General features: G+C 48.9%; 198 protein-coding genes and 3 tRNA genes (2 of these 201 cut by a window edge). 96 read left to right on the plus strand and 105 right to left on the minus strand.

All coding sequences use genetic code 11. The features are described 5' to 3' along the window. The 3 genes from add to dgcA form a co-directional block, all read left to right on the plus strand. A protein-coding gene (gene add / locus AC566Q_RS14360; protein ID WP_499607366.1) for an adenosine deaminase crosses the window boundary here: on the plus strand, positions 1 to 787 show its 3' portion. The gene continues 209 nt to the left of window position 1, outside the view; the window shows 787 of its 996 coding nt (coding positions 210-996); its start codon lies beyond the left edge, outside the window; its stop codon occupies positions 785 to 787. Between the two features lie 142 nt (positions 788 to 929). Then, positions 930 to 1,928, plus strand: a complete 999-nt coding sequence (dgcN, locus tag AC566Q_RS14365; RefSeq protein WP_499607369.1) for an N-acetyltransferase DgcN — start codon at positions 930 to 932, stop codon at positions 1,926 to 1,928. Further along, a complete protein-coding gene (gene dgcA, locus AC566Q_RS14370; RefSeq protein WP_499607372.1) occupies positions 1,925 to 2,965 on the plus strand; it encodes an N-acetyl-D-Glu racemase DgcA in 1,041 nt (346 codons plus the stop codon). Before dgcN ends, dgcA begins: the two co-directional genes overlap by 4 nt. Here dgcA and AC566Q_RS14375 read toward each other — a convergent pair. Next, positions 2,962 to 3,432 (minus strand): EVE domain-containing protein, encoded by a 471-nt coding sequence (locus AC566Q_RS14375; protein WP_499607375.1) that lies wholly within the window; start codon positions 3,430 to 3,432, stop codon positions 2,962 to 2,964. The genes dgcA and AC566Q_RS14375 overlap by 4 nt on opposite strands. Before the next feature lie 116 nt (positions 3,433 to 3,548). On the opposite strand from AC566Q_RS14375, the gene trxC reads away from it, so the two are divergent. From trxC to AC566Q_RS14390, 3 genes are all read left to right on the plus strand, one after another. Then, positions 3,549 to 3,983 carry a thioredoxin TrxC gene (gene trxC / locus AC566Q_RS14380; protein WP_499607377.1) on the plus strand — a complete coding sequence of 145 codons (435 nt, stop codon included), beginning with the start codon at positions 3,549 to 3,551 and terminating at the stop codon, positions 3,981 to 3,983. Positions 3,984 to 4,105: 122 nt separating this feature from the next. Next, positions 4,106 to 6,319, plus strand: a complete 2,214-nt coding sequence (locus tag AC566Q_RS14385; protein WP_499607380.1) for a YgiQ family radical SAM protein — start codon at positions 4,106 to 4,108, stop codon at positions 6,317 to 6,319. A gap of 139 nt (positions 6,320 to 6,458) precedes the next feature. Beyond that, a complete protein-coding gene (locus AC566Q_RS14390) occupies positions 6,459 to 6,710 on the plus strand; it encodes an HP1242/YdcH family protein (protein ID WP_123325629.1) in 252 nt (83 codons plus the stop codon). A 164-nt stretch (positions 6,711 to 6,874) separates the two neighbouring features. Here AC566Q_RS14390 and AC566Q_RS14395 read toward each other — a convergent pair whose 3' ends face one another. Further along, entirely contained in the window at positions 6,875 to 7,420 is a 546-nt protein-coding gene (locus AC566Q_RS14395; RefSeq protein ID WP_499607384.1) for a DUF3718 domain-containing protein, read from the minus strand. 99 nt (positions 7,421 to 7,519) lie between these two features. Here AC566Q_RS14395 and AC566Q_RS14400 point away from each other — a divergent pair, with 99 nt between their 5' ends. Next, positions 7,520 to 7,765, plus strand: a complete 246-nt coding sequence (locus tag AC566Q_RS14400; protein WP_499607386.1) for a winged helix-turn-helix domain-containing protein — start codon at positions 7,520 to 7,522, stop codon at positions 7,763 to 7,765. A 253-nt stretch (positions 7,766 to 8,018) separates the two neighbouring features. Then, a complete protein-coding gene (locus AC566Q_RS14405) occupies positions 8,019 to 8,552 on the plus strand; it encodes a PH domain-containing protein (protein ID WP_499607389.1) in 534 nt (177 codons plus the stop codon). A gap of 101 nt (positions 8,553 to 8,653) precedes the next feature. Here AC566Q_RS14405 and ahpF read toward each other — a convergent pair whose 3' ends face one another. From ahpF to AC566Q_RS14425, 4 genes are all read right to left on the minus strand, one after another. Next, complete coding sequence (gene ahpF / locus AC566Q_RS14410; protein WP_499607391.1) at positions 8,654 to 10,246, minus strand: alkyl hydroperoxide reductase subunit F; 1,593 nt, start codon at positions 10,244 to 10,246, stop codon at positions 8,654 to 8,656. Between the two features lie 84 nt (positions 10,247 to 10,330). Continuing rightward, positions 10,331 to 10,894, minus strand: coding sequence for an alkyl hydroperoxide reductase subunit C (gene ahpC / locus AC566Q_RS14415; protein ID WP_105935373.1), 564 nt, complete (start codon positions 10,892 to 10,894; stop codon positions 10,331 to 10,333). Positions 10,895 to 11,197: 303 nt separating this feature from the next. Further along, positions 11,198 to 12,856: a response regulator gene (locus AC566Q_RS14420; RefSeq protein WP_499607396.1), complete on the minus strand. Its 1,659-nt coding sequence runs from the start codon at positions 12,854 to 12,856 to the stop codon at positions 11,198 to 11,200. A 206-nt stretch (positions 12,857 to 13,062) separates the two neighbouring features. Next, positions 13,063 to 13,728, minus strand: coding sequence for a 2OG-Fe(II) oxygenase (locus AC566Q_RS14425; protein WP_499607398.1), 666 nt, complete (start codon positions 13,726 to 13,728; stop codon positions 13,063 to 13,065). Between the two features lie 231 nt (positions 13,729 to 13,959). Between AC566Q_RS14425 and AC566Q_RS14430 the strand changes: the two genes are divergently transcribed. From AC566Q_RS14430 to AC566Q_RS14445, 4 genes are all read left to right on the plus strand, one after another. Continuing rightward, on the plus strand, positions 13,960 to 15,513 hold the full coding sequence (locus tag AC566Q_RS14430; RefSeq protein WP_499607400.1) for a GNAT family N-acetyltransferase: 1,554 nt from the start codon (positions 13,960 to 13,962) through the stop codon (positions 15,511 to 15,513). Positions 15,514 to 15,515: 2 nt separating this feature from the next. Beyond that, positions 15,516 to 16,238 carry a thioredoxin domain-containing protein gene (locus tag AC566Q_RS14435; protein ID WP_499607403.1) on the plus strand — a complete coding sequence of 241 codons (723 nt, stop codon included), beginning with the start codon at positions 15,516 to 15,518 and terminating at the stop codon, positions 16,236 to 16,238. 123 nt (positions 16,239 to 16,361) lie between these two features. Further along, the gene (locus AC566Q_RS14440; protein WP_499607404.1) at positions 16,362 to 17,159 is read left to right on the plus strand and encodes a hypothetical protein; all 798 of its coding nucleotides are present in this window, start codon (positions 16,362 to 16,364) and stop codon (positions 17,157 to 17,159) included. A 155-nt stretch (positions 17,160 to 17,314) separates the two neighbouring features. Next, a complete protein-coding gene (locus AC566Q_RS14445) occupies positions 17,315 to 18,307 on the plus strand; it encodes a patatin-like phospholipase family protein (protein WP_499607406.1) in 993 nt (330 codons plus the stop codon). A gap of 65 nt (positions 18,308 to 18,372) precedes the next feature. Here the strand turns inward: AC566Q_RS14445 and AC566Q_RS14450 are convergent, their stop codons facing one another. Further along, on the minus strand, positions 18,373 to 19,077 hold the full coding sequence (locus AC566Q_RS14450; protein WP_499607408.1) for a hypothetical protein: 705 nt from the start codon (positions 19,075 to 19,077) through the stop codon (positions 18,373 to 18,375). 144 nt (positions 19,078 to 19,221) lie between these two features. Between AC566Q_RS14450 and AC566Q_RS14455 the strand changes: the two genes are divergently transcribed. The 4 genes from AC566Q_RS14455 to AC566Q_RS14470 all read left to right on the plus strand — a co-directional run bounded on the left by AC566Q_RS14455 (position 19,222) and on the right by AC566Q_RS14470 (position 22,810). After that, the gene (locus tag AC566Q_RS14455) at positions 19,222 to 20,832 is read left to right on the plus strand and encodes a methyl-accepting chemotaxis protein (RefSeq protein ID WP_499607410.1); all 1,611 of its coding nucleotides are present in this window, start codon (positions 19,222 to 19,224) and stop codon (positions 20,830 to 20,832) included. Positions 20,833 to 20,979: 147 nt separating this feature from the next. After that, on the plus strand, positions 20,980 to 21,519 hold the full coding sequence (locus AC566Q_RS14460; protein WP_499607412.1) for a manganese efflux pump MntP: 540 nt from the start codon (positions 20,980 to 20,982) through the stop codon (positions 21,517 to 21,519). Positions 21,520 to 21,746: 227 nt separating this feature from the next. Next, on the plus strand, positions 21,747 to 22,184 hold the full coding sequence (locus AC566Q_RS14465) for a hypothetical protein (RefSeq protein ID WP_499607414.1): 438 nt from the start codon (positions 21,747 to 21,749) through the stop codon (positions 22,182 to 22,184). Positions 22,185 to 22,261: 77 nt separating this feature from the next. After that, positions 22,262 to 22,810: a hypothetical protein gene (locus AC566Q_RS14470; RefSeq protein WP_499607417.1), complete on the plus strand. Its 549-nt coding sequence runs from the start codon at positions 22,262 to 22,264 to the stop codon at positions 22,808 to 22,810. A 648-nt stretch (positions 22,811 to 23,458) separates the two neighbouring features. Here AC566Q_RS14470 and rpsO read toward each other — a convergent pair. The 14 genes from rpsO to AC566Q_RS14540 form a co-directional block, all read right to left on the minus strand. Further along, on the minus strand, positions 23,459 to 23,728 hold the full coding sequence (gene rpsO / locus AC566Q_RS14475; protein ID WP_105935385.1) for a 30S ribosomal protein S15: 270 nt from the start codon (positions 23,726 to 23,728) through the stop codon (positions 23,459 to 23,461). A 107-nt stretch (positions 23,729 to 23,835) separates the two neighbouring features. Continuing rightward, a complete protein-coding gene (gene truB, locus AC566Q_RS14480; RefSeq protein WP_105935386.1) occupies positions 23,836 to 24,819 on the minus strand; it encodes a tRNA pseudouridine(55) synthase TruB in 984 nt (327 codons plus the stop codon). A 6-nt stretch (positions 24,820 to 24,825) separates the two neighbouring features. Next, positions 24,826 to 25,221, minus strand: coding sequence for a 30S ribosome-binding factor RbfA (rbfA, locus tag AC566Q_RS14485; protein WP_499607420.1), 396 nt, complete (start codon positions 25,219 to 25,221; stop codon positions 24,826 to 24,828). A gap of 110 nt (positions 25,222 to 25,331) precedes the next feature. After that, positions 25,332 to 27,941, minus strand: coding sequence for a translation initiation factor IF-2 (gene infB / locus AC566Q_RS14490; RefSeq protein WP_499607423.1), 2,610 nt, complete (start codon positions 27,939 to 27,941; stop codon positions 25,332 to 25,334). Positions 27,942 to 27,965: 24 nt separating this feature from the next. Then, positions 27,966 to 29,459 (minus strand): transcription termination factor NusA, encoded by a 1,494-nt coding sequence (gene nusA, locus AC566Q_RS14495; protein WP_105935389.1) that lies wholly within the window; start codon positions 29,457 to 29,459, stop codon positions 27,966 to 27,968. 48 nt (positions 29,460 to 29,507) lie between these two features. Further along, on the minus strand, positions 29,508 to 29,966 hold the full coding sequence (rimP, locus tag AC566Q_RS14500) for a ribosome maturation factor RimP (RefSeq protein WP_499607427.1): 459 nt from the start codon (positions 29,964 to 29,966) through the stop codon (positions 29,508 to 29,510). Between the two features lie 311 nt (positions 29,967 to 30,277). Next, positions 30,278 to 31,270, minus strand: a complete 993-nt coding sequence (locus tag AC566Q_RS14505) for a response regulator (RefSeq protein ID WP_499607430.1) — start codon at positions 31,268 to 31,270, stop codon at positions 30,278 to 30,280. A gap of 5 nt (positions 31,271 to 31,275) precedes the next feature. After that, on the minus strand, positions 31,276 to 34,578 hold the full coding sequence (locus AC566Q_RS14510) for an MHYT domain-containing protein (RefSeq protein WP_499607433.1): 3,303 nt from the start codon (positions 34,576 to 34,578) through the stop codon (positions 31,276 to 31,278). 236 nt (positions 34,579 to 34,814) lie between these two features. Further along, a complete protein-coding gene (locus AC566Q_RS14515) occupies positions 34,815 to 35,027 on the minus strand; it encodes an ATP-binding protein (RefSeq protein ID WP_499607436.1) in 213 nt (70 codons plus the stop codon). A gap of 99 nt (positions 35,028 to 35,126) precedes the next feature. Beyond that, positions 35,127 to 35,303, minus strand: a complete 177-nt coding sequence (locus tag AC566Q_RS14520; protein WP_499607438.1) for a hypothetical protein — start codon at positions 35,301 to 35,303, stop codon at positions 35,127 to 35,129. 415 nt (positions 35,304 to 35,718) lie between these two features. After that, positions 35,719 to 36,630: a LysR substrate-binding domain-containing protein gene (locus AC566Q_RS14525; RefSeq protein ID WP_499607441.1), complete on the minus strand. Its 912-nt coding sequence runs from the start codon at positions 36,628 to 36,630 to the stop codon at positions 35,719 to 35,721. Between the two features lie 751 nt (positions 36,631 to 37,381). Then, positions 37,382 to 37,458 (minus strand) — tRNA-Met (locus tag AC566Q_RS14530). Between the two features lie 96 nt (positions 37,459 to 37,554). Further along, positions 37,555 to 37,631 (minus strand) — tRNA-Met (locus tag AC566Q_RS14535). A gap of 170 nt (positions 37,632 to 37,801) precedes the next feature. Continuing rightward, a complete protein-coding gene (locus AC566Q_RS14540) occupies positions 37,802 to 38,107 on the minus strand; it encodes a 4a-hydroxytetrahydrobiopterin dehydratase (RefSeq protein WP_105935394.1) in 306 nt (101 codons plus the stop codon). A 289-nt stretch (positions 38,108 to 38,396) separates the two neighbouring features. On the opposite strand from AC566Q_RS14540, the gene AC566Q_RS14545 reads away from it, so the two are divergent. The 9 genes from AC566Q_RS14545 to hemN all read left to right on the plus strand — a co-directional run bounded on the left by AC566Q_RS14545 (position 38,397) and on the right by hemN (position 47,455). After that, the gene (locus AC566Q_RS14545; protein ID WP_105935395.1) at positions 38,397 to 39,371 is read left to right on the plus strand and encodes a mechanosensitive ion channel family protein; all 975 of its coding nucleotides are present in this window, start codon (positions 38,397 to 38,399) and stop codon (positions 39,369 to 39,371) included. Positions 39,372 to 39,403: 32 nt separating this feature from the next. Further along, a complete protein-coding gene (locus AC566Q_RS14550; protein WP_499607444.1) occupies positions 39,404 to 39,547 on the plus strand; it encodes an entericidin A/B family lipoprotein in 144 nt (47 codons plus the stop codon). Positions 39,548 to 39,672: 125 nt separating this feature from the next. Then, entirely contained in the window at positions 39,673 to 40,596 is a 924-nt protein-coding gene (locus tag AC566Q_RS14555) for a LysR family transcriptional regulator (protein WP_499607447.1), read from the plus strand. Positions 40,597 to 40,899: 303 nt separating this feature from the next. Beyond that, complete coding sequence (locus tag AC566Q_RS14560) at positions 40,900 to 41,295, plus strand: DUF3718 domain-containing protein (RefSeq protein ID WP_279319325.1); 396 nt, start codon at positions 40,900 to 40,902, stop codon at positions 41,293 to 41,295. 312 nt (positions 41,296 to 41,607) lie between these two features. After that, positions 41,608 to 42,003 carry a DUF3718 domain-containing protein gene (locus tag AC566Q_RS14565; protein ID WP_105935399.1) on the plus strand — a complete coding sequence of 132 codons (396 nt, stop codon included), beginning with the start codon at positions 41,608 to 41,610 and terminating at the stop codon, positions 42,001 to 42,003. A gap of 302 nt (positions 42,004 to 42,305) precedes the next feature. Beyond that, entirely contained in the window at positions 42,306 to 42,701 is a 396-nt protein-coding gene (locus tag AC566Q_RS14570) for a DUF3718 domain-containing protein (protein ID WP_105935400.1), read from the plus strand. A gap of 239 nt (positions 42,702 to 42,940) precedes the next feature. Beyond that, the gene (locus tag AC566Q_RS14575; protein ID WP_146129594.1) at positions 42,941 to 43,213 is read left to right on the plus strand and encodes a hypothetical protein; all 273 of its coding nucleotides are present in this window, start codon (positions 42,941 to 42,943) and stop codon (positions 43,211 to 43,213) included. A 128-nt stretch (positions 43,214 to 43,341) separates the two neighbouring features. After that, complete coding sequence (locus AC566Q_RS14580) at positions 43,342 to 45,921, plus strand: TonB-dependent receptor (RefSeq protein ID WP_499607452.1); 2,580 nt, start codon at positions 43,342 to 43,344, stop codon at positions 45,919 to 45,921. A gap of 163 nt (positions 45,922 to 46,084) precedes the next feature. Beyond that, on the plus strand, positions 46,085 to 47,455 hold the full coding sequence (gene hemN / locus AC566Q_RS14585; protein WP_105935403.1) for an oxygen-independent coproporphyrinogen III oxidase: 1,371 nt from the start codon (positions 46,085 to 46,087) through the stop codon (positions 47,453 to 47,455). Here the strand turns inward: hemN and AC566Q_RS14590 are convergent. Then, positions 47,452 to 48,360 carry a diguanylate cyclase response regulator gene (locus tag AC566Q_RS14590; RefSeq protein ID WP_499607456.1) on the minus strand — a complete coding sequence of 303 codons (909 nt, stop codon included), beginning with the start codon at positions 48,358 to 48,360 and terminating at the stop codon, positions 47,452 to 47,454. The genes hemN and AC566Q_RS14590 overlap by 4 nt on opposite strands. A 109-nt stretch (positions 48,361 to 48,469) precedes the next feature. Next, positions 48,470 to 51,880, minus strand: a complete 3,411-nt coding sequence (locus AC566Q_RS14595) for an ATP-binding protein (protein WP_499607459.1) — start codon at positions 51,878 to 51,880, stop codon at positions 48,470 to 48,472. A gap of 336 nt (positions 51,881 to 52,216) precedes the next feature. On the opposite strand from AC566Q_RS14595, the gene AC566Q_RS14600 reads away from it, so the two are divergent. Next, entirely contained in the window at positions 52,217 to 52,798 is a 582-nt protein-coding gene (locus AC566Q_RS14600; protein ID WP_499607461.1) for a GGDEF domain-containing response regulator, read from the plus strand. Next, positions 52,788 to 53,156: a GGDEF domain-containing protein gene (locus AC566Q_RS14605; RefSeq protein ID WP_499607464.1), complete on the plus strand. Its 369-nt coding sequence runs from the start codon at positions 52,788 to 52,790 to the stop codon at positions 53,154 to 53,156. The genes AC566Q_RS14600 and AC566Q_RS14605 overlap by 11 nt, the downstream gene beginning before the upstream one ends. 45 nt (positions 53,157 to 53,201) lie before the next feature. Here the strand turns inward: AC566Q_RS14605 and AC566Q_RS14610 are convergent, their stop codons facing one another. Genes AC566Q_RS14610 through moaB form a run of 7 tightly spaced genes read right to left on the minus strand, consistent with a single transcriptional unit; the run spans position 53,202 to position 57,355 of the window. Beyond that, positions 53,202 to 54,227: an ATP-binding cassette domain-containing protein gene (locus tag AC566Q_RS14610; RefSeq protein ID WP_499607467.1), complete on the minus strand. Its 1,026-nt coding sequence runs from the start codon at positions 54,225 to 54,227 to the stop codon at positions 53,202 to 53,204. Beyond that, positions 54,212 to 54,886, minus strand: coding sequence for a molybdate ABC transporter permease subunit (gene modB, locus AC566Q_RS14615; RefSeq protein ID WP_499607470.1), 675 nt, complete (start codon positions 54,884 to 54,886; stop codon positions 54,212 to 54,214). The genes AC566Q_RS14610 and modB overlap by 16 nt, the downstream gene beginning before the upstream one ends. A 2-nt stretch (positions 54,887 to 54,888) precedes the next feature. Continuing rightward, positions 54,889 to 55,650, minus strand: coding sequence for a molybdate ABC transporter substrate-binding protein (gene modA / locus AC566Q_RS14620; RefSeq protein ID WP_105935093.1), 762 nt, complete (start codon positions 55,648 to 55,650; stop codon positions 54,889 to 54,891). Positions 55,651 to 55,656: 6 nt separating this feature from the next. Then, entirely contained in the window at positions 55,657 to 56,130 is a 474-nt protein-coding gene (locus tag AC566Q_RS14625; protein ID WP_105935092.1) for a molybdenum cofactor biosynthesis protein MoaE, read from the minus strand. Between the two features lies 1 nt (position 56,131). Continuing rightward, a complete protein-coding gene (gene moaD / locus AC566Q_RS14630) occupies positions 56,132 to 56,374 on the minus strand; it encodes a molybdopterin converting factor subunit 1 (RefSeq protein WP_205664773.1) in 243 nt (80 codons plus the stop codon). Further along, entirely contained in the window at positions 56,364 to 56,843 is a 480-nt protein-coding gene (gene moaC, locus AC566Q_RS14635; RefSeq protein ID WP_105935090.1) for a cyclic pyranopterin monophosphate synthase MoaC, read from the minus strand. The genes moaD and moaC overlap by 11 nt, the downstream gene beginning before the upstream one ends. A gap of 2 nt (positions 56,844 to 56,845) precedes the next feature. Continuing rightward, on the minus strand, positions 56,846 to 57,355 hold the full coding sequence (gene moaB / locus AC566Q_RS14640) for a molybdenum cofactor biosynthesis protein B (RefSeq protein WP_279319310.1): 510 nt from the start codon (positions 57,353 to 57,355) through the stop codon (positions 56,846 to 56,848). An 82-nt stretch (positions 57,356 to 57,437) separates the two neighbouring features. Here moaB and AC566Q_RS14645 point away from each other — a divergent pair, with 82 nt between their 5' ends. Together AC566Q_RS14645 and AC566Q_RS14650 are read left to right on the plus strand one after the other, a co-directional pair. Next, positions 57,438 to 58,205, plus strand: a complete 768-nt coding sequence (locus AC566Q_RS14645; RefSeq protein ID WP_499607476.1) for a HesA/MoeB/ThiF family protein — start codon at positions 57,438 to 57,440, stop codon at positions 58,203 to 58,205. A 9-nt stretch (positions 58,206 to 58,214) separates the two neighbouring features. Next, positions 58,215 to 59,351: a M14 family metallopeptidase gene (locus tag AC566Q_RS14650; RefSeq protein WP_499607478.1), complete on the plus strand. Its 1,137-nt coding sequence runs from the start codon at positions 58,215 to 58,217 to the stop codon at positions 59,349 to 59,351. A gap of 767 nt (positions 59,352 to 60,118) precedes the next feature. On the opposite strand, the gene ltrA is transcribed toward AC566Q_RS14650, so the two are convergent. Further along, complete coding sequence (ltrA, locus tag AC566Q_RS14655; RefSeq protein WP_499607481.1) at positions 60,119 to 61,390, minus strand: group II intron reverse transcriptase/maturase; 1,272 nt, start codon at positions 61,388 to 61,390, stop codon at positions 60,119 to 60,121. 784 nt (positions 61,391 to 62,174) lie between these two features. After that, on the minus strand, positions 62,175 to 64,523 hold the full coding sequence (locus tag AC566Q_RS14660) for a zinc-dependent metalloprotease (protein ID WP_499617519.1): 2,349 nt from the start codon (positions 64,521 to 64,523) through the stop codon (positions 62,175 to 62,177). A 302-nt stretch (positions 64,524 to 64,825) separates the two neighbouring features. Between AC566Q_RS14660 and AC566Q_RS14665 the strand changes: the two genes are divergently transcribed. Continuing rightward, the gene (locus tag AC566Q_RS14665; RefSeq protein WP_105934202.1) at positions 64,826 to 66,286 is read left to right on the plus strand and encodes a glutamate-cysteine ligase family protein; all 1,461 of its coding nucleotides are present in this window, start codon (positions 64,826 to 64,828) and stop codon (positions 66,284 to 66,286) included. A gap of 2 nt (positions 66,287 to 66,288) precedes the next feature. Then, entirely contained in the window at positions 66,289 to 67,377 is a 1,089-nt protein-coding gene (locus AC566Q_RS14670) for a M14 family metallopeptidase (protein WP_105934201.1), read from the plus strand. On the opposite strand, the gene recD is transcribed toward AC566Q_RS14670, so the two are convergent. Genes recD through recC form a run of 3 tightly spaced genes read right to left on the minus strand, consistent with a single transcriptional unit; the run spans position 67,367 to position 76,088 of the window. Further along, positions 67,367 to 69,232: an exodeoxyribonuclease V subunit alpha gene (gene recD / locus AC566Q_RS14675; protein WP_105934200.1), complete on the minus strand. Its 1,866-nt coding sequence runs from the start codon at positions 69,230 to 69,232 to the stop codon at positions 67,367 to 67,369. The genes AC566Q_RS14670 and recD overlap by 11 nt on opposite strands. Then, positions 69,232 to 72,804, minus strand: a complete 3,573-nt coding sequence (recB, locus tag AC566Q_RS14680; protein WP_105934199.1) for an exodeoxyribonuclease V subunit beta — start codon at positions 72,802 to 72,804, stop codon at positions 69,232 to 69,234. The genes recD and recB overlap by 1 nt, the downstream gene beginning before the upstream one ends. Beyond that, positions 72,801 to 76,088 carry an exodeoxyribonuclease V subunit gamma gene (gene recC, locus AC566Q_RS14685; RefSeq protein WP_170308443.1) on the minus strand — a complete coding sequence of 1,096 codons (3,288 nt, stop codon included), beginning with the start codon at positions 76,086 to 76,088 and terminating at the stop codon, positions 72,801 to 72,803. Before recC ends, recB begins: the two co-directional genes overlap by 4 nt. Positions 76,089 to 76,636: 548 nt before the next feature. Here recC and AC566Q_RS14690 point away from each other — a divergent pair. Next, positions 76,637 to 77,293: a dUTP diphosphatase gene (locus tag AC566Q_RS14690; RefSeq protein WP_105934197.1), complete on the plus strand. Its 657-nt coding sequence runs from the start codon at positions 76,637 to 76,639 to the stop codon at positions 77,291 to 77,293. Between the two features lie 43 nt (positions 77,294 to 77,336). Here AC566Q_RS14690 and AC566Q_RS14695 read toward each other — a convergent pair whose 3' ends face one another. Then, positions 77,337 to 77,714, minus strand: coding sequence for a hypothetical protein (locus AC566Q_RS14695; protein ID WP_105934196.1), 378 nt, complete (start codon positions 77,712 to 77,714; stop codon positions 77,337 to 77,339). Positions 77,715 to 77,730: 16 nt separating this feature from the next. Beyond that, positions 77,731 to 79,410: an AMP-binding protein gene (locus AC566Q_RS14700; protein WP_105934195.1), complete on the minus strand. Its 1,680-nt coding sequence runs from the start codon at positions 79,408 to 79,410 to the stop codon at positions 77,731 to 77,733. A gap of 244 nt (positions 79,411 to 79,654) precedes the next feature. On the opposite strand from AC566Q_RS14700, the gene AC566Q_RS14705 reads away from it, so the two are divergent. Together AC566Q_RS14705 and AC566Q_RS14710 are read left to right on the plus strand one after the other, a co-directional pair. Beyond that, entirely contained in the window at positions 79,655 to 80,122 is a 468-nt protein-coding gene (locus tag AC566Q_RS14705; protein WP_499607486.1) for a (2Fe-2S)-binding protein, read from the plus strand. After that, on the plus strand, positions 80,119 to 82,377 hold the full coding sequence (locus AC566Q_RS14710) for a xanthine dehydrogenase family protein molybdopterin-binding subunit (RefSeq protein ID WP_499607489.1): 2,259 nt from the start codon (positions 80,119 to 80,121) through the stop codon (positions 82,375 to 82,377). The genes AC566Q_RS14705 and AC566Q_RS14710 overlap by 4 nt, the downstream gene beginning before the upstream one ends. A gap of 62 nt (positions 82,378 to 82,439) precedes the next feature. Here the strand turns inward: AC566Q_RS14710 and AC566Q_RS14715 are convergent, their stop codons facing one another. The 5 genes from AC566Q_RS14715 to AC566Q_RS14735 all read right to left on the minus strand — a co-directional run bounded on the left by AC566Q_RS14715 (position 82,440) and on the right by AC566Q_RS14735 (position 90,041). Beyond that, positions 82,440 to 86,660, minus strand: a complete 4,221-nt coding sequence (locus AC566Q_RS14715) for an EAL domain-containing protein (RefSeq protein ID WP_499607491.1) — start codon at positions 86,658 to 86,660, stop codon at positions 82,440 to 82,442. A gap of 289 nt (positions 86,661 to 86,949) precedes the next feature. Then, entirely contained in the window at positions 86,950 to 88,251 is a 1,302-nt protein-coding gene (locus AC566Q_RS14720; RefSeq protein ID WP_499607494.1) for a ribonuclease J, read from the minus strand. Positions 88,252 to 88,531: 280 nt separating this feature from the next. After that, the gene (locus AC566Q_RS14725; protein WP_105934145.1) at positions 88,532 to 88,885 is read right to left on the minus strand and encodes a DUF2750 domain-containing protein; all 354 of its coding nucleotides are present in this window, start codon (positions 88,883 to 88,885) and stop codon (positions 88,532 to 88,534) included. A 47-nt stretch (positions 88,886 to 88,932) separates the two neighbouring features. Beyond that, complete coding sequence (locus tag AC566Q_RS14730; RefSeq protein ID WP_105934146.1) at positions 88,933 to 89,775, minus strand: LysR family transcriptional regulator; 843 nt, start codon at positions 89,773 to 89,775, stop codon at positions 88,933 to 88,935. 98 nt (positions 89,776 to 89,873) lie between these two features. Continuing rightward, positions 89,874 to 90,041 (minus strand): hypothetical protein, encoded by a 168-nt coding sequence (locus AC566Q_RS14735; RefSeq protein WP_499607497.1) that lies wholly within the window; start codon positions 90,039 to 90,041, stop codon positions 89,874 to 89,876. Positions 90,042 to 90,388: 347 nt separating this feature from the next. Between AC566Q_RS14735 and AC566Q_RS14740 the strand changes: the two genes are divergently transcribed. Both AC566Q_RS14740 and AC566Q_RS14745 read left to right on the plus strand, forming a co-directional pair. Beyond that, complete coding sequence (locus tag AC566Q_RS14740; protein ID WP_499607500.1) at positions 90,389 to 90,745, plus strand: MaoP family protein; 357 nt, start codon at positions 90,389 to 90,391, stop codon at positions 90,743 to 90,745. Positions 90,746 to 90,948: 203 nt separating this feature from the next. After that, on the plus strand, positions 90,949 to 91,623 hold the full coding sequence (locus AC566Q_RS14745) for a PRC-barrel domain containing protein (RefSeq protein ID WP_499607502.1): 675 nt from the start codon (positions 90,949 to 90,951) through the stop codon (positions 91,621 to 91,623). Here the strand turns inward: AC566Q_RS14745 and AC566Q_RS14750 are convergent. Next, positions 91,620 to 91,919: an ArsR/SmtB family transcription factor gene (locus AC566Q_RS14750; RefSeq protein WP_123323223.1), complete on the minus strand. Its 300-nt coding sequence runs from the start codon at positions 91,917 to 91,919 to the stop codon at positions 91,620 to 91,622. The two genes, AC566Q_RS14745 and AC566Q_RS14750, sit on opposite strands and share 4 nt — an antisense overlap. A 198-nt stretch (positions 91,920 to 92,117) precedes the next feature. Between AC566Q_RS14750 and AC566Q_RS14755 the strand changes: the two genes are divergently transcribed. The 10 genes from AC566Q_RS14755 to AC566Q_RS14800 all read left to right on the plus strand — a co-directional run bounded on the left by AC566Q_RS14755 (position 92,118) and on the right by AC566Q_RS14800 (position 101,019). Next, entirely contained in the window at positions 92,118 to 92,465 is a 348-nt protein-coding gene (locus tag AC566Q_RS14755) for a rhodanese-like domain-containing protein (RefSeq protein ID WP_105934150.1), read from the plus strand. A gap of 75 nt (positions 92,466 to 92,540) precedes the next feature. Continuing rightward, entirely contained in the window at positions 92,541 to 93,452 is a 912-nt protein-coding gene (locus AC566Q_RS14760; protein WP_499607505.1) for a LysR family transcriptional regulator, read from the plus strand. Between the two features lie 91 nt (positions 93,453 to 93,543). Further along, positions 93,544 to 94,878, plus strand: coding sequence for a sigma-54-dependent transcriptional regulator (locus AC566Q_RS14765; RefSeq protein ID WP_499607508.1), 1,335 nt, complete (start codon positions 93,544 to 93,546; stop codon positions 94,876 to 94,878). A 6-nt stretch (positions 94,879 to 94,884) separates the two neighbouring features. Further along, complete coding sequence (locus AC566Q_RS14770) at positions 94,885 to 95,121, plus strand: hypothetical protein (protein ID WP_499607511.1); 237 nt, start codon at positions 94,885 to 94,887, stop codon at positions 95,119 to 95,121. A 1-nt stretch (position 95,122) separates the two neighbouring features. Then, entirely contained in the window at positions 95,123 to 96,637 is a 1,515-nt protein-coding gene (locus AC566Q_RS14775; protein ID WP_499607514.1) for a sensor histidine kinase, read from the plus strand. After that, positions 96,624 to 97,076, plus strand: a complete 453-nt coding sequence (locus AC566Q_RS14780) for a response regulator (protein WP_105934155.1) — start codon at positions 96,624 to 96,626, stop codon at positions 97,074 to 97,076. The genes AC566Q_RS14775 and AC566Q_RS14780 overlap by 14 nt, the downstream gene beginning before the upstream one ends. A gap of 13 nt (positions 97,077 to 97,089) precedes the next feature. After that, the gene (locus AC566Q_RS14785; protein ID WP_499607516.1) at positions 97,090 to 99,048 is read left to right on the plus strand and encodes a response regulator; all 1,959 of its coding nucleotides are present in this window, start codon (positions 97,090 to 97,092) and stop codon (positions 99,046 to 99,048) included. A 213-nt stretch (positions 99,049 to 99,261) separates the two neighbouring features. Further along, positions 99,262 to 99,837 carry a CC0125/CC1285 family lipoprotein gene (locus tag AC566Q_RS14790; RefSeq protein WP_499607519.1) on the plus strand — a complete coding sequence of 192 codons (576 nt, stop codon included), beginning with the start codon at positions 99,262 to 99,264 and terminating at the stop codon, positions 99,835 to 99,837. Positions 99,838 to 99,877: 40 nt separating this feature from the next. Beyond that, positions 99,878 to 100,300 (plus strand): hypothetical protein, encoded by a 423-nt coding sequence (locus AC566Q_RS14795; protein ID WP_499607522.1) that lies wholly within the window; start codon positions 99,878 to 99,880, stop codon positions 100,298 to 100,300. 182 nt (positions 100,301 to 100,482) lie between these two features. Further along, positions 100,483 to 101,019 carry a DUF2569 domain-containing protein gene (locus AC566Q_RS14800; protein ID WP_105934159.1) on the plus strand — a complete coding sequence of 179 codons (537 nt, stop codon included), beginning with the start codon at positions 100,483 to 100,485 and terminating at the stop codon, positions 101,017 to 101,019. A gap of 49 nt (positions 101,020 to 101,068) precedes the next feature. Here the strand turns inward: AC566Q_RS14800 and yfbR are convergent, their stop codons facing one another. Further along, a complete protein-coding gene (gene yfbR / locus AC566Q_RS14805) occupies positions 101,069 to 101,719 on the minus strand; it encodes a 5'-deoxynucleotidase (protein ID WP_105934160.1) in 651 nt (216 codons plus the stop codon). A gap of 237 nt (positions 101,720 to 101,956) precedes the next feature. On the opposite strand from yfbR, the gene AC566Q_RS14810 reads away from it, so the two are divergent. Both AC566Q_RS14810 and AC566Q_RS14815 read left to right on the plus strand, forming a co-directional pair. Next, positions 101,957 to 102,133 (plus strand): DUF1328 family protein, encoded by a 177-nt coding sequence (locus AC566Q_RS14810; RefSeq protein WP_105934161.1) that lies wholly within the window; start codon positions 101,957 to 101,959, stop codon positions 102,131 to 102,133. 37 nt (positions 102,134 to 102,170) lie between these two features. Further along, entirely contained in the window at positions 102,171 to 102,371 is a 201-nt protein-coding gene (locus tag AC566Q_RS14815) for a hypothetical protein (RefSeq protein WP_499617637.1), read from the plus strand. 65 nt (positions 102,372 to 102,436) lie between these two features. Here the strand turns inward: AC566Q_RS14815 and AC566Q_RS14820 are convergent, their stop codons facing one another. Then, positions 102,437 to 102,928, minus strand: coding sequence for a TIGR00645 family protein (locus AC566Q_RS14820; RefSeq protein WP_279319284.1), 492 nt, complete (start codon positions 102,926 to 102,928; stop codon positions 102,437 to 102,439). A gap of 205 nt (positions 102,929 to 103,133) precedes the next feature. Beyond that, positions 103,134 to 104,309, minus strand: a complete 1,176-nt coding sequence (locus AC566Q_RS14825; protein WP_499607525.1) for an endonuclease/exonuclease/phosphatase family protein — start codon at positions 104,307 to 104,309, stop codon at positions 103,134 to 103,136. Positions 104,310 to 104,409: 100 nt separating this feature from the next. On the opposite strand from AC566Q_RS14825, the gene AC566Q_RS14830 reads away from it, so the two are divergent. After that, the gene (locus AC566Q_RS14830; RefSeq protein WP_499607528.1) at positions 104,410 to 104,718 is read left to right on the plus strand and encodes a DUF1272 domain-containing protein; all 309 of its coding nucleotides are present in this window, start codon (positions 104,410 to 104,412) and stop codon (positions 104,716 to 104,718) included. Positions 104,719 to 104,730: 12 nt separating this feature from the next. Here AC566Q_RS14830 and AC566Q_RS14835 read toward each other — a convergent pair whose 3' ends face one another. The 8 genes from AC566Q_RS14835 to AC566Q_RS14870 form a co-directional block, all read right to left on the minus strand. Continuing rightward, the gene (locus AC566Q_RS14835; protein WP_499607531.1) at positions 104,731 to 105,807 is read right to left on the minus strand and encodes an energy transducer TonB; all 1,077 of its coding nucleotides are present in this window, start codon (positions 105,805 to 105,807) and stop codon (positions 104,731 to 104,733) included. Between the two features lie 79 nt (positions 105,808 to 105,886). Continuing rightward, on the minus strand, positions 105,887 to 106,336 hold the full coding sequence (locus AC566Q_RS14840; protein WP_105934167.1) for a hypothetical protein: 450 nt from the start codon (positions 106,334 to 106,336) through the stop codon (positions 105,887 to 105,889). Then, positions 106,329 to 108,776 carry an efflux RND transporter permease subunit gene (locus AC566Q_RS14845; RefSeq protein ID WP_499607534.1) on the minus strand — a complete coding sequence of 816 codons (2,448 nt, stop codon included), beginning with the start codon at positions 108,774 to 108,776 and terminating at the stop codon, positions 106,329 to 106,331. Before AC566Q_RS14845 ends, AC566Q_RS14840 begins: the two co-directional genes overlap by 8 nt. Beyond that, positions 108,754 to 109,623, minus strand: a complete 870-nt coding sequence (locus AC566Q_RS14850) for an MlaA family lipoprotein (RefSeq protein WP_499607537.1) — start codon at positions 109,621 to 109,623, stop codon at positions 108,754 to 108,756. The genes AC566Q_RS14845 and AC566Q_RS14850 overlap by 23 nt, the downstream gene beginning before the upstream one ends. Further along, the gene (locus tag AC566Q_RS14855; protein ID WP_146129524.1) at positions 109,613 to 109,987 is read right to left on the minus strand and encodes a hypothetical protein; all 375 of its coding nucleotides are present in this window, start codon (positions 109,985 to 109,987) and stop codon (positions 109,613 to 109,615) included. The genes AC566Q_RS14850 and AC566Q_RS14855 overlap by 11 nt, the downstream gene beginning before the upstream one ends. Positions 109,988 to 110,106: 119 nt before the next feature. Further along, a complete protein-coding gene (locus AC566Q_RS14860) occupies positions 110,107 to 110,247 on the minus strand; it encodes a hypothetical protein (RefSeq protein WP_170308442.1) in 141 nt (46 codons plus the stop codon). A 54-nt stretch (positions 110,248 to 110,301) separates the two neighbouring features. After that, a complete protein-coding gene (locus AC566Q_RS14865; protein ID WP_499607540.1) occupies positions 110,302 to 110,865 on the minus strand; it encodes a BON domain-containing protein in 564 nt (187 codons plus the stop codon). Positions 110,866 to 111,025: 160 nt separating this feature from the next. After that, positions 111,026 to 111,565, minus strand: a complete 540-nt coding sequence (locus AC566Q_RS14870) for a hypothetical protein (protein ID WP_499607543.1) — start codon at positions 111,563 to 111,565, stop codon at positions 111,026 to 111,028. 463 nt (positions 111,566 to 112,028) lie between these two features. Here AC566Q_RS14870 and AC566Q_RS14875 point away from each other — a divergent pair, with 463 nt between their 5' ends. After that, positions 112,029 to 112,217: a hypothetical protein gene (locus AC566Q_RS14875; protein WP_105934173.1), complete on the plus strand. Its 189-nt coding sequence runs from the start codon at positions 112,029 to 112,031 to the stop codon at positions 112,215 to 112,217. Between the two features lie 54 nt (positions 112,218 to 112,271). Then, positions 112,272 to 113,156: a DcaP family trimeric outer membrane transporter gene (locus AC566Q_RS14880; RefSeq protein WP_105934174.1), complete on the plus strand. Its 885-nt coding sequence runs from the start codon at positions 112,272 to 112,274 to the stop codon at positions 113,154 to 113,156. Here AC566Q_RS14880 and AC566Q_RS14885 read toward each other — a convergent pair. Continuing rightward, entirely contained in the window at positions 113,153 to 114,058 is a 906-nt protein-coding gene (locus AC566Q_RS14885) for a LysR family transcriptional regulator (RefSeq protein ID WP_105934175.1), read from the minus strand. The genes AC566Q_RS14880 and AC566Q_RS14885 overlap by 4 nt on opposite strands. 230 nt (positions 114,059 to 114,288) lie before the next feature. On the opposite strand from AC566Q_RS14885, the gene AC566Q_RS14890 reads away from it, so the two are divergent. From AC566Q_RS14890 to AC566Q_RS14920, 7 genes are all read left to right on the plus strand, one after another. Then, positions 114,289 to 115,989: an L-lactate permease gene (locus AC566Q_RS14890; RefSeq protein ID WP_105934176.1), complete on the plus strand. Its 1,701-nt coding sequence runs from the start codon at positions 114,289 to 114,291 to the stop codon at positions 115,987 to 115,989. Between the two features lie 58 nt (positions 115,990 to 116,047). Next, positions 116,048 to 117,748, plus strand: coding sequence for a D-lactate dehydrogenase (dld, locus tag AC566Q_RS14895; protein WP_105934177.1), 1,701 nt, complete (start codon positions 116,048 to 116,050; stop codon positions 117,746 to 117,748). 41 nt (positions 117,749 to 117,789) lie between these two features. Continuing rightward, positions 117,790 to 118,485, plus strand: a complete 696-nt coding sequence (locus AC566Q_RS14900; protein WP_499607547.1) for a PepSY domain-containing protein — start codon at positions 117,790 to 117,792, stop codon at positions 118,483 to 118,485. After that, positions 118,482 to 119,480, plus strand: coding sequence for a PepSY domain-containing protein (locus AC566Q_RS14905; RefSeq protein ID WP_499607550.1), 999 nt, complete (start codon positions 118,482 to 118,484; stop codon positions 119,478 to 119,480). Before AC566Q_RS14900 ends, AC566Q_RS14905 begins: the two co-directional genes overlap by 4 nt. 139 nt (positions 119,481 to 119,619) lie before the next feature. Beyond that, on the plus strand, positions 119,620 to 121,902 hold the full coding sequence (locus AC566Q_RS14910) for a TonB-dependent receptor plug domain-containing protein (RefSeq protein ID WP_499607553.1): 2,283 nt from the start codon (positions 119,620 to 119,622) through the stop codon (positions 121,900 to 121,902). Between the two features lie 148 nt (positions 121,903 to 122,050). Further along, the gene (locus AC566Q_RS14915) at positions 122,051 to 123,118 is read left to right on the plus strand and encodes a sensor histidine kinase (protein ID WP_105934181.1); all 1,068 of its coding nucleotides are present in this window, start codon (positions 122,051 to 122,053) and stop codon (positions 123,116 to 123,118) included. After that, the gene (locus AC566Q_RS14920; RefSeq protein ID WP_499607556.1) at positions 123,111 to 123,638 is read left to right on the plus strand and encodes a response regulator transcription factor; all 528 of its coding nucleotides are present in this window, start codon (positions 123,111 to 123,113) and stop codon (positions 123,636 to 123,638) included. The genes AC566Q_RS14915 and AC566Q_RS14920 overlap by 8 nt, the downstream gene beginning before the upstream one ends. A 130-nt stretch (positions 123,639 to 123,768) precedes the next feature. Here the strand turns inward: AC566Q_RS14920 and AC566Q_RS14925 are convergent, their stop codons facing one another. Beyond that, positions 123,769 to 124,254, minus strand: coding sequence for a tetratricopeptide repeat protein (locus tag AC566Q_RS14925; protein ID WP_105934183.1), 486 nt, complete (start codon positions 124,252 to 124,254; stop codon positions 123,769 to 123,771). 238 nt (positions 124,255 to 124,492) lie between these two features. On the opposite strand from AC566Q_RS14925, the gene AC566Q_RS14930 reads away from it, so the two are divergent. After that, positions 124,493 to 126,781 carry a winged helix-turn-helix domain-containing protein gene (locus AC566Q_RS14930; RefSeq protein WP_499607559.1) on the plus strand — a complete coding sequence of 763 codons (2,289 nt, stop codon included), beginning with the start codon at positions 124,493 to 124,495 and terminating at the stop codon, positions 126,779 to 126,781. Here AC566Q_RS14930 and AC566Q_RS14935 read toward each other — a convergent pair. From AC566Q_RS14935 to AC566Q_RS14945, 3 genes are all read right to left on the minus strand, one after another. Then, on the minus strand, positions 126,778 to 128,325 hold the full coding sequence (locus tag AC566Q_RS14935) for an amidase family protein (protein WP_499607562.1): 1,548 nt from the start codon (positions 128,323 to 128,325) through the stop codon (positions 126,778 to 126,780). The two genes, AC566Q_RS14930 and AC566Q_RS14935, sit on opposite strands and share 4 nt — an antisense overlap. Positions 128,326 to 128,355: 30 nt before the next feature. Continuing rightward, positions 128,356 to 129,168, minus strand: coding sequence for a 4-hydroxy-2-oxoheptanedioate aldolase (hpaI, locus tag AC566Q_RS14940; protein WP_499607565.1), 813 nt, complete (start codon positions 129,166 to 129,168; stop codon positions 128,356 to 128,358). A gap of 168 nt (positions 129,169 to 129,336) precedes the next feature. Next, positions 129,337 to 130,713, minus strand: coding sequence for a S41 family peptidase (locus AC566Q_RS14945; protein ID WP_499607568.1), 1,377 nt, complete (start codon positions 130,711 to 130,713; stop codon positions 129,337 to 129,339). Between the two features lie 166 nt (positions 130,714 to 130,879). Between AC566Q_RS14945 and AC566Q_RS14950 the strand changes: the two genes are divergently transcribed. From AC566Q_RS14950 to AC566Q_RS14960, 3 genes are all read left to right on the plus strand, one after another. Further along, positions 130,880 to 131,554: a response regulator transcription factor gene (locus AC566Q_RS14950; protein ID WP_499607571.1), complete on the plus strand. Its 675-nt coding sequence runs from the start codon at positions 130,880 to 130,882 to the stop codon at positions 131,552 to 131,554. Continuing rightward, a complete protein-coding gene (locus AC566Q_RS14955) occupies positions 131,551 to 132,813 on the plus strand; it encodes a sensor histidine kinase (protein WP_499607574.1) in 1,263 nt (420 codons plus the stop codon). Before AC566Q_RS14950 ends, AC566Q_RS14955 begins: the two co-directional genes overlap by 4 nt. 102 nt (positions 132,814 to 132,915) lie before the next feature. Continuing rightward, complete coding sequence (locus AC566Q_RS14960; protein WP_105934189.1) at positions 132,916 to 133,695, plus strand: SDR family oxidoreductase; 780 nt, start codon at positions 132,916 to 132,918, stop codon at positions 133,693 to 133,695. A gap of 46 nt (positions 133,696 to 133,741) precedes the next feature. Here the strand turns inward: AC566Q_RS14960 and AC566Q_RS14965 are convergent, their stop codons facing one another. Further along, positions 133,742 to 135,982 (minus strand): penicillin acylase family protein, encoded by a 2,241-nt coding sequence (locus tag AC566Q_RS14965; protein WP_499607577.1) that lies wholly within the window; start codon positions 135,980 to 135,982, stop codon positions 133,742 to 133,744. A gap of 104 nt (positions 135,983 to 136,086) precedes the next feature. Beyond that, on the minus strand, positions 136,087 to 137,280 hold the full coding sequence (locus AC566Q_RS14970; protein WP_105934190.1) for an MFS transporter: 1,194 nt from the start codon (positions 137,278 to 137,280) through the stop codon (positions 136,087 to 136,089). Positions 137,281 to 137,702: 422 nt separating this feature from the next. On the opposite strand from AC566Q_RS14970, the gene AC566Q_RS14975 reads away from it, so the two are divergent. After that, on the plus strand, positions 137,703 to 138,335 hold the full coding sequence (locus AC566Q_RS14975) for an NAD(P)H-dependent oxidoreductase (RefSeq protein WP_499607580.1): 633 nt from the start codon (positions 137,703 to 137,705) through the stop codon (positions 138,333 to 138,335). Next, positions 138,332 to 140,251 (plus strand): monovalent cation:proton antiporter-2 (CPA2) family protein, encoded by a 1,920-nt coding sequence (locus AC566Q_RS14980; RefSeq protein ID WP_499607583.1) that lies wholly within the window; start codon positions 138,332 to 138,334, stop codon positions 140,249 to 140,251. The genes AC566Q_RS14975 and AC566Q_RS14980 overlap by 4 nt, the downstream gene beginning before the upstream one ends. 6 nt (positions 140,252 to 140,257) lie before the next feature. On the opposite strand, the gene AC566Q_RS14985 is transcribed toward AC566Q_RS14980, so the two are convergent. Continuing rightward, on the minus strand, positions 140,258 to 141,055 hold the full coding sequence (locus AC566Q_RS14985) for a transporter substrate-binding domain-containing protein (RefSeq protein ID WP_499607586.1): 798 nt from the start codon (positions 141,053 to 141,055) through the stop codon (positions 140,258 to 140,260). A 121-nt stretch (positions 141,056 to 141,176) separates the two neighbouring features. Next, complete coding sequence (locus AC566Q_RS14990; RefSeq protein ID WP_499607589.1) at positions 141,177 to 142,205, minus strand: AraC family transcriptional regulator; 1,029 nt, start codon at positions 142,203 to 142,205, stop codon at positions 141,177 to 141,179. Positions 142,206 to 142,355: 150 nt separating this feature from the next. On the opposite strand from AC566Q_RS14990, the gene AC566Q_RS14995 reads away from it, so the two are divergent. Continuing rightward, positions 142,356 to 143,999, plus strand: a complete 1,644-nt coding sequence (locus AC566Q_RS14995; RefSeq protein ID WP_499607592.1) for a fatty acid--CoA ligase — start codon at positions 142,356 to 142,358, stop codon at positions 143,997 to 143,999. Positions 144,000 to 144,082: 83 nt separating this feature from the next. On the opposite strand, the gene AC566Q_RS15000 is transcribed toward AC566Q_RS14995, so the two are convergent. From AC566Q_RS15000 to AC566Q_RS15035, 8 genes are all read right to left on the minus strand, one after another. After that, the gene (locus AC566Q_RS15000; RefSeq protein ID WP_123323266.1) at positions 144,083 to 144,955 is read right to left on the minus strand and encodes a WYL domain-containing protein; all 873 of its coding nucleotides are present in this window, start codon (positions 144,953 to 144,955) and stop codon (positions 144,083 to 144,085) included. Between the two features lie 83 nt (positions 144,956 to 145,038). Further along, the gene (locus AC566Q_RS15005) at positions 145,039 to 145,467 is read right to left on the minus strand and encodes a hypothetical protein (RefSeq protein WP_499607595.1); all 429 of its coding nucleotides are present in this window, start codon (positions 145,465 to 145,467) and stop codon (positions 145,039 to 145,041) included. A gap of 89 nt (positions 145,468 to 145,556) precedes the next feature. Next, on the minus strand, positions 145,557 to 147,002 hold the full coding sequence (locus AC566Q_RS15010) for an amidohydrolase family protein (protein ID WP_499607598.1): 1,446 nt from the start codon (positions 147,000 to 147,002) through the stop codon (positions 145,557 to 145,559). Positions 147,003 to 147,127: 125 nt separating this feature from the next. Beyond that, entirely contained in the window at positions 147,128 to 148,174 is a 1,047-nt protein-coding gene (locus AC566Q_RS15015; protein ID WP_499607601.1) for a helix-turn-helix domain-containing protein, read from the minus strand. Between the two features lie 464 nt (positions 148,175 to 148,638). Continuing rightward, the gene (locus AC566Q_RS15020; protein ID WP_499607604.1) at positions 148,639 to 148,899 is read right to left on the minus strand and encodes a hypothetical protein; all 261 of its coding nucleotides are present in this window, start codon (positions 148,897 to 148,899) and stop codon (positions 148,639 to 148,641) included. Positions 148,900 to 149,007: 108 nt separating this feature from the next. After that, entirely contained in the window at positions 149,008 to 149,373 is a 366-nt protein-coding gene (locus tag AC566Q_RS15025) for a cupin domain-containing protein (RefSeq protein WP_499607606.1), read from the minus strand. A gap of 632 nt (positions 149,374 to 150,005) precedes the next feature. Continuing rightward, positions 150,006 to 150,155: a hypothetical protein gene (locus AC566Q_RS15030; protein WP_164464534.1), complete on the minus strand. Its 150-nt coding sequence runs from the start codon at positions 150,153 to 150,155 to the stop codon at positions 150,006 to 150,008. A gap of 455 nt (positions 150,156 to 150,610) precedes the next feature. Beyond that, positions 150,611 to 151,207: a glutathione S-transferase family protein gene (locus AC566Q_RS15035; RefSeq protein ID WP_499607608.1), complete on the minus strand. Its 597-nt coding sequence runs from the start codon at positions 151,205 to 151,207 to the stop codon at positions 150,611 to 150,613. 121 nt (positions 151,208 to 151,328) lie between these two features. On the opposite strand from AC566Q_RS15035, the gene AC566Q_RS15040 reads away from it, so the two are divergent. After that, positions 151,329 to 152,246, plus strand: coding sequence for a LysR family transcriptional regulator (locus AC566Q_RS15040; protein WP_499607610.1), 918 nt, complete (start codon positions 151,329 to 151,331; stop codon positions 152,244 to 152,246). Next, the gene (locus AC566Q_RS15045; protein WP_499607613.1) at positions 152,243 to 152,818 is read left to right on the plus strand and encodes a uracil-DNA glycosylase family protein; all 576 of its coding nucleotides are present in this window, start codon (positions 152,243 to 152,245) and stop codon (positions 152,816 to 152,818) included. The genes AC566Q_RS15040 and AC566Q_RS15045 overlap by 4 nt, the downstream gene beginning before the upstream one ends. On the opposite strand, the gene AC566Q_RS15050 is transcribed toward AC566Q_RS15045, so the two are convergent. Continuing rightward, positions 152,701 to 153,246: a DUF3718 domain-containing protein gene (locus tag AC566Q_RS15050; RefSeq protein WP_499607616.1), complete on the minus strand. Its 546-nt coding sequence runs from the start codon at positions 153,244 to 153,246 to the stop codon at positions 152,701 to 152,703. The two genes, AC566Q_RS15045 and AC566Q_RS15050, sit on opposite strands and share 118 nt — an antisense overlap. 499 nt (positions 153,247 to 153,745) lie before the next feature. Here AC566Q_RS15050 and AC566Q_RS15055 point away from each other — a divergent pair, with 499 nt between their 5' ends. After that, positions 153,746 to 154,960, plus strand: coding sequence for an HD domain-containing phosphohydrolase (locus AC566Q_RS15055; protein ID WP_499607618.1), 1,215 nt, complete (start codon positions 153,746 to 153,748; stop codon positions 154,958 to 154,960). 60 nt (positions 154,961 to 155,020) lie between these two features. Here the strand turns inward: AC566Q_RS15055 and AC566Q_RS15060 are convergent, their stop codons facing one another. Beyond that, positions 155,021 to 156,523, minus strand: coding sequence for a S41 family peptidase (locus AC566Q_RS15060; protein WP_499607620.1), 1,503 nt, complete (start codon positions 156,521 to 156,523; stop codon positions 155,021 to 155,023). Between the two features lie 253 nt (positions 156,524 to 156,776). On the opposite strand from AC566Q_RS15060, the gene AC566Q_RS15065 reads away from it, so the two are divergent. Beyond that, positions 156,777 to 157,703: an alpha/beta hydrolase gene (locus AC566Q_RS15065; protein ID WP_499607623.1), complete on the plus strand. Its 927-nt coding sequence runs from the start codon at positions 156,777 to 156,779 to the stop codon at positions 157,701 to 157,703. A 202-nt stretch (positions 157,704 to 157,905) separates the two neighbouring features. Continuing rightward, positions 157,906 to 159,495: an ABC-F family ATPase gene (locus AC566Q_RS15070; protein WP_499607626.1), complete on the plus strand. Its 1,590-nt coding sequence runs from the start codon at positions 157,906 to 157,908 to the stop codon at positions 159,493 to 159,495. Here the strand turns inward: AC566Q_RS15070 and AC566Q_RS15075 are convergent. The 4 genes from AC566Q_RS15075 to AC566Q_RS15090 form a co-directional block, all read right to left on the minus strand. After that, the gene (locus tag AC566Q_RS15075) at positions 159,492 to 162,620 is read right to left on the minus strand and encodes an efflux RND transporter permease subunit (protein WP_499607629.1); all 3,129 of its coding nucleotides are present in this window, start codon (positions 162,618 to 162,620) and stop codon (positions 159,492 to 159,494) included. The genes AC566Q_RS15070 and AC566Q_RS15075 overlap by 4 nt on opposite strands. Continuing rightward, positions 162,613 to 163,689, minus strand: a complete 1,077-nt coding sequence (locus tag AC566Q_RS15080; RefSeq protein ID WP_499607631.1) for an efflux RND transporter periplasmic adaptor subunit — start codon at positions 163,687 to 163,689, stop codon at positions 162,613 to 162,615. The genes AC566Q_RS15075 and AC566Q_RS15080 overlap by 8 nt, the downstream gene beginning before the upstream one ends. 277 nt (positions 163,690 to 163,966) lie before the next feature. Beyond that, on the minus strand, positions 163,967 to 165,457 hold the full coding sequence (gtfA, locus tag AC566Q_RS15085) for a sucrose phosphorylase (protein ID WP_499607633.1): 1,491 nt from the start codon (positions 165,455 to 165,457) through the stop codon (positions 163,967 to 163,969). A 346-nt stretch (positions 165,458 to 165,803) separates the two neighbouring features. Beyond that, positions 165,804 to 165,929 (minus strand): hypothetical protein, encoded by a 126-nt coding sequence (locus tag AC566Q_RS15090; protein ID WP_499607636.1) that lies wholly within the window; start codon positions 165,927 to 165,929, stop codon positions 165,804 to 165,806. Between the two features lie 11 nt (positions 165,930 to 165,940). Here AC566Q_RS15090 and AC566Q_RS15095 point away from each other — a divergent pair, with 11 nt between their 5' ends. Together AC566Q_RS15095 and AC566Q_RS15100 are read left to right on the plus strand one after the other, a co-directional pair. Next, positions 165,941 to 166,240 (plus strand): hypothetical protein, encoded by a 300-nt coding sequence (locus tag AC566Q_RS15095; protein ID WP_499607638.1) that lies wholly within the window; start codon positions 165,941 to 165,943, stop codon positions 166,238 to 166,240. Between the two features lie 47 nt (positions 166,241 to 166,287). Next, the gene (locus tag AC566Q_RS15100) at positions 166,288 to 166,668 is read left to right on the plus strand and encodes a GGDEF domain-containing protein (protein ID WP_499607641.1); all 381 of its coding nucleotides are present in this window, start codon (positions 166,288 to 166,290) and stop codon (positions 166,666 to 166,668) included. A gap of 12 nt (positions 166,669 to 166,680) precedes the next feature. Here AC566Q_RS15100 and AC566Q_RS15105 read toward each other — a convergent pair whose 3' ends face one another. Both AC566Q_RS15105 and AC566Q_RS15110 read right to left on the minus strand, forming a co-directional pair. Beyond that, complete coding sequence (locus AC566Q_RS15105) at positions 166,681 to 167,406, minus strand: substrate-binding periplasmic protein (RefSeq protein ID WP_499607643.1); 726 nt, start codon at positions 167,404 to 167,406, stop codon at positions 166,681 to 166,683. 208 nt (positions 167,407 to 167,614) lie between these two features. Then, entirely contained in the window at positions 167,615 to 167,971 is a 357-nt protein-coding gene (locus AC566Q_RS15110; protein WP_499607645.1) for a HopJ type III effector protein, read from the minus strand. A gap of 256 nt (positions 167,972 to 168,227) precedes the next feature. Between AC566Q_RS15110 and AC566Q_RS15115 the strand changes: the two genes are divergently transcribed. Then, positions 168,228 to 169,277: an NAD(P)-dependent alcohol dehydrogenase gene (locus AC566Q_RS15115; protein ID WP_499607648.1), complete on the plus strand. Its 1,050-nt coding sequence runs from the start codon at positions 168,228 to 168,230 to the stop codon at positions 169,275 to 169,277. Between the two features lie 78 nt (positions 169,278 to 169,355). On the opposite strand, the gene gdhA is transcribed toward AC566Q_RS15115, so the two are convergent. Then, on the minus strand, positions 169,356 to 170,696 hold the full coding sequence (gene gdhA, locus AC566Q_RS15120; protein WP_499607650.1) for an NADP-specific glutamate dehydrogenase: 1,341 nt from the start codon (positions 170,694 to 170,696) through the stop codon (positions 169,356 to 169,358). 198 nt (positions 170,697 to 170,894) lie between these two features. On the opposite strand from gdhA, the gene AC566Q_RS15125 reads away from it, so the two are divergent. Next, positions 170,895 to 174,092 carry a ligand-binding sensor domain-containing diguanylate cyclase gene (locus AC566Q_RS15125; RefSeq protein ID WP_499607652.1) on the plus strand — a complete coding sequence of 1,066 codons (3,198 nt, stop codon included), beginning with the start codon at positions 170,895 to 170,897 and terminating at the stop codon, positions 174,090 to 174,092. Positions 174,093 to 174,099: 7 nt separating this feature from the next. Here the strand turns inward: AC566Q_RS15125 and AC566Q_RS15130 are convergent, their stop codons facing one another. Continuing rightward, complete coding sequence (locus AC566Q_RS15130) at positions 174,100 to 174,966, minus strand: glycosyltransferase family 2 protein (RefSeq protein WP_499607654.1); 867 nt, start codon at positions 174,964 to 174,966, stop codon at positions 174,100 to 174,102. Between the two features lie 321 nt (positions 174,967 to 175,287). On the opposite strand from AC566Q_RS15130, the gene AC566Q_RS15135 reads away from it, so the two are divergent. From AC566Q_RS15135 to AC566Q_RS15150, 4 genes are all read left to right on the plus strand, one after another. Further along, complete coding sequence (locus tag AC566Q_RS15135; protein WP_499607656.1) at positions 175,288 to 176,187, plus strand: IS982 family transposase; 900 nt, start codon at positions 175,288 to 175,290, stop codon at positions 176,185 to 176,187. Between the two features lie 77 nt (positions 176,188 to 176,264). Beyond that, positions 176,265 to 176,768 (plus strand): prepilin-type N-terminal cleavage/methylation domain-containing protein, encoded by a 504-nt coding sequence (locus AC566Q_RS15140; RefSeq protein WP_499607660.1) that lies wholly within the window; start codon positions 176,265 to 176,267, stop codon positions 176,766 to 176,768. A gap of 178 nt (positions 176,769 to 176,946) precedes the next feature. Next, a complete protein-coding gene (locus tag AC566Q_RS15145; protein ID WP_499607662.1) occupies positions 176,947 to 178,317 on the plus strand; it encodes a phage tail sheath family protein in 1,371 nt (456 codons plus the stop codon). 144 nt (positions 178,318 to 178,461) lie between these two features. Then, positions 178,462 to 180,360 carry an aminotransferase class I/II-fold pyridoxal phosphate-dependent enzyme gene (locus AC566Q_RS15150; RefSeq protein ID WP_499607664.1) on the plus strand — a complete coding sequence of 633 codons (1,899 nt, stop codon included), beginning with the start codon at positions 178,462 to 178,464 and terminating at the stop codon, positions 180,358 to 180,360. Positions 180,361 to 180,508: 148 nt separating this feature from the next. Here the strand turns inward: AC566Q_RS15150 and AC566Q_RS15155 are convergent, their stop codons facing one another. Then, the gene (locus AC566Q_RS15155; RefSeq protein ID WP_499607667.1) at positions 180,509 to 181,465 is read right to left on the minus strand and encodes an IS1595-like element ISAma5 family transposase; all 957 of its coding nucleotides are present in this window, start codon (positions 181,463 to 181,465) and stop codon (positions 180,509 to 180,511) included. Between the two features lie 258 nt (positions 181,466 to 181,723). On the opposite strand from AC566Q_RS15155, the gene AC566Q_RS15160 reads away from it, so the two are divergent. The 3 genes from AC566Q_RS15160 (at position 181,724) to AC566Q_RS15170 (ending at position 183,810) form a co-directional block, all read left to right on the plus strand. Further along, on the plus strand, positions 181,724 to 182,569 hold the full coding sequence (locus AC566Q_RS15160) for an HDOD domain-containing protein (protein ID WP_499607669.1): 846 nt from the start codon (positions 181,724 to 181,726) through the stop codon (positions 182,567 to 182,569). Positions 182,570 to 182,644: 75 nt separating this feature from the next. After that, complete coding sequence (gene bamE, locus AC566Q_RS15165) at positions 182,645 to 183,229, plus strand: outer membrane protein assembly factor BamE domain-containing protein (protein ID WP_499607672.1); 585 nt, start codon at positions 182,645 to 182,647, stop codon at positions 183,227 to 183,229. 32 nt (positions 183,230 to 183,261) lie between these two features. After that, on the plus strand, positions 183,262 to 183,810 hold the full coding sequence (locus tag AC566Q_RS15170; protein WP_150141626.1) for a hypothetical protein: 549 nt from the start codon (positions 183,262 to 183,264) through the stop codon (positions 183,808 to 183,810). Between the two features lie 221 nt (positions 183,811 to 184,031). On the opposite strand, the gene AC566Q_RS15175 is transcribed toward AC566Q_RS15170, so the two are convergent. The 7 genes from AC566Q_RS15175 to hsdR form a co-directional block, all read right to left on the minus strand. After that, a complete protein-coding gene (locus AC566Q_RS15175) occupies positions 184,032 to 184,529 on the minus strand; it encodes a GNAT family N-acetyltransferase (protein WP_499607675.1) in 498 nt (165 codons plus the stop codon). A gap of 275 nt (positions 184,530 to 184,804) precedes the next feature. Beyond that, complete coding sequence (locus AC566Q_RS15180) at positions 184,805 to 185,572, minus strand: retron system putative HNH endonuclease (RefSeq protein WP_278345790.1); 768 nt, start codon at positions 185,570 to 185,572, stop codon at positions 184,805 to 184,807. Continuing rightward, a complete protein-coding gene (locus AC566Q_RS15185; protein WP_105934860.1) occupies positions 185,569 to 186,870 on the minus strand; it encodes an AAA family ATPase in 1,302 nt (433 codons plus the stop codon). Before AC566Q_RS15185 ends, AC566Q_RS15180 begins: the two co-directional genes overlap by 4 nt. Beyond that, a complete protein-coding gene (locus tag AC566Q_RS15190; RefSeq protein WP_105934861.1) occupies positions 186,860 to 188,215 on the minus strand; it encodes a restriction endonuclease subunit S in 1,356 nt (451 codons plus the stop codon). The genes AC566Q_RS15185 and AC566Q_RS15190 overlap by 11 nt, the downstream gene beginning before the upstream one ends. After that, positions 188,215 to 189,822, minus strand: a complete 1,608-nt coding sequence (locus tag AC566Q_RS15195; RefSeq protein WP_499607680.1) for a class I SAM-dependent DNA methyltransferase — start codon at positions 189,820 to 189,822, stop codon at positions 188,215 to 188,217. Before AC566Q_RS15195 ends, AC566Q_RS15190 begins: the two co-directional genes overlap by 1 nt. A 28-nt stretch (positions 189,823 to 189,850) precedes the next feature. Further along, complete coding sequence (locus AC566Q_RS15200) at positions 189,851 to 190,930, minus strand: Fic family protein (protein WP_499607683.1); 1,080 nt, start codon at positions 190,928 to 190,930, stop codon at positions 189,851 to 189,853. Between the two features lie 117 nt (positions 190,931 to 191,047). Next, complete coding sequence (hsdR, locus tag AC566Q_RS15205; RefSeq protein WP_499607686.1) at positions 191,048 to 194,569, minus strand: type I restriction-modification system endonuclease; 3,522 nt, start codon at positions 194,567 to 194,569, stop codon at positions 191,048 to 191,050. A 367-nt stretch (positions 194,570 to 194,936) separates the two neighbouring features. Between hsdR and AC566Q_RS15210 the strand changes: the two genes are divergently transcribed. After that, positions 194,937 to 196,259: a hypothetical protein gene (locus AC566Q_RS15210; RefSeq protein ID WP_105935774.1), complete on the plus strand. Its 1,323-nt coding sequence runs from the start codon at positions 194,937 to 194,939 to the stop codon at positions 196,257 to 196,259. A 15-nt stretch (positions 196,260 to 196,274) separates the two neighbouring features. Here AC566Q_RS15210 and AC566Q_RS15215 read toward each other — a convergent pair. The 6 genes from AC566Q_RS15215 to AC566Q_RS15240 all read right to left on the minus strand — a co-directional run bounded on the left by AC566Q_RS15215 (position 196,275) and on the right by AC566Q_RS15240 (position 203,000). Then, positions 196,275 to 196,351 (minus strand) — tRNA-Pro (locus tag AC566Q_RS15215). A 140-nt stretch (positions 196,352 to 196,491) separates the two neighbouring features. After that, on the minus strand, positions 196,492 to 197,694 hold the full coding sequence (locus AC566Q_RS15220) for a serine hydrolase domain-containing protein (RefSeq protein WP_499607689.1): 1,203 nt from the start codon (positions 197,692 to 197,694) through the stop codon (positions 196,492 to 196,494). 138 nt (positions 197,695 to 197,832) lie between these two features. Continuing rightward, positions 197,833 to 199,902 carry a glycoside hydrolase family 97 protein gene (locus AC566Q_RS15225; RefSeq protein ID WP_105935773.1) on the minus strand — a complete coding sequence of 690 codons (2,070 nt, stop codon included), beginning with the start codon at positions 199,900 to 199,902 and terminating at the stop codon, positions 197,833 to 197,835. A gap of 134 nt (positions 199,903 to 200,036) precedes the next feature. After that, positions 200,037 to 200,636 carry a dCTP deaminase gene (gene dcd / locus AC566Q_RS15230; protein WP_105935772.1) on the minus strand — a complete coding sequence of 200 codons (600 nt, stop codon included), beginning with the start codon at positions 200,634 to 200,636 and terminating at the stop codon, positions 200,037 to 200,039. A 108-nt stretch (positions 200,637 to 200,744) separates the two neighbouring features. Then, positions 200,745 to 201,851: an iron-sulfur cluster carrier protein ApbC gene (gene apbC / locus AC566Q_RS15235; RefSeq protein WP_499607693.1), complete on the minus strand. Its 1,107-nt coding sequence runs from the start codon at positions 201,849 to 201,851 to the stop codon at positions 200,745 to 200,747. Positions 201,852 to 201,899: 48 nt separating this feature from the next. Next, complete coding sequence (locus tag AC566Q_RS15240) at positions 201,900 to 203,000, minus strand: ISAs1 family transposase (RefSeq protein ID WP_123323549.1); 1,101 nt, start codon at positions 202,998 to 203,000, stop codon at positions 201,900 to 201,902. A 211-nt stretch (positions 203,001 to 203,211) separates the two neighbouring features. Here AC566Q_RS15240 and metG point away from each other — a divergent pair, with 211 nt between their 5' ends. Continuing rightward, positions 203,212 to 205,257, plus strand: a complete 2,046-nt coding sequence (gene metG / locus AC566Q_RS15245) for a methionine--tRNA ligase (protein ID WP_499607703.1) — start codon at positions 203,212 to 203,214, stop codon at positions 205,255 to 205,257. A gap of 701 nt (positions 205,258 to 205,958) precedes the next feature. Here metG and AC566Q_RS15250 read toward each other — a convergent pair. Further along, complete coding sequence (locus AC566Q_RS15250) at positions 205,959 to 206,720, minus strand: class I SAM-dependent methyltransferase (RefSeq protein WP_499607705.1); 762 nt, start codon at positions 206,718 to 206,720, stop codon at positions 205,959 to 205,961. 94 nt (positions 206,721 to 206,814) lie between these two features. Between AC566Q_RS15250 and gloB the strand changes: the two genes are divergently transcribed. From gloB to AC566Q_RS15270, 4 genes are all read left to right on the plus strand, one after another. Continuing rightward, positions 206,815 to 207,606 (plus strand): hydroxyacylglutathione hydrolase, encoded by a 792-nt coding sequence (gene gloB, locus AC566Q_RS15255; protein ID WP_499607707.1) that lies wholly within the window; start codon positions 206,815 to 206,817, stop codon positions 207,604 to 207,606. A gap of 121 nt (positions 207,607 to 207,727) precedes the next feature. Further along, a complete protein-coding gene (locus AC566Q_RS15260) occupies positions 207,728 to 209,383 on the plus strand; it encodes a lytic transglycosylase (RefSeq protein WP_499607711.1) in 1,656 nt (551 codons plus the stop codon). 22 nt (positions 209,384 to 209,405) lie between these two features. Next, positions 209,406 to 210,467: an ion transporter gene (locus AC566Q_RS15265; protein ID WP_499607713.1), complete on the plus strand. Its 1,062-nt coding sequence runs from the start codon at positions 209,406 to 209,408 to the stop codon at positions 210,465 to 210,467. Next, complete coding sequence (locus tag AC566Q_RS15270) at positions 210,451 to 210,918, plus strand: methyltransferase family protein (RefSeq protein ID WP_105935766.1); 468 nt, start codon at positions 210,451 to 210,453, stop codon at positions 210,916 to 210,918. Before AC566Q_RS15265 ends, AC566Q_RS15270 begins: the two co-directional genes overlap by 17 nt. Here AC566Q_RS15270 and AC566Q_RS15275 read toward each other — a convergent pair. Continuing rightward, complete coding sequence (locus AC566Q_RS15275) at positions 210,915 to 212,345, minus strand: aminotransferase-like domain-containing protein (RefSeq protein ID WP_499607716.1); 1,431 nt, start codon at positions 212,343 to 212,345, stop codon at positions 210,915 to 210,917. The genes AC566Q_RS15270 and AC566Q_RS15275 overlap by 4 nt on opposite strands. A 233-nt stretch (positions 212,346 to 212,578) precedes the next feature. Between AC566Q_RS15275 and AC566Q_RS15280 the strand changes: the two genes are divergently transcribed. After that, complete coding sequence (locus tag AC566Q_RS15280) at positions 212,579 to 213,187, plus strand: LysE family translocator (RefSeq protein ID WP_105935764.1); 609 nt, start codon at positions 212,579 to 212,581, stop codon at positions 213,185 to 213,187. 441 nt (positions 213,188 to 213,628) lie between these two features. On the opposite strand, the gene cysS is transcribed toward AC566Q_RS15280, so the two are convergent. Then, positions 213,629 to 215,017 (minus strand): cysteine--tRNA ligase, encoded by a 1,389-nt coding sequence (gene cysS, locus AC566Q_RS15285; protein WP_499607719.1) that lies wholly within the window; start codon positions 215,015 to 215,017, stop codon positions 213,629 to 213,631. A 202-nt stretch (positions 215,018 to 215,219) separates the two neighbouring features. On the opposite strand from cysS, the gene AC566Q_RS15290 reads away from it, so the two are divergent. The 5 genes from AC566Q_RS15290 (at position 215,220) to AC566Q_RS15310 (ending at position 221,117) form a co-directional block, all read left to right on the plus strand. Then, positions 215,220 to 215,714, plus strand: coding sequence for a peptidylprolyl isomerase (locus AC566Q_RS15290; RefSeq protein WP_499607721.1), 495 nt, complete (start codon positions 215,220 to 215,222; stop codon positions 215,712 to 215,714). A gap of 81 nt (positions 215,715 to 215,795) precedes the next feature. After that, the gene (gene lpxH / locus AC566Q_RS15295; protein WP_499607724.1) at positions 215,796 to 216,530 is read left to right on the plus strand and encodes a UDP-2,3-diacylglucosamine diphosphatase; all 735 of its coding nucleotides are present in this window, start codon (positions 215,796 to 215,798) and stop codon (positions 216,528 to 216,530) included. Between the two features lie 211 nt (positions 216,531 to 216,741). After that, positions 216,742 to 218,325: an alkaline phosphatase gene (locus AC566Q_RS15300; protein WP_499607726.1), complete on the plus strand. Its 1,584-nt coding sequence runs from the start codon at positions 216,742 to 216,744 to the stop codon at positions 218,323 to 218,325. Between the two features lie 14 nt (positions 218,326 to 218,339). Next, positions 218,340 to 220,322: an alkaline phosphatase gene (locus tag AC566Q_RS15305; RefSeq protein ID WP_499607729.1), complete on the plus strand. Its 1,983-nt coding sequence runs from the start codon at positions 218,340 to 218,342 to the stop codon at positions 220,320 to 220,322. Between the two features lie 69 nt (positions 220,323 to 220,391). Further along, positions 220,392 to 221,117 (plus strand): hypothetical protein, encoded by a 726-nt coding sequence (locus tag AC566Q_RS15310; protein WP_499607731.1) that lies wholly within the window; start codon positions 220,392 to 220,394, stop codon positions 221,115 to 221,117. 36 nt (positions 221,118 to 221,153) lie between these two features. On the opposite strand, the gene AC566Q_RS15315 is transcribed toward AC566Q_RS15310, so the two are convergent. Then, positions 221,154 to 221,558, minus strand: coding sequence for a rhodanese-like domain-containing protein (locus tag AC566Q_RS15315; protein ID WP_499607734.1), 405 nt, complete (start codon positions 221,556 to 221,558; stop codon positions 221,154 to 221,156). 185 nt (positions 221,559 to 221,743) lie between these two features. On the opposite strand from AC566Q_RS15315, the gene AC566Q_RS15320 reads away from it, so the two are divergent. Next, positions 221,744 to 222,403: a hypothetical protein gene (locus AC566Q_RS15320; RefSeq protein WP_499607737.1), complete on the plus strand. Its 660-nt coding sequence runs from the start codon at positions 221,744 to 221,746 to the stop codon at positions 222,401 to 222,403. A gap of 3 nt (positions 222,404 to 222,406) precedes the next feature. On the opposite strand, the gene AC566Q_RS15325 is transcribed toward AC566Q_RS15320, so the two are convergent. Both AC566Q_RS15325 and miaE read right to left on the minus strand, forming a co-directional pair. Further along, positions 222,407 to 223,711, minus strand: a complete 1,305-nt coding sequence (locus AC566Q_RS15325) for a methyl-accepting chemotaxis protein (protein ID WP_499607740.1) — start codon at positions 223,709 to 223,711, stop codon at positions 222,407 to 222,409. A 115-nt stretch (positions 223,712 to 223,826) separates the two neighbouring features. Next, positions 223,827 to 224,588 (minus strand): tRNA isopentenyl-2-thiomethyl-A-37 hydroxylase MiaE, encoded by a 762-nt coding sequence (gene miaE, locus AC566Q_RS15330; RefSeq protein ID WP_499617522.1) that lies wholly within the window; start codon positions 224,586 to 224,588, stop codon positions 223,827 to 223,829. 195 nt (positions 224,589 to 224,783) lie between these two features. On the opposite strand from miaE, the gene AC566Q_RS15335 reads away from it, so the two are divergent. Both AC566Q_RS15335 and AC566Q_RS15340 read left to right on the plus strand, forming a co-directional pair. Beyond that, positions 224,784 to 225,734, plus strand: coding sequence for a lysylphosphatidylglycerol synthase domain-containing protein (locus tag AC566Q_RS15335; RefSeq protein ID WP_499607743.1), 951 nt, complete (start codon positions 224,784 to 224,786; stop codon positions 225,732 to 225,734). Positions 225,735 to 225,891: 157 nt separating this feature from the next. Further along, positions 225,892 to 226,491: a Yip1 family protein gene (locus tag AC566Q_RS15340; RefSeq protein ID WP_105935084.1), complete on the plus strand. Its 600-nt coding sequence runs from the start codon at positions 225,892 to 225,894 to the stop codon at positions 226,489 to 226,491. A gap of 748 nt (positions 226,492 to 227,239) precedes the next feature. On the opposite strand, the gene purF is transcribed toward AC566Q_RS15340, so the two are convergent. The 4 genes from purF to folC form a co-directional block, all read right to left on the minus strand. After that, a complete protein-coding gene (gene purF, locus AC566Q_RS15345) occupies positions 227,240 to 228,760 on the minus strand; it encodes an amidophosphoribosyltransferase (RefSeq protein WP_105933926.1) in 1,521 nt (506 codons plus the stop codon). Between the two features lie 13 nt (positions 228,761 to 228,773). Beyond that, positions 228,774 to 229,262 (minus strand): CvpA family protein, encoded by a 489-nt coding sequence (locus AC566Q_RS15350; protein ID WP_105933927.1) that lies wholly within the window; start codon positions 229,260 to 229,262, stop codon positions 228,774 to 228,776. A gap of 164 nt (positions 229,263 to 229,426) precedes the next feature. After that, positions 229,427 to 230,032 (minus strand): SPOR domain-containing protein, encoded by a 606-nt coding sequence (locus AC566Q_RS15355; protein ID WP_105933928.1) that lies wholly within the window; start codon positions 230,030 to 230,032, stop codon positions 229,427 to 229,429. Between the two features lie 14 nt (positions 230,033 to 230,046). Then, positions 230,047 to 230,686, minus strand: the 3' portion of a protein-coding gene (gene folC / locus AC566Q_RS15360) for a bifunctional tetrahydrofolate synthase/dihydrofolate synthase (RefSeq protein WP_105933929.1). It continues 599 nt past the right edge of the window; the window shows 640 of its 1,239 coding nt (coding positions 600-1,239); its start codon lies off the right edge, out of view — the gene reads right to left on this strand; it ends in the stop codon at positions 230,047 to 230,049.

Below are 230,686 nucleotides of genomic sequence, written 5' to 3' on the forward strand. Positions count from 1 at the left end.
TGAAGACGATTTTTACCAGCTAACCTGGGATTACCTGGAAAAAGCCGCGTCGCAGAATGTGATGTATACGGAGATTTTCTTTGATCCCCAGGGCCACACCAGCCGCGGCGTTAGTTTTGATACGGTGATCACCGGGATCAGGAAAGCGCAAACAGCGGCAGAAACAAAACTGGGAATTCGCAGCCAGCTTATTATGTGTTTTTTACGCGACATGTCGGCCGAAAGTGCCATGGAACATTTGGTGATGGCCAAGCCTTTCCTTGGCTGGCTGGTTGGAGTGGGACTTGATTCGGATGAGCACAACAACCCACCGGTAAAGTTTCGAGAAGTGTTTAAGCTGGCCAAAGAATGGGGGCTCAAGCTCACCATGCACTGTGATGTAAACCAGAAAAATACCCTGGAGCATATTCGCCAGGTTATCGAAATTATTGGCGTAGACCGCATTGATCACGGGGTTAATTCACTGGAATCTGATGACCTTTGCGAACTGATTAAAAGTCACAAACTGGGGCTCACCGTGTGTCCGGTATCCAATCAGTTTGTGGTGCAATCGTTAACCTCAAACGAAATTCGCCAAATGCTCGATAAAGGCATGCTGGCCACCATCAACTCCGACGATCCGGCTTATTTTCGGGCTTACATGAACGAAAACCTGATTGCTTTACAGCAAGAAGGCGACTTTAGCCGTGACGATCTTAAAACGTTGATGGCCAATGCCTTTACCGTGACCTGGCTACCCGAAGACGATAAGCAAGTCTATCTGGATCGGCTCAACGCGTATTGTTAAAGACGACTACCAAAGGCCACCCCTGAAGCATTTTATTAATGAAGAATAACGCTGGAATTCATTAGTCGATGGCTTTAGGGTACTGACCCATCGTATTTGTCTTCTTCAGTCACCTTATGTGACCTCTGTTCAAGGAGTTATCATGAACCTGCCTTCCCCTTATTTACTTTTTATCGGCAATGCTACAGATCCGCTCAGCATCAAAATGGCTAAGAGCGCGGCGGACTGGAGCCCTGAGATGTGCGTGGGCGAATATTCCCTGCCGGGCTGCAGTGTGACCACCGGCCTGCCAGCCATGACCATCGAAGAAGGTGCAGAGCAAGGCGCCAAAGCATTCGTACTGGGTTTTGCCAACAGCGGCGGCGTGCTCGACCCATCGCTGGTTGCTTCCATTATTACCGCTCTTGAAGCTGGCATGGATATTATTAATGGCCTGCACGATAAACTTGCTGATATTCCTGAAATAGCTGAAAAAGCCCAGGCACTCGGTCGCCGCCTGATAGACATTCGCCACCCCACTACCAAATTTAAAACCGGTACCGGCGTAAAACGCCCGGGCAAGCGTTTGCTGACCGTAGGTACGGATTGTTCGGTGGGTAAAATGTACACCACCCTGAGCCTTGCCCGTGGCATGCAAAGTCAGGGCATGAAAGCCACCTTCCGGGCCACCGGTCAAAGCGGTATTCTGGTTGCCGGTGAAGGCGTAGCAGTAGATTGCGTGGTGTCTGATTTTATTTCCGGTAGTGTCGAAGCACTCTGCCCGGCCAATGACGATGACCACTGGGATTTAATTGAAGGTCAGGGCTCGCTGTATCACCCGGCCTTTGCTGGCGTTAGCTTAGGATTGTTGCACGGCTCACAACCCGATGCGCTGGTTATCTGCCATGCATTAAATCGCGACCACATGCGCGCATTGCCGGGTCGCCCGCTACCCAGCCTAGAACAGGTTATCGAAATGAATCTTACCGCCGCGCGTGTCACTAATCCTGAGGTAAAGGTGATTGGCGTATCGGTCAACACCTCTTCGGTCAGCGAGGATGAAGCCCTGGCCTATTGCAATAGCGTGACCGAGCAACTTGGTCTGCCTTGTGTCGACCCGATCCGTCACGGCGTTGGTGCATTAGTGGAGACTTTGGAATGAGTCTGAGCTTTAAAGCCTTTACCGAGTCTTTTCCGCTGGCCCGTGAGTTTCGCATTTCACGGGGCGCAAAAACCCAGGCCGATGTCATCACTGTAGTAGTCAGCGACGGTTATTATTATGGCTGGGGCGAATCAGTCCCTTATGCCCGCTACAACGAGTCTATCGATTCGGTGTTAGCACAACTGGAAGATATAAAGGGCGCCTTTGCCAATGTGTGTGACACCGAGGATCTTCTTACCCTGCTACCCGCGGGCTCTGCGCGCAATGCGCTGGACGCGGCCTTGTGGGATTTAAAAGCCAAGGTAACAGGTAAATCAGTAACCAGCCTGGCCAATCTGCACACGGTACAACGTTGCTATACTGCACAAACCCTCAGCATTGATTCGCCTGAAGGCATGAAAAACCAGGCGCTGGAAATAAAAAATGCGCCGCTGATTAAAATTAAGCTGGATGAACACCAGGTGCTTGAACGTCTGGCCGCCATCCACGAGGCGTCACCGCAAAGCCGGTTAATTGTAGATGCCAACGAGGGCTGGCAGATAGCAATGCTGACTGAATTACTGCCGGATATGGCTAAGCTTGGTGTTGCGTTAATAGAACAGCCGGTGCCTGCCGAAGCCGATGAGCAACTGGCAGGGCTTAACAGCCCGGTTATCCTCTGTGCTGATGAATCCTGTCACGTGAGCGCCGATATAGAACGTCTGGCAAAATACTATCAGGCGGTCAATATAAAGCTGGATAAAACCGGCGGCTTAACCGAAGCCATTCGCGCTTACCATGGCGCTAAACAGCACAATCTGCAAATCATGATTGGTTGTATGGTGGGCTCGTCGCTGGCTATGGCGCCAGCCTATGGCCTTTGCGCCGATGTGCAGTTTGTCGACTTAGACGGGCCGCTACTGGTTGCTCAGGACCGTGCCGATGGCTTTACTTTCGACCAGGGCCGCATGATTCAACCGGAGCCTTTTTTGTGGGGCTTGCCGGGGCAATACGGCCAACAAGGCCTTGCCCGCCTGTGGGACGAACTGCCGGATTAAAGCTGACGTCCGGCCAGCTCGTTTAAAATGTGCCATTCGCTTTCTGTTACCGGCATTACAGACAAGCGATGGCCTTTTTTCACCAGTCCCAATTCAGTAATTTGCGGGCAGTCTTTAATCACACTCAGCGGTAGCACGCGGGCAAACTTGCTCACGTACTTTACATCCACACTGTACCAGCGCGGTTTTTCCGGCGTTGCTTTCGGATCGTAATAGTCCGACTCGGGATCAAACTGGGTTGCATCGGGATAACCGGCTTTAACTACCTCGGCAATACCGGCAATACCCACCGTTTTACAACTGGAGTGATAAAAAAACACCTTATCCCCCACGCTAACCTCATCGCGCAGGAAATTACGCGCCTGATAGTTGCGCACCCCGTCCCAGGGCTCGGTTTGGTCAGGTCGTTGAGCCAGGTGGTCGATACCAAACACGTCCGGTTCCGATTTGAACAGCCAGTAACGCATGAATGTTTCTCCGTAGTTATCTGGCGCAGAGTATAAGCCACCGGGAAGTACAATTCAGCCCTTGAGAAAGGGAAAAAGCACACAACATATAATCTATAACAAATTGGAGTGAAATTATGAGCGCTATTCATATCGTTTGCCCCCACTGTCAGGGGCTCAATCGCAGTCCGGCAGAGCGTTTAAGTGACAACCCGGTGTGTGGCAAGTGCAAACAGGGCCTGTTACCCGCCCACCCTATCGATTTAAAACAGGCGGATTTTGCGCGCTTTATCGAGAAATCAGACCTTCCGGTGATTGTGGATTTTTGGGCCGACTGGTGTGGCCCCTGTAAAATGATGGCCCCTGCATTTACTCAGGCTGCTGAACAGTTCCAAGGTAAAGCCATCTTTGCCAAGGTCGATACCGAATCTAACCCCATGTTAAGTCGGCAATTTGCTATTCGCAGCATTCCCAGCCTGTTAGTGTTTAAACAAGGCCGTGAAGTGAGCCGTCAGGCCGGCGCGATGTCAGCCGGACAGCTTATCCAGTGGGCACAGCAGGTAATTCGTTAATCAACTCTATTTTTATTGTGCAATTTGCTTCACGGTTGAGAGCTGTAAATACTGACTTAGCTATTTTCGCCTGCGGATGTTTGCTATAATTCAGCCGTTTTCACAACCCTCTGAAGAATTCCATGCAAGCAACCATTAAAGCCGATCGCGGCCTGTTTTCTTATCCTAAATACTGGGCACACTGCTACGGTAGCGCGCCATTTTTACCCATGTCCCGGGCCGAAATGGACGAACTGGGCTGGGATAGCTGCGATATTATTCTGGTCACAGGCGACGCCTATGTGGACCACCCCAGTTTTGGTATGGCGATCATCGGCCGCTTGCTGGAAGCACACGGTTACCGGGTGGGTATTATTGCCCAGCCCGACTGGAAGAATAAAAACGACTTTATGAAGCTGGGCAAGCCCAATTTGTATTTTGGTGTAACCGCCGGCAACATGGACTCCATGATTAACCGCTACACCGCGGATAAAAAGCTACGCCACGACGATGCTTATACGCCCAACAACGAAGGCGGCAAGCGCCCCGACCGGGCAGTCACCGTTTATTCCCAGCGTTGCCGCGAGGCGTTTAAAGACGTACCGATTATTATTGGTGGGATTGAAGCCAGTCTGCGCCGTATTGCCCACTATGACTACTGGTCAGAAAAAGTGCGTCGCTCAGTGCTGTTTGATGCCAAAGCCGATTTACTGATGTTCGGTAACGCTGAGCGCCCACTGGTGGAAGTGACTCACCGTCTGGCGGCTGGCGAAGCCATTGGTGATATTACCGATGTGCGGGGCACTGCTATTATTGTTAAACAACCCTTACCAGAATGGCAGGGCGTTGACTCTACTTCACTTGACCGTCCCGGCAAAATCGACCCCATTCCCAGCCCCTATATCATGGAGCCGGATTGTGAGGGCCAGAACGAAAATAAAGGCAACGAAAATAAAGACAGCCAGCCGGTTACCGAAGCGAAAGCCCAGCCCATTGTGGTGCAACCGGCCGAACGCCGTAAACCCTGGGAACAGGTATATGTAAAATTACCGGCCTTTGAAGTAGTGCGCGATAACAAAACCCTGTATGCCCATGCTAACCGCATTCTGCATCAGGAAACCAATCCGGGTTGTGCCCGGGCGCTGTTACAGCGCCACGGCGATCGGCACATTTGGATCAACCCACCAGCCATGCCGCTGGAAACCGAAGAAATGGACGCGGTGTTCGATTTACCCTATCAGCGCGTACCCCACCCGGCTTACGGTGAAGCGAAGATCCCGGCCTACGATATGATCCGTTTTTCGGTCAATATTATGCGCGGCTGCTTTGGTGGTTGTACGTTCTGTTCCATCACTGAACACGAAGGGCGTATAATTCAGAGCAGATCAGAAGATTCGATTATTCGTGAAATTGAGCAGATCCGCGATACGGTACCCGGCTTCACCGGCGTTATATCAGACCTTGGCGGCCCTACGGCTAACATGTATCGCCTGCGCTGTAAGAGTGCTAAAGCCGAAGCAACCTGTCGTCGCCCGTCGTGTGTGTATCCGTCTATCTGTGCCCACATGGATACCGACCACAAACCCACTATTGATCTGTATCGTCGCGCCCGCGATTTACCCGGCATCAAGAAGATTCTGATTGCTTCGGGCGTGCGTTACGACTTAGCCATTGAAGATCCCAATTACGTTAAGGAGCTGGCCAAACACCACGTTGGTGGCTACCTTAAAATTGCCCCTGAACATACCGAAGATGGCCCGTTAAGTAAGATGATGAAACCGGGCATGGGCACTTATTATCGCTTTAAAGAATTGTTTGATAAATACTCTAAAGAAGCGGGTAAAGAACAGTACCTGATCCCTTATTTTATTGCCTCGCACCCCGGTACCACCGATGAAGACATGCTGGCACTGGCTATCTGGCTGAAAGAAAACCGCTTTAAGCTCGACCAGGTACAAAATTTTTACCCATCACCCATGGCAACGGCCACTACGCTGTATCACACCGAGGTTAACTCACTGCGTAAAGTGAAAAAAGACAGCGAATCCGTGCCGTCGGCGAAAGGTGAAATTCACCGCCGGTTACACAAAGCCATGCTGCGTTATCACGATCCGAAAAACTTTGCGCAAATCCGTAAAGCACTCATCAAAATGGGCCGTGAGGATCTTATCGGCCGAGGTCCGCAGCATCTGGTGCCACCTGAGTCAGCCAGCGAAAAACGCCAGAAGGCCAGCAAGGCCCGCCGTGGAGAACGCGCAATGACCAAACATACCGGTTTTAAAAATGCGGCAAGTCCGAACCCGCGCAGTAAAAAGCGGCCGTTTAAAGCCAAACGCAACGACCCGCAAAACCATTAATGAGTCGGGCGGGTTTTCCCGCCCTCTTTTATTGATGCTCCCCACCGAAACCATGACCTGAATCAAGGTAACATCGAAGCTGTCAAAGTAGACTTAAGTTAGTGGAAAGGCCACTGTTAACAACCAGATAAGAGTTACTATGACTATTGAAAAACATGATCTCGTCCATGAATTCCCTGATCATCAGCACACTATTCGTCATCTAAAAATGAATGACCGCCATTTCGCCAGATTATTTGAACAATACAACGAACTCGACAGCCTTATTCACAAAATGGAAGAAGGCGCAGAGCCGACGTCGGACGATGTTTTAAACGAGAAGAAAGCCGAGCGCGTGCAGCTAAAAGACGCTCTGTTTACGTTTATCAAAGAAGCAGAAGCTGTTAATTAATTCTAATAAAAGTAACACCCAACCGTTCGCCGGAGTATTTTTGCTCCGGTTTTTTATTGGTGAATAAGCATGCTTGCTCCGTTAGCAACCTGGCATTGTCTGACTGAAAAGCAAAAAAAACGAAGAGACGTTGCCATCCCTTCGCTTTTGCCATTTTTGACCGGCTACTTACCGGTTGTCATACTTACGTTTATCTCAACCGGCACATCGCGGCTGGCGGTAACGTCCCTAATTTCGATAATTGCATTCGGGTACGTGTACTTTTCCAGCAGTGTATAGGTGTCGCTGGCACCATAGTAACGGGCAAAGGCAGCGAGTTGCATACCGTTGCAAACCAGTCCGTTAGCTAATACTTTATAAGTCGACGTATTTATTCTGCTTGAGGGTGTAAGTTCTCTTACGGCCTGCCGCAACCCGGAACGATCATCCTCAGCCGCATTTCTGCATACTGAAATAAGGTCTTTCTCAAGCTCTTTGGGATATCCTTCGGCCATGGCGGTGCCACATACTACTGATAGCGATAACACCGTCAGGCTAACAGGTAAAACTTTATTCATGTTCATCACCTTTCCTTCACCTGATTTTATTTGATTGGCTATTTCGCTGGCGATACAACTGCTCAGCCCCTCGGAGTGTAGGCCGGTATCGAGCCATTCGTCGCTGACAAAACCATGACGCTTAGATGACAGATTTAATCTGCCTTTTTTCATCCGCTTAGCTTAGAAATGTCATTTCTTTGTCATGGCCGTCATATGTTCTGCTAATCTTTACTAGCTGATAACGGGTTAGCTTTGTAAAGAGTTGCTCCCATGATTTATGATAAACCTTCACGAACCATCACCGACTCACAAGGTCGGCAACGGGTACTCTCGCCACAATGTGGTGACCTGTTAGATTTGCTGATGGAAAATGCAGGGGAGATAGTTACCCGTACCGACATGCGCTTGTCAATCTGGGGTCATCAGGTCGTCAGTGAAGATCGGATAAACCACCTTGTCTGTCGACTCCGAAAAGAGCTTAAATCACTCCCAGAACCGCCGCCCTGGCAAAATTGAGGCTATTCCCAAGCGCGGCTATCGCCTGAGCACTCAGCAACCAAAACATCATATTCCCCTGTGGTTACACCGCTGGATAGACTGGGTGCATGACATCATGCGCTAACGGTATTTTAAGACAATATTCTTTTTCGCCATGCGAAGCGTTACAGACACTTACAATTCCATACGCCCATTTTGCCTGTAACGCTGTTTGTTTAAGCGGTTAATGCGCTATCATGAATTTAAAAGGCAACGCAGATAAGGAGTCATCATGGCGGAAACCGTACTACGCAGTGCAAGCTTTAGCCCCAAGGTAAAAGCTTATTGGCTGATTAACCTTTTAATTGTCTCCGGGCTCACCGTTATTGGTATCCCGCTGTTGGTCATTTCTGTTCCCCTGATGTTATTTATCAGTGGACGCATGCTAAAGGCGATGTCCGCCGAGCTGACAGAACGAAAACTGGTTGTTAAACGTGGCGTGTTATTTAAAGTAGAAAAGTCGATTCCACTGGAGAAAATTACCGACGTTGCCATGAGTCAGGGGCCGTTAATGCGCGCTATGGGCCTTTATAGCCTGAGCTTTGAGACAGCAGGACAATCAGGCCAGGGGGCGCTGGTTTCGATGCTTGGCATTGAAGATGCCGCCGGTTTTCGCGAAGCGATTCTTACCCAGAAAGACAACTACCCTACTTCTACCCGAACAGACAAATCGCAGCCCTCACAACAATCAGAGCTTACTGAACTCACCGAAAGCGTAAAACGCATTGAGAAAATGCTGGCGACCCTCATTAACGACAAGTCTTAGTCTGAGCATTGCGAACAAGTACCTGGCAGGAATGATACTCATGCAAAAAGCGGACTAACAAGTCCGCTTTTTATCTTACGACATTGATGAAATCAATAACTTCAGGCGACAGCTGCCTGCTCTTCGAGCTCTTCCTCTGTCTGGTGAGACAGCAGATATTCGAAGGCCGCCAGTGAGGCTTTTGCACCCTCACCCATGGAGATAACAATCTGTTTATATGGCACCGTGGTTACATCCCCCGCGGCATAAATGCCTGGCTCAGAGGTGTTGCACTTACTGTCGACCACAATCTCGCCGTACTGAGTGAGATCTACAACGCCTTTCATAAACTGACTGTTAGGAACCAGACCAATTTGTACGAACACACCAGCCAGTGGTAACGAGTGCTCTTCGTTGGTCGCTCGGTCCTGATATTCAATCGCACTGACTTTGCCATTTTCCGCCACAATCTGCTTGGTTGCCGCGTTTTTGATAATGGTAATATTGTCGCGCTTTTCAGCCTGATCAATCAGTACCTGGTCTGCTTTTAACGTTGGCATAAATTCAAACACGGTTACCGATTTAACGATACCGGCCAAATCCAGTGCCGCTTCGATGCCGGAGTTACCACCGCCAATGACTGCCACGTCTTTGCCTTTAAAGAACGGCCCATCACAGTGTGGGCAATAAGCTACGCCGTTACCTACGTTTTCTTTCTCGCCGGGTACACCCAGCTCTCTCCAGCGGGCACCAGTGGCCACAATCAGTGACTTGGTTTTAATCTGTTCGCCAGATGATAAGGTCAACGTTTTAATATTACCTTTTTCGATGTTGTCCACGCGGACATGCTCTTTTAAAGTAATATCGTAATCTTTCATGTGCTCTGCCAGGTTACCAACCAGCTCGGGGCCAGTGGTTTTTGGCACAGAAATCAGGTTTTCGATACCCATGGTGTCTTTTACCTGACCACCAAAACGGTCGGCTACCACGGTCACTTTAAGGCCTTTACGGGCGCTGTAAATTGCCGCACTAACGCCTGCCGGGCCACCACCGATTACGGTAACGTCCTGAAGCGGTAACGACTGACCTTTATTGGCCTCTTTCAGGCTTGGGTCGAATTCCAATAATTTGTCAATCAGTGTGGCGGCGTCTACTTTACCGTTTGCAAAAAGCTCACCGTTTAAATACACACTGGGGACACCCTGAATATCACGCTCTTCTACCAGTGATTGGTAAAGGCCGCCATCAATCATTTCTGATGAGATATTCGGGTTAAGCAGCGCGAACTGATTTAACGCCTGGACAACGTCCGGGCAGTTGTGACAGCTCAGGCTGATAAATACTTCGAACTTAAGTTCGTCTTTTACACCTTTCACTAATGATGCAACGCTGTCATCAACTTTCAGTGCGGTGCCTGACGCATGCAGCAGTGCCAGTACGAACGAGTTAAACTCGTGTCCGCCTGGGATCCCGGAAAAACGAATACCGGTATCTTCACCATCAGCTTCCAGTAAAAAACTGATTGAGCTGCGTAGTACGCCGTTTGTATCTCGTTCTTCCAACTGGATCTTGTCGCTCACTTCTGCCACACCAGACAGAAACTGCTTCAGCTCGTCACGTTTAGTGTGCTCGCCGGTTTGCAGAACTAACGTGATGTTTTTCTGCATCGACGCGAAGTAACCTTTTAGCGCCTTTTTAATATCTTGCGTAATCATATTTAATTCTGCCTTAGATAATGTGGTTGAGGAAATGTGCGGGCCACAGCCCGCACCGACATTACTCGTTGGTTAAAACGGTAATTAGATTTTGCCTACCAGGTCTAATGATGGAGCTAAGGTTTCTTCACCTTCTTTCCATTTAGCCGGGCATACTTCACCTGGGTGAGACGCTACGTATTGAGCCGCCTTAACTTTACGTACCAGGTCATCTGCGTCACGGCCGATACCTTCAGCAGTGATTTCCATTGCCTGAACAATACCGTCTGGGTCAACTACGAATGTTGCGCGGTCAGCCAGACCCATCTCTTCACGCATGCAGTCGAAGTTACGGGTAATTTCGCCTGTTGGGTCGCCGATCATGGCGAACTTGATTTTACCGATAGTTTCTGACGCTTCGTGCCATGCTGCGTGAGTAAAGTGAGTGTCAGTTGATACTGAGAATACTTCTACGCCACGAGATTGCAGCTCTTCGTATTTGTCGGCGATGTCACCTAACTCCGTTGGACATACGAAAGTGAAGTCAGCCGGGTAGAATACAAATACTGCCCACTTGCCCGCGATGTCTTCGCTGCTTACTTCGATTAATTCACCATCTTTAAACGCGTTCGCTTTGAATGGTTTGATTTGAGTGTTGATTAAAGCCATTTACTTTCTCCTAAAGTTAGGTTTATTTAACGCTTTCAATATTAACTGTGTGAACAGGACGACAACTTAAATCCACCACGTTCACACCGTTGATGTGCAGTTTAGGTTACGGGAATTCAACCTTTACGGTTTGCTTCTTTCTCGTTCCCTTTCGACTTGGGATAAGAATAGCGACTAACCTCAAAGATTTATAATTGGATTTGTTGAAAGTCTGATTCGAAAAAAACTATCAAGATGATTTTTTTGAATAGGAATTAATCAATTAAATTAAACCCGCCTGAATTGGCGGGTTTATTGCGGTATTTATTCTGGTGTGACGTGAACGGCGGCTTCATTGAGAGATAGCGCACTGAGATACTCATCGCACTTTTGCTGTTGATTAGCCGGCAAACTGCTATTACTGAGCATATCTGCGGCATTCATTGCCATCTCATGCTGGCTGTCTGATAACGGCTCATTCTTATTAATCTGCACCAGCACTTTTAGCAGGCTTAGCGCTATCGACTTATCGTGAGGCGACAAGATCATGGCCTGGCAAAGATTATTGTAGGCTGGAAAAATGCGGTTTTCGCGGTAGTTTACCGCCGCCATCTCTTTTAGTTCTTTGGTGGTAAACTTGATTTCGCGACGTTCAATTTCTTCACGCTTGAGGTATTCATCCACCACCTGGCTGGCCAGGGTATCACCTGCCAGTTGCGCTCGCAGTGTATCAAGAATAGCCAGACACTCTTCTTTCATGCCAAGCTCGTGGTACGCCTTCATTAAATCCAGGTTATCTTCCAGATTCATGGCCGCGCCGGCTTGCAGGTTTTCTTTTAGCTGCTTTTCGGCTTCACGTTTATTATTTTTCAACGAATCGATACGAGCCTTAATCACCAGCATCTTATTCGCCAGAGCAGGCTCCACAAAGTCGCCGCGGGTTAAGCCTTCTATCTCACGAGTGATCTGGCGCTGTAGTTTTTCCGACTCTGCTCCCGAAACCGTTGCAGCCAGATCAATCATGGTACGCACTACATTAAGGCTAAGCTCCGGTGAATCGTGTATCGAGTTCCTGGCAAATTTTGCCATATTCTGCACCGCTGAAAGCTGCCCGTATTTGTCGCGGTTAAGCCGGGCCAGGTCCCACAATTTTTTGTTTCGTTCAATATTGCGAGGGGCCAGCTTGCTGGCCGCTTTAACCTGTTCATAGGCAACATCAAATTGTTCCTTGCTTATGTAGTACTGAGCCAGTAAATCATAAGTTAAGAATCGGGTATCATTGCGCTCTAGTAAATCTTCGACCAGCAGTTCTGCCTCATCAATCTTATCCTGTTTAAACAGTGCTTTGGCTAAGCCGATATGTACCCAGGCATGGTCGTATTCATCTTTAAGCTGACAAAAATAGCGCTCAGCCGTCGCGAACTCCCGCAAATTTATCAGGCATTCGCCGATCATCCTTTTCAGGCGCGGGTGATACTCCGCGACCCCCATATCTTTAAGGCTACGTTCAGCATGGTATATGGCCGCCGCATAATCCCCATTATCCATGCAATGCATGACTTTATGTAATTTGCGGCGGATATTAAGCAGATAATTGAAACGCTGCTGCACCCGACTGGCATCCAGCGGTTTAACCCAGAAGTCATCCGGTTGCAGCTCGATAATACAGTTAACCAGCCCCATACTGGTTTCTGCACTTAAAAATACAACGGTAGACTTATCGCCGATATAATTGTTGTGTTTGAGCTCTTCAAACAGATGGAAACCGTCTTTGTCGCTGCTGACATTAAATGCCAGCAGAACAACGTCAAAGGAGTCTTGCTGACACAGGCGAACGGCATGAAAAGCATTTTGCGCACTGCTCACCTGCTTAACGCCCAGCTCCAGCAGGGCCGACTTGATTAGGTCATGAATAAGCGCCTGGTTGTCTACAACCAGTACTTTTAACTCATCTATTGCTTTCGGTAATGGGATTTTATCCATTGTCACAACCACTTAACACGAAATTGCTTTCCTTGTCTGTGCAATGCCAGGCTTGCGGCAGCCCTGTGTTGACCACGTCTGCCACTGCACGAAGCGCTAAACCAGAGGGTATGTATTACCTGATGTTATCCCGAATTTCATAAAACTGCCATACTGATATTTTTCAATCAGTCTCTATTTAGCCATTTCCGGGCAAAATCCGCGCTTTATCGCGGCGGATCAACCCGATGAGCCGTAGAATTATTCACCCTGAACCAACCGGCAATTGAGAATCGATCGCGCCTGGCAGGCAGTACTTCATGCGGAAACTCCTCACTGAGAAATATCACCATAGTGCCAGCCAACGGGGTGACGGAAACCGCTTCATCCGGCGTTGCCGGCGGGTAAATTACCAGCTCACCGCCGTCGTCCTGTGTCCAGTCAGAATTAAGGTAATAAACCGTCGACAGTACCCGGTTAGATTCGCCCTGAAACGCATCCATGTGTCGTTTATAAAAGCTGCCCGGCGGGTAATGGGCAAAGTGACTCTCGTATGAGAACAAGCCTAGAAACAGTCGTTTATTAAGATACGCTTTTAAACAATCCATCCAGTTTAACCACGCAGTGGTTACCGCAGCGGTACCCTGGATCCAGCATATCTCATCGGTGCGAACGAATTCATTCTGATGATACTGCCTTGCCCGGCCAATCCCGGCGGGATCAAAATTAATCGCTTCCTGGGCATAGGCTGTCAGCCGGGTGGTCAATGCCGGTGGCAATGCGGCGGGTATGACACTGTAGCCTCGCTGATATAGATCATCAGCAATGCGTTCAAACAATTCCTCAGGGGCCTTAGACCCGGCAAGAACATGATTTTCTAAAGAAGTTGTCAACAGAAGGGTTATCCAAATAAATCAGGCGTGATAAATATACTGAAAACAGCGATTAGACAAGTTATTTTTTGTACGATCCGGTATTTTTTGCTCCAGCCTGATCGATTACGCCACTCGTACTGATCAAATGCCCTGGCCGCAAGGTATAGGTTTGTAATAACTGGAAAACTTGGAGTGCATCACCGGTGCATGCTATGTTGCCAACAGACAAGTCATTTTTGAGAAAGTAGCATGAGCGACGAATTATATACTGAAGATACCGAACACCATCTCGACCTGAGACACCTGACCCTGGATGACTACCAGGATGTGAAGGAGCTCATGGACGATGTTTATCGCAATGTGGGTGGTGCCTGGCCGTATAAAAATTATAAAGCGCAAATCACCACCTTTCAGGATGGTCAGATTTGTATTGAAGACAAAGGCAAGGTAGTGGCCTTTGCCATTTCAGTCATTGTAGATTACGACCAGTTTGGTGATAAGCATTCCTATGATGAAATTACCGGCGATGCCTATCTCACCACTCACGATCCAAATGGCGACGTGCTCTACGGCGTCGAAGTTATTGTCTCACCGGAATACCGCGGTTTACGCCTGGGACGCCGATTATATGAAGCGCGCAAAGAGTTATGCCGTAACCTGAACTTAAAATCCATTATGGCCGGCGGGCGTATTCCTAACTATGCCAAGCATGCATCGGAAATGACACCCTACGAATATATCGAGCGGGTAAAATCGAAAGACATTTTCGACCCTATCCTCACCTTTCAACTATCCAATGGATTTGAAGTTAAGCAAATCATGCAGGCCTACCTGCCTGAAGACAAAGCGTCAAAGGGATATGCCACGCTGCTGCAATGGCACAACATTTATTATGAGCCCGGCAATCCGCAGCTGATCGGTGGTAAGAAAAGTTCGGCAAGAATTGGTTGTGTGCAATGGCAGATGCGCTATTTTGAAAACGTCGAAGAGCTTATTCAGCAAGTAGAGTATTTTGTCGACGCGTTGTCGGATTACGGCTGTGACGTGGCGCTATTCCCGGAATTTTTTAATGCACCGCTGATGGGCCTGGCGGAATCGGAATCATCTATAGATGCTATCTGGCATCTGGCCGAATATACCGACGAAATCCTCACCGCCACCTCGCTACTGGCTGTTTCGTACAATATTAATGTTATCGCAGGGTCCATGCCGGTAATTGAAGACGAAGAGCTGTATAATGTGAGCTACTTGTGCAAGCGTGATGGGACCATAGAAGCTCAGTATAAATTGCATCCCACACCGCACGAGAAAAAAGACTGGATCATGAAAGGCGGTAACTACCTGCGCTGTTTTGACACCGACTTCGGTAGAATCGGGATTTTAATTTGTTACGATGTAGAATTCCCGGAGCTTGCCAGGGTGCTTTCTGAGCAGGAAATGCAAATACTGTTTGTGCCGTTCTGGACCGATACCAAAAACGGCTACCTGCGGGTACGTCGTTGTGCCCAGGCGCGGGCAATTGAGAACGAGTGCTATGTAGCCATTGCCGGCAGCGTAGGGAACTTGCCGAAGGTAGATAACGTGGATATTCAGTACGGCCAAACCGCGGTATTTTCACCGTCTGATTTTGCTTTCCCGCACGATGCCATTGTCTCGGAAACCACGCCTAACACCGAAATGACGCTGATTGTTGATTTGGATCTGGATAAATTAACTACCCTGCAAAATGAGGGCTCAGTACGTAACTACCTCGACCGTCGCCGCGACCTTTATCGGGTGGAATGGCTGGGTGGTGAAGACTAATTATGTTACGTAAATTCACTGCGGTATTAATGCTGGTAGTTGCCTGGCCTCTGCAGGCCGGCGACGACACCGGTGTTTTTTATCAGCGCTATGATAACGAGGCCGCGATGGTAGAGCATACCATCACCCGGGCCAGCGAGAATCAACAACTGGTTGCCCTGGTGCTGGGTGCCGCATGGTGTCATGACTCACGGGCGCTGGCCGGTTATTTTAGTGATCCGGCACTGGCACCTGTCACCGAAAACATAGCTGTGCTACCTGTGGACGTAGGCTATTTAGAAAACAAACGAACATTGTTGAGCCAATTTGGCTACCCGGTCTATTTTGCTACACCTACATTGCTGTTGATTGATCCGCAAACCCGGCAGGTGATTAATCGCGCAAGCTTACCTGCCTGGCAAAGTGCCCACAATGAATCTGCAGCGACTCTGCAAGACTATTTGCTGGCTCAGCAGCAGTACTGGCAAACCCAGTGGCTACCGGCCCCAATGGTGGCCGAAGTTGAGGCTTTTGAATCACAGCAAGCCAACCGGTTATATAAATATTACCAACAGCTAGGAAAATTACTGGCCAAAGAAGACAACGGCCAGCCAGCGCAAGGCCTTAACACGCAGTGGCGTGCTGTAAAGCAATACCGCATGGCATTGCAGTCGGACCTTATCCGGATGCATCAGGCGGGTGAAATTGGGGATAAAACACCCAACTATTCACCAATCGACTGGTAAACTGCCAAAAAGTACCGGCTAACATTGGTATTGCACAGAAATTAGCGATAACATCAGGGAATAAGGGTCCAGCGCCCGTTTTCATGAATAATTAGATCGCCACAGTTGTCATTAAGAGGGAATATGGCTAATAACTCGCGCAACGATGACTTTCCCACAATCAGACTCGACGAAGAAGACCGTCGCGGATATCAAACCAAAACGGCACCGGTTCACCGCTCGGTGACTACTTCACAGACAGCGGCTACCAGTGAACCCGAAAAAGCTAAAGGCGGCTCAGGCTGGGGGGTTGTTGCCCTGTTGGTAGCCATTGTAGGTTGTGGTGCAGCAGGTTACTTATTTACGGTTACGCAAAAGCAAAATGCAACGCTGCAAAACGCAGAGCAACGCATCCAGCAGTTGGAAAACAAATTGTCTGCCACCGGCGAAGAGATTGGCGAGTCAACCGTAGCTTTGCAGGTAAAAGTTACTGAACTGACCAACAAAACCGCTGAATTATGGGAACAAATGGATAAGCTCTGGGCTTCCGCCTGGCGCCGTAATCAGAAAGAAATTGCCGACCTGACCGATAAAGTCGCCGGCGACAAGAAGGATTTGCAGGAGTCTGTATCACAGGTTTCACGAAATCTGGATAGCCAGAAAACGCAGTTAGCAACGCTTAACAGCAGCCTGGAAACCGTCTCGGATGAAATGCTCGCCATCAATGTTCAGATGGAACAGGTTAATGCTAATAGTAGCTCTCGCCAGCAGGAAATTAAAAGCCTGAGCGATAAACTGGCTTTACTGGAGCAGCGCAATAACGCCCTGTCTAGCCGAATAGCTTCTCTGGAATCTGAAATTCGTGAACTGGCTACCAAAGTAGTGAGTTCACCTTCGGCTAGCGTGCCCGCCTCACCCTCCGGTTCTACCGGCGGTCAGTAGGCGTCTGCCACCAACCCTTTCAAAATTTGTTTGCATAAACGCCGCCGGATCCACTCCGGCGACATTATATTGTATATTTTTTAAACTATTCAGATTAATTGTGCGTAATAATAGCTTTCCATGCTGCACCGCAGCACTTTTCAGGGATGCTACTAATGAAATCCGTAAAATTATCCTTAGCATTACAGGGCGGTGGCGCTCACGGTGCTTTTACCTGGGGCGTACTTAACCGCCTGCTCGAAGAAACCTGGCTCACTATTACCGGTATTAGCGGCGCCAGCGCCGGTGCCATGAATGCCGTGATGTTCGCTGAGGGCTGGCGTAAAAACGGTCGTGAAGGCGCTAAACAACAACTGGATGATTTCTGGTATACCGTAGCTGAGCAAAATGTCGGCTTTGAACTCCCCGGCGAGCTCAAAAATTCGGTGACCAAGTGGTGGCTGAGTGCGTTCCAGTTTCTTTCTCCTTACGATATCAATCTGCTGGACATTAATCCATTACGAGACATTGTAGATAAGCAGGTTGATTTTAAAGCCTTACAACAGGCCAATCCCCTGCCCTTGTATATTGCCGCCACGGAAGTCAGCACGGGCAAGCTGGCCCTGTTTAACACACCGGAACTCACCACCGACCATCTGCTGGCTTCGGCTTGTTTACCGAACGTGTATAAAGCTATTGAGATAGACGGCAAGCATTATTGGGACGGTGGTTATGCCGGTAACCCGGCGATATTTCCGCTGATGAACGAATGCGCAGGTAAAGATGTGCTGATTGTGCTGTTGCAGCCGCTAGAACGCGAGGAAGTGCCTAAAAGCTCTGATGATATCAGTGATCGTATTACCGAAATCGGTTTCCACAGCAACTTTATGCGTGAAATGCATGCCATTGCCAGTGTTAAACGCCTGGTTAGCGGTAAGCGTTTTTTATTGGGCAAGGTTGAACGACAAATAAAGCAGTTGCGAACTCATCTGCTAACCAACGGTGAACTGCTTTCTTCCCTCGACAGTGCCACCAAGTACGACAATCGCAAAAAGTTTCTCGAATGTTTACGTGATGCCGGTGAGGAAACGACTGAAAAATGGCTGGCAAAAAACGCCGATCATCTGGGTAAAAAGCCCAGTTGCGATATCCAGGCGATGTTTGATTAACCCTGCTTGAACAAGTAAAAAAGCACCCGAAGGTGCTTTTTTACTGCCGGAGAATGCACTATTAATTATTTATTGCGACGACCAGCAATCCCCAGTCCGACAAGGCTTAAGCTGAGCAAGCCTAAAGTAGCAGGCGCTGACGCTTCTACTGCAGTAACGTTTAAGTTATCAAATGAGCTAAAACCACCGTTGCTTTGCAATTCAACAGAGTAAATACCTTCGTAATTGAAGTTAAATAAACCGCTTCCCGTGTAGTTGTCTGAGCTTCCAACCTGGATGCCGTTATCATCAAAAACGCGGACACTCCAACTAGCATTGCTTGATGCATTATTAAACCAGCCAATGTTCATCGCGGTGAAATTAAAGGCCTCGCCATTTTCCTGACTTAAAGAAAAAATAGAATAAGTATTCCATGTTTCGAGGAAACGACCGGTTGCCCCCCACCCTGCCGCGGCAGCGGGTTGAGTACCGTAACCAGAAAACGCAATTGCTTCACTGGTGCTAAATACATTTACGCAGTTCTGACAGCTAACATCTAAAATGAAACCGTTTTCGGTATATGCAGGCAAGTTTTGGGCTCTAAAGTCATCAGGAATATCTTCAAACCCAATAATAGTGGCATTTGCCTGACTGGCAAACATTAAACCGATTAACGCTGAAGGTGAAACTTTAAAAAGGGATTTAAACATCTGATTATACCTTGTACTATTAAACCAATTAATGATTGAAAAGCTAAAACCATGCCACTTTTTATTTCTCTTATTTTTCATAGCTCTACACAAGGTTTTCACTATATTTAACACTAAATGTAAAAAAAATTGACACAAATAAGAAATAAATGACTAAGAGTCAGATGAAATAAACTCTCTCTTTATCGGGTCTGTTGCGGTATATCTGATTTTGAGAGCGCAGACATGTTGAAATCAATTGGCCGCAAAGTGATGGTGGGCTACCTGGTGCTTATTATAGCCATGGTACTGGCTGGTATAGTGTTTCAGGTAAGTCTCAACCAAATCAGTAAACAAAACCGCCATTTCACAACGCATACCTTGCCCGCTTTCACGTTGCTTCAACAAACCCAGGATGATCTGGCTCAACTGCATAATCTTAACTTTGCCCTGTATGGTTACACTATTGACAGTGATTCTTATGCTGAGCGCTCTGAGCAACTAAAATCGCAACTACACGACAATCTCTCTCAGTTAGGTGAGCGTCACCGGTTTAACACAGAGACTTTGAAAAACTCACTGTATGAACTATTTGTTGCCATGGACCATTTGGAGACTATTCTGAACGCAGCGGATACTGACTGGGATGCGGCAAGGCACGCTCTGACGTTGATTGAAAATGCCAAGAACACCAGCCGGGAAGTGCTCAGCCTGATAAGCCAACAGTCAACTCAACAGGTGTTTCAGGCCACAGAAGAAGTAACTGTTACCATGGGTCTGATGCGCTGGATCAATTACGCCTCAGTGCTGCTGGTTGTGGTAGTGGCATTGCTCTCTTATCGCTATCTCTATCAAAAACTGGTCACACCGTTACTGAGTATCACTGCAGCACTCACCAGCCTGAGTCACGATAAGAACCTAGCAGTGGTGTTACCCAGTGCCAGCAATGATGAGCTCGGACAGGTGGTTAATGCCCTGAAAAATCTGATAAAGGCCTTAACCGAGGATTACACGGCTCTAAACGTTATGACAAGCCAGCTGCAAAGTGCGAGCATCACCTTTATTGAATCAGCCGCATCTTCTGATAAACAAGCCCATCATTTATCCGATCTTGCGGTTCAACTGGACAATGCTATCGCAGAGGTAGGAGTGCAAATCGCCAGCGCCTCTGAAGATTCAAAATGCGTGTCCGAATCAGCGGCGTCTACTGCGGCTCTGGTGAGCCAGGGCAAGCAGGAAGTGGCAGTCAGTGCCGCACAGATAGCCACGTTGCAGCGTGAAATCAATGAATCTGCCCGGCAGCTTTCGTCGTTACAAAACGCCGGGAATCAGGTGGGTTCGGTAGTAAAGGTCATTGCAGAGATTGCCGAGCAAACCAATCTCCTTGCGCTCAATGCAGCTATTGAAGCCGCCCGCGCAGGCCAACACGGCAGGGGCTTTGCGGTAGTTGCAGAAGAAGTTCGTACCCTGGCCTCGCGCACTCAACAATCGACACATCAGATCAACACCATACTGGCACAAATAGTGGATTCCATTACAACAACTGTGCAGGGAATGGAAGCCAACCTAACACTTACCACTGAGGCATTTAAGCAAGCTAACCATACGGAAAACGCCCTTAAACAAAGCCAGCAAAGTGTATTATCGCTAAGTGATGATAATCAACAACTGGCAGCTTCAACCGGGCAAGTGGTGGTGGCCACACAAACCATTCAGAGTCAGGTTAAGGGGATTAGCCAGCAATCCAACGAATTACTGCAGCAAAGTGAACTTACTCGCGCCAAGGCAAGTGAACTCGATGAGCTAATGACAACCCTCACCCAGATAGCCACGCGTTACCGTTTTTCATCCACCTGACCGCTCAGCCCCGGCTCTTTTCGACAAACCCAACCATTAAAACCATCAAAAACCTGGCTATAGTGCCGGGAGATTCCTTAAAATGAGGCTTTGGCTGAGCACTCGCTCTGCTTATCCGGCCCCTGGCTGATTTTTCCGGAGTCTATTATGTTAGAAGTCATTATTTTAGCGCTGGCGTTAAGCATGGATGCATTGGCTGTTTCCATCGGGCTCGGCTCGAAACATGTTCTTAATGCCAAATCGCTGTCTTTATCAGCAGCTATCTATTTCGGCGTTTTTCAGGGGATTATGCCATTAATTGGTTACCTGGGCGGTCAGGGGCTATTTGGCCTGATTGGCAGCTTTGCACACTGGATTGCATTTATCTTATTACTCTTTATCGGCGCTAAAATGGTTTTTGAGGCAATGTCTGAAGGAATTGAAGAAGGTATCGCCAAAATCACATCCCGGGTCATGCTAGTGCTGGCGATTGCCACCAGTATTGATGCCATGGCGGCCGGGTTCTCACTAACATTAATGGCATTAAACCCCTTCCTGGCGTGCCTGATAATAGGTATCACTACCTTTATTTTTAGTTTTCTGGGTGTGCATATCGGTGCTAAAACCGGTACCTGGCTGGAGAGTAAAGCTGAGCTTATCGGCGGTATAGTACTCATCCTGATAGGGTTTAAAATATTATTGTTTTAGCTCTGGTCAACACCACCGTGCCTTCTGTAGAACCCCGAGACCAGGCTTATGCAGCGCTCGGCCTTGCCAGTGAAATGGTTAAAACCGCACCGGACAGGTTATTCAGATTGATAACGGCGGATTTCGGTTATTATTAATTCACTGAGCCGGCCAAAGGCCGGTTCTTTCACCTCCGCTTGACCCCACAGCCATCATCATTGTCAGCATTCAACGACAAAGAGGCAATTATGATGAGTAGACATCGACAAATGAGTCTGTCAATAACACGGGTCGCGGCAATCACTTTAACCGCAATACTGGCAAGTGGCTGTGTTTCAAAATCCTCGCTCCCGGCAATCACCCAAACCAATGATGCTGCCACTGTTACTATCTATCGTTCCGATGAATTACAAGGCAGCCTGACCGATGTGTATATTGGTTGGGATGATGAGTACTTTATTTCACTGGCACCGCAGCAACATACCCAACTGTTAGTTAATCCGGGGTTTAAAACCTTCAAAATTCGCGCGCATGCTGACTGGAGCAATGAGCTGGCCCTTGATTTAAGCCCAAAACAAAAGGTATGCCTGATAGCCGAGGTGAATCCGCAAAATGTGGTGGGGCTTAACTGGGTTGTGTCTGGCTACCGGCTGCGACAGCTTCCCTGTGGATCACTTACGCTATAAAGAGAGCCTGTTTCATTTACCATAAAAAAGCGGTAACTTATCTTTAATCAGCCACTAGAAACATTACAAGGATTGTTATGTCGGCCGTTTCGGGATATTTAGTTGCCGCTTTACTTAACCTGGCCAGTGTTACCCCGGCCTCTTACCAACAACCGGCATTTTTGCACAACCACTCCTCTGCCGTAGTATCGCGATACCAGAAGCTTAGCCAGTACAGCAACAGCAAAGCTGAAGCTTCAGAAATCATCCAACAAGTTAATAATCTGCTTACTTCAGGGGTTGAGTTAAAGCTTGCCGATATGGTGGTAATAAGTATGGCAATGCAGAACGCCATCAACTATCAACCGGAGCAGGTAGAACAAATTTACCTGTCGATAAAGAGTCGTTACAAGCATTCCCGCACGTTAAGAAATTATTTTTTTAGTTGCACTTTATCCGGCCGGCAAAAATTACGTTCAACCATAAAAGCCTTGCGTTACAGCTTGTCTATGCCGAGCGAATTTGAACAAGAATTGTCTTTTATAGGTCATACCTCGGATGATGAGGAGCTAATGTCACTGGCTAACAGCCGATACGGTGAAATCAGCTATGAATCGGTCATCAGGCCTTTTTGTATCGCGCACTGACAAGTAATCCCCTTGAGCATCCAAATACCGTCGCACTATTGTTACGAAACCTGGCCCTCGCCCATAACCAAATTGGCAGTAAGCATATTGAACGACGGCTGATTGTACTTATCAGGGAGCTGGAAACAGAAAACGTTATACCCCATTTAACTAACGGCCCTTCAGTATACAGCTACCTGACTCCGTAATAGTCACCGTTCAGATGTAAAGAATCCACCTTCTAAAGAAGGTGGCTTTGCATTCCCCTCCTACAAGGGGGCTCTGTTTAAATCGAAGAAAAGACAATAATTATGCCCTTCTTCAGTGTTGTGATTGTCACTGGCAGACATAACAAACTAGAAGAATCATCATGGATGAGGATTCAGTCGATGCGGCACAGGGGTGACGAATAACCGAAATGCCAGTGGCATTTCGCAGTATGAGGAACGACACGCCATGGATGGCGTGGCTGGGATGAATCACAGGGACGTTTGTTACTATAGCTGTCGGCGACTCCGACAACAATGTATAGACACCTTTCTTTGCCAGCTTAAATCTAGGCGGGCAAAGCCCTACCACGAATGATAACCACCGACTGACGTAGGTGGTTTAGGGCCGAAAACAAAAAAAGCGCCATTCAGGCGCTTTTTTGCGTTGGTCAATCGCCGATTAGCGACGCAGACCAAGACGTTTGATCAGATCAAGATAACGTTCTGCGTTTTTACCTTTCAGGTAATCAAGCAGTTTACGGCGCTGGCTAACCATGCGCAGCAGACCACGACGTGAGTGGTGATCTTTCTTGTTTGATTTGAAGTGTGATTGCAGCTTGTTGATGTTGTGCGTTAACAGTGCAACTTGTACTTCAGGTGAACCAGTATCACCTTCTTTAACGCCATATTCAGCAACGATGCCTGCGGTTTCTTCTTTAGTTAGTGACATAATTTTCTCCTGTTTTTAAACCTGCCGGACCGATCACTAATTCAGTCTGACAAAACTGAGCGCGTATTATACTTGGCGTGGCCCCATGCGCAAGTGATTTTAAGCGTTTACGACTCTGCGCTGTAAACCACACTACGTCGGGGCGCAACAAACACCTGATCAGCCGGGGCTTTTTGATCTTTAGGTGCACAGACCCCCTCGCCGACGCCGAGAAAACGAGCGGGAGTGGTGCTGCTATCGTAAATACGATACTGCTGCCCTTCGGCAAGGCCATCCGTGTGCAATGGCGTGACACTCTGGCCGTGCTGTAACCGGTGTGTTTCAGCTGCGGATAGCTCAACAGCAGGTAAGCTTTTTACAGCGGTGTCCATCGGTAACAACAGCGCATCGATGGCCTCGTACTCGCGCTTGGCAATCTCCTGTTCCACCATCGCTTCGAGGGCTTCTACGGAAATCATATTCGGCGTTGGATAATCTGCCACTTTGGTTCGGTGTAGCCGGGTGACATAAGCGCCACAGCCTAACTGCTGACCAATATCATCTACCAGTGAACGGATGTAAGTTCCCTTACTGCAGCGCACCCGCAAATCCACTTCAGGCAGCGCGATACGCGTAATTTCCAGCTCAAAAATAGTGATATCCCTGGCTTCCCGAGGCACTTCAATGCCCTGTCTGGCATAATGGTATAATGGCTTACCCTGGTACTTAAGCGCCGAAAACATCGATGGCACCTGCTTGCTGCTGCCTAAAAACGACAAACACGCAGCCCGCACTTCCTCTTCAGAGCATGAGACATCTCGCTCTTCAACGATTTCGCCATCAGCATCAGACGTAGTGGTACGAATGCCAAGACGGGCGGTGACTTCATACTCTTTATCGGCGTCGAGCAAGTACTGAGAAAATTTAGTGGCTTCACCTAAACACACCGGTAACATGCCGGTAGCCAGCGGATCGAGTGCACCGGTATGGCCGGCTTTTTGAGCCTGATATAGCCAGCGCACCTTTTGTAAAATTTGATTTGATGAACCGCCCAGGGGTTTATCAACTAACACAATGCCGTTTACTGCCCGGCCTTTGCGTTTTCTTGCCATGCCTGATTATTCCTGCTCGTCGTCGTTATTCGACCGTTCTTTATCACGAGCGATAGTTTCACTCACCAGGTTAGATATACGCATGCCTTCGGTAATCGACTTGTCTTCAAAGAAATGCAGGTGCGGTACAGCACGCATACGCAAGCGTTTCGCTAACAAGCTGCGCAGAAAACCGGTGTTCTCGCTAAGCTGTTTCATTTGCGCCCTGGTTTCCTTTTCATCACTGTTATAAAACGTGATAAAAATTTTGGCATGCGCCAGATCCCGGGAGACCTCCACATCAGAAAGCGTAATGAAAGGCAGATTTCCTACCCGGTGTTTGTATTCATTTTGCAGCAAACTGGCCACTTCTTTGTGGATTTGCTGGGCAACCCGATCAGTTCGAGAAAATTCCCGAGCCATAGTTACTCTCCTCTGTTTTGCAATCTGCTCTGCCTTTAGTGTAGCGGACTATTGCACAGACAAAAGCGGGGGCTTCAGAGCCCCCGCTATACTTTAGTTATTCGCTGAGCTTAGATTTCGCGTTTAACTTCAACTACCTGGAAGACCTCGATTTGGTCGCCCACTTTTACGTCGTTGTAATTTTTAACGCCGATACCACATTCCATACCGTTACGAACTTCCTGAACGTCATCTTTAAAGCGACGCAAGGATTCGAGCTCACCTTCGTAGATAACCACGTTTTCACGCAGTACGCGAATCGGATTACTACGTTTAACAGTACCTTCAGTTACCATACAACCGGCGATCGCGCCCAGTTTCGGTGACTTGAATACGTCACGTACTTCGGCAAGACCCATGATTTCCTGTTTGAACTCTGGTGCCAGCATACCACTCATGGCCGCTTTGACTTCATCAATCAGGTCATAGATAACGCTGTAGTAACGTAAGTCGATTTCTTCTGCTTCAATCACGCGACGTGCCGTTGCATCGGCACGAACGTTAAAGCCCACCACGATAGCACTTGATGCTGCAGCAAGACTGGCGTCGGTTTCAGTAATACCACCTACACCGCTACCCACGATATTCACTTTAACTTCACTGGTAGACAGCTTAGTCAGTGACTCAGAAATCGCTTCAACAGAACCTTGTACGTCTGCTTTCAGCACTACATTCAGCTCGCTTACGTCACCGGCTTCCATGTTAGCAAACATGTTTTCCAGCTTGGCTTTCTGCTGACGAGCCAGTTTAAGTTCACGTTTCTTCTGATGACGTTTACCGGCCACTTCACGCGCCTTACGCTCATCCTGCACTACCAACGCGTCCTCACCCGCAACCGGTACGCCTGAAAGACCCAGAATCTCTACTGGCGTTGACGGACCGGCCACTTTGACATCGTTACCGTTCTCATCACGCATGGCACGAACACGACCGTATTCTTCACCACACAGCAGGATATCTCCTGATTTAACTTCACCTTCCTGCACCAGTACCGAGGCAATCGGGCCACGACCTTTATCCAGGCGGGACTCAACTACAATACCGCGACCAGGTCCGGTTGGCGTTGCTTTCAGGTCGAGAACTTCAGCCTGCAGGGAAATAGCTTCCAGCAGTTCATCAACGCCCATACCCGTTTTGGCTGACACGTTTACAAACTGGTGCTCACCGCCCCACTCTTCAGAGATAACTTCCAGTTGCGACAGTTCGGTTTTAACCCGATCCGGATCAGCAGCTTCTTTATCCATCTTGTTCACAGCAATGATCAGTGGTACTCCTGCTGCGCGACTGTGCTGAACCGCTTCTTTAGTCTGCGGCATGACACCATCGTCTGCAGCAACAACCAGCACAACAATATCCGTTGCCGTAGCACCGCGTGCACGCATAGCCGTAAAAGCGGCGTGTCCGGGCGTATCCAGGAACGTGATCTTGCCATTTTCAGTGTCTACACTGTAAGCACCAATGTGCTGGGTAATACCCCCCGCTTCACCGGCCGCCACTTTAGCGCGACGAATATAATCAAGCAGTGAGGTTTTACCGTGGTCAACGTGACCCATGATGGTTACCACCGGCGCACGGGTAGTTTTATCACCATTACCAGAGCCCGCTAACAACTCGTCTTCTAACGCGTTGTCATTAACCAGCTCATATTTATGACCCATCTCTTCAACTACCAGTACAGCAGTGTCCTGATCCAGCACCTGGTTGATGGTTGCCATTTCGCCCATTTTCATCATGGCCTTAATGACTTCCTGCACCTTGATTGCCAGACGGCTGGCCAGTTCGCCTACCGTGATGGTTGCACCAAGCTTAACCACACGCTCAACAGGCGCGGCCGGCTTGTTAAAGCCTTGCTTCAGGCTTTCACTGGCTTTCTTGTTCGGCTTCTTACGACGACGTGAAGAACGCTCAACCTGCATATCTTCTTCGTCTTCCGCTTCCTGAGCATAACGGTTAGAGTGCATGTGCACTTCTTCGGCTTCTGCTTTCTTACGGCGCTCTTCTTCTTCTTTCCAGCGACGTTCGTTCTCTTCAGCCAGTTTACGTGCTTCATCAGCGGCTTTTTTGGCGTCTTCTTCCAGTTTACGCTGCGCTTCTTCTTCCTGCTGCTTGCGTAAACGCTCTTCTTCCTGACGCGCTTCTTCCTGCTCTTTTAACTCTTCTTCTGACAGCTCAGACTCGGCTTCTGCGCGAGCAGCAGCTTCCTGCTTGGCTTTTTCAGCACGGCGAGCTTTCTCTTCTTCCGCCGCTTTACGGGCTTCTTCAGCCTTACGAGCTTTTTCTTCGGCCGCTTTACGGGCTTCCTCAGCCGCTTTTTCTTCCGCTTCACGCTTCAGACGGGCTTCTTCTTCGCGGCGTTTGGCTTCTTCTTCTGCCTGACGCTGCTCTTCAATGTCCGTTCGTTTCACGTAGGTACGCTTCTTACGAACTTCAACCTTTACTTCTTTCGACTTACCTAAACTTAACGTGCTGGTTGTTTTACGTTGCAACGTCATTTTCTTAGGTTCACCACCATTGGTGCCACCGTGCTGTTTGCTCAGGTGGTCCAGTAGTTTGCGTTTCTCATCTTCAGTCACGTTCTCACCGGCGGCTTTTTTAATGCCGGCGTCGCTAAACTGACTCACTAACCGGTCAACGCTAGTCCCGATATCACTGGCGAGTTTTTCAATGGATACATCTGCCATTACGCGTTTTTCCCCTTGTCGACCTTATTCTTCGTTGAACCAGACTTTGTTTCGTGCAGCCATAATCAATGCACCGGCTTTCTCTTCGTCCAGTCCTTCTACATCACTGATATCATCGGTGCCCTGTTCAGCCAGCGCTTCCAAATCGATGATACCTCTACTTGCCAGAACGTACGCCAGGTGCTTGTCCATACCTTCAAGGTTCAGCAATTCCTCGGTGGGTTCTGAGCTCTCAAGCGATTCCTCGTTGGCTAGCGCCTGAGTGGTCAGTGCTGCACGTGCACGATTACGTAATTCTTCAACGGTGTCTTCATCAAGGCCGTCAATGGCCAATAATTCGCTGACTGGCACATAGGCAACTTCTTCTAATGAAGTGAAGCCTTCCTCAACCAAGACACTTGCGAAGTCTTCGTCGATGTCCAGACCGTTAACAAATACCGCCAGAACCCTTTCGTTTTCTGCCTGGTGTTTCTGGTTCAAATCTTCAATGGTCATTACGTTCAGTTCCCAGCCAGTCAATTGACTTGCCAGACGAACGTTCTGACCACTCCGACCGATAGCCTGAGCCAGGTTATCGGCTTCTACTGCTACTTCCATGGTATGCGTGTCTTCATCAACCACAATGGATGCGACCTCAGCAGGTGCCATTGCGTTGATAACAAATTGCGCCGGGTTTTCGTCCCATAACACAATATCGACTCTTTCTCCGCCCAGCTCACCGGATACTGCCTGTACCCGTGAGCCACGCATGCCTACACAGGCACCAACCGGATCAAGACGCTTATCGTTGGTCTTAACCGCGATTTTGGCCCGTGAACCCGGATCCCGTGCGGCGGATTTAATTTCTAATGTCTCTTCAGCGATTTCTGGTACTTCCAAACGGAACAGTTCAACCAGCATCTCCGGATGAGTACGGCTTACGAACAGTTGCGCACCGCGTGCTTCAGGGCGGATTACATACAGTAAGCCGCGCACCCGGTCACCCGGACGGAAGGTTTCGCGCGGCAGCATATCATCACGGTAAATAACGCCTTCAGCATTGTTACCTAAATCGATGATGATGTTGTCACGATTAACTTTTTTAACGGTACCGGTTACCAGTTCGCCAACTTTATCTTCATATTCGGCAACCATTTGTGCACGTTCTGCTTCGCGAACCTTCTGAACAATAACCTGTTTGGCGGTTTGTGTAGTGATTCGGTCAAAGGCTATCGACTCGATCTGTTCTTCAACATAATCACCCAGTTGAATTTCCGGTTCGTCGATTTGGGCTGCTGACAGGGTCAACTCCGCAAATGGGTTTTCCTGTTCCTGATCGTCGGCAATAACCAGCCAGCGACGAAACGTATCAAAATCACCGGTTTCACGGTCAATGCTTACGCGTACTTCAATTTCGCCTTCGTTTTTCTTTTTTGTGGCACTTGCAATGGCAAATTCTAACGCCTCAAAAATCTTTTCTCTTGGCACTTGTTTTTCATTAGAAACGGCTTCGGCCACTAACAAAATTTCTTTATTCATTTTTGCCTCACTGGTTGCATGCGGATGGGCACGCAGTTTTATTCCGTATTATTCGAATGTTGGAACCAAATTACCTTTTTCAATCCCGCTGAACGGCAATTTAAATTGCTCGCCATCGACCTCGATAGTTAACGTGCCATTTTCACACGCCAGTAATTTCCCCTTGAAATTGCGTCGGTTATCCAACGGCAATGCCATTCTGACAGCGACGGTTTCGCCCACCAACTGTGCATAGTGCGCCTCTTTAAATAGCGGGCGGTCCATACCAGGCGATGAGACTTCTAAGTTGTATTCAGTATTGATTGGATCTTCCACATCCAGGACCGCACTGACCTGATGGCTGACATCCGCACAATCATCTACGTTGATGCCATTCTCATGATCAATGTAAACCCGCAGGATTGAATGCTTTCCGGCGCGGACAAACTCCACTCCCAATAATTCAAACCCCAATGCTTCTACCGCCGGATTCAACATTTCGCTTAAACGTTGCTCTAGCTTTGACAATCCAAACCTCCAAAAACGAAAAAAGGGCATAATGCCCAATATACTGATACCTTGCTCGGTATCGCTTTGTGCGTGAGACCGAGCTAACAAAAAGCCCCGATTAAACGGGGCTTTTTGCAATAAAAATTCGGTCCCTTTTGCCCATATCAGGCAAGGTTGCTATTGGTGCAATACAACAATAAAAACCCGTAAGGCATAGGTGCAGGTAATCACTAATTACCGGTACCAGCCAAAATCTGACACGCATTATACTGCCTGCTTGTTGATTTAGCAACCGCCAATCCCGCTTCAGACTGGATTGTCACGATAATTTAATCTTCCCGCCAGCGTTCCTTAATGGTCAGAATTTCCTCAAGATTTTCTTCTAGTAACGTAACAAGGAGGGGTTCGAAGTGTTTGCCTGATTCGCTTTTCATTACCGCCAGGGTTTTCTCTACTGTCCAGGCTTCCTTATACGGGCGTTTACTGGTGAGTGCATCAAACACATCCGCTACTGCCACAATACGCCCTTCTACCGGAATATCTTCCCCTTGTAAGCCGCTGGGATAACCAGAGCCATCCCACTTTTCGTGATGGGTCATCGCCACGGATTTTGCAATCCGTAATAGATCGGAGTCTGCCTCGCCTAAAATTTCCGCACCTATTTCCGGGTGCGTTTTCATCACCGCAAATTCTTCATCGGTAAGTTTACCGGGCTTGAGCATAATGTGATCCGGAATACCTATCTTGCCAATATCATGCATGGGAGCAGCATGCAGCAGAGTCTCGGCCTGCTCTTCATTTAAACCATAGGCCAATGCCAATACCTTTGAGTAATGACTCATGCGCAAAACATGCATCCCGGTTTCATTATCTTTATACTCAGCTGCACGGCCCAGACGCTGTACCACCTGTAACCGGGTGCGCTTGAGTTCATCGGCCTGTACCAGCGACAGATGTGTTTTGATGCGCGCTTTCACCACTGTTGGCGAGATAGGCTTGGTAATATAATCCACGCCGCCGACCGCAAACCCTTCCGTTTCGTCCTGCTCCTCACTCAGTGCAGTAACAAAAATCACCGGGATAGCCCGGGTAATGACGTTTTCCTTTAGCGCCTGACACACTTCAAAGCCGGTCATGCCGGGCATCATTACATCAAGTAAAATAAGATCCGGTAACTGAGCCTCTGCCACACGTAGTGCCTCAGGGCCATTTTTGGCAAATGCCAGAGTGTAATGCTCTGCCAGCAAATGTTTGAGCACCCTCAGGTTTGCCGGTTCATCATCAACCACCAAAATAGTCGGTTTTAGAGCAGTGTTATGCATGGTTACTATTCGTCCAGTTTGTCGATTAGTGCAGACAGCAATGTAATCGCCTGTTCAAATTCAAAGTCTTCTATGGCATCCAGTATCGCTTGAATGTCATTGGCAAAGCAGCTGTTCTGGTAGCCACCCAGCAAGGCTAGTTCCGCCTCTTCAATGCGATTATTTTCAACTGAATGCGTAATACGCTCCAGTATAGCCCTTAATGCCTGACTATCGACTACAGCAGACTGCTCCAGCGCACTTTCCTGCTCCGTAGCAACAGCGCTCTGAACTGCTGGAACCAGGTTGTACAGGTCTGCTACCGAATCCGCAGCCGCCACCTTATCGTAGCAATCCTGTTCGATAGCTTTGCAGGCATGCATGATTTTTATCAGGCCGAGGTTGCCAGCCACACCTTTAAAACGATGCACCAAGGCTTTCAGATCTGTGAAGTCCTGCTGTTCAGTCAGGCTTGCAAAGGTTTCCCTCGCAAGGGTGATATCTTTACAAAAGCGCTTTATTTCTTTTACCAACTTATGTTTGGAACCCCATAAACTCTCGCCACGGGACCAATCGATAAGAAGCGCTTCCTTGGGTTCCGCGCGCATTGCCAGCGCACTGCCCTGAATGCCCAGCACCCGGGCGATTTCATTACATAGCACCGGGAAGTCGATGGGCTTATTGGCAAAACCTTCCATGCCGGCCTCACTAGCCGATTTTTTATCCTGAGCCAGTACGCTGGCGGTCAGTGCGATAATCGGGGTGGCCTTGAGACCATTGGCTTTTTCGTATTCACGACGTTGACGGGCAGCGGTTAAGCCATCCAGCACCGGCATTTGCAAGTCCATCAGCACCACGTCGTACTGATGATGCGCCATCTGTTCGAGGGCCTGCTGGCCATCCCGGCCAATATCCACGCTATGACCGCTGCGTTTCAGTAATAAATTGAGCAGTTCGATATTTTGTTCAATGTCATCCACAATCAGGATCCGCAGGGCGGGTAACTGAATGGCGTGGAGACGCTGTACATGGCTTGTACTGTCGATAGCGGTAAGCGGCAATATAAAGCTGAACGCTGTTCCCTCTCCCGGCTTACTGCGAACCTCTATAGAGCCGCCCATCAACTCAACCAGCTGCTTGGAAATCGTGGTACCAAGTCCTGTGCCACCAAAGCGTCTTGACATCGACGCATCCGCCTGAGCAAATGCATCGAACACCCGCTGGCATTGTTCCTGTGTCATACCAATGCCAGTGTCTGAGATAGTAAATTGCACATGGTTGTCGTTAACCTGACTCACGCGCAGACTGACCTGACCTGACTCAGTAAACTTCACCGCGTTGCCAATTAAATTGCTCAGTACCTGACGAATACGCTCTGGCGCGCCGCGATAGCCCTGTGCGAGGTTATCGCCTAGTTTCACCTGTAAGTCGAGCCCCTTACGTTTAGCTTCCAGCCAGAAAGTAGATATCACCGTGTCGATTTCTTCGCTCAGGATAAAATCCACCAACTCCAGTTCCAGCTTTCCTTTATCCAGTTTGGCACTGTCGAGGATGTCATTTAACAAATGTAGCAATGAGCGGGCTGAACGATTAATCGTCGACAGATGCTTGTGTTGTTCAGTATTGAGCGGCGTATCCAGCAGGATGTCACTAAAACCAATCACGGCATTCATTGGCGTGCGGATCTCATGACTCATGTTGGCCAGGAATGCGGCTCGGGCCGCGGCAGCCTGTTCTGCAGCATCTTTAGCGATCAACAAGTCATCTTCCATTTGCCGGCGATCGGTAATATCCATGATAAAGCCATCCAGCCAGAGGATTTCGTTGTAATCGTCGCGAATATACCGGCCATGCTCACGCAACCAGCGGATCTCACCAGCTTTGTTGAAAATACGGTACTCCATACTGTATTCGGTTTGGCCAACCAGCGCCTGCTCGATAGTGTCCAGATCATCCGGATGAAATAAATCAACAAAGCTTACCGTCGGGTCTGGCAGTAAAAATTCATCCGGGTCGTAACCGGTAATTTTCTTTACCGCATCGCTGATAAACACCATGGGCCAGTCATGCTTATTCAAACAGCGATACGCGATGCCCGGGATATTGGCAATCAGTGAACGGAACTTCAGTTCGTTCTCACGAATGACTTTTTCCATCGCCAGTCGTTCACTGATATCGGCGATAAACAATATAAACAGGGATTCTCCGGCAACCTGGGTATGCGACAGGCTGATCCGTAATGGTACTAACTCACCGTCGCGGTTAAACGCTACTACATCGCGACTGTTACCAATCAGTTGTATCCCCTCAGGTTCCTCTGCATATTTAAAGAACCGATAGCTGTATAGGTGACGGCGGTCCTCGGGCAGAAACTCGGTGAGTGGCGTGCCCACCAGTTCCATTCGTTGCCAGCCGAGAATGGTGGTTACCGCTTCATTTACGGTTTGAATAATTCCTTCGTCGTTAATGGTCAGGATACCCTCAACGGCAGATTCCATCAGGCTGATCATTCTGACCTGCGAACGACGGGCATCGGCTGATGCCTCACGGTATTTAACCAACAGGCTAATCCCGAGCACCAGAGCAATCATAATGGATGCGATAAAAGTGACACTGGCCGCCAGATAGAACGACATTTCTGAAGGCTGATCCGACAGTTCCAGCCCGGGAGGACTAACAAAGCGAGCGGCCGCCATACCTGTATAGTGCATGGCTGAAATGGCACAGCCCATTACCGCCCCAGCCAGTATATTGGTGGTGAAGGTGGTGAGCCTATTGTGCAACAGGCGCTGTAAGCCGTGTCTTACCCATAACGAGATCATCGCCAGTACCACGGCTACGACCACCGACAATAAAAAGGTACTCAGGTCATAACGCAGCAGCGGCGCCATATCCATGGCAGCCATGCCAATATAGTGCATGGCGCCAATACCGGCGCCCACTAACACCCCACCAATAACAATTTGCTTGTTGTTGATACTGTGTTGAGTCAGGAGGTTAAGGGCCACCCACGCAGCGGCTATTCCAGGAAGCATAGAAAGCAGGGTGGTAAACCAGGTATAAGAAACCGGCGTGCAAAGTTCAAAAGCCAGCATACCAATAAAATGCATCGACCAGATGCCACTGCCCTGAGCAAACGCTCCTACGGCAAGCCGTCCCCGGCGTCCCCGGCGGGTTTTGGCATTGGCAGCCTGCGTAGCCACCTGAAATCCCATAAAAGAGGCAAACACAGCAATGGCAACAGAGAGCAACACCAGTGAAAGGTTATATTCCCCCACCAGGAGTAAAGAAGTATCGGGAATAGAAAACAGGTTCGAAACAGACGGCATTACAGTAGGCCTTAGTATTTATAAACAATGTCGTCGCTAACTAAGCCTGCCTGCTTATTGCCAGCCATCTATTAACAAAAGTAAATAACGAGCTTCCCTTATTTTATGAAGCTTGCCGTAAATCCATTACGCTTGTCAAACGCTAGTACAAAACTCAATCATTCAATTACGCAGGCTTTATAAAAATACTTTATTAACCGGCATAGATTTCCACATCCACTCTGTAAAACAAGGCACTAGCTTTCATCACCTGGCTGACAATGTATCAGGTTTTGGATTTTAAAAGACAACGTAAAACCGATTTCGGGCTGACTTTCATAATAAACTTCACTTTTCAGCACTTCACTGATCAAATGGTGCACAACACTTAAACCTAATCCACCATTCCCTGCCCCTCTGCGAGTAGTGAAAATCGGCTCGAAAACCTTCGGTAGTAGCGCTTCACTCACGCCCACGCCAAGACCATGAATAATTGTGTTTGACGTTAAGGCGGTTAGTGTTTGCGTAATCACCGCAGGGTAAGTGGTAACCACAGCACCGGGTGGAATTTATACGGCGAATGTGATTTGTGAAGATTCGTTATGCATACCGTGAGCTGCGACAAAATCATTAACACACTCAGCAATATCTACCTGCTCCAACATATTTGCTTCATCAGTGTTTTTGACCGCCACCTGCTTAAAGGTAGACAGTAATTTGGATGCCCGGCGCATGTTTTTGTGCATACTGGAAGACAGATCCTTAGCGGTTCTGCAAAGGATTCCTCATCAAGCACCCCGCTGTTGTATTTTTGGGAACTTCCTCGAGCAATTCAATTAATAACGTGCAATTGCCAATATTGACACCCAGAGGCGTATTTATCTATTGGGAAATGCTCGCTACCAATCCGCTCACCGCTTCATTGCACACGGCTTCCTGAAGTGCTGGCTGCGGTTGTTTTGTAAAAGGTGATGAATTGCTATCGTTTATAATGTGTCTGACTATTGAGAGCCAGTTGCAGGATTTTTGTGGCAGGCTACCGCAGAATATGGACTTTAATATCGGGATTAGTCTGTTTTGGCAATATAGTGCACAACACCGCATTGCGCCAGCGCTCTGCCGTAACGGAGTCCACTGAAACTGATACAAGCCTGTAACCGCTTATAAAGGGCCCGGACCCTGTGTCCTGATCAGGTTTTCTTTCACCCACTGGCAAAACACGGCAATCCGTTTCTGCTTGGGGTTATTCTTTGCGTAAACCAAATGTGATTTCCAACTCACCGGATGCGGTATATCCAATGGAATAACCAGTTGCCCGGTCCTGACGTATTCGCCAACCATAATGTCTGATGCCAGCATAATCCCGTGCCCGGCTAACACCGCAGATAAGGCAAGATCACTTGAGGTAACTTCGGTTTTTCTCAGTTGGTTTGAGGTTACCTCAACCCCGGCAAACTCAAACCAACTCTCCCAGTCCACCTTATTTTCGTAGGCCAGACTAAACAATCTGGCATTCTTCATACTCTTAGCGTCGTTTATGGCATTTTTGCTAAGGTAGTCACCGGAACACACCGGGTAAACGTCGTTTTCATCTAACCGCTCAATAACCAACGACTCATCTGTCAGGCCCGTGCTTGACGTGTTAAAGCGTATAGCCACATCGATATTACCATCATGCAGATTTTCAATGCGGTTAGAGCCCTGCACGTTAACATTGATCCCAGGGTGAAGTTTAAAGAACTCAAATAAATGCGGTACCAGCCACAGAGCGCAAAAAGCCTGGGTTGAGCTGACTTTTAACTCGCCATCAAGGGGCGCTTCCTGAACCTGATTTAACCCATTAATCACCTCACCAAAGCCTTTCTGGCAAGCGCTGAGCAATACTTTACCAGACTCTGTAAGGCGCATTTTTCTGGCCTCACGGTTAAACAGCTTTACATGCAAATTACTCTCTAATTGGCGCATTTGCTGGCTAACCGCCGCCTGAGAAATAAACAACTCCTCAGCAGCCTTGCTGTAACTCTGGTGCCGGGCTGCCACCTCAAAGCACATTAAATTGTTTAACCAGCGCAAACGTTTATCCATATCAAAATAAAATAAGATTAACTTATATCTAAGCGTAATTTTAATCGTTGGTGAAGTACAGTAATAAACATAACAATCCTCACTCACGACAACGTTGAGGACTTAAAATGAAATCAAGCAAGAGGGTGTCACCGGTCACTACTGAACAGAAAAACGCTGAAAATACGCTTACAATTAACCGCTTCTGGCGACTGTTAGGACTGGCAGAAAATAAGCTAAACTTATCTCAATGGAGTTACTTCAAATAGTGAGGAAGCTCCGTAGTGGCAAGACTGAGGAAAATTGACCGGGATACTGTTTATGAAAAGTAAAGAATCCACCTTCTGAAGAAGGTGGCTTTGCGTTAATCCCCTAAAAGGGGGCTTTGTTTAAATCGAAGAAAGGACAATAATTGTGCCCTTCTTCAGTGTTGTCATTGTCACTGGCAGACATAACAAACTAGAAGCATCATCATGGATGAGGAGTCAGTCGATGCGGCACAGGGGTGACGAATAACCGAAATGCCAGTGGCATTTCGCAGTATGAGGAACGACACGCCATGGATGGCGTGGCTGGGATGAATCACAGGGACGTTTGTTACTATAGCTGTCGGCGACTCCGACAACAATGTATAGACACCTTTCTTTACCAGCTTAAATCTATCCGGGCAAAGCCCTACCACGAATGATAACCACCTACTGAAGTAGGTGGTTTAGGGCCGAAAACAAAAAAGCCCCGGTAGATACCGAGGCTTTATATGTGGTTGCGGGAGCAGGATTTGAACCTACGACCTTCGGGTTATGAGCCCGACGAGCTACCAGACTGCTCCATCCCGCGTCTGAAACATTGCACGTTTTATCGTGATATTCTTAGCGACGCATTGCTGCGTTTTATTCTGGTATCAACTGCCTGTTTTCACAAACATTGATTATTTGGTTGCGGGAGCAGGATTTGAACCTACGACCTTCGGGTTATGAGCCCGACGAGCTACCAGACTGCTCCATCCCGCGTCTGAACTGGTTTGAACCGGACCGCGTATTGCGCTGTGCCGTTCAAGTGGTGCGTATTATACATAGGGATTAGAGGTTGGCAAGGCCTGTTTGGTGAATTGTTTCAATTTTTTGACCAACCGGTTAAATACCCACCACAACGATTATTAAGTACACTATTTACTACGTGTTTATTTAAAATAGAGATTCATTTTTTGCGCCAGTTTAAAGTCCAGTTCGCTGAGACCGCCCACGTCATGGGTGGTTAATCTGACTTCAACTTTATTATAAACATTAAACCACTCAGGGTGGTGCTTGAGCTTCTCTGCCCAGATAGCAATTTGTGACATCCAGCCAAAAGCGCCAATAAACCCCTTAAAAGTAAACGTACAGGTAATGGCATCGCCATCGCGCTGCCACGAACTGCCCTCTGCAGAGGTTGTATTTAGGGCGGCCAGTTGCTCTGCAATTTCAGTATCATTTAACTTAGTGGTCATAAGGACTCCTTTTTTGCTGATGTCATGACTACCTTAACGAATGTCGGCGCCCCTACAAAGACATAGCGGCTTTCTTTAGGCTGTCATCTGTAAAGTAATCCATGCAGCATGGGTAATCCTTTCGTGTTTAGCAGGAAAATTTTACTGACGCGACGCTCTCAACTTATACCTGTCAAATTAAATATTTCATTAAATCAGCAGGTTAAATAACAGTAACCGCTGGTGCAATGCTTGCACTATCCGTTTCAGACAATCAATCCGATGACTCACAGTCTGTTTGTGGAGAATTATGAAAGCACTACAGCTCGATACTTTCTGGCAACTTATCAATGAAAAGCTTGAACGCTGGGTCGAAGCGAGCATTAAACACCTGCCTAATATTGCCGTGGCCATCTTTATTGCCATGGCTTTTGGGCTGTTAGCCAAAATTGTTGGTAATCTTGCCCACCGCGTGTTATCCCGCACTTTTGATTCAACGCAAATTGTCGGCTTACTCACCTCCATTATTAAAGTCGCCATTGCAACCGCGGGTATTTTTATCGCGCTGGACTTTATCGGACTGCGGGGAACGGTAACTTCATTGCTGGCCGGTGCAGGTATTGTTGGTCTGGCCATTGGTTTTGCGTTCCAGGACATTACCGAAAATCTGATAGCCGGGATTGCCATGGGGGTGCGTAAACCCTTTCAGATTGGCGATGTTATCGAAGCCGAAGGCGTATTTGGTAACGTAGAGGCAATAAACCTTCGTAACACTCATGTAATGACATTCTTTGGCCAGCGGGAAATCATTCCCAACAAGATTCTGTTTCGCAATATTCTTACTAACTATAGCGTTAACGGCCATCGCCGGGTTGAAGTGCCGGTCGGGATTTCCTACGCGGACGATCCTCAGCAAGCCGCCGAAGTGTTAACTGAAGCCGTTAATGAATTTGACTTTGTGATCAGAAAAGAAGAAACCGGTGTGTGGGCTGAGTCTTTTGGCGACAGCAGTATTAATTTGCTGGTCTGGTTCTGGATCGAATACCCGGGTGAGCCTGGTTTTCTGGCGGCAAGACATCAGGTAATCGTTGCCATTCAGAGAGCATTGAGCGATGCTAATATACTCATTCCCTTTCCTATTCGCACACTGGATTTTGGTGCTAAGGGAGGTGAGAAACTCAACGCTATGCTTAACGATTCTGTTTTACCTCAAAACCAAACAGATGATGGTGCTTCCCAGCCATCGGCTAGTGAAGACGATAATAGCCCTGGCGATGATAGTTAGAAAACAGTTTTAATTTTGTTTGGAGACATCCCATGAAGTTTCGTAATGTACGTCTTTTTTTATTCGGATTAATTGCTGTTGCCGGTATGACTGCGGGCTGTGCAACGATGGAAGGACTCGGCAAAGATATTAAAAAAGCAGGTGAACAACTCGAAGAAGCAGCAGACAAAAACTAAGGGAATTACCAGAATGCTTAGCGGTGTCCCAGCTGGTCTGACAATCAACCAATGTGATAGAAATGTTGATTTTCTATTAATAATGGTAATAATGACTGCAGTTAACTGGTTGGGCCACTTCTTATATGAATTTAAACCGAATCGATTTAAACCTGTTTGCTGTATTTGACGCCATTTATACCGCAGGTAATCTTACCAGAGCCGCTGATATCCTTTGCATCACCCAACCGGCAGTGAGTAACTCGCTGGCCCGGCTTCGTGATCTACTTAACGACCCGCTGTTTGTCAGAACCGGGCATACAATGAGTCCTACGCCGGTAGCACAAAACCTTATCGGCCCAGCCCGTCAGGCACTGGAGCTGTTACGAACCAGTGTATTACAAAGTCGCGAATTTAATCCGGAAGTGGCTGAAAAAACCTTTCAGTTTGCCTGCCGTGACCTTATTGAAGCCAGCATATTGCCGCGGCTGATTGCAAAAATTGAAGCCCAGGCCCCGGCCATTACCATCACTAATTACGACATTGATAAAAAACAGGTGGTAAATGCCCTCGCAAGCGGACAACTCGACTTTTACGCCGACAGCGAAACGCTTACCGATCAGTATCTGGCGCGTCATAAAATAGCCGAAGATCGTCTTGTCGTAGTTGGCCGGCCGGAACATCCGGCCTTCAGCGACCCCCTGACTATGGAAAGTTTCCTGACCTACGGCCATATAAAGGTATCCCAACGCCAGGACCAGGCCAGTGAAGTGGATATTGAGTTATCCAAGCTCGGCCACCAGCGGCGTATTGCCATGCAAAGTCATCACTTTCTTACCATCCCCAGCGTACTGGTAAAAACGGATCTTCTTGCCTGTTTACCGTCACACTTAGCCAAGCATTACAATCTGGCCGTGAGTGAACTTCCCTTTGCTTTACAGCCCCTAGATTATTATGTGTACTGGCACGTCAGTGCCAACGAAGATCCGGCCCACCGCTGGGTTCGTCAGCAGTTAATTGAGATCGCTCAGGCGTTTCTTTCGCCGCCCTCAAATCAACACGCCGCCTGAACTAAGTGACCTCCAGGGCCTCGTAATACGGAGCGAGGCCAGCAATGCTCATTTTAAAAAGCAAGTAAACCACTGCTCTGTGAATTTTTTCACCCCTCGCCGAAAATCCGATTACTCTATAACATTCAGTGCCTTATAAAGATAAAGCCGAGATAGATTATGCTTAAAGGTATTTAACTACATAACAATGTATCGTCAGCGCAATTTACCAGTCCCGCAGACATGGCTTTAATAAACTCGACAAAACAAACAACTGATTGACCACCTAACTTAACTTATAACTTATCTTTCAAGGAGCTAACCATGTTGAAAATTGTTAAGTCCTCTTTGTTTGCTTTAACTGCATCGCTGGCGCTTACCGGCACCGCGAACGCTAATGTAGAAGAAGCGCTGGCCAACATCTGTACCATCGTGAGTGCTGATGATAAAGGCGAGTTACGTAAGAAAATGCGAGCGGTTCAATCAGACTACCGTCTCAAGCTGCACGATTACTACTCAGGTATTTCATGCAACGGTCAGAGCCTAATCCGCACGGCCCTGCAAAATAATGCTGTAGAGGTTGGTACGCTTTTGGTGAAGAAAATGCCTAGCCGTGAACTGGGCGAACCAGAGAAAGACGGAAAAACGCTGCAAGCGTGGATCAATGAAAATGGTCTGCAGGACCATGCCATTGCCAAGGAGTTAATGGACCGTCTGTAAGGCGGCCAACGTAACCATTTCATGATAGCCATGTAAACAGTTCAACATGGTTGCAGGGAATTTAGCAGTCCCCTGCATTTAGAAGGCGCCGCAAGGCGCCTTTTTTCTTCTTCCAGGCCCACTCTCAAAGCAAACCACAACACACTGATTTTATTGTCCTTTACGCCACAACAAAAAAGTATAAAGTCCAATACCAATGTATCACCTAAGCTGTTTTATCAACCTTATACTTTAGGTTTAATAGACCCAACAAAACAAAGCAAACAAAATTATTTCCCTTAAAGGCTGCTAAAACTAACGAGGATTACCACCATGTTGAAATTTGCTAAAACTGCTGCTCTTGTATTAACTGCTTCTTTTGGTATTAACGCCACTGCCCACGCTAACGTGGAAGAAGCTCTAGCTAACATTTGTACTATTGTAAGTGCTGACGACAAAGGCGAGCTGCGTAAAAAAATGCGTGCTGTACAGTCTGACTATCGTTTAAAGCTGCACGATTACTACTCAGGCATTACCTGTAATGGCCAAAGCCTGATCCGCACCGCGTTACAAAATAACGCGACGGAAGTAGGTACTCTGCTGGTGAAAAAAATGCCCAGCCGTGACCTGAGCGAGCCAGAAAAAGACGGTAAAACACTGCAAGCCTGGATCAACGATAATGGTCTTCAGGATCACGCCATTGCCAAAGAAGTAATGGATCGTCTGTAAGACGTTCTCCCCTCTTTCATGATAACCATGTAAGCTGTTCAACATGGTTGCAGGGAGCATAGCAGTCCCCTGCATTGGAAAGGCGCCGCAAGGCGCCTTTTTCCTTTTTGGCTGATCTTAAACAAACCCAACCCACTGATTTTTAATAATTAAAACCTCAAAAACCAGGTGTTAGAATAAATACCAATGTATCGGCCCTGCTGTTTAAGCGGTTGTTAGTTTGGGTTCTAATAGTTACAACAAACAAAACAAAACAAACAAAACAAACTTTTAAGACTGCTAAACTTAATAGGGCTACTACCATGTTGAAATTTGCTAAAACTGCTGCCCTTGTATTAACTGCTTCTTTTGGAATTAACGCCACTGCTCACGCCAATGTGGAAGAGGCGCTAGCCAACATCTGCACCATCGTAAGTGCTGATGATAAAGGCGAACTGCGTAAAAAAATGCGTGACGTTCAGTCTGACTACCGTTTAAAACTTCGCGATTACTATGCCGGTATCACTTGTAATGGCCAGAGCCTTATCCGCACGGCATTACAAAATAACGCTACTGAAGTAGGTACCCTGCTGGTGAAAAAGATGCCAAGCCGCGATTTAAGCGAGCCTGAGCAAGACGGTAAAACATTGCAAGCCTGGATCAATGACAACGGCATGCAGAACAACGCCATTGCTAAAGAAGTACTCGCTCGTCTATAAGACTCACAACGAATTCATGTCAGCCATGTAAACATTTCAACATGGTAGCAGAGCTCCGGGCTCTGCGGTGGGGCGCCTTAGGGCGCCTTTCCTTTTTCAAAAACCAACGTTTAAACATACACTTGCAGATACAACGTATGAAATCAAATACCAATGTATAATTCTCAGTGTGTCATCACTTCTTCAACTAAGGTGTAATAAACTCATTGCTGACCGAGATCAATACAAGCGAGCGTATTATGAAAATTAAAATCGTTACCCTTAGCCTGCTGACCTGCAGTTTTTTCACAGGCACGACCATGGCCAACGATCATAATAACCAACCTGCTTCTGTTGACAGTGCCCCACAACTGGTTAAGAAACTGCGTGCCGACGTTACACGTTTGCCGGTTGATCAGTTACTCAATAAATACATCAAAAAATATAATCAGTCAGAAAATACCTTCACAACAGCACCAGGGTTGTCATTAAACGGTGCTAACCAACAGCCGGGACAACAAGCCGGTCGGTAATCAGCTGCACTGCCAACCCTGTACCAATTATTAGTTATCACAAATTGTTGCATTCATTGACTACCCCTCAGGCCTAATTGTCACTACACTATGGGCCAATTACTGCCGATAAACAGTCAGGGCGATTTATGCAACAACCTCAGTCATCTCACTCCTCGTGCTGTACTCGAACGTTGGTGCCGGCAATGTCATTGCTGGCTACTGCGAGTCTCTCTGCTTCAGTGTTTGCACAATCTTCTTCTGCAAAGCCTGAGTCCGGGCTGGAAACCATTGAGGTTACCGCACAAAAGCGCTCTCAGAACTTACAGGAAGTCCCGGTAGCCGTTACCGCTCTTAGTGGTGAGCTGCTAGCAGAAAAGGCCAGTTTCGATATTTTTGACATCGAGCGCAGTGTCCCTACCCTATCGGCTTTTCAAAGCCAGAGTGCGACCAACAGTGCATTCGCAATTCGCGGGATTGGCACCTCGTCGCAAAACTTTGGTTTCGAATCTTCGGTGGGCTTATATGTGGATGGCGTTTATCGCGCCCGCCAGAACTCGGTGATTAACGATTTGGTAGATATCCAGTCGGTAGAAGTTCTGCGAGGTCCACAAGGCAGCTTGTTTGGTAAAAATACACCTTCCGGTGCGGTGGTTATTAATACCGTTAATGCCGACTTTGATGGCCGGGGCTTTTTCCAGGTCACTGCCGGCAATTACAATACACTGAATATCAGCGGCGCTAAGTCTGTAACCCTGATTGACGACATACTGGCTATGCGGGCGAGCGGCTTTACCGCACGCCGTGATGGCTGGGTAACCGATCAGACTCACCCCGGCAAAAACCTTAACAACCGCGACCGCTCAGGTTTTCGTCTGCAAGCCTTGTATACGCCCACAGATGCCGTGTCGGTAAGAGTGATAGCAGACTATGCCGAGCTCGACGAACGCTGTTGTGCGGCGCTCACCTGGCAAAGTAACGCACAGGCAAACGAGATACCGGGTAAATATGGTACCGATAGCCTTATTGCGTCGCCATTAATTGGTGGCCGAGTATTTAGCCAGGCGCAGTATTTCGATTTCACCACGGCGCTCAGTTCAACGCCGCGTTCGGCCATGCAGGATCGCGGACTGTCAGCAGAGATCGACTGGCAAATCAGCGACACCTTATCGCTGGTGTCTGTTAGTTCACTGAGAAAATTTGATAGCTTTGACTATATCGACTCTGATTTCTCCGATGGAGAGCTATTATCCACTACTAATGACTCGGCCCAACGTGCGGTGACTCAGGAACTCAGGGTTCACTATGCCTCGCCCTCGTTATCTGCCATTGCCGGTGTCTTTTACTTTCATCAGCGCCTTGACCTCGATTTCAATAACATGATTGGCAGTGATTTTCCGGCCTTTTTTGCCACCAGCGCAGCCGAACTGCAGCCTCTTATTGAAGGCATTAATACGCTCAGTACATTGAGCGGTGGCCTGATAGCACCAGTGGCACCCGCCACGCCGGGAGGCACCGACTTCCCGCACAGTGCCGATCAGACGCAAGACAGCTATGCGGTATTTGCCCAGACAGACTGGACGTTTCTGCCTCAATGGAGTCTGACTACAGGGATCCGCTGGACCACCGAGGATAAAACGCTCAACGGCGAATTCAGCGAAATTGGGCCAGGCATTAATGGTTTACCCACTCAGGGGCAAGATATTCCTAACCCCTATGCCGCGGTGCCAGCTTTAACTGATATCGCCACTGCGCTCGCTTCCATGCAGATGCCCGACGCAGACTCACTGGCAGCCATCGCACCGTTTCAAAATCCGGGCTGGGGCTTTTATTTTCTTAATACGGCTTCTATTCTGCCGCGGCCCTCCATGCAGGAATCCTTATCCGATGATAATGTTTCGGGCACGGTTAAAATTAGTTACCAGCCCAATGATGAACGCCTGATTTACCTGTCCTGGGCGAATGGATTTAAGTCTGGTGGCATCAATACCGACCGCATAGCGTCCGGATTTGATCCGGTATTCAAAGCCGAAACGTCCCGGGCCTGGGAATTGGGTGTGAAGCAGGAATTCCCTGACTACGATTTACGCTTTAATCTTGCCCTGCATAAAACGGATATCGACGACTTTCAGGCATCCACTTTTACCGGGACTGGCTTTAATCTGCAAAATGCTGGCAGTATCGGTACCAAAGGCGTTGAATTTGATTTGGTCTGGTTACCCGTTGCCTCTACTCAGATATCGCTAAACTTTGCCCGTACTCTGGCTACCTTCGACGAGTTTGACAATGGCACCTGTTGGGTTGCCTATACCTGGCACACCGGCATTGACGATCCGGGCCGTCAAAACACGGAAGATCCGTATTGTTCACGAGCCGGCGATCGGATTGGTTTTGAACCAGAAACCCGCTATACGCTGGGTCTTGAGCATTACATTGACGTCTTTAGCTTCCCCACCACAGTGCGCGTGGATTATCTGTACACCGGTGATCTCTTCATGGATGACACCAACGATCCCTACAAACATCTCGACAGCTTTGATCTGGTTAACGCCAGCTGGATGTGGGAAATGCCGGCATGGGATAGCCAGTTAATTGTCTGGAGCAAAAACCTGTTTGATACTGAGTACGTGGCTAAAAATGGTTTTGACGTGCCGGTTCAGGCGGGCAAAATTATGGCTTACCCCGGCATGCCGCGCACCTGGGGCATTACACTCAGAACCCACTTTTAATGACTACTATTGGTTACCCGGTGTTCCCCTTTTACCGGGTAACTAAAAGCTTCTTCGCCGCGTTTTATTGAACGAGATCAAATCGTCTTTGCTCAGAGTCTGTATGCTATGGCTTATCAGGAACTATCCGGTTCCCATAACGAAAAACAGATGAATTCAGGCTATGCAAACTATCGATTTTTTTGACCCGGCGCTACTTAATAAATACAACATCAACGGCCCGAGATACACTTCGTACCCTACCGCTCTGGAATTCAATAACGATGTGAGTGATGCCACCCTGCTAACGGCCGCGCAAACCAGTCCTGCGCAGGATTTGTCGTTATACGTGCATATCCCGTTCTGTCATTCACTGTGCTATTACTGTGGTTGCAATAAGGTCGTTACCCGTCACGCCGATAAGGCAGACCGTTATCTGGATTATCTGAGTAAAGAAATTGTTCTGCGCGCAGCCGCTTTCGGCCATTACACAGTACGGCAGTTACACCTTGGCGGCGGCTCACCGAGCTTTCTTTCTCCTGAGCAACATCAGCGTTTAATGCAATTGCTAAGAGACGCCTTCAACTTTGCGGACGATGCGCAGTGCAGTATCGAAATAGATCCCCGCACAGTCGACACCGACTACATCAGCGCCCTTGCCAGCGTGGGCTACCGCCGAATCAGCATTGGTGTACAGGACACCGACTATAACGTTCAACAAGCGATTAACCGGGTTCAGAGTACGTCCCATATAGCCAGTCTGGTAGATCATGCCAGACACGTTGGCTTTGAATCGGTTAACCTCGACCTCATTTATGGTTTGCCACATCAATCCGAGGAAACCTTTAAGACCACCCTGGCGGCAGTAAAAGCGATGGAGCCGGAGCGGGTTTCACTGTTTAGCTACGCACACCTGCCGGAGCGTTTTGCGGCGCAGCGTAAAATTAAAGACGAATGGTTACCTTCTGCTGAGCTTAAACTGGCATTAATGAAACAGGCCATGGCCACCCTGAGTGAGGTAGGTTACGAACTGATTGGCATGGATCATTTTGCTAAAGCCGACGACGAACTTGCCGTCGCTCAACGTCAGGGTGAGCTGCACCGTAACTTTCAGGGCTACACCACCCGGGGGGATCTCGACCTGCTCGGTTTGGGTGTTTCGTCTATCTCAGCCGTTTACAATATGTACGGCCAGAACCCTAAAACCCTAAACGATTATTACGCAGCGCTGGATGCACCTGCGAGCCTTACGACCAAAGGTGTGTTATTGAACCGCGATGACATGCTGCGCAGACAGGTCATTATGCAACTGATGTGCAACCTGAACCTGGCTATTTGCGATATAGAATCAGAGTGGGAGATTGATTTTAACAACTACTTTGCCGATGCCATTGCCGCTTTGGATCCCTTTATTGACGATGGACAGGTATCGGTCACCGCGCAGCATATCCGGGTAGCCCCAAAAGCGCGCTTACTGATCCGCATCATCAGTATGTCTTTCGACGCCTACCTGGCCAGGCAGGTACACCAGCGTCGATATTCACGGGTAATTTAGCCTGCTCCGCCGGGCTTTAAATAACTGCCAACCGGATTAGCAGCCAGTGACGCATGGCACTGGCCCATCAATTCATCCATGTTGTAGCCGCTATTGCCATCACAACTGGCTATGGATGACTTAAAGCGAATATTTAGCGGTAATTTTGTACCACTGCTGAACAGATAATTGCCCATTGCCTCATTTATTTTGCCCGCGAAGCTAAGCCCTTGCTGTTCACTAACATTCGGTAGACTGATGGCAAAGGTGGCGCCACTGATCCGACAGCACTTGGCCAGCGGTATATTAAGTTGCCCCTCAATTACCCGGGCAACCGCCTGAATAGCCTGATTGCCCTGATGGAATCCCTGATGCTCGTTGATATCGTGAATACCGGCAATTTTTATCAACAGCATTGAAAACGGCTGATTATTGATTTGGCAGTACTGCAGATGCTCGCTAACTTCCTTCATTAAATAATGTTCGGTCTTCATACCGGTAAGCGGATCGTCATAACCAGTATGAAACATGAAATCAGCAATAATTTTGCTCTTCAGTAAGTTTTCAGCACGCTGCTTGAGGGTATTGCTGATAACCGGCTTTTTCACAAAGTCATTACCACCAGCAATCCAGCAGGCTTCCTGAATATTGCGCTCAACCGAAGAGGTAATAAATAAAATGGGGATTTTAACAAAGTTGTTATTAGAACGGACTTTTTCGCAGAATTCCAGACCTGACATATCCGGCATCTGAATATCCAGCACAATCAAATCAACCGGATGAACTGCCAGAAAATTAAAGGCTTCCTGAGCATTACCTGCCGCTTCACAATGACAGATGTCGCTTAATACCGCTATCAGCATTAGTCGGGTAATTTCATCATCATCGACAACTAACACTGAACACTGGTCGATGTGTTTCACCATGCTACTCCGAAACCACTTTCTTGTTAAGTTATATACGTTCTTTTAACAAAGCGCCATACAACTTTAGTAGTCATTATTTTGACGTATGACAATTTATTGACATTGATAATTAACTCTCTTTGATAAATTGTTCAAATTGCGATATCAGTGCTGGCAACTGCAGAACGATACGCTCGTAAATCGCCAGCATGTCGTCTTTTGTCGCAGTTTTCGCCTGATATTCCAGCTCATTCAGCATTTCTTTAAGCGTGTTAGCGCCCACATCACCGGCGTTCCCCTTAAAAGCATGGGCTATGAAGCGCACTTTTTCCCTGTCTTCAGCGGCAATTGCCTGCGCGAGTGTTTCTTGTTTTTCATGACTTTCATTAGTAAACAGTGATAGCAGTTTTTTGAGTAACGCCTTATTGTTGTCCAGACGCTCCAGCGCTTCTTCACACTGCCAGATAGCCTGCGCAGGTTCTCCATGGGTTTGCTTCGGCATCTTAGACACCTTAGCTGAGCTGAGGCTGTCAGTTACTTTTTCGATGAACTCACCGGCATCAATGGGTTTGGTCAGGTAATTATTCATACCAGCCTCATAGCATTTTTGGCTCTCGCCTTTCAGAGCGTTAGCCGTCATCGCAATAATCGGAATATCCCGGTGGCCTTCGCCAGCTTGTCCGCCCCGTATCGCTCGGGTGGCATCGTAACCATTTAGCACCGGCATATTGCAATCCATTAAAACCAGATTGATATCCGGGTTATTGCGTAATTGTTCAATGGCATCCGCACCGTTAACGGCGCTGAACACCGTTGGCCCGTAGGGCTCGAAAATAAACTCAGCTACCTGACGGTTAATCTCGTTATCATCGACAATTAAAAAATGCTGCGCACTAATATCTACCGCAGGCCTGGAATGGTCACTACGCACGTCTGAACTGCGCCGGCTGTCAGAAGTTTGAACCGATAATGACGTCTGTTTCGCTCTGCTATCAACCACATTGGAAAGAAAAACCGAGCGGTATAACGGCTCCGTCAGCACTGTAGCCTGCTCCAGCATAGTACTTTCATCTGCAGCAGATTGACTTATCACGAACAGCGACGGCAGGCGCTCAGTGTTTGCCACCCATTGCCGCCAGTGCTCAGCAAATACCGAATAATAGGCACTCCCCCGTTCAACAAACAAATAACCACAGGATTGCACTTCTGCCAATGACATCGGACGGTGGTAAACAACGGGTGAAGCACCGTTGCACACAAGTAGTTGTTGCAGCACTTTGTCAAGCGGCTCTCTGGAAACCATCATCCCGACACAGGCGCCCGCTAATCGGGATTTATTTTCTTCTCTGACCTGCCATAATTTGAGCGGGACTGTGATTGTAAAGGAAGCACAAGCGCCTTCCTCAGACGTAACCGTTATGGAACCGTTAAGCAAAGTCAGTATCTCCCGACAAATTGACAATCCTAACCCGGTTCCGCCATAGCTGGCGGCAATGGTTTTATCAGCCTGATTAAACGCCGTAAATAGCTTATCTATCTGATCACTTGCTATGCCCTTACCGGTATCAGTAACTTCAATAATCAGACGAGCCTCGTTGTCTTCCCCCTCCCCCCTACAGGTCAACAGTACATAGCCTTCACTGGTAAATTTAATCGCATTATTAAGTACGTTGTTGATAACCTGGGTAAGCCGGTGCGGATCGCTGTGAATCAAACTAAAGTTAAGTTGACTGGTATCGATATAAAAACCAATCCCTTTTTGATTGGCCACCACCGACATGGTACTTGTAATCCCTTCAATCAACGCCTCGGGGTTAAAATTGCGAAAGTTTAATTCCAGCTTCCCGGCCTCAATTTTAGATAAATCAAGCACATCATTTATCAGTCGCTGAAGTGTATCAACACTGCTCTGGGCCATATCAAGCAGTTTTGCCTGTTTGGCATTCAGTGACTCACTTCGCAATAACGTGGTAGCGCCGACAATTCCATTTAGCGGCGTGCGCATTTCATGGCTGATGGTTGATATAAAGTTACTTTTCAGCTGACTCAATTCCACCGCTTCGTCGCGGGATTTTCTGAGCTCCTCGGTACGATCTGCCACCTGTTTTTCTAATTTCTGGTTGTTTTCGGCCACCATTAGCAGACTTTCTTTTTCCGCAGTAATATCACGAATAACAATGGCATAGGCGGCTTTTGCCTGAGGGTTATCGATGATATTAACCTTGCAATGAAACCACATGTTTCTTCCTCCCTGGATCTGCTGCTGCCATTCCACACCATTCACCCCGGTACCAAGGCGTGAAAGCAGGACCTCAGCGACTTCCTCTCCCCCTATCTGAGCAAGTAACTCGGTTATTTTCTGGCCGCTGATTTCCTGTTTCTGTAATAAAAACATATGCACAAAGGCTTGATTGTAGCTAGTGATGTGCCATTCATGGTTAACGGTAATCACCGCATCTTCCGCGACATCAACAGCCGCTTTAGCTTCTTCAGCCGCTACCAGCAGTTTTGACAAGCGGTGATTGTTAGCCCCCAGGTATCGAAGTGCCAGCAAAGACACTAACAAGACGGCGCCTAAGCCCGCCATCGACTCTAAGCGTCGGCCAGCCAGTTGATTTTGGTAATGATCTTGATTAACCAGCACATAGGCGTGTAAAAAACCGGTTTTGCCTGCAGACACAAAGATATCGCGAGATAGGCCCAGCGCAGACTGACCTCCCCCTTTTTGAACATAACGGTTTAATTCGGCTATTTCTGAGGCTATCACCTCGTATTCACTGTTAAACGTTTTCTCCGGCGCCAGATCCCGGCTGAATTGCAGAGATTTATCCGGATGTTTAACAAAATATTGCTCTTTGTCGGTGAGGATAATGGTGAGATGCTCCCCAACCAGAACATCCAGTTCACTGAGTAATTCAGACACATCGATATTGGCAATAAGCTGGCCGAAAAACTGATTTTCCGAAAATACCGGCAGCGCTATACGCAATGTGGGTTGGTGAGGGAAAGCAATTTGTCCATATTCATGGTTCAAATCAATATGCGAAACAAATAACTGCTGTTTAGACAATGTCTTTGTTGAGGTAAAATAATACCGATCGCCCTTAGCTTGTAAATCGCTTGTTTCAACCGCGAAAATTTTCCCGAGCCGACGTTCCACCCGAACGGTTTCATTGCCCTGGGCATCGAGCAGCCTTAATTGAAAATACTGACTGTTATTTTCTGTAAAACTGCGAAAAATTTGGGTTAACCGACTCCGCCACTTGGCTATGGTGGTACCATCAAGCGGGTCTATGCCATTATTTTTCGCCGCTCTGGTCAAGCCACTTATGGGCGGAGTGTCATGTAAAAAATAGATATCGTCCCGATAGGAATCGTATTCATTTTTCACCAGAGCTTCGATTTCCCGTAGGTTTATTTGCACATCTTCCACCACGGACTGATTATACGAAGTGGTTATTTTGTGATCGGCAATCATTGCAATAACCATAATGATAACGGCAGCAATAAGCGCATACACCCTGACTGATATCTTTTTCAACCGCTGTAACCCTGAGAAGCCTTTGTCTGCCCCACTCACTAGCAACCTGAGCTAATCGCTGTGTTTGCGGGGTATTTTAATCCTAGTGTAGATTTCTGTATTTACGAGCCTTTGCAGAAAATAAACAGTTTGAGCCCGGCATTTATGACTAAAAAGGACTTTGGTTAGTCATAAATTGTAAATTTAATGTAATGATATACACTTAAATAAGCTCAAACGGAGTCAGAGACCAGAGCGCGGCCGGAAAGTCAACCGACACAGGATGTCTTAGGGGTGAGGTAACGCTAAGCAGCCGGCTTGCCATAGAACAACAGCAAAGCAGCATAGAAAAACCCAATGACACAAACAACCGCTTACACCACGCTAGAGGCATCTGTTTTTGCCAGCAAAGGTTTAGCAGAGTGCAAAGTACTGGTGGTTGATGACGAGCAGTCCAGTTGCCTGTTAATCACTACTATTTTAAGTGATATCGTACAGTGCGCGTTTCTTCACGACCCGGCACAGGTGATTGATTATTGCGAAAAACAACCGCCGGACCTCATTGTTCTCGATATCAATATGCCTGGCATTAATGGCATAGAACTCTGCCAACAGTTAAAGCAAAACCGCAATACATCCGCCTGCCCGATAGTATTTATAACCGGTGACGGCAATGAAGAAACTCAGAATAAGTGCTGGCAGGCCGGAGCGTCAGATTACGTCAGAAAGCCGGTTGTTGCCTCGACCCTGGTACACCGTGTAAAAAACTTATTGCAAAGTAAATTGCGCCTGGACTTGTTAACCGAACTGACTTTCAAAGATCAGTTAACCGCCCTGTATAACCGCTACTATCTGTTTACCGAAATCCCAACGCAGCTCAAACGTCTGTCCCGGGAGAATAAAACTCTGGGCGTTATCATGATTGATATTGACTACTAAGGGCTTCAACGACTGTTACGGTCACGTAGCTGGAGATAAGTGTCTGTTCGACGTGGCTCAAACCCTTAAAGATCAACTGCCCGGTCCTCACGACAGTATTGTACGTTTTGGTGGCGAGGAATTTAGCGTATTCTTGCCCGACACCACACAGGAAGAATGCCGGAATATCGGCCGGCGTATGGTAGACGCCGTTGCTAATTTATCAATCGATAATGAAGCCAGCCCGCTGGGGAAAGTCACTATCAGTGCCGGCTATGTGGTATCGCCGCCGACTAATACGCCTGGCCTGGAACAGCTGCTGAGTGAAGCCGACTTGTACCTTTACGAGGCTAAACTGGCCGGTAAAGCCAGGCTATAAGGCAGTACAGAGCAGCAAAATCAGGCATGCTGAGGCAGCGCCAGTTCAGGCCAGCGTTTGCTCACCACTGAAATACGCCCAGACCAACTGTCCTTTCTTCAGCTCACTGACTCGACTGTCATAGTTATCCAGCAGCGCCGCTAACTCTTGCCCCTCACACGCAATTTTTACCGCACTTTGTGTAGCCGAATAAGGTACCACCGATTGCACGCTACCCTGCAGGCAGTTAGTGTGTAAGGCAGTACTATTTTCAGTGGCGAGCGTTACTTCACTGGCAGGAAGTAACAGCCGTACAGACTGCCCCATCGGAATATCTGATTCATCCACGACTTTAACTGATCTTCCGCCTATGGATATCCGGCTAATCCCTTTATTTCGCTCTTCTATTTCACCGTGTAGCACGCTGATTAAAGGCAACGAAGCATTGGTTTTGTGCCCTCTGGCGGGGTTAAGCATCTCACTGAGTGGCCCACAAGCCACACAACGACCGCTTTCTATGATGCTCAGATGATCGCAACTCACTATGATATCGTTGATATCATGGCTCACCATAATCACTTTGACGTGCTGCCCCAGGTACGCTTTTAGTTTATACAAAATACCAAAGCGCAGGGCACGATCCATGGCGCTGAAACTCTCATCGAGCAGCAACAGCGCTGGATTTGCCAGTAACGCCCTGGCCAGTTTTACCCGTTGTAGTTCGCCGCCTGACAGCTCATTGGTTTGCCGGGACATCAGTGCAGTACATTCACACAATGCCACTATGGTATTAACATTGTCCAGTTGCTGATTATGGCAAGCAACCAGCTCAAGATTGCCTGCCACGCTGAGTGCCGGAAACAGCGGCGTTTGCGCACTCACCAGCACCGCATTTTCAAGCTTATTGAGATCTTTACTGTGCCAGCGTCCGGTGACATTGGCCGCAGCGTTAAATCCAGCCAGCGCCTGCAAAAAAGTAGATTTACCGGCGCCGGATTGGCCGATGATGCCAAGCCAATTTGGCTCAGCAGCAGTCGATAGCGCTATGTCCAGCGCAAACTGACCGGCCTGAGCCGTTACATGACATTCCATTTAAGCCTCCGCCGCCCCTGCAGCCAGTAAAGGCCAATCAGCAAAAATAGCGAGAAAACCAGTAACGCGGCAGCCAGCTGGTGAGCACTGCCATAATTGAGTGACTCCACCTGGTCGAACAGCGCAATAGACACTACTCTTGTTTCTCCTGGAATGTTGCCACCAATCATCAGTACCACACCAAATTCGCCTACCGTGTGGGCAAAACTCAACCCGGCAGCAATCAGTAAACTTGGCCTCACAGCCGGCAAAACAACCCGTTGCAAACGCGCGTGCCAGGGTAAATTGAGCATCTTTGCAGTGTGTAAATAGTGGGGGTGTAACTGCGCGAAGCCTGCATACAGTGGCTGCACTGCAAAAGGAAATGAATAAATTACCGAGCCGAATACCAGGGCTTCAAAAGTGAATGCCAGGCGCTCACCGGTAATGGATAACCACATTTCACCAATCAGGCTGTCGGGCGCAAAAGCCAGTAGCAAATAAAAACCCAGTACCGTGGGTGGTAACACCAGCGGTAATGCCACACAGGCCTGCACTACTGCCTTAAAGCGGCTGTTCCAGCGGCTCAACCACCAGCTCACCGGTATGGCAACCAGCATCAGCAGTAACGTTGATAGCCCTGCCAGTTTGAGGGTAAGCCAGATTGCCGAAAATTCCACGTTTAATGTCTTCCCTCAGCGGGGCCAGACGCGAGCGGCGCATACCCTGCTTCGGCCAGTTGCGACTGAATTTTGGGGCTGCGCAGGAATGCGGCAAGCTTTTTTGCAGCTATAGAGGATTCACCCTTACCGGTGACCGCAAGTTGCTGAATAATCGGCGCGTAGTTATCCGGCAAAGTCTGGCAGGTTAGTTGATAGGTAACACATTGAGAAGCTGCAATAAACGCCACATCCACATTGCCGGTTTGCCAGAATTGCAGTGTTTGTTGAATGTTAGTCCCGCGAATAAGCCCCGGCGCAAGTTTTTCCCACAATCCGGCCTGTTCCAGCAGCTGTTTAGCTGCTCGTCCGTATGGGGCTATGTCTGGCTCGGCAATGGCAACTCTGGTACCTGCCGCCGTTAACCGTGGATCGCTGAGACCATCAATGTTGCCCAACAGCGCCAGATGGCCAACCGCGTAAGTCTGCACGGCGGACGCCGCTATCCTGCCTGAGGCAACCAGTGCCTGGGGGCGTTTACTGTCGGCGGATAAAAATAAATCATAGGGCGCGCCATGTTGGATCTGCGCAAATAAAGCGCCACTCGAGCCAACACTTACCCGCACGTTAATACCGCTAGCCGCCTCAAATTCCGGCAGCAGCTTTTGCAGTGGTGCCGCAAAATTTGCCGCTACAGCTACATTGATGGATGGCGCAGCATGAGCCATCTGAGTTGCGCACATAGCCATAACGATTGCCCACAAACACTGCATAATCTGGTTCATGGCCAGTTAGTCATCCTTATCATCAGTCAGCCAGCGCATTGCCGCCTCATTGTCGGTGCCTTTGGCGGCCACCCAGGTTGAGGTATCTCCCGCCCATTCTTTTTTCCAGATAGGTACCGATTGTTTGAGCATGTCCATAATGTACGACGCCGCACTAAAAGCATCCTGGCGATGTGCTGCACAAGTACCAACCCACACAATTTGCGCCTGATTCGGCAACCGGCCTACGCGGTGCACAATACCGGCATTAGTAAGCCCAAACCGCGTAGTTGCCTGCGCCAGTAATTGCTGCAACGCGGACTCGGTCATCCCCGGATAATATTCCAGTTCAATGCCGTCGATGGCACCTTCGGCATTGTAATCTCTCACCCGACCGGTAAAGGTAACCACGGCACCCGACTGACTGGCCTGGTTATTAAGGCAAAGCTCATCGTAGAGCGCTTGTTGGCTAAAATCGGCTTCACTGACCCGCGCAAACATCCTACCCTCCGGTAACCGGTGGAAAGAACGCCACTTCATCCTGCTCAGACACCACCATGGTGCCATCACAAAGCGTTTGATTGCAGGCGCAGAGCACGTTAGCCGACAGTGCTTGTTGCCACTGCGGGCCTTTAGCCATTAGCGCCTGACGCACACCTTCGATGGTGGCATCATCCGGCACCGCCATTTCCAGTGACTCAGTCCCAGTGACTTCCCGGATCTGGGCAAATAATTTAACCTTCATCACGACTCCACTGACCACTCTTACCGCCCTGTTTAAGCAGCACCCTGACATTAGTCATTATCATAGCCGGATCCACCGCCTTGCACATATCAAACAGGGTCAACAGCGCCACATTAACGCCGGTCAGCGCTTCCATTTCCACGCCGGTCTGACCATTCAGCTTGCAGCGGCAACGAGTAATAATGCGGTTATTCTGCTCATCAAGCGTGAACTCAATATCCACTTTACTCAGCGCTAAGGGGTGACATAAGGGGATCAGGCTGGCACATTGTTTTGCCCCCTGAATACCGGCAATTCTGGCCACAGCCAGCACGTCGCCCTTGGCGGCACTGTTAGTTTTAACCTGCGCCAGCGCCTCGGCACTTAAATGTAACTCGCCTTCGGCAATCGCTTCACGAGTGGTTACCGCTTTACCGCTGACATCCACCATGTTGGCTTCGCCCTGTTGATTCACATGAGATAATTGCATAGCTAGTGATTGCCTTTTAAATGGCCCACAAAGTTACATGGCTTAAAGCTGGCATCCAGTTGTGAACGGATAATACCTTGCCATGCCGTTTTACAAGCGCCGGTTGAGCCGGGCAGACAGAAAATAACAGTACGATTAGCAAAACCGGCCAGTGCCCGCGACTGAATAGTCGAGGTACCAATTTCCTGAAAGCTCAGGTAACGAAACAATTCGCCAAAGCCATCGACGGTTTTATCAAACAAAACGCTAAGTGCCTCGGGCGTTGAATCTCTGCCGGTAAAACCGGTACCGCCGGTTACCAGAATGGCTTCCACAGCGGGGTCAGCAATCCACGCCGATACGATGGCCCGTTGCTGGTAAATATCATCAATTACCAGTTGGCGGTCGGCCACAGAGTGGCCGGCTTCAGTAACGGCCTCAACCAGGTACTGACCTGAGGTATCGGTATCGAGTGTGCGGGTGTCTGATACAGTTAAAATAGCAATTGCCAGTGATTCGGAAGCGGTAGTCATGATGGTCCTTAAAAATCTGCTGCGACAGGACTGTCGAATTGGTACATTATGCGTTGAAATGTAACAGGATAAAAGTCTAACCATGGCAGATACGCTCAGCTATCCCCAGGCGGTCACTTATAATCGCCATATTGTGCTGCCCCAGATTGACCTGGAAGGCCAGGAAGCATTACTCAATGCCCGGGTGCTGATCATCGGCGTCGGCGGGCTTGGTTGTCCGGCTGCGCAGTTGTTATGCAGCAGTGGTACAGGCCAGCTTACCCTGGTCGACGATGATAAGGTAGAAGCGTCTAACCTGCCCAGGCAGCTACTGTTTAGCCGCGCTCAGGTTGGCCAGTTTAAAGTACATGCCGCTCGCGACAGATTACACGAACTCAACCCCGATTGTCGCATTAATACGGTTACCACAAGACTTGACGAAGAAGCACTTCAACGGGCCATTAACGAACATGATCTGGTGCTGGACTGCACTGATAGTGCGGCCAGTCGCCAGCAAATTAATGCCATCTGTTACGCGCAGCAGCGGCCGCTGGTAAGTGGTGCTGCCATTCGTTTTGAAGGACATTTGCTGGTGGTTGATCCGCTTAATCACAGCCCTTGTTATCAGTGCATTACCCGGCTGTTCAGCGCACAAGAGCTGTCCTGTGTGGAAGCCGGTATTTTTGCACCGGTAGTCGCCACCATCGGCACTCAACAAGCGCACATTGCCTTGCTATGGCTAATGGGCAAACAGGTTTTGCCCGCGGGCCAGCTACTCACTTACGACGGCCTGTCGCTCAGCTGGCAGCAATTTACGGTGCCTGCCGATCCGCAGTGCCCGGTTTGCCAACACACAAAAATAACCAAATAAAGAGTCGTTATGCTCAATCAGATAAATAAACAACATATCCGGGTCGCCCAGAATGCATCAGGCCGTAGCATGAATGTACCAGTCTATTGTATTAAAGGGCAGCGGCCAGGGCCCAAAGTGTACATTCAAAGTTCTATTCACGGTGCCGAAGTTCAGGGTAACGTGGTGATCTATCACCTTATTCAGTGGCTGCAGACAATGCCCATTTGCGGCGAAATTGTGCTGGTACCCAACTGTAATCCGGTGGGCACCAATATTAAAGCCGGAGAATATACCCTTGGCCGGTTTGATCCGGTAAACGGCACCAACTGGAATCGCGGGTATTATTACGCCCCCGATCAAATAGCAGCTTTTGTTGACACAGTAACGGCGGAAGAATCGGTAACTTCAATTAAACAGCGCTTTCGCGACCATTTACGCACTGCGATCGCCAGTAAGCTCGCCAGCCCTTGGGGGCTGGGCCTCGCTCAGCAGCTTAACCTGCGGTTGCAACAGTTGGCGCTGGATGCCGATTTTGTGCTGGATTTACATAACGGGCCGGTTTCAACCCGCCACATTTATATTCCGGAGTATGCCCGCGAAAGCGCAAAGGCGTTTAACTTTCCTCATTGTATATTTATCCCTAACGTTTTTGCCGGCGCCCTGGATGAAGCCACTTTTTGCCCCTGGTGGACACTCACCGATAACCTAAATCAGCGGGATAACCGCAATATCGATTTTGGCATCGAGGCGTTTACGCTGGAAATGGGCAGTCAGGAAGTGATTGATTTTGCCGAAGGTGAAATTGATGCCCGCAGCATTATCAGTTATCTGACGGTGAAAGGCTTATTACCCGAAAGTCAGGTTAGCCCGGCGGTAATGGACCGTATCGGTGTGGCGCTTAAAGACTATAAAACTCTGTTCACCAGTTGGGGAGGCATGGTGGAATATTGCGCCAAGCCAGGTCAACACATTAAACAGGGCGAGCTACTCGCCCGTGTGCTGAACATCGACGAGCTGGACAATGACAAGGGAAGCCACGACATTGTCGCGCCCTGCGATCTGATCCCCATGCTGCACTTTCCTTCCGCTTCGGTGCTCAGTGGAACCCAGCTGTACAAATGCTTCACCGAGTATTTTTACCTGACCCGGCAACAGGAAGAATAAGATCGAGTAGGAGGGAGTTTCGCAACTCCCGTCCTCTCACACCACCGGGCATACGGTTCCGTACCACGGCGGTTCCTGTCTGTATTGACCATAGTCAATACCTGAGTCTGTTTCGTTCATCGTGTCGCCGCTTTATCGTTTAGAACTCCGCAAACACCGCCCAGGTTTCCGACCCTTCTTGTATATTTGTCCCGGAGCAATGATTCTTCATTGCCTTGTGTCCCGATAACGCGAGAGCACGCGTGACTTGCCGCTCGTGACAGGTTCAGCCCTTCGTGCTATCGGTTTCATAGCACTACTACGGCGTCTGCTGACTTCTGATATTCCATCCCGACACCTCGCGATGTCAGTAGCTCTATAGCAGAATATCAGACCTCCCGGGGTAATTCGCGCGACCTTCCTGCTTATGCCTGTCGGCTCTACGTTGCTGCATTCCGTGCAAGTATTGGGCTTTAGTGATAATGGCCACCTCACCCTGCAACAACGCCTAAACCGCTTCCTGTTCGTCAGGCCAGCATTTTGCCTTCGGCTTCCTTCAGATTTCACCTCACGATGAACACCCTTGCCGTTCGGCTAGCACTTCCCCTTGCCGGGTGTGCAGAGGACTTCCACCTCCAAGTCATCAACTCACCACCACAGTGAGTCGAACAGTGCTAAAGCACTACGCGCCATGCCCGGCGCACCACATCGAGTAGGGTGAGGCGTCACCGCCTCATCCCTCTCACAGAACCGTACGTACGGGCCTCGTATACGGCTCCTGTACTGGTTTATCCAGCGTATCTGCTGGGCACACTCCCCGTTCTAACGTCTTCCAGATTCACCAGTCCAAGTTCATTGAACCAGCTGTTTGGCATCGCATAGCTTGCTAACGGGCTTCTTGCGCTACGCCAACTCGTCATGCTCATGTAAGCGAACTTACCTTTATAGCCTCGCTGTCGTAGCCAACGATGCAGGCGGCTCGTCTTCTTCCATAGCTTAAGTTGAACGCTTCGCAGTCTACGTCTTAGCCAACTTGCGATTTGTTTGAATGCTCTGCTGGCGTTGGCAATCCTGAAGTACTGGCTAAACCCTCTCAGGAGTGGGTTCAGTGCATTAATGACCAAGTACAAGGGTTTTCCACCATTGCGTTTTGTCATCTGCTTTAGCTTCGTTTTGAACACTACCAGTTTCTTCGCTTGGATTCGGGTATGTTGCGTTCCGATTTCCACGCCAAGGAACCTGATTCCCGCATCACTGTGCGTAATGTGGGTTTTTTCTGTGTTCACGGTCAGCTTCAGTTTACCTTCAAGGATTTGTGTCGCTTGTCGTTGCGCATTCTCTGCCGCTGAACGACTGCGACACAAGATAAGAATATCATCAGCGTAGCGCACTATGCGGTGACCACGTTGCATCATCTCCTTATCAAACGCATCCAGATAGATGTTCGCTATCAGAGGGCTTATCACTCCACCTTGCGGACTGCCTGTGTCTGTCTGCTGCCAATGGCCATCAACCATCACCCCACTTGTTAAGAACTGGCTGATTAAGCGCAGCACGCTACCATCACGCACCCGCCTTTTAATGCTTTCTATGATAAGCGTATGGTCCAGCTTATCGAAGCATTTCGACAGGTCCATGTCCACCACGTGTGGCCGCTCATAGCGTCGGATGAACATCGTGGCTTTATTGATAGCATCGTGACAGCTCCGCCCCGGTCGGTAACCAAAGCTTGATGGATGAAACTGCTCTTCGAAGATGGGACTCAGGATATCATTCAAACTTTGTTGAACGACTCTATCCCGTACCGATGGGATACCCAATAACCGTATTCCACCGCCTTCTTTCGGGATTTCCACCCGTCTGACCGGTTGAGGTGTATAGCGTTTGGTTTCGAGTTCGAGGCGTAATTGCTCAAGATTATCATCCAGATCCGAGGCGAACTCGCTCAGGCTCTGCCCATCTGTTCCGGCCGCGCCTTTCGCTTTGAACACCTTTTTGAATCCTTTGTACAGCCGTGCTTTACTCAGCAGTTGACCATACAAACTATAATAAACCCGCAATCTTCTCCCCTTAGGATGTGCGCTGTGTGGGGACCGATATCCTTTCTTCGTGTTGGTGTATTTCACATTACCGTTAAGCGTGCTAGCACAATGGCAATCTACTTAACGTCAGTAAGGCTACTCCCGTGTACGGTTTCTTATCCAGTCAGTAACTCCCGTTGCCGCCAAATAAGAAGACCCCGATAGCTAATCGGCGCATGTACCACTAAAAAAAATATCTGCTCATCACAGACTTTACCTGTACTTCCGCCCTTCGCAGTCCTTATCAGCTTTTGGCTGTAAAGACCCCATCTGACATGTTGCAGACGGTCAGCCCGGTTTTGTCCTCCACACCATTACTGGCTTTCTCAGGCCGGACCTTACTCACTACTACGGCGTCATCTGCCACCTCGCACCAACACCTACCTTGAGTTGCCTCTCGTGCAGATGCTTCTGGTTGTTCACCAGATAACGGTGTCAGGCTTCCCCAGTTACTGCACCAGCTCCCTGTTAGAAATGCCACCCTCAAACACAATACAGGACTGACTGAGAATCGGGCTTCACGCTATTTTGCACGCTTACCCTCCTGCATTGCCGAATCAGGTTCACTTGCGTTGTGTACCTCTAACTTCCTATGACTTCCTTCGGACCCTGCCGTTGGCCAGCAACGCCCTTGCCATTCGGATTATCTTCCCCCCAGTCAGGGTGATTCAGGTTTCTTTCAACCTGACGGGTTTGCCAGCTTCGCTGGGCAAACAAAAAAGAGGGCTAAAAAGCCCTCTTTCGATTTAAATAAATCGCTGGTTCAGATTGGAGAGCCCGGTGGCAAAGGCTTCACTTTAAAGTCCATCTGCCAGTCGCCGGTCTCAAGGTAATGATCCAGATAATGCTCCAGCGCCCGGTAACCCGGCACTTCATCTTCATCTTCCAGCCACTCTGTAAGCGTCATCAGTTCGGCGGTAATCGCCAGCTTCACTTCCGGTGATGTCGCATCATTTTGCAATGAGCCCATCACACTCTGAAGTGCCACCATTTGCAGGCGGGCCACCAGATTATCACTGGGCTCAGGCTGACGATAAAAATGCACTGAGAAAATCTTGCGGATCAAATCATCAACACCGGGAATGCTGGTCTGACGGCTGTGCTGATAAGCCAGGCGATTTAATCGCTCAGGATGTAACAGCAGTTCCAGGCTGAATGCCGCGGCACTCTCGGCAGCAGAAATCGGATCGAACACCCGACCTAACCGGCCATTAAACTGCTCACGGGTTTCTGCTTCAGCAAAGGTTGGCGGCGTAATCAGAGATAACAGACGCTCAGGCATCTTAAGCACCTCTACACTCGATGCATCAATTAAACGCATCATCGCCTCGACCTGAGTTTCTGAAGGTACCAGCTTAACCCCCATGGGTTTATCCAGATCGCCTTTATTCTCATAGAAATAGTGCACACCTCCCACCTGCTTGGCCACGGCTTCAAGCTGATAACGATGCAACAGATAAACTGGCACCAGCGCATTTTCCAGTGACGACAGGCTATTGCCCGAAGGAATAGTGTTCAGCCCCATATTAGCCAGGGCAATATCACGCACTTTTAGCAAGTGATCATATTCCGCCAACGGGTTAGCCCCGTTATCCCACATATGGCCATCGGATGAGCCGTGACGGGACGCTCTGGCATCGGCGTCAGACTTGTATTTCAGTCCGGCCTCGCGAGCTTCAACCACCATAGTCTGCAGCGCTTCAGCACTATCGGAAGTCTCGCCAAAGTCCTGGTAACCGTAGGCAATAACATAGTTATCCCACTCTCCCATGCCGCTATCATAGGCATTAGCTAACGACAGCTGATTGCCTTTAATTTCGATTTTCGGATGCGGGTAATCCATCACCGATTCGCGGCCATTTTCGCTGGCAGCAAAGTTATGTGCAATGCCCAGCGTATGGCCTACCTCATGCGCAGACAACTGACGAATACGTGCCAGCGCCATTTCTTTTTGCTCTTCGGTTGCCTCACTATCACCGGTAAACGGACTGGTTAATCCCAGCGCTATCAGGTAATCCTGACGGACCCGCAATGAACCAAGGGTAACGTGGCCTTTAATAATTTCACCGGTGCGCGGATCCACTACAGACGAACCATAAGACCAGCCCCGGGTGGCTCTGTGTACCCAGTTGATCACGTTGTAACGCACGTCCATTGGGTCGGCACCTTCGGGCAATACTTTTACCTGAAACGCATTTTTATAGCCTGCTGCGGCAAACGCCTGATCCCACCAGCTTGCGCCATCCCGTAAGGCGCTCATTACCGGCTTCGGAATGCCCGGGTCGAGGTAATAAATAATCGGCTCAACAGCTTCACTCACCGGAGCTGAAGGGTCTTTTTTGGCCAGCCGGTGACGGCGAATATAAGCCTGCTCCAAGGGCTCGGTAATCGGCGCAGAATAATCCTGCCAGCTGTGTTTCCAGTAACCAGAAAACGGATGGAATTCACGCGGCTCATAGCCATCATCGGGTAAGGCAATAAATGAATGGTGCATGTGTACACTGACACTGTCGGCATCCGGTGTAACCTGACGTAAATACGCGCCTGTGCCCTTGCCACCAAAGGTAACCAGTGCTTCCAGTTCGGTATTTAACGGAAACGCTTTGGTACGCGGCAGGTATACGCCGCTACGCTGCGGATCAGCCTTAAAACTGCCTTGCTGACGGCCTTTCAAACGTTCGGCGACGCCGTGAATATCGCTCAACAACTGACTGGTATAGTCGATTAACACACTGTCATCATCACTGGCCTCAATGGTGAAGCCGGCAATAACAGAATCGGCAAACGCCTCATCAATACTGGCCCGTTCAGCCGGGTTATCGGCACTTGCCCGGTACTCGGTGTTGAGTTGCTTAAGCAGCAGCTTATTGCCGTAGCGCTCAAACTGCACCAAACGCGTGGCGCCCAATTGGCCGCGATCCAGGCCAATATCATTGGAGCCTACACCATGGGGCAGACTGGACTGGAATAACAACGGCTCATCCAGCGCTTCAATTTGCAGATAAACCTTATCGTCTTCACTACTGTAATATACGGGAATAAACCCCGTTTGCTTTTGCATATCTTTGGTAAAGGATGCGATGGTCTCCGCCCATGCAGGCGAAACAGCCATCAGCGCCAGGCTGGCTAGCAGAACATAAACGCGCAACGGGATTCCCTCCGGTTTTTTTTAATTTATTGTTGGCACTCACTTTACGCTACCCAAACCGGGCACATAAATCCAGTCACGACTGACCAAACCGCCATTACCACCGACCAATCGCGCATGACGATTATTGATTTACCGCAAACATTATTTTGCCTTGACGTCAGTTGTGATCTGGCTTGATCTGTATCAAGGAGCATTTTGCCGCCTGTCGTTACTCTGCTCAACGATAAGCTACACTTAGTATTGGTAACCGACACAGAGAATATATGGGTCTTAATTTTCAACAACATGATTTTACCGACGCTCAACGTGTACTGTTCGACCAACGGGTGCAGGCACAACTGTGCGAGGTCAGACATGAGCTCAGCCGCGATTGTTACAACCGCGACGAGGTAAGCCTCGGCGCCGAGTTAGAATTTTATCTGGTCAACCGCCAGTTCAACCCTGCGCCAATTGTTGAAGCGGTATTGGATAAAGCTCGCATTGATGGTCTTCAGGAAGAATTAAATCAATACAATCTGGAATTTAATCTTAAGCCGGTCAATGCCGCCGGTACGCCCTTCTCGCAGCTTCAGCAACAATTAGATAAAGCCAGCCGATCGATTGACCAAACCACCAGCCTGTTCGATGGCCACGCCATGGCAATAGGGATATTACCGACACTGACTGGTAGTCATCTGACCGCCGACTACTTAACCAACCGCCCGCGTTACAAAGCACTCACCCAGGAACTCAGCGAGCAAAGCGGCGGACCATTTGACATCGATATTCATGGTCAGGATGTGGTGCGCACGACCTGTGATGATGTCACGCTGGAAGGCGCTAACACCTCTTTTCAATTGCATCACCGCATCGCAGACAGCCGGTTTACCGACTGTTATAACACCGCGCAGCTTATCTCACCGTTAGTGCTGGCTCTGGCCGGAAACTCGCCGTTTTTTATGGGCAAACGGCTGTGGCAGGAAACGCGTATTGCGTTGTTCAAACAGGCTATCGATTATCGTGACACCAATGCCACCCAGTGGCGTCAGCCAGCCAGGGTGAGTTATGGTCATGGCTGGTTACGCAATGGCATAGCCGATTGCCTGACCGAGAGCGTGGCCCTGTACCCTGCAGTGTTGCCGGTAACCGCAGAGCGATTAAACGGCGCCAGCAAACCTTTCGCCGAACTCAACTTACATCACGGTACGGTATGGAGCTGGAACCGCGCGGTGTTCGAACCGGGTGAAAACGGCCACGTACGCATTGAATACCGCAGTCTGCCAGCCGGCCCCACCAATCAGGATATGCTTGCCAACGCCGCGTTACAGATTGGCCTGGTTGAGGCACTGTCGGATCACATTGAAGAGTATCTACAGCGCCTGCCATTCCGCTATACCGAATACAACTTTTACCGCTGTGCCCAGTCAGGTCTGAACGCTCAAATCCTGTGGCCGCAAAAACACCAGCATCAGTTAAAGGAATATAAGGTCACGACAATACTGTCTGATCTGATCGGTAAGGCCGACGATGGACTGGCGAAAATCGGTGTTAGTCGCGAAGAGCGGGACCATTATCTCGGTATTATCGAACATCGCCTGGCCGCACGGCAAACCGGCGCCATGTGGCAGTTAAACACCTATAAAACCTTAATGAGCCAATATCCTGAATCAAAAGTACTGGGCGAACTGTGTCGCCGGTACTATCAACTGAGCCACAGTGGTGAACCTGTGGCCTACTGGGAGTAGCAATGGGAACCGCCAGATTAGCCACACCTGCTCTGCCCGGCTTTAAAATTCTGCATGCGCCCGCTCCACAGCAAATCCCTGATTCCAGCGTGAGTTTTCTGCAGATGCTGGGCGGACCGGCGATTATCTTTATACCCGGCAGAACCCGCCGCAAACGCGCCATCACAACCTTGTTACACGGTAACGAACCGTCTGGTTTTCAGGCTTTACACCGCCTGTTAAAAGAAGGCTTTAAGCCCTATGCCGATACTACTTTTATTGTGGTTTCGGTAGATGCCGCGCTGCATGACCCCCTTTACACCCACCGAGCTTTGCCGCATCACCGGGATATTAACCGTTGTTTCAAACCGCCTTATACCGATGCGCCGGGGATGCTGGCCAAGCAGGTATTGGATTACCTGGTGGATTTAGCCCCCGAAGCTATTGTGGATGTGCATAATACCTCTGGCAGCGGGCCAGCCTTCAGCGTCTCCACCCGGCTGGGCACTCAGTATACAGCGCTGGCTTCACACTTTACCCGTTGGTTTATTCATACTGATATTGAGCTGGGCTCGCTGATGGAAGTGCCTTTTTGCTGTCCCATTGTTACCATCGAGTCCGGTGGTGCCATGGATGAGCTGGCCACCTTAAATGCCTATAACGGCTTACGCTCTTATCTGGCGGCTGAGGATGTCTTTGCCCCGCGTCAGGATATTGAGTTACTCGAACAACCCAAGCGTCTGGAGATTCATCGCCATGCTACGCTGGCTTATGCGGAACGGCCGGTATTTGGCGCCAATGTCACCATCCGTCAGGATATCGAACAACGTAACTTTGGCATTACCCGCCCCGGTGAGGTATTAGGCTGGCTTGATCATGCCCGGCTGGAACATTTCAGGCTCGCCGGCCAGCAGCCCGGTGAATACCTGAGCGACTATTTCTGTGCCGATAACAGCGAGCTCACCGTTACCCGGCCGCTGAAGTTTTTTATGGTCACCACGCGCAGTGACATCGCCAAATCGGATTGTTTACTGTATTTCGTGGATATTAATAACCAACTTACCACTGCTAAACGACAGCAGCACCTTAGTGAGGTACCACTCAGCGATTAACGCCAATCGCCCCGGCGAGTAGTTGCGGCAAGCCTGTTTTGCGCTGCTGACGGCGGGCCACAACGTTCTGCAAAATCGCCTGAGTAGTTACCAGCACTGCTCCGGTTTTAGCCCGGGTCAGGCCGGTGTATACCAGTTCACGGCTGTACAGGCTGGCCGCCTGACGAGAAGGCGCTTCCGGCACCAACAATAACAACCGGTTGAATTCGGAGCCCTGGGATTTATGAATGGTCATCACATACACGGTTTCATGCTGAGGCAGGCGCATAATGGGTATCGCCCGGAATGAGCCGTCCTGGCCGGTAAACCAGGCTTTCAGTACGCCACGCTCATCTGGCCAGATCAAGCCAATATCACCATTGTACAGGCGCTGGCCGTGATGGTTCTCGGTGATCATGACTGGCCGACCTTTATAAAAGCCACGGCTACCGCCCGGCGACAATAAGCGTTCTATGCGCTGATTAAGCGCCAGCGCTCCCCAATCTCCCTGCCTGAATGGCGTTAACCAGCGCCCGGCCTGTAAATGGTTCATAGCATCAGGCAAAGACCCGGCCCGGCTAATTGCGCCAAACCAGTTTATCGCCAGTTGCTCAAAGTGGTTATCCAGCGCGCTAAAACTGCTGGTAGCCACACCTTCAACACTGTGCATCTGGCTGGCCTCCAGCACACTTAATTCATTCCAGATCCCGTCAGTCAGGCCGTTATTCATAGCGCTGGCGACTGCCGCCAGCTGACCACTGAAGCGCTGGGCCCGGCGCAGGGCAAAGTGCATAGCCACCGGCCGGTTGTTAGAGTTCACTGATAATGGCGGTAAATGCGGGCACAGTCGCGTAAACTGCTGCGCAGACGCTTCATCAACACTCTCCGTTGAGTCAGTGCCCAGTGCGGCAATAATATCCCCCAGTACATTCCCCGCCTCTACTGATGGTAATTGTTTTGGATCGCCCACCAGGATCACCCGGGTGTGTGGTGCCAGCGCCCTGAACAAGCGGGTCATTAAGGCAAGATCTATCATTGAACTTTCATCAACAATGATCACATCGGCCGGCACCGGGTTGTGTTGATTAAACCGGCTTTGAATCCCCCAGCGCGGCATGCCCAGCAGCCTGTGCAGGGTCATCGCTGGCTGTTGCATACCACTACTGTACGCAGCCAGCGTCGGATGACCGGCAAATTGCGCCAGTGCCGCATCCACCGATTCAGTGAGTCGTTGGGCAGCTTTGCCGGTGGGCGCTGTAAGGACTACATTTAATGTGCCCTGCCAGGCAACCTGCAGCGCCATCAGTAAGCGGGCCACGGTATAGGTTTTGCCGGTACCGGGGCCGCCCGATAGCATAGCAAAGGGGCGATTAATGCACAGTGCAGTAGCCACCTGTTGCCAGTCCTGCTGCTCGCTTTGCTGCACCGGAAACAAGCTTGGCCAGGCTTGTAATAACGCCGCCATCTGCTCGTCTGTTAATGGTTCTGGTGCGCTGCGCTCAGCAATGCTGGCAACCAGTTGCTGCTCGAACTGCCAGTAGCGAGCGGTGTACAGGCGTCCGTTATACCAATGCAAGCGCCCGGCCATGCCCGGGTGGTTAACCATTGCTTGCGCACGGAAAAGCAACTCATCCTGCTGCGCAAAGATAAATCCGCTGTCGGGCTCATCGCTATGGGCAAAATAGTGCTCACCGGCGAGTTCGCTCACGATCAGACAGCTGTTCCCCATCCGCTGGGCCCGACTCAGCGCCAGCAATAAACAAAAGTCGGTCTCGTTGCTGCTGCCCACCCGTCCGGTAAGCTCCCGGGCAAAGAAATAATCAATCGCTTCAATATCCGCCAGGCGCGCGGTACAAAGGGAATAACTGGCAAACATCACAGTGCCTCCTGCATAACTTTACCGGTTAGCGCCAGTTCCATCTCAGCAATCAAATCCGCCGATAAAGGGTGGAAAAACACGCCGCTCCCGGGCGGAAAAGTGCCAGACATACCGCGCAGGTAAAAATAGGCTACACCACCAAAATGGATATCCGGATCATAATCTTCAATACGCTGCGCTAAGAAGCGGTGTAAGGCGACACTGTAAATCAGATATTGCAGGTCGTAGTAATGCTGCTGGTTATTCTGATTCAGTTTATGTGGCTGATAGTCTTCGAGGCTGTCGCCCAGCATAGTGGACTTATAGTCAGCCACAAAATAGCGGCCGTCGACGCAAAAAATCAAGTCGATAAAACCATGCATCATGCCCTCCAGCCTAACGCCCTCAAGCACGGCGGGTAAGGCTTCACCACCCTGTGACTGGCGGTGTTGCTGTAAAATCCGGCCCACGGCGCGGCGATCAGCCTGGTGCAGAGGGAAATAAAACTCCGCTTCACGCAGGGTATCGGCCATGGCCAAATCGGCCAGTTTTACCGGCCCCGCCCCGGTTAATTCCAGGGGCGTTGTCAGCACTTCATCGAGCCAGCTAAACAGTGCGTCATGGTCTGATTCATCAATGCCATATCGGCGGGCAACCGCCGCTCCGGTTTCCACCCAGTCCGGTGCGCTGAAGTCAGTCACTTCCAGAATGTCGTGCAACAAGTTACCGCTTTGGGCGCCTGCTTTAAGCTGAAAACGCAGCGCTTCACTTTTAGCGGTCACCGGCAACGTATTATTGTCTGTCGCTACGGCTTCTGCCTCACGATGGCGGAAGGTAGTGTGCACCGCCTGCCGGGTGATTGCCGAGAACGAGTACAGTCGCCAGTTATCCTCAAGCGCTCGTTCAAAGGTTGCGCACCTGAGCTTAACCGCATCAATTTGCGCCGCCGGCAAGGTCTCTTCCGTTACTTCACTTATCAGTGCAGTATGACCATCACCTTCCTGTATCAGCGCTTCTGTTGCACTACGCCAGTCATAAAACGCCGCACGGCGCATAATTTTTCCTAGCGCAGACTGGTCGCTGAGCTTATCTTCCCCAACGCCCAAATAACAGCGGTGGGAAGCCCGGGTGATAGCCACATACAATAACCGCATGGACTCGGCTTCACCTTCACTGCGTACACGTGCCAGCACGTCCGGGGCTGCGCCAAGAGCCATTTGCTGGCTGGCGCTGTGCGGATCGTAATAGCGCAACACCTCTGACTGACTGTTACCAAACTTCACCGGGTCGCGGTATTCACTGGCAAAGGGCACAAACACAATGGGATATTCAAGGCCTTTCGAGCCATGCTGAGTAACAATCTGAATTAGCCTGGCATCACTTTCGAGGCGTTGAATGTGTTCCTGGGCCTGCTCCGGCTGCCGCACCTGCCGGTGCAACCAGTTGAGTAAATGACCGGGTTGATTATAGGTTCTGGCGGTCTCCTCGAGCACCTCAGCCAGATGCTGATAATTGGTCAGGCTGCGCTCGGCTTCCTGTTGGTGCGGAAGGTAGCTGTTTTGCAGCATCGCCAGCAGCAGCGCCATAATGCCGCGCCGTGCCCAAATCTCCCGCCACTGCGCGATTTGTAGTAGCAGTGTATCCCAGTCACTGGCGTATTCGTCGGTGAGCAGCGTCTGGATCTGCTGGCGATCGAGTCCCAGCAGCGGGCTGGCGATAATACCGTTGACCAGGCGCAAATCATGAGCATGCCAGATAGCATTCAGGACCATTAGGGTATCGGCGGCTTCTGCGCTGGCAAACAGGCTGTTGCGGTTTGACAGATACACTGAGGGTAACCCCACCGTCTTTAAAGCATTCTGAACAATGGTGGCTTCTTTACCGGTCTGTACCAGAATCGCGATGTCAGCAGGCTGTACATTACGCTCCCCAAGCTGCGCCTGAGCCAGCAAACGTACCACTTCTCTGGTGAGTAATTCTGCCAGGCGCTGGCGGGTAGCGCCTTTACTGTTACTGGCGTCTTCGTCGGGCTCGTCGGCAATAAATGTCAGCGCGCTTCGGTCTGATGCAGTATCTTTAAGCGGCGTCTTAGCCGCTTTGGCGCCACTACTGGCATTGACCGGCTCATAAGTGATGCCAAAATTAAACAGATCACGGCGCTCCTGACACATCGCGGCGCCCCAGAATAACCGGTTGTAGGCATCTACCATGGGCTTTACCGACCGCCAGTTAGTATCCATTACCCAGCGATACTCTGCCTGCTCTGCGGCCTGCAAATAGGTAAAAATATCGCCGCCACGAAAACCATAAATGGCCTGCTTAGGGTCGCCGATCATCAACAAGGTAGTCGTCCCCTGAGGCAGAAAATCCTGCCCGGGATAAACGTTAGCCAGAATGTGATACTGATCGGCATCGGTATCCTGAAACTCATCCACCAGTGCTACCGGATAGCGCTGGCGCAGTTGCACACACAGCGGTGAATCCGGGGTGTCTATTTGAGCGGCCAGCAAGCGGATCAGATCGTTAAAATCCACCGTACTTAAGCGCTGCTTTTGTTTGCTGACATAATCACGCACAAACGCTACCGCCTCACAAACCACCGCATAGACCGGCGCTTTATCAAGCAGCGCCTGACGCGACATATTCAGTTTACCGACCGCTTGAGTTAATTCAGTACGCAAGGTTTTAGCCGGTTCAACCAGGGCTTTCGCCTCGGCTATGCCCTCGCGCTTGGCACGGTAGCGATTGCCGTTGATAAATTTACCTAACTCTTCGGGGATATCCGTTAACGGACCGTTTTGCAGCCAGTCGAGGATCACCTGCCATTCTCTGGCCCGCTCTTCATCCTTATTAATAACGGCGGTTAAAAACAGTGCTTCATTATCCACCAATGCCGTGTACAGGGCGCTTGCCTGCGGCTGATATTGCTCTGCCAGCTTATCCAGCGCCGCATCGAACTGTTCATTGATTTGTTGCTCTGACGCTATGTGCGGCGGGTTAGCAAACTCCATTAACGGCAGAAAATCACGCAACAGCTGTTCAGGCGTATGCCAACCATGACTGGCCAGCTGCGCAAAGGCTTCCTCATCGCGGCTGACTTTACGGATAAAGTCTTCACAGCTCTGCAAATACATCGCCCGGGTATCAGTTGCCAGCGCTAACTCCAGCGGCGCGGCAGAGGTAAACGCCATATCGGATAACACGTTATTGCAGAAGCTATGGATGGTAAATACGGCCGCATCATCCAGTTCCAGCAGCGCCGCCTGCAGTAAGGCTAACGCCTCCTCGGCAACGATTCGTTGATAGAGTTCGTCGAGCACCGGGTCTGAATCGAACGGCTTATCAAGGGTGCGCGCCTGCCAGTATGCCAGGGCGTCCCGCAGCGTGGCAGCAATACGACCGCGAATCTCCTCGGTGGCCGCTTTGGTAAAGGTCATCACCAGAATTTGTTGCACGGTGAGGCGTTGCTCAAGCAGGCAACGTAAGTAAATCCGCGTAATATTAAAAGTTTTACCGGTACCGGCGGAGGCCTCAATCAGGTGGCGTCCGCGCAGGGGCAGATTAATGACATCCAGATGTTGTGCGGTCATTTTCTTCCCCTTTTAAAGTTGCCCAGAAAAGCGCAATAGAGATCGGCCAGTTGCTCAAGGGGCAGTTGCGAAGCAGGCGGAATATAGTTATAAAACCAGTTAAAGTATCCGTTACTCCCTAGCTTGCTGTAGGGGTTATTGCTGTCGGTGATATCATGCCAGCGTTTGGCAATTTCGTTACTCTCATGCCAGTCGTCACTGTCGGTGTTCATGCCGGCATACTTATAAAACGCTTCGGCCACCGCCAGATAAAGTAAACTAGGGCCTGCCTCTATTTGTTTCATCGCCTCAATAAACCTGAGCAACTGTGCAGTGGCCTCATCGGCCGTTAAAGGTTGATAAGATTCTGATTTCAGTGCCAGCGGCTGTTTTTTCCAGTCGATATAATGCAGGGTCAGCGGCAGCGAAATGCCCTGGCTATTGGCAATCAGCATGGTCAGCCAGGCTTTTAAGCTACGCCTTATCTGGTGCTGCCCGACATGATACGTCACCAGGGTCTCGTTGTGTTGATAACAGGTACCATACAATTGCCACTCGTTTAAGCTCACCCGACATGCCAGCAGGTGCTCGTCACCGCCGGGCAAGGCCTGATTAAGCAATGTTGCGGCCTCCTGCCAGCTGGCCAGTTCAGCGCGGGTGATGGGGGTATCCGGCAGTTCGCCGCTTAACAAAAACTCTGCTGTGAGCTGGTCGGCACTGGTATTTGCCGGGTTGTTAACCAGTTCATCCACATACTGATAACGACTGAGTTTATTGGTTTCAAAGGGCTCACTGTCTTCTAACAGGCGATTATCGAGTTCCAGTCTGAGACCCAGTTGCCGTGCCAGCCAGGCCAGAGGATCATCAAAACAGCGTGCCATGTCGGTAGCGCTGAGCTGGCGGGTCTGATGGCTGCTTGCCGATACCTCAATAACACTGTCAGTTTGCTCATTTTGCAGCCCGGCAATGGACTGTGCCAACCGGTACCAGCCCTGACTGTATGCCGGCCGAGGGCTGTTAAACACCGCTGGGCTAAACGGGTGCAACGGCAATTGTCGCACCGCGTCTGGCTGCCAGCCGTAGGCCTGACCGAGAAAGTCCATTAATTCCTGCAACACCAGACTAGGCTGGCGCTCGGCATTATTTAACGCGCTGCGCCCCTGAAAACTAAGATAAAGGGCCTGACGGGCTGATATTAATGCTTCTAAAAACAGGTAGCGGTCTTCCTGACGGCGGGACCGATCGCCGAGACGCCCCGGGTGACGAGCCATCATATTAATGCTGCCTGGCGGGTTACTGCGCGGAAAATCTCCGTCATTGAGGCCCAGAATGCCTATTACGCTAAAGGGAATGCTCCGCATCGGCAGCATGGAGCAGAAGGTGACCTGGCCGGTCATAAAATGGTTACCGGCATCCGGTGTGGCAAAACGTTTGGTCAGCACATCGCGCACTTCGGCCAGGCTCAGTTCCCCGGTAAAGCCAGCTTGCTGGCACTGTAAGGCTAAATCCGCAATGGTTTTACCTATGCTCTCCCAACTGTCGATATCGTCATTGCCCGGGATAAAGCAGTCTTCCCGAAGAGTGTTTAAATACACCTGCCAGTCATCGGCTGTGCGCGGGCTGGCCAGCTCACGATTGTGAATTTGCAGTTGCTCTACAATCAGCATCAGCCTGCCGAGCTCGACACTTTCCTGCCCTTCCACGTCTGGTACGGTTACACAGTTATCCAGTAAAAGCGTAGCATCTTCGCTAATCATTCCCAGCAATAAGCGTTGTAACCCCCACTGCCAGCTGTACATGTCACTGTCAACGGCAAATTCCGTTACCTGTGCTTTGTGCCTGCCGTCCAGTCCCCAGTGGATATTCGCCCGCTCCAGCCAGTACTCGATCACCGTAAGACTCTCTTCGGTGAGGCTGAATTTGCGTTGTAACGGCACCAGACTCAGGTATTCAAGAATTTGCGTGACACTAAACCGGCTGTCGGGTAAAGATAACAGCGACAAAAATGCCGCCACCAGCGGATCGGCATCCAGTGGCGAACGGTCGGCAATGGTACAGGGTAGTCGCGGCGAAGCATCATCGTCACTGTTTAGCGTACCGACTCTGGCAAATACGGCTTCGATAGCCGGTGCGTATTCTTCAATAGCCGGACACATAACCAGAATATCCCGCGGTTGCAGCGCCGGATCCTCAGATAATCTCTGAAGTAAATAATCGTGCAGCGACTGCACTTCTCGTAGCGTACTGTGAGCAGAATTGATAAGGATGCTGTCATCACCGGGTACCCAGCGAAAATCGTTGCTGCCATTAATCGCTTCAAGAATGTCATGTTGTACCTGACTCAACATCGACGTCTGCACTGACTGTTCATCCGGTGCAGGCATATCGAAGGCACTGATCTCATAGCTTTGCAGTTCGGTGAGCTGATTAAACAAATCCCGCCCCTGCCGACCCAGGTTCGCCAACAAGGGGTTTTCCTGCGCTTGTTCGAGCCAGGCCGTAATTCCCTGCTCTCGGAGCAGTCGGGCCTGCTCCCCCCTACTGGCAAGGTTACCCCAGTAATTGACACAGGGGTTTAAGTGAAACAGATGCACATCCACCCATTGCGCCAGCGCATCCAAAAAAGCCACGAACTGCGGCGCCATGGTATTAATGGCAAACAGAATAATACGTTTTGGTAACGCTTTAATCACCGTTTCAGATGGCTGTTGCAGGGCGGTGACCATTTGCTCGTGCAAACGCGCGGGATGCGCAGGCGTATCGCTCACCAGCAGTCGCCAGATGTGGGCCTGCCAGATTTCATCAGCGTCTTCGGCCACTACCTGCTGGTGTTGCTCCCAGGCCAGCAGCCAGTCAGGCCGGTATAACAGATACTGCTCGAGTAAATCGGCCAGCGCCACGGCTAATTGCAGGGTTTGTAAATGGCCGCTGCCGTTGGCCTGACTTTTATCCAGAAACCGTAACACCCGTGACATCGCCGGGTGAGCCAGCTGCTCTGGCTGGGTCAATAAGTCGTAAATCCGCCAGCGCAGCGTTTCCCGACGGAACGGTGATTCCCGCGGAACCGAGTCGGGCCCGAGTACGGCTCTGGCGGTATCCCACATAAAACGAACCGGTAACGGATAGTCAATATTCATGGCGATACCACGACTGGCGGCCAGCTCCATACTTAACCAGTGTTGCATGCCGGGGCTTTCTACCAGAATAACGTCCGGACTCAGACCTGCTGCGGGTTGACGGTCGAGTAAAGTGGCCAGCAAAAAGCTTAAATGTTCGAGTTTATTTGACGGATAAAGAGTGAGCAAAGCGTCGGTGTTCCTGTTACCGAATGAACGCCTAGTATGCACCTTAAGGATGAAATTAGAAATATGCGGGAAAATTAACTGGCCAAAATATGCGCAGTGGGCTATATTATCGCGCATCAGAATTTGGACATAAAAAAACCCATACAGACCTCAGGACACGAAAAATCTGTATGGGGAAGGTTACGGGCCATATTCTGACAACTTTGCGCCGGCGTTGCCTGGCACCGGCCAAAGTTAGCGCCAGAATCCAGCGCAGTTAACAAACATGGCATTGCAGAATAAATGCCAACATTTAAAGCCATAACAATCAACAACTTACAACAATAGCCTAAATCGTATAAATTCTAATGCTTCCTCATATTGGTGCACGCGCTCATTAAAAGTGCATCTGCATTGCACCTCTGCTTCTCAAAATAATGATTTTGCCGACACCAGCGTTCATCCCGCTAGTCCACCGTGGTAGACTAGCCGCCTATGAATCAGGACAGCAAGCCATGCCTCCCGCTGCGCATTGCCGCTCCGTCAGCAAACCCCAAATTAGGTAATTTATGCTTACTCAACAACAATTAAACACCATGTTGTCGCTGCAGAATAAAATGAACTGCAAAGTAAACCCACAATGGTTAACCGCCGGATATGGTTATTTACGCGCCGCGATGGTGGAGTCGGTAGAGGCAATCGAACACCACGGCTGGAAATGGTGGAAAGCGCAACACAAAGACCTGCCACAATTGCAAATGGAACTGGTGGATATCTGGCACTTTGCTCTGTCGGCCAGCATTATTGATTACAATGGCGATGTTGAGGCAACGGCTCATGCCCTGGCAGCGCAACTGGCTCAGCAAGCTGAGCCTATGGTGACCTTTGACGGTAAAGATTATGCCATCGAGAAACAGGCGTTACTGGACAATCTGGAATTAATGGCGGGCCTGTGTGCCGCTAAACGTTTCAGCGTGCCCTTGTTTATGCATATTGTTGCACAGTGCGAAATGTCCGGTGACGAACTCTACCGCCAGTACGTCGGCAAAAACGTGCTGAACTTTTTCCGTCAGGATAATGGTTACAAAGCCGGTACCTATCAAAAAACCTGGCAGGGTCGCGAAGACAATGAGCATCTGGTAGATGTGCTGGACGCACTGGATATTAACAATCCTGACTATGCCGATGAGGTTTATCAGGGCTTACAACAGCGTTACCCTTCATGAGTAGCTGCACCCTATCCGTTGCAGCGGATAGGGTGCACTCCCTTTAGTACTGGCGGTAGTTTTCTGCCACGCGTTCATAGCGCTGGCAGGCAGCTGTTGTTTCTTCACCGTTTAACAGCTCATCACAGCTTTTATCTGCCATAGAATTCAGACATGCCGTTGCCGGCTCAATGATTTCGTGATTTTCGCCCACCGTTGCGATAGACATGTACTGCTTGCACAACTCACCCATCATGTTATCGAGCATGGCTGCCATACCCGGCGGTAAATCATCCTCGGCGGCCATTTCCTGCTGCAGGCAAACCTTACTTTTATTGCAAAGCTTTTTAGCGGCGTCATTTAACGCCCCAAGGTCGGCCAGAGCGCCGACCGAAAAGCTCATCAAGATACAGCCTGATAACAATCCCTTGCCATGTTTCATGATATTTCCTAAGTTCTTAGTTTGAATCATGTTGCCAGACGACTTTATCATTATAGGCCTGATGGATCACTTCTGGAAAACGTTCCTCAAGTACGTGACGCTTTACCTTAAGCGTTGGAGTCAGCAAATCATTTTCAATGGTCCAGGGCTGGGCCATCACCACCAGGTGATCAAGACGCTGATGGCTCTCCAGCCCGCCGTTGATTTTATTCAACGTTTGTTGCAGGGAAGCCGTAATCTGATTTTTTGACTGTTCCTGGGCTTCTTCGGATAACACCAGTAAGGCAATGGGCTGAGGTAAGCTCGCCCCCGTTACACACACCTGCTCAATCACACTGTTTTCCATCAGTTTGGCCTCAATAGGCGCCGGTGTGACGTACTTACCTTTAGCGGTTTTAAAGATGTCTTTTATACGACCGGTAATAGAATAGTAACCATCACCATCGGCGATAGCCTTATCTCCGGTACGCAGATAGCCGTCGTCCGTAAAGGCTTCAGCCGTTCGTTCAGGGTCGAGGTAATAGCCCATCATGTTGCCCGGCGATTTACTCAATAATTCCTGCTGTTCAGACAACTTCAGCGATACGCCTCCCCACGGGCGGCCTATACAACCAATTTTATCTTTGCGAAACGGCAGACAAGCCGTGCCCAGTGCGGCATTTTCTGTCATGCCCCACCCTTCACAAATTTCGATGCCCAGCTTTTCGAACCAGGCAGTGATCACCGGCGGTAACGGCGCAGATCCACTAGCGCACAACTTGGTCTGCGATAACCCCAAACCATTGCGAATTTTGTTCTTAATCAGGCCATTCACTACCGGTATGCGCAGCAAAATATTAAGTTTGGTTTGTGACAGTTTGTGCAGAATACCGTGCTGAAACTTAGTCCATAACCGCGGTACTGACACAAATAAGGTAGGCTGACATTCCTGCACATCACGCTGAAAGGTATCCAGTGACTCGATAAAATAGAGCGTCATGCCCGATTGTAACGCCGCCATTTCAATCAATACCCGTTCGGTAATGTGCGCCAGCGGTAAATAACTGAGCAGCCGGTCATCCTCTCCCAGTGACAGATCGGTTTTCGCCTGGGCGCCCGCCCAGGCCATGGCGCTGTAAGAATGCATAACGCCCTTCGGACTGCCGGTACTGCCCGAGGTATAAATAATTGTCATTAGCTCATCAGGGCCAGGGGTCGGACTGTCGGTAAAGCTGTCGCAGTGGCTGAACTCTGCCCAGCTATAATTGGTTTTCACGCCCGGGTAAGGAAAGGAAACCGTGGTGATTTCATCATCTATGGCCGCCGCCTGTTTAGGGCCGTCGTCCAGTTTGCCTACAAATACCAGCTTTACATCAGCATGTCTGAGCACGTACCGAATGGTATCTTCACCAGCGGTAGCAAAAATTGGCACCGAGACATGCCCGGCCAGCATGATCGCTAAATCAGCCATCAGCCATTCGGCACAGTTTTTCGACAAGATGGCAATACGACTGCCCTTGTCCAGGCCCATATTGTTGAGGCGCCAGGCGAGTTTACGCACCTGAGAGGCAACCTCTGCCCAAGAATAGGTGTGATAGTTCCCCTCTACTGGCTGCACCAGGCAGGGATGATCCGGACTATGTTGTTCGCGGTAATAAAAACATTCGAGAGGCGACATTACTTGAGAAGTTGTGGGGTCTGCAGACACATCTGACATTGTCGTTTCCACCTTTTATATCTATTGGTTATTATTGTTTGTAGAATACTTAACAAAGACTTTACAAAAACAAAGGCAATAAAGCTAACGAATTGTGGTTATATGGTTAAAACAGTTGTTTTAATCGGGCGGAATTAATCGTGGTGTACCGCCGTCTAACCCGTTTTTATTGAATCATCAACGTGAACATGTTGATCTAATCCCACTTAACGAAACTATCGTCAGGGATAAAAAGAGGAACGTTATGAAAGTCACTATTAATCAACAGGAGTTTGACTACCAGGGGGATCCCAGTATGCCGTTACTTTGGTTTATCCGTGATGAACTGAAGATGACCGGTACTAAGTATTCCTGTGGTATGGCCCTTTGTGGTGCCTGCACGGTACACCTTGACGGCGAGCCTACCCGTTCCTGCCAGCTTCCTATGGCAGCAATTGGCGATAAAGCCGTCACCACTATTGAGGGCCTTTCTGAGGATGGCTCCCACCCGGTGCAACAAGCCTGGCGTGAACATAACGTGCCGCAGTGTGGTTACTGTCAGAGTGGTCAGATTATGCAGGCGGCCTCACTGGTCGACAAACAACAGCCGGTAACTGACGAACAAATCGAATCCCACATGTCTGGCAATATCTGCCGCTGTGGTACCTATCCACGTATTCGCGCTGCGGTTAAATCAGCGGCAGAGTCGATAGCTGTGAAGGTGACAGAATGAGTGATTCAACCATTTCCCAATCCCGTCGCACGTTTCTGAAACGCAGCATTACTGCCTCAGGCTTTACACTCAGTCTGGCCCTGTTACCAGCCACCCGTGGGCATGCAATGTTTGCCAATGCGCCGGAGCCAGACAGTTTTGCCCCCAATGTTTTCATCAGCTTTTCAGAAGACGGTAAAGTTGAAATTACCTGCCACCGCTCAGAAATGGGTCAACAAGTGCGCACCAGTATTCCGCAAATAATGATGGAAGAACTTGGCGCCGACTGGCAGCACGTTACCATTAGACAGGCAACGGGCGATGCCAAGTATGGCGATCAGAACACTGACGGTTCTCGCAGTGTACGCCGCAACTTTCAGCGATTGCGCGAAGCCGGCGCCACCGCCGCCCTGATGCTGTGTACAGCTGCCGCCAAAGGCTGGCAGGTTGACCCCTATGAATGTGAGACCGAGGCGCATTTTGTTGTGCATAAACCCACCGGCCGCAAAGTAGCTTTCGCCGATGTGGTAGCCGTAGCGGCTAAGTTACCGGTACCGAAACCGAGTGATTTAAAACTGAAATCCCGCGATAAGTGGACACAAATTGGTAAGGCCGTGCCCAGCGTTGATCTAACCGGCATGACCACAGGTACCGCCGTGTATGGTCAGGACGTGGGCATGGACAACATGCTTTATGCGGTTATCCAGCGCCCGCCGGTATTATTCAGCAGTGTAAAATCCTCAAATCAGGCTGAAGTGAAAAAAATGGCCGGTGTGGTCGACGTTATCGATATGCCAGCGGCCTCAGCCCCCGCGCTGTTTAATCCTTTGGGCGGTATTGCGGTACTTGCCACCAATACCTGGCTGGCCTGGCAGGCCTGTAACGCGCTGAAAACCGAATGGCAAACCAGCGATCATGCCAGCTACAATTCCGACGACTATCAGCAGGCGTTGTTAGATAACGCAGCCAAACCTGGCGAAGTAATGCGTAAGCTGGGTGATTTTGAGCAGGCTACAGCCGACGCCGCGAAAGTGGTGGATGCCAGTTATTATGCGCCGCATCTGGCCCAGGCCCCAATGGAGCCGCCGGCCGCAACCGCTGTGGTAACCAACGATAGCGCTGAAATATGGGCTTGTGTGCAATCACCACAAACGGCTCGTCAGCAAGTTGCCGGGGCCTTAAAAATCCCGGTTGAAAATGTCACCATTAACGTTACCTTACTCGGTGGTGGATTTGGCCGAAAAGCGAAGCCGGACTTTGCGGTTGAGGCTGCCCTGCTGGCCAAACAGGCCGGTCGTCCGGTGAAGGTGGTGTGGCGTCGTGAAGACGATATTAAGCACGGTTACTACCATTCTGTTAGTGGTCAGCGCTTAAGCGCAACGCTGGATGATAATAATCAAGTTACCGGTTGGTACCATAAAACGGTTTTCCCGCCGATTTCATCAACCTTTAATCCGGCAGCCAATAAGCCCAGCGACGGCGAACTGGATTTAGGTCATCTGGATACGCCGTTTGATGTCCCTAACCTGCAACTGGAGCGCGGTGAGGCGAATGCCCATGTGCGTATCGGCTGGATGCGAAGCGTAGCCAATGTTTACCATGCGTTTGCCAAAGAGTCATTTGTGGCAGAGCTTGCCCAGCAGGCCAAAGTAGACCACAAGGACTTTCTGCTGCAATTGATTGGTAAAGATCGGCATGTCGATTTTGCCGCCAGCAACGCCAAATATGGCAACTATGGTGATGACCTCAATGACTACCCGGTAGATACCGCCAGACTGAAAAATGTCATTAATAAAGTGACTGCCATGGCAGACTGGGATAAGCGCGAACAACAGGGCCGGTATCTGGGTCTGGCCGCCCACCGCTCATTTTTAAGTTATACGGCGGCTGTTATTGAGGTGAAGGTCAACAGTCGTGGTGAGTGGACTATTCCTAAAGCCTACATTGCTATTGATGCTGGCACCGTAGTCAACCCTGACCATGTTAAGGCGCAGTGTGAAGGTGGTCTGATTTACGGTATCAGTTGTGCTATAGGTCAGATCACCGCACTTAATGGTGAAATCACGCAAAGCAATTTCCACGACTACCTGGTTGCGCGCATGCCGCAAACCCCGGTGAGTATTGACGTGGAAATCATCGAAACCGAAGCTCTGCCAGGTGGCGTGGGTGAGCCGCCAACACCACCTGCAGCACCTGCTCTGGCCAACGCGCTGTTTGAGGCGACAGGCCAACGGTTCCGTAACCTGCCTATTTCATTAAATATTAAAACAGCCTGATTGCTAGGCAATAAAAAAGCCCGGTCAATTCAAATTGACCGGGCTTTTTTTGATCCGCATGATTATTCTGGCGACGACCAGGTTTTACACAGGCATGGCCTGATGTCCTCGGCATTCACCGGCCGCGAGAAGAAATATCCCTGCATTCGATAACAGCCATGATTGAGCAGATACTGCACCTGTTCAGTGTGCTCAATACCTTCGGCGATACAGTCCATTTTTAAACTTAACGCCAGATTAATCGTTGTTTGCACTAACGCGTTTTCTTCCACACTTTCCTTCACGTCATCAATAAAGCTTTTATCAATTTTTAACACATCAAGCGGGAAGCGGCGCAGATAACTCAACGACGAATAGCCGGTACCAAAGTCGTCCAGTGCCAGCTTGAAGCCGGCATCGCGGATGCGTTTCAGCTCAAGTAGCACCTCGTCAGACTTATCGATCAGCACCCCTTCGGTAATTTCAAAACGTAAAGCCGTACGAGGCAGTTTTGCCTCGGTTAAGCGCTCTTCGATATACTCCAGATCAAAATGGGTTTTAAAGTGCAGCGCCGACAGGTTGATAGACACATAGCCGGTATAGCCTTCTGCATACCACTGCTGTAAATCACTAATGGCGGTATCGGTTGCTTTACGGGTTAGTTCAATAATATGACGAAGTTCCTCCAGCACCGGGATAAACGCTGCCGGGGAGATCCACTCATTGTTAAAATGACAACGCAATAACAACTCAACCCCTTCGGTTTTACCGGTAGTCAGATTCACGATGGGCTGATAATAGTTTTCAAACACCTCTTCTTCGTAAGCCGACTTCACCCGGTTTTCCAGTGCCAGACGCTCAATGGCCCGTTCGTTCATTTCCTTGGTGTAATAAATAAACGCACTCAGGGTATTCTTTTTCGCGGTATACATAGCCACATCGGCCTGTTTAAGCAGTTCTGCCGGATCGGTCGCATCATCAGGGAAAAATGAAATGCCCACCGAGCAAGACACCCTCAGCACTTCTTTACCCAATGATATGGGCGTTTCGATAGACTCTATGAGCTGCGACACGAAACTCGATACCGCTGACTCGCTCTCAACCTCTTCCATAACGATAACAAACTCATCACCGCCTAAGCGGGCCACGGTATCACTCTTGGATGCCTGATTTAGCATACGATTTGCAATCACTCTGAGCAGCTTGTCACCATAGTCGTGGCCAAGGGAATCGTTAATGCCCTTAAAGCGGTCAAGGTCAACGAATAATACCGCAACGGTGTGATTATGAGCCGCCGCGGAATCAATAGCATGCTCAAGACGGTCTAGCAGCAAGCTGCGATTCACCAGGCCAGTGAGGTTGTCAAAGTTAGCAATTTTCACCAGCTTACGTTCAGCGTTTTTCTGTTCGGTAATATTGGAAATCACCACCAGATAGTGAGTATCCTCGCCGCCCTTTTCGCCCGTCATACGATTAATATCTATGAGTACATCATACTGGCGTCCGTCGGGCGTCTGAATGCGCTCCTCGCCTTTCCAAACCGCATCTTCGCTCAGTAATTTAAGGTGGCCCGATAGCTGCGCCTCGAGCTTGGGTACCTGTTGATAGACCCGATACAGCTGACGATCGAGTCGTTCTTTATCACTGATACCGAAGGTCTTTTCAAAGGCCGGATTAGCCGCTACCGGCAAATGAGACTCATCAAAAATAACCACCCAGTCACTGGTATGGCGAAAAGCATTACCAAATAATTTCACCTGTTGCTGGGCCTGTTTTAAGCGCAGTAACTGCAGGTGACGACTTACCAGATAAGCGCCCAGTAAGCCCACAACCGCCAAAGCATAAAGGGTATAGGCCAAAGGGGATCCGAATGGTGGGTATGACATATGAATGGTCAGGCTGGCGGGCAACAATGTCCGCTCCCTGGCCTGTGACACTGGCATCACCTCAAAGCGATAATTGCCTGCTGCCAGAGAGGGCAGGATCACCCGGGTGTCCTTGGTAATATCTTCACTGAGAATTTGCTTCCCCTTGCTTAGCACATACTTATATTGTGCATCCCTGTCCTGGTGATATTGCAATGAAGAAAATTCAATGGTTAAACCATAGTCATCATGGGCTAGTTTCAGGTGCGTATTAGCCAGATTTTGCTTTGGCAGTTCAAGGTCGCGGGAGGATAACTGGATCCCCGTGATCACCATTTGCCGCGATTCATCCGATAGTAATTGAGTTTGCTTAAGCTGATTTAGTTTATGTGGTTCAAAAAACACCAGGCCTTTTGGCGAACCGAAAACCATTCGGCCATCTTTTAATTTGGCATTTGCGCCCTGGTTAAACTCGGCGATACTGAGTTCTCTGCCATATTCATACCGGGTAAAAGTCAGTTCGGTTGACGAAAAGCGGTGAATCCCATTGAGCGAGCTAAACCAGAAATAACCGTCATCATCTTCCAGCAGGTCATACAATATCACCGCCTGCCCCAGCGCATCACGACCAAAATGATAACGTTCTTCATAGGTAGTAGCATCAAGGCCTACCAGGCCGTATCCCGGATAACCCACCCACAACACGTGGCCGTCCAGGTTGACTACATCGGGCCATAATTCGGTATTGACCAGACGCTCAGGTAAACGGTGCAATTGCCTGGCTTGCTGGGTGGTTACATTGAAGCTCCAAAGACCATCGTATGTGGCTAACAGCATTTCTTCGGCGTTGAGGGGGTTGACCCCGATAAAGTTCATCACCAGATTAAAGGTTATCTGTTCTTCCAGTGTGTCCAGCCGGGTCAGTGTTTCGCTGGCAAAGTTGTAGCGGTAAAAATGATTGGCAAAGAAGTACAAGTCGCCGTCAGGCCCGAATGCCGAGCCTCCCACGAAGTCCGCCTCCTCGCCACTGAGCCCGAAATTCAATTGTTTGTAGTCACCACTCACTTTATCAAACAGCACCATGCCACTGTAAGTAGAGAGTAGTAATTTTTCTTGGTCAGGTGCTGGCATCACATTAACAATGGTATGAATACTATAAGGTTCTGGTATGCCATCCGCGACCATATAAAACTGGCTGTCTGCGCTGACCGGATCGTAATGGGTCAGGCCATTATCTGTACCAATCCATAACGTCTGGTCGTCGTCTTCATAAATTGACCAAATCACATTATCGCTAAGCGGCTTTTTGTTGCCCTGATTCTGCACGGTTTTAAAATTGAAACTGCTCGGCGACCAGAACAATGCGCCGTTAAAATAAGAGCCAATCCACAGATTGTTATCAAAAGTCAGCGCAATTGAGCGAACGTCAGAACGAGAAAGGGCTACATCACCGGTAGATGGCTCTAACACGTAAAAGGCTTGCCATGTACTGTCTTTTCGCACCAGTTGCAATAAACCAATATCAGAACCAATCCAGACTAAATCACGGTTTTGCGCCTTCATCTCCCAGATATTACGCTCCGGGATAATCAGTTTACTGTCTTTTACCACACCATCGCCCCGGTGGGCCCGTTTTACCGACTCCCAGGGTAAGCTATACAAGCCTGAAACCGTGCCCAGTAAAAGCACACCGGCATCATCCAGTAACAATTTCTTAGTATTGCCATTATCAAGGGTAAATGCTTCATCTATGCGGTGTTCGATAGTTTTAAAAATAAGCTGTTGCGCTGAATAATCAGCCATCATCAAGCCTTCGGAAGAAGCGATGAGCAGCATGTTATCGACTAATAGTATGTCTCTAAGGTACGGTATACGTTCCTTATCGTGCGTATCAATCTGGTAAATTACTTCGTAAGTATCAGCGCTGGTGTCATAACGAACCAGAGTTTCACCAAACAACAACAATAAATCACCATTGACTAATTCAATAAACTGTTCAGCAGCCTGGTTATATTCGGGGAATTCCAGTTGTGGTAGCTCCATCACCAGGCGGAGCTTATTGGTTGCCAAATCCAGTTGATAAAGGCCACGGTAGAAGGTGCTTATCCACAAGCGGTTTTTACTGTCCAGAAAGAGGTTCTGGATAGGTGTAGAAGCCAGCAGTCCGTCTTCGCCGGCAATATGCTCTACGCGGTGCCCGTCAAACCTGTCCAGGCCCCCTTCAGTGGCAATCCACAAAAAACTGTCATTATCGATTAGCAGATCCTGGATGCTGTCCTGTTTGAGTCCTTGCTGAGTCGATAACACCGTACCCAGTGGATTACCTACCAGCGGTTCGCTGTTAAGACTATACGCCAGGGCAATATGCGGGATACTGAGCAACAGGCAGCAAAACAGCAGACAACGAGACATTGTGGAGAACAACCAACTACTAACCATTAAAATATTCAACCTTCCCCGTTTGTCCGGAGTATTATTATCTGTTTATGGAATTATGGAAGCTATGCTGCCCGGGCGTATAAGCCACAACAGGCCTATTATTCATAGCATAGAAACGCCACTAATTGTATTCGTAAGCACTATAAACACAGCTTGAGCGCGAATTTTATACTAATCAGAGAGAAAAACACGGTATAGCTGGCGGAAGTTGGGTAAGGAATCTCAACATAAGGTATTCATGACGATATGGGCTCGGGCATGCCGGAAGCGGTATGTTACTTAGAATTATTCAGGACTGATCAATTGCAATTCGACCTGCTTTGACCCTGGCGCGACGGATACCCGGTTGCGGTGCGAGCAGGTATAAATCGCCATTGCGGCCTACATAGGTGCGCTTAACGCCCATCTCACGAGCCACTGCGGCATGGGCTTCAAGGTGCTCCGGCTCACCGTGTACCGGGATGGCGATCTGCGGTTTAGTCCACTGATACATCAGCTTTAACTCCTCGACACAGGGGTGGCCACTGGCATGTATTGGCACCTCGCTGTCTTCGGATAAAACCACTTCGACGCCTTTTTTACGTAGCTTTTCCAGCAGGCGCTCTACCGCCTTTTCATTGCCGGGAATAACAATACTGGAAAAAATTACCGTATCACCGGCCTCCAGTTCAAAATAGGGCGAGGCATCAATGGCCATTCTGTTAAGCGCCGCGCGGGGCTCTCCCTGACTGCCAGTGGCGACTACCAGCACCTCATCCGGGGGCAGGTAGCCAATGTGCGCTTTTTCCAATACGTCGAGATCGTCCGGCCAGTATCCGGTTTTTTTAGCAACGCCATGCATATTCTCCAACGAACGCCCTAACAATGCCATATAACGCCCGGTATGCTGAGCAATCCGCGCCAGTGACATCAGACGGGCAATATTACTGCCAAAGCAGCTTATTACCACCCTGCCAGTGCAGCGTTTAATAACGGTATTGAGGCCTTCAGCACAGATCCGTTCGGAGATAGAAAAGCCGGGCTTTAACGCGTTGGTAGAATCGCCAACCAAAGCCAGTAATTCAGTTTCCCCCAATTGCCGGTAAAGACTGGCGTTAAAGGGTTTGCCGCTGATTGGCTGCGCGTCTATCTTCCAGTCTGCGGTATGAAATACGGTGCCTGCAGAGGTGTTAATCAGCAGCGCCTGAGGTTCAGGGATCGAGTGGGTAATTGCCAGCCATGACAGTACAAATGGCCCAACGGTGAGGGTGGCATCCGGGCGTACTATTTGTACCGGAACTTTGCCAGCAAGGCCTGCCTGACCTAATTTGCGGTGTAAAATTTCTGCCGTAAAAGGCGTTGCAAAAACCGGGCAGCGCAAACGCGGCCACAATGCCGCCACTGCACCGACGTGATCTTCATGACCATGGGTAATAACCAGACCAGCCAGTTGGTCTCGTTGCTCAACAATAAACGATGGATCCGGTGCCACAACATGGTGCCTGGTGCCGGCAGTCTGATTAAGATATGGCGCCGCCAAAGGTTCATCAAACGTGACACCACAATCCACCATCAACCACCTACCGTCATGGCCGTACAAATTGAGGTTCATGCCAATCTCACCCGTTCCGCCCAGGGGTAAAAACCATAAATCATTTGCACCGGGTGTTAAGGTTGAAAAGCTTGAAATAGTCTCCTCCTGAGCAATTTGCTGCCTGAAAGTTGTGGTCTGCGAAATTGGTTTGTCACAACGAAGCCATCGATGCTGACGAGCACTTATGCATTGACAAAAACGCGATTATGATGACCTTTACCGAGGATGTTATTGACCTTAATCAGCAAAGCCAACACACCCTGGCCATTATTACGTTTATTGCGGATTATGGTTCAGCTCAGGCCAGCTTATCGGCAAAATCTTCCGGGGCCATAAGCTCACTTTCCTCAGCCGGCATGGGGGCTATGATGACGTTGAGAAAATCCTTGGACAAACCTGATGTCCAGCGTGACAACCAGACATCGAGGCTAATCGCTTTAGGTTCACAGTGAGCCCATTCCTGATCGGCCCACATACTCGCCAGACTGGCCGTTGGCCACACCGGGACGCCTTCTTCATCATCTGAGGTCAGCATTACGCAACCATCATCATCATTGAGGATAAACAATTCGCCCTGCTCTTTTACCGTCGCAAAAAAACTGGCCAGGCGTTGTTCGGGGTTCTGGCTAATAAATTCGTCGTCTTTCAACATTATAATTCTCTTTGTATTCTATTCAGGCTGAGCATGATGCTCTGTTATTATATGTCCTGGGTAAAGTGTTGACTCACCACACTTACTACATCAGGCACAATGGATCGTCTGACAGACTTCATATAATACATGTACAGTTTACACTGCGCATGAGTGAAATGATCAATACAGCGCACATTTTCCAGCCCCCATTGTGACCAATCCAGGCCAACCGGTAACACTGCTACGCCGCCCTCTTGCTGCAATGTCGCCAGGGCAAGGCGCAGGGAGTTGGTAGTAAACTTGGCATCACGGTATTCCGTAAAGCGGGTCAACAGCTCGTCGCGGGCTTTACTACCCCAGTCTATCGACACAAACTGCTCTGGTCCGGTGTCCACTTCGGCCTGGTTTATACTGAACAAGCCCAACGGCATAGCCTTCAACAATTGCCCGGTAAACTCTTCCGACTTAAGCGGCTCACTGGAAAAAGCAATGTCGATGCTGCGGTCATGTAATTGACGGGAAATCTGCTCAGACGGCAATACCTCGGCTTTTATTGCCCATTCGGGAAACGCTCCATGAATTTGGCGGAGCAATTCAGGCATCCAGATTTCGTTATTTAACTGGCCGGCACCGCACACCAGATACTCACCAGCTTCGCGCTGTAACTCTTGTTTAGCTTGCAGCAAGGTAGCACTCAGCTGCTCGGCATAAGGCAACAGCCGCTCGCCGGCTGGCGTGAGCTGGATACTATTACGGTGGCGCACAAATAAAGTCGTGTGGAAGTATTCTTCCAACTGCTTGATTCTGGCGCTGACTGCCGATTGAGTTAAATAAAGATTCTCGGCTGCTTTGCCGAAATGACGTGTTTTTACTACTTCTACAAATGTGGTTAAAAAACGAATGTCCATGCTTATACGTACTATGACTCTCGTCCATACGCATAAGCTGGCACATGTTTTCAATAAAGTAAAATAAAACGTGCCGGGTGGCCCGTTTTATTTGGCGATCATTCGAAGCTATCGTGCTGAGCACGTCGCTGTTTTTCGCGTCGGTGCATCGCCTTCTTTTTGTCTTTCATAGATTGCTGACGTTTATGGTCTTTGCGGTAATCGCCACCATCCTCGTCATCTACCGAGTCCCATTCTTCCCGCTGGTAACGATAGTCTTTGCTCATTGTCTTCTCTGGGTTGGTTGAACACTAACCCATTTATTATTCCTCGCTGTTAAAAAATAGGAAATGAATAGTTTTTATCGTCACGACAAACTTTATTTCTGATCATTTTTTAACCAATTTACATTTTGCCCCGCTTACAAAGTACCGCTCACGGGGCCACATCCCAGCGCTGTCAGGGGCTGTAAAGGCCTTATCATGACTGGTTTTTATCACTCATTTTATGAGCCGAAAGATGGCAGTTTTGTGAAACAATTTTTTTTATTGTGAAGGTAAAAATTTTTTGTTTTTCATTTGCGAATTTATAAATTAAAAGTGCACGAAATTACTCAACCAAGAGAATTCGTATCATGAAGACGACAGATATACGTGTACCTGCTAAGCAATTTATTGATCGCCAACACTTTCCTTATGGTTTCCGTAAGTCAGGTGACTTTAGTATTCCCGAAGCCGATGTGCTGAGCGCCTATGGCAAAACCCTGGCCGGTCTGGAGTCTGGTGAGCTAAGCCCGGAGAACGCCGAAGAGCAACGTTTTATCGCGGTACTTAAAGGTGAACAACAAGCCAGCAGCCTGCTGGAAAAAGCCTGGTTGAAATACATCAGGCTGGCGCGCAACCGCAAACAATTTTATACCCTGCATAGCTCAGCCAGTAATCAGTCTGACTATGACGAAGATTATTCTGAAGACGAGTTTGACGTAGCTTAACAGTACACGCCGTATACCCGTCATTCAGCATACACCCGTCGGCAGTCTCCCGACTGCCGGCTGTCTTTTTTGTTTCCTCCTGACTACACTCACCTTAAAGGTATGATCAACCCGGCTAACAGGCATTTGGGTGATCCGTCCTACGCACCACACCTTATAAATTAGTGATTGGTAATTCCGGTCAGTAAAGCAAGGAGGTTATTATGGAAACGCGTTTCTCGCAGTTAAGCCACTATTCAATTCATGCAACAGATGGCGATATAGGCGGTTGTCAGGATGTGTTGATTGATGATGCCCAATGGATCGTCAGGTATATCGTTGCCGATACCAACACCTGGCTGCCATTGAGTCGTAAGGTAGTGATTACGCCGGTCTCCATCGACAGTTTACAAGCCGATGAAGAAACACTCGCCGTATCTCTTACTAAGGAAGCGCTGAAAAACAGTCCTTCACTCGAAGAACACCAGCCTGTTTCCCGCGAGTACGAATCGTTGCTCTATAAATATTTTGGCTACGGCTACTACTGGACAGGCCCGGGTACCTGGGGCGAGTATGCCCACCCACTGGAACTGGTCGATAATTTTGCCCAGGAGCATGCAGAAGTAGAAGAAGACAGTTCGCATCTGCGCTCCTGTGACGAGCTCACAGGCTATACCATCGCACTGAGTGACGGCCAGGCAGGCCATGTGGAAGACTTTGTGATCCAGCTACCGCAGTGGTCAGTCACCCACCTGGTTATTAATCTCAACGACTGGCTGCCCGGCGGCAAACGGGTAAAAGTAGACTGCCGTCATATTGTACAAATCGACTGGGCCGGTCACGCCATTGAGCTGGATATCAGTAAGAAAGAACTTGAGGGTGCGGTAAGTGCGGACTAGTCGTCCGCACAGAAAAAACCGTATAACAGATTCATGATTTGGATAATGCGATTGTCCGCCAGACGATAATAAATGGTTTGGCCGCTGCGACGGGTAGCTACAAACTCGGCTTCGCGGAGCAATGCCAGATGCTGTGAAAGCACAGGCTGAGTTACCGGCACGTCGTCGAGTAACTCTGTTACCGAGCGCTCTCCCTCAAGCAGAGAACAAAGCACCATCAATCGGGTTTTATTCGATAATTGTTTTAGAAATTGCTCAGCTTCTTCGGAGCGGCTCAGCATTTGCGTTGGATCCATAGCTTTTACCTTGTCTTGTTCAGGCTCACTGCACGCTATGGGCATATTGAACTGCAAACTGGTCGCCTAAGCAAGTAATGGTTATCATTTAATATCACAAAATTGAGAATAGTTATCTCATTAACGATTGCTGTTGACAAGAACAACCCTCAACTTTAGCTTTAACTTATATAGATTACTTTAGTACACGAGGACATCATGCTATTAACTATCCCGGAACGTTTAGCAGCCATTGATCCGGCTCCCAGAAAAATCACCGCGGCAGAAGCAGCCAAAGAACGAGCGGAACTCAATGGCTATGTGATTGACGTCAGAGAGCCTGCAGAGCACGCTAACTCTCCCGCCAATGGCGCGATTAACATTCCTCGCGGCGTACTTGAAATGAAAATGCTGGAACTGGTGAAGGATCCTGGCACACCGATTTTCCTGCACTGCGCCTCAGGTGCCCGGGCTATGCTCGCCGCCGAGCAACTGGCAAAAATGGGGTACCAGCACGTAGCCGTTATGACCTGCGACGTGCCGACCATTCAAAAGGCATTTAACTAATTTACTAACCGGTGTAAGCTCGCAAAAAACAATAGGCTGGCCATTTAAGGCAGTTTTTCGTGGAGTTTACCCGGTATGTTAAAAGCAACCCTTGAACAGTGGCGCATGTTTAAGGCTGTCGTAGAAGCCGGCGGTTTTAATCAGGCCGCTGAGCAGGTCCATAAAAGTCAGTCCAGCATTCACCATGCGGTACAGAAACTCGAGCACGCGCTGGATCTTACCCTGTTTCTTAATGAAGGTCGTCGTGTCACCCTGACCGAAGCCGGCGAGTTGATGTACCGCCGGGCCTGTTTCCTGCTGGAAGAGGCTCACAAAGTCGAAAGTGTGGCCAGCAGTCTTACATCAGGCATTGAAACCTATTTACGTGTGGCGGCGGATATTATTTTTCCGCCACAAATGCTCTACCACGCACTCAATAAAGTTTCCCAGGAATACCCGTTACTGCGTATTGAACTGATGGAAACGGTATTAAACGGTGCCAACACCTTACTTAAGGATGGCGAAGTGGATATCGGTATTTCGCCTTTCCCCTACCCCAACGGTTTCAGTGAAGACCTTTGCGATATTGAATTTATTGCCGTTGCCCATCCCAGCCATCCATTGCATGAATTAAACCGCACGCTAAGCCTGGATGACCTCAAAAGTTATCGTCAGATTGTGGTTCGCGACTCCTCCACGGAGCGTAAAGCTGAGTCCGGCTGGCTCGGCGCAGAACAGCGCTGGACTGTGAGTCATGTCCGCACCTCCATCGATATTATCAGCCAGGGATTAGGGTTTGCCTGGTTACCCCTTGCAATTATCAGCGATAAACTTGAAGATGGCAGCTTAAAGCCGTTACCCATGGAGCAAGGCGGATTGCGCAAAGCGATGCTCCACCTGTGCTTTGCCGACGGCGATCGGCTTGGTCCGGCTGCCCGGGCTTTCATTGGTGAGTTAGGATATCAAACCATGCTGCTACCCAGCGCCGACTCACTGGATAACAACTAATCTTTAATTAGATTAATAGCTGATGATCTCAATGTAACTCATTGTCGTATCAGTTAAATTGACCATATTATCAACATACAAGGATGCGACAGTGTTAACCGTTCTATTAGTGGATGATGACGCGGAGTTTACCGACGTTGCCTGCACAATCATCGAATTTCTTGGTCACGAAGTATTAACCGCGTCTACCCTCGCTGAAGCTCGCGAGTGGCTCTCTAAAGAATCTTTTGACCATATCCTGTTGGATTTCATGTTACCCGATGGCTCGGGTTTGCACCTGATGGAATCATTGCAGCCCGAGCAGAATACGCGGGTCACCCTGATCACCGGTCATCCCTCGGTAAAAGGGATTATCAAAGACATGTGCGGCCCCAACATCGATTACCTGGTAAAGCCCATTCAACGGGAAGATTTAGAGTCGGTACTCCAGGGCAAGAAGCAACCAGCCGCTAAACGCTCAACCACTGCCATTACTAAACATTTTGGCCAGCTTATTGGTGAATCGGCCCCAATGCACGAGCTATACAAGCTGATTGGCCGGGTCAGTAAAACCAAAGCCAATGTGATGCTGCTTGGTGAAAGTGGCGTGGGTAAGGAAGTAGTCGCTGCCGCGATTCACGAAGCGTCTGATTGTGAAGGCACCTATGTGGCCACCAACTGCGGCGCGTTTTCAAAAGAACTTATCGGCAGTGAGTTATTCGGCCACGAAAAAGGCGCGTTTACCGGTGCTGTAGGCCGCAAGGAAGGCGTTTTTGAACAGGCGGAAAACGGCACACTTTTCCTCGACGAAATTACCGAAATGCCGATCGACATGCAGCCCAACCTGCTGCGGGTACTGGAAAACAAAGTGGTTATACGGGTCGGCGGCACCAAGGCGATGCCGGTAAACTGCCGGGTAGTTTCGGCCACAAACCGCAGCATGGAAGAAATCGCTGAAAGCAAAGTATTGCGTGAAGACATCTATTTTCGTCTGGCCGTATTCCCTATCACGATCCCGCCGCTGCGGGAACGTAAGGAAGATATTCCGCTATTGGCAGAACACTTTATTAACCAGCTTAATGAAGAAAATGGCAGTCAATTTCGCTGGCAGCCAGTGCAACTGGAAAAACTGCAAACCTACGACTGGCCTGGTAACGTTCGCGAGCTGCGCCACTTTGTGCACCGCGCTGCCATTATGAGTGACCCGGAAGGTACCGAGATCGAATTACCCAAAACCATTGAGTCACCGTTTGCCAAAAAGCAAACGCTGTCGACGGGGCTGAAGGCGGGCAGAACCATTGAAGAGGTCGAAAAAGAGTTAATTTACGCGACCTTAGAAAAAGTAGATGGCAATAAAACCACTGCAGCGGAAATGCTTGGGATCAGCACCAAAACCCTGTATAACCGATTACATGCCTATGGCGACCTTAACAGTGATTCGGAATAATACAATATGGATGAAGGTGAATTTGCACGATTACAAAAGGCGGTGCATGACGCGCGCCGCCCGTTAAATCGTATAACCATGCAGTCTGAGCTGATTAAGCTGGCTCTTGAAGGTGCCGTACCAAAGGATAAAGCGCTGACGGCACTGGATAAGATTATTGCTGGCAGTAAAGACTGCAGCGTTAGTCTTAGTGAGCTGGTAGCGCAGTTTTCTCCCGACGCAAACGGCGAAGGCAGCCCGTAAAATGAAGACCATTATCCGCAATACAGCTTCGTCGATATTGTTGGTTACCCTGGTTATCATTGTTATTGCCGCTAACTCCACTTACACCATCCACACCATGGATGAGTTGGCCTCGCTTGAGCGCCGGTTATTTACCACTAACCAGGTGATTAACTCTATTAATACCCTCCACCTTGCCGTACTCAGAACCGAGTCCGGCCAGCGCGGCTATTTACTCGCCGAGCGGGAACGCTATTTGGTTGACTACGAAAAAACACTCAATAAAGTCAATAACATCATTGAGCAGGTAGAAGCCAACGCGATTCGTTCAGACTTTACCGAACAGGAAGTGCGGCTGCAGCAACTGGTAGATCTATCAAAAGCCAAGCTGTCAGAGCTTATCGAAACGGTTGAACTGGCGCGTCAGGGCCGTAAGGACGAATCCATTACTATTTTTCAGTCTGACGTTGGCCTTGAGCTGTATAACGAGTTTGAAGAGGTGTTTGACCAGATTGCCGAAGAAGAATACAAAGTGCAGGCACAGCACATCGATTCGTTACTTAAACTGCGTTCAGACTCAGTCACTAACCTGATTATATCCTCACTGACCACCGGCCTGCTGGTGATCAGTATTTTTATGCTTCTGCGCATGAACATCCGCGAGACCATCCGCCACAGACGCGAATTGCAGCAACATAACCTGGTGCTTGAATCACGGGTAAAAGAACGTACCGTGGAGTTACAGGTTTACGCAGAAGAGCTGTCTCGCAGCAATCGCGAGCTGGAAGACTTTGCCTTTGTCGCCTCCCACGATTTACAGGAACCCTTGCGCAAGATACGCGCCTTTGGCAATCGCATCAGCACCGGCTACGAAGATGCACTGGATGAGCGTGGACAGGACTTCCTGCGCCGCATGCTTAATGCCGCCGAGCGTATGTCTATGCTAATCAGTGATTTATTGTCATTCTCCCGGGTAACCACCCGCGGCAAGGACTTTGAAGATACCGATTTAAATACCGTCGTTAACTCGGTGTTGGAAGATCTTGAAATCACCATCGAAGAAAAGCAGGCAGAAATTCATATCGACTCATTGCCGGTGATGAAAGCCGACGCCTCGCAAATGAGTCAGCTGTTTTTAAATTTGCTGTCTAATGCACTAAAATTTACCAAACCAGAGCAGCCACCAGTGATTACCTTGCGCTATGAGGCTATCGATGATGAGCAGGCTGCCCCCCTTAATCTGCTGCCAGGCCTGAGCTGGTTTAAACTCACCATACAGGACAATGGTATAGGCTTTGAACAGAGCTTTGCCGAAAAAATATTTGCCCCGTTCCAACGCTTACACGGGCGCTCAGAGTATAAAGGTACCGGTATCGGCCTAGCGGTTTGCCGCCGCATTATCGAACGTCATAACGGCACCATCGAAGCCTTTAGTGAGCCCGGCCAGGGAGCCAGGTTCGAATTGTACCTGCCCCAAGACGGCGAGCCGTTTACCAACTTACAACAACAGGGAGTGATAAGTCATGCCGAACAGTAGCTTACCCGTCACGATATTAATGGCCGATGACGACGAAGACGACAGATTGCTGGCGCTCGATGCGTTAAAAGAAGGCCGGGTGCTTAACAATTTACACTGTGTTGAAGATGGTGTTGAATTGTTGGAATACCTGCGCCGGGAAGGGAAATTTGCCGATCCCGCCACTTCGCCCCGACCAAGCTTGATTTTGCTGGATTTAAACATGCCCCGCATGGATGGCCGCGAGGCACTGCAGCATATCAAAGCCGATCCTAACTTGCGCAGTATTCCGGTGGTCATCCTGACCACTTCAAAAGAAGAGGAAGATATGATCCGCGGTTACGACCTCGGCGCAGCCTCTTACATTACCAAACCGGTTAACTTTGAGGGACTGGTGGATCTGATGCGCGCTATCGGTCGCTACTGGATAGAATTTGTTGAACTCCCCCACAATAAATAGGCATTCGTGACTCATGACTGACCATGTTCGCATACTGCTGGTTGAAGATGACGAAGACGATTATTTTCTGACCGCTGACTCACTCTCACAGTGCAAGTCGCCGATGTTCGAGCTGGTATGGGCCAAAACAGGTGAAGAAGCCATTGAGCATCTGCAAACGGATACCTTCGATTTGTGCCTGCTCGATTACCTGTTGGGCCAGGAAAATGCCATGGACGTGCTGGAAAAACTTAAGGGCCTGTCGGTAACCATTCCGGTAGTGGTACTCACAGGCCAGGCTGACAGTATCGTCGATGACCGGGTAATGCGCGCCGGTGCCGAGGACTTTTTAACCAAAGCCGAAGTCGATACCCCCCGCTTTATGCGGACTATTCGCTACGCTCTGGTACGCCGCGAAATTGAAACCGAGCGATTAGAACGACATCGCATCGAGCAGCAAAATAAAGCCAAGGATAAATTTCTCGCTCACCTTGGTCACGAACTCAGAACCCCGCTGGCTTCCATTCTCGGTTATACCGAGCTGTTACTGGACAGCCCTGGTAATGAGCGAATTAACGCTGAACTCTCGACCATCTTTAATAACAGCAAACATTTACTTAGCCTGCTCAACGACTTATTGGATATGTCGCGGATCATGGCCAACAAGTTAGAGCTAGTCCCACAACCCCTGAATCTAAACGGCTTTTTAACCGACCTTTATAGTCTGATGGTTATGCAGGCCAGTGAGAAAGGCCTGGTGTTAACCGTTAGCGCCAATTCGCTAATCCCCGAATATATTAAGGTAGACCCTACCAGACTTCGGCAAATCCTGATCAACCTTGTCAATAACGCGATTAAATTTACCGACACTGGTGAAGTGGCAATTAATGTTGAATTCGATAAAGGCAACGGGCGGGTTTGCTTTGCGGTAAAAGATACCGGTATTGGCATGCCGGCAGACAAGCTTGAAACCATTTTTAAACCCTTCGAGCAAATTGAGGATCTGATCCACGCCAACCATGGTGGTGCTGGTCTCGGACTGGCCATTTCTAATGAGTTAGTCAGTCGTATGGGTGGCCAAATTAATGTGGAATCGACTCAGGGCGAAGGAAGTCGCTTTTGGTTTTGTATTAAGGCTGAGGGCAGCACCGAACAAAACCTCATTCGTCTTGATCTGGACGTACCCGAGCGGCCTCCGGCCCAATTTAAAATTAATCAACATCTCGATGGCCGCGTGCTGATTGTTGATGACTTACGTGAAATTCGCCGCCTCACCGGCCGTTTAGTTAGCATGAGTCAGGCTCAGGTAACCTTCGCCCAGAATGGCGCCGACGCACTGGAAAAAATACGCAGCGCAGAGCATAACGGTCAACCTTTCCACCTGGTACTGATGGACATACATATGCCGGTGATGAATGGCATTGATTGCTTAAAGGCTATGCGCTCCTCTGGTATCCAAACGCCGGTAGTAGCCGTTACGGCCGCCAGTCGTAAGGGGCTCAGAGAGTCCTTACTGGCCGAAGGCTTTGATAATGTGATTGCCAAGCCTATCGACCGTAAAGATCTCAGTGAAGTGCTCAGCACCTTTTTGCTCCCGGCCACTCAGCCTTCTGACCCTAAAGAAACCGGCACCGCTGAGCAGAAGTCGTCGTTACTGATAGTGGAAGATGATGAGGACGCGGCCGAATTAATGTGCCTGCTGCTGAATTCAATAGGTTACGAGGCAGATATCGCACTTAATGGCCAACAGGCCCTGGAAAAGGTTGCCAATGCCCCGTCACATTATGCCCATGTGCTTATGGATCTGCATCTGCCCGATACTGACGGTTATGAACTGACCACAGCCATCGCTGAAATCGCCCCCAGCCTGACAGTGACCATTATCAGCGGCGCTGAGCCGGATAAAGCCCGGCTCGAGGGGTTACCCATTGCCCAGGTATTACTGAAGCCCGTAAGTAAAGCTGATTTGGCAGTACTGAACTTTTGCGGGTAACCCCTTGCAAGTTTTACACTGCATCTTCCCATTATTGTTGAGCTCATTTGCGAAAAACAAAATAAAAAATTAAATATCAACAACTTACATTTAAACCTATTGGTGGCACAAGCGTTGCACTCCCTCCTGTAAGCATAGGTTTATTTAGGTCAGTAAGTGTTAATCAAAGCTTTTCACAGCGGCTACTGACGATGACGCAAACAGGAAAACAACATGGATACACAACTATTAGTCAGATTATTCAGTGATGCAGTGTTGATCAGAGCTTTGGTATTCGCCGTGGTAACCACTTGTATGCTAACCGGTTGCGCAGGCTCCAGCTTAACCGCAACGCCCTATCAGGCGGCCGAGTCGGCCCGCGATGTAGGTTATTCATCACATCGTCTGTCTGAGAGGAAATTTAAAATTCTTTACAAAGCCAATAGCGCAACCAGTGAAGAAACCCTGGAACAATACAGCGAGCGACGTGCAGAAGAGATTGGCCTGGAACGTGATTACCACTGGTATCGCATAGTATCGAGTGAGGCGGTAACTATGCCGTCAATGACCGACCAACAGGTAATAACTGCCGCGCCTCAGTCTCAGACCGTTGATGGTGCAGTGACCGGTGATGTCACCGCCACCAGTCTACCCTCTAATCAGCAGTGCACGGTATCCGGCTGTGAGCAGGTGTCTACGCCCAATCCCGTTTCAGGCAAACCGTCTGAAGCTGGCATGCAATACTATGCTATGACCATCCAGTATGGTCGCTTCGAACCGATCCCCGAAGACGCTATCGAATTACGATAAGTGTTTTTAAAGGTCAAACAAATAAGGTGTAACTGTGGTTATGTCGAACACCGGAAAATGTGCCATAAAAATGTTTAAAGACCTTTTCAATCAAGGCGCAGAGCTTTACCAAACCACTCAGCAGAGCAATCAGCAGCCGCAACAGCGCGCTTGTTTACGGGTGCTGAGAGCCGAGAAGCTTCGCGCCCTGCGGCTGATGGAAGCAGAGGGCAATAGCGGTCATGATTATGCTCTGTCGGAACAGGTGAAAGAGCAATTTCAGTCAATGCTTGAGCATTACCCTTCAATTCGCCATGTTCGCGATTTCATTGAAATAGAGCAACGATTGTTGGCGAGTCTCAAAGAAAACCTGACTTCGCTGACGCCGTCCCCGTTATCTCTAAACCTGCGTACGATTACCACCCGTCATCAGCAATGTCTGGAAAAGCTCAGTCGTGAGCTTGCCAGCCAGCCGGACAAGTAGTCCGGAACAGCCACATTTATAATCAAAATTACCGCCCGAACCAGTGCCCCCCCCTGCTCCGGCGCCATAAATTTATCGCGACAGCTGCAATAATATGGCGTAAGCTACTGAAACGTAGTTGGTCCTGCCTGCTCTTATCACGAGTAAACCAGGGCTATGAGTAGCAAAAGGAAAACAATAACATGGACGCAAAAATCGATGCCCCGTCACCCCAGAAAAAGGGCCTGGGTGGCTGGTTAATTTTAGTAGGCCTTGGCGTAGTATTTAGCCCGTTTCGGCTATTGATGAATACGCTACCCACTTATGAACCACTGCTACAAAGTGACATATGGGATGCACTAACCAATCCGGATTCAGCGGCGTATCATCCTTTATGGGGGCCTTTACTGATTGGTGAGATTTCCTTTAATGTGGGGCTGTTTCTGGCTTCGCTTTATTTAATTTATCTGTTTTTCACCCGCCACTGGCTGTTTCCCTCATTCTACATTGGTATTGTGCTGTCCTCGCTGGTGTTTATTCCGGCTGATGCCTGGTTAGTTTCCATTGTGTTACCGCAAGAGCCTATGTTCGATCCTGACACTACCAAAGAGTTTGTACGAACGCTGATTGGTGCCCTCATCTGGATCCCATACATGCTGATGTCACAGCGCGTAAAAGAAACCTTTATTAAAGACCAGCAAGACCTGTCACCCGCTTTACCGGAAGCAGAATCCAACTGATACTAAAACGGCGCCCGTGAGGCGCCGTTTATAAATAGTATTTCAGAAGCTAATCCGGTGTTTTTAAATTTGCCTGATTGGCATTTTCCACCCAGTCCAAATCCTTAGTTTGTTCATCCAGCGTGCCTTTGGCATCTTCTAAGAAGACTTTGCAGAAATAATCTACACAAGGGTGCATTTCGCGATAACGCTCTAACTGGACCTCCATTTCTTCCATGGCATTGGAAAACTCGTGATTCGATTTAGCCAGCTCATAATCACACTTGAGATAGGCACACAGCACATCAGCCGCTTTGGCCAGGCGCACATGCACATCATTTTTGTCTTGTAGTATCAGCGGCTCATAACAGGTTTGCAATGGCTCTGGCAGCGTTTTAATCAGCATTTGCTCAAACCGTCGCTCGAGTTTTTTAATCGTCTGAGTCGTTTCCGGGTCGTGATATTTCACCGGGCTGGGAATGTCGCTCATACCGGCAATTTCGCTGCCTTCATGAAATATAGCCATGGCCGCTACCCGGTCGGGCTCAATATCTTCACCGTAGACTTCCCTGGCTATCACGCCAAGCATATGGGCAATCACCGACGCTTCATAAATGTGGGTAGATAGCATTTCTGACTGAAACTGCGCCATCAGCGGCCAGCGTTTTACATTACGGGCGCGCTGCATAAGTCCAATAAAGGCGGAATGACTGTTGGCCATGGGTTCTCCAGATGAAATTTAGCAATAATAAACCGATCCTAAAGCTTATCGGCAGTGATGTCAGCCTAATACAGCGACGTAGTCTGTAAAATATGCACTAATTCCTGTAACGAATTATCAAAGACTCTGTAACCAATACAGGAAAAACCCACTTTAACTTTAAATATCAATAACTTACTCATTGGCACAAGATAAGCATATATCATTGTGACATTAGATGAAATTAAAGGAGACATCATGTTAGGTTGGGCAATTACATTTTTTATCATTGCCATCATCGCAGCAGTTTTCGGTTTTGGTGGAATCGCCGGTGCAGCAACTGGTATCGCACAGTTTCTGTTCTTCTTATTTGTAGTATTACTGGTTATCTCTTTGGTTGCTGGCGCGCTTCGCGGCAAAACCCCAAGAGCGTAGTCAAACACAAACTCAATAACCAATCAGGGAGATTATTATGAAAACGTTGAAATTACTTGATGTTCTTAAAATGACTGTTATCGCTGCTTTTGCATGTTCAGTTATCGCATGTGGCGACGGTGAAGCCGAAGATGCCGGTGAAGCTATCGATGAAGCAGTAACCGATGCAGGAAATGCCGTGGAAGACGCCTGTGAAGATGTTAAAGAAGGCGTGGATGCAGAAGACGACGACTGTTAATCTGCACTCGGTACAGAAGGGCAATGTGTCACTACAAACGTGGTTGCACATTGCCCTTTTTGCGTTTAATGCTTCTTACTTTTCTTATCCAGCACGCCCATGGCAAAGGCTGAAATCACAAAGGTCAGATGGATAAGCACATACCACATGAGTTTTTCGTTTTCGATATTCTTCGCATTCATAAAGATTTTTAGCAGATGAATCGACGAAATCGCCACTATTGATGCCGCTACCTTACTTTTCAGCGTACCGGTATCCAAAGTGCCCAGCCAGGCCAGCTTTTCTGTCCCTTCTTTTAAATCAATGCTGGATACAAAGTTTTCATAGCTGGTAAACATCACCATAATGATCAGGCCAGATACCAGCGCAATATCAATCAGCGATAATACCACCAGCACAATATCGGCTTCACTGATTTCCAGCACATGGGGCAACAGGTGGAATATTTCCTGAAAAAACTTAATTCCCAGCGCAATAAGTGCCAGCGATAAACCAAAATAAATCGGCGCCAGTAACCACCGGGATGCGTACATCATACGCTCAATTAACACTTCCAAACCAGGCCTCCTGCGTTGGAAAAACTTACTTGTCAGAGAAGAAAAAGGAACTGCTCACAGCACACATTGATGATGTTAATTAACCTAACTGAATGTCAGCGGCGCGGATAATTCCTGCGGCTGGTGATTTTATCAGAGCCGTTCATTTTGAGGTATCATTTCTTATAATATTTAGCGACCCTGAGGCAATCCTTGCGACACCGTTTTAATCCTCGTCAAGAACAATGTCCAGCCATACCAGACGATGATCAGAACTGCTCTGACGGTCTTTAACCAGCCGGTATAAAGGCGATGCTTTTACAGGCCAGAACACACCACCGCCCTGCACTGTAAGCCCCTGCTTAGAGGGCAACACATAATCGGCCCGTGCGCCCCAGTAAGCGGTAAAACGGCTGCTGTAAGACTGCTCTGCCGACTCGCTGGCGCCTTCACTTTGCGGAATAACACTGCTGTTAACCAGCGGATGTTCGGTTAACTGCTCGATGACACCCGGACGGTGCTTATCACCGATATCGGCCGCATTAAAATCACCTACGAGAACGAAACGCTGCCCGGCAAACCCGCCTTTTTCGCCGTTATCGTCATAAATATAGTCCGCTTGCCCAGGTGATAAATAGTCAGCCATCAGCCGGATCTCATCGTGATTGCGTTTACCGTTACGATCTTCGGGCCCATCAAAGGTAGGCGGTGTGGGATGCATGGCCAGAATGTGTAATTTTTTACCGCCAATAGTAACCGGAATATCCCAATGTGATTTTGAACTGAGTCTTACCGCCGCCCACTCCTTGGGAGTAAACCAGGGCTCGCCGCTGGCCGGCTGCGTGATTTCCAGGGCGCCGGGCATATCCCGCCATAAAAAATGCTGAAACGTGCGTACCGCAGCCACATCAATCGGATAACGCGACAGCAGCGCCATACCATACTGACCGGGGTACATTCCCCAACCGTAGGCGTCACCCGCGTTACCGGTTTTCTCGCCGTTGTTGTCCAAATCGAAAGACGTAGCAACGCCCGTATTTACCGGCGCAATATATTGATAAGGATAATCAATCGCCGCCTGACCCTGCTGACTTTTATTCAGGTAGTTTTTAACAAACAACGAGAGAGCGGTTGGCTTTGCATCCGCATAATAGTCAAATTCATTAAGCAGAATAATGTCCGGGGCTACCCGTTGAATAATTTCGGCAATATTACGAATCTGCGGATGCTCACCTGACTCTAACAAGGAAAGTAATACCTCAGCGGAATTTTCAGAGACTCCCTTCGGCTGATAATTACTGGCCTCCATACTGACATTGAATGTTGCAACACGCACCGTATCAGCGTAAACATTATGTAGGGAGAAAAAGGCCAGAAAAAGGGACAAAAGCGTTTTATTCATATTCAAATAGGCAACAAAAAGAAAGGCATAGTGTACGCTAAATCACACTAAGAAAATAACCCCGTGTGAATTGGTATTCGCACATATTAAGGAGACCCCTGTGCTCACTTTAAAACCCAATTGCGAAGGTTGTGATTGCGATCTGCCACCCGATGCAACAGAAGCGATGATTTGCTCTTATGAGTGTACTTTTTGTTTGAAGTGCGTTAATGATTTACTGAGCAATGTTTGCCCGAATTGCGGCGGCGGTTTTACACGACGGCCCGTCAGGCCCAAAACTGCGCGCCGCCAAGGGGTTAGCCTGGCTTATCAACCAGCTTCAACAGAGCGCGTAAATACCAGCAAAAGTGTAAACGAAATCAAAGCCTTTGCGGCACAAGTTAAAGATATACCGCCCTGGCAACGTTAACGGAACGGCGAATTAAATTGCGCCGATGTAGTCACCTACCTCAACCACTTCAAACTGCGCGCCGGGAGAGCCGGACACGTATACAGAACATTGCCCCCAAGACGACGGGATGTGCCATTCTGATTTGCTCACTGCCGTATAGCGCGAGAGTTTATTGTCACAGCGAATCTGCACTTCATCCAAATCGCCTTCGGCAATATTCAGTGCAAAGGCGTTGCGACTAAGCTGATGAAATACGCGCCCTTCCTCATCGATGCTCGCCTTACGGATCATAGGTTCGCTACCCTGCACCAACGCTTTTACTTTCTCGGCATAAGGAGCAAGCTGCGCCAGCTGTTCCGGTTTATCACCTGCTAAGTTTTCCAGCTTGTCATAAGCTTTCATGGCCTCGTTGTACTCACTCAGAGCGATGGCCAGGACAAATTCGCGCTCAAGCAAATACTGCTTTGTCGATGCACGAACCGCTTCGGTATCTACAGCCAGTGCACGGCGCACACTTTTAAGCTCACGCTCAGTGTCGTCTGTGGCTTTGGCATAATAGGAGTCGGCCAGCCAAAAGTAAGCACTCTCTGTATGATTCCATAGCTGATCGTCTCTCATTTCGGCAATTAATTCTGCCGCCAGGGGTAAATCTTTGTTCGTGATTGCCTCTGCAACGTCTTTATAGCGACGCATAAATTTGCGGGTAACACCCGATGAACCAGCCAGTCTGAAATCAATTTGCACCATATTCCGGCACTGCTGAATGGCCTCTCCATCCTGCATTGCCGGACTGTACTGCCAGCGTTTAACCGCTCGTAGCGTGGCTTTCTCGAACGCTTTTAATCCGCTGGAGTCCTGTACAACAGGATCTTCCACTTCGCCATCTTTGTTGATCACGAAACTCACTTTAACCCAGCCCTCTTGGCTTTTTCTGGCCGAAGAGACCGGATACTGGGGATCGACCCGTTTAAGCGGCTGTGCCTCAACCACCGTAGCGATATGTTCAGCTAAAGGAGCTTCCGATGGCGCCGCAGATTGAGCCAATGATAAACCTGAAAACAAGGCCAGTACGAGAGGAGCTGGTGAATACGAGAATGGTTTGCGCATAGAATCATTCCTTCCTTAAAATGACTTAATAAACATAACCATAGCCGAATTACTACACGACTTCAATGACGCATGGTATTTATACATCCCGTGACCAGCGCAGAAACAGCCCCAGCGACATAAGGAGTAAACTGGCCGCCACCACTACTGCCACCGGATAAAATAAATTACCGGCAAGATCGAGCTGACTGTACTTGATAATCATAATCAGGCCTTCCAGCACCAGAGCAATCACCACTACGCTGACGAAGCGGGTTACCGTGCGACGAATAGACATAAACAGGTCGTCTTCCTGGTTATGCCGATACTCTTTAAAAATTCCCATGGCCAGCTCGTAGGTTGCCAGGGCAATAAATAAATCATTAACTGCTTTAATAACCGCTGACACGAAGTCCTTATCCGGTGCGAACCCTTGATAGAAATGCAGCCCTGCCATCACAATCATGGTGGCGGATACACACATAAAGAGTCCGGCAAAAAAGCGGGCTGAAATATCTTTCAGCCAGCCATTGCGCAATACATCAGACATTGGCTTTATCTCCTTGCGGTTGAGCTGGCGCAGATTGCGTTGCCACCAGCTTGTTTAATAACGCGGGCAGTAAGGTGAGGTCGGCCACCAGTGCCATGATCATGGCCAGCGCGGTTAGCAAACCAAAGTACACACTGGGCAGAAAATCAGAAAAACCGAATAATGAAAAGCCAACTGCAATAACTGTTGTGGTCATCAAAATGGCCAGACCGCTGTGTTTAAAGGCTTCTTCAGCTGCCGCTTTAGCCTGCCCGCCGCCCTCTTTTAACCCTGCCATATAGCCATGAACAAAATGCAACGTGTCATCCACGGCAATCCCCATGGCGATAGCGGCAATGGTGATGGTCATGATATCCAGTGGGATCCCCGCCCAACCTATAACGCCCAGAATCGCCAGCGTCGTTAATACATTGGGGAGCAGTGCAATAAGGGCAACCTTGAGAGAACGGAAAATCGCCAGAAATACCAGACCCAGCGCAATATAAACCAGTCCCAGAGTCGTGATTTGCGAGTCAAATAGCCGGCTCAGAATATCCTGATATAACACAAAAAGGCTGGTTAACTGGTAGTGGTCGGCGGCTATTCCCACGCTCGCCAAATCCTGCCTGAGGTTATTCAGAAACTGCTCACGGTCGAGGCCCGCGGTGGTATCCTGTACCCGAATCGCAATACGTAAGCGCTGGTCTTGCTCAGAAAAATATGCCCCCACCAGTTGATTTACCACTTTTTCGTTAAGCAGGTAATAAATGCTGGTCAGTTCATACTCTGTAAGCGGTCGGCCGTTATTAAGCTGTGTGGCCAGCGCCGTAAAATTGGCCAACGACGTTACGCTACCGGTTGCCTCAAATGCAGTTACCGCCTGTTGCACTAATTGCAACTGATTGACACTGTCGGCACTAATAATTAACGACGGATCGTCCGGTTTATCCGTTACGGTAAGAATAATATCCAGTGCAGTGGTGCCACCAAACTCCTTATCAATATACGCCAGTTCACGGTGCACCTGAGTGTCGTCGGCAAAGTAATCGATAAATGAATTTTCTACGTTGAGTCGGGTAATGCCCACACTGAGCACAATAAAAATAAGAGCGGTACCGGCAATCGTCAGCCCTGGTCTGTTAAGCGTCTGCAGACGACTACGGCGTAACAGCCTGCGAATAAAGCCGTAATCCTGCGCCTCGCTACCAGCCGGTAACAGCGCCAGCAGTGCCGGAAACAGAATAAGACTCACTAACTGCGAAATAATCATTGCAATCAGCATCATTAAACCAAAAGAAATCACCGGCTCAAGGCCGCTGAAAAGCAGGGCCGCAAAGCCAACACTGGTCGTCAGCGAGGCAAAAAAGCAGGGGCTGAGCTTGTCTTTGAGCATCAGCTCCACCCGTTTGTGTTGTTCGGTATCGGAGTGTTCCCGGGCAATATAGCGGTAGCTGCCGAGCATATGAATCATCACTGCCAGCGTCAGGATAATCTGTAACGCGACAAAGTTAGCCGAAATCACCGTGGCGCGTAAGTCTGCCCAACCCAACGCGCCAATAGTCAGAGTCACACTCAGGCCACAGCTTAGTAGCGGAAACACCACCCACTTAACCCGGCGAAATAAAATAGCCAGTAACAATGCGACTACCAATGCGATGGCGAGCCCGAAAATCACCAGGTCAGATTTGATAATATCAATCAGGTGCTGCCCTACCACATAAGAGCCCCCCAGATAAGTATTGGCCCGTTGATTATATGGCTGGGTAATTTCGTTTAACTGGTTAATTTCCTGCTTACGGGTTTGAGTGAGCGCCGCGCGCAATGGCTCGGCCTTCGCTTTAAGCGCTTTGAGTCGCGCTTGCTCATCTTCGCTCAGTTTACGATTGAGCAGGTGCGCCTGAATTGCTGTTATTTGCTGGTCAATTTTCACCAGTTCCGGATTAGGCTTAAACACAATCTGGATGGACGTAGCCGTGTTGTCACGGTTAATCAGCAGATCGGTGAAAATCGGGTGCCCGCTGACCAGTTCTTTCATCCGCGCAGCCGAATAACGCTGTTTTTGCCAGGTGAGATTGCTGACATCAGTCTGACCGGAAAGGGCATCAGCACTGTCGATAAGCGGCACCGTTAATATGGATGTGACACTTTCCACCCGCGGGATCTGTTTAATTTCCTGCTGCAAGCGGCTCAGATCGCTGAACGTCTGGTCGCTGAACACGTCGTGCTCACGGGGCTCGTAGGCTAACAGGATAAACTCGTCGGGATTAAAGGTTTGCTGAGCGACCTGAGTCTGGATATACAGTTTGTTATCTTTCACCAGCAAGGTGTCGGCAGAAGCGGCAATCCTGAACTTGCCAACACCGGTCAGGGCTAGCGCCAGCAAGGCAGCAAAGGCAATAACCACCGCCCAACGCCAGCGCACGATGCCGGTAGCAAGATTATTGATCAGTGTTTTGTTCATACATCAAATCCCTGGTCTGTCCCTGTAGATACTGATTTCGGAAGTACAAGTAGGGATCGTCGGCGTTTTTATACAAATTCTGGTAGGTTTCAGACTGCTCGGAAAAATCGTCCACGCCATCAAAGGCTCTGAGCTGATAATTTTGCGGCGCATCGGCAACATGGTTTACCGGATGGATAAAGCCTTCGGTTAATACCGAAAAGCCGCCTCTGACATCGCTTTGACCGAGTAGCGGTAGCACCAGGTATGGGCCAGAGCCCACTCCATAGGTTGCCAGAGTGTCGCCCACTGAGCGTCGTTTCGGCTCAATTTCAAACCAGCTGGTAGCAGGGTCGAATAACCCCAGTACCCCTACCGTAGAATTAATTAAAAAACGGCCGAGATTAGCACCGGCATCAGACACCTCTCCTGAGAAAAGGTTATTCAGAAGATTCAGCGGTTCACGCAAATTAGCAAAAAAATTGCCTACGGAAGAGCGCACTGGCTGGGGTACCACGGCCTTATAGCCGTCACTTACCGGTATCAGTACATATTCGTAAGCGGCATGATTAAATGCAAATACTGAACGGTTAAACCCTTCCCAGGGATCGTAATATTGCGGTGCAGTGGACGGATCAGCCACTGGCGCGTTGGCCACCGAGACAACCGCAGGAGCGACATTTATTTCCCCCTGCGAAGTGGTTATGGAGACCGATTTGCCGGCGCTTAATTGTTCTTTTTTGGCAGGCTGAGTTGCGCTGGGATCGCTTGCCTGAACTGCCGTCTCTTCAGTCTGAGCCGGCGGTGGTACCGACGAACACCCCGTCAGCAAAAACAGCGCTGCCGAAAATACTACTTTATAATACATAACTGCCTTGTCCGGTCTTCATTTGATGATGACGCAAAATATTGCTGGCACGTTGCACCGCATCATCGCGGTTGTATTGCCAGTTTTGCTGTTCATAAGCACGCGCCTGAGTGACATAAAACATGATCCTTTTGAGTCGCAACGCGTGCATACGGTTGGCACTGTCAAACTGCGTTTCAGCAACGCTCGCCTCGAGCTCTGTAAGCGCTTCGGAATGCAATGTTGTCTGCATAGCTGCATCACTGCTCACCCACCCGGATACCGAGCGGTTTACCGATTGAGAAACTGTTGTTGTTTGACTGGCTGCCAAAACACCGCTGCAAACCAGTAGAGATCCTAATGCCCATTTAGTTAAACTTCGCATCGCTATCACCACGGTTGTCTGATTGATTAGTGCTCGTGGTAAGAGAGTTAATCGTCCCTGACCACGTCGCTGCTTTTATTGCCACTCATGGATTTTGCACCGGTAGCACCGCTGGCTACCTATTCATCTTCCTGCTCATCATCTGACGGCAGATTCACTTCGTACTGGCTCGGATGTGCCGTTTCTTCATAGCGGGCAAACCAGTTAAAGATGCCGGGTGTTGAGTTCATTGCTGATGAGTTGTTATTGCTGTTATTCATGTGCAGTTCCATGCAAAAAAAGCGGTTGGTCGACACGACCAACCGCAGACAGGCTTATTCAGATTCGACCACCGAGAGCTGGTCGTCTACAGATTTTACTTCTGAGGCGTTTTTAGCAATTTCTACTGCCAGGGCACGCTCAGCTTCGCTACCCACGGTACCTTTGAGGATGACTTCACTATCTTCAACATCCACATCGATGTCCAGACCAGAAATGTCGGTATCCATAAGCAGGCGGGATTTCACTACAGTTGCAATTTTAGCGTCGGTGAGATCGCTGGAAGTTTCTTCACTGATCATCTCTTCATCATCGCTTTCGATGATAGTCAGACGATTATCCACTGATGCAACGCCATCGATACCGGTCACCAGTTCCTCGGCCAGCTTCTTATCCACGCTGCTGTCCACCTTCCCGGTCAGGATGATCACGCCTTCCTGCACGTCAGTGTTAATATCGAAAGAATTCAGATGAGTATTAAAAAGCAGCGTTGCTTCTGCCTTACCATCTATCCAGGCATCCTTAGCCTTATCTTCCCACTTTGAATCGGCTAAAGCCGGACTCGCGGCTGATGCCGTAATTACCCCTACAACCATTAAAGAAAGTACTGAACGTTTCATAATGTCGCTCCGATTGAGAATTCGAAGTGACTATTGCGATATTCAGGCCAAAAATTAAATATATGATTTTATTGGATTTGTTAGCGTCGGGAGAAACAAAGAGCCCGCTAATGTGTAGCGAATTCTCGACACTGTGAAGAAATTACCCAAAAGTATAAGATCAGTTGATACCCGCAACCGATTTTACTGCGGCACAGATGTTTTCGCGCTTCTTAAAGTAACTCAGGGCAATCAGACAGTTATCTTCCGGCCAGATGGCCTGCTGTAACAGCGATTTTTCTTCATCTGTTAACTGACTGTCGTCGAAGTGGATGGCAACCGCCTTTTTATTTGGCGTCAACACATGGGGTTTAGCATCCGTTACCAGATTGTCGGCAACAAACAAAAAACGCCGCGCGACCGGGTCCTGCACCACACCAATAGCATTATGGTAGTGAATCACTGACGGCCAGCCTTCAGCGATGCGACTTTGATAGAAGATCAAAAATGTGAATAGTAACAATACCACTAAGGTCATGGTGATAAAGGTTTGCGACAAATCCGGCGCTACCGTTACCAGACCACCAATCGCCGCTACAAACACCACCCAGAAACCAAACACTCTGCGCAGCACATAGGGTGAAACACCCGAAATAACTTTGGCATGTTTAATTTCCTGTGGCTCTAACTCCAGTAGAGCAACCTGACTTTGTGAGTTCACTTTAGACGCTTCAGCGATTGAGGTTGTGATGTGAGTATCTTACCTAAATAAGCGGCTCGTACAATGATTATTCCGCTGCTATCTAACGCCTACCCCATGTTTTTACAGGAAATTATGACAATTTCAGCAACTCGTTTACATAACTGGTGAGCATTTAAGCAAATAGACTTGAGTGTAGCAAAAAAGACGATAGCAGTTTATCCAGCCGTTATGCTTGCGGCGCAATATTGGACTCGGTTGATTCCAGTGACTTTTTTGACCTGCATCAGTATGCACTTTGTGTTCTTCGTTACACTTATTACATACCTGAAGTCAGTATTCAGGTGTTTCTTAGATAATGACTCTCTTCGGATTCATTTATGCATTTTTAGAAACAATGTGTTCTTCATAAAGCATATATCGCCACCAGGTTTATTCGTACATTACGTGGCTGATTTTTCGTACTCAAAATAATGGTTTTTCTATGCATGCATTCAACTTAAAAGCCCTCGCTGCTGCAGGGTTAACCTCGGCATGGCTCGCCTCTCCGGTTGCCGCCATCGAAATATATCAACAGGGCGAAGGCGATAATAAAGCCGTGGTCTCTATCGGTGGCTATGTAAAAATGGACATCCGCCATGTGAATGGTGACATCGCTTATCAGGATTACTGAGTTGCCAACTACCCAGGCGGTGAGCCTACCGATACCTCTCACACCGGCTTCAACGTGCGGGAGTCGCGGGTTAATCTGAAAGTCGATTACGGTGATATAACCGGCTTCGTAGAAATAGACTTCTACGGCGGTGGCGGTAACGAAATCATCAGCAATTCCTCAAACCCACGCTTGCGCCACCTCTATTTTACCTATCAGAACTGGACTGCAGGCCAGGCCTGGAGCACCTTTATGCCGGTGCGTTCCATGCCCGAAACCCTGGACTTTGGCGGCCCGTTTATAGGTGAAGCCTTTATGCGTGCGGTACTGGTTCGTTACACCTATGGCAACTGGGAATTTGCCCTGGAAAACCCGGAAACCTGGGGTGATGGTGACATTGGTACACCATCCAGCGCCATTGGTTTAAGTGGTGACGATGCCGACCCGGATGAATCTATCCCTGATTTTGTTACCCGCTACACACACAATGCCGACTGGGGCTGGGTTGCCCTTGCTGGTATGGTCCGTCAGGTCGATGAAGGCGGTATTGATGAAACCGCTTTTGCCGCGAATATCGCGGGCTTCTTCAAGGTTTTTGGACGCGATGATTTTCGTTTTCAAATCACTGGCGGTGAACCGGGTCGCTACGCTTCGGCAGCCATGACGCCGGATATCGTCATCAATCCGGCCACCGACGAAACCGAAGTGGAACAAACTCTGGCCTACAGCTTTTCTTACCGTCATCACTGGAATGATAGCCTGCGCTCAACCGCTTATTATGGAACAGCCGAGACGGATGTGCTGGAAAAGAAACGCTCACAGTGGGGCGTCAACCTGATAAAGCAGGTCAACCAACACCTCAAAGTGGGCGTAGAATACGGTAACTACGCCATTGACGATGAGGGGATCCTGGCGGTGGATTCAGACTACCTGCAGGTTTCTGCCCAAATGTCGTTCTAAGCAAAATACTGTTTTTTGCGCTGCAGCGCCTGACGAAAGTGCTCAACCAGCAGGTTGAGCTTTTTGTCGGGCTGCCGTGAGCCAGGATACACCGCATAAATGCCCAGCTCCTTGCCAACGTAGGGCGACAATACCGACACCAGCTTACCCGCTTCCAGCTCTTCGTGGATCAGCGCCCTAGGTAGATAAGCCAGTCCAAACCCGGCCAACACGCCATGCTTTAGAGTATCCAGGGTGTTAGTGCGATACCGCCCCTTCACTGCCATCAGTTTGTCCTCGCCATCTACCCGAAACAACCAGGCTTCAGGTTTTGTGCCTTCATACTTATAGAGCAGGCAATGGTGCTTCTCCAGCTCATAGGGGTGTTCCGGTTCACCGTAGGTTTGCAGATAGTCGGGCGTAGCACAGACTACCCAGTTGGAGTCCACCAGCCGTCTGGCCACCAGCGAAGAATCGGCCAGATTAGCGGTGCGGATCGCCAGATCGAAACCTTCGTCAAGAATATCCACCACCCGGTTAGTTACCCTGAGCTCAACTTCAATGCCCGGGTATTGTTCGCAAAATTCGACTAATGCCTGGTTAAGTACCAGATTGGCCGTTACCACCGGCATGGTTATTTTAATTCGCCCGCGAATATCACTGCTGTAACCGGCTACCACGTCTTCGGCGTCCTGCAAAGCCTGCTGGGCAAGTTTAGCCTTTTTATACAGTGCCTGGCCGGCATCTGTCAGGCTAAGCTTGCGGGTAGTGCGATAGAGCAGTTGCACATTCAGGGCTTTTTCCAGCCGCGCCACCCGCTTGCTGACCACCGACATGGTTATTTCATACTTTGCCGACACTTTGGAAAAAGAGCCTTCTTCCACCACATGGACAAACAATAACATGTCATCTGCTTTTACCATTTTACGTGTCCGGTCTCGTTTATTTGTGCAAAAAAGGAAACAATCATATTGGATCTGAATATAGATTAACAGTCAGCACAATTGTAGAGTCCACTGCATAAAATAAAGTCTGTTACATTATTTCTACACCGTCGAAACATGACGCTTTGAAAGCAGGCCGAAACGCTTAAAAATGTACCCTATCTGCAAAATATCATCCCCGGGGTGATACCGATTTCAGGAGAAACACTATGAGTGATGTCACACTGGGCTTGCTGGCATTATTACCCATCGGGCTATCTGCCCTGCTGTTACTGGGCTTGCAATGGCCGGCCCGCAAAGCCATGCCAGCAGTACTGGCAGCCACCGCACTGCTTGCCCTGTGGGTATGGGATATGAGTGGGCAACGCGTGGCAGCTTCGATTATTCAGGGGCTCATTGTGACCGTTTCTGTGTTGTGGATTGTGTTTGGCGCTATCTTCCTGCTCAATACCCTTAAACATACCGGTGCTATTCAAACCATTCGTCAGGGGTTCGCTCAGGTTTCACCTGACCGCCGCGTGCAGGCAATCATCATCGCCTGGTGTTTTGGCACCTTTTTAGAAGGCGCATCCGGCTTTGGTACGCCGGCAGCGATTGCCGCACCGCTCATGGTTGCACTGGGCTTTCCGGCGCTGGCGGCGGTAATGATTGGCATGATGGTTCAAAGTACACCGGTTTCCTTTGGCGCGGTGGGAACACCGATTATTATTGGCGTTAATAACGGGCTCGACGCCGCCACCATCAGCCAGCAGCTGGCTCAGGAAGGCTGGAGCTGGGAACAGTTTATCCAATTAATTACCACCCAGGTCGCCATTATCCATGGCATTGTTGGCACCCTGATGCCTCTGCTGATGGTGATATTTCTTACCCGCTTTTTTGGCAGCAACCGCAGTTGGAAAGAAGGTTTTGCTATTTTGCCTTTTGCCTTGTTCGCCGGGCTAATGTTTACCCTGCCCTATGCCCTGACCGGCATTTTCCTGGGCGCTGAATTTCCTTCACTGATCGGCGGATTATTCAGTCTGTTTGTGGTCGTTAACGCAGCGAAACGCGGCTTTCTGATGCCTCGCACATCGTGGGATTTTGCGCCTAAGTCAGAATGGCCGAAAGCCTGGCTGGGGATGCTGGAAATACATGCTAACGATTATGTCGGCAAACAGCCCATGTCGCAGTTTAAGGCCTGGACACCCTATGTTCTGGTGGCACTACTGTTAGTGATTTCCCGGGTATCAGGCGAAGTCAAAGCCCTGCTCAGTGGTCTTAGCATTGGTATGACCGATATACTTGGTGAAGCCGGTGTGAGCGCAGCATTTAGTCCTCTTTACCTGCCTGGCGGCCTGCTGCTGATTGCCGCGCTGGTGGCCATTGTATTTCAAAGTCATGGCCAAAGCCGCCAGCACACTTTTACCACCGCCTTAAAAGACTCCGGCAAAACCATAGTCGGGGCCGGATTTGTGCTGATGTTTACCATTCCCATGGTGCGCCTGTTTATTAACTCCGGCGTTAACTTAGCCGAACTGCCCAGCATGCCAATGAGCAGCGCCTTATTGTTCGCCAACCTGTTTGGCGAGGCTTTCCCTCTGATCAGCCCGACCATCGGAGCATTAGGCGCCTTTATTGCCGGCTCTAATACGGTGTCGAATATGATGTTCAGCCAGTTTCAGTTTGAGGCGGCAATGAGCCTTAATCTGTCGCCGGCACTGATCATCGCTGGCCAGGCCGTGGGCGCCGCCGCTGGCAACATGATAGCTATCCACAATGTGGTGGCAGCCAGTGCTACGGTGGGTTTGCTGGGTCAGGAAGGTACCACTTTGCGTAAAACATTGTTACCCACGTTTTATTATGTGGCATTATCCGGCGCTATCTTAATGCTGGCGCTTTATGGCCTGAATATAAACGGCCCGTTAGGCTGACAATGCGGTACGGTTTCGCAATAATGATTTATCCGGGTCTGAGTACAGGAGCAACAAAATGAGTCATTCCCCTATCCTCTCGCAATTTATCCAGCTCCTCGGTGAAGACAAGGTAGCTACCGGTGATCGTCGCACTGAGCACTATCGCTCGGGTTGGCGTTCAGGCTCCGGCACGGCATTGGCCGTGTTATTTCCCGATACGTTACTCAGCTTGTGGCAGACCCTGCAAATCTGTGTCGATAATAACTGCATCATAATAATGCAGGCCGCCAAAACCGGTCTCACCGAAGGGTCAACACCAAGCGGCGATGACTACGACCGTGAAGTGGTAGTGATTAACACCCTGGCCATGGATAACCTGGTGGTGCTGGGCAACGGTGAACAGGTACTGAGCTTTCCGGGTACCACGTTGCATAAACTGGAAACCACACTTAAACCCTTACACCGGGCCCCTCATTCTGTGATTGGATCTTCGTGTTTAGGCGCATCCATTGTGGGTGGTGTGGCGAATAACTCTGGTGGCGCACTGGTTAAGCGTGGCCCGGCTTACACTGAACTTGCGCTGTTCGCTCAGGTCACCGCCGAGGGCAAACTGGAGCTGGTCAATCACCTGGATATTGAGCTGGGCGATACGCCACAGGAGATACTCACTAATTTAGCAAGCGGCAACTTTGATCACACCACCACAGCCAGTGACAAAAAGGCCAGCGCCTCGGATTACACCGAGCGACTGCGCGATGTGGATGCCGATACCCCAAGCCGCTTTAACGCCGACACCAGCCGACTTTACGAGGCCAGTGGCTGCGCCGGCAAACTGGCAGTATTTGCTGTCAGACTGGACACTTTTGAAGTCGCCAAACAGGAAAAAACCTTTTATATCGGCACCAATAACCCCGATACCCTGACGCGTTTACGCCGCCATATCCTGGCTGAATTTAACTACTTACCGGAAGTGGGCGAATATATTCACCGCGATATTTTTGATATTGCCGCCAAATACGGCAAAGATACCTTTCTTAGCGTAAAACACCTTGGCACCGACCGGTTACCTAAAATGTTCGCCCTGAAAGGCCGCATCGACGCGCTGCTCAATAAGGTTTCGTTCGTTCCTGACTTTCTCACCGACCGCCTCATGCAAGGGGTTTCAGGGTTGCTTCGCGAACACCTGCCCGACCGCATGCTCGAATACCGTGAAAAGTATGAGCATCACCTGATCCTCAAAATGAGCGATGAAGGCATTGCCGAAGCGCAGGCGTTTTTGCCGGCGTTTTTCGACAACAACGAACAGGTAGGCGGCTTTTTCGAATGTACCGAACGCGAGTCAGGCAGTGCTTTTTTACATCGTTTTGCCGCTGCTGGCGCGGCGGTGCGCTATCAGCTACTCCATCAAAAAGAGGTGGGTGACATCCTGGCACTGGATATTGCCCTGCGCCGTAACGAGCATGACTGGGTAGAGAAACTGCCTGAATCACTCACCGATAAAATTGACAAGTCGCTGTATTACGGGCATTTCTTCTGCCATGTTTTCCATCAGGATTATGTACTGAAAAAAGGCGTGAATGCTAAAGAGGTTAAGGCTGAAATGCTGCGCATTCTGGACAGCCGTGGCGCCAAATACCCGGCGGAACACAATGTGGGGCATCTGTATCAAGCGGAAGAAGGACTCGCGGCCTTTTACCAGCGAATTGATCCCACCAACACCTTTAATCCCGGTGTGGGCAAACTGGAAAAACACAAACGCAATTGCAGTTGCTGCTGATTTGTGGTTTTCTGACGCTTTGGGGCCACTGCTGTTAACCTGTGATACAAAAAGCAAGAACGCTACATAAATGGCTGATGCGACTGGTTGGTGTGCAGTTTATTTTATGGGCCATCACCGGCTTGTACATGGTTTGTCTGGATATTCATTTTATCCATGGCGAACCACTTGCCCACCCGCAGTCAGCGCCGCTTCAGCTTAAAGACATCAGCTATTCAACAGCGCAGCTACTGGCTGATTACCCGGACGCGACCGATATTAAGCTGGTTACGTTATTGCAAAAGCCAGTGTACCGATTTCGTTCAGCCGCTGGTCAGCGTGCCATTCATGTGGTTGATGCCATAACCGGCGAACCTCAGGACTTACTGAGCCAGGCGCAGGCCAGCACAATTGCTGATGATGCTTACACGGGCACAGCAGCAATCAACACTGTTTCGCCATTAATTAGCCGCGATGCCAGCGGTGCTCTAAACCCGCTTTGGGTAGTGAGTTTTGACGATGTTGCGTCATCCACGTTGTATATCGAACAACAAAGCGGGCGCATCATCCGCCGCCGGCATCATTACTGGTATGTGTTCGACTGGCTGTGGCGACTGCACATTATGGATTACGACGACGGTGAAAATGTCACCAACGGCTGGTTAAGACTGGTTTCGCTGCTCTCTGTGCTGGCTGCAGTAAGCGGTTTAGCATTGCTATTGTTGCGTTTGACCCTGCGTAAACAGGCCGCCGTATGATCCGCTTAATGATGGCTAACTGGCACAAATGGCTGGCCCTGGTGGTCAGCATTCAACTGCTGGTGTGGCTGATAACCGGCTTATACTTTAACAGCCTGATGAACAGCGCCGCCAATGTCCAAACCCGACAGCCAGTTCAACATGAGGGCTATCTGCCCGGCCGTGAACTCTATCCACCGCAGGCCATAGATGCCCCACCGCCGGTGGCGGTTTCGATTATCTGGGTGCTCGGAGCCCCCTATTATCAGTTTGAATACAATCAACCGTCACACGCTTATTTTATCCGCCAACGCCGGATATTTGATGCCACTACCGGTGCGCCCTGGCAAATCAGCGCTGAACAGGTAGCTGCTATAGCCGGCCAGGCCTATGCAGGCAGCGCCCCGGCAGGTGAACCAGTACTACTGAAACCGCCAATAGACGATCTGCCCCGCCAGCAAAATCCGCTATGGCAGGTCAGGTTTGCCGATGAATTTAATACTGCCGTTTATCTCGATGCATTAACCGGGCATGTCATCAGGCACACCAATGACCGGCAACGCTTTGATGATTTAATGTTTACTTTACATTTTATGGATTACACTGGCACCGGCTTTTTTAATCACCCGCTGATCGTGATTTTTGCCATTGCCACCAGCCTGTTAGCATTCAGTGGTGGGTACTTATTAATAAGTCGCTCAGGCCCACCGGGAAAGCAGCAGGCGTCGCCCTGTTTGCTAACCGTGAATTTTGTTTCCGGCGCCGAATCCACCAGCTTACCAGCCCGGGCAGAGGACACGGTGTTTACTACCCTGAGTAAGCATGGCATCCATTTACCCTCAGAATGCGGTGGTGCCGGTACCTGCGGAAAATGTCGGGTGCAATGTCAGTCTGTTCCCCCTGTCAGTGACATTGAAAAACACCATCTCAATGAGCGACAGCTTGCTAATGGCATCCGCTTAGGCTGCCAGCAACAACTGGGTAAATGTCAACAAATCACATTGCGTAAACGGTAAATTTCAGCGCCGCTAAACCAGCCAATGCGACAATATGCCGCATTGGCTGAACAGCCCGTTTCGTTATCATTAGCTCACTTAGTCAGGCCCCTGATTTTAAATAATAACTATAGCCTGGCACTGACACTCAGGAGCTTTAATGAAACACCCACAGCACGGTAGGTTTTTGCGCAGCCGCCTGGCGCTTGCCATTACATTATCTGTTAGCATTCTCAGTGAATTCGCTTATGCCGAAGCGAGTCCGGCGGAAACGGATATTGAACACATCACGGTAGAGGGTCATACCGGTCATATTTTATCAGGCCATACGACTGTATTGAGCGATAGCGATATTGCTCGCAAAGGCGCAGCCAATGCTGACACAGCCAGCCTGCTACGAGGTATAGCCGGCGTGCATTTAAATGCCACAGGCGGATTATCCAGCCTGCCAGCAATTCACGGCCTGGCTGACGATCGTTTGCGGGTAAAAGTGAATGGCATGGACCTGATATCATCCTGTCCTAATCATATGAACCCGCCGTTATCCTACATGGCACCAAATGATGTTGGCACATTAACCGTCTATGCAGGCTTATCGCCGGTCAGTGTTGGCGGCGATAGTCTCGGCGGGTCTATTATCGCTGAGTCACTGCCACCTGAGTTTTTATCTGGTAGCGAGGCAACCTTGTCAGGCGAAGCTGGCGGTTTCTACCGAAGTAATAACCATGCCCGCGGTGCAAACCTCTCCCTGCAATATCTTTGGGATTCCAGCTTGCTCAGTTATACGGGCAACTGGAGCAAAGCTAATAACTACTCAGCCGCTGAAGCATTTAAGTCACAAACAGCCACTGGCAGGCCAAATCATCAGCTAGCCCTCGATGAAGTGGGTTCGAGTGCCTATGAAACCCAGAATCACAATGTGCGCTTTGCCTGGCAGGCCGATCAGAATAACCGAATTGATGCCAGACTGAGCTATCAGGACATGCCCCAGCAACTCTACCCAAATCAGCGCATGGACTTACTGGATAATGAACAAATCAACCTCAATCTGGCCTGGCACCGCGAGACCGACTGGGGCCAAATTACCACCCGGTTCTATCATGAACAGGTTGAGCATATGATGAATTTTGGTGCAGACAAGCAGTTCTGGTATGGCAGCAATGCCATGATGGGTCTGCCTTGCGACCCTATCCGCTTTATGGGCGACCCTGAGGGCACCTGTGCTGCCGGAATGCCCATGTACAGTGAGTCAGACAACAACGGCCTGACGGTAAAAGCCGACTACTCTCTGGCTGCTAATGATGTTTTGCGTGTTGGTCTGGAGCTTCAGCAATACAGTCTCGACGATTACTGGACGCCATCAGGAGGTGGCATGGGTCCAGGTACATTTTTAAATATTAATGATGGCCAGCGTGATCGTATTGCCGCATACGCTGAGCGTGAACAGGCAGCGGGCACTCACTGGTTACTAATGTATGGCCTGCGCTATGAAAATGTCGCCATGCAAACCGGTGAGGCAGAAGGTTATGCCACGGGTGACAATGCCCCGGGTATGCAAATGATGCAGGCCAACGCTTTTAATAATGGCTCACGTAGCAGCACCGATAACAACATTGATGTCACCTTTGTCGCGCGCTATCAGGCAAGCCGTGAACTTCACACTGAGTTCGGCTACGCGCATAAGGTGCGTACTGCCAACTTATATGAGAAATATACCTGGTCGTCATGGATGATGGCTGCCGGTATGAATAACCTGGTTGGTGATGGTAACGGCTACGTGGGAAATGCATCATTGTCCCCAGAACAGGCCGATACCATTTCGGCCAGTATTAGTTGGCAGGATGAGCAGCACAATTCACTAACGGTTACCAGTTACTACACCTATATCAGCGATTATATCGATGCCGTAGCAGCCAATACGATGTGGATGCCAAATCAATTTAACGTACTGCGCTACGCAAACCAGTCTGCCCGAATCTATGGTACCGATGTAAGTGGCACCTGGCATATCAGTCATGGTAGCGCCGGCCACTGGCAACTCGATGGTAGCCTCAGTGCCACCAGTGCCGAAAATAAAGACACCGGTTCTGGTTTATATCAGGTTATTCCCTTACAAGGCTCACTCACCTTGTCACACCGGGCTGATGGCTGGCAAAGTAGCCTGGAATGGGTGTTGGCGAGCAGCAAGAAAAAGGTGTCAGAAATCCGCAATGAGGTTAAAACCGCTGGATATGGTTTACTGAATCTGCAGGTAAGTCATCAATGGCAGTCATTCAGAATCGACGCCGGCGTTGAAAACCTGCTTGATAGGTTTTACTTCAACCCTACCGGCGGCGCCTATACCGGTCAGGGCATGACCATGTCTCTCAATGGCATCCCCTACGGGATAGCGGTACCAGGTATGGGACGTGCGGTTTACGCGGGGTTCCAATGGCAATTTTAAAGGTCTGAAAAGAGGTGTGGCAGCTTGGCTTGGTCGTTGTTGCGGACGATAAATGCCACACCTTTTCTTTTTTACTCTGTTGCGCCCGGTCAACCCCTCCTCACTAAACTCCGGTATACTCAATTCAATGATTTAAACGGGTGCTGACATGCTACTGCTGTTGTTTTTGCTTATTTTCGGCCGACGACGTATTCCTGCTGGATTCACTTTGTTTCTGGCGTTACTGGAGATCGGCCTGGTCAATGTTTTCATCGCCCTGAACGGGGCCGCCAGTAATCCCTTCAGCAGTATTTTGTTGGTACCACTGGTGCTGAGCCTGATGCTGCTGCCCTTTAAAGCTGGCTTCGTGGTGCTGGCTGTCAGTATGGCAGGGCAAAGCCTGCAACTCATCGTGCCAGCTGCCGGCCACCACTCGGCTATGATGCAAAATCATGCCCAGGGAATGGTACTAAGCTTTGTATTAACCAGTCTACTGGTCGCTACTGTGATCTTCTATTTTCGCTTACAGCTGGGCACAAAAACCGCGGCCATTCAACAGCTCCGTGAACGACAGCTAAGAGACGAACAATTACTGGCTATCGGCACCGCCGCTGCGCAGCTTACCCATGATGCGGCTACTCCGGTGCAAACTATGCGGTTGATTCTAGAGGAACTTCAGGAAAGTCTCGACGAAAGCTTACTTGTTGAGCTTGAGGGACAGTTTTATCAGCTTGAAACCTTACTGAAAAACTGGCGTGAGGTGGCCGACGATGTGCGTGAATCAAGAACCAGTTTATTTGACCCCGCGACTTTGATTACTTCAATCAGGCATTTATTGCTGCTTGCCCGCCCTGAGGCTGAAGTCATCTGGCCGCCCCGGATTAGTGTGGATGGCAGTATTAAAGGCGACCGTACCCTGATCCCCGCCCTGGCCAATATTGTAATTAACGCTTGTGATGCTGCTTCAGGCCGTGCCGTAACGGTCAGCGTGGACGCTGAACAATTGGTTTATCGATTAACTGTCACCAATCCAATAAATAAGGACAATCCTTTCCCAAAGGAACTGTTAGGTTCCCGCTTTATTCAGAGCGAATCCGGCTTTGGCGTTGGCGCGGTGTTATCAAACGCCACCATTGAAAAGTGCGGCGGAAAAGTGAGTTGGGAAAACCATGCCACTCGGGTGACAACCGTGATAGCCCTGCCACTCGTTAACGAAGACAAGACCACAGATGACTAAACCCTTAATCATTATTGATGACGACTCGCGACTGACAGCGGTACTCGCACGGCGCTTTACTGCAACAGGTAATTATTCAGTCACCACTTATGCCCAGGCCAGTGAAGCCCTGGCTGCGCCCGCCACACCCTGTTATGGCATATTACTGGACATGATGATTGGTGACGAACTGGGCCTTGAGTTTATTTCCGCTCTGCAAACGCACTATACGCCAGAACACCTGATCATCATGACCGGCTATGCCAGTATTGCTACCACAGTAACCGCCATGAAGCGCGGGGCTACGGATTATCTGGCTAAACCTGCCAGCTTTAATGAACTTATCAATAAACTTGAGGGGCAACCGGCTGGCACAACAGTGGAACATAAACCGCTGACGGCGGCGCAGGCCGAGTGGGAACACATCCAGCGGATCCTCGCCGAACACGACGGTAATATTTCCAGAACGGCAGAAGCCTTAGGTATGCACCGGCGCAGCCTGCAGCGTAAACTGCAAAAACATTCGCCGACAAAAAAATAAGCCCCGGCAAAGCCGGGGCTGCAGACTGACTAAACAGCCTGTGGGGTATAAACGGTAATCCGTGTTACCAACACCCCGATAAGAGCCCCTTTTGGCAGGGGCTACAGCTCACAGAGGGAACGTCTGTAAATTAGTTTTTGCTCAGCAAATCACGTTGTTTGGCCAGTTGCAGGTTTTGCGAAACGATACGCTGCTTGGTTTTTCTTTCGTTGGCCAGGGTTAAGTCAGCAATACAGGCTGGCGTGTTATCCGCCAGGCAATGCATTACCGCACGGTTGTTAAGAGCGAATACGTTATTGCTGCTGGCATCAACGGCTTCATTACAATGCGCCTTCGCACTGTCTAAGTCGCCAACCGCTACGTAAGCTACGCAAAGGTTATTCAGCAGAGGTAAACGGTTTACACTTACACTGGTGCGAGCCAGAGCTGCCTTAGTGCGGGCAATTCCTTTAGCAAAGTCGCCCTGCTCGATTTCGCGTACACCATTGACATCGCGCATGCTGGTTTTTAATTGAAACGACTCAGCGGTCACCTGGCTGCTTGCCATTACGCCACCGGCAAATGAACAACATACAGCAACGAGCAACGGCTTTTTGATACGGTTAATGAAAGACATAGTTTTTTCCTCAACACAACGAACAGTTATTTGTTAGCCTTATCCTTTGTCGACATGCAGAAACTGCTTGTTAACCAAAAGGCCACTACTTGTTTAAATTTCGGTTGAGTATGTAGCACGATTCACCAGCCTGCCTGATGAACAACAAATTAAATCCTAAAGAATAACTAATAGATTATTTATTTGTTTTTTTATAATGAGTTACAATAAAACCTAATGAAATTTCGGAGACCTAAGGTTGTCATTTAATCCCCCACCCGGCAAAGGATGCTTTACCATAAACGCCATCGTGGTGGATATTGGCGATCACACTATCCGAACAGGCAAGGATATTCGCCGCATTGAACCAAAAGCCATGCATGTGCTTTATCTGCTCGCCTGCAATGCCGGTGACACCGTGGAACGTGGTGAATTATTGCGCGATGTGTGGAATGGGCGGGTGGTAGTAGAAGAAGCATTAACCCGGATAATTTCTCAGTTACGTCAGGCCCTTGGCGACAGTCAGCAACGCCGGCTGATCCAGACCGTACCCAAAAAAGGTTATCGACTACGTGGTGAAGTTAACTGGCAGAGCACGCTGACAACAGCAGAGCCAACGCCTTCAGCAGATAATAGTGAAGCGTTAACCTCAGAAAATGCGGTTTCGGAGGCAGTGGAATCCTCCACAGACTCAGCGCCAGCAAAACAACCTGAACCGCAAAAAGCGCTTTCCCCTGCCCCGGTAGTTAGCAAAAAGGCCTGGTTTGTTGCTGCAGTACTGTTTGTCCTGGTGGCGGTTGTGGTGTTTACGCTCAATAAAACAATAACAGACGACACAATCAAGCCCGATCAGCAACGCATTTCGGTAGCGGTGTTACCCCTCAGACAACTGAGTAACGATGATGACACCCTGTATTTTGCCGATGGCATTACCGAGGAACTCACCGACTCGCTCACCCAGAACCAGAATCTCGACGTGCCATCGCGCTATTCTACCCTGGCGGTTACCAGTTCAGAGGATAACAGTTTGTCGGATGTGGCGAGCTCGTTAGGTGTGCGTTATCTGGTTGAAGGCAGCGTCAGACGTATTGATGAAGAGTTTAAAATTGCCGTTCGCCTGATTGATGCTGACACCGACCGGGTGGTGTGGTCTGAAAGTTATACCAATACCGCATCCAGTTTATTTGCTATTCAGCAAACTATAGCCCGACGCCTGAATGAAGCATTATTGCCACAAACCAGCGACACCGAAGTTGCCCAGACATCATCGCCCGACAACATTGAAGCGTACCAGTATTACCTGCGCGGCAACTACTGGCTGATGAACGGGAAAACCAGCGAGTGGATCTATAAGTCTGAAGCCGCCTTTCAACAAGCCGTAGAGCTCGCGCCTGACTTTGCTGCCGCCCACGGCAAGCTGGCTTACCTGTACGCCCGTCATGATTTTCATGATGCGTTTATGCCTCGCGAAGAAGCATTGCAAAAAGCCGATGCCGCCATCTCTAAGGCGTTGCGCAACAATCCACAGGAAACTAATGCGTTACTGGCCAGCGTGATCATAGACACCGCCGCGGGCAATTTCAGTTCAGCAGAAACGACTCTGGATGGCATTCTCGGCCGCCAGCCTAATCACGCAACTGCACTGTATATTTATTCTGAGCTTGAGCTGGCTCGCAACCGGTTTGATGCGGCGCTTTCCCGCGCGCAGCAAGCCTACGAGCTTGATCCGCTTTCTCCCTGGATCAACGTTAACCTTGCCATCGTGCGTTTCTGGCGCAGTGAATACAAGCCAGCGCTTGAAGCAGTACAAAACGCCATCAGTATCGACAGCAATTACACCTGGGCGTATGTCTGGCAGGCCAAAATTTTACATCGTCAGGGGCAGTTAAACGCGGCAATAACCAGTATGCTGCAGTCGGCAGACATCGACTCCGCCTCAGAGGTCAACTCGGCTTATACGGGGCTGTTATATCTGGAAATTGGCGATGAAGAGCGGGCCGAGCAATGGTTCAGACACACCGCCAGCTTGCTGGGCGATACGCCGCAAGCAAGATTCTGGCAAGGCTTACAGCGTTTTACTCAGCCACAACAGGCGACGGATGTAGCTCGCCAGCTCATGCTCGATTTACCCTTACTCGACAATCGAATTTTTAGTCTGTTGCCGCTGCTTTATCAAAACTACCTGCAAGCGGGTGACCGCGAGGCAGCCATTGTTTTTTTACAAAGCCGAATTGCCGACACGGCGTCTGAAGTGAATGTACACAATTACCGTTTCTATGCGGCGCTGCAGGCATTAACCCCCTTGCCGGATGAAACGACAGAAACCCTGCAGCGGTTGATGACAACAATCGGGGATAACATCGCGCCTTTACTGATTTACTCTTTGCTTACCGGGCATCATACTCCCTCTGCTTCCGCCATGATGTCAGGCGGGTGGCTCGATTACTATTGGCTGATTGAAGCGGATAATACTGCTGAAGACATGCGTCAAAAGCTACTCGAACAGAGGCAACAAGCTAGCAGCCAGCGAGCCTTACTCCTGCCTTAGAAACCCGGTGGTGGTTTGCGATGGTTGGTTGCCTGTTCGTAGCTATAGGTCAACTTGATCAGCGTTGGTTCGGCAAACAACCGGCCCACAAAGCTTATCCCTGCGGGTAACCGCTGCTCGCGGGTAAATCCCATGGGAACGGTGATAGTTGGCAGACCAGTATGCGGGGCAATGTGCTGACTGTTATCCCCTTTATGCCCGTCGGTATCAGCAATCTCTCGAGGCGGAAAACTCCAGGTGGGATAGATCAGCGCGTCAACACCGGCGTCATCCATAGCTTTAACGACCTGCTCTCGAAAATTAATATTGCGTGGATGAGTGTACAGATCACTACACTGCTGGTCCTGATTTTCCGGGTTAAGCATATATTCCAGCGATTCTTTCACAGGCACCGAATATAACTGTGCATCGTAAATCGCCTGCAACGAATCATACAAAGAACGCCCTTCAAGCGAAGTTAAGTACTCGTTGACGTCGCTGACAAACGTATTACACCAGTTATCTTTAATCAGGTTGGGATAATCGTCGATAGCAATGGTGATCACCTGTGCGCCCTGCGCTATCAGGTCGCTCACAGCCTGCTCAAACAACGCTTTGACTTCTGCATCGATGGCAGCTGTATCAGTGTAGTAACGCAGTACGCCAATAGTAGCGCCCTGCAGACCATCTGCCTGCAATGAACTCAGATAACTCGCCGGACGTTGGCCCTGACTCTTTGCCGTGATGGGATCGGCTTCATCATAGCCCGCAATCACATCCAGCACGCGCACTGCATCTTCAACGGTACGCGCCATAGGCCCTCCAATATCGTTGCGTAAATAAAGTGGAATAATGCCATCCCGACTGGTTAAGCCCATGGTGCTGCGGATCCCCACCAGCGCATTGTGAGAGGATGGTCCGCGAATGGAATTGCCGGTGTCGGTGCCCAGCCCCACTGCCCCCAAATTGGCGGCAACTGCTGCGCCAGTGCCGCCACTGGAGCCTGCTGGGGTGCGTGAAAGATCATACGGGTTACGGGTTAACCCTCCCACAGAACTCATGGTCCAGCTCGGGCTGAAGGCCCATTCAGCCATGTTGGATTTAGCCAGTACGATGGCACCAGCCGCTTTTAAGCGCGCCACCTGAAAGGCATCATCAGGCGGCGTAACGCCTTTAAGCGCCACCGAGCCACCGGTGGTTTGAAGCCCCCGGGTATCATAATTATCCTTCACAATAACCGGGATGCCATGCAACGGCCTGAGTTCTCCGCTGCGGGCAAACTCGGCATCCAGGGCTCTGGCCCTGGCCAGAGCCTGCGGATTAACCATGACGATGGCGTTTAAAAAGGTACTTTGATCAAGCCTGGCAATGCGCTCCAGGTACTGTCTGGTTAGCGCTTCTGCGCTCAACTCGCCAGCCATCATAGCCCGATGAATATCGGCTATAGTGGCTTCGGGCAGGGTAAACTCCGACATTACGGGCGTTTGCGCTGACCTGGGTTTAGTTGCTGTTGTCTGGCAACCGGCAATACACCAACAAATGGCAACTAGTAACGCAAGTTTCATAGTGTCTCCTTTACCCTCAGTCAGTCATCGCTAGTAAACCGAACGTTTACCGGTTTGTGGCACGGGCGTAACCAAATCCGGCTTAAATGACTCAGCCAGTGCCGCCGAGGCATTAAGCAGTAACCCGGTATCGGTCCCTACCCCCACAAACATAGCGCCAAGCTCAATATAGCGGGATGCCAGTTGTTTATCGCCAATCAGAATGCCAGGCGCTTTACCGGCCCTGACGATTTTAGCAATGCAGCTCTCGATAACCTTTTGCACATCATCGTGGCCCGGATCGCCAAGGTGACCCATAGACGCACTTAAATCCGCCGGGCCGATAAAAATACCATCCACCCCATCTACTTCTAAAATGGCATCGAGATTCTCTACGCCGGTTACCGTTTCAATCTGGATCAGCACGCAAACCTGATCGTTAGCGGTTTCCAGATAATCTTTTGTGCGGTTAAATTGCGATGCCCGCGCCAGCGGGCTGCCTACGCCACGAATACCCTCTGGTGGATAACGCGTAGCCGCAACCACTTCGGCAGCCTGTTTAGCGGTATCAACCATGGGCGCCAGAATGGTTTGCACACCCAAATCCAGAATTTGCTTGATACGCACCGCATCAGGCCATGGCGGGCGCACGATGGGCACCGCAGGATAAGGCGCAATGGCCTGCAACTGCTCCAGTATAGTTCGCAAGTCATTGGGTGAATGTTCCGCGTCGATGAGCAGCCAGTCAAAACCAGCACCGGCCAGTAATTCTGCGGTATAACTATTCGCCAGTCCCAGCCACAAACCAATTTGTGCTGTATCACCGGTGATTGCCTGTTTGAATGTATTTATCGGGGCAGGCATAGGGTACTCCTGATTGTCAGAGCCAGTCTTACGCTGGCTTCATTACAGATAAAGATGTTTTGCACGAGGTTTTTGGACTTTATCTGTTGCCCAGTATACGGAAATTCTCTGGAAAGTTGAGCCTGTTAGCAGACTCAACTCCTGATTTATCATATTGTGGGGCTCAAATTATGCCGGTGGCAGCGAATGAGTCTTCAACCAGGTCAGCGGATCGGCCAGCGCTTCATCGGTTAAGTTAACGTCTGGCATGACCGGCTGCTTTGCTCTGTTGCCCGAAGGGCGCACAATGTAACGGCCGGGCGCGAGCATCAGCAAACGGGTATTGGGTAAATAAAACGGTGTCAGGTTGCCGGTTTGATTAGCATTGCCACCGGTAGGTTCGCCCATGAGTTTGCCGAGCTGGTTATCCTGAATGGTAGCGGCAAACAAGATAGCGGCAGAATAACTCATACGATCGATAACCACCCACACATCCCCCTTAAATTGCAGTGATGGCGCGACCGGTTCAATCATGCCATCAGATTCAACGTTCAACTCAATGACCTCCCCCGGCTCGCCACGGTAACCAAACCAACCGTTAGTATCGCTATTGAGTTTTTCGATAGCCACAGAGCCCTGCGGCACCGGCTTATCGGTAAGGTACTGAATAATTTGCGCCCCGGCATCCGACTGACCGCCGGTATTGCCGCGGATATCAATGATCAGGCGTTGTGCTTTCTGCTGGCATATCTGCTTAAAAGATTCATTGATAAAGGCATCATAAGCACCTTGCTCAGTATCCACGTCAAACGACTCAACCCGTAAATAGGCCACCTGCGGAGTGATAAATGTCAGTTCATTATCCTCCTGCCCGGCGCCTGCCCGCTCCCAGTGCTGGTCATTCAGTAAGGTTAGCGTGCTGGTTTTGCTGTTATCCTTGAGCTCTAACTGTATGTCGCCTTTTACATCAAAAACAGCAAATAACCAGTAATGAAACAGCAGCGACAGCATGCTCTCGCGCAGGGCCGGCGACTCGCCGTGGCTCATTGGCGTGAGGCGGGCAATAATCTCGCTTGCAGCATGACCGTTAATGGAGACGATTTCACTGCCGGCGGTCAGTGTCTTCTGATCGCCGCGGCGCTGGTAAGCGCGTGCCAGACGTATTTTTCCATCACGCACGTTCACTCCGAATGGAAAAGTTTGAATGCCGGCTTCCTCAGCATAGGTAAATTCGGCCAACAGCGGAAACAGGATTGAATGGCCGTCATTAAAATACGGCGTCAGTTGACCGAGTACCGCAAATGCCTGCTTTCGGGTCATGTTATCTTTAAGCTGAGCGCTAAGACGTTCAACCTGAGCAGAGAACTGTTCACTGTCGACATACTGCTCAAAGGCCGGATGACGGCGACTCATGGTAGCCACCAGATAATCCAGATCCTGCTGTAACTGCTGCGCCGTGAAAGTTTGCCCGGTAAAGGTTTTATCCACATCAGGGTGGATCCAGTCTTTCATGCCGCCACAACCCAATAGACTGCATAGCAATATCACTATAATACCTGTTCTCATTGCTGATTAATTCCTGTTGTTGAGTAATACGGCCAACCTTAGCAAAGCAAACTTCAAGGAAAGGTCAAGATGACAAAAACAACGTGGCAATCACTTGTTTTAGCGCATCGCCTGTGAGAGTTTTTACGGTATTGAAACCACCACTCACATTCCTATGAAACAGTTTTTGCAAATTCTGATAGTAGAAGATGATGCCGTGCTGGCCGCGCAGCTTGAGCGCTTTTTAACCGATGCCGGCCACATCATTGAGGTGGTAAGCACCGGCAGAGATGCCATCAGGCAGGTCGCAAACACTGAGTACGATGTGGTGATCCTTGATTTGTCGTTACCCGACACCGACGGTATTGAGCTGTGCGGACGCATTAAGCAAACGGCTGAGTCGGTACTGCCGGTTTTAATGCTCACTGCCCGCACCGCACTGAGCGACAAACTGGCGGGTTTTGCTGCTGGCACCGATGATTACGTTACCAAACCCTACCAGCCCGACGAGGTGTTGGTAAGATGTTTGTCGCTGGCCAGACGGCGCGATCTGCATCAGGCCAAACAGCTGGTTATTGGTGAGATGACCATTGATTTAGTCACTAATACAGTGAGCCGTCAGCAACAGGTGTTACACCTGTCGGCCACCGATAAGGCAATACTGATAACACTGGCTAAAGCGCATCCCATGCCACTTGGCAGGCGGCAACTCATAGAGCGGGTGTGGGGAAATGATATTCACAACAGCGACGTACTGAAATCGCATATTTATACCATCCGCCAGCAATTGGATAAGCCCTTTGACTTTCCCATGTTAAAAACCATACATGGCGTAGGATTTGGCTTGCAGGCGTCGGCATGAAAAAGATTGGCCAACAGATAAAACGGCTGTTTTTACTTTATACCCTGCTGCTATTGTGTATTTTTGCCGGATTCACCCAGTTGTACGGCTACCTTATCGAAGACAACGTCATCAACCAGCAGATAAGAACAGAGGCCCACTATTTGGAACAGCAATATCAGGCCACAGCTGCGCTGCCCCTGCCCCGCTATCCGTGGATGAAAATTGTTAACAGCTGGCAACAGTTGCCGCCATCCGTTCAGAAGTTGCATGACAAGGAGCCAGAACGGATCGAGTTTATTACCGAGGCTGGCAACATTCACATTGTGCCGCTGCAACTGAACGGGCAGGAAGCCCTGCTGTATGCCGAAGTGGATGCTTTTACGGTAACCAATAAGGTCTGGCCGCTGAATATAGCGGGCGTAGCCTTTCTGGGTACGCTGATTTTTGCTCTGTGTTCCTGGTTTCTGATGAACCGTGTTGAGACAATCGTCGCACCACTTAACCGCTTAAGCCAACGGGTTCAAAGCGATACACCCCAGTTGTTATTTCCGGCCGGGTTTACTGCCAGTCTGCCGGATAACGAGGTGGGCTTTCTGGCCCGGTCTATCGAAAAACAGTGGCACAATCTCACCCATCTGCTTGAACGCGAAACCCAGTTTACCCGGGATATCAGCCACGAATTAAGAACCCCGATCAGCATATTACAAAATACGCTTTATCAAAGCGGTCCGTTATCACAGGACGATGAAATTCAGGCCCGAAACCAGTTAAATAAACTCACCCAAACGCTGGATGTGCTCACCGCACTGGCCCGGGAAGAAAGCCGCAACAGGCGCCCGCTGAACGTGCTAAGTGTGTTAGAAGATGTCACTATGACCTCATCACTAAGCGGATTGCGGCCCGACTTTGAGCTTAATATTGACGTACCGGATGATTACCAGGTGGTCGCTAATGAGACCCTGCTTTATCTGCTGTTTCGCAACCTGATAGAAAATGCCCATTATCATGGCAGTGATAACACCCTGACGATTTCACTGCAGCAACCATCACTCAGATTCAGTAATCAAATCAATCATGCCTCCGAAACCTTATCGCCAGCCGGACCAACTAACGCTGCGGCTCCCCTTGGCATTGGCCAGGGCCTGTTTCTGGCGCGGCGTATTGTTGAGTTTCATCAGGGTGAGCTAACCGTAAGCAGCTCCCACCGCGATAGCAACAATGACTTCAGCGTTTATCTTTCACTACCCGGGCTTGCTAGTCCAAAAACGCAAAAGTAAACCTCTCGCTGACTACGCCTAAAATAACGACAGGGCTCCTTTTTAAAACGCGCTGAATCGGTAAGATAAGGCTATACCATTTAATAAAGGTAAGGATTTCAGATGGATTTAGGTATAAAAGGTAAAACCGCTATTGTGTGTGCCTCGAGCCGGGGGCTGGGCCGGGCCTGTGCTCAGGCGCTGGCAGAAGCCGGGGTTAATCTGGTGATCAACGGGTTAAACGCTGAACGGCTGGCTCAGGTAGCCGAAGAAATTGCCACCGCTACCGGCGTAACGGTTACGCCCGTCGCCTGTGACGTGAGCACCGCAGAAGGTCAGGCAAAACTTCTCGCAGCCTGCCCGGCGCCCGATATTCTGGTCAATAACAATGGCGGGCCGCCACTCAAAGACTTCCGTGAACTGGACAATGACGCCATGGTAGACGGCATTAATATGAACATGCTAACGCCCATTAATCTGGTGCAGCAGGTGCTGGATGGCATGGTTGAACGTGGCTTTGGCCGCATCATCAACATTACCTCAATGACGGTAAAAATGCCGGTAGCCGGGCTGGATCTCTCCAGCGGTGCCCGCGCCGGCCTTACTGCGTTTTTAGCCGGTATCTCCCGCACGGTGGCCGACAAAAACGTCACTATCAATAACATTTTACCGGGTTACTTCGCCACCGACCGTTTGGATGGTGTGTTAAATGCAGGCATGGCCCGAACCGGTAACGACAAAGAAACGGTAGCTAAAGAGCTCGCCGCTAAAGTACCGGCCAACCGTTTTGGCGATCCCAAAGAGTTTGGCAATACCTGTGCTTTTCTGGCCAGCCAGTATGGTGGCTATATCACCGGGCAGAACATTCTGCTGGATGGCGGCTTAAACCCCAGCGCGTTTTAACCACAAACCAAAAAGGGCACGCTGAGTGCCCTCTTACTGTTTATCTCTACCTTTTGAGCCATTCCGTTTGCTCGGTATGCGCTTCAACCTCTTCCCGCTGTAGCCAGAGCGTACGGTATTCATCGTTAGCCAGCAATTCAAGCTGGTCAGAATAATGGGCCGAGTCGACCTGCCGGGAATTTCCATAAGCCATAATCCCCTTGGCTGTTATCGGTGTCGAAAACTCCACCATGGAGACCCAGGTTTCACCGTGGCGAGGCTCCCTGATACCATCACCATCCGGATCCCACCAGGTGATCACATTAAATGCGCCAAGATTCCCATAGCCACCATGACCGGGGACATCTTTATCGCGAATAATAAACCGTGACACATCACCAAACCGTGGGTCCACCCGGCCATAGGTTGCAATGGTATTTTCGGCGGCCTTTTTGAGCATTGCGACGGCAGCTTCAGGATCCTTTAAGCCGTATGGTGTGGAAAGCGGTAACTCAGCCTGCCAGGGCACAGCATAGTTAGATTGGTCCGAAAAGCCAGAGCGTTTACCAGCAAACAATTCCGCCCAGTTCTCAAATAACACCCCGGCACGGTTATCTACACCAAAGTCCCTGTCCCAGTTTTTTAGCACTTGCGCTGCCTGTTGTACCAGTTCATCGTTACTTTCATCTGCTGCGGCCAATAAATCTTCCAGCACGCGTTCGGTCATCAGCGCGTAGGTGGAGGTTTTGATTTTCTCAAACTGCTCAAAACTTAATTTTCCGCTTTCAGCCATCATCTTAACCGCGTTTTGTGCTCGGAAAGACATCGGCCCTTCTACCGCAACGTAGGGCGGAAAATCACTGTAATCATAAACAGCAGGATAAGTAGCAAGCCATGGCGGATCGTTAGCGTTTTGCACAAAGCCACTCTTAGGGTTGATGACTTTTGGCAGATCAGCATATTCATGCACTTCGTTCCACACATATTCCGAACTATCACCAGGCACCAACCCAGTCCAGAAAGCCAGATCGCCCTGTTCGTGTTTGGGCAGAATGCCATTGTAAAGATACTGGATATTGCCTTCTTTATCAGCGTAGGTAATGTTAAACGTTGGCACCTGTAGTCTTTCCATTACCGTCGTAAATTCAGCAAAGCTTTTGGCCTGCAACATATCAAAATACTGTTGCAGCATACCCGGCCGGTCCAGCCCGGCAACACGCAATGCTACTGTTTCACCATCCTGGCGTTCAAATACGGCGCCATGGACTGACTTTCTCACAGTCACTGTTTTTTCTTTAAGCGTGCCGTTTTGCTGCAATACACGGTACGTCTTGTCAGTAGTATCAAATGGCAGCACCTCGCCATCGTAAAGGTAGCCATCATCTTTCAGAGTAAGGTGGTATGTGGTAGCACCGGGGATACGGTTTACCGTGTTAGAAATGCCCATACGTTGGTTAAAGGCAAAGCGGATTACCGGTAGACCTACCTGGGTGGCACCGTACATTTCAAAGTCAGGGCCGCTTAAATGGGCTTCATAATAGGTAAAGAATCCGGTTGCCCAGGGCAAATGCGGATTTTGCAGCAGTAACGTATTACCGCTGGCAGACTTAGCCGGCGCTACGGCATAGGTATTTGAGCCAGCCTTAAGCGGCGGTGCCCGTTCGCCAATCACCCGGGAGGGCGAGGCAACATAAATGAAATTCATCAGCCGGTGTGCATGGGTCACCACATCAACCCCCGATACCGGTAACACTTTTAACACCTGCGGATCCAGGTTTTCCGGGTGCTTCTTCGCGTAATCGTTAATACCGGCCGCAAACGCATCGAGATTTGTCTTGAACGCCTCCGTTTGCTGCTGGTACCACTGTTGGCCTCGTTCAGGGACGTCATTACCGAGTAACCACAAATCGGTCTGTTCATATTCCTCGCCCCAGTATTCAGCGCCTTTTGCCCGTGCCTGACCGTATAGCCTCAAGACAATGTCACCCTGACTCTTTGCCTGGGCCCAGCCAAAACCATAAAACACCTCTTCGGCAGTACCGCCATAAATATGCGGCACACCAAAGGTATCCCAGCGAATTTCGATATCCTTGGATGCAATGGTATCAGGGGGAGTTTTCGGAGCGTTGTCACAGGCAGTAATAACCAGTGTCAGAATAGCAAGCACGGCAATACGCCAGCCTCTGCAGCGCTGAGTAACGACTAACATGTTCATTAGAATTCCAACTTCTTCGCCGGTTAAGGCGCTCTCTGTCCGGGGCAAACGGCCAAAGGTATAGGGTAATGCGTCCTGAAGCTTTTTCAGCATGCCGTGTCCGGCGCATCGGTGCAACCAGAGAGAGATTTTAATTGGACAAAACAGCAGGTTATTACGATAAAAGGAGGTCTTATGACCTCCTTTTAAAGCACGTATTAATTCGTTGCAGGGATTAAATTACGATTACGCATCTGCAGATAGCTAAGGGCCCACATAATAAAGCCGCCCACAAACAGCATGGCAGACGCATAGCCGGTTTCATTAAATGTAGCGCCTGACGCCAGTAAAGCGCCACCTACCCAGGGGCCGATAGCATTAGCAGTGTTAAAGGCACATTGCACCAGCGCGCCGATCATGGCGTGTCCGGTGGGCGATACGTCCAGCAACATCGACTGAATCACAGCAGCAAGGCCAACACTGGCGCCAAGCAAGAATACCGTGACATATAACCACCAGATATTCGCCGCCGCAAACACGTACATAATCGCAATGGCAACACTGCATAACAGGGCAATACCGGTTGTGGCTAACGGCGAACGATCGGCCAGTTTACTGATCACCAGGTTACCAATGGTGGTGCCAATCCCAAACATCATCATGGCAATGGAAATGGTTACTTCCGGGGTTTCCGTCACGTTAATAATGGTGTCAGCCAGATAAGTATAAATACAGAACACACCGCCAAAGCCCACGAAGATAATACCGGAGATAGACCACACCAGTTTGTTTTTCAGTACGCCGAACTCTTCCCGCAACCGGGTTGGATTGGTTACCGGGCTACTGGGTACCAGGCGATAAATCAAAAACATGGTGATCAGCGCCAGCACGGCCACAATGGCCATACACACCCGCCAGCTCAGGTTTTGCCCAACCAGGGTTGCCATAGGTACGCCCACGATGGTTGCGATAGTCAGGCCGGCGAAGACTTTGGACATATAAGTTGCACGTTTACCCTTAGGTGCCATGCCGGAAGCAACCAGCAGCGCCGTGCCGAAATAAGCTCCGTGAGGCAATCCGGAGAGTACCCGGTAAACTACCAGCTCCGGTAAGGATGAAGCGATCGCGCTTAATCCATTGCCCAGCAAAATCATTGCGGTAAACACAATTAATGCGGTACGACGATTGGTTTTATTGGTCAGCAGCATAAACAACGGCGCACCAATCACCACGCCGATAGCATAGGCACTGATCACGTTACCTGCCAACGAGGGAGTGACGCTGAATGATTCAGCAATTAGGGGCAGCATGGACATTGCCGAAAACTCGGTTAGTCCAAGAACAAAGGTTCCGAGCGCCATAGCCAGAATAGGCCAGACCGCCGCGCCCTGTTTAATTTGTGGTGCAGACATAAACAACCTTAAACACATGGCCGAAGCCAGTTAAATCAATGAGTGTGCGCCTGTTTAAACTGGAGTTATAAACCTGGCAGAGTAAACGAATAAAGCGCGAGTATTTTTGTAGGGATTCGGGACCCACCGAGCGCTGTTGTAGCAGCGTAATCTTATCCGGAAGGACTATTGCTTTTTATGTTTGATGGCTTGCATTATACGTTATGTATGCAAAGTAATTCTATGCTTAATACGAGTAAGATATGCCATTTTTTACTTGATTCAACGCCCTGCAGGCAGCTTTTACAACGCCGTTTCTTTTCATTTCCAATTCTTTGATAAGTTTAACAACCGGAAGGGAAATGGTAGCTTGTGGTAAGACTTGAATAATCCTGACAAAAGCCTCATTTTTTAAGCTGACTCATTTATGTACCGGACCCTGAATGTCTACTGAAGCAAGCTCACCCTCCCGCCATATTCTGTTATTGTTTGCGCATCCCTCGCAGGCGAGATCGGAGGTCAACAGTGTTCTGTTTAACGCCGCAAAAAAGCATACGGCGGTAACGGCGGTAGATTTATATGCCGAGTATCCGGACTTTAATATCAGTATCGAGCGAGAACAACAGCGTTTGCTTGAGCACGATGTGATTATTTTTCAGTTCCCCATGTACTGGTACTCCACCCCGGCACTGTTAAAAGAGTGGCAGGATCTGGTGCTTGAATACGGATTCGCCTATGGCAAAGGGGGCGATGCACTTAAGGGGAAGCCATTTTTCTGTGCGGTGTCGGCTGGCGGGCGCGAAGAAGCCTACCAAACCGATGGGTTTAATCACTTTACCCTGCGCCAGTTACTGCAGCCACTGGAACAAATGGCCAGTATTACTCAGCTAACCTACCTGGCCCCTTTTGCCTTATTTGGATCCCGCACCGCAAAGGAAGAGCACCGCATCACACTGCACTCAGCCGTGTGGACAAAACTGCTGGATAGCCTGGCACAAGACACTCTGGATATCACTAAAGCGCGTCAGCTAGAAAACCTCACCCGCTATTTTGACGAGCAGGATCTGCACAAATGACCGGTTACTTTCTTCAGGCGTTTATTTATTTACTGGCGGCGGTTGTTGCGGTGCCGGTTGCCAAACGATTCGGCCTGGGCTCGGTTCTGGGCTACTTAATTGCCGGACTGATAATTGGCCCGGTGCTCGGCCTGGTTGGCGAGGAAACCAACGCCATCCAGCACTTTGCTGAATTTGGCGTGGTCATGATGCTGTTTTTAGTGGGGATGGAGCTTGAGCCCAAAGCATTATGGCACATGAAGCTGCGCTTGCTGGGCCTGGGCGGGTTACAGTTACTGCTAACCTCGGCCGTTATCACCGGCATTGCCATGATAGCTGGCCTGAGTTGGCAGGTGGCGCTGACTATTGGTCTTATTTTCGCGTTATCCTCCACCGCTATTGTACTGCAAACCTTTCAGGAAAAAGGCCTGCAACAAACCGAGGGAGCCAAGGGAGCCTTTTCTATTCTGTTGTTCCAGGACATCGCCGTCATTCCGATGCTGGCGCTTATCCCGTTATTGGCACTACCCGAACTGGCGAGTGCGATTAATGAGACTGCTGGTCAGAACGCCGGTCATGGCGACAGTCTGGTGGAGGGCCTGCCGGGCTGGTTGTACGGCTTGGTTATTATTGCCTCTATTGTGTTTGTCACCGTTGGGGGCCATTACCTGAGCCGGCCGCTGTTTCGCTTTGTGGCGTCCTCGGGACTGCGTGAAATTTTTACGGCCACTGCGTTGATGCTGGTTATCGGCATTGCCGCTTTAATGGGGCTGGTTGGTCTGTCCCCTGCCCTGGGCGCTTTTCTGGCCGGCGTAGTGCTGGCCAACAGTGAATTTCGTCACGAACTTAAAGCCAATATTGAGCCGTTTAAAGGGTTGCTGCTGGGACTTTTCTTTATCACTGTAGGTGCTGGTATTCACTTTGCTACGCTCTTTGAAAATTGGGTTCTGATCATCAGTATCACCCTTGGGGTGATGGTGTTAAAAGCGCTGGTACTGTTTGTGATTGCTCTGCTGTTTGATTTGAAAGGCAGCAATCGCTGGCTGCTAACGCTGAGCCTGGCCCAGGCCGGTGAATTTGGTTTTGTATTAATTAGCTTCGCGGCCCAGAACAATGTACTGGCCACCGATTTGATTGCGTTATTGCAGTTAGTGGTAGCCTTGTCGATGTTTTTAACGCCGGGGCTGTTTATCTTATTTGAACGGGTCATTATGCCCCGCTACATGCATGGCAGCGGCAGCCGCCAGCATGACACGATAGACGATAAAGGCAGTGTGATTATTGCCGGCATCGGCCGTTTCGGGCAGATAGTTAACCGATTACTGGTGGCTAACGATTTTAAAACGGTAATTCTGGATATACGTTCAGAGCAGGTCGATCTGATGCGTCAGATAGGCACTCAGGCTTACTTTGGTGACGCTTCAAAACCGGGCATGCTCGACACCGCCGGCATTGAACAAGCCAGCTTAATGGTTATCGCTATAGACGACCGGGAAACCGCTGTTGAAATGGTAAAATACGTAAAATTAGCTCACCCTGAGCTTAAGCTGCTGGTGCGCGCCTTCGACCGCGGTCATGGCTACCGGTTGCGCCAGGCGGGTGCTGATTACCTGATTTCCGAAACATATCATTCGGCCCTGGAAATGGGCGCTCAGGCACTACGTTCGCTGGGCGTACACCCGTTTCAGGCCGAACGGCAAAAGCATGCCTACCGCGATATTGAAGCCCAGCAAAGTGACGTACTTTACGAAGCCTGGAAAGACGATGCCAGCGGCGAGCGCTTTGATAACAACTACCGTGAGCTATTTATGGAGTTGCAACAACTCATTGATGACGCGCTGAAATCCGATCTCCACGACAATCACTCCAAGCGGCGAGGCTGGACACCGCCGCCGAAGGGCTACGCAGAAGAGCAGTTAAAAAATCAAAAAGATTAACCGCCGTTACCGATTGCCGGGCCCCTGAGACTCGGCAAACATGTTTAAGTCACCCAGCATCTGTTTTAACAACCCACTTTGGGCAAACTCCCCAAGCTTTTTATTGATGGCATTAAACAGGGGTTGATGGCCCGGGTGGCAAATTAACGTATCGCGCATAGTCAGTGGCGAATACTCTTCGGCATAGGGAAGCTCAGACATCCCCAATTCCTCGTAGGCAAACAACACATCCGGATAAAACGAAAAGATGTAATCGACTTTATTATCATTCAGCATCTGCACATTTTCCGTTTCGCTGCTAACCTCAAACAGGTGCATCACGCGATCGGCAACCCCCTGCATTTCACTGCTCAAAGGCGTACCACGCACGATGCTTAGCACTGCATGATTGGGAATATCACTGGCCTGTCTTACTAAATGTTGTTCATCGCGAGAAATCACTCGCACCATGGCCTTATTTAACGGCACACTGATCAATACATCCTGCAAATCGAGGCTGGCGTCCTCTAGGTCAAAGGTTGCAATCCCCGGCGCATAACAGGCAAATTGTTTATTCACAAATCCGCGTTTGGCCCGGGACATGGGCATCACAATAATCTCAACCTGGTCGGCCAGCCCGCTTTCTAACAGCGCCCGCTGGAGAATTTCGTGGTAAACCCCGGGGCCTTGGTGTTCGCCGGGAATGTGAAAAAGCCCGGTTAACTGTGCACCAACAATGACTTTTTTGGCACCGATTTCACTCGCCACCGGCCAGGCTACCAATGCGGCGAATGCCGCAAGCATTATCATAATGTATCGTAACAAATCTCTTTCCCAGGCTGCTGTAAAAAACTTACCCTCCTAAACTCTATGCACAGGAGTGATATGGTGCAAGCTAAACTAGTTAATTACGCATCATCCTTTAGGATAAGAAACCGCAGGCAGGTCAGCCAGTTAAAGCTTGCCGGCGCCGTTGTTTCGGGCTTTGCTGATACCAACGTTTGAATGCACGGGTAAAATTGCCGGCATTGCTAAAACCTAATCGATAGCCTACTTCACTTAATGGTAAATGACCGGTTTCTACCCATAATAACGCCTGCCGACTGCGCAGGGCATCCACCACAATCTGGAAGCTACTGCCTTTGTCGGCCAATCGTCGCTGCAAGGTACGCGAACTCATCCCAAGGCGTTGTGCCGCCTGCACAAGGGTTAGTGTGCCCAGTGGCAGGTTATTTAACAGCAATGACTCCAGTTGGCCGCGCAGATCGCTGCGATCAAAGCGCGCCAGATAATCGACTACCAGGGCGTCATTTTGAGCAGCAAGCTCAGGACTGGCAGTTAATAACGGCTGATGCATCACCGCTTCACTAAACGATATCGTGTCGTGGGCCGCATTAAAAAACACCGGGCACTTGAACACCCGCTGCCATGGCGTTGGATCTGCTGGTTGCGGACGACTAAGCGACACCTGCAACGGCACTAAGCCGGGCTCAAAAATATGCCTGGCGGTAAGCATACAGGTGCCCACAAAGGCGTCGGTCTCAGCCGCGCACCAGTGTTCAACAGTAAGACTTTTATACAGGCAGATATCGACCTGATTATCCGACTCACTTACCTGGAGCTTACCGTAATCGGCAAACATCCGGAAATTAACTGCCAGCCGCTCAAAACCAGCCATCAGCGTGTTACTGGCCCAAATAGCAAAACCCAGCGCCTGCCAGGAGGTGGGCCGGACAAATCGGGCTACGGTTAGCCCTACCGCTTCATCCTGAGTCAGACTCTCTACCAGACGCCACAAACGATTTAGCTCGGCAAGAGAATAGCGGGTTTCGGGTTGAGCAGCCTGGACAGGATCTATCCCTACACGGCTAAGCAGACTCTGACCGTCAATCTGATAAGCATTCATTGCTCTGCTGATAACCAGCGGCCAGCTGCCGATAACACTATGAGATTGCGCGATGTTGTAGTCTTTCACACGGTTATCCTGAGGTTTGTGGGCGCAGCTTATACAGCCAAAATTATCTTTATACGCCAATCATAAATCCTAACACGCCAACCTCTTGCTTGTTAACATTTTTAAAACAACACTATTACAAAACAACCCGTTAAACACCGGAGCCGTGTGATGCCTGTAAAAATTCTTCAAGGGGCAGAAAATGCCCACGCCTACCCTCTTCTGATTAAACAAATCTTTGCCTCAGCCGGCCGCTTTGAACCTGACAACCAGATCATTTACCGCGGCGAGCAATCTTTTAGCTATAGTGAGTTTACCCGGCGGGTGCAGCAACTGGCCAATGCGCTGAAAGCCGCCGGAGTGGAAGCCGGTGATACGGTTGCGGTGATGGACTGGGACAGCCACCGCTACCTTGAATGCTATTTTGCGGTACCCATGCTGGGCGCTATTCTACATCATGTAAATATTCGATTGTCACCCGAACAGGTGGCCTACACCATGAATCACGCCGAAGATAAACTGGTGCTGGTGCATGATGATTTTCTCCCTCTCGCCGATCAGCTGGCAGCGCAGCTTCCCACCGTGCAAGGCTATATTCGGTTAAGTGATGGTGGCACGCCGCCCGCTACAGCCAACATAAGCGCACTTGGCGAGTACGAATCGCTGTTGGCAGAACAGAGCAACGAATGCGATTTCCCTGATTTTGATGAAAACAGTGTCGCTACCACTTTCTACACCACAGGCACTACCGGTAATCCCAAAGGCGTGTATTTCAGCCATCGTCAGTTAGTGCTGCATACCATCAATATGGTGGGCATGCTGGGCAGTTATGAAGGCTTACCATTACTGCGTTCTAATTCGGTTTATATGCCCATCACACCAATGTTTCATGTGCATGCCTGGGGCGTTCCCTACGCAGCAGTAATGCTTAACTGCACGCAAATTTATCCGGGACGGTATGAGCCCAATCTGTTGGTTGACCTGATACAGCAATACAAGGTGGATTTTTCGCACTGTGTGCCGACTATTTTGCAAATGCTGCTGGGCTGCGAAAAAGGCCATGAAACGCGGCTGGATGGCTGGAAGATCCTGATTGGCGGCAGTGCGCTACCGAAAGGGCTGGCCAAAGCAGCCATGGACAAAGGAGCTGATATTTATTCTGCCTACGGCATGTCGGAAACCTGCCCGCTGCTTACTGTTACCCACTTAAATAAAACGCAACGGGCGCTGCCGGCCGAGGAACAGCTTAAATACAGAACTCTTACCGGCGTGGCGTCCAACCTGGTTGATTTGCGCATAGAAGAGCCCTCCGGCAAACCCGCGCAACACAATGGCAGTGATGTGGGTGAAGTTACCGTACAAACGCCCTGGCTTACCCAAGGGTATTACAAGGAGCCGGCAAAACAGGAAGAACTCTGGGCAGGCGGAAGGCTGCATACCGGTGACGTAGCCAGCGTGCACACTGATGGCTTTGTAGAGATTAAAGACCGCATTAAAGACGTTATTAAAACCGGCGGGGAGTGGCTTTCGTCTATCGAACTGGAAGATCTTATCAGTCAGCACCCGGATGTAGCGGCAGTTGCCGTGGTGGGCATGCCGGATGAAAAATGGGGAGAACGCCCCCATGCCATGGTGGTTGCCAGTAATAACGAGCTTAGCGCCAGTGATATTCAGCAGCACTTGCAGCAGTTTGTTGAATCCGGGCATATTTCAAAATGGGCAGTGCCCGAGCACATCACCCTGGTGGATGATATTCCCAAAACGTCTGTGGGCAAAATCAACAAAAAGGTAATTCGGGCCACCCTGGCAGGCTAATTCATCCACGGGTAAACCCGTGGTGTTCTGTCGCTTCGCGACCGGTCACATAAACCGGCGGGAGCCTGGCTCCCGCCAACCATTTATTTTGGTTCAGCATAGCCGGGCGCTATGGCCAGGTTATCCACGTCACGTAAGGTAAACCGGTTTTGCAACCACAGCTGATACTCGGCCCCTTCCAGCGTGCCGCGCTCGGTACAGTCTACATTCCAGCGGCGCAGCAAATAGCCCGCCATGGCGGCCCGCACGTTTATCAGCAACTGGCTGTTTTCCATTCCGTAATCCATTTCAATCGCAGTGGGAAAACTCACGTTTTTTGGATGTGGTACCAGCTGTAATGGGATCATCCGGTGCCACTCGCTGTCATACTCAGCCAGTTCATTGGCGGCGGGTTCTGATTTTAGTGTGACTTTACTGACCCGGGTCAGTACAAAATCACGGAAACTCTGACTTTTGCGGTCAAAAGCGCGCACATGCCAACGCAGGCCATTATCCACAATCGCATGCGGTACCAGTTCCCGGGCAGCAGAGCCACTTGACAAGGACGTGTAAATTACACTCACTGCACGATTATTTAAAATGGCCTGGACCAGTTTGGCGACAATAAAAATATCCGGCACATTGAGGCTCGACGGCGCCTCCACCGGAAAATGAATATCACCAATGGCATCAAAACCATCAGAAATATCATTGGCCAGTTTAGTTAACGTACGTTGCGCATCATGCTCAAATAACGGCTTAAACTGACTGGTTTGAAAATAGCGCTTTTCCCGAGAGTCATATTCCAGGTTGTCCGGCGCCATTTCCTTATACAAATTAAAATCACGGGAGCCTGCCGACAACCCCACCTCGAAGCGGTTGATCAAGTCTTGTCGGTAGATCGCCCCTTTAAACAACAAACAAAAATCAATGTAGGCCAAACGCTGACGCTGGGCGAAACTTATACTTGCTAACATCCTTTCGTCTCGTGTAAGACTGCTCAATGCACCAATATGGTTTATTTTGATTCGGTTGTAAAGCAGGCAGAGATTTTTCTGAGTCAGGGCAGATCGGCCTGGAGCAGCTTGCGGTTGTTGCCATCGTATTTACGGTATAAGCGATAATTGTACGCAGAGCGTTCAGGATGCCCCGCACAGACTACCTGATAGCGGGCCACAAAGGTCCCATCGGCCAGGCGATGGATAAAATCAAAATATTCCAGGCGCTGACCCGGCTCAGAGTAGTCATCAACGCTGTAGTCCTTGAGCAGAAACAGCTCATCCGGCCCGACATCAAAGTATTGTCGGTAAGCATCTGCGCTTGGATCTGGCCGTTCTCGGGCATATTCTGCGGCCGCGTCAAGTTTAAGGGAAATGCCGTCCTTTGCCGATGGCACGCTATCTGGCCTGGCTGGCGAAGACGGAGTGTAATAAGGTGCTCTGGCTTCCCGTAATCCTGCCAGAAAGCGCTTCAGCCAACACATATCCATTTCTCCCTACTTTCAACTACATCAGGCCTGTCTTTAACCTGCATCTACTACTGATATAAAATAGTCCAGTACGGGTTAAAGTAAATGTGTTAGTTGCTTAAAAGATGAATCAGGTGCCGGGCCACACTCACCAACAATGAACTGTGACTATGGCCTTCTTCCTCAAGCATTGCCAGATCAGACGGGATAAACAGCCTGCCTTCATGAAAAACCATTTGTGGCTGCAACATTGTTTCGGGGTTGGTAAGCGGGTTGTGGTTGAAAACTACCAAATCGGCGCGATAGCCCCCAGCCACTCTGCCTAGTTCGTTATTGCGGTTTAACACCTCTGCTGCATTGATGGTGGCACTGCGCAATACCTCTTTTACAGGGATCCCGGCTTCAATCATCAGCAACGCCTCACGAATAGTGGCCGGCCCCGGCACGTCCACCAGCGCTCCCGCATCGGAGCCAAGCGCCAGGGTGACGCCCTGTTCATAAAGGCTTAAGGTTAACTCATTGAGGTAGTTATCCACCTCTCGGTTATACTCGCCCAGCTCCGCTGAAGCCCCTAACCAGCGCTGAAAAGAAGTCTGCTCATAAACCAAGCGCGCAAAAGGGTTTATCGCGCTCAGATCCTGCTGCGCCAGATAAGCCTGTTTTTGGGTGCTAAGCAAGGTGAGCTCCTGATTTACGGCCAAAGTTGGGATAAGCGGTACCTCATGTTCTCGCAAAAAATCAGCGGCAAGCGCTACTTTTTGGGGATTCCGTTGCTGTTGCAAAAAGCCGTCGAATACTTCTTCCACATGTTCGAAGCTTGCCAGGCTGGCATGAGCGGCCAGATTCTGATGCATCAAATCGTAGGAAGGATGGCCAGCCACCGACACACCAAGCTGCATGGCTTCATCCAGTACCGCTTCATACACCTCGGCATGGAGCCCTTCGTACACTTTGATGAAATCATAGCCCTGATTAATATAGTCACGCACGGCCTGACGAGCCGCTTGGGGGCTATTAACCGTATAGTGGGATAAAGGATCGCCCTGCTCCACACTATTAAAGATGGGTGACGAGAGCACCAGACGACTACCAAACCAGTCGCCCTGCTCAAGCTCGTTACGCCATTTTAAATGATAACGATAGCCGCCCATATTACGCAGTGTGGTCACCCCGGCGGCGAGCGCCATTTTGGCATAACTGCGGTCAAGCACGTGCACGTGTAAATCTATAAGGCCTGCCATTACAAAGCGGCCATTGCCGTTCACTACCGGTAAATCCTCAGGCAGTGGTAATGCTGATGACTGCACGGTTTCTATCCGGCCATCCCGGATAATCACCGCCTGATCGCTCAACACCGGTTCTTCTTCCAGCGTTAGCACATTCACATTAGTCAGAATATGACTTTGCGGACGGAACAGTGTTAAGGAAGTACTGCCGTGTTCGTAATGAACATAAACTGCCAGTGCGGTAACCGACAGCAAAAGAATGCTGCAGATAAACAAAACCGACATGCCAATCGCTTTGATGGGAATAAAATTAACGCTTGAGGTTCTCATTGAATGCTCCGATGTAATTGGTATGGAGCTACTTTGCGCCAGTGCTGGCCTGCGGGCGACCAGAATCAGGATTCTGCACCTGTAAAACGCTATTTTGGCCCCTGGAAAATTCTGTACTGCAGCCCTTAATCCCGCGCCCGTAGCGGCGTAAGATACTGGCCAGGTGTTTTGCCGGTGTGTTTCTTAAATACCGCGTTAAAAGAAGATTTAGAACTAAAACCCGCGTCCATGGCGAGTTCGAGCAAGGTTTTATCTGGCGTGGATTTGGCTAACTCAGCCACACGGTTGATGCGCAGCTGATTAATATAGTCGGCAAAGCTCATGCCGCCACCGGTATTAATTGACCAGGAAATGTCTTTTACCGATAAGCCGGTATAACCGGCAATATCCTGCAAACAAATGCGCGGCTGGCAATACCATTGTTGTTCGCGGATCTGACTATCCAGCGCCTGAAAAATAGCACCAGCCTGACTGTCTTCGTGAGGCGCGGGTTCGGCAGCGGTTTGCTCAACCTCACTGAGCCCGTTAAACAACGCGGGTTGCCGGATAAGCCCGACAATAGCAACACACAATACCAGTAAAAACGCGACCTGATCGAGCAAATACCAGGTACTGCGAAAAGGCTCGCTAGTAACGCTCTGCAAATTCACCCGCACCATGTCCAGGATAAGCAATACCAGCAGTACCACCAGCGTATTGAACAGCCAGTGCAAGCCCTTATTTTCAGTATCGGCTTCACGTTCGGCCATGGCAGCGTGATAGCGTTTTAACCACCTGAATGCCAGTGCAAAGTAAATCAGTTGGCTAACTGCACCGGCCAGTAATACCCATTGCAGGTGCGGCGTTACAGGTAATGCCATCAGCGTTGGCAAACAGTGAGTGCTGTCGCGATAAGTTAAGGGTTGCTCGGGCACCAGTAACACCCGCACCAAAAGATAAAAAATGGGCCCCAGAGACAGACTAAATGCCGGCGTAATATACCAGCCAATGACCCCAGCATTGAGTTCTTCATATAAATTAAAGGCCATCATCAGGCTCTGCATTAACAGCGCCAGAACGAGACCGGTATAGCGCCGTTCCCCTGCCAGTAAAGCAACACCCAGCATGCCGGTGAACAGGCTTAATATCTGAATGATATTCACCGCTTGCAGGTGAAATTCGGCTAACAGCACGGCTTGTTCCTCTTAAGCTTGCTCAATTGGCATTCCTTTAACGAAGTACACCAGCTTAGCAAAAAAGCGCCAGACAGAGACAGCTCTACATAGGAAAGTAAAAACGTTTCTTGCTGAAGATGTCTTCTTATGATCTGAAGCGGACCTTTCGATAGAGTGGACATCAACGCCCACATAAAGCGCAAAGTATTGTTAAGAAACAAAACTCGTCCAACGATATATTATCTTTTTCAACAGCTTGTTATATACACTGACTCTACAACAAGTAAATGTATGCTCAGAATTGCAATCGCTGCGCATAACCCACTAAAAGCGTCAACATAACTTCCCACACCAAGAGCCCACGAGACGAACAGTAAACCACTCGGGTTTTAGTTTTGACAATTGCATGCAGGTTATATGACGAAACGATGTGATTGGAGCCTGCGTGAAATCCCCCTGTGCCTGGTTGGTATGCCAAGAGGTTAAATAACCCTCTTGGCTGATTTGGCAAACCACATAATGTGTGAACATTTTTTACAGGCAAGAATTGATGCACTTTCATTTGCCCAATCTAAGTTTAAGAACGTTAAACCAGCAGTATTTAACTGAGCTTCGCCAAGTTCGAAATGATGATTGCCGCAATGTACGCATTGGATTTTGGTGCCATTAATTTCGTATTCATCTGCCTTTAATGCTTGCGCGGCCCCTTTGATACCTCTACTTAATTTATTAATAAAACTCATTCTCAGAAAATCCTTTTCGTGTAGCGCCAATCATAAAGGGTGCCAAGACAAGGGCGACCGGTGGAGAACCATTTGCCTGGAACAAACCTAATGGTTTTGATAACCAATTTAGATCCAAACATCATTTTCTGCGGTTTGGCTAGCAGTCTTGTCCCCGGTATTAACAACACCGCGTGGTTCAATAAGCAAGACCTTTGCTTCATGTTCCGCGTATGGCTTGTGTTCTATCCCCTTTGGAACCACGAAAATTTCACCTTCGTCTAGTTCAACATGCCCGTCTCTGAAATCAATTCTGAGACTGCCTTCCAGGACTATAAAGGTTTCATCCGTGTCTTTGTGATCATGCCATACAAACTCGCCCTGAATTTTAACGACCTTGAATTGATAATCATTCATCTCAGCAATAACCTTCGGTGACCATTGCTCGTCGAAAAGGCCCAGCTTATCCTTGAAATTTATTGCCTGATGGCTCATGAGAACTCCTTTCGGTGACAGTTAACTACGCATCGTAATGAATTCATGGTACCTCGCAATCTTCTTATCCATGAACGTCTTACATAATTTATTTGTAACAAAACCTTACACCTGATAATGCTGCTGTTTCCAGTGATTTCTGAGTGTAACTGATAGTTCTCAGTACCTACCCGTTGGAGATTTTCTTGGCTAAACGCCGGCTTAGACAGCATAAGGCTTTATTCAGCACTCGCGGACTCGACAGAGTATGACATTAAGGTGTTACTGGCTTGGATGTGGGAAAACGGCAGCCGTTTATAACTGCTCGCTACACTTCATATTGGGTTCAAGAAAAAACGAGATAAGCGTATATTTAGAGAGGGAATAACTTTCGAGTAGAGCGATAATACTGCTACGAAAACCTGCAACCTGCCCGGTAATTTCACCATTGACATTTCTTGGTAATCACACCAATGCCATCTGGATCGCTCTTCGTATAAATACGCATTATCACTTTGAAAGCTCAACGTTATGTTTACAACGAACGACCAATAGCCAGGCATATAATCGATCAGACGAAGGCACCATGCCTGCTAACATAGCACTGATCAGCACTCTGATTTTTTGCCGGTGAAAACCAGCAATAAAAAACGTTATTCGTAATGACGTTCCATCCACATAATCTGCATTTTGAGATCATTGATTTCTTTTTTTGCATCGGCTAATTCTTCAACAATCGAACGATCCTGGATTGCATTATCATCACGTGAAGTGTTCAGAGCATTGCTATCTTGTTGTGACATAAGTATTTACCACGCTTTGTAATAGATGAAGGGTACGATTAAATGTAACTACGAGTGGAAACATACAATATTTATTACAGAATTTCCAAAAAATGAGCGAATACCTGACATTAATTTGATAAATAGTTATATAAACAGCCTGAACCTAACAAATCATTATTGTGCCAGCCGGCAGTTCCCAATATCGACAAAAAGACCTCAAGATACTGTTTTAATATACTTTTTATAAGTATAAAAAACCTCCCACAGTTTCGGGAGGTTTTTGTGAAAGTTAGCGTTATTATTATTTTGTTCAATTAAGCATGTAACGACAACTGTAACCATTCACAACATCTCCATAATAACCATGCCTCAGAGTGCATAATCAGCTTTTGAGAACGAATGATCACCGCTAACTCTGGTTACAGGAGTTGAGTTCGCAGCTTGCAGCATGACTCTCCCATCATCTATCCAGACTAAACCTGCCCTGGCATACCAATAAAGCCAGGTAGCTGTTTGATGCGATCGATCCAGGCCAGGATATGCGGGTAATCATCCAGAGAAATACCGCCTTCTGGTGCAATCGCTACGTATGGCATCACGGCACAGTCGGCAATAGTTGGATGCCCCAGCGCCAGCCAGTCATGCTCGGCCAGGTGGTCGTTCAGTAAGGTCAGGATACCGGCTGAAATGTCCAGCGCGGTTGGCTTATCAAATTCAAAACCGAACTTATCCACCAGCCGGGCCACATTGGGGCCATGTTGAATCTCGTTGGCTGCGGTAGACAGCCATTGCTGTACTTCGGCCATTTGCTGTGGGTCGGACGGTAACCAGCTCTCAAGATCATACAAGCGAGCGAGATACACCAGCATTGCCTGGGAGTCGCGTAACACCACTTCTCCATGTTCTAACACTGGTAACTGGCCAAACGGGTTTAATGCCAGCATGACTGAACTTTTGTGTTCACCGGCCATAAAGTCCACCGGCACAATTTCCAGCTGAATATTCGCCAGGGCGGCAAACAGACGCACTTTATAACAGTTTCCGGACAGCTCAAGATCGTACAATTTCATGCTTTCTCTCCATGTTAAAAGAAGGTTAAATCACTCAAAGCCACCTTAACTTGTCTGTTTTTCGCAAAAAATATGCGATATTTAATTTCTGTAAACCGTTTTTCGCACTAATAAGGCCATTATGGACAAATTAAAAGCCATGAAAGTCTTTGTTGAGATTGCCGATATGGGCAGCTTAACGGCGGCTGCCAACAGCCTGGAAACCTCACTTACTTCAGTAGTGCGCACGCTCGCCGCTTTAGAAGACCACCTGAAAGTGCGACTGTTTAATCGCAACACCCGGCAAATTGCCATTACCGATGAGGGGCGAGAATACTATCTGCGCTGCCGGACTATACTAGCCGAGGTGAATGACGCCGAAAGTATGCTGATTGATCGCCAGGCTGAGCCTCTGGGCAAAGTGACAGTAACCGCGCCGGTGACTTTTGGTAAACGCCATGTCGCACCAAAAATTAACGCCTACCTCAACCAGTACCAAAAAATGCAGGTTAACCTGGTGTTACTCGACCGCCCGGTGGATATGCTCAGCGAAGGAATTGATATCGCCTTGCGCATTGGTCGCATCGGCAATCATGATTTAGTGGCACGGCAGTTAGGCTCAATGCGTCATGTGCTGTGCGCCAGCCCTGACTTTATGACCGGCCAGACAGCGCCTGAACAGCCGCAGGATATTGCCGGCCAGCCTTGTATTCATCTAAGTGTGCTGGACAACCCCGAAGACTGGCATTTTCAACATGGCATTAAACTGATGTCGGTGGCCATGCAAAGCCGCTTAATTGCTAATCAGGTAGATGCTGCGCTCGATGCCTGCATTGCCGGCGTGGGCTACTGCCGCTTTTTACATTATCAGGTAAGTGACGCCGTTAAGCGTGGTGATTTGCAGATTTTATTGCCCGACTACGAACCTCACCCGTTGCCAGTTCACTTATTGTATGCACCGGTGAAACTGCAAACCAAACGTCTTCGCTCTATGACTGACTGGCTCACCCAGTCGCTGCAGCAGGATCTCACTGTTATCTCTCAGGGAGACAAACCATGACCCGCCCGGCCGACTCACTGCTGGCAGAAATTCGAAGCTGTACTTTGTGCGCCGATAACCTGCCCTATCCACCAAGGCCAATTGTGCAAATTGAAACGCAGGCACGCATCTTAATTATTGGCCAGGCTCCTGGAATAAAAGCGCACGACAGCAGCCAACCCTGGAATGACGCCAGTGGCGACAAGTTGCGCGGTTGGCTGGGGGTTAATCGCCAGCAGTTTTATTCGCCGGCCTTTTCCCATCTGCCTATAGCGTTTTGTTTTCCCGGCTATAAAAATGGCGCTGATGCGCCGCCCCCTAAAACTTGTGCGGTTACCTGGCACGCCAAAGTGCAGGCGCAGTTAAAACCCGCGCTCACGCTATACATCGGCCGCTATGCCCAGCAATATTACCTGCCCGAATATAAAACCCTTACTGAAGCAGTGAGGCTCACCACACAGTCATCAGGCAATGCTTACTCGCTGCCACACCCATCGGGGCGTAATAACCGCTGGCAGGCACGAAATCCCTGGTTTGAGGCCCATTCGCTTGAGGTTTTGCGCCACAGCGTTGCAGGGGTACTCAGGGGGTGAAGTTTATGGGCACTGAAGCGTATATCGGATTTAATGTCGCCCACTGACTGAGGCATGAAATACGCAAAAACCGGGCAGACAACCCGGCTCCTGCTACAAGACTTTTTGGCTACTTTTCCACTTTTGCCAGTAACTCTTGCTGCATTTGATGCTTTTCGAGAGGCCAGATAATTGGCAGTTACCTCATTATTGCTTTGCTGAGCAAACGCAACCACTGACATACCATTACAGCGCAAATCACTAATAATCGTATCGTAACTTAATCGATTGTGACGCATCACTTTTAGCAATTCGAGCTTACTGCCGCTTTGGATCGCTTTGCAAACCGTTACCAGTTTGTTTTGTGTAACGGTATCTAATGGGGCTGCGCTAATAGAGGCGGTACCAAACGCAGTCATAAGAGCAGTTGTCAGAATAAGAGCTTTCATCGTTTCACCTTTGAATGTTTATTTAAACGTATTGCTGACGTTTACTGCCTGAGTCAGCGTTCACCGACAATCGGTAAGCTAAAGACTATGACGGGTCCGGCTTTTAAAACTGTGGGAAACGTGATTTATTTCTTATCAATAGATTATTCCCAGCAAACCCCTTTAAAAACAAATAGGTAAATCTAGTTTTATTTTTAGTATTGACCGCTTGCGTTAAGTATTCCTAAGCTTTTTTAATCTATTGCTGCAATGCCTCGCTCCGGATATTGCCGTTAACGCATCAGGCGGACCATTGTTTTGGCGCCTTTGGGGGTGTGAATATAGCAGCATCGCCTTTGCTGGAAATGACTCCTATCAAAAAAGTCACGCAAAGTTGGTTGTTATACTAAAGTTTAGCTAAAATGCGCGGGTAACGGATAAATCCGACAAAGGAGTGTATTTTTCAGGCAGCCCAACGCATCGCATTAAAAAGCAGATAGCGTTAACTTTAGAAATATTCATGAATAAAAACCGCTATCGCAAACTTGTCTTAATTTACCTGCTGACAGGCGTTTTATGGATCATTGGCAGCGACTGGGTACTGGCTCAGTTCTTCGGTGATTTTGAAACCACCTATCTAATTTCCATGCTCAAAGGCCTTGGCTTTGTGGGCCTGATGTCTTCCCTGCTTTACTTGCTACTGATGCGCTTAAACAGCGCCGAGCGCAAAGCCCGGGTCAACGAGTCGCCAGAGCAGCTGTTTTTAAGCCGTATTCCCAACTACTTTTCAGCCATTCCCATTATCACTTATGCCATGGAGGTAAGGGAGCACCAGGCGCAGCCGCTATGGATAAGCGAAAACCTCAGTGACGTGCTCGGTTACTCCCAGGAAGAAGCCAATTCACCGCACTGGTGGCAAAACAGCATTCATCCGGACGATCGCCTGCGCGCTATTGAAGAAAGTAAAGCCATTATTAATCGTGGCGGTGGCGATCATTATTATCGGGTAAAGCATGCACGAGGGCATTACGTTCACTTTCAAGATGAGCTGCGGTTAATACCCAATACTAACCCGCCACGCTTTATCGGCATTTGGCGCGACGTGAGTACGGAAGAAAACGCCCTGGAACAGGTGCAGGAGTATTCCAGCAAACTTGAAAAAATGGTGCTTGGCACGGTCACGGCTATTTCACATATGGTGGAATTGCGCGACCCCTACACCGCTGGCCATGAAGCCCGGGTGGGCGATTTAGCTGCCAAAATAGCTCATGAAATGGGTCTCGATATGGATACTCAGTATGGCCTGCGTATAGCCGGGCTGGTGCATGATATTGGAAAAATCAGCGTGCCTTCGGAATACCTTACCAAGCCTACCCGGCTCACCGACTCAGAATTTGAAATCATTAAAACCCATGCCAGTAACGGCTACAGTATTCTTAAGAATATTGATTTTCCCTGGCCCATTGCCGAGGTGGCTTATCAGCACCATGAACGCGTAAACGGCAGTGGCTATCCAAGAGGGTTGAGCGGAGATGACATATTGCTTGAGGCAAAAATCATTGCAGTAGCCGATGTGATTGAGTCAATGGCCACCAATCGCCCCTACCGCCATGCCCAGGGAATAGAAAAAGCGCTGAATGAAATTCGCCGAAACAAAGGCATTTTATACGATACCAATGTGTGCAACGCCGCGCTTAAACTGTTTGACCAGCAAGGTTATCAGCTCACCGGTTAAACGAAATTTTACAGCATGGAAAGCAGGGCCTGCGCAAGCGACCCTGTCTTCCTTGTTCGTTTATTGAAGTACTTCCAGCGCCGCATCGATTGCCGAATCCTTGCCCTGGGTGCGATCAGACAGGGAGAAAAATGGCACATTAACATCTACCGGCACGCCTACCCCTTCAAACCATTCATCATCCGGCGATAAATACACTTCGTTGGATAATCCCAGCTCATGCTCACCGGGCAAAATCCACTGCATAATGTCAGAGAAAATGCCGTGGGTTGCCTCACCAATCAGCGTAACGTGAGGCAACTGCTGCATCGATAACGTGAAGGTCTCGGCAGCAGAAGCCGTATCGTTACTCACCAGCAAGGCCACAGGTTTGCCGGTATAATTTACATACTGGCTCGGCGCAATATAAGATTCTTGAATTGCCGTTACGTCCGCACCATCGCGGGCATATTTTTTATAGGCCAGAAATTCACTTTCGGTAAAGCGACTGGCAATGGCCAGGCTGATATAGTCGTTGCCGCCACCGTTATATCGTACATCAATAATTAAGCCGTCAGTAGCTGCTAAATCGGTGAGTGCCTCATCCAGTGCGTCATTAAGGTTATTCAGGTTAGACGTGGTTTGGGCCAGATCGTCGCTGTCTTCATCCGCAGTAGAGTAATTATGCATGGCATCAATGCGCAGATAGCCAATATTGTCAATGGCAAACCAGGCAATCTGTTCAGATGCATCCTGCCCTATATCGGATGTCGCGTAGCTCAAAATAATATTAATTTCCTGCCCCAGGGCATTATCAATATAGCTTTCAATATTGGCCACAATGGCGTTATTCAGTTCACTGTCCTGCAGCGGATAGCTCAAGCCATTGGCCAGGGCATATTCTTCAATGAGATTGGTGGTGTGCACAGGTTTGGTATGGGCCTGAATAATAGTGCCATCTGCGGCTACCCAGGAATTATGCGAGTCTGCCAGTGGCAACAACGTTTGATAAACCGCCTCATACAAGGTGGCATCCTGTTCGGTGATTTGGCTTTCCTGAGCGTAGGTTAAGCCCGGCCAGTCAACGTTCATGCGTTCAAAGTCCACGTAGTACTCAGCCATTATCTGACTGTATAGCGCAAACAGCTCCTGATGGCTCAGATCTGAGTCAACGGTGAGTGGATCACTGGCACAAGACGCCGGTAACTGACTCACTTTGTCCAGTTGCCGGGTTGGCGCGTGAAACTCCCGGGTGCCGCTCCCGGCAAACCATTCCAGCGCATCTTCACTGTTATTAAGCGCCACACTGCGGGTGAGCTCAGCCGTAGAAAGCTCATCAAAGCTATCCTGCAAAATACAATAATCAGACGTGTAACGGTAATATTGCGCGCTGTTGTCATCCACTAACAGCACGTCGCCATAAGCGGATGACGCCCAGATCCCCTGATAGGCTTGGTCAATGGCGGGGCCCGATTGTCCGCCGCCCGGTAACTGATTGATTTGATCTTTACTGCTGCCACCTCCACAGGCAGAAAGCAATGAAGTCGCTATAACGGTAGCAATAACGCTTTTAATAATGCGCATAACACAGATTCCTTTTAGAGATTATTCAATAGACAGATGGCGTGTTGAGGATTTTCAATCAATTGAATATCAAGTGCGCCAACGAGTAATTAACTGGAGTGTGTCAGCCTCAAGGTGAAAGAAGGGTCAAACATTTGCTACTTATCCATAACCCAGACCAATACCATCCCTAAAAATAACTATTTGATAATCAACCGTGCTTTTTAGACTATCCATGACAACGATCTAGCCGATAAATCGATAAGGAAACCCTATGAAGCTTTGGTTAATGAGCCTGTTTACCCTGGCAACAATCACGTCACTAACCTGCCTGGCCGCCGGTCCCACTATCACAATGAAAAATGCCGAACCTCAGGCTTTTTTGGGAAAGCCGATGTACTTATACCCGGACGATATGGAGCGCCAGCAACGCGATGCGGAACAGTGGGGACATCTGGCGCTAAGCCTGCCTAATGGCTACAGCACCAGCGAGTATTTTATTCGTAACGTTACTAACCCGGCGCTGTATACCTTTTTACCGCCATCTGATATTGCTACCGGCACCGCGGTAATTATTGCACCCGGCGGAGCATTTATGTCTCTGGCGGTACAAAACGAAGGGCTAAACATCGCTCAGGCACTAAACAAACAGGGTATTGCGGCATTTGTGTTGACCTATACGCTGAATCAAACGTCCACTAGCATCGACGCTTATCAAGAAGAGGTCGGTAAGGTATTTGCAGCCAAAAGGAATGGGCAGGATCCGGATATTTTTGTTCATCAGGCTCCTCGGGATGCGTTAAAAGCACTAACACTGCTCAAAAAAAATGCCGCAAGATGGAATATTGAACCGGACAAAATTGGATTCCTTGGTTTTTCTGCCGGCGCCATGACCAGCTTGTCGGCGTCTACTGCAAGCACTGACATCCGCCCAGCCTTCCTGGGGTATATCTACGGCCCGATGAAAGCCATTGAAGTGCCGCACGATGCACCGCCCATGTTTGCCGCTATAGCTCTGGATGATGGCTTATTTGGTAAACAGGGTTTTGGTATTGTAAACAGCTGGCAGGCGCAGAATATCCCGGTAGAGTTGCACGCTTATGAAAAGGGCGACCACGGCTTTGGTGTTGGACGCCCCGGCACAACCTCAACCGGTATTATTCCTCAATTTACTGCCTGGCTGGCCAGTCATAACCTCTAACCTGCTACAGCAAAAGTCACTGGTTTTTCTGCGAACCTGCCCGGGCACCTCGCACGGTTAACTGAGTTTGAGCACTCTTGTTAGCGCCTTCAGGGTTAAACTGTTGGCGCTTCAACTGGACATGGGGCCAATGTTTCTTTATATTGCGCGCCGAGTACCATCGCGATACCGCCCATCCATTTATCTATCCCGGAAGACTGTTTTGATTACCACCGCCAACATCACTATGCAATTTGGCTCTGAGCCATTGTTTGAAAATATTTCTGCTAAATTCGGCAACGGCAACCGCTATGGCCTGATTGGTGCCAATGGTTGCGGTAAATCCACCCTGATGAAAATCCTCAGTGGCAAATTAACGCCTACTTCGGGCAATGTGTCGCTGGCTCCTGGTACCAAGCTGGGTATTTTGAATCAGGACCAGTTTGCCTTTGAAGACATGAGCGTAGTCGATGCGGTGATCATGGGCGACCGTGAACTCTGGGAAGTAAAACAGCGTCGCGACGAAATCTACGCCAAAGCCGAAATGAGCGAAGCAGAAGGTATGGAAGTGGCCGAGCTGGAAGTGCAGTTTGCAGAAATGGATGGTTACACCGCCGAGTCCCGCGCTGGTGACATTTTGATTTCGGCCGGCATTGAAGAAAGCTATCACTTTGGTTTAATGCGCGAAGTGGCACCAGGCCGCAAGGTTCGTGTACTCTTGGCCCAGGCATTATTTGCTGAACCGGACGTGCTGCTGCTCGACGAACCTACCAACAACCTGGACATTTACACCATTCACTGGCTGGCCGAAGAGCTGAATAAGCGCAAGTCCACCATGATCATTATTTCTCACGATCGCCACTTCTTAAACTCGGTTTGTACCCATATGGCTGATATTGATTACGGTGAACTGCGCATTTATCCGGGCAATTATGATGCTTTCGTTGAGGCGGCTGCAATGGTGCAGGAACAGCTGCAAAACGAAAATGCCAAGAAGAGTGCCGAAATTGAAGAACTGCAAAGCTTCGTAGCGCGCTTCTCGGCCAACGCCTCAAAGGCCAAGCAGGCCACTTCGCGGGCCAGACGCCTGGAAAAAATTGAGCTGGCCGACATTAAGGCTTCGAGCCGTCGTAAGCCTTATATTCAATTTAAACAGCACAAAAAGCTCCACCGTTTGGCCATTACGCTGGAAGAACTCGGTCACGGCTACACCGGTGAGCACCTGTTCAGCGGCGGTAATCTGCTGCTGGAAGCCGGAGCAAAACTGGCTATTATAGGTGAAAACGGCGCCGGTAAAACCACCTTACTTAAATGCTTAATTGGCGATGAAGAAGCCAAAGAAGGCTCGGTAAAGTGGGCCGAAAATGCTGCCGTGGGTTACGTTCCTCAGGATAGCTCAAAAGACTTTGCCAACGATATGACCATGTTTGAATGGATGTCACAATGGCGCCAGCCAAAACATGATGACCTGCAGGTAAAAGCCATGCTGGGCCGCCTGCTGTTTGGTTCCGACGACTTTAACAAGAAAGTCAGCGTGTGCTCAGGGGGAGAGAAAAACCGCCTGCTGTTTGGTAAAATCATGCTTCAGGACATTAACGTACTGGTAATGGATGAGCCCACCAACCACCTCGATATGGAGTCTATCGAGGCGCTTAACATCGCGCTGATGGCCTTTGAAGGCACAGTAATCTTTGTTAGCCACGACCGTGAATTTGTTGAATCACTGGCCACCCAGGTGATCGAAATTAAAGATAAGCAAATCACGCACTTCGACGGCACCTACGAAGAATTTCAGGCGCACCTGGGCAACTAATTGGCACTGGTACTGGCTTTGGGCGCAAACCGGGCCAGTACCGTTACCAGCAAGGCGGGTAAAAATGTCACGCTCAACACAGTGGAGACAAAAATACCGCTGAGTACGATAATCCCGACCCCACGATAAAGCTCTGTCCCTTCACCGGGGATCACCACCAGCGGCGCCAGCCCGAAAATAGTGGTACAGGTAGACATCATTATTGGCCGTAAACGCACTTCCACAGCCTGTTTTACCGCACTATGTAAAGCTTCGCCCTGAGCCAGTAAGCGCCGGGTCTGATCCACTATCAGAATAGGGTTATTCACCACCGTGCCCAGCAAAATTAAAAAGCCGAGCATGGTGATCATATCGAAAGGTTGGTAGGCACCGCCGAGCATGCCCGATATAGCGTTGTTGGCAATTAACCCCAACAGGCCGCCGGCCATACCCAAAGGGATGATAGTGAGAATAAACGCCGGGTAGCCCCAGTGATTAAAGATGGCCACCAGCAACAGGTAACACAGCGCAATGGCAATCATAAAGTTTACCGATAAAGCATCCTGGGTAGCAGCGAGCTGATCGGCCGCCCCGGTGATCCGGGTACTCACGCTTTGCGGAATAGCGCCGCTCTCGCGCAGTTCCGGTAATAAGGTGTTTTTAACCGTATTGACGGCCGTTTCAAGCGCCACTTCTTTGGGAGCAATCACATATACCGAAACCGTGCGCTCGCCATCAATGCGCCGTACCGTGTCGCTGCGTTTACTTTCCAGCAAAGTGGCGATGGCGTTTAGCGGTAAAATGGTCCCCTGAGGAGTAAGAATTGGCGTTGTGGCAAGTTGCTCAATGCTCTGCTGATTACCGGCATTGCTGAACAAAAACATATCCACCTGATCGTCATTGAGTAAAAACTCATCCACAAAGGCCCCATCGCTTACTGCGGCCACCGAGTAACCAAAATCATCGCCGTTCATACCGAGTTCGGCAAGTCGCTGCCAGTCCGGACGAATTTCAATAAAGGGTTGTTCAAGGGTAAGCGAGCCAGGATCGGAATTAATCTGTGGGTTAGTAAAGTAGTTATCCACTTTGGTGTATAACGCGTTAGCGGCCTGGTACAACGCATTGACATCACTGCCAGAAAAGTCGACGGCTACCGCTCGGGTACCGCCATCGTTGCTAGAGATAATCGACCCTTTGGTGGAAAACGCCCGCATGCCGGGGTAGCTCTCAAACTTCTCGTTAATGAGTGCCATCATATCGCCCACCTCATCGGGATTAACCGGCATGGTGACCATCCATACGCTACCTATGCTTACTCGCATATTATAAAACTGCAGAGAAGGAAATTCTGCCTCACCACGCGCGTAAGCTTCCGGATCGGCGTTCACGTAGGGTGTAAAGAATGCCCTGAGCTCATCGCCAATTTCCTGCATGGCCGATAAGTTATAATCCGGTGGTGCGGTCATGGTAGAAAACGCTTTGGGCTCCTCGCCTTCCGGCAGGTATTCCGCCGCCGGCATCAACCACCAGGCACTGCCTAATATCAACACCGCCCCGGCCACCACGATTACCAGCGCGCGAAGGCGCGAACTAATAACCGCCGAAACCAGCCCCAGACATTTTGCGGTAAACCATTGCTGGTCACGGTCATCGTTATCTTCGGGTTTGGGCTGACGGGCCATAGCTACCGGAATAACAAAAATGGCGGCCAGCATAGAGGCAAAAATCGCCCCGGCAATCGCAATGGCAACGTCTGAATAAAGTTGCCCGGCCTCCTGTTCAATAAACAAAATAGGCGCAAACACTAAGATGGTGGTCACCGTTGAGGCAAGCACCGCCGGCCACACATCCTTTACTCCCTCCACAGACGCCTTAAACTTACTCAGTCCCTGACGCCGAAACTGCACAATGGATTCGAGTACCACAATGGTGTTGTCCACGGTCATGCCGATGGCGAAAGCCACCCCGGCCATGGAAATCACGTTGATGGTGCGGCCAAAGGCCAGTAAGGCAATAAATGCGGCAATGGTACACAGTGGTATACCCAGCACGCCAATCAGGGTGGAGCGTACCGAACGCAGGAAATAGAACATCACCAGCGTTGCCAGCCCTGCCCCTAATGCCAGATTTACCATCACGTTGCGCAGCGAACTGGAAACATACAACACGTCGTCGGTAAACAGCTCCATTTTAAGCCCGTTAGGACGTAATACCTGCTCATTAAGTTCATCTACAATGGGTAGGATCTGTTGCTTAATGGCTATCACGTTTGAGCCGGTCTCGCGGCGCACCGCGAGCCCAAGGTTACGATCGCCATTGGCATAGGAAAGCTGGCGCCGCTCAAAGTGATCGAGTTTTACTTCGGCTACGTCTTTTAAATACACGTTGGTATTGTTGATGCGCCGTATGATGAGGTTTTCCAGCTCGTTTAACTGTTCAAAACGCCCCACCACCCGCAATAAATAACGGCTTTTATCGGCTTCGATATCACCGGCGGAGGAGTCCTGGTTGCGCTGTACAATGGCATTACGCACCTCAATCAGGCTGATCCCGCGCTGGGCCAGCTTTGCCGGGTCGACCATGATTTGTACCTGACGACGGGAGCCACCGCTGATTTCAATTTGCGATACGCCCTCAACGCTTTCCATTTGCGGGCGAACCACCTCGTCGGCAAAGTCGTAAAGCATGTCAATATCCAGCGCCATGGGGTTACCCTCAGCCGGGATCAACTGAAAGTACATAAAGGCGTTACTGGAAAAGGAATCAGAAAATAGCTGGGGCTGGTCGACATTCTCCGGGTAATCGGGCACCTGACTCAGCGCGTTGCTGACCCGAATTAAGGCTTCGTTAACATCCACGCCAAAAGGAAATTCGAGTTCCACCCGACCCCCGCCCATTTCGGCAAAGGAGATCATGCGTTTTAACCCGGTGATATTGCGCAGGTAGCGCTCCTGCTCAATCAGAATTTCTTTTTCAATATCTTGTGGCGTGGCACCTGGCCAGCCGGTTTGTACGGTAATGGTTCTTACTTCAAGGTCCGGTATCATCTGCACCGGAATCGACAGCGCCGCTACAATTCCCATGATACAGCTAATACCAACGATTACTGCAACCAGAATGCCGCGCTTTACCGTTGCCTCAATCATTGATTTCAGACCTGTTGGATACGGTGACTGCCGCCTCGTTATACAACCGCGAAACACCCGAGGTAGCATATAACTGACCCTCGCTCGCATTGGCTACTAACACCGCATCGCCCTGCTGACGAACAATATTCACCAGTACCCGGCTGGCCTTATCGTTGTTAATGGCAAATACGCTGGCACCACCATCGGGATGCTGCCTGATAGCGCTGGCGGGCAACCACACCTGTTTGTTTTCCAGTTGCGGCAGCATTATCTCTGCTTCAGCAGACATCCCCACCAACAAGTCGGTGGTCTCCGGCAACCCGATGTGCGCCGTAAAGCTACGGCCCTGGCTGCCGGAAGCAGCAACCAGGCGTTCCAGCTTGCCGGTAATGGTATCGTGCAGGCCTGTATCCGGATGAATACTGATGTCGCCATCAAGATTGGTAAAGTAACTGTAGTATTCCTGCGGTACTTCGATGGTAAGGCGTTTCGACTGCTGAGAGACCAAACCGAGCACGGCGGTGGTAGGCTCAACCCACTCTCCTACGTCGACATCGCGCTGATAGATAATGCCATCAAACGGTGCTTTTAACGTGTGACGAACTACAATTTCTTTGCGCAGGGCAAGGGTTGCCCGGAGTCTGGCCAGCTCCGCTTTAGCGTTTGCCAGTTCGGCTTGGCGTTGCTTCAACAAAGTTTTAGCGGCGAGTTGCTGTTGAGACAACGCATCGACTTCTTTTAGCAGGCGCTCTGCTTCATTATAAGCTACTGTGCCAACTTCAAGCTCTGCCTCAGCTTGTTGACGGGCCAGCTCAGCGAGTTTGCTATCGAGCGACAATAGTGGCTGACCTTGCTCAACATGGTCGCCCACTTCCACAAAAAGCTTATCGACAAGCCCGGCCTGTAGCGGCGCAAGAAAAGCATCGTTCGCAGAGCTCACCGAACCACTTATGGTAATGCTCTGATATTTCTGACTGGCCACCGAATAGGCTGCCGTTACTTCAATCGGCGCGTCTTGCGCGCTTGCCGGGCAACTCAAGCCCACACAAACCAATAAAATGAACAGGTATTTTACACAGCTGTACATTGCGCCTCCGGTGATTCCATCACTGATTGCCGGGCCTGGCCCGAATACTTTCATTTGCAGAGTGCAACCGGTTACACAACAGCCACTCCTTTTCTAATACATTGGTACCGGAGCTAATTAAAAATAGATCAGTGCTGCAACAAACCGTTATATGCTGTAGTCAGAACGACAGAACTACGCAGGAAAGATAATAGGTAATAGGTAATAGGTAATAGGTAATAGGTAAAATGACTGATTACCGGGCCACGAGTGCGACCCGGCAGAAGAAAAATTAAGATCAGGTAGTTGCGCTTTGAGCTAAGCCAGCAACCGACACCTCAACATGGTGTTCGATAGCGTTTTCACTGTAAGTGACTGAAGCCTCCAAAGAAGCAAAATCAACCGTTAGTTGCGCGGCAGACTGCTCTGCCTGCCAGTTAAGGCGCAGACTATTTTCCTGTTGTGTAACGCTAAAATCACCTGCCAGTGCGGCCAGCGAATTGCGTAATCGAATCAACGCTATCAACGCTTTGACTACCGGCTTTTCAAGCGACTCGCTGACAGCCTGTTCATCCAGATAAGGACGGTTAATGTCACGGCCCACATTGGTTTTGGCCAGCAGTGCCATATCATTTTCGGCAGCAAAGAGTCCGGCGTAATACACCTGTGGGATCCCCGGCGAGAATATCTGCACTGCGCGGGCAATGAGATACGCCTGATCATTAGCGCCCAGCGCGTTGTAATAGGTACAGTTGACCTGGTACAAATCGAGATTACTGGCTGCTGCACCGGTGGCTTCGCGACTCTGACCATTGCTGTTGTGGTGAACTTGTTCAACCAGCGCATCTATTTGCGCGGCATTAAGCAGGCCGGGCTTATCCCCTTCCGGGCCCACATCCACAATACCAATACCATCGTGAGTATCGAGCACCGTAACGCAGTTGCGCGGCGAAATTTGCAACCAGTTTGCCAGTGCCGAGGGATCGCCACTAAACAGACTGTGCAAAACCAGTGGTGGCATGGCAAAGTCGTACACCATATCGCAACGTTTGGCGATTTCGATTTGAGTTTTATAGTAGCTGTGGATCTCAACCAGGCACTTCATATTGCGGCTATGGGCCTGCTGGCTCAGGTCTTCGATAAAATCAAAGGTTTCCTCCAGCATAAAGCAATTAGTGCCCGGCTTCTTAATGGCGTAGCCGGCGGCATCCAAACGAATAAGATCGACGTTATTGCTCTCGAACGCGGTTAAGATTTTTTCAAGATACGCCTGCCCCACCTCAGAGGTGACATCGATGTCTATCTGATTAGAGGTAAAGGTGGTCCAGAACGGCACGGTTTGGCCATTTTGCAGGGTAATATCGGTAAAACACGGCGTGGGGCGCGGACGATAAATTTTTGCGATATCCTGGTGTTCATCTGCCGCAAAGACTTTGTCACGGGTCAGAAACAATGGCCAGAACGGCGATGCCTGCCCATTTGCCAGCACATCCTGAAACTGAGGACTTTGTGCCGACATATGATTAACAATCATGTCGGCCATGATGTCCATGTTTTCACCCAGCTCACCGATGTCCTGCCAACTGCCCAGCCGGCTATCCACTTCAGTATGGTCGATGGGATCAAATCCGGCATCCTCGCCATCGATAGGATAGAAAAAGGGTAACAGATGCACCCCACCAAACACGCCTTTTAACTGTTTATTAAACAGCGCATTTAACGCCTTGATGTCACCACCGCCTAAACGGTCTACATAAGTAATCAACTGGACATCACTTGAACGATTCATAACAACACTCACAATAACTTAATCGATTAAGATAATAATCAAACAAATCAGACCATTTGGCAAGTGTTATTTTTATGTTAATGGATAAATGACTGTGCTGCCGTGCTTTCAAGGCCGGCTAATACTCTAATAATTAAATTGCCATGTAGTAGATAAAATATATTTTCTCAATAAATACAATACCACTTCACCATCCAACCGGACTCTTTAAGACGGTCATTAAGCTTATCCTTAGATAGTGGCAACCGAAAACGCCCAGCTGATGCTATGATTTTAACAGTTACTTAAGATGACTTAATTAGTTAAGTCAATTTAAGGAGATGTTCTCGGACCCGGTGATTCAATGCTAATCGGCGGAAATCACAACTCTGGCCTCTGTTAAGCCCCTGGCTTTCGCCTTAATGATTATTTCACCGGCCGAATCTGCACATCTCGCAATGGCCAGCGCTTTACCGCTAAACGCTTTTCGCATTGCAGAGAGAAATGGTCCTGGCTGACATTTTATCTGAACTCGTTGATTACGAAGGTGAGCCACCACCCGATATACGCCTGATCAAGGCATTAATTGACCTGCAAAAACAGGATTTTGGTAATCCTCTCATCGAGATTACTAATTTATTTCAAAACTACCTTAAAAACTTGCTGAGCGGCCCGATAGTATCATTGACGATCCTTTTGATTACACTGGCAGTGTTAATGATGAAACAGCACAAAATCCATCATACCGTGGTTGCACTAAGTCAGCCCGACAGTTTAACCGTGGATACTGGCAGCAATGCATGAAACAGACCCTGTAGCAGCATCAGCAAAACCCGTAAGGTACAAGTTGTTTGCTGTTAATAGACGTCGATCACTTTAAACACATGAATGATAAATACGGCCACACTACCGGCGACCAGGTAATAAAACAGGTGGCTGAACTCAATTTAGCATCGAGCAGACAATCTGATTATGTTGGTCACTCTGGCGGCGAAGAATTCGCTCTAATCCTGTCTGTATCGCCGCTTATAAAAGCCCGCGAAATTACCGAACGGCTGCGAAAGAATATTGCTGATTTTACATTTGATGGCGTTGATGGTGACGTAACGGTGAGCATAGGTATTGCTGAGTTTAACGCCACATACCTCAGTATCACTGATTGGATAGATGCGGCCGATACAGCGTTTTACAATGCCAAGCGACAAGGCAGCAAGCAGGTGGTTTTTACCTGACACGGTAATCACTTATTCAGTAGCGTTTTGCGCCTGTTTAAAGCGCCGTAATCCTTCGTCAAACAGGGCAATTTTAGCCTCAAGATCTTCGGCTTTAGGGGAGAACGCCACATAGATGTCACTGATGTGATTCAGCTCACCTTTGCGAATAGCGTCATGCGGTAATTGCATAGCCGCAAGCGTGTAAGATGCCACAGCGTCGAACATAATCGCCACATGCACCTTATTCTCCCGCAGCATATTGATAATCTGGCGCTGGTTGGCCACCCTTACTTCTTTAAATCGTTTACGCTGGGCTTCATAGTTATCGCCATATTCATAGCCAGTAATCAGTGCGATGTTGATGCCGCCGGGAAACTTATCCACACTGGCATAGTTAAAGGTTGAATCTTTAGGGTAATAAAACGACGCCTTGGCCTGAAACAAAGGCTCGTTGCCAAACACAAATCGTTGCAGAGTATTTTGTTGAAGGGTTACATTGTACGCGCCGTCTACCTGACCATTTTCGGCCATCTTTAATGCCCTGGCATAGGGGACGGTGATAAAGGTGGCAGTTGAGTCGCTGTAGGAAAGTGCCTGCTCGATAATATTACGCGACAGTCCGCTGCCGTCTGCCATGGCAAACGGCGGCCAGCTGTCTTCAGCAGCAAAAGTAAATGTTTCACCGGCCATCACCCAACGGGATAATGCTAAACAAGTGATAGCCAGAATCCAATGCTTTTTAAGAGATGAACACAAGAGCTAAACCTTTAATACGAAAAGTAAAAATAAAGCAACATCAGGCCGACATTGTTAAGGATACCGGCGCCACTTAACTATACTAGCGCTGGCGCATTAATAAAACATCATAAAAATGTCGTAATGTTGAGTCAGCGACTCACAAAAATCATGTAATCGTTGCGCTACGCGCACTATCCTCCAGGCCTGCTACTCTCACAGGCTAGTTTTAGTTTTTACTCTCTAGTGGAAACACCTCAAATGTCACGCCTTCGGCTCCGGTTTGCATAAAAGCGCGAATGTTAGCGTGGTCTGTGCCATCGGGGTTACCCAGCACATCGTCACGATAGTAGCTTCCAAAAAGTGTCAGGGTTTGTTCGTTGGTCAGCCCGAGGAGTTGCCCCAGTGCGAGTAGCTTACAGGAACCATTATTCTGGTTTGCCTCATTTTCTACTTTGCCGTTGGTAAACGCCGTGGGCGTAAAAACGAAGTTTTCATCGATAAAGGCAATAACATCATTAAACAAGACGTGTTCCGGTGTGTTGTTTAGTTGTTCGATAAGTGCTTGCTGGTTGCTATAAGCCACTGCTGTCTCCACTGAATAGTCACAAAATTGCGGGATAATTTGCGCGCTATTAAACCAGAATAACTTTTATATACCTACCTTGAATTTCTGATCAAAAGTGCCCATCTGGCAGTACAGATACTGGTGAACAAAGCTAATCCCACACGATCAGGCAATAGCCAAACAGGATTAGGCACGCGAAGTTTCTATTGCTTCATGCATAATACTTCGCAGGCTCATAAAGCACTTTTTAAAGACTAAAGACAGAGGTAACACTATGAAAACAGTTGGCTACGCTGCATTCTCAGACGATGCTCACATGAAACCGTATCATTTTGAGCGCCGTGATCTGCGCGCCAATGATGTTGCAATTGAAATTTTATATTGCGGTGTGTGTCACTCAGATTTACACACGGTAAACGGTGACTGGGGCCCGCAACCCTACCCTTTAATTCCGGGTCATGAAATTGTTGGTGTCGTTACCGCTACTGGTGACGATGTGAAAAACTACAAAGTGGGTCAGAACGTGGCGGTAGGCTGTATGGTAGACAGCTGCCAGGAATGCGATCAGTGTCACAACCACGAAGAGCAATTTTGCCGTAACGGCATGACACCCACCTACGGCGCGCCGGATCGAATCTCGGGTGAAACCACACAGGGTGGCTATTCCAAGCACATTGTCGTACGTGAAGAATTTGTGCTTAACGTACCAGAAGGCATGGATCTCGCGAAAACCGCGCCCATTCTGTGTGCCGGCATCACTACCTTTTCTCCGCTACGCACCTGGGGGGTAAAACAAGGCACTCGCGTTGGCGTAATTGGCCTGGGCGGCCTTGGTCATATGGCCGTTAAACTGGCTGCCGCCATGGGCGCAGAAGTAACAGCCATCAGCCGTTCTAACAAAAAAGAAGCCGAAGCTAAAGCCATGGGCGCTAAGGGCATTCTGGTCTCTACCGACGAAGATGCAATGAAAGACGCTGCGAACTCGTTCGATTTGATCATCGATACTGCTCCGGTGAAACACGACGTAGGGCAATATGCACCACTGCTGGATATCGACGGCACTATTGTTATTGTTGGACAGGTTGGCCCGATGGAAGAACTGATGACACCGCCTCTGGTAATGGGCCGTCGCCGTGTCGCAGGGTCACTAATTGGCGGTATCCAGGAAACTCAGGAAGTGCTGGAGTTCTGTGCGGAACACGGCATTTACCCCGATTGCGAAATGATAAAAATGGATGAAATTAACGGTGCTTTTGAAACCCTGGCTAAGGGCGACTTGGCGCACCGTTTTGTTATCGACATGGCGTCTCTGAGCGCTGAATAAACACTTTATTGTTTACAGCAACTCAGTCAAAAAAGCAGCGCTTATTGCGCTGCTTTTTTATGCCTGGTGTTGAGGAAATTAAACGCCCTGAGCAACCATGGCATTGGCAAGTTGCCTGAAGGCAGTGATGTTAGCGCCTTTTGCATAATTAACCTTATCGTCTTCCTGACCTTCTTCAGCGCAGCGGTCGTGAATATAGGTCATGATAGCTTTGAGTTCATCATCGAGTCGGGCGAAGGTTTTACGCTCAAAAGCGGCATTTTGCGACATCTCCATACCCGACATTGCAACGCCCCCGGCATTAGCGGCTTTACCCGGCACGAACACGATGCCGGCATCGGCGATAAGCGTTTTTGCCTCATGGGTGGTAGGCATATTGGCCCCTTCCAGTAAGTATTGACAATGATTGTCTGCCAGGCGTTTAGCCGACGGCTCATCCAGTTCATTCTGGGTAGCGCACGGTAAAGCCACATCGCAGGCGCAGCCCCAGGGCTTTTCACCTTTGAACCAGCTACCGCCGCGCTCATCGGCCAGCGCGGTAAGAATATTATCTTCGTTCATGCGGTTTTCTATGGCCCAGCGGATGTCGGCGCTACTCAGGCCCCCTTCCTTGATTAAACTGCCGCGACTGTTAGATAAACTGATCACAGTGCCGCCCAGTTCAGCCGCTTTGAGCGCAGCATGCAACGCCACATTACCGGCACCCGAGATAGCTATCCGCTTACCTTCAATTGCGTCATCGTGATGTTTAAGCACACACTGCAGCATATAAATTAAGCCAAAGCCGGTGGCTTCGGTACGCACATGGCTACCACCAAAATCAATGTCTTTACCGGTAAGACTACCGCCGAACTCGTTGTGCATACGCCGGTACTGGCCGTATAAAAAGCCTATCTCGCGGGCGCCTACATTAATGTCGCCGGCTGGTACGTCGGTGCGCGGACCGATATGGCGCTGCAATTCCTGCATAAAAGCCTGACAAAACCGCATGATTTCATTGTCGCTGCGGCCTTTTGGATTAAATTCAGAGCCGCCCTTTGCGCCACCCATAGGCAGGCCGGTAAGCGCATTTTTAAACGACTGCTCAAAAGCCAGAAATTTGAGTACCGACTCGTTAACCGTAGGATGAAAACGCAAGCCGCCTTTATAAGGGCCAATAAGGCCGCTATGCTGCACCCGCCAGCCACGATTAACTTCTACCTCGCCATTGTCATTCATCCAGTGCACGGCAAAGTGCACTACCCGCTCTGGCTCACTCAGGCGTTTAAGCACGTTGTAGCGTTTGTAGTCAGTGTGCGCGTTATAAATCGGTATTACATCGGCGGCGAGCTCTTTGGTGGCCTGCAAGAATTCCGGGTGGTGCGGGTACCGGTTTTCAATCCACTCGTTAAACTCGTCTAAATTCGATTTCGCTGTCATACCAATCCTTTAAATAATACAAAACACCCGATTTGTACTGATTTTTATCCGTGGATGATCATTTTTAACTACGCTAACGGCTGATTTTATTTACTTTGTTAGCCCATAGACTGTGCCTTTTATTGCTTCATGACGGCCACTATGGATTGGCAGGCTGACGTTTACCCCTTATACTAAAGGACTAATTTTTCGACAGTTGTGAATGCACCGTTTCCCGCCGGGTATTTTGCAAGCAAAGTAGTGATGATTGTGGTGCGTGCTTTGTCTATTTCTAAACGCCTTTTAAAGCCGCTGAGTCTGCTCTGGCTCGGAGCGTTTGTGTGCGTTATGGTCCACGCCAGTGAAAACAAGTGGCAGAGCCACGCACAGCCGGTTTTTCTGTCGCCGTTAGGCAATTCGACCCCTATTGAAGGGCAGATTGATACAATACTGGAAGATCAGCAGGGATTTATCTGGCTGGTTGCCGCCAACGGTTTATGGCGCTGGGATTCAAAATCGCTGGTCCGCGCGCGATTTAAAGGCGTGGATAATGAAGCTCCCACCCCCCAGGTAAATCATGGGTTCAGCGATACCCAAGGTCGTATCTGGATTGGCACCAGCAGCGGCTTATACCAGCTCACTCCCGGCACCACTTCGTTTACCGCGGTTGCGCCTGACCAGTTGCAGGACATAACCATACAGGCTGGCGCAGTGGCTAGCTTGCCACACACTGACATCGTCGTACTCGCCAGCGACCGGGTGCTTTATCAGTTTGATACGGCTTCAGCGCAGCTTAAACGGCTCCACATTGCGTCCGACACGCGGATCCACGCACTCCACATAAACCACGCCAATACGCTTTGGGTGGGTACCGACAAAGGCTTGTTCCGCAGTAAACTAAGCAATAGTCAGTTTGTCCCATTACAAACGGAACCAGACTTTCCTGCGGGTATCAGGGTCAGCTCGATTACCACTACCGCAAAGGATAAGCTCGTGGTTGGCACCGCTGCCGAGGGCTTATTTGTTCAATCTGAAGCATCCGGTTTTCGCAACTACATACTCGCACAGGATAACAGCCCGTGGCTGTTTACGGTTAAGGAAATTCGCCCCGAGGTATTACTGATTGGTACTTTTGGTGATGGGCTGATTGAACTTAATTTAGCCACCCAGACAACACGCCGCTTCCGGCACAACCGTTTATTACCTGCCAGCCTTAGCGATAATGATATCTGGTCGTTATTTCGCGATTCCAGAGGATTGGTGTGGATTGGCAGTGGTGCAACGCTTAATGTTTATGATGCCGGCGATGTTGCCGTTTCACATATTTTTGGTGACAGCGGGCAACCCACAGGCCTGATGAATCGAAAGGTTCATGCAGTTCAGGCGGTAGCAAATAAACTGATTGTGGGTTCCGGCGAACATGGCTTGGAGGAGTTCACTGCCGAGCAAGGCCCCACCCGGCAACTGTGGCAAAATGGTTCTGATCCGGTAGAAACGTTATTTGCCGATCCGGCTGGTAATCTCTACGCCTCGGCAAATTTCGCGTCGGTGATTATCCCGCCAGGCAGTAACCAGCCATTACCGCTTAACGTAAATGGCAGAAAGCCATCCACGTTTACCACCGCTCTGGCCTACTCGCCTGAAGCCCTCTGGATAGGCGGTACCGATGGTTTATGGCAACAGCCTGCAAGAGCGAGTGAACCTACCATTCAGTTACTGCCTGATCATTTTAGCGAGCGCCGCGTGGCATCGTTACTGGCAACATCTGACTCACTCTGGGTAGGTAGCTGGCAAGGCTTGCTGCACGGCAAGCTTAACAATGGATTGCTTAACAATACGGCTATTAAAACAATAAACCATCCGCGCCTGGCACAACAATTCATTGCCGACTTATATGTTGATAGTCTCGGCCAGCTTTGGGTGGCAACCAGCGGAGCGGGATTATTTGTTCGTGCCACCAATAACCGCTGGCTTGAGTTCACGACTGCCGTTGGTCTGCCCGGTGACAATGTGATGGCCATCGCTGGAGAGAGTGATAAGCAGGTCTGGGTAGGCACTTCACGTGGGATTGCTGCCATTGATATTGAGCAAAAACTGCTGCGCGTTATAACAGCCGGTCCTGGCGCCGTAAACAGCCCCTACTCCCGTGCCGCAGCAACCATGACAGCAGCGGGCGAGCTGGTATTCGGCGGTAAAAATGGCCTGACTATCATCTCTCCGCAAGCATTGCCGCGCGAGGTGAATCCTTTATCCTTAAACTTTACACAGCTGGAAATAACGACTGCGGATAACCGCAAGCTTTATCCGGCGACTATACAGGATCACATTGAAATCAGTGCACTGCCCAAACGTATTTCTTTTGAATTTGTCGCGCTGGACTACCTTGATCCGGAACATTTGCAATACCGTTACCGCCTGGCTGGCAGTGAGAATAACTGGACTCAACTCGATGCCGATCACCGAATTGTAACGCTCACCGAGCCGGCTCCGGGCGACTACAAACTGGAACTACAATACTCCGACAACGGCACCACCTGGCAACATACAACGCTCAGCCAACGATTTACCGTGCTCCCCGCGTGGTATCAGACTGTTTATGCCAGCATGGTTAGTCTGTTGCTATTGGCCATAGCTATTTTTGTTTTGCATCGGTTAGGGCTGCGCCATTACCGGCACCGCCAGAATGTACTGGAGCAAAAAATTGCCGAGCGCACGGCTGAGCTACTAACCGCTAATGAGAAACTCAGTGAACAGGCGGTCGCTCTGGAGAAAGCCAGCTTAACGGACGCGCTGACCGGCTTACATAACCGGCGCTTTTTAAATCAGAACATGCAGCGGGATATCAGCCGCATACATCGATACTACAAAGACTGCGAAGCCACCAATAAGCGTCCGGATGAGCAGTCTGATATGTTATTTTTTATTATCGACCTGGATCATTTCAAACGCATTAACGATAACCACGGTCATCAGGCCGGTGATGCAGTGCTGGTAGAAACCCAAAAGCGGTTATCGGCCATTTTCCGTGACAGTGATTATCTGGTGCGCTGGGGTGGCGAGGAGTTTCTGGCGGTGGTGCAGGATACGCCCCGGGAAGAGGCTTACTTGCTAGCAGAGCGCATAGTTAACGCCGTAAATGCCAGCGATATGCACATAAACGGGCACACGCAGTTAAAAGTAACCTGTTCCGTAGGCTTTGCTGCTTATCCGCTGCACCAGCAACGATATAGCTTTTTCGACTGGCAAAGCACCGTTGGTATAGCCGATGCGGCGTTATATGGTGCCAAACGCCGTAATCGCGATACCTGGATGGGCATTACCGGCATCCGGTCTACGGTATCCGACAGTACTCTGGAACTCATCAAACAGCAGCCCGCTCGCATATTCGATCATGCCAACGTCCTGGTTCGCCAGTAGTGTAGAGTCAGCTATGCCTTTTTATATGCCGAACGGCCAGCACGTCTACCGGTGTATTTCGCCCCCGGTACTGATAACGAATAAGATGAGCGAGCTCGGAGTAAAGCGCGGTGATTTCGACAGGCATCTGCGAGGGTTGTTTATCCTGCATGTAATGAAACAGTAATTTAAGCTGATGTTCACGCACCTGATAGCGCACCAAACGATTAAGCGCGATCTGCCAGTGCCGCCAGTTGGTAATGCGCAGCCCGTCAAAATAAAACTGCGCCGCGGGCACTACCCGTAACCTTTTGCTGGGCGCAAATAACTGCTGATATTCAATACTGCCTTTGGTCAGGCAGGTTACCACAAAGTCTTCGCCGATCAGCCCGGCGGGAAGAGTGATAGCCTTTTCGCGTATTTCGTTAACCAACTCACTGCGCAGGGCGTAAAGCGCCCCGGCCAACCGCCCCCAGCGCTGCATATTACTAAGCCATTTCACCTGACTGCGACCATTCGCCGGCACCGCCGCAGTAGCCAGTACATGCGAAGTATTCTTTAACGGGGCTAACAGTTCTGGCATCGCGTTGTCAGCAAGATAAATATCACCATCGACAAACACGTGATAGTCAGCTTCACCGGATAACTTTTGCACATAATGATTCCAGCTCGCGGCTTTATCGGCTCTGTCTAACCACACGCCAATAACCTCCGGCTGGTTAGCACTGAAACGGGTTACCACGTCGGCGGTGTCATCAGTACACCCATTTACCAGCACGTAGATATACTGCAACCCTTCGTCAGCCTGAGAGAGTATACTTTCCAGGCAGCGGTTGATCCGTCGCGCTTCGTTATGGGCGAATACCACTACATTGTAGGTGGGAGTGCCTGACATACTTGTCCTTTTTTTAATCATCCTATACCAACCTACCGGGTTTAACTGCCAGTTACAAATTGGTTCGTGTCGTTTTTTTGATTACCTTATGCCCAACTAAGCTTAAACCTCGGCATTAAACACTGACTGAATGTATCAACGAGCAGCTCGCCACGACCGGAAGGGCAAAAGCTCAAAGTTAACCGTTGAAGTGATTAAGACTCTGGCATTTTAATTAACCTGAGCTTCGGATAAGAAGTTAAGAAATCGAAGGAACTAAACGCTCGTTCCCTGATCCGATCATTCGACCAAGAGTAATTGGTCCAAAAAGAAGGAACGAGCGTGAATAAGTTAGTTGAAACCTACTGCGATGTCGATGATTTCTGCCAGTTATTTATCAAGCACTGGCAATGCATGCTGTTAGAGAACGGAGATATCAAGCGTCGCAGAGCCTGCCGCTTATCTCCCGCCGAAGTGATGACCATCATTATCCATTTCCACCAGTCGCATTACCGAGATTTCAAGAATTACTATCTTCACTATGTTTGTCGCCAGCTCAAATCCTACTTTCCAGAGTTATTAAGCTATACGCGGTTTCTTGCTCTGATGCCTGGTGTCGTCGTTCCTATGTGCAGTTACCTAACGTCAAAGCTTGGCGAACCCACCGGAATACAATTTGTCGATTCCACCAAGATAGAGGTATGTCACATCATTCGCGCTAAGAGAAATAAAGTGTTTGAAGGCATTGCCCAGCATGGCAAAGGCACAATGGGCTGGTCGTTTGGATTTAAACTGCATTTGATCATCAATCACCTGGGCGAAATCGTGGCACTGAAACTCACAAAGGGCAACGTGGATGACCGAAAACCGGTGGCAGAAATGGCCGACTCGCTATTTGGTAAACTCTACGGTGACAAAGGGTATATCAGCAAAGCACTATCTGGAGAGCTGTTGGACAAAGGCGTTGAGTTGCTCACAACGGTTCGAAAGAACATGAAGAAAAAGTTCATATCCCTGTGGGACCGGGCTATCTTAAAGAAGCGATTCATCATTGAGACGGTGAACGATCAATTGAAGAATATTTCTTACATCGAACACTCACGACACCGCAGCATGCACGGGTTTATGTTGAATTTGCTCGGCGGACTCATCGCCTACTGTTTAAAAGAAGAAAAGCCATCATTGGACTTGACGTCTCAGGAGCTTGAACTGTTAGAGAGCAACAATCTAATGCTGGCTTAACCAGATCTGAGGTTAATTAAGGATAAGATTAAATAGCCGCCACGTTTAGCAGTTCACCGAGTAGTAAGGGATTAAACATGAAACAACAAGGGTTTACGTTAGTAGAGCTCATTGTGGTTATAGTAATTTTGGGTATTTTGGCAGTAACCGCGGCACCACGATTTATTGACTTTCAGGGGGATGCCCGCAAAGCTACGCTGCAAGGGGTTAAGTCTGCCCTGCAAAGTGGCTCACAATTGGTTTACGCCAAAGCGGCTATTGCAGGTATTCAACGCTCTGACGACGACAACCTGCAAATTAACGGCAGCACGGTCTATACGGTATATGGATATCCGGCTATCCGTGATGTAGTGACAAACTTAAGCGCCTGGGCCGACATCAATGGCAGCGGCAGTGGTAATAACACCGATTTCCGCATTGGCGTATCCACCGATTCAGCCCCGGCCGCGGTAACCGAAACCGATCAGTTTGCGGTCCTGCCAAGTGGTGTAGGCTCAACTGAAAACTGCAAGGTGATTTACGAAGAAGCCCAGACTCAGGGAGCCAGCCCTACTATCACCGTGTTAGACAGCGACTGCTAATTTCATTCTTCTTAAGCCAGGCCTTCATCATGGCGGCCTGGCCTCTTAGTGTTAAATCCTTAAACCTCTCTTATTCCCCGCTATCTCGCTTGCCTGAGAGCTTATGTGCTATGCTAATTTTTGCTGGTTGCGGTGTACAGTATCGATTCCCGACTTCAACAACCTATGGGGTAAGACCATGCCCAAGTTTAAGCATCCCGGCGTTTATATTCAGGAAATCCCCACGATTAATACCAGTATCGTTGCTGTCCCAACTGCGGTACCGGCGTTTATTGGCTGCACGCAAAGCGCCGCGCGCCATAAGGATGGCGACTTACATCTGACTCCAACAAGAATCAGCTCATTTGAGGAATACTGCCTGTTATTCGGGCAAAGTGAAGCTGAGCCTCTGCATCTGGAACTCACATCCACGCCCGGTGGACTAGTGTTAAAAAATACATCGCCAGTATTGCCCCGCCAGATGATGTGGTATGCCATCAGGCTGTATTTTAATAACGGCGGCAGTGAGTGCTACGTGGTATCCACAGGTAACTATAAAACACCGCTAACGCTTTCTGCCTTGTCTGATGGCGTACAGGCCGCAGCAAAGGAGGATGAAATAACCCTGTTGAATGCACCTGAAAGCGTGTTACTGGCACCAGCTGAATACCAACAGATAGTCGATTTGATGCTATCGCAATGCGACAGGTTAGCCGACCGAATGGCACTGCTCGACCTGCCCGATGGGAATAAGGCTTTGAACGCATCCCTGTTAAGCACCAACCGCGCATACCTGGGTAATAACCACATGGATTATGGTGCGTGTTATTACCCTTTTTTAACCACAACTCAACGCTGGCAATCTGCAAAATACCATCAACACATAACGGTTAGCCTTGATAACAGCAAGACTACCCAACTCAGTCAGATAAAGGCCGACGACCCCGGACTATTCAGGGTCATTGAGTCATTGCTGGCTAATCTTTATGTTTCCCTACCGGCTTCTGCCGCAGTTGCTGGATCAATAGCCCTGGTCGATGCTGCGGAAGGCGTTTGGAAAGCCCCGGCAAACGTGCAACTGCGCGGCATTCACCACCCTGTGATAAGCATTTCTGACACTGAAAATGAGGCGTTAAATACCGATACTATTAGCGGTAAATCCATTAATGCGATCCGTGAATTCAGTGGTCGTGGTGTTCGCATTTGGGGAGCACGCACATTGGCCGGTAATGATAACGAATGGCGCTATATCAGTACCCGGCGTCTGGCCAACATGGTAAAGGAGTCGGTGCAAAAGTCGCTTGGCTGGGCCGTATTTGAGCCTAACGACGCTAATACCTGGGCCCGGATTACACATTCGGTTGAGCAGTTCCTCATCCGCTTATGGAAGCTTGGTGCGCTAACCGCTACCTCTCCCGATGATGCGTTATATGTGCGCTGTGGCCTGGGTACAACCATGACTGCCAATGATATACATCAGGGCATAATGAACATTGAAATTGGTATGGCGGTAATCCGGCCCGCAGAGTTTATGATCCTCAGGGTTCAGCTTCATTCTCAGCAAGCCTGAAGCCGGTTTGCGCTTTTTAGTCATGCCCGGCATTGTGCGCTTTTCAAGCCCGAAAAATAGCGTATATTACGCTCAAGCAACCGCGCCAAACTATTACCACTCTGGTAAGAAAAGCCCATAGCAATCATCGAAAAAGGATCCCCAGTGACAGCGACGCCATGTTTAAAAGTGCTGATTATCGATCACAATAAAACCCGGCTGATTTCAACTCAACAACACCTGGAATCGGTGGTGTCGGTACTTGACCGCAACGACTTAACGCTGGAGTTTCTGGCCGTTAATTCTGAGTCAGCCGCGGTTACCGAACTCGACAGCGATGGCGACATTCAGGCGGTTTTACTGAGCTGGGAAACCCTGGGCGATAGCATTCGCGACTCATCCATTATTGATGCGATCAAATCCCGTCGCCTGGAAGTGCCGGTATATGTGACCGGCGAAGACGAGGTTGGCTTTGATATAGTCAGCCGCTCCAGCAAGATTGAAGCGTTTTTTACGCTACACGATATCGCCTCGGATCCGGAATCTTGCCTAGCTTACATCATCAACGATTTTGACGATCGCAGCGAAACGCCTTTCTGGACGGCCTACAAGAAATACGCGGTGGAAACCAACGATTCCTGGCATACACCAGGACACAGTGGTGGTGCCAGTTTCCGCAGCTCAAGCTACATTAACGACTTTTATAAATTCTTTGGTCGCAATATGTTTATCAGCGATCTGTCGGTGAGTGTGGACTCATTAGGTTCATTATCAGACGGTACCAATGCCATCGGCAAAGCGCAGAACCTGGTAGCCAATACCTTTGAGGTTAAACATTCCTATTTTGTCACCAACGGCTCTTCCACTTCCAATAAAATTATTCTGCAAACCCTGTTGCGCGAGGGGGATAAAGTTATTGTAGACAGAAACTGCCATAAGTCGGTGCACTACGGCATTGTGCAGGCCCGAGCCCTGCCCCTGTACCTCGACAGTATACTGGATCCCAAATACGGTATTTTTGCGCCACCTTCGCTGAGCCAGCTAAAAGCGTTTATCAGCGACAATACAGACGCCAAACTGATTGTACTGACTGGCTGTACCTACGATGGCCTTCTGACCGATTTAAAGCAGGTGGTGGATTACGCGCACCAGTTCGACATTAAAGTATTTATTGATGAAGCCTGGTTTGCTTACTCGCTGTTCCATCCGCAATACCGCGAGTACTCGGCCATCAATGCCGGTGCGGATTATGTTACCCATTCCGCTCACAAAGTGGTTTCGGCGTTTTCGCAGGCTTCCTATATCCATATTAACGACCCGGACTTCGATAAGGATTTCTTTAAAGAAATTTACGCCATTCATACCAGCACTTCCCCTCAGTATCATCTGATTGCCTCATTGGATGTGTGCCGTAAACAGCTGGAAATGGAAGGCTTTAAGGTTATCAACAATCTGCTAAATCATGTGCGGGAATTTAAGGAACAAGCGGCTAAATTTAGTCGCATTCGTATTTTAGGTAAAGACGACTTTCGGCAGATGTTCGCTCATTTTGAGGCGGACAATATTGGCCACGATCCGCTTAAAATTCTGATAGATATCTCTGCGCTTTCCTATTCCAATCAGGAAATCCACCGCTTCCTGATGGACGAAGTGGGTCTGGAAATCGAGAAATTTACCCACAGTACACTGCTGGTTTTACTTACTTTTGGCGGAATGCGCTCTAAAATAGTACGCCTGTATAACGCGCTGAATAAGCTCGATGCCGGGCATGTGTCATTACGTAAAAGTAGTCGCCAGAAAGACTTGCCCAGCAAGATCCCGCCTATCAGTCTGGCCATGCTGCCTTCCGATGCCTTCTTTGGGAAAAGAGAAACGGTGCCTCTGCAAGAAAGCGTAGGCCGAATTGCAGCCGCGCTTATCACCCCCTATCCTCCAGGCATCCCTTTGCTGGTGCCGGGGCAGACCATTGAAGCCGAACACATCAATTATCTTAATGCGCTGTCGAGCCAGAAACTCACTATTCAGGGCCTGATTGACGGTGACATTTACGTACTGGAAAAGTAATTCAAACCGGGTTGCCGTTAAGGTCTTTGGCAACCCCATTTTCACATAGAAGCAGGCCCTTCGATATTGAGCGGGCAGCCCGGCTGCAATAAATTAATTATTTTCATACTGGTTGCACCATTGGCCAGCAAAATATGAACTATATTGGCTATGTTCGGATTAACTGTTGTTGAATCGAAAAGAGCCTGTTTCCGTTAAGGTTTTCTGGGTTATCCATAAACCTGAACCAACCAAGGTAATGTTCTAGGTATTTTGTGGCGACTCCGTGAAACCGTTTTATCCACGCTTTCAGACGACTGTGATAGGCGTTAACATTCTGAATATGAAAGACTTTATCTATCACCTTAACACCTCCCGCCACGTCTAAGCGCTTGTGTATTAAATCATTTTTCTCAGAAAGAGCTATGTAGGGCTTATATCCATCACTACATAACACACTGTCTTTCTCTAATTTTCCTGCTAGCTCCTGATGCAGAGTTGCCGATGTAACACTTGGCACTACGGCCTCATACGTATTCTTGGCTCTGTCTCTGACCGTTAAAACGGGCACCCAGTCATCTTTTGAACGCCCTCGTTTTTTCGCTTTCATCCCTCTTTTGCGGGGCTGACGAGTCATCCGTTTTGAGCCTTTCTCTGAGTAGGGAAAAAGTGTTTCGTCAGCCTCGATAATACCTTCTAGTTTGCTCGCCTTCAGTGCTGATGGTAGCGCTAGGAATCGATGCCGCCACCTGAACGATGTTTCAAGGTGGAGACCACATTCTTCGGCACATTTACGCAATGGCTTACTGTCCAGCATACAGCGAATATATTCTAACCAAAGCTCTTTGTACCTCAGTCGAGCTAGCGGTGTCGCCGTTGTCGCTACAAAGGTTTTGCCGCAGTTCTTGCAGCGATAACGCTGCATCTTGTTTACCTTGCCGTGCCGATTGATCAGTGAGCTATGACAGTGCGGACATTCAGGGTTTTCAACCATCCGCTCCTCAAGCTCTGTTATCAACTGTGAGACGCTATCAGTGCCTTTCAGCAGCTTCTCAACATAACGGGTTTGACTATCTGTTAAGTGTTCTAACTCGGCTATAAGCTTTGTAAATTGTGCTGGGATCATGATTAACCCTCAATAACTGTATCTATATACAGTGTAGCAACAATTTAGCAGAACATAGCCACTATATTTATTATCAGACTTTGACAAAAACCGATCGCAAACAGCTGGTTAAGTATCATTTATTACTCCTAAGTTGTAATTAACTCATTCTAATTGCTTCAGAGAACACGTATTTTGATTATAGGTTGAGTTAATTGAAGTGACGGATAAGCAGTAAGCGCCACTGATTACTGTAACAAACAAAAAGTGAAGCGAAGTATGAACCTAGCGCAATTAGTGCAACAAGCAGAATCCGTCTTTGTATTACCTGACTCGGTAACCCGCTTAAAAGCCTGTATCGATGATGAATCGTCAAGCCTCGACGACGTCGCAGAAATTATCAGCTTTGATCCCACGCTCACCTCGCAGTTACTAAAAATTGCCAACAGCGCGCTTTATAACTTTACCTCCCCCATCGAAACGGTAACCAAAGCGGTACAGGTTATTGGTACCCGTGCCACCTACGACTTAGCCTTGTCCTACGGTGTTTCACACACCCTGAAATCGGTTGAAACAACCATCATCGATATCGACCGTTTTTGGGAACAAAGCGTCAGTTGTGCCTTACTGGCCAAACACCTGGCAGAGAAAAAACGTATCAGAGAATCAGAGCGCTTCTTTGTGACAGGTTTACTGCACAACATTGGCGAACTGGCCATGCTTAAAGTGGCCCCCGACATGGCTAAGCGCTGCCTGAATACCGATAAAGATACCTCGTCCATTTATCTGCAAAAAGAAATCATGGGTTTTACATATTGCGATTTTTCGGCAGCGCTGATTAAAGACTGGGGATTACCACCAAGTATTTACCGCCCTATTGCCACGTTACTGGAAACCGACCTTAGCCAGTTGGATACCCACGCACTCATCATAAAACAAGCCTATTTGCTGGCGCAGGACAATGTTAACGCCGACATTAACGTTGGTTACCCTCCTGTTGGCCCGGCCTTACTGGCGGCACTGAAACTCACAGAAGACGACGCCGAAGAAGCCCTTGATGAAACCAACATGCAGCTTATTAGTGTGATTCAGCTGTTTAATCCAAGTGCATTTAATATCTTTTAATAAAAATACCTCCGGTAATGAGTCTGTGCTATAGATATAAGCAATTCTGATTGCCCTATATCGCAGAACATGGACATGCTTAAACTACATCATTACGGCCTCATTTTTGTTTTTTTGCTGCTGACAGGCTGTGTCACCACTATTGGCAGAAACTTTCAGAAGCTCGAAGAACCCCAGTTAGTGCCTGGCAAATCAACAGCCCAGGATATTATCGGGCTACTGGGAAAACCGACGACTACAAACGCCTTAAATCAGGGAACGGCCTATAACTACATTCACCACAATCGTAATGCTAAAGCGGTTAAGCCTGATGAAGTGGCATCCCGCTACCAGACTTTCAGCTTTAACAACGAAGACATTCTGACTGGTTATCAGTTTGGCAGTTCTTTTGTCGAAGACAGTACGTTTTTCAACACTGATAGCATAAAGAAAATTCAAACTGGCGACAGCAGAGAACGTGTTATCAGATTATTAGGCGAATCCTCAGGCATCAATCACTATCCTGGCGACCCTAAGCATGCCTATGTGCTCATTTACAGCTATCCCACAACAACGCACTCAGACAGCACTTTCAGTATGGTAAACAGCGTTGTTAACGTTGCCTTTGACCACAACGATAAGGTGGTGCGGGTAGAAACATATAATCTGAACGCTGATTAATACATTTTATGAATATCTACAAGGACGTAACGATGAAAAACGCTGTTACTCTGGTCACCCGCTTCGGTTTAGTCGCAGTCATATTGTTGGCTTTTAGCACTATTGTATATTCGCAGAGTCACGAGAAAATAAATGATATCGAAGTAGTGGATGTCGTCGGTCAAAGGCCCCTGAGTTACTACCGAAAACAACTGGTGGAAACCGAGCTGGCATTTTACGACATGTACAATGCCTTAACAGACCAAAAAGAATTCAAAATAAGATGCAGGATAGAAAAGCCATCAGGTAGCCATATTGCTCGCAAGGTTTGCTATCCGCAATACGAACTCACTGCAATTGCATATGAAACGCAAATCGCCATGATCCCTAAAGCTCAGGAGACACGTGGAATAATCGAGCCACTGCCGACGTCCTCAGGCGTAAAAGTATTGGTTAACAATGAAAAAAGAGCGGCTACCGAGCATTTAATAAAGCTTTTAACTGAAAACCCTGAGTTACTCGAACAATACCAAGCACTAATCACAGATATGAAAAATTTTAAACAGGCGAAAAGCGAACTTCAGCAGGCCAGATCAGACTAATAATGTAACAATGGGATATCGCTCAAAGCGAGGGAGAGATTGGTCGGTGTGAGAGGATTTGAAATTTACCTGATCACACTACATAACAATATATAGTGATACTTCCGTCAGAGCGACACTATATAGCGATACATAGCATTACTTTTGGGGTGCAAAAAAGGGTGCTGGGTGCAGAAATGGGTGTAAGTAAACGGATTTTTGGTGCCATTAAGCCGTGTGATTCATCGCATATCTGGGGATGGTAGCTTGACTATTTTACCCCCGTAATAAATCTCAAAACTGCATGGTGGACAATAAGCTAGAGATAGCGCTTTGTATAATCGAATTAACCCTTCACCTTGAGCTTCCGGGGCAACTATCTTAACTTTAAATTTGCTTATACCGTGACCGATTGCAACGCTAATCGAGAGATCGCTCAAGCTCGACGCTACTCCTTTTTTGCGCTCTTTAGGATCCACATACAAAAAGAAGAGTTCGCATTCGGACATATCTAGGCTGTAGAAAAAATATCTAAATCCAAGAATCTTATCTTCGCCATCGTTCAATGCGAAGACAAAATGGTGGACCCCTCCTCTCTTGAGACTTTCTTTCGGGGCAAAGTCTTTTAAAATCTTCAGATGGGACTCAAAAAACGATTTATATGATTCGAACATCTCTTCAGACATCATGCTAAAAAAGCAATCAGGTACTGAGAAAGCTTCGTAGTAGCGTAGTTTCAAATAATTATCTTCTATACTTGCCTGGAAAACTGTCCTAGGAATCCAACTACCTGTTACTCAACATATTGATCAGCCTGATAAACTCGTCGTTCATTGAATCACTTTTCCAGCGGTTGGCAAACCTGCAAACTACTTAAAGGTTATCTTTCTCGTAGTGACCGTTGCTATCGATCCTATCCAGGGAACAAACAAGCTCTTTGTCACCATCGATTTCGTCCATTTCCAGGGGTAACGCTGTTAGCCACTTTCAATCCTTAAAAGTTAAATAAGCAGCGTTATCCTGCATAATCGATGTTGTGAAGATGCACTTCAGCTTCAGAACCAAGGTAGCTTCTGACCGAAGTAAAAAACGCAGGCCAATGTTGTTGAGTATCTTTGTTAAGTAGTATTCGCGCTAACTTAGTTCGCGCAGCTTCAACTGAAAGACCCGTTTGGATTAATTGCGTTAGTTGCCGGTTTATTTCATCAAGTAAGGTTTTTCTAAAACGGTTTAACCGAGCTGAATCTAACCGCAGTTCAGAAATAGTTGCTGCTGCTTTAGCTGCACTAATTGTCGCGGATTGGCAATTGTGAACATTAACTTTGAGCTTACCGGTGCTACGCTCCGCTGCGAACAACGCCGGAAATGCCGGCAAATGCAAAGGATTTAAAATAATAGCACCCAGATCTTTGTTGCCTTTTGGGACATCACAACTGTGGTCACCGTTACCAAAACGATCAGCTTCTTCAACTATGTTTTTCTGACTTCCGCCATGACAACAACCAAGGAGATTCTGCCAGTCCAAATGCCAGTTATGCGCTATTGTGGTATCTGATTTTGGATGAAAGTGCTCTACCCTAAAGTCCGCCTCACCTTCATGCGTTTTTGGTAGCAGCTTAATTTCACAATAAGCACACAACCCAGCCTGGTCATGCTTTAACTGAGCAGACACCGCCTCTTTTCTGGCTGCAACGCGTTTAAATTGAACCCAGGTATTTGCGCTGTTGCTATTACGATAGGCTTCCAGTAGCTCAGGTTCAGCACCTTTCAGTACTTTTTTCATACTTGCTCGCGTTCCCAGGCTTTTATTTTAATGTCCATATCCAGGCGGGCTAATTCTGGCTCGTACTCTCCACCCCACTCATCCAGATGCTGTCTTAATGTTTCAGCTTCTGGGCTATCCCACTGATCATCTTCAACCAGCTGTTGGTAGTTTTTCAAACTCTGCACAATCGGTAATTTTTCAGCGCGGGTACTATGTACACCTAAAACATCTAACAACACCTGCTGTGCTTCTGCGCCTTCAGAAAAATCTATTTCCAACAAGCTGGGTGCATCTTCTTGCCAATCAATAACCCGTAAACACTCTGGTTTGACCGACGAAATCACCTGCGCACTATGGGTTGAAACAATAAACTGAATATTTGGGAAGGTGCGCTGCAAATCGAGCAGAATATGCTGCTGCCAGCCGGGGTGCAGGTGCAAATCTACTTCGTCGATAAGCACTATGCCTGTAGTTGCTAAGGGGTCGAAACTTTGAGGGTTTGCTTCAGCCATTCTGGCGGCAATATCCATTACCATCGCTAAGGTTGTGCGAAAACCGTCACTTAGCTGCTCAATACGTAATTTCTTTTTTATGCCATCATCTAGCCAATCAACCTGAATACCTGCAGGCATAACACTTTCAGGGTTGCTAAAGGTTGGCATCATCAAGTCGATTGCACGTCGTATGGCTTTAAGTTCAGGCAATTCAACATCAAATGAGCGTTGCTCTTTCTGCAGTTTGCCTTCTTGCGCCTCAAGGTAATAAAAATACTCTACAAATTTCTTGAAGTTGGTTTTACTCTCTAAACTGCCATTAAATGCATCAAAGCGCGGAAACTCGTTTGCAAAATCACGCTTACGCTGTGGTACATCAAATACCCCTCGGCCAGTGCCATAGTAAATAAATATGGGTAACTCGTAGTTCAAACCGGCATTTTCGGCATCGATAAAGGCATCGACGTAATCATTTAACTGCTTAACGCCCAGCGCTGCTGGCACCTGAGCCGCTGTTTTTTTACTCTTGTCGCGCTTTTCTGTTCTATCCCAGCTAACCCCGTCAAAACTCTCGGCGGTTAAACGCATAAACGCAGGTTTGCTGCTATCGGCAAATACCTGAAAATCATTGTCTTTTGGGTTAATACCATTCACTTTAGGCAAGCGGGTCAAAAACGCGCCAAGTAATGTAGCAATACCATCAAGTACCGACGTTTTACCGGCACCATTGCGCGCAACTAAAACCGTTAACTGTTCATGTAACGGCAAGCGAAAATCAGTAAAGCGGCGAAAATGCTGTAAATGCAGAGTTTTAATTTTCAACAGACTTACCCCGGCCTTTTTTTGTTTGGCTTAACTTAGCACGTTCGTTTTTAATTATCACCAGCAACGCCTCGGCGCTATTCTCCCCACTAATCAGCTCGGGGTTAGCCGCACGCCAATTGGCAGTAAGTTCACCGCGAAAGGCTTTGGCAAGGATGGATTGGGTGAGCTGGTTCACTCGCGCTTGGGCGGTTTTAACTTGTGCTTCCACTTTGTCGGCATAAGCAAAGAGCTTTTCCACCCGGCGCACGATTTCGGTTTGTTCTTCTTGTGAAGGGAAATGAACTTGTAGGCTTTTTATTATTTTTTGGTTCAAATTGACCATTGTTGAACCAACAGAGTTCGAGGTAAAGTATTCAACTGCTAGTGGTGAGCGCAAAATAATTTCCAGATATTTTGGTAACGAATTCTTTGGCGTCCGCAATATCATAGAACCTGTCCCGCACAACATTTCCCCTTTATAATTAACTACAGCTGCTCTCCCCATTTCGCCCCGGCGACCAACAACCACGTCACCTATTTTCAGGTGCCACGCTTCTAATTCATCGTACTTCGCTTTCGGTATTGTCATTTGTTGAGAGGCTACTATTGTACCATTAGAAATGTGCATCGGATTTATAACTGGTATCCCACCACTTATGTATTCACTTTTATGCAAAGCACTACCAAAAGGACCTGTCTTTACCTCTACGCCAACATCCCCTAACGCTTTGTAAACTGGAGCTTGTTGATAATCACCAGCGTTCAACTTCCCGCTAACGGCGTCGGCGAGGACGGACTGGCGGAAATTTTTTAGGATTTCGGGGATGAGTTCAAGGCGGGCTTTGGTGGTTTCCACCTGGGCCAGCAGTGTGTCGAGCTTGTCGGCGATGACTTTTTGTTCTGCCAATGCCGGTAGTTGGAAGGTATAAGCCTGTACATCTGAAGACTTTGCTGCTGGATATAACGCCCCTTGCACAACTCCACTTATTGAATCAATAAAGTCTTTAGACTTCGTCAATGCAAAAACAAAGCGGCTATCAACCGATAACGGTTTAACAACTTCAAACCCTGTAGAAGCTATCTGGTTATCTAGCTCATCGGGCACAAGCGCGACAGCATTTAGATTCGGCCTCGTCAAAGATACTAACACATCGCCAGTTTTGATTACTTTTCTCGCTCGACTTGGGGCATTATTTCCGGCTAAATATTGCGGAGATGATATACACTTGCGATCTCTATCAATACTTCCTATATCCACATAGGTAAAGGTTTCTTCCGAGGACGGCTTTCGCTGCTCACCTTTTATCGTAATATCTGAGATTTTTGCAACAGTCCATCCTTCGGGCAAATGGTCACTACTCATCAACTTGCCTCCAACGCTGCCAACAAAGCATCCAACTCACTTAATGCGGCCTTCAGCTCTGCTCGGGCTTCCATTGCCAGAGTATCCGGTTCAGGTAAATCTGCCGCATCCACACTGTCTTTATCTTTTAGCCATGAAATATCTAAAGAATCGCCTTTTGTTTCACGTATCCACTTACGACTAAAGCTACGCCATCGGGAGTGCGCCAGGCGGTCATCAATCCCCTGGTTTTCCTCAACGACTTCTTTGTCGACTTCAATTTCCTGAGCATCAAAGCTGTACTCACCTTCTGTGCGTTTACTCGTGCCATCCGAAGATTCGCCAAAAACTTGTTCAAAAGCACCTAAATGCGGATCTTTTCCGAACTCTTCTTGTGCAAATCCAATATCAGCTTTACCAAAGGGTGTGCGCTTACCAAAGCTAGGCATATTGGTACGCAGGTCGTATACCCACACATTTTCAGTGCAATTTTCTTCCTGATGTTTGTTTTTTGCTGAGCCTTTAGTAAAAAACAGCACATTAGTTTTTACGCCTTGAGCGTAAAAAATACCCGTTGGCAGGCGTAAAATAGTATGTAGGTTGCACTTATTCATTAAGTCACGGCGAACATCGATACCTACACCCGCTTCAAACAATACGTTGTCCGGCAGTACTACAGCCGCCCGGCCACCAGGCTTTAAGTTGCGATAAATATGCTGTAAAAATGCCAGTTGCTTGTTAGTGGTTTTGTAAGTGAGATCGTCTCTAGTATTGGATGCTTCACCACCTTTACTGGTGCCGAAAGGCGGATTTGCCAGAATAATGTCTGCTTGCTTTAAATCCTTCCCAGCATCACCCAAAGCGTTACCTAGATGCACTACGCCATCTTCATCACCTTCCATTCCGTGCAGTAAACAATTCATTAATGCTAAGCGTCGGGTGTTTGGTACTAATTCCACGCCAACGAAAGCTTTGTTTTTCTGGAAATCAGCTTCTTTGGCAGAAAGATCGAGATAGTTGTCTGTTTGATCACGCATATATTGGTCTGCGGCGACTAAGAATCCTGCTGTACCTACCGCTGGATCTTGTATTACTTCACCAATTTGCGGTCTTATGCAGCGAACCATGCTGTTGATTAAAGCGCGTGGGGTGAAGTACTGCCCTGCCCCAGATTTCGTTTCCGATGCGTTCTTTTCTAACAATCCCTCATACAAATCGCCAAGCCCATCTTTTTGGGCGCTAAACCAATCAATATGGTCGAGGGTTTTGATCATTTGTTCTAGATGGCGTGGTTCACGCAAACGTGTTTGTGCATCGGCGTAGATTGCACTGATAAGTGGATCTTCGTGTACAATGTTACCGTCTGAATCTTTACCTGTTGAAAGGCTTAACAAAATGCGCTTGTAGTCGTTTAGCAGGTTGATGCCCGACTTTTCGTTGATATCAGTCCAGCGGCAACCTTCTGGTAAAGGGTGGCGTTTTAACACACCAGCTTCAGTGTTTTCATGCACCATTTTAATAAATAACAGAAGTACGAGTTCGGTTACGTAATCTGAATAATTAATGCCGTCGTCCCGCAGTACGTCGCAGAGGTTCCAGAGTTTTTGAACGATGTCGTTGTTGGTCATGTTTGTCTCTTAATGGATTATTTGGTTCTTAGCCGTGTGCTATCAGTACTTTGCACAGCGGTTCGTTAATGTAGTAGTTGGCGCGGCCGATTTTTTGTTTGGTTAAAAAGCCGTGTTCTACTAATTGCTCTAAATATTTAGTGGCAGTTATTCGCGTTACCCCTAGCTCTTCGATGATAAAGTCGATTTTGGTATAGGGGTGATGAAACAGGTTGTTGAGTAAATCCTGGCTATAAATTTTGGGCAGTTGCTCACGAATCCCGTGCTTAACTTCTGCCATCAGGCTTTTCATTTCGGTAATGAGTGAGATAGTGTTTTGTGCTGTGTCGATAACGCCATCAAGCATAAAGGCTATCCAGGGTTCCCAGTTTCCAGTGTCGCGCACGGCTTGCAAATTATTATAGTAATCTGCTTTGTGCTGAATGATAAAACGGCTTAAATACAGTACCGGCAGGTTAAGCAAGTCTTTTATCACCAGGTACAAAATATTCAGGATCCGCCCTGTGCGACCATTGCCGTCGTAGAATGGATGAATACTTTCAAACTGATGATGGATGATGGCCATTTTAACCAGCGGATCTGCATCGCATAACTCATCGTTATTAATAAACTGCACCAGATTATCCATTAGCGCGGTTATTTCGTCGGCATGTTGTGGCGGGGTATACACCACTTCACCCGTACGGGCATTTTTTAAATCCGTGCCGGGTAGTTTGCGTAAACCTGCGTTGTTGTGCTCCAGGTTTTGCTGGATGGCAAGAATGTCACTTAGGCGAATGAGTTTACTTTGCCGTGCTGTTTGAAAGCCCTGCTTTAATGCTACGGCGTAATCCTGCACTTCTTTGGTTGCCGGGCTGGTAATGGCTTCTTCAAATAAGTTGGCTTTATAAAGCTCGTCATGCGTGGTTACAATGTTTTCCACTTCCGAGCTGTCTTTGGCTTCCTGCAAGGCCAGCGTATTGATTAGTATTGCTTCATTGGGAATACTGGCGGCAATACCCTTTAATTCGGCCAGATATCGGTGAGCTTCAGCCACCTTTTTGAGTACTGCGCGGGTTTCCCACTGCTCTATATTATCAAGTGGTAACAATGGGATAGATGCAGGCATGATTAATATTATGTCCTTATTTATACATGTAGTTCTGTATATATATAGATTTTATAAAAAATTATACATGTGCTGACTAACATGTATAGTTTTTCTGTTTATTTATACATATAAGATTTATGCACTTTGGGGAGGCCAAATCGCATCACCCAATTCATCCAGTACCTTATCCAGCTGGTTACCCAGTACCTTATCCAGCTGCTTTGCTCCGCCCTGCTCTGCAAATCGGCTGTTTACAAATTCTTTGTCAATAATGACTTCGTGAACCAGTTGTTTTGCCAGGCGTTCAAGCCATTGGCGCTGCGCGGGTAACCAATTATGACTTTCATATATTCGCAGCATTGCCTGTGCAACCCGTTGTTCAAAGGGCACCAATGGCTCGCCGAATGCTGCTCGGCGAATATGGCCAATGATGCTTGCTGCAATATCCTGGTTAGTTTGGTTACGCACCGCACTTTGTAGTTTTGCTTCGGAGTATCCTGCACCATCAAGCATTAGCTTAATTTCTTTTAGTTGATCGCGAGTCAGATCCCGGGGTTTATTTACCACTACAGCAAGGGCTGCACTTTGGTTAAGCTGCTCTTTTATAAACTGGTTAAAGCTGTCGAGGTAATCTTCAGGCTTTTGATGTACGCCATAGCTTTGGGTGCGTTCTCTTATCTCATCATGATGTTCCGAAATTACTGGTTGGCGTTCACTACCGAGTAACTCATTCACTTCTGCTAGCTGATTTATCAAACCGCTATGTGTTGTAATAAAAGCCGCGGCTTGCTTAGGCCCAAGCTCGTGTAAATGTTTATGCAAGCTTTTGGGCTCAACGCCCCATAAACCGTGTAATTCATCCAGTTTTTGCTTGAGTGCTGGTTTGCTTTCAGCTTTTTTACCGGCTTTTCGCAATACGCGCATCACTTTTTGGCTGAGTTGACTTAGCACGACATCGGCATGGCTCTGCTCAGGTGCATCACCAGGAGCATTCAACGCTCGTTCCAATTGTTCCGGGTTAGTGATTTCGTCTACCAATTGCTCCAACGTAATGTTGGGATCTTTAACCAACGGTTTCATGGTATTAACGTCGGCCAACGCGGCATAAATATCCACCGGGTCGTAAATTCTAAATACTGTTTTACCAATGTCATCACAGCGGCGTGTGGCGCGGCCGATCATCTGCTCATACAAAACCCGAGACTTAACCCTGCGCATAAACACAAGATTACAAATTTTAGGGACATCGATACCGGTAGTCAGCAGATCAACAGTAATAGCAATATTTGGATAGCGTTCGTTTTTATACTGGCGAATGAGCTGCTCTACTTTGTCGCTTTGCCCGGTGATTTTAGCGACTGCCGCTTGGTTATATTCACCGTTATAAAGGTCTTTAAACGCTTCATCTAATAACCGTTTCACCATATCAGCATGCAGGTCTGTAGCACAGAAGATCATGGTTTTCTCATCGCCAAAGGGATCAAGTTCCTGAACCAGTTGCTGACAAATCACTTTGTTAAAGCTTTCGTTGATCACTTTGCGGTTAAAGGCATCCACTTCAAAGTTCAGTTCATCGTCCAGCTCTGCACTCTGTACTTCACCAGTTTGAGTATTAATCGCGTTGACTTTGTCTCCCTTGGCAAATTTAATTCCATTTTGTGTAAGCAAGGTCTCATATCGGATAGGAGGTTCGTGATCTATCAGCCAATCATCCGCTACCGCTTCCCGGTATGAATAGGTATAAACGGGTTTACCGAAAATTTCGCTGGTGTGTTTTGCTGGCGTTGCGGTTAAGCCAATTTTAACGGCATCAAAATAATCTAGCACCCGGCGGTAACTAGAAAGATACTGACTTGCATCCCGTGTAGCGAGTTCGCCTTCGGTCATTTCCTGGTCGAGCGTATACCCTCGGTGGGCTTCATCAATAATAATGCAATCAAACTGGTCTAACGGAGGCGGGTTATCGCTCATAAAGATGCGTTTCACCATGGCCTGTACAGTTGCTACCTGCACGCGCGTTTCAGCCTCAGCTGCCATATCTCCCAGTTCTGCAACATTATAGATTTTAGATAAGGTATGATTTTGTTCTAATGGTGCCTCATTAAAGGCGTCGATAGCTTGCTGACCCAGTGCGGTGCGATCTACCAGGAATAAAATACGCTTAAATCGCTCTGCCTTTAAAAACCGGTACATCAAACCGATGATGGTGCGCGTTTTACCTGTACCGGTAGCCATAGCTAACAGTGCAGTGCGTACTTCTTTCGCTAACGAATTTTCCACCGCAATAATGGCTTTTTGCTGATAGTCACGCACTTTTAAATAGCCAAAGGGCTCGGCTTTTAACTTTTTCTCAGCCTCTTCTTTACTGCGTTTGAGTTTGTCGATCAAGCCTTCAGGCGTATGAAACTTTGGCAGTGCACGTTTAGTATTTGCTTGGTCGCGAACATCCCGAAACCAGGTTCCAGATTGTTCAGCCAGTTGGGGAACGTAAGGGCGACCATTGCAGGAATAAACAAAGGGGATTTTATAATGGCCATCATGCTCATCAGGCCACGCGATTGTCATTCCTGCTAATTCCCATGCACTTTGCATTGGAGGTGAGATACTAAAACCTTTACTGTAACGTTCTGCCTGCGAAATTTTTCCTGCTATGTTGGCGTTTTCTTTCTTTGCTTCAACCACTGCCATGGGCGTTAAACCTGAAAAAAGCACATAGTCTGCTCTACCTTTTTCACCGTTATGCTCGGTAGGCCATTCAGCGACAGCAATATTCTTGCCTTTTTCTGGTCGAGCCCCGCTTTTATAGATAAGCGCTTCGCTATCGGCAGTCCAACCCGCTTCTACTAATTGCTGATCAATTAAAATGCGGGTTAACGCTTCATCCAATACAATGTGTTGCGTTGCCGCTTGTGTATTTTTGTTTATCTGGCTGCGTTGAGTAGTTTGCGTTTTCTCATCAGCCGCCGCTAACTGATCCTGAAGTGCCTTTATCTTTGCTTCGTAATCTTTACGTTGCGCTAGTAATGCCTCTTCATGTTCAGACGCTTGTTTCGCCAGAGAACGAGATTCTTCGTCCATTGCCAGTGCCAACGCTTCATATTCTGCTTTTTCTTTGGCTACGAGATCATGAAGCTGATTGCTCGAATCTAGGTCAACATTGGCTTGTTCTAAATCACTTTTTAGCTTCGCAATTTCAGTTTGTAACTGACGTAACTGTTCGCTGGGGTCGGCAGGTGGAATAAAAGGACCAGGTTTAAATTGAACCCCACTCCGGCCAAAAGACTGGTGAAACCATATGGCCAATTTGCGGGCAACCACCAAACCATTTATGGCTTCTTTGTGTTGAGTTCTGAAAGTATGGGTTGCTTTATTGCCTTCCATTCTGAGGGTATGGAATAACTCCCTGACTACCGGCTCTAGTTTTAGCTCCCGGTTTATCTTATAGATCAAATCAGCCTGGGATGTCTTATCGTCAAACTCAATTCCAACCAATGCTGCAATGTGCTGTGCCAGTGCTTCACCCAGTTGCCTAAGTTTCATTAACGTTGTATTGGGATCGCTTGAGAACGCTCTTTCAGCAGAGAAGGCGATTTCCACAAAAAGCGAGTCATGCTCTTGTAGAAACCCGAAGTTGCCTTGCTGGATAGAGGATGCCATGATTACGAAACTCCATTTCACCTGCTATCTGACTTTCAATGAAATTAGCCTTTCAAATAAAAAATCAGACTTGAATCATCAATTTCTGCCAAACCAACCATTTAAACTACTTTTTGGCCGATCTGAACAATATTAAAACTATACTAAAGATTAACACAACTAACTAATCTAACTATGTTTAATTGAACGAATCAACACAATTGATTGGGAAAAATTTAAGATTCTATAAACACTTTGAGAGTAATGAAAAAATTCTGAGTACGTCTTTTCCGGGACAAACAACCACTCGAATGTTATTGCTCAGGTTGTATAAAAAATAAACTCATCTAATATAATTCTGAAAATATATTGGAAGGGAATCACAATAATGAAAAGACAACTGTTATTTTTAATCAAAGCCTTCACTGCTTTAGGTACTTTATTTATTTTCGCAGTATGTAACGCATATGAAATTGGGATGCGCGCACTACCACATGAAGATAAAGGCTATTACTTTACGACGTCTGACGGAGGCAGCTTAATTGGCGAATATGAAAGAAACCACGAGAGACTAACTGCATTAGCCTTACAGTGCCTTTATGAAGCAAATAATTCAGAAGGTACATTAGAAAAAATGCCTAAAGATTGTGCAGACTATAAAAGCATTGATACCGAACTTTCATTATTTAGCAATGAATTGACCCCCTCTGACGCCCCCCTATTTAAATATCGGGATCTTGTATCTTTTGTGCGATGGCCAGATGATCCAATACGATTCATCCACAAAGGCGGGGCCTCTGCCGCTACATTTGGGGCTTTAATTAAGCAAGGTTGTAAGAAATTTTTCGAGGATAAAACAAAGGCCCCTTCTAAAACGGGAATATTCAACGGTGGTTTATTTTGTGTTTCGCACTTTGGCAAGCTTCAATTTTTACATTCCATGGCAACTGATTTTGGCGAGCCACCAAAACAAACTAGACATTTAATATGGCAATGGGCGAATTATGCTTTTGAACTTTCGACGAGTTCAACGTTGTGGGATGAAGAGTATTGCGACTATTGGCAGAATTACCCCAACAGCCCTGAACAAAGAGATCTTGGAGAGGTTATGCTAGAAGACAGCATGTTGGATGACTCACCATGTAATTCAGGGTTCAACCCCTACTATTATACCAACTGGTTTAGACCTCTCTTTGGATATGAGAAAGTCGATAAATATTGGCAGACATGGCGATTAGGTATTACTTTCAACTGGAGTTGTACAACATTATACGGCGGCGCAAAGCTATGCCCAGCCTTTGTCGACCAACAAACTAAAAATAGACCAAAGAAAATTCAGTCTATACAAATGTCGGCATTAGGTTCAATTATTCATATGATTCAAGACTCGTATGCAAATGGGCATACAGAACGAGATAATTCCGGTCTCGAGCCAAAGGTAAGTTTAGGCAGAGTGATTGCTTTTAGGACTTATTTAGGACAAGACAAAGACAAACATGCTATAAGCGATAAATGGCCTACGTTTGATGATGTTGGACCATCTGTCGATCCAATTACCGCTGTTGCAAAGCTAGTTTGGTTACATAACCAGGTTTCACAAGGCAAGTCTGTTTCGAATAAATATAATGTCGATAGCATACTTCAACGGGTTTATGGCGATGTTAAAGAGACCGATGAAACAGCTGGTCCTGGAAGATTGTATGCAGAATAAACTGGGGTAAGGAATTGGTCGGTGTGAGAGGATTTGAACCTCCGACCCCTGACACCCCATGACAGTGCGCTACCAGGCTGCGCTACACACCGACCGAAAGAGCCGCTAAGTGTACTCATATTTTGTCTGATTGCAACGGTTACGCCATACAATTATCAGGCTTTTGTTCTGGTTGTCGAAATTTCCATCAGAGTACAGACTTCACTTTCAATAAAGCGGTAATCAATATCCGCTATTCAGTGTTGGTAATGATATTAAACACAGCTTCGCGAACCTCGTTAAACGCCTCGAAGACTTGGTCATTAGAAACATCGTTGCACATCATGGCAAAAGATAGCTCCAATTCGGGATATCTCGCGAAATAGGTAGCGGTGCCTAACCACCCTCCTGAATGTGAGTATGCCTGATAACCTTTAAACGTATGGATAAACTGCCCATTACCGTAAAAGACCCCTTCTCCGGCTTGCTGCTGACTATTCGGCGTATTCATTGCGTCGATCAATGCCTGGGGTGATTTACCAATTTTCGGCTGCAGAAAATTATTACTCCATCGCAATAAATCATCTAAATTAGTGTGTAAGCCCCCATCACCAACCCAAAATAAATTCGTCATATCAGTTACATAGCTGCCATTTTCTAGCTGCTTGTAGCCATAAGCACGATTCTTAACAATTTCCACGGGATTATCGCTAAAGAAGGTGTGTTTCATGTTGAGTGGTTTGAAGACATATTGATGGCTAAACTCTCGAAGTGTCTGTCCTGAAACCTCTTCAACAAGCATAGACAGTAAGAAATAGGCAAGATTGCTGTACTGGTATTTCTGTTCTGGTGGCATGGCTAGTGGTACTCGCTTTACCACATCATAAAATTCACTGATGGTAAGGTAATCTTCATTACCTAAACGAAAATCGCCGCCTGCGGCAGACTTTAACCCTGTGTTGTTCTCTGTTTTGCTCCCTTCGTAAGAATCAGCGATAAGATCATAGTCGCCCATACCAGAGGTATGACCTAACATTTGCCGGACGGTTACGGTATGGCCATAGTCTCGCAATGCAGGTAAATAGATATGAATGTCCTGGTCGAGATCAATTTTGCCCTGTTCCACCAACATCAATACGGCCATGGCAGTAAATTGCTTGGAAACCGACGCCATTCGGTGCACCTGATTTCCATCTAGCGGCACGTTCAGTTCAAGGTTAGCCAGTCCGTAGCCCGCTTTATGTAAAAACTCTCCCTTCTGCATTATTCCCAAATTACAGCCTGGTGTCTCGGCCTCTATAGCTGACTGCATGAGTGCATCAATTTTTTTGTTTAAATCCTTTGCATTAGACCAGCCAGAAAGCACTAGAAAACTCAATGCACATAGCGTAGTAAATCTGCTCACGAAATCTTTCCCTGTTGTTTTGGTCAATGACAACTGTATTGGTAATGCCATGCCAGTACAATATTTGTTCGATGCTGCTCTGCTGCACAATGGAAGTCACTAAAGGTATTGTTATCGGGTAAAGACAAAAAAAGGCGTCTGGGGTTGGGCAACCAGACGCCTTTGCTCTCTCTGGATTATGTTACTCTGTTACAATTGCTTAAACCGGATAGCCGCACCACCCGCAGCTGCAAGGTGCAGGGTTAATGCATCTTTACTGGTCACCGTTCTTTTACTGATATCAACGTCATAGGGATTGGTTTGCCAGTCGGCTTTCTTGCCGTCTTTGTAGATTTGCGCTTCGTAGGTCTTACCGGGTTTCAGAAAGCTCAGCGGCACGGTGATATCCCGCGCCTCTTCATTAGTAATGGCGCCTAAGTACCAGTCGTTACCCGTGTACTCGCGCGCTTTACGTTCCTGACGAGCGATGACCACATAATCGCCCACTTCTCCCTGTAGGGCGCGAGTTTGCTCCCAATCGGTAGGAACATCCTTAATAAACTGAAAGGGTGCCATTTGCGCTTCGTAGTTTTCTGGCAGATCAGCGGCCATCTGGATAGGGCTATAAAGTACTACATATTCGGCTAACTGCTTAGCAATGGTGGTTTGCGGGCGCATGTATTTCACCCGGCCATGTTCTTCGGTGCCACCTTTGATTGGCGGGTAATCCAGGTCGAAAATGCCCGGCGTAAAGTCCATCGGACCAGAAAGCATTCGGGTAAATGCCAGCATTGGCACATGCTCGGGTGGATTCGGCGCTGCCCAGCCGGAGTTATATTCCTGGCCGCGCGCACTTTCACGAGCAATCCAGTTAGGATAAGTACGGCGTAAGCCTGTGTCTTTTACCGATTCATGGGTGTTAATCGAAATACCGTATTTCGCTGCAGTGGTAATGTTATTAATAAAGTGATTTACCAGTGGTTGACTGTCGGTATATTCAAGACGCTTTATACCCGTATCATCGGTCACTTTCAGGCTCTGGCCATGGGCGACATACCCCGTTTTAATTTGCTCGACCCCCATCTTCTGATAGAGCGCAAAACCGTCTTCCATCTGAGCTTCGTAGTTGGTTATTCCGCCTGAAGTTTCATGGTGCCCAATGAGCTTAACTCCAACTTTTTTGCCGTGGTCGCTGACTTTTTTGATATCAAAATCCGGGTAAATTTGGGTAAACGAGAACAGCTCTGAGTTCTGGATCCAGTCGCCATCCCAGCCTACATTCCAGCCTTCTACTAATACACCGTCGAAGCCGTGCTCTGCGGCAAAGTCCATGTAGCGCAAGGTATTTTCAGTCGTAGCACCATGCTTTTCACCAGAGCACCAGGTGTATTTCTGAATATGCATTCCCCACCAGATACCGATGTATTTACCCGGGTTAATCCAGTCAACCTCCCCCAGTTTGTTGGGTTCGTTAAGGTTAAGGGTAATATAAGAGTTGATTAACTCTGCAGCATTCGGCGCTATCTGCACGGTACGCCAAGGCGTAGTAAAACTGCCTTGCTTGCGAACTTTAATGCCGTCAGCACGAGGGGCCAAATCAGCTTCAAAGCGCCCCAGCGCCTGCCAGTCTAGGCTCATGCCAGCATAGTCTACCAGCGCCGCCTCATGAATAGCCAGGTGCGTGCCGTCATCCAGTTTTATGGTCATAGGTGTGCTGGCTTTACCCACATCCTGCAACCGGGTCTCGCGATACAAATATTCCTGACGGTCATAACCCTGCCCCGGGATCCAGTAAGCGGTAGCCGTATGTGAATCGATAATCGAAAACTCAGTCATTTCACGAGTGATATCACGCTGCCCGTCGGCAATTACGTGATAACGAAAGCCAATGCCGTCATCAAATACCCGTACCTGCACGTTAAAGGCATTATCTGCATCATTCTTATCGGTAAATTTAACCACCAACTCATTGTAGTGGTTGCGAATGCGGCGTTGCTCACCCCAGGGTTGCTCCCAGGTGCTGTCTTCACTGCTGCGGCTAATCTCACTGACCTCAAGGTGGCGATAAATTGATTTGGCCTTCGCAAAAGCAAAACCCAGCCGCGCCGGGCGCATGATCTGCTTACCGTTGTAGTCCACGGTATACTGTGCATAATCGTTTTTATCGGTAAAGGTAAATGTGATATCACCGTCTGGTGACGTCACCGAAACGTCAGTAGCCTGCGAGGTAAAACTCAGTAGTGAGAGAGCAGACAAATATAAAGCGGTAGCCAAGCGCATAGTTGCTTCCTTATCAGGTTTTAATACCCAATAAGATAGCAACTTAATCGATTAAGTGAAGTTTTGAATGTAAACTTTAAACAATAAATTTACAATTGATTGTCGGAATTTAAAAAAATAAGCGACAGAGAGTCTTACTCGCTGTCGTCTTTGCCGTCTGCGGATATACGACTCGCCACAGCGCCTGCCTGCCCTTTGTACTTGGCGTCAATTCGGGCATTGTAGGGTTTTTCTGCTGGCTGACTGAGCACTTCAAAACTCAGTGCACCAATTTTCATTAGTGGGCGTAACGCCAGTGGTAACTTACCGCTGTTGTAAAATTCCAGCACAATATTACCCGACCAGCCAGGGTCAATACGATGAGCGGTTACATGCACCATCAGCCCAAGGCGAGCCAGTGAGGACCGTCCGTCAAGCCAGCCTACGATATTGTCTGGCAAGGTGACTGATTCATGAGTAATGGCCAGTGCCAGTTCTTTAGGATGGAGGAAAAAAGCTTTGTCTTCCGGCAGTTCAATTTCGTCGCTCATTACCGACTCAAGGGCGGCCTGCACCTGCGATTTAGGCCCACTTAAATCAATGTATGGTGCGGCGTGATCTTCGAATACACGAAATTTATTGCCCAGACGAATATCGACTGTTAACCCGCTTATCTGATCGTAGTCAGGTTGCGGATCGATTTTGATTTTGCCGTCTTGCAGGTACTGATAAATATCGCGATCACATAAACGCATTGCGGGAGAATTCCTAAGGCTAAACCGGTGCGCTATTATGCGGCTGCAACGCCCCTCAGGCAACGTGTTTTAAGCGGTTTTAGCCGCTTATCAACACATTTTTGCTAGTTAGCTATCGGTTAACGGGTTAAACGCTATGGGGTCGCCTTTAATATTGCGGCCTTGATCAGCAGCCAAAGGCACTGTAGTGGCCAGCTCAAATGATACTGCCCGGGCCATTTCCCGATAGACATCCGAGAGCGGACTTTCCGGTTCACTTACTAGTAGCGGCTGGCCTGAGCCGGCGTGTTCACGGATACGCACGTCTAGCGGTAGCGCCCCTAACAAGGGTAAATTGTAGCGTTCTGCTAATAAGTTGCCGCCATCTTTGGCAAAAACGTATTCTTTATGCCCACAGGCAGTGCACTGGTAAAAGCTCATATTCTCTACCAGGCCCAGCACCGGAATATTGACCTTATTAAACATGGCAATGCCTTTTTGGGCATCGGCAATGGCTAAGTCCTGCGGTGTTGTTACTATCACCGCTGCGGTTAACGGCACCTGTTGTGCCATGGTGAGCTGTATATCGCCGGTGCCCGGGGGCATATCCACAATAAGGTAATCCAGCACCGGCCACAGGGTTTCATTAATGATTTGCGAAAGCGCTTTACTGGCCATGGGGCCGCGCCATATGGCTGCATCTTCTGCAGGCACCAGATAGCCAATCGAGTTTGCCACCATACCGTGGGCCTCTAAGGGCTGCATATGTTTATTATCCGCAGTTGCCGGACGTTCGCTAACATTTCCCAGCATGATAGGCACCGACGGGCCATATATGTCGGCATCCAGAATACCCACTCTGGCGCCTTCCTGCATTAGCGCAAAGGCCAGATTGATACTGGTGGTCGACTTACCCACCCCGCCCTTGCCCGAGGCAACCGCAATAATATTGCGAATATTAGTGACCGGCAATTTGGTGGTTTGCCCGCTGTGGATTCTGGTTTTAAAATGCAACCCGGCGCTGAGCTTTTTGTTATTCAGCGCTTTTGTAAGGCCCGCCTCAATAAATGGCCACTGGCTTTGATTGACAAAAGGAAAGGTAACGGTAATCGTGCCTTGGTTTTCGGCACACCATGGCAATACCTCGTCTTTATCCACCACAAAATAGTTGCTCAAATAATCAACTGCACACTGAAGTAAGGCCGAGGGTTTGGAAGACTTTCGCGAAAAAAACATACAATACCTGCAATTTTATCGGTTAGATAACAGGGCAACCGCATACTTTTACCCAAAAATAAGCTCTGCTCTGAATTCATCGGCCCAGCCAGCCATTTTGAGTTTGCTTCTCATGCTGGCTTTCTTGGGGTGTAAACGAGCCATATTCAAACAAAACCGCCTAATCACTCCGACATTTTCCGCTCCGTCCTCTTTGCGTATTCGGCTATCATCTTCTTTGAACGTCACGTCTAACACCCAGTGGACTTTATTTTCGACTTCCCAGTGTGCTCGGATAGCCTGGTTGACCGCAACGGGGTCAATATCCAGTGAACTGATGTAATATTGCGTTTCAGTGCTCACCTCTTTGTCTTTAAGGTGGCGCTCTCGCTCTATTTTGATAACACTGCGTATACCTTTCCAGTGCTGTGCTTCACTTATCCACTCACTGACTCTTAGTTGCTGGCACCGGCGTACTTCAATTCGTCCATGGCCAGAATCAGTCTGTTCATTACAGGCAATCCAAGCGGGATTATCCCTCTCTACCTTATGGAAATAGGCGGCAATTTCATCGCGTAGTTGTTTGTGGTTATTTTTGATGCAGAGCACATAATCTGCGTTCTCCGAGCTGATTTTCTCGACTATCTTTTTCTGAGAGTTCATGGCATCTGCACTGATAAGAGCGCCTTTAATATTAAGCGTGTCGAGTAGGTCCAATACCGAAGCATTCTCATTTTTCTTGCCCGATGACTTCAGTTGCGCAAGCACTAAACCTGCATCTTTGCTCCAGGCGGTAATGCTATGTAATGCCGTTTGCTTATCGCCATCGTAGGAATGACGAAGTGTCTTACCGTCGATGGCAATTTGAGGCTTACCCGTTTCAACACGCACTTCATTCACCCAATTCATAAAGGCTTTATTTAATTGTTCAGGGCATATTACTCGGACAATTCGGGCAATGGTATCGTCAACAGGAATGCCGTTTTCAAAGGGACGGTATTGGCGCAACCAATCAAGTTTATCTCGACCAAACACTTCTATATCGCTCCAACCCTCTGCTCCAGAAAGGACTGCACTCACAGTCAGAAATATCACATCAATAAAGTCATGTTGAACATTAATTTGCGTGCGGGGATCGGTAACTTCTGAAAAATGGCTTAGAAAACTCATAATTAACTCGTGTCATCAAAAAAACTATTTGATCACACTAATGATGATAAATATAACGAATTAAATCGATCAGATATCAGAGTAATTTAACAAAAGTACGATCTTGCCCTGGGTTAGATAAGATTAACTCATACAAAAACAATGCAAAAAAAGCGCTTTTCCGCTAGTATTTGCGCCATTTCCAATAGCAATTAGCCGAACGAATTATTCTATGTCTGAACAGAGTCATCTGACTAACGGCAAGCGCCGAATTCTGGTAACCAGCGCGTTACCTTATGCCAACGGATCTATTCACTTAGGTCACTTGCTTGAACATATTCAAACCGATATATGGACCCGTTTCCAGCGTTTACGCGGTCATGAATGTTACAGCGTTTGTGCCGATGATGCACACGGAACGCCGGTTATGCTCAAAGCTCAGGAGCTTGGCATTACCCCGGAAGAAATGGTGGCGAAGACCCGCGCTGAGCACCATCAGGATCTCACTGATTTTTTTGTTGATTACAACAATTACTATGTGACCCATTCACCGGAAAACCAAGCGTTCTGCGAAGAAATTTATAATCGACTGGATAAAGCCGGTTACATTTCCAAGCGCACAATTAATCAGTTGTTCGACCCGGAAAAGAACATGTTCCTGCCGGATCGCTTTGTTAAGGGCACCTGCCCGAGCTGTGGTGCAGAAGATCAAAACGGCGATAGCTGCGACGTGTGTGGTGCTACCTACAGCCCTACCGAGGTTAAAAACCCGCGTAGCGTTGTTTCTGGTGCTACGCCGGTACTCAAAGAATCCGAACACTTCTTCTTTGACCTGCCGCAATTTGAAGGCATGTTAAAAGAGTGGATCCGCTCCGGTGCGATTCAGGAAGAAATGGCCAACAAACTGCAGGAGTGGTTTGAAGACGGTTTACAGCAGTGGGATATCAGCCGCGATGCGCCGTATTTCGGCTTTGAGATTCCTGGTGCGCCGAATAAATTCTTCTACGTTTGGGTTGATGCACCAGTGGGCTATATGGCCAGCTTCAAGAATTTCTGCGACAGCAATGACGTGGATTTCGACAGTTTCTGGAAAGCGGACTCTGATGCCGAGCTGTACCACTTTATTGGTAAAGACATCACTTACTTCCATTGCCTGTTCTGGCCGGCAATGCTGGAAGGCGCGGGATACCGTAAACCTACCGGCGTTAACATTCACGGTTTCGTGACAGTTAACGGTGCTAAGATGTCTAAATCCCGCGGCACCTTTATTAAAGGCCGCACTTATCTGGACCATCTGAACCCGGAATACCTGCGTTATTACTTTGCTTCTAAGCTGGGTGATGGCGTCACCGATATCGACCTTAACTTTGAAGATTTCGCTCAGAAAGTGAATTCTGACTTAGTGGGTAAGGTGGTAAATATCGCCAGCCGTTGTGCCAGCTTTATTACCAAGCGTTTCGATGGCAAGTTATCAGCAACCGTACTGGAACCGGAGCTGGTTAAACAGTTTCAGGATGCCTCCGAAACCATCGCTAACCTGTTCGAAAAACGTAAATACCACCAGGCTGTACGTGAAATCATGATGCTGGCCGATAAAGCCAACCAGTTCATCGATACTAACGCACCGTGGGTGACAATTAAGCAAGAAGACAAGCAGCAGTTTACCCATGATGTTTGCTCACTGGGAATTAACCTGTTCCGTATTCTGGTGACTTACTTAAAACCGGTGCTGCCCGTACTGGCAGAGAAAGCCGAAGCCTTCTTAAACGACCAATTAACCTGGGACAGTGCGCAAACCGTGCTCACTAACCACGAAATTAATAAGTTTAAGCCGATGATGCAGCGCGTAGAGATGGATAAGATAAACGCTATGGTTGAAGACTCAAAAGAAAGCCTAGCCGTCGAACCGCAGCTGGATCCCAACAGTCCACTGGCGAAGGATCCTATCAGCGAACAAATCACCTTTGATGACTTTGCCAAAGTGGACTTCCGTATTGCCCGCATTGCTAATGCTGAGCATGTAGAGAAAGCCGATAAGCTGCTGCGTTTAGAGCTGGATTTAGGCGGTGAAACCCGACAGGTTTTTGCCGGCATTAAATCTGCTTATGCGCCAGAAGACTTAATTGGTAAGCACACAGTAATGGTGGCTAACCTGGCTCCGCGTAAGATGCGCTTCGGCATGTCAGAAGGCATGGTATTAGCCGCCGGCCCGGGTGGAAAAGACCTCTACATTCTGGAGCCCCACGAGGGCGCCCAACCCGGCATGCGGGTTAAGTGATAAAAAGCCTTACGGCTTTTTATCATCCCGGATTCGCACTGCGAAATCCGGGATCTCCGAAACAGTCTGACTAATTCAACCAGACTAACACCCTAAAATCATCCCGGAAAGCCGACATAGTCGCCCCGGCCTCCGAGCCGGGGTCTCCCAATAGCCAAGACTCAGATTAAATGACCTTTTGTGGAGATCCCCGCTCAAGAGCATGCGGGGATGACATAGGGTGTGCACGCGTGGGTGACATAGGGTGTGCACGCGTGGGTGACATAGGGTGTGCATGCGTGGGTGACGGTTTTATTCCTGTCATCCCGGCCCACGAGCCGGGATCTCCTAATAGCACTGACTCCGCTTAAATAACCTTTTATGGAGATCCCCGCTCAAGAGCATGCGGGGATGACAGTGGGTGTACATGCGGGGATGACGGTGGAGGTGCACGCGTGGGTGACAGAAGAGGTGCACGCGTGGGTGACAGAAGAGGTGCATGCGTGGACGGCGGGTTTATTCCTGTCATCCCGGCCCACGAGCCGGGATCTCCTAATAGCCCTTACTCAGCTTAATAACCTTTTATGAAGATCCCCGCCCAAGAGCATGCGGGGATGACATAGGGTGTGCATGCGGGAATGACTTGGTGTGTGCATCCTCGGATGACAATACGTTTTACGTGCCGGAATGATGAGGTTGTTTTTCTGGTAATCGCCGGCCAATCAACGGTTCGAGGAATGGGTAATTCTGGACGCAGCATCGCGCATGCTCGCCCCTACGGCTGAGAAGCGGGGTTTGACTTTCCACTTCGGTTTTATCGTGGTCATTGGAATAGCTCGTTTGCGGGCCATTAATACATACACCGATGAGCACCACGGGCAGTAGCGGCTACACCATTGCTGCCAGGCAGCTGGCTGACCTTTATGGTGACTGGCGAATAGCATGGAAAACAAAATATGCCGATGCTCTACGATTTCAAAACCGAGCAGTTGCAACCAGTCTTTAATCCTCCCGGCTGAGAAAAAGCGGGCCTGATGCAAAATATTGCCTTTTTTGATGGGTAGGAAACGTGCGAGCCCGGTAAGGCTGTACGGGTTGAACCCACTGATAATCACATACCCGTTTGCAGTAATGGTGCGATCTACCTCTCGCAGTATTTCATGAGGGTCCCTGGCAAAATCGAGCTCGTTAGCCAGTAAAAAACCATCAATACTGTTTTCGATATAGGGCAGTTTATCTGAATTGGAAATCAGGCTGCTGGCTTCAGTGGCTACCTGAGTTTGTACAACCTGATTCCGAATGGCACAACCTGGCAGCTTTATTTCGCTACTCAGATTGCCCAGTTTGACCAGGTTATAACCAAACACCCGTTGGCTGAGATCATCACAAACACCCTCGATAGCCTGTTTAAGCTCATCGCCCCCAGGCAATTCGGACCAGCTTTGCGGGTATCGTAACGGTTTAGGGTGAAACGCTGATTTCATAAACGCCTGATGTTATAAACTGCTTGCACGTATTGCATGCGACCACACAACTTTATAGTATCTGGACAACCATGTACAACTTACGGACTGGACTATGCCAACCGACAGTTTTCCCGCGGCTCTCTCTGTTACGCCGATCCCCGCCTTTAATGACAACTATATTTGGTGTTTGCACAACGAGCAATATGCTGTCGTGGTGGATCCGGGTGATGCTGACCCGGTACTGGCATTTTGCAAAGACAATGAGCTGGCTCTGGCAGCCATCTTGATTACACACCATCACCACGACCATACTGGTGGTATTACTAAATTAAGCAGCGCGGTAAAAGATCTACCGGTAATTGGCCCTCGTGGCGGACACATAAGCGGTATCACTAAATCCGTTGCTCAGGGGGATTTGGTAAAACTACCGTTGCTTGATTGTGAGTTTAATGTACTGGAACTGCCTGGCCATACGCTTGATCATATTGCCTTTGTGGGGCACAACGCGCTGTTTTGTGGTGACACGCTATTTTCTGCCGGTTGCGGACGTTTGTTTGAGGGAACGCCTGGTCAGATGCATCGCTCACTGAACAAAATTAAGCGCCTGCCAGCGTCTACCGTTATTTACTGCACCCACGAATATACCCAGGCAAATGTGAATTTTGCCCTGGCGGCCGAGCCAGATAATCAGGCTCTTCAAGCATATGACAACTGGGTAAAAGAGACCCGCGCACAAAATACTCCTACCCTGCCCACCCTGCTGAGCACGCAACTGGATATAAACCCTTTCCTGCGATGCGATTCACCAGCCATAAAAAAATCGGTTGCCAGTCAGTCAGACGCGCAACTTATCGACGAAATAGCCGTCTTTACTCATCTGAGACAATGGAAAGATAATTTCTGACTGTTGATAAAAAGTGGTTGGGCGCAGGTGTCGCCTATAGTATTAGCTTCAACAGGATGCATTGAGGCGCGAATTTGCGTACACTGGTATGCTGTTGAATTATCTGAAGGTTCGTTTCTCAATGAAATTAAAGTTGTCTGCGCTTCATCTTTTTGTTGTTGCTTCGCTCAGTGGTTGTCAGTTAACTGAGACAACCGAGCGAGCCGAGACTGAACTGCAGGACAACCGTTCAACCTGCGAAATTGCCCATATCGATATAAATGACCAGGCCGACTGCGAACTGGCCAACGAAGGTGTTATTGAAGTAATGCACCCTACCGAAGAGGTAGAGGTAGATATTTCTCCGGTTGAGGAAGCCGTTGAACCGGTTGTCATTGAAAACCTGTGGTTACGCGCCAGTAACCAGTTTGCCTTCGAGATCCCGGATAACAAGCGCGTAGCGGTGCAACGCGACTGGTATCTCAAGCACCCCGCTTATATGGAACGGGTATCCAAACGCGCCAGACCTTTCCTGTATTATATTATTCAACAAATTGAAGCCCGAGAGATGCCGCTGGAACTGGTGCTGCTGCCGATTGTGGAAAGTGCCTTTGATCCGTTTGCCTATTCTCATGGCCGTGCAGCGGGCATGTGGCAGTTTATTCCTGGTACCGCAAAGCGCTTTGGCATAGAGCAAACCTGGTGGTACGACGGCCGCCGTGATGTGATTGCCTCTACCGATGCAGCTCTGGATTATCTTACTTACCTGAATAAAATGTTTGAAGGTAACTGGTTGCATGCCCTGGCAGCCTACAACAGCGGCGAAGGCCGGGTGGGTAAAGCCATTAAGCGTAACAAGCAGGCCGGCAAACCTACCGACTTCTGGTCGCTTGATCTGCCACGGGAAACCCGTGCTTATGTGCCCAAACTACTGGCACTGGCAGACATCTTAAAAAATCACGACGCTTACGCCTTCAGCTGGCCTGAAATCGACAATGCACCGGTTATTGCCACCGTGGATACGGGTTCACAGCTGGACCTGGCATTTGCCGCCGAACTGGCAGGCATGGAGCTAAAATCGCTGCATGCGCTTAACCCTGGCTATAATCGCTGGGCCACCGATCCTGATGGCCCGCATCGGTTGGTATTACCACTGGATAAAGCCGAGGGCTTTACTACCCAACTCGCCCAGGTCGATCGCAAAGAACGCCTTAACTGGGTTCGCCATAAAGTGAAGTCTGGCGACAGCCTGCTTAAACTGGCTAAGGAATACCACACCACCGTTGATGTGATTAAAAGTATCAACGATATGCAGGATAATATGATCCGGATTGGCGATCACCTCATGGTGCCGGTTGCGCTTAAAAAACTAGACGCGTACACGTTGTCGCAAGATCAGCGCCTGGCGTCTACCCAAAACCAGAAACGTGGCAGTTACCAGCTCACGCATAAAGTGGCCGCCGGTGATACACTTTGGGATATTGGCCGTAAATATAAAATAAGCACCCGCTCGCTGGCGAAATGGAATGGCATGGCACCAACGGATCCGCTGATGCCGGGTAAAACCCTGGTGATCTGGGTCGATGAAGCAAGCGATGAGCAAAAGCGCGATGCCATTATGCGCACACTCACTTACACGGTAAAACGCGGTGATTCACTGGCACGGATTGCACAAAAATTTAATTTACGCACCAGCGACATTACCAAGTGGAATAACCTGAATCCGAAGAAGTATTTACAACCCGGGCAAAAACTCACCCTGCACGTGGATGTGACACGCTTACGCAATTTAGGATAATCGCTAACTATACAGAGGGCCCATGTTTAGGATAAACCGGGAAAACCTGCGCAACAGCCACGAGGGCCCCTGGCTACTGCTCGACATTATTATGTTGGGGCTGTTGCTGCTGAACCTGCTGTTTTTACTGTTTGATGGCCTGTATAACACTGCCTTTATTCGCGATAGCCTGAGTGCCTGGTCGCCGGCGTTTGTTAACTTCTACGACCCAATCCACAAAAACTTCATTCTGGTCGATCTGGTTTTTATTACCATTTTCTTAACCGAGTTTTTCGTGCGCTGGATAGTTGCCATTAAGACCGAAGAATACCTGCGCTGGTACTTTTTTCCGTTTTTACGCTGGTACGATTTAGTCGGCTGTATCCCCTTAGGTGGAACCCGCATATTCCGCTTTCTGCGGATATTTTCGATTCTGTACCGGTTACACAAGAACCAGATTATCGACCTCAACGACACCGGCATCTACCGGTTCTTTTCGTTCTATTATGATGTGTTTGTAGAAGAGTTAAGCGATCGGATTGTAGTGAAAGTCCTCACCGATGCGCAGCAGGACATTGCTGCCGGCTCACCGCTTATCGACGATATCACGCAAAACGTATTAGCGCCGAGACGACCAGTAATAAGCTCCTGGATGTCCAACATTGTTAATCATCTTGGGCAGTCAATTAACGACAGTAAACATGGCGATGTAATCCGGCGGCACGTGAAAGAAAGTGTTGGCAAAGCCGTGCGTGAAAACGCCCAGGTATCTACGTTGTCTTATGTGCCGGTGGTTGGCCGCACCATTGAAAATACTCTGGAAAGCGCGGTAACAGACATTGTAACCGCCTCTGTTGTTAACCTGCTGACCGACCTTGAAGCCAGTGACATTGAGGAGTTTGTCAGCTCCGGCCTGAAAGACTTTACGCCGGAAGAACAAAACCTGGACAAAGAGTTTTTACTGGTGGTGAATGAATGCATCGAAGCCATCAAAGGACATGTTTCGCAGCAGCGCTGGAAATCACAGCTGATTGAGAAACAACAACAAAAGAAAGCAGCGAAAATGAAACCCGTGGTGGACGATAGCGATGTTAAACAACCTTGAACTTAAAGTACCGCCGGTTATCGTGTTTATTGCTGCGCTGGCCCTCACCTGGTATTGCGCTTCCCTGAATGTAATGCCACTGCCTCATCCTCTGCGCCCCTTCGGTTTTGTGTTGTTTGTGGCCGGCGGATTAATTGGTGTGGCAGGCGTAGTGGCGTTCAGACAGCAGCGGACCACTGTAAATCCCCACCGACCACAAAATGCCAGTACACTGGTGGATGGTGGTATTTTTGCCTATACCCGCAACCCCATGTATCTGGGTTTAGTGGTGGGTGTAATCGGCGCAGCATTTATTGTGCGTGATGCCTGTGGATTGGTATTTGCTGTGCTTACGATGGCGTATTTGCAGCGCTTTCAGATCATCCCGGAAGAACGCTTTATGATTGAGCTGTTTGGTGACGAATTTACCGCCTACTGTGAGCGTACTAAACGCTGGTACGGGCGCCATTAGGCCATTGCCACACTGGCTGGCGCCATTTCCATCAGGATCTCCCCCAGTATTGCAACACTTCGCTCACGGGTGGCTAAGTCGCGATCAATATAATTAAACCGCAAGCAATTACGGTACTTGCCGGTGGCGGAAAACATCTGCCCGGGCGCCAGGATTATCCCGCGCTCTTTAGCCAACTCTGCCAGCCGGGCCGCATCATAACCCTCGGGTAACTCCACCCACAAAATAAAGCCCCCTTCCGGAAAACTTACCCGAGTGTTTGCCGGAAAGTGCGCCTCGATGCCTTTGAGCATCACATCCCTGGCTTTGCGGTAAGACTGTCGCATCGCCCGTAGATGCCTGTCGTAACCGCCCTGGCGGATAAAATTACCAATTGCCAGTTGCGGCAACGTAGGGCACATGGAGCTACTGACATATTTAATATGGGTCACTTTATCCCGGTATCGCCCCGGCGCAATCCAGCCAACTCTGAAGCCCGGCGCCAGGGTTTTCGAAAAAGAAGAGCACAGCAGTACCCGGCCATCTTCGTCGAATGATTTAATGGTTTTAGGGCGCGGGTATTCAAAAGCGATATCACCATAAATATCATCTTCGATTATCGCTATATCGTATTCCCGCGCCAGTTGATACAGCCCCTGCTTTTTAGCCAGGGGCATCACGTAGCCCTGGGGATTATTTACCGTTGGTGTTACTAAAATGGCTTTAACCGGCCACTGATCCATAGCCAGCCTGAGCGCTTCGATACTCATACCATCCCGCGAGTCGGTGGGGATTTCCAGCGCTTTTAAGTTAGCCGCTTTTATTGCCTGCATGGCACCGTAAAACCCCGGAGACTCTACCGCTATCACATCGCCGCTTTGGGCAACCGCCCTTAAGCAAACCGACAATGCTTCCTGACAGCCTGAGGTGACAACAAAGTCTTCTGCATCGAGCTGGCATCCGGTGGTGGCGGTAAGCCGCGCCAGTTGCTCACGAAGTCCGAGTTCGCCCTGCACATGGCCATAAGACATGCCATCCTGCGGACGGTGGCGGTTAAGCTCGTAGATATTTTTCAGTAGCGGTTTCAGAGTCGATGAACTCATATCCGGCATGGCATGCTGAAACTCACAACTGGCCTCTACACCATGGCCCATGAGCATGGCCAGCACATCTTCCCAGAGCGACACGTCCATGGGCCGCTGCGGTGGTTTAGACTCTCTTGGCCGCGCAATACGTTCTTTAGCCTGTGCAACAAAATAGCCCGACTTTGCCTTAGCGGTAACCAGACCTTCCTGCTCCAGCACCCGGTAGGCTTCCTGTACGGTGGAAATGCTAACGCCGTGCTCATTGGCCAGTTGACGAACAGACGGCAGTTTATAGCCCGGTGCAAAGTAGCCCATCTGAATATGCTCTTTTAGCCGCGTGGCCAGGTGCAAATATCTGCTCATCGGTGTATCCGCTTGATCTCGAAAACCATACACTTTTTAATATATCAGCACTTTTAAATACAAAACCATACAGTTTGTGGAAATTTGCACCATACAGTCGGTTTCACTGGCTATCTGTATGGCTTGTTACCCAATTTATTGCATCTAAATAAATACAGATTAATCCCGCATGCTATAACAACAGCCTGCGCTGTAACGCAACTTTAATCACTTACTTTTCAGGGCGCACTTTTATGGAAACCTCATTATTGCTGGGCATTGCCACCTTTGCTTTTATTACTTCCGTCACTCCAGGGCCAAATAACATGATGTTGTTGGCTTCTGGGGCACAGTTTGGTTTTAGCCGCACGTTACCGCACATGCTGGGCATTGTGTTTGGTGTATCTATGTTATTACTGAGCGTACTGTTGGGACTGGGTGTGCTGTTTCAACTTTATCCGGTCATGTATTCGGTGCTGAATGTTGCCGGTGCGGCCTACCTGCTCTGGCTGGCGTTTAAAATAGCTTCAGGTCCGGTTACCGGCATTAGTAGTGAAGATGGTCGTTCAACGAAGCCGTTCACATGGTGGCAGGCAGCGTTATTTCAGTTTGTGAACCCCAAGGCATGGATGATGGCGCTTGGCAGTGTGAGTACGTTTAGCCTGCCAGGTAATAACTACGCGGAGTCCGGCGCGATGATTATGCTGGCTTTTGCGTTGCTCGGCTTACCTGCCATTTCATTGTGGGCCGGCACCGGGGCAAAACTGCGAGTGTGGCTGAATAACCCGCGACGGCAAAGAGGGTTTAATCTGGTGATGGGTGCGGCCACGGCAGCCACGTTATTGTTAATTGTGGAGGTTTGATTAGGCCGGTTGTGTACACTCTGCGATAACATGAATGGAGATCACCGCTTAAATTCTTCCGACATCCCGGCCCTGAGCCGGGATCTTCTGAGAAGGCTGTCTCAATCGAAAAATGGATCGATAGGTTGGTTAGACGCCCCGATAACATAAATGGAGATCCCCGCCCAAAAGCATGCGGGGATGACAGAGGAGTTGCATGCGGGGATGACAGAGGAGTTGCATGCGGGGATGACAATTTTTATCACCCCTGTGCCAGTACTTCTTCCATTCCGGCCAAACTCTTCCGTCATCCCTGCCCTCGAGCCGGGATCTTCTGAGAAGGCTGACTCAGCCAAAAAGTGAATCGAGAGGTTGTTAAGCCACCCCGATAACATGTTTGGAGGTCCCGGATATTTGCTATGCAAATTCCGGGAAGACTAATTGTAGGTCAACCCTTTGCTGTTACTGGCGGCGCCAGGTGGTGCCGCCAGCGCCGTCTTCAAGCACAATGCCCATGGCTGTGAGCTTGTCGCGCGCGGCATCGGCTGCGCCCCAGTCTCTCGCAGCCCGGGCATCATTACGCGCTTTGATTAGCGCTTCTATTTCCGCTACCTCATCATCATTTCCTGACTGCATAAAGACTTGCGGATCGCGCTGCAAGAGGCCCAGAATACCACCAATGCCCTTTAGCACGGCGGCAAGCTTACCAGCTTCTTCTGCACCGGCATCACCCTGTGATTTATGTTTATTTAAATCACGGGCAAGGTCGAACAGCACCGAGTAAGCTTCAGGCACATTCAGATCATCATTCATGGCCTGTTCAAAACGCTCAAGGTATCCGCCGTAACTTAAGTCAGTTACGCTGTCTACTTTTACTCCGCGCAGCGCCGTGTAGAGTCGTTCAAGGGCTGATTTAGCCTGGTCGATATTATCCTGGGAATAACTCAGCTGGCTGCGATAATGGGCCGACATCAAAAAGAAACGCAGAATTTCTGCGTCGTGCTCGCCTAATACATCACGCAAGGTAAAGAAGTTGCCCAGTGATTTAGACATCTTCTCGTCGTTTACCTGCACCATCCCGGTATGCATCCAGGTATTCACATAGGGCGTATCGAAAGCACAGCAGGATTGCGCCACTTCATTTTCGTGGTGCGGGAAGATTAAGTCAGAACCACCGCCGTGAATATCAAAGTGCTCACCCAGGTGCTTATGGTTCATGGCACTACATTCTATATGCCAGCCAGGACGACCTTCTCCCCAGGGAGCCCCCCAGGCCGGTTCGCCTGGCTTAGCCGTTTTCCATAACACAAAGTCCAGCGGGTCGTCTTTGCCGGCCGCCACTTCAACACGCGCGCCAGACTGTAACTGCTCAAGGTTCTGTCGGCTCAATTTGCCGTACGCATTAAACTTGCTCACATCAAACAGCACATCGCCGCTTTCGGCCTGATAGGCATAACCTTTAGCCACGAGCTTTTCGATGACGTCGATTATCTCGTCCATATGCCCGGTTACCCGCGGTTCGATATCCGGCTCAATCAGATTCAACGCGGCAAAATCTTCGTGCATCATGGCAATGGTACGCTCGGTGAGCGCTACGGTTGTTTCGCCGTTTTCATTGGCCCGGGCGATAATTTTATCGTCCACATCGGTGATATTACGCACGTACTTCACGTCATAGTCGAGGTGGCGCAGATAACGCACCAACACATCAAAACTGAGATAGGTACGGGCATGACCCATGTGGCTGAGGTCGTACACGGTTATGCCACAAACATAGAGTCCCACCTTCCCTTCTACCAGCGGCTGAAAACGCTCTTTCTGACGGGTTTTGGTGTTAAACAGTTGCAACATTTCCTAATTTCCTCTTAAACCGGTTGGGGTGGCGAAGTTTAGCACTGTAATGCCCGTCTGACCACGCTCTGGAGCCAGTTATGAATGCATTTTCAGGTGAATAAACAAATAGGTACTTCAGAGGGGTTTTCGCATTCTGGCATTTGGGCTACCATTAGCGGTCTATATAGCCAAAAACTAAATTAAGGTAAGGTTAAACACTATGGTGACGTTTAAAACAAATCACGGCGACATTACCCTGGAACTGTATGCCGATAAAGCACCGAAAACGGTTGAGAACTTTCTGTCTTATGTAAAAGACGGCTTTTATGACAACACCATTTTCCACCGGGTGATTGACGGCTTTATGATCCAGGGCGGCGGTATGACGCCGGATATGGAGCAAAAAGACACCAAAGCGCCTATCGAAAACGAAGCAAACAACGGCGTAGCCAACGAAGCCGGCACAATCGCCATGGCCCGGACTAACGATCCACACTCAGCCACTGCGCAGTTTTTCATTAATGTGAAAGACAACGACTTCCTCAACTTCTCCAGCGAAAGCATGAATGGCTGGGGTTATTGTGCCTTCGGTAAAGTAACCGAAGGTATGGATGTTGTTGAAAAAATTAAAAATGTAAAAACAGGTAATTACGGTTATCATCAGGATGTGCCGGTTGAAGCTGTTATTATCGAAAAAGCAGTGATTAGTGAATAATCTGCACATTGCAGCCTGATTACTGAACACGCTCCGGGGAGTCTGCAGGCTCCCTTTTTAATGCCTAAAAGCTACTAATTAATGCCGTTTACTTATTTTATTGCAGACATACATTTAAGCGCTGAACGTGATGATATCACCGAGTGTTTACTCACTTTTCTGGAGCAGGATGCCCCCGAGGCGGAAGCGCTTTACGTGCTCGGCGATCTGTTTGAGTTCTGGTTAGGCGATGACGACGTTACGCCATTGTCTGAACGGGTAGCCAGTGCTTTTAAAGCGTTATCAGCCACTACACCGGTGTACTTTATTCATGGTAATCGCGATTTCGCTATCCGTGAAGGCTGGACCAAAAAAGCAGGCATGACACTGCTTCCGGAACAGCAGGTGATAGATCTATACGGCACACCAACCTTATTACTGCATGGCGATGAACTGTGCACGCTGGATATCGAATATCAGAAATTCCGGAAAAAAGCCCGGGGATGGTGGTGGCCTCGGTTAGTAGGTGCCCTGCCATTATGGTTACGCCGTAAGCTCGCTAAGCGCGGGCGCAAAACCAGTCAGAAAAACCAGCAAAATCTTACCGCTGAAATTATGGATGTCACCCCCGATGAAGTGGTTTACGTTATGGTAAGACACAATGTTCAGCAACTTATCCACGGCCATACCCACCGGCCCAACATTCACTCACTTACCGTTAACGGCAAACCCGCCCACCGTATCGTGGTAGGCGACTGGTATACCCAGGGCAGTGTGTTAAGAGTTAGTCCGGTTGACGTTCGCCTTGAAAAACGGCAGTTTACGCTTAGCCGGTAATATTCCTGCAACATTAACATCACCATTCTGACAACAAACCTTCATTTATAGGTCAACTATCCTTCACACATCCTGATTAGGCTAATTTTCATTCAACGCTTTGTGTAGCTTGCAACCTGCAAAACCGTCCAGCCGCGTTGATTAAACCTCGTTAAGCAACCCTCGGTTTGCATGACAAAAAATATAAAATGTCATAATTGGGAATACAAAAATGAAATTGATCTTGAAAGCCGCAGCAAGTGCGATAGCCCTTGCCGTTTCTTCAGGACTGCACGCTGATGTTCTGCCTGACACTCAGGCACAAAGCGCGTGGTTTACTGACGCTCAGTCTAAAATTGCACAAAAACTTGAAGTAAACAGCAAGTTTAAGGCAAAAAACGTTATTTTGTTTGTGGGTGACGGCATGGGGGTTTCCACTCTCACTGCTTCACGTATCTTAAAAGGTCAGATGGCCGGAGAGATGGGTGAAGAAGGTTACCTGGCCTTTGAAGAATTTCCGTACACCGCGTTGGTGAAAACTTATAACGTGGATGCACAAACCCCTGATTCAGCCGGAACCATGACCGCTATGATGTCGGGTTTAAAAACCGACGTAGGCGTGATTGGTGTTGACGAAGACATTGAGCGTGGCGACTGCTCGACAGTGGCAGGTAACGAAGTGATTACCGCACTGGAGCTGGCCGAAATTAAAGGCTTGTCTACGGGCATCATTTCTACCGCACGTATTACCCACGCTACACCAGCGGCTACCTATGCAAAGTCTGCCGACCGTAACTGGGAAGATGTATCCGACATGCCTGAAGCTGCAGTAACGGCAGGTTGTAAAGACATCGCCGATCAGCTGGTTAATTTTGAAACCTACCTGGAAGACCGTTATACCGGTATTGATGTAAACGGTATAGAAGTCGCTTTCGGTGGTGGCCGTCGTCACTTCCTGCCTCGCGATGCTGCGTTTAACAGCCCGGATGCCGTTAGCTCGGTAGAAGGCGATCGCACCGATTCACGCGACCTCACCGCAGAATGGCAGGATATGTACCAAAACGGTGTCTATGTTTACGATCAGGCTGGCTTTGACGCCATTGACCCTGCCAGTACCGAGCGTGTATTTGGTTTGTTTAATGAATCTCACATGCAGTACGAAGCAGACCGCGCGAATGATGTGGCCGGCGAGCCTTCGGTTGCCGATATGACCACAAAAGCCATCGATATTCTGGACAATAATGAAAAAGGTTTTTTCCTGATGGTGGAATCTGGCCGTATCGACCATGGCCACCATGCTGGCAGTGCCTACAATGCCCTGACAGACACCCTGGCATTTGAAGCGGCAGTGAAGGCTGCTTACGAAAATACTAATCCTGAAGACACGCTTATTCTGGTTACCGCTGACCACAGCCATGTATTTACCATTGCAGGTTACCCTAAACGCGGTAACCCTATCCTGGGTAAAGTGGTAAATGTTGGCTCTGATGAGCCGGCTATGGCCGCTGATAACATGCCTTACACCACGCTGGGTTACACCAACGGTCTGGGTTTCCAGGACTTGGGTAACGAATCAGATGCCGATGCAATCTATGCTTATGCTGCCAACACCGGCCGTATGGATATTACAAACGTTGATACCGAAGCTTCTGGTTACCACCAGGAAGCCCTTATTCCTTTGGGTTCAGAAACCCATGCTGGTGAAGACATTTCACTGCATGCCACGGGCCCGGGCAGTCAACTTGTCCAGGGCGTTGTTGAACAGAACGTCGTGTTCCACCTGATTAATCAGGCACTGGATCTGGTAGAAGAATAAGCGGAGTAATCATAATGAATTTATTTAAATTAAGTTTAGTGGCAGTAGCCATAATAGGGCTTAGCGCTTGTTCTCTCGACGGTGACGACGGGCGTGACGGTGTAGATGGTATCGATGGTGTTGACGGTACTGCTGGTACCGATGGTGCCGATGGTGCGGACGGTCAAAATGGCGCAGACGGTCAGGATGGCACTAACGGGCTCAATAGTCTCGTAATTCAGACAGCTCTTGCTGTGGGTGATGCAAACTGCCCTAACAGCGGTGTGCAAATTGATTCTGGACTGGATGCCAACAGCGATGGCGCGCTTACCGGTGACGAAATTGAATCTACCAGTTATGTGTGTGTGCCGGCTTCGACCGAAGTTAGCAATTCAGAGCTGCTTACCTCACTCAATAATGACTGGTTTGTAGCAGCAGCTGCCGAAGTCGAAGCCAACAAAACTGTATGGCTGGAAGCCACCGGCGCGTTAACGACTAACAGCACCAGCTCAGCCAAAGTCGTAGTAACGTCCAAGGAAAATCTGCAACGCACCGTTACTGAAATGCGTGGACAGGCTAAAAACGTCATTTTATTTGTGGGTGATGGTATGGGTGTCTCTACCGTAACCGCTGCACGTATTTTAGATGGTCAGATGAAAGGTCTGGACGGAGAAGAAAACAAACTGAGTTTTGACAACTTTCCGTTTGCAGGGTTAGCGAAAACCTACAACGTGGATGCACAAACCCCCGATTCAGCCGGCACCATGACCGCCATGATGTCTGGTGTAAAAACCGATGTGGGTGTTATCGGTGTTGATGAAGACATAGAGCGTGGCGACTGCTCCACTGTGGCCGGAAACGAGTTAGTTACCGCACTGGAACTGGCGGAAATTGCGGGCAAATCAACCGGTGTAATCTCAACGGCGCGGATCACCCACGCAACGCCCGCAGCGACTTACGCCAAATCAGCAGATCGTAACTGGGAAGATGTATCTGACATGCCTGCAGAGGCTGTGACCGCCGGCTGTACCGACATTGCCGATCAGCTGGTCAATTTTGAGAGTAACCTGGAAGCACGATTTGCCGGCCTTGATGTAGATGGCATTGAAGTTGTTTTCGGTGGTGGTCGTCGCCATTTCCTGCCACGCGATGCCGCATTTAACAGCGCGGATGCCGTTAGTGCAGTAGAAGGCGATCGTACTGATAACCGCGATCTAACCGCTGAATGGCAATCCATGTACACCAATGGTGTTTATGTGTTCGATCAGAGCGGCTTCGATGGTCTGAGCACTGAAACCACAGAACGTGTATTTGGCCTGTTTAATGAGTCTCATATGCAATATGAAGCCGATCGTGCCAACGATGTGGCCGGTGAACCTTCACTGTCTGAAATGACCGAAAAAGCCATTCAAATCCTTGATAATAATCAGGACGGCTTCTTCCTGATGGTGGAGTCAGGCCGCATTGATCATGGCCACCATGCTGGCAGTGCCTACAACGCGCTAACGGATACCATTGAGTTCGCGAACGCCGTTGCTGTGGCCGATGCCATGACCAGTGATGACGATACGTTAATTATTGTAACCGCCGACCACAGCCATGTATTTACCATTGCGGGCTATCCTAAGCGTGGAAATCCCATTCTGGGTAAAGTAGTGAACGTTGGTTCAGATGAGCCTGCTCTGGCTGCTGATGATATGCCTTATACCACATTGGGCTACACTAACGGTTTTGGTTTCCAGAATCTGGGGAATGAAACAAACGCTGACGCAGTATACAGCCTGAACATCAATACCGGACGTATGGACCTTACCAGTGTGGATACCACTACTACCGGTTATCACCAGGAAGCGCTGGTACCGTTAGGCTCTGAAACCCATGCCGGTGAGGATGTTGGGATTTACGCCAAGGGTCCGGGTGCCTGGCTGGTGAATGGTACCAACGAACAAAGCGTGATTTTCCATGTAATGGATTACGCTGGTGACATGGTTGAGCAAGCCAACAACGAAGTGGAATAATCCACGACGGTAAATGCCACAGGGCAACCGTAAGGTTGCCCTACTTTGGTTAAAAAAGAGATACCTAAGATGTACAAAACGATTTTTACGCTTTTCGCCTTTTGTTTTGCCGCGCTGAGCTTTGCACAGAGCTGTGAAATCAAGGCTAACGCCCTGGTTGCACGCTACACCGTAAATACTCACAACGCCCGGGGTGAACAACAAAAACGACTCGAACTGTGGCGAAACGAAGGGGTAGTCGCTCACCGCTATCCCCAAACACAAATTACTGAAGCCTGGGAGCTTGTAAATGCTTCCCTGATTAAGCCTACCCGCTATTTTGATGCGCATGCCAGAGCCATTGAATATCAGCCCGGAGAAAAAGTGCACGGTAAAAGCGAAACAAACTGGTCTTTCCGCAATCAGTTATTCAGCGATGAACTCATTGCCACCATGACAGAGACCAGCCGGACTGGCAGTGGTTGTAATACATTAATTACTTTTGAACGAGAGGATAATGGCACCAGACTCACCTTGATTTGGCAGCCGGCACTCAAACTGGCTACTTCATTCACGGCAGAATCAACTCACCAGTCAGTTCACTGGACACTCACAAACACTGAGTTTGATAAACAACAAATTGAGCAATTTTTTGCTGAGCGCTACGCTTATCAAAGCACCGATTTTGCAGATATAGGCGACGACCATACCGACCCGTTTTTAACCAGAATGGTCCACCAGGGGTTTATTGAAAAAGCGGCTTCCGGTTACTACAACAGTGATGGCGACGCGCTGCAAGGCGGTCACCAGCACTAATTTTACTAACAAGTTGCTGAGCATCAAGCTCGGCAACTAGTGACTGACTGCGCGTTTGTCGGCAACCGGCAGGCCTGCACCCATCCAGTTCTTAAAACCGCCTTCTAAGTGGCAAACGTTATCCATGCCCATTTGTTGAAGTGTTAGCGTGGCCAGCGCAGAACGCCAGGCCGACTGACAATAAAGAATCAACGGGCCAGACTGACCAAACACCTCACGGTAATAAGGGCTGTCCGGATCAACCCAAAACTCGAGCATACCACGCGGCGCGTGAACGGCTTCAGGGATCATACCGTCACGTTCTAATTCGCGAATGTCTCTGATATCAACAAAACAGGCTTCACTTAACTCATACAGCTCCCTGGCATCTTCCAACGGGATTGTTTTTATTTGCTGCATCGCTTCATCAAGCAATGCTTTATAACCTTTACTGATCGCCATCTGCACTATTCCGGATTTCTAAAACTCAGAGTCTAACCAGCAGACTGATTCCCGACAACAAGACCTTAGTGGTATAGCCGAACTGGCGGTTTACTACTGATGTGCTATAAACCAAAGGGTGTGGATTGTTTATCTGGCAGCCCCCTCTACCTTTTAGGACGGCCGCGACATCAGGGAAGGAGACAATGTCGGTATTTCTGTTTACCCAGGCTTATTTTATTTATAGCGTGCCTATTCTCGTTGGGTTAATGCTGTGTACCATAGAAAGCCTGTTTCTGCTGCGCGGTAAATCGCTTTTTGGTTTACTGGATATGCCGCAGCAATTCGGTCAGCCGGAATTAACTCCCTATCACGTTGTTCCGCACATTCTAAAGTTATACGAAGTCACCATTGTCTTCTGGTTGATGGTGTTTTTTATCACTTTTGGCACCAGCGGCATGCTGATCCAGCGCTTGTACTTTGCCTACTGGCAGGCTTATGCCCCCCAGGCCATATTGTTCCCTGTATCGCTGATAATGGCAGCCACTGCTACTGCGGTGGTTATTCACCATCTGGCGCCACATTTACGCAGTTACAACAGCCTGCTTGCAAATCAAGAATATGCCGGGCGCATTGCTACTATCGTGGGCTACAGCGAGTTTCCGGGCGACGACGTTCATGCGACGGTCTTTGATCATAACCACCAGTTACAGAATATTACGGTTCAGGCAATGGAGGCCGGCGAGCGATTACTGAACGGCGATAAGGTGGTGTTGGTTAAGCGCACTAATGAGTGCTGGCTGGCAACCCGCTACATTGCCATCGAACAGCACAGCCCTCAATACCGGGCGAAAATGAACCGCTGATTTCTACTGCCTGGATAGTTTGTCTACGGCACTGATGATCTGTTTGGAACCAGAGGCAATTTCACTCATCGAAGCTTTAGTTTCTTCCACACTCTGAGCTACTTCATTCAGGGTATCCAGCCCCTGCCTGATGGTACTCACAGCATGCTTGGTTGACTGATCGTTGCGGGAAAATACGGCCATGATCTCTTTGGTAGATTCGGTGGTGCGTGACGCCAGCTCCCGCACCTCATCAGCAACCACGGCAAATCCCCTGCCCTGCTCGCCGGCTCTCGCCGCTTCGATAGCAGCATTAAGTGCCAGTAAATTGGTTTGGTCAGCAATCGCACTGATAGCACTCACCATTTTATTCAGCTCGGTGGACTGTTGTTCCAGTTCACTGATTTCAGACGAAGCTTTGGTCATTTGCTCAGTAAGTGAAGCCAGTGAGGCCACGGTTTCGGTCATTAACTGCTGCCCATTATCCGCCTGCGCGCCGGTTTCAGCAGACATGGAAGAGGCTAGCTCCGCCGCCTCTTTTACCCGACATTCATTGTCTACCTGTTGGGTAACATTACTGGCAAATTTAATGACTTTGTATACTTTGCCGTCATCATTTATCACCGGGTTATATGACGCTTCAAGCCATACCGGGTTACCATGTTTATCAACCCGCTGAAAACGTCCGGAAATAAACTTACCCCGAGCCAGTGCATCCCAGGTTTGCTGATAATCAGGATCATCAGTCACCACCTTCGGGCAAAACATGCGATGATGCTTGCCGCGGATTTCATTTAGCGAATAACCGGTGGTTTGCAAGAACAAGGAATTGGCTTTGATGATCACACCGGTGGGCTCAAACTCAATAATCGCCATAGAACGGTCAAGCGCCTCAAGAATATCTTCGTTACTCATTGAGGATTGGGTGTCTACTTCCAGACGGGAGCCAAACACATCGATATGATCACACCCCCCCTGCGCAGAGTAATGCGGTTGAACAATGAGCTGCACTGAAGCGTGAGAATCCTCGGCCTTTAAATTGATACTACCGGACCAGTGACGGTGATTATTGATGGCATCAGATAAGTCGCGCAAGGCTTTGGATTTATGCTCGTGGTCGGCAACTAACGATATAAATGGTACTCCCACAGCTCTGCCTGCACGAGAGCCGAGCACACTTTCATTCTTACTACCACATACTTGTATCACGCTATCGGAGGTTAACTGCCAGTGCAGCAAGTCTTGTTTAAGGTTGTCTGAGGCGCGTTTATATTGAGCAAGCTCAGCCCGCAGGCTGGCAATTTCCGCTTTTAATTTCTGATTGAACATGGATAAAAGGGCTTAAAATAAAACTACATTTCGTTTGAGTATGGCACAAACCGGAGTATGCGCCATTTGCCTGCTTAAAAAGTATATATTATGAAAATCAAAGCGGATTGAAAATTTATACTGCCGGTGCACCACTGTGAAATTTAAAATCGTCATCAGAAGATGAAATCAATTCGGCTTCCACATCAGCAAAGAAGGCAACCCGCTCTGAAATATCAGAGCCAGCAATTTCTTCTGCCAGCGTTAAATAATCCTGATAGTGCCGGGCTTCTGAACGTAACAATGATACATAAAAATCACCCAGTCTTTTATCTACGTGAGGCGCCAGTGCCGCAAAACGCTCACAGGACCGGGCTTCAATGTAAGCACCGCAAATTAACTTATCGATAAGCGCCTGGGGCTCATAAGTACGCACATGACGCAGCATCCCCCGGGCATAACGACTGGAGCCAACCGATTCATAGGCAATGCCATACTCCTCCATAATTTCCAGCACCTGATAAAAATGGTGCAGCTCTTCTTTTATCAGCATGACCATTTTATCGATAAGATCCTGACTATACGGCGCACCGGATTTTGGCATCATAGACTTGGTGAGCTTTTCATGCTTGGCGAGTTCACGCCAGTCGCCCTGTTTACGATAGGTAAAATCCTCAAACGGTTTTAGCCAGGCCAGTAGTGCATCACCACTTGCCTTATCCACGGCATATTTGCGGATAAGATACATGGCTGATTGCGCGGCTTTCAATTCGCACACCAGATGATCAAGCAGGACAACGGGCAGGTTCTCCCGTTTCTTAGCCTCGTCTATCCAGCTTTGTGGCGTGGGGCATTTTAAAAATGCATTGATGGGTGATAGTAATTCATTCACCTGAATATCTCTGACCTTTTATATGCGTAGTTAATAATAAACTTCGTTAGTTTATCACACCGTTTGCCACTGAAATTAGTCTCAGAAAGTATAATCTTTCACTAATTGATAAATCATTCACGGCCGGAGAGCCTTTCAGATATAGTGTAAATTGGGCAAGTTATCTGACTAGTCTCTTATCTCATTGAAATACTAAAACTAATGAAACGTACTATTAAAATTCTCTTGCCCTTAGCTCTGTTAATCCTAACGATTATAGCGGTTGAAAAGTTCGTTGGCTGGCATACCATTGTACGCGGCTTTAATGATTTACCAGGCAATTATTTATCAGCGGCAATGGGGTTAATGGTATTTTCCTACGTGCTTCGGACCTGGCGTATTCAGGTAAGCCTCACTATAAAGGGCCACTTTAGTGAACTGTTTAAACTATCACTAACCCATAATATCCTGAATATTATGATGCCCATGCGTACCGGTGAAGCCAGTTTCCCTATCTTCATGAAAGCGCAGTTTAATGTGCCAATGTTAACCGCCTCTCTGCATCTGATTATGTTCAGGTTACTGGATTTACTTTGCCTGCTTTGTATTGGCGGTGTGCTGCTATTATGGCAAGACTTTCCGCTCTTCTCACTCGCCATCTGCGGATTATTTGTCCTGGCAATCAGGTATAGTGAGTTACTAAAATTGCTCACTCTGCGGTTAATTCGCAACAGTCATCAACCAGCTCTGGTAAAAATCAGAGACACACTTACACAACTTCCCACATCAGGAAAAACCTATTTTACCATCGCACTGCTGACACTCTGTTCCTGGCTGAGTAAATTAACGGCGTTTGTGTTAATTGTGCTGGGCATATCGGGCTTGTCGTTTCATACCGCATTACTGGGAATTGTGGGGGCTGATCTGTCATCGGTATTACCCATTCACGGTGTCGCGGGCAGCGGCACATTTGAGGGAGCCTTTATTCTGGCAGCAGAAATTGATGGTATCAGTAATCTACAGTCGAGTTTTCCGCAGTTACTCGAAGCCAGTGTTCAGTTACATGTTTTCCTGCTCGGCAGTGCCGCATCAATCTATGCTATGAGCCTTCTACTGGCTTCACTTATGCCATTGCTAAAACCCTCAGCGGTGGCAGAGAAAAAACAGCCATAAACACCGCTGGCTTATCTGCCTTGGGTTTTGGCCTGCTCTGTTTAATTTATCAACAAAATCTATTGACTTAATTTTCGCTTTGGATAAAACTGAAAATGTTGATTATTTGTTAAATAAATAACAAATTAAAAACATTCTCAGCACTGAGGGAAAGATTATGATCCTGAACCACCTGTGGGGTATTTACACCCACCCAAAAGAAGAATGGCAAGCTATTGATAAACGCCACGAAAACTATTTCTACGCGTTAAGCCACATAGCCATCATTGCACTGATCCCAGCGATTGTCGGGTATTATTCGGCAGCACATTTAGGCTGGAGCGTTGGCGCAGGTGAGTTGATCAAACTCACCCAACAGAGTGCCATGGCCATGAGTGTGGCAATGTATTTTGGCCTGATTGCGGGCGTTATTGCTTTAGCAGCCCTGATGCATGAACTAGCAAAAGCGTTTGATACCTCACCTACTTACACCCAGTCTCTGGAGTTGGCAGCCTATACGGCCACGCCTTTATTTATGGTTGGCTTCGCCGGCCTGTATCCTGAATTATGGTTTCTCATGTCGGTGGGGCTGGTAGGCTTATCCTATTCGGTTTACCTGCTGTATTCTGGTGTACCAATTATGATGCACATCCCGGAAGAAAAAGGCTTTATCTATTCAAGCTCGGTGGTAACCTGCGGTCTGGTGCTGTTAGTGATCCTGATGGCAAGTTCAGTGATTTTATGGAGCATGGGCCTTGGCCCGATTTATATGCACTAGCCTCCCTTCTTCAACGATCGAGTAGGAGGGAGTTTCGCAACTCCCGTCCTCTCACACCACCGGGCATACGGTTCCGTACCACGGCGGTTCCTGTCTGTATTGACCATAGTCAATACCTGAGTCTGTTTCGTTCATCGTGTCGCCGCTTTATCGTTTAGAACTCCGCAAACACCGCCCAGGTTTCCGACCCTTCTTGTATATTTGTCCCGGAGCAATGATTCTTCATTGCCTTGTGTCCCGATAACGCGAGAGCACGCGTGACTTGCCGCTCGTGACAGGTTCAGCCCTTCGTGCTATCGGTTTCATAGCACTACTACGGCGTCTGCTGACTTCTGATATTCCATCCCGACACCTCGCGATGTCAGTAGCTCTATAGCAGAATATCAGACCTCCCGGGGTAATTCGCGCGACCTTCCTGCTTATGCCTGTCGGCTCTACGTTGCTGCATTCCGTGCAAGTATTGGGCTTTAGTGATAATGGCCACCTCACCCTGCAACAACGCCTAAACCGCTTCCTGTTCGTCAGGCCAGCATTTTGCCTTCGGCTTCCTTCAGATTTCACCTCACGATGAACACCCTTGCCGTTCGGCTAGCACTTCCCCTTGCCGGGTGTGCAGAGGACTTCCACCTCCAAGTCATCAACTCACCACCACAGTGAGTCGAACAGTGCTAAAGCACTACGCGCCATGCCCGGCGCACCATTAAAAAAGCCGTTCATGTGAACGGCTTTTTAGTATCTGCGCTACCAGTTACGCTTCGAAGTTATGCATATCCAGGTTGGATAATTCAGCCTGAACAACCGGCGCCTTTCTGGCCTGATCGTTACGGGCCGCATCGATGCGTTCCAGGTATGCCTGGTCTACGTCACCGGTAATGTAGTTGCCATCGAATACCGAAGTTTCAAAGCGTGAAATTTGCGGATTCTCGTGCTGAACGGCAGCAACCAGGTCGGAGATATCCTGGAAGATCAGACCGTCAGCCTGGATCAAATCAGAAATCTGGTCAATCTCACGGCCATAGGCAATCAGTTCGTTAGCTGATGGCATATCGATACCGTACACATTCGGGAAACGAATCTCAGGTGCTGCAGAAGCGAAATAAACCTTCTTCGCGCCCGACTCACGAGCCATCTCGATGATTTGGCCGGAAGTGGTACCACGAACAATGGAATCGTCAACCAGTAGTACATTTTTGCCTTTAAATTCAGAGGAAATCGCGTTCAGCTTACGGCGAACCGATTTCTTACGCTGAGTCTGGCCAGGCATAATAAACGTACGGCCAATGTAGCGGTTTTTAACGAAGCCCTGACGATAAGGTAAATCAAGGGTAATGGCAATTTGTAGCGCCACATCCATAGAAGTTTCCGGAATTGGGATTACCACGTCGATATCAAGGTCGGCCCATTCCCGGGCAATCTTTTCACCGAGCTTTTTACCCATGTTTACGCGGGAGGCGTACACAGAAATACCGTCAATGAACGAGTCAGGACGGGCAAAGTATACAAACTCAAAGATACACGGTGAAGTCAGTGGCGTCTGGGCGCACTGTTGGGTGAACAACTCGCCCGCTTCGGTGATAAATACGGCTTCGCCCGGTGCTACGTCACGAATAAACTGAAAACCTACGGCATCCAGTGCAACACTCTCAGAGGCAACCATATATTCTTCGCCCATTTCGGTAATACGCTTGCCCAGCGCCAGCGGTCGAATACCATTGGGATCGCGAAATGCCACAACACCCAAACCAATAATTGCCGCCACACAGGCGTAAGCGCCGCGGGCTTTATTGTGAACATTAGTGACCACTTCGAAGATATCTTTGGGTGACACTGTCAGCCCGGTGGTCCGCTGTGATAACTCGTGGGCAAAAATGTTCATCAGAATCTCTGAGTCTGATGTGGTATTGATATGCCGGCGCGCTATTTTGGCGACTTCGATTTGTAAATCGAGGGCATTGGTGAGGTTACCGTTGTGGGCAAACGCCATCCCGAAAGGAGAGTTGACATAAAACGGCTGAGCTTCTGCGGAACTGGAAGAACCGGCAGTGGGATAGCGACAATGGCCAATCCCCATATTCCCAGTAAGGCGCTTCATATGACGGGTGTGAAACACATCCCGAACCAGTCCATTGTCTTTACGCAGATTAAATACACCGTTGTCGATCGTCATGATACCAGCCGCATCCTGACCACGGTGCTGTAAAACGGTTAAACAGTCATAGAGTGACTGAGCAACTGGTGTTTTACCAACTATTCCGACAATACCACACATGTAGGTTACCTATTTAAGCGGGAGTTAAAAAACTGGAGCTGTCTTTTACGTAACTAAAAAACCACTCAATAATCATTGCAAATTCCGGCACTAGCACCGACTCACCCCACCAGTCTGATGAGGCCGAAGGCGTAAATGTATCCAGGAAAAATAATAGCGCACTTACGATCAGAATGCCGCGCAATGCGCCGAAAACTGCACCGAGTGCTCTGTCGGTGCCAGACAGGCCGGTGGCCTGAACCAGTTGACTGATGGTGTAATTCAACAAGGCTCCGAGCAATAGTGTTGCCACAAAGAGAGCGGCGATGGCCGCGCCGTTACGGATAAGTTCGTCGCTGATGCGCGTGAAGTAAACGGCAAGGTCGGCATAAAACTGGCTGGCAACAAACATGGCAGCAAACCAGACTGCCAGTGATATAGCTTCTTTGACGAAGCCACGCACGAGACTGATTAGCGTGGAGAGCGCTATCACACCTAAAATCGTGTAATCCAGCCAATTCATTTGAAGATTCTTACCCGTCCTGTTAACGATGTGTCGGGCTGTAGAACCAAACCCCATCGCGTCAAATTCGCGCGCATTCTACCAGAAGTCAGCCTGATTACCAGTGCCGAAATTTTATCCAGTCACCGGCTGTCAACAATTCTGTCCTGAATGAGCCTGTTGATTTAGCTGTTTACACTGAAACGGGTTACTTTGCCTCGTAAGCCGGTTAATTCCTGAAGGTGAGATATGGCACCATCCAGTTCGCGTTTGTTCAGGTTGGGCCCTACAAATACTTTGGTTAACGGCCCGGAACTGGTTTCGATAGGCCGGCTGAACGCACGGTAACCCGCGCTTTCCAGCTTATCCAGTAATTGCTTCACGTTTTTCTGATGCCTGAAACTGCCTAGTTGAATCACCCAACTGTTATTTTGCTCAGATTCTTTCGGCGCTTCCACTACTGTCTGGCGCGCCAGATCATCATTAGGCGAATTATTCACCTGAGCCGTGCTGTCGCTGCTTGTCTCCGGCGCAGACTCAACCGGACTATCTGGCTCATCAACCGGCTTTTCGTTAACAATTTCAACCGGGCGCTGCGCAGAGGCCACCACCCGTTCATCAGGAAAAGGTTCAGGGTTTACAATAGGCTTCTTGGCTGGTGCCGCCGGAACATTAACAAACACGTCCCCGTTGCTGGATTTTTTACCGTCCAGCATGTCTGGTAATATGATTACCGCTACTGCTACCAAAATAACAGTGCCCACCAACCTGTTCTTTAACGCTGCCGCCACTAATTGTGATCCTGTTATGAGTTTTGTGTATTGTGCGGTAACGCCAGGATATCTGCAACTGTATGAAAAGAACCTACCACTAAAATAAGGTCTTCGCTTTGTGCATCCTGACGAGCAGCCTCATAAGCCTCGGTCACAGCCGGGAACAAACGCGTTGGGGTATTTTCAACGGCTGCCGCCAGTTTTTCTGCTGACAATCCACGAGGACCATGTGTTGAAGCAAAGTACCACTGCGGCGCGAAACGCTTAAAAGGGGCCAGCGAAGCCGCTGGCGCTTTGTCGTTGAGCATCGCCACCACAATATGTACCTGCTCAAATGTTTTGCTATCGAGCCACTCAGCGAGTGATTCGGTGGCCTGGGGGTTATGACCAACATCCAGATAGGTAGCCGGCTGTGAGGCAATCAGTTGACGACGCCCCGGCAACTGCGTATTGGCAACGGCCTGTTGCATGATCGCATCACTTACGATGAAACCAGCATGTTTGAGTATAGCCAGCGCCGTAGCGACATTGTTCAGCGGAATAGCGGTATCTGATAGTGCTAAAGTCTGCTCTGCAGCCCTAAAGGTAACAGCACCATCAGTACTGCGGGCAATACTAAATTCCTGATTCTGCCACCAGGCATCTGCATTCAGAGCCTTAACCGCCTCGCGC

The sequence above is a fragment of the Alteromonas sp. H02 genome (assembly GCF_059682525.1).

Excerpts from the sequence above, each read along its gene's own strand:
- trxC (WP_499607377.1), top strand. The coding sequence starts at position 3,549 with ATGAGCGCTATTCATATCGTTTGCCCCCACTGTCAGGGGCTCAATCGC.
- AC566Q_RS15010 (WP_499607598.1), bottom strand. The coding sequence starts at position 147,002 with ATGAGAACCTCAAGCGTTAATTTTATTCCCATCAAAGCGATTGGCATG.
- AC566Q_RS14850 (WP_499607537.1), bottom strand. The coding sequence starts at position 109,623 with ATGTATTATAAAGTAGTATTTTCGGCAGCGCTGTTTTTGCTGACGGGG.
- AC566Q_RS14390 (WP_123325629.1), top strand. The coding sequence starts at position 6,459 with ATGACTATTGAAAAACATGATCTCGTCCATGAATTCCCTGATCATCAG.
- cysS (WP_499607719.1), bottom strand. The coding sequence starts at position 215,017 with ATGTTGCAACTGTTTAACACCAAAACCCGTCAGAAAGAGCGTTTTCAG.
- AC566Q_RS14545 (WP_105935395.1), top strand. The coding sequence starts at position 38,397 with ATGAAAGCACTACAGCTCGATACTTTCTGGCAACTTATCAATGAAAAG.
- AC566Q_RS15260 (WP_499607711.1), top strand. The coding sequence starts at position 207,728 with ATGAAATTAAAGTTGTCTGCGCTTCATCTTTTTGTTGTTGCTTCGCTC.
- infB (WP_499607423.1), bottom strand. The coding sequence starts at position 27,941 with ATGGCAGATGTATCCATTGAAAAACTCGCCAGTGATATCGGGACTAGC.
- AC566Q_RS15160 (WP_499607669.1), top strand. The coding sequence starts at position 181,724 with ATGAACCTAGCGCAATTAGTGCAACAAGCAGAATCCGTCTTTGTATTA.
- AC566Q_RS14395 (WP_499607384.1), bottom strand. The coding sequence starts at position 7,420 with ATGAAAAAAGGCAGATTAAATCTGTCATCTAAGCGTCATGGTTTTGTC.
- AC566Q_RS14825 (WP_499607525.1), bottom strand. The coding sequence starts at position 104,309 with ATGAATAAAACGCTTTTGTCCCTTTTTCTGGCCTTTTTCTCCCTACAT.
- AC566Q_RS14965 (WP_499607577.1), bottom strand. The coding sequence starts at position 135,982 with ATGCTGAAAAAGCTTCAGGACGCATTACCCTATACCTTTGGCCGTTTG.
- hemN (WP_105935403.1), top strand. The coding sequence starts at position 46,085 with ATGCAAACTATCGATTTTTTTGACCCGGCGCTACTTAATAAATACAAC.
- AC566Q_RS15000 (WP_123323266.1), bottom strand. The coding sequence starts at position 144,955 with ATGTTAGCAAGTATAAGTTTCGCCCAGCGTCAGCGTTTGGCCTACATT.
- AC566Q_RS14420 (WP_499607396.1), bottom strand. The coding sequence starts at position 12,856 with ATGGATAAAATCCCATTACCGAAAGCAATAGATGAGTTAAAAGTACTG.
- AC566Q_RS14650 (WP_499607478.1), top strand. The coding sequence starts at position 58,215 with ATGCTCAATCAGATAAATAAACAACATATCCGGGTCGCCCAGAATGCA.
- AC566Q_RS14815 (WP_499617637.1), top strand. The coding sequence starts at position 102,171 with ATGAAAACGTTGAAATTACTTGATGTTCTTAAAATGACTGTTATCGCT.
- AC566Q_RS14455 (WP_499607410.1), top strand. The coding sequence starts at position 19,222 with ATGTTGAAATCAATTGGCCGCAAAGTGATGGTGGGCTACCTGGTGCTT.
- AC566Q_RS15275 (WP_499607716.1), bottom strand. The coding sequence starts at position 212,345 with ATGAGCAGATATTTGCACCTGGCCACGCGGCTAAAAGAGCATATTCAG.
- truB (WP_105935386.1), bottom strand. The coding sequence starts at position 24,819 with ATGGCAAGAAAACGCAAAGGCCGGGCAGTAAACGGCATTGTGTTAGTT.
- AC566Q_RS14910 (WP_499607553.1), top strand. The coding sequence starts at position 119,620 with ATGAAACACCCACAGCACGGTAGGTTTTTGCGCAGCCGCCTGGCGCTT.
- hpaI (WP_499607565.1), bottom strand. The coding sequence starts at position 129,168 with ATGCCTGCCCCGATAAATACATTCAAACAGGCAATCACCGGTGATACA.
- AC566Q_RS14955 (WP_499607574.1), top strand. The coding sequence starts at position 131,551 with ATGAAAAAGATTGGCCAACAGATAAAACGGCTGTTTTTACTTTATACC.
- AC566Q_RS14760 (WP_499607505.1), top strand. The coding sequence starts at position 92,541 with ATGTTAAAAGCAACCCTTGAACAGTGGCGCATGTTTAAGGCTGTCGTA.
- AC566Q_RS14375 (WP_499607375.1), bottom strand. The coding sequence starts at position 3,432 with ATGCGTTACTGGCTGTTCAAATCGGAACCGGACGTGTTTGGTATCGAC.
- AC566Q_RS14730 (WP_105934146.1), bottom strand. The coding sequence starts at position 89,775 with ATGGACATTCGTTTTTTAACCACATTTGTAGAAGTAGTAAAAACACGT.
- AC566Q_RS14385 (WP_499607380.1), top strand. The coding sequence starts at position 4,106 with ATGCAAGCAACCATTAAAGCCGATCGCGGCCTGTTTTCTTATCCTAAA.
- AC566Q_RS15240 (WP_123323549.1), bottom strand. The coding sequence starts at position 203,000 with ATGAGTTTTCTAAGCCATTTTTCAGAAGTTACCGATCCCCGCACGCAA.
- AC566Q_RS14920 (WP_499607556.1), top strand. The coding sequence starts at position 123,111 with ATGACTAAACCCTTAATCATTATTGATGACGACTCGCGACTGACAGCG.
- AC566Q_RS14975 (WP_499607580.1), top strand. The coding sequence starts at position 137,703 with ATGTCTACTGAAGCAAGCTCACCCTCCCGCCATATTCTGTTATTGTTT.
- gtfA (WP_499607633.1), bottom strand. The coding sequence starts at position 165,457 with ATGAATCGTTCAAGTGATGTCCAGTTGATTACTTATGTAGACCGTTTA.
- AC566Q_RS14555 (WP_499607447.1), top strand. The coding sequence starts at position 39,673 with ATGAATTTAAACCGAATCGATTTAAACCTGTTTGCTGTATTTGACGCC.
- AC566Q_RS14845 (WP_499607534.1), bottom strand. The coding sequence starts at position 108,776 with ATGAACAAAACACTGATCAATAATCTTGCTACCGGCATCGTGCGCTGG.
- moaC (WP_105935090.1), bottom strand. The coding sequence starts at position 56,843 with ATGCAATTATCTCATGTGAATCAACAGGGCGAAGCCAACATGGTGGAT.
- AC566Q_RS14565 (WP_105935399.1), top strand. The coding sequence starts at position 41,608 with ATGTTGAAATTTGCTAAAACTGCTGCTCTTGTATTAACTGCTTCTTTT.
- AC566Q_RS14725 (WP_105934145.1), bottom strand. The coding sequence starts at position 88,885 with ATGTTGAAAGACGACGAATTTATTAGCCAGAACCCCGAACAACGCCTG.
- dgcA (WP_499607372.1), top strand. The coding sequence starts at position 1,925 with ATGAGTCTGAGCTTTAAAGCCTTTACCGAGTCTTTTCCGCTGGCCCGT.
- nusA (WP_105935389.1), bottom strand. The coding sequence starts at position 29,459 with ATGAATAAAGAAATTTTGTTAGTGGCCGAAGCCGTTTCTAATGAAAAA.
- AC566Q_RS14735 (WP_499607497.1), bottom strand. The coding sequence starts at position 90,041 with ATGAGCAAAGACTATCGTTACCAGCGGGAAGAATGGGACTCGGTAGAT.
- AC566Q_RS15335 (WP_499607743.1), top strand. The coding sequence starts at position 224,784 with ATGAAACGTACTATTAAAATTCTCTTGCCCTTAGCTCTGTTAATCCTA.
- AC566Q_RS15210 (WP_105935774.1), top strand. The coding sequence starts at position 194,937 with ATGAAAAGACAACTGTTATTTTTAATCAAAGCCTTCACTGCTTTAGGT.
- AC566Q_RS15265 (WP_499607713.1), top strand. The coding sequence starts at position 209,406 with ATGTTTAGGATAAACCGGGAAAACCTGCGCAACAGCCACGAGGGCCCC.
- moaD (WP_205664773.1), bottom strand. The coding sequence starts at position 56,374 with ATGAAGGTTAAATTATTTGCCCAGATCCGGGAAGTCACTGGGACTGAG.
- AC566Q_RS14775 (WP_499607514.1), top strand. The coding sequence starts at position 95,123 with ATGAAGACCATTATCCGCAATACAGCTTCGTCGATATTGTTGGTTACC.
- AC566Q_RS14445 (WP_499607406.1), top strand. The coding sequence starts at position 17,315 with ATGAAATCCGTAAAATTATCCTTAGCATTACAGGGCGGTGGCGCTCAC.
- AC566Q_RS15075 (WP_499607629.1), bottom strand. The coding sequence starts at position 162,620 with ATGATTGAGGCAACGGTAAAGCGCGGCATTCTGGTTGCAGTAATCGTT.
- AC566Q_RS14785 (WP_499607516.1), top strand. The coding sequence starts at position 97,090 with ATGACTGACCATGTTCGCATACTGCTGGTTGAAGATGACGAAGACGAT.
- AC566Q_RS15080 (WP_499607631.1), bottom strand. The coding sequence starts at position 163,689 with ATGTACAGCTGTGTAAAATACCTGTTCATTTTATTGGTTTGTGTGGGC.
- AC566Q_RS14740 (WP_499607500.1), top strand. The coding sequence starts at position 90,389 with ATGAAGACGACAGATATACGTGTACCTGCTAAGCAATTTATTGATCGC.
- AC566Q_RS15060 (WP_499607620.1), bottom strand. The coding sequence starts at position 156,523 with ATGCGCATTATTAAAAGCGTTATTGCTACCGTTATAGCGACTTCATTG.
- AC566Q_RS15350 (WP_105933927.1), bottom strand. The coding sequence starts at position 229,262 with ATGAATTGGCTGGATTACACGATTTTAGGTGTGATAGCGCTCTCCACG.
- AC566Q_RS14690 (WP_105934197.1), top strand. The coding sequence starts at position 76,637 with ATGCTTACTCAACAACAATTAAACACCATGTTGTCGCTGCAGAATAAA.
- AC566Q_RS14860 (WP_170308442.1), bottom strand. The coding sequence starts at position 110,247 with ATGAATAACAGCAATAACAACTCATCAGCAATGAACTCAACACCCGGC.
- AC566Q_RS14700 (WP_105934195.1), bottom strand. The coding sequence starts at position 79,410 with ATGTCAGATGTGTCTGCAGACCCCACAACTTCTCAAGTAATGTCGCCT.
- AC566Q_RS14435 (WP_499607403.1), top strand. The coding sequence starts at position 15,516 with ATGTTACGTAAATTCACTGCGGTATTAATGCTGGTAGTTGCCTGGCCT.
- gdhA (WP_499607650.1), bottom strand. The coding sequence starts at position 170,696 with ATGACAGCGAAATCGAATTTAGACGAGTTTAACGAGTGGATTGAAAAC.
- AC566Q_RS14885 (WP_105934175.1), bottom strand. The coding sequence starts at position 114,058 with ATGGTAAAAGCAGATGACATGTTATTGTTTGTCCATGTGGTGGAAGAA.
- AC566Q_RS15035 (WP_499607608.1), bottom strand. The coding sequence starts at position 151,207 with ATGAAATTGTACGATCTTGAGCTGTCCGGAAACTGTTATAAAGTGCGT.
- AC566Q_RS14855 (WP_146129524.1), bottom strand. The coding sequence starts at position 109,987 with ATGCGAAGTTTAACTAAATGGGCATTAGGATCTCTACTGGTTTGCAGC.
- AC566Q_RS14750 (WP_123323223.1), bottom strand. The coding sequence starts at position 91,919 with ATGGATCCAACGCAAATGCTGAGCCGCTCCGAAGAAGCTGAGCAATTT.
- AC566Q_RS14460 (WP_499607412.1), top strand. The coding sequence starts at position 20,980 with ATGTTAGAAGTCATTATTTTAGCGCTGGCGTTAAGCATGGATGCATTG.
- yfbR (WP_105934160.1), bottom strand. The coding sequence starts at position 101,719 with ATGGCCAACAGTCATTCCGCCTTTATTGGACTTATGCAGCGCGCCCGT.
- ahpF (WP_499607391.1), bottom strand. The coding sequence starts at position 10,246 with ATGATTACGCAAGATATTAAAAAGGCGCTAAAAGGTTACTTCGCGTCG.
- recD (WP_105934200.1), bottom strand. The coding sequence starts at position 69,232 with ATGTTTGCCAGTTATTCCCTTTGTACCGCGCGCCTGGCGGATATTGAA.
- AC566Q_RS14925 (WP_105934183.1), bottom strand. The coding sequence starts at position 124,254 with ATGTCTTTCATTAACCGTATCAAAAAGCCGTTGCTCGTTGCTGTATGT.
- AC566Q_RS15325 (WP_499607740.1), bottom strand. The coding sequence starts at position 223,711 with ATGTTCAATCAGAAATTAAAAGCGGAAATTGCCAGCCTGCGGGCTGAG.
- recB (WP_105934199.1), bottom strand. The coding sequence starts at position 72,804 with ATGACCGCACAACATCTGGATGTCATTAATCTGCCCCTGCGCGGACGC.
- AC566Q_RS15155 (WP_499607667.1), bottom strand. The coding sequence starts at position 181,465 with ATGATCCCAGCACAATTTACAAAGCTTATAGCCGAGTTAGAACACTTA.
- rbfA (WP_499607420.1), bottom strand. The coding sequence starts at position 25,221 with ATGGCTCGGGAATTTTCTCGAACTGATCGGGTTGCCCAGCAAATCCAC.
- AC566Q_RS15300 (WP_499607726.1), top strand. The coding sequence starts at position 216,742 with ATGAAATTGATCTTGAAAGCCGCAGCAAGTGCGATAGCCCTTGCCGTT.
- AC566Q_RS14875 (WP_105934173.1), top strand. The coding sequence starts at position 112,029 with ATGCATGCATTCAACTTAAAAGCCCTCGCTGCTGCAGGGTTAACCTCG.
- AC566Q_RS14865 (WP_499607540.1), bottom strand. The coding sequence starts at position 110,865 with ATGAAACGTTCAGTACTTTCTTTAATGGTTGTAGGGGTAATTACGGCA.
- AC566Q_RS15280 (WP_105935764.1), top strand. The coding sequence starts at position 212,579 with ATGGAAACCTCATTATTGCTGGGCATTGCCACCTTTGCTTTTATTACT.
- AC566Q_RS15190 (WP_105934861.1), bottom strand. The coding sequence starts at position 188,215 with ATGAGTAGTGACCATTTGCCCGAAGGATGGACTGTTGCAAAAATCTCA.
- AC566Q_RS15200 (WP_499607683.1), bottom strand. The coding sequence starts at position 190,930 with ATGCCTGCATCTATCCCATTGTTACCACTTGATAATATAGAGCAGTGG.
- AC566Q_RS14575 (WP_146129594.1), top strand. The coding sequence starts at position 42,941 with ATGAAAATTAAAATCGTTACCCTTAGCCTGCTGACCTGCAGTTTTTTC.
- AC566Q_RS14800 (WP_105934159.1), top strand. The coding sequence starts at position 100,483 with ATGGACGCAAAAATCGATGCCCCGTCACCCCAGAAAAAGGGCCTGGGT.
- AC566Q_RS14590 (WP_499607456.1), bottom strand. The coding sequence starts at position 48,360 with ATGGTGAAACACATCGACCAGTGTTCAGTGTTAGTTGTCGATGATGAT.
- metG (WP_499607703.1), top strand. The coding sequence starts at position 203,212 with ATGTCTGAACAGAGTCATCTGACTAACGGCAAGCGCCGAATTCTGGTA.
- AC566Q_RS15145 (WP_499607662.1), top strand. The coding sequence starts at position 176,947 with ATGCCCAAGTTTAAGCATCCCGGCGTTTATATTCAGGAAATCCCCACG.
- AC566Q_RS14720 (WP_499607494.1), bottom strand. The coding sequence starts at position 88,251 with ATGAACCTCAATTTGTACGGCCATGACGGTAGGTGGTTGATGGTGGAT.
- AC566Q_RS14970 (WP_105934190.1), bottom strand. The coding sequence starts at position 137,280 with ATGTCTGCACCACAAATTAAACAGGGCGCGGCGGTCTGGCCTATTCTG.
- AC566Q_RS15140 (WP_499607660.1), top strand. The coding sequence starts at position 176,265 with ATGAAACAACAAGGGTTTACGTTAGTAGAGCTCATTGTGGTTATAGTA.
- AC566Q_RS15195 (WP_499607680.1), bottom strand. The coding sequence starts at position 189,822 with ATGACCAACAACGACATCGTTCAAAAACTCTGGAACCTCTGCGACGTA.
- AC566Q_RS14835 (WP_499607531.1), bottom strand. The coding sequence starts at position 105,807 with ATGCGCAAACCATTCTCGTATTCACCAGCTCCTCTCGTACTGGCCTTG.
- AC566Q_RS14520 (WP_499607438.1), bottom strand. The coding sequence starts at position 35,303 with ATGCACAAAAACATGCGCCGGGCATCCAAATTACTGTCTACCTTTAAG.
- AC566Q_RS14810 (WP_105934161.1), top strand. The coding sequence starts at position 101,957 with ATGTTAGGTTGGGCAATTACATTTTTTATCATTGCCATCATCGCAGCA.
- AC566Q_RS14945 (WP_499607568.1), bottom strand. The coding sequence starts at position 130,713 with ATGAGAACAGGTATTATAGTGATATTGCTATGCAGTCTATTGGGTTGT.
- AC566Q_RS14905 (WP_499607550.1), top strand. The coding sequence starts at position 118,482 with ATGATCCGCTTAATGATGGCTAACTGGCACAAATGGCTGGCCCTGGTG.
- AC566Q_RS15065 (WP_499607623.1), top strand. The coding sequence starts at position 156,777 with ATGAAGCTTTGGTTAATGAGCCTGTTTACCCTGGCAACAATCACGTCA.
- AC566Q_RS15040 (WP_499607610.1), top strand. The coding sequence starts at position 151,329 with ATGGACAAATTAAAAGCCATGAAAGTCTTTGTTGAGATTGCCGATATG.
- apbC (WP_499607693.1), bottom strand. The coding sequence starts at position 201,851 with ATGTTTTTTTCGCGAAAGTCTTCCAAACCCTCGGCCTTACTTCAGTGT.
- bamE (WP_499607672.1), top strand. The coding sequence starts at position 182,645 with ATGCTTAAACTACATCATTACGGCCTCATTTTTGTTTTTTTGCTGCTG.
- AC566Q_RS14745 (WP_499607502.1), top strand. The coding sequence starts at position 90,949 with ATGGAAACGCGTTTCTCGCAGTTAAGCCACTATTCAATTCATGCAACA.
- AC566Q_RS14790 (WP_499607519.1), top strand. The coding sequence starts at position 99,262 with ATGGATACACAACTATTAGTCAGATTATTCAGTGATGCAGTGTTGATC.
- AC566Q_RS15290 (WP_499607721.1), top strand. The coding sequence starts at position 215,220 with ATGGTGACGTTTAAAACAAATCACGGCGACATTACCCTGGAACTGTAT.
- AC566Q_RS14840 (WP_105934167.1), bottom strand. The coding sequence starts at position 106,336 with ATGTCTGATGTATTGCGCAATGGCTGGCTGAAAGATATTTCAGCCCGC.
- AC566Q_RS14915 (WP_105934181.1), top strand. The coding sequence starts at position 122,051 with ATGCTACTGCTGTTGTTTTTGCTTATTTTCGGCCGACGACGTATTCCT.
- AC566Q_RS15270 (WP_105935766.1), top strand. The coding sequence starts at position 210,451 with ATGTTAAACAACCTTGAACTTAAAGTACCGCCGGTTATCGTGTTTATT.
- AC566Q_RS15090 (WP_499607636.1), bottom strand. The coding sequence starts at position 165,929 with ATGCGAAAAGCGTTTAGCGGTAAAGCGCTGGCCATTGCGAGATGTGCA.
- AC566Q_RS14610 (WP_499607467.1), bottom strand. The coding sequence starts at position 54,227 with ATGGAATGTCATGTAACGGCTCAGGCCGGTCAGTTTGCGCTGGACATA.
- AC566Q_RS14465 (WP_499607414.1), top strand. The coding sequence starts at position 21,747 with ATGATGAGTAGACATCGACAAATGAGTCTGTCAATAACACGGGTCGCG.
- AC566Q_RS14400 (WP_499607386.1), top strand. The coding sequence starts at position 7,520 with ATGATTTATGATAAACCTTCACGAACCATCACCGACTCACAAGGTCGG.
- AC566Q_RS14510 (WP_499607433.1), bottom strand. The coding sequence starts at position 34,578 with ATGCCGTCTGTTTCGAACCTGTTTTCTATTCCCGATACTTCTTTACTC.
- AC566Q_RS15050 (WP_499607616.1), bottom strand. The coding sequence starts at position 153,246 with ATGAAAGCTCTTATTCTGACAACTGCTCTTATGACTGCGTTTGGTACC.
- AC566Q_RS14890 (WP_105934176.1), top strand. The coding sequence starts at position 114,289 with ATGAGTGATGTCACACTGGGCTTGCTGGCATTATTACCCATCGGGCTA.
- AC566Q_RS14710 (WP_499607489.1), top strand. The coding sequence starts at position 80,119 with ATGAGTGATTCAACCATTTCCCAATCCCGTCGCACGTTTCTGAAACGC.
- AC566Q_RS14670 (WP_105934201.1), top strand. The coding sequence starts at position 66,289 with ATGGGAACCGCCAGATTAGCCACACCTGCTCTGCCCGGCTTTAAAATT.
- AC566Q_RS14665 (WP_105934202.1), top strand. The coding sequence starts at position 64,826 with ATGGGTCTTAATTTTCAACAACATGATTTTACCGACGCTCAACGTGTA.
- AC566Q_RS14600 (WP_499607461.1), top strand. The coding sequence starts at position 52,217 with ATGACACAAACAACCGCTTACACCACGCTAGAGGCATCTGTTTTTGCC.
- AC566Q_RS14795 (WP_499607522.1), top strand. The coding sequence starts at position 99,878 with ATGTCGAACACCGGAAAATGTGCCATAAAAATGTTTAAAGACCTTTTC.
- AC566Q_RS15115 (WP_499607648.1), top strand. The coding sequence starts at position 168,228 with ATGAAAACAGTTGGCTACGCTGCATTCTCAGACGATGCTCACATGAAA.
- hsdR (WP_499607686.1), bottom strand. The coding sequence starts at position 194,569 with ATGGCATCCTCTATCCAGCAAGGCAACTTCGGGTTTCTACAAGAGCAT.
- lpxH (WP_499607724.1), top strand. The coding sequence starts at position 215,796 with ATGCCGTTTACTTATTTTATTGCAGACATACATTTAAGCGCTGAACGT.
- AC566Q_RS15130 (WP_499607654.1), bottom strand. The coding sequence starts at position 174,966 with ATGTCAGGCACTCCCACCTACAATGTAGTGGTATTCGCCCATAACGAA.
- AC566Q_RS15095 (WP_499607638.1), top strand. The coding sequence starts at position 165,941 with ATGGTCCTGGCTGACATTTTATCTGAACTCGTTGATTACGAAGGTGAG.
- purF (WP_105933926.1), bottom strand. The coding sequence starts at position 228,760 with ATGTGTGGTATTGTCGGAATAGTTGGTAAAACACCAGTTGCTCAGTCA.
- AC566Q_RS14505 (WP_499607430.1), bottom strand. The coding sequence starts at position 31,270 with ATGCATAACACTGCTCTAAAACCGACTATTTTGGTGGTTGATGATGAA.
- AC566Q_RS14645 (WP_499607476.1), top strand. The coding sequence starts at position 57,438 with ATGGCAGATACGCTCAGCTATCCCCAGGCGGTCACTTATAATCGCCAT.
- AC566Q_RS15225 (WP_105935773.1), bottom strand. The coding sequence starts at position 199,902 with ATGCGCTTGGCTACCGCTTTATATTTGTCTGCTCTCTCACTACTGAGT.
- AC566Q_RS15055 (WP_499607618.1), top strand. The coding sequence starts at position 153,746 with ATGAATAAAAACCGCTATCGCAAACTTGTCTTAATTTACCTGCTGACA.
- dcd (WP_105935772.1), bottom strand. The coding sequence starts at position 200,636 with ATGCGTTTATGTGATCGCGATATTTATCAGTACCTGCAAGACGGCAAA.
- AC566Q_RS14430 (WP_499607400.1), top strand. The coding sequence starts at position 13,960 with ATGAGCGACGAATTATATACTGAAGATACCGAACACCATCTCGACCTG.
- moaB (WP_279319310.1), bottom strand. The coding sequence starts at position 57,355 with ATGACTACCGCTTCCGAATCACTGGCAATTGCTATTTTAACTGTATCA.
- AC566Q_RS14980 (WP_499607583.1), top strand. The coding sequence starts at position 138,332 with ATGACCGGTTACTTTCTTCAGGCGTTTATTTATTTACTGGCGGCGGTT.
- AC566Q_RS14715 (WP_499607491.1), bottom strand. The coding sequence starts at position 86,660 with ATGGTTAGTAGTTGGTTGTTCTCCACAATGTCTCGTTGTCTGCTGTTT.
- AC566Q_RS14660 (WP_499617519.1), bottom strand. The coding sequence starts at position 64,523 with ATGGCTGTTTCGCCTGCATGGGCGGAGACCATCGCATCCTTTACCAAA.
- gloB (WP_499607707.1), top strand. The coding sequence starts at position 206,815 with ATGCCAACCGACAGTTTTCCCGCGGCTCTCTCTGTTACGCCGATCCCC.
- AC566Q_RS15045 (WP_499607613.1), top strand. The coding sequence starts at position 152,243 with ATGACCCGCCCGGCCGACTCACTGCTGGCAGAAATTCGAAGCTGTACT.
- AC566Q_RS14935 (WP_499607562.1), bottom strand. The coding sequence starts at position 128,325 with ATGAAACTTGCGTTACTAGTTGCCATTTGTTGGTGTATTGCCGGTTGC.
- AC566Q_RS14755 (WP_105934150.1), top strand. The coding sequence starts at position 92,118 with ATGCTATTAACTATCCCGGAACGTTTAGCAGCCATTGATCCGGCTCCC.
- AC566Q_RS14780 (WP_105934155.1), top strand. The coding sequence starts at position 96,624 with ATGCCGAACAGTAGCTTACCCGTCACGATATTAATGGCCGATGACGAC.
- AC566Q_RS15180 (WP_278345790.1), bottom strand. The coding sequence starts at position 185,572 with ATGAAAAAAGTACTGAAAGGTGCTGAACCTGAGCTACTGGAAGCCTAT.
- AC566Q_RS14705 (WP_499607486.1), top strand. The coding sequence starts at position 79,655 with ATGAAAGTCACTATTAATCAACAGGAGTTTGACTACCAGGGGGATCCC.
- AC566Q_RS15025 (WP_499607606.1), bottom strand. The coding sequence starts at position 149,373 with ATGAGCCATCAGGCAATAAATTTCAAGGATAAGCTGGGCCTTTTCGAC.
- AC566Q_RS15310 (WP_499607731.1), top strand. The coding sequence starts at position 220,392 with ATGTACAAAACGATTTTTACGCTTTTCGCCTTTTGTTTTGCCGCGCTG.
- AC566Q_RS14450 (WP_499607408.1), bottom strand. The coding sequence starts at position 19,077 with ATGAAAAATAAGAGAAATAAAAAGTGGCATGGTTTTAGCTTTTCAATC.
- AC566Q_RS14550 (WP_499607444.1), top strand. The coding sequence starts at position 39,404 with ATGAAGTTTCGTAATGTACGTCTTTTTTTATTCGGATTAATTGCTGTT.
- AC566Q_RS15020 (WP_499607604.1), bottom strand. The coding sequence starts at position 148,899 with ATGAGTTTTATTAATAAATTAAGTAGAGGTATCAAAGGGGCCGCGCAA.
- AC566Q_RS15170 (WP_150141626.1), top strand. The coding sequence starts at position 183,262 with ATGAAAAACGCTGTTACTCTGGTCACCCGCTTCGGTTTAGTCGCAGTC.
- AC566Q_RS14995 (WP_499607592.1), top strand. The coding sequence starts at position 142,356 with ATGCCTGTAAAAATTCTTCAAGGGGCAGAAAATGCCCACGCCTACCCT.
- modA (WP_105935093.1), bottom strand. The coding sequence starts at position 55,650 with ATGAACCAGATTATGCAGTGTTTGTGGGCAATCGTTATGGCTATGTGC.
- dld (WP_105934177.1), top strand. The coding sequence starts at position 116,048 with ATGAGTCATTCCCCTATCCTCTCGCAATTTATCCAGCTCCTCGGTGAA.
- AC566Q_RS14470 (WP_499607417.1), top strand. The coding sequence starts at position 22,262 with ATGTCGGCCGTTTCGGGATATTTAGTTGCCGCTTTACTTAACCTGGCC.
- AC566Q_RS15220 (WP_499607689.1), bottom strand. The coding sequence starts at position 197,694 with ATGGCATTACCAATACAGTTGTCATTGACCAAAACAACAGGGAAAGAT.
- AC566Q_RS15250 (WP_499607705.1), bottom strand. The coding sequence starts at position 206,720 with ATGAAATCAGCGTTTCACCCTAAACCGTTACGATACCCGCAAAGCTGG.
- ahpC (WP_105935373.1), bottom strand. The coding sequence starts at position 10,894 with ATGGCTTTAATCAACACTCAAATCAAACCATTCAAAGCGAACGCGTTT.
- AC566Q_RS15005 (WP_499607595.1), bottom strand. The coding sequence starts at position 145,467 with ATGGATATGTGTTGGCTGAAGCGCTTTCTGGCAGGATTACGGGAAGCC.
- AC566Q_RS14570 (WP_105935400.1), top strand. The coding sequence starts at position 42,306 with ATGTTGAAATTTGCTAAAACTGCTGCCCTTGTATTAACTGCTTCTTTT.
- AC566Q_RS14695 (WP_105934196.1), bottom strand. The coding sequence starts at position 77,714 with ATGAAACATGGCAAGGGATTGTTATCAGGCTGTATCTTGATGAGCTTT.
- AC566Q_RS14405 (WP_499607389.1), top strand. The coding sequence starts at position 8,019 with ATGGCGGAAACCGTACTACGCAGTGCAAGCTTTAGCCCCAAGGTAAAA.
- AC566Q_RS14560 (WP_279319325.1), top strand. The coding sequence starts at position 40,900 with ATGTTGAAAATTGTTAAGTCCTCTTTGTTTGCTTTAACTGCATCGCTG.
- AC566Q_RS14540 (WP_105935394.1), bottom strand. The coding sequence starts at position 38,107 with ATGACCACTAAGTTAAATGATACTGAAATTGCAGAGCAACTGGCCGCC.
- AC566Q_RS15315 (WP_499607734.1), bottom strand. The coding sequence starts at position 221,558 with ATGGCGATCAGTAAAGGTTATAAAGCATTGCTTGATGAAGCGATGCAG.
- AC566Q_RS15305 (WP_499607729.1), top strand. The coding sequence starts at position 218,340 with ATGAATTTATTTAAATTAAGTTTAGTGGCAGTAGCCATAATAGGGCTT.
- AC566Q_RS15340 (WP_105935084.1), top strand. The coding sequence starts at position 225,892 with ATGATCCTGAACCACCTGTGGGGTATTTACACCCACCCAAAAGAAGAA.
- dgcN (WP_499607369.1), top strand. The coding sequence starts at position 930 with ATGAACCTGCCTTCCCCTTATTTACTTTTTATCGGCAATGCTACAGAT.
- AC566Q_RS15320 (WP_499607737.1), top strand. The coding sequence starts at position 221,744 with ATGTCGGTATTTCTGTTTACCCAGGCTTATTTTATTTATAGCGTGCCT.
- AC566Q_RS14960 (WP_105934189.1), top strand. The coding sequence starts at position 132,916 with ATGGATTTAGGTATAAAAGGTAAAACCGCTATTGTGTGTGCCTCGAGC.
- AC566Q_RS14440 (WP_499607404.1), top strand. The coding sequence starts at position 16,362 with ATGGCTAATAACTCGCGCAACGATGACTTTCCCACAATCAGACTCGAC.
- AC566Q_RS14625 (WP_105935092.1), bottom strand. The coding sequence starts at position 56,130 with ATGTTTGCGCGGGTCAGTGAAGCCGATTTTAGCCAACAAGCGCTCTAC.
- AC566Q_RS14580 (WP_499607452.1), top strand. The coding sequence starts at position 43,342 with ATGCAACAACCTCAGTCATCTCACTCCTCGTGCTGTACTCGAACGTTG.
- rpsO (WP_105935385.1), bottom strand. The coding sequence starts at position 23,728 with ATGTCACTAACTAAAGAAGAAACCGCAGGCATCGTTGCTGAATATGGC.
- AC566Q_RS15030 (WP_164464534.1), bottom strand. The coding sequence starts at position 150,155 with ATGTCACAACAAGATAGCAATGCTCTGAACACTTCACGTGATGATAAT.
- AC566Q_RS14770 (WP_499607511.1), top strand. The coding sequence starts at position 94,885 with ATGGATGAAGGTGAATTTGCACGATTACAAAAGGCGGTGCATGACGCG.